Raw genomic sequence first — 218,787 nt, forward strand, 5'->3', positions numbered from 1 at the left:
GTTTTTTGTGTTGCACTGATTGTGCCCAAAGTGCTTGAAGAGCGCTTGATGGGTGTTGTCGAAGTACACGAACCCCAAGCCCAAGCCACAACGCAAAACCCTAAGCGCCCGACAAGACTTCGGAAATCGCCCAACGGGCATTTCGTGGCCACTATTAAAATCAATGGCCACAAAACGCAGGCTTTGGTTGATACAGGGGCAAGCCTGCTCGCGATCCCATACAGCATTGCACGTAAAGCCGGCATCAGGGTGCAAAACGAAGACTTCACTGTTGAGGTTCGCACAGCAAACGGCATCGCCTCAGGTGCGACCGCATCAATCTCCAATCTCCGTCTTGGGTCTATCCATATACGTAATGTTAAAGGATTGATTTTGAAAGATGAATCTCTTTCGCAAGTGCTGTTGGGCATGTCTGCGCTAAATCGCCTTGGCAAGATCACTCTTGGGCAAAGAGAGCTGGTAATTCAACCAAGATAATCATGAAAATAAACCCCTTCTTTTGGGAGGCTTTTACCAGCGGTATTCTTTTGTCTTGCTTGTGCTAAAGCTGGTTTCATAGCAGGCTGATATCTGTGGAACTCGCTGATTAAGCGCTTCATCCAAATGCGCATGAACTGCAAGTAATCAAAAGCAGTTTCATCTGATGTGCTGAGGAGAGAGGGTGTGTCAGCTGTTGTAAAGGATGATGGCAGTGAAAACTATTTTTTCTCCTGATCAGCTCTTGCATGCCCCAACCAAAGAAATCTCGGATGGAAAACTAGTAGCTGCCCATGAGGTGCCAGCACGTGCTGAAATCATTCTAGAACACATTAGGAAAGCTCAGTTTGGTGAAATACAACCGCCAAAAGAGTTTACATTGAATGCAATCTTGAAGGTGCATGATACCGACTACGTCCACTTCTTGCAGGACTTTTGGAAGCTTTGGCAGGAGGCGGGGCGCACTGAGGAGGAAGTCTTCCCGTTTGTCTGGCCAGTGCACGGCCTCAGGCATGATATCGTGCCTGATCACATCGATGGAAAGCTTGGGTTTTATTCGTTCGATGCAGGTTCCCCGATGGGAGCTCATACTTGGACTGCCGCGCGCAGCAGTGCCGAAACGGCGCTGACTGGGGCAGATCTGATCCTATCTGGCGAGGGGGCCGCGTTTGCTTTGTGCCGCCCACCTGGGCACCATGCTCACCGCCGTCTGTATGGCGGCTATTGCTTCCTCAATAACGCAGCAATAGCCGCACAACATTTGCGTGACCAAGGTGTTGGCAAAGTCACGATCCTTGATGTGGACTACCATCATGGCAACGGGACCCAGGCGATTTTTTATGACCGTGCAGACGTGCAATTCCTCTCCATACATGCAGATCCCAAAGTCGAGTTTCCTTACTACCTTGGCCATGCCAATGAGCGAGGTCTGAAGGAAGGGGCGGGCTACAACCATAATTACCCCCTGCCGCACGGGACATCATGGGACAAATGGGGGGAAGCACTGGAAGATGCTTGCCGTACCATTATGAAGTTTGCACCAGACGTCGTCATTGTTTCTCTTGGCATGGACCCATATGAAAATGATCCGATATCGCAATTCAGATTAAAGACGGATGACTTCACAAGAATTGGTGCACGAATTGCTCAATTAGGGTGCCCGACACTGTTTGTTATGGAAGGCGGGTACTTGATCGGGGAATTAGGCGTCAATTGCACCAAGGCGCTGAGTGGTTATCTCGACGCAGAGAAAATTAGCTTGTGATTAATTAAGTTGCTAAAAAATATAGTTGTTTTCAGGCTGTAATAGCATCTTTGGGCGGCTACTTGTGTCTTGCCGCACCGGCCCTCTTGAAAGCAACCCAGATTATGCGTACATCCTTGCGAACTGAAATCTCTTAAAGCGTATTCCCAGAGGATGGGGAGCGTTTTGGGGATGGTAACACGTAAGAACATGAGGGATTAAAGCAGTAGGGCCAACTCAACAAGATGGCAGGCTGCTTTAAGTGATCAAATAATGCCAGAGCAGAAAAGCCCGCGGACAAGCCTTCTATGGTTGTTTTTCAACCCATTTGGTCGGATTTCCCGAGAACCGTACTGGCTGGCATTCGGGCTGATATGGTGTGTTCTATTTATTGCGCTGAACACCACCATCGGTTCGCTCTCCCCTAGTTACACATCCTCCGGCTCAACAGAAGTTGCATTGGCACAGATCTATCAAGATATGCTGATGACCAACCCGTTGCTCTATCCCTTGATGCTCTTTACGAATTTTATGGTATTGATGTTGGTTGCGAAACGCTTGCAGGACCGTGGTATCACGGGCTTTGTTGCATTGACCCTTTTCTTGCCCTTTCTGAACCTGCTGGTTCCCTTTATCGTTGGCTTCTTAAAGAGCGAATCTGGACCAAATAAATACGGGCCATATTCCAACAGCCGTCCAATGCGCCGCAAGAAATAAGTGCTTTTCTTGAGATTTTTCTTGGCGATGTGAGCGTGAAAATCACGAAGTTCTGGCAACTCGTGATTGACCGCAGGTCTCAGCACAGCTAAATCTCGAGATATGACTGATACGCTCTCTCCTGCGGTACAAATCTGCCGCGATCTCATCCGTTGTCCAAGTGTAACCCCAGCAGAAGGCGGTGCTCTTTCCGCTCTTGAAAAGCTGCTTGCTACTGCTGGTTTTGGCGTCTCGCGTGTGACCTTCTCAGACGAGAATACACCGGACGTTGAGAACCTGTTTGCAACGATTGGTTCCGGCAAACCACATTTCGTGTTTGCAGGGCATACAGACGTGGTTCCGGTTGGCGATGAAGCGGCATGGACACACGGGCCGTTTGATGGCGCTATTGCTGATGGCATGCTCCATGGACGCGGTACTGCAGACATGAAAGGCGGCGTTGCTGCGTTTGCTGCTGCTGCGATCGATTATGTCAAAGCCCACCCAGATGGTATTCCCGGTCAGATTTCATTCCTGATTACCGGTGATGAAGAAGGCCCGGCAGTCAACGGAACGGTTAAGCTGCTGGACTGGGCCAAAACGCAAGGCCATACGTTTGACGCATGCATTGTAGGTGAGCCAACCAACCCAAACGCTCTGGGCGATGCGATTAAAGTGGGTCGTCGTGGTTCCCTTACTGGCACGGTAAAGATCAACGGTACACAAGGCCACGTTGCCTATCAGCACCTTGCGGATAATCCAGTGCCCGGCATGCTCAAGCTGCTCAGCGCAATTGCCGAGGTTGAGCTGGACAAAGGCAATGAACGGTTCCAGCCATCGAACCTGGAAATTACGACTGTTGATGTCGGCAATACGGCAACCAATGTTATTCCTGCCCATGTGATGGCCAAGTTCAATATTCGTTTTAATGATCAGTGGACTGTGAGCTCGCTCAGCCAGCAAATTGAGAGCTTGCTAGAAGATGCAGCACCTGCCGGTCTGGATTACAGCATTGAGTTTGCGCGCGAAAGCACAGATAGCTTCCTAACCCATGATGAAGCGCTGATTAAGACCTTGTCCAACTCCATCAAGGCCGTGACCGGTCGTACACCAGAGCTTTCAACAAATGGCGGCACGTCTGATGCGCGATTCATTAAGAACTACTGCGCTGTGGTTGAGTTCGGGCTGGTCGGGCAGACAATGCACAAGGTTGATGAGCATGTTGCAGTCTCAGACATTGAGCAACTCTCTGATATTTACCTTCGCTTCCTGCAAGACTATTTTAAAGTATAAGGTTTTGAAGGGCAGGGTGTATTGATGTCTTTTGGCCTACAAGAAATTCGTCAGTCCTGCATTGCATCCTGGCGGATCATGAAGGGCGAGTCAGAAGCCTTGCAGCAGTTCGATCTGTCTGCAGATGGTTTCTGGCGGTCATTTCTGGTCGTCTTTGTGCTGTTACCCTTCTACTTTCTTGGGCTTTTGGCGGAACAGTCATTGCTCCTTGAAACGCATTTAGCAAAAGGGCAGGAGGCTGCTGAATTTATTTCTGACGGCTCCCCGCTGTACCTTGGCAAATCCCTAGCCCTCTTTGTAGATTGGATTACATTTCCGATTGTCGTTGGCTTCCTCTCCGCATCAATTGGGCTGAGAAAAAACTACGGCCCCTACATCATTGTAAGGAACTGGAGCACACTGATTATTCTGCTCCCACAGACCCTAGTGAATCTGTTGTATCTGAGCGGATTGATCCCCTCTGCATTGTTGGTCATGTTGACCTTACCAATCGTGGGATGGGTGCTTTGGTATCGCTTCCAGATTGCCCGTGTTGCTGGTGGATGCAAATTCTCCATCGCAGTCGGCTTGGTGGTTTTGGATCTGGTTCTTTCAATCCTGATCAGCACCTCATTTGACAGATTGTTTGCTGCGTGAGTCTTATCTATCTGTCATCACGACTAAAATATCAGTAGCGCTCCTCTCAGTTTCCGCGCACACTTGACGCTGAGGAAAATTGGGAGGGACGCAATGTCAGACAATAATCTGACTGTGCCTGCGCAGGCACCTAATGCGCAGAAAGACTTGGCGAAGCCTATCGCTCGTAAGGTTACTCTGGAGGATATAACAGGCTCATTAAAGTTTGGTATTCTGGACTTTGTTAAGGCACCGGTTATTGGCCTAACCTTTGGTGCATTCTTTATGATCGGTGGAATAGCGGTTACGCTGCTCTCATTCTGGGTCGATATGAGCTACATCAGCTATCCGCTGGCCTGTGGCTTTTTGTTGCTGGGACCGTTCGCAGCTTTAGGGCTCTACGAAGTCTCCAGGCGCTTGCACGCAGGGCAGACACCACGTATGCGCGGCTTGTTTACCTTGATGTGGGAGCAACGTCGCGGTGAGATCGCATGGATGGCTTTTGTTGTTATCTTCATCCAGTTCCTATGGATGTTTAAGGTGCATCTCTTACTGGCGTTATTTCTGGGAATGAAGGGATACGGCACATTCGTCCAATTTGCCCAAACGCTTTTTCAAACCCCTGATGGACTTTTGTTTCTTGTACTAGGTCATTCGGTTGGGGCATTTTTTGCTGTTCTGCTCTTTGCAGTTAGCGTGGTCTCTTTTCCGATGCTGCTGGACACAGAGCTGGATTTTGTCACAGCAATGATCACGAGCTTTAAAGTGGTTACTGGCAGCCCTGTGATCATGGTTGGCTGGGGACTGCTCATCACGGCCATTTTGATGGCCTCCATGGTTCCCGCATTTGTAGGCTTGCTCATTACACTGCCGGTACTGGGCCATACAACATGGCACCTTTACAAGCGTGTGGTCAGCTTTGAGGAGAACTAAGGTTCTGCGTGACCGGAGGTAGGTTGCCCCCGGTTACGTGTTTTCGGGTTGCCTCAGAGAGGCTCAGTCTTCCTCGTCCGCCGGCGCTTCATCTGCAACGAAGCTCTTCAGGCTGTCCTGATAGGCAAGGAAAGACGCCTCATCCTCTGCTGGAGAGCGATAGTCGACCTGTGTGAGGTAAAGCCCCTCAGGAACCGACACAGGACCACATGCCTGTCTATCCTTCGCCTCAAGAGCAGCTTTCAGATCCTCTTTTGTCCAGCGGCCTTCACCGACCAGACGTAGACTTCCAACCATAGAGCGCACCTGATTGTGCAGGAACGAGCGGGAACTGCACTCAAGAAATACGTGGTACCCTTCGCGGTAAACGCAAATGCGTTCCATCGTCTTCATAGGGCTCTTCGCCTGACATTTGGTGTGGCGGAAAGTCGTAAAATCATGGTGCCCCAAAAGCACCTGAGCAGCTTCATTCATGGCCCCGGCGTCCAGCTCTGGCTTCACATGCCACGCAAGGCCGCGGTCATGTGTCAAAGGCTCCAGACGGTTTGCAATTTTAAACCGGTAATGGCGGCGGATAGCAGAAAAGCGGGCATCGAACCCAAGCCCGGCCTTTTCACAGGCAAGAATGGCAACGGGATCTGGTTGAGCATGAAAGTTGAGTGCGTTCTTTACCGTTTGAGCAGGCCAGTCCTTTGAAAGGTCGAGATGAGCCACTTGCCCAGTTGCATGAACGCCGGAATCTGTACGGCCTGCACCGCCGATGGTCACGCTTTCCCCTGTGAAAGATTTGATTGCGCGCTCAATAACACCTTGAACGGTAGGTCCATTGTCCTGGCGCTGCCAGCCAACAAAAGGGCGTCCGTCATAATCAATGGTAATTTTGTAACGCGGCATTGTTGCTCTTTGCAAAGGTTATGTGAGCAGACATGAGACCGGTATGCTTATCTTGCACAGGCGATTGGCTGCTGGATGTATCGGGAATTCGGGCTGTACTACCAGATGTGAATAAGCAAGGCCAGACCTCTTGCCAAGGCCCAAAAGGAACTTATTCAAATTCCTCAAAAGGGGTGGCATATGTGACATCAGTAGGTAGTTCTATTCGTCCAGCCTGTGTAAACGGCAGCGCCATGAAGATAGGTCCGGCATACGGACCATGAACCTTCTTGGCCAGTTCGCTGTCGAAGCCAAAGCGGGAGAAATAGGCTGGCGCGCCAAGGACGAGAACCAAATCTTCGCCCAGTCCCTGCAAATCATCAAGTGCGCTTTGAATGAGCTTTGTGCCAATGCCCTTTCTTTGCGTGCTGGGGCAAACACAAACAGGGGCGAGGCAACTGATCTTTAAGCGATGGCCATACCCAGTGCCAGTCACACGAGAAAGTGCAAGGTAGCCAAGCAGATCGCCGTTGCGATCAGTGGCCATACGTTCCAGAACCACAGCACCACAGGCGCGTAGACGTTTGATCAACCGTCCTTCGTTGCTTTGGCCGTAAGCTCTGTTAAGCAAAGAGCGGATCGTATGCTCATCTTGTTTTGCAGGCACGCGAAGGCTGACTTGCTGCTCACCAATCTGGTGGAACTCAACCATGCTGCCTCCACGTATCTGGATACTCTTTTTTAAAACCCTATCCTATTGTGCAGGGTCAGGATACAGCGTCTCCCGCATTAAGCTTAGAACCGCGTAAAAACTCATCAGCAGACATCGGCTTCTTTCCAGCACGTTGAAGCTGAACAAGCGTGATAGCACCTGAGCCGCACGCAATGCTCAAGGTGCTTCCTTGTGCAGCGATGACTTCACCAGCGGTGCCGGAGCCTTCGGTCAGGTTACTGCGCAGAACTTTGACGCGCTCGGCTTTTTTGCCGCCCAGTTCCATCTCGCACCATGCGCCAGGAAAGGGCGAAAGGCCGCGAATATGGTTGTGGACCTGCTCTGCGGGGAGGGACCAGTCAATACGCGTTTCGCTCTTTTGGATCTTGCGGGCGTAAGTCACACCCTCCTCTGTCTGTGGCCGGGAGCCCAGTCCGCCGCGCGACAATGCAGAAAGTGCCCGTAGCATCAAGTCTCCGCCCAGTGCAGAAAGGCGGTCATGCAGCTCGCCAGCTGTCATGTCATCCGTAATCGCAACGGTTTCAGACATGCAGACAGGGCCGGTATCCAGCCCTTCTTCCATGCGCATCACCTGAATGCCGGAAGCTTTGTCCCCTGCCATGATAGCCCGGTTGATAGGCGCCGCGCCGCGCCAGCGCGGAAGCAGGGAGGCATGGCCATTCAGGCAGCCATGTTCGGTGCCATCTAGAATTGCCTTTGGAAGCAGCAGGCCATAGGCCACAACCACAGCAACGTCAGCCTCAAAGGAGCGGAACCGTTCTTGCTCTTCTTCGCTTTTTAAAGATGTGGGTGTGAAGACAGGGATGCCAAGGCTTTCGGCAGCTTCGTGGACAGGCGTCTTTTTCAGTTCCATGCCACGCCCGGCTTTGCGTGGTGGCTGCGAGTAGCAAGCGACCACATCCCATCCTTGCCCGACAATCTCAAAGAGGGTCGGGACGGAGAAATCAGGGGTACCCATAAAAATAACGCGCAATGACATAGCTGACCTGCTTGGCTGTAATTCCTGTGTTCCTGCTGTAATGCGTCAGCAGCTCGCGCGGGACAAGAAAAAAACGCCAAAATAAGCGGCTCTCCCAAGAAGGTCGCTCATTCTTTTTGCAAATCTGAAAATGATCAGCCTTGTTTGGCCTGCTTGATCATTTTTTTCACGATCCGCTCACGCTTTAAGCGAGACAGATAATCGATGAAAAGAACACCATTCAGGTGGTCTATTTCATGTTGGATGCAGGTACCCAGCAAGCCGTTTGCTTCGATCTCCTGTTGTTTCCCGTCGATATCGAGGAAGGAAACCCGAACTTCGCTTGGGCGTTCCACGTCCTCATATACGCCGGGAATAGACAGGCATCCTTCCTGATAGACGCTTTTTTCTTCCGAAGACCATGTGATGACAGGGTTGATGAAAACCATCGGCTCCTTTTTGACGGAGTCGTCTTCTTCGTTTTCACGCTCTGCAACATCAAGAACAACGATCCGTTTCAAAACGGCAATCTGGCTGGCCGCAAGTCCGATGCCTGGTGCGTCGTACATGGTTTCAAGCATGTCGTCGGCAAGTTTTTTGATCTCTTCGTTAAAGTCTTCGATCGGAGCACACACCTCGCGCAGGCAAGTTTCCGGGATAAGTTTGATCTGGCGAATCGTCATAATTTCTTTTGAAGTTGTTCTCGTTGCAAAGCTGCCCGCTCAACGTGACGTCGGCTGACAAGGATGTTCTTGCTACATATCCTCTTATAGGAAATTTGCCAAGTCGTTGACCATAGGCTTTTGACTGGTACCATTTGTGGGGTAGCCCTCAGCTATTCAAGGATGTGGGTTGCAGTGCATCCAAGAAAGCTGAGAGGTATCGCTGTTTTATAAAGTGTTCTATGTTTGTTTCATGGAACAGATAGTTTTTACATTCGGTGCATTCACCCTATCATTTATGCAGATGGCCATCGCTGGGGCGGGCCTTTTATTCTTACTGCTGCTCATTTGGGTTATGAGATTGCGGGCCAAACTGGGCAACGTGCGTTGCACATCCGTGCTTGAGCAAAAAAGAGCCGAAGACACCGAAGCTGCGCTTTCTGAGCTGGTGCGCGCCCACGGTGAGATGACAGGGCGAATGCAAACCATGGCGGAGGTGTTCGGTTCACGCCAGTCGGACCTGTTGCGGGTCGTGAATGACCGTCTGGATGGACTGGGTAAAACACTGGGTGCCTCTGTTTTGGAGACACACCGCCAAACCCATGCAAGCTTGACAGGGTTGCAAGAGCGTATGGCCCTTTTGGACATCGCCAACAAAACGATGGGTGAGCTTGCCGGACAGGTCACAGACCTTCAAATGGTTTTGAATGACAAGCAATCGCGTGGTGCCTTTGGGCAAGGGCGGATGGAAGCAATTATCGATGATGCCCTGCCGCCAACCAGCTTTACACTGCAAGGGACGCTTTCAAATCGGTCCCGGCCAGACTGTCTGATCCATATGCCAACAGGTGCCCCGCCACTCGTGGTGGATGCAAAGTTCCCTCTGGAGGCCTTTGCTGCGATTAAAGATGCTGAAACCAAACAGGACCTTAAAGAAGCTGCAAGCCGCTTCCGTAAAGATATTTCAAAACACCTGGAGGATATCTCAGGCAAATACCTTTTGCCGGGAGAAACTCAGGACACTGCGTTGATGTTCGTTCCCTCTGAGAGCCTTTTCGCTGAGATTCATGAAGGTTTTCCAGACCTCACCCAGAAAGCACATCGCCTTCGTGTGGTTATTGTGTCCCCGTCCCTGCTTGTTCTTGCGGTACAAGTCATTCAGTCTGTACTAAGAGATGCACGGATGCGAGAGCAAGCACATCTTATTCAAGCCGAAGTGGGAAAATTGCTTCAGGATGTAGGACGGTTGACCGAACGAGTCTCCAAATTGCAAAATCACTTTGCGCAAACCAATAAGGATATCGATCAGATCATGATATCGGGCGATAAGATCAGCAATCGTGCGCGTAAGATTGATGAAATGCAATTGGGCGGCAAAGCAAGTGGTCAGGTACAATCCTCCGGGGCTCAATCTGTGAACCCACAGCACCTTGCTGAGGATGAGTTGCCCTCACCATTTCAGTTTGAGCACCGATAAACCTGAAAGAGCATATATGCGGGATTAACTGCGGGTTTTCCGGTAAATGCCTTTATGTAGACTGGAGGAGGTAGTCCCTAAAGGCGGCAACGGCAGGGCGCCTCCATGCTGCGGCGCTTCCAACCATATAATAGCTATTCCCAGTGACGTGGCGTGCTTTAAGGGGCTCAACAAGAGTGCTATTTGCTAAATCCTGCTCAACAAGGAGTAAGGGAAGCAGCGCAAGGCCAAGCCCCTGACGGGCGGCTGCCAACACCATAAAGAAATGCTCAAACGAAAGAGACCGGTCGCTGCTAAAGTAGCCTGAAAGCCGATGAGCTTCTGCCCAGTACTCCCAGCTGCCGAGCCGCGTGGAGTGAATGAGGCGCGGTAGCCCAAGAAGGTCCTCTAAGGTGCCGATAGTTGCATCGCCCAAAAGGCTTTGATGACAAACCAGCACCATCTCCTCCTCACAAAAAGCGTAGCTCTCCAGCGCGGGCCAACTGCCCCGTCCCACTGTTAAAGCCACATCAACACTGGAGGGATCCCAATTGACGGGGTCTTTGTGACCAGCAGAAAAGTCAGCAGGAATTGTAATAAGATCAACGCTAATCGCCGGAAAATCTTGAGTGAACCCTTTAATCTGCTCCATAAGCCAGCGGTTGGCCAGAGAAGGCAATGTCCCTAGGCGCAGCTGCCCAGAAACAGAGCCTTTCAGCTCGTGTTCAAGGTCTTCCACCAGCTTGAGCGCTGTCTTTGCCTTTTGGCTGAGCAAGAGCCCATCTTGAGTGAGCGCAAGCGTTTTGCCTTGACGAGAAAACAGCACAAGGCCCAGCTGTTCCTCCAAACTTTGAATGCGGCGTGACACAGCTCCCTGCGTAATACCAAGCTCACGTGCGGCGCGCGTAAAGCTTCCATGGCGGGCTGCAGCGTCAAAAACAGGTAGTACGGAAAGAATTTGAGATGTGATGGAAAGCCTGTGCCTCGTCATATTATGAGTTTTACTCATGTTGATGTGATTTTTCCAGTTATATCTATGAGGACTGTGAAAGCTTATAAGAATTATAAGATGAGTTATATGAATAGTAGAAGGCAAAACTAAAATGGCGCATCCATTCCATTTGGCATTTCCGGTTGATGACCTGGCGCAAACCAAAACGTTCTACATGGACATTCTGGGGTGTAAACAAGGGCGCGAACGCGAAGGCAAATGGGTGGATTTTGATCTGTTTGGCCATCAAATGTCCGCTCATCTTCATCATAAAAAACAGACCACTCCCGATGCCACTGGTATTGTTGATGGAGATAGTGTGCCCGTTCCACATTTTGGCGTCGTTTTGCCAATGGAAGAATGGCGAGCACTGGCTGACCGATTGAAACCTGTGAAGGGTATTGAATGGGTATTGGAACCAAAAATTCGGTTTGAGGGCCAGCCGGGGGAACAGGGAACATTCTTTATTAAAGACCCTTCCGGCAACGCCCTTGAATTTAAGGGCTTCACCAACGAAACATCAATTTTTGCAACCTGAGTAAATCCGATGGAAATTTTAGAAGTTACACATTGTGGTCCTAAAACCGCAGCCTCTGACAAAATCAAGGTTGGCCTTGCTCAGATTGCTCCAGTCTGGCTAAAGCGCGAACAAACCTTACAAAAAGTTGCAGATGCAGTCGAACTGGCAGGGAAACAAGGCTGCCAGTTGGTCACATTTGGCGAAGCCCTAGTCCCAGGATATCCGTTTTGGATTGAACGAACTGACGGTGCGCGCTTCAACGACCCTAAGCAAAAGGCTATTTATGCAGAATACCTTGAACAAGGTGTGGTGATTGAAGAGGGCCATCTTGATGAAATTTGCGCCCTTGCGAAAAAATACAGCATCTCCGTTTACCTCGGTGTAATGGAACGAGCGTCCAACCGAAGTGGACATAGCCTGTACTGCACGTTGGTTTACATCGATCAAAAAGGTGAGATCGGGTCAGCGCATCGCAAATTGCAGCCAACCTATGAAGAGCGCCTTGCCTGGGCACCGGGAGATGGGCATGGATTACGCGTTCACCCGCTGGGCCGCTTCACTGTAGGTGGGCTCAATTGCTTTGAAAACTGGATGCCTCTTTCGCGCGCCGCATTGTACGCACAAGGTGAAGATCTGCATGTAGCAGTTTGGCCAGGTGGGCTGCACAACACCGAAGACACAACACGCTTTGTTGCAAAGGAAAGCAGAAGCTATGTGATTTCTGTCTCCGGCTTGATGCGCAAAACAGACTTCCCCGCAGACACCTTGGCTCTCTATGAGATTTTGGAAAACAGTGATGAAATCCTCTCCAACGGCGGATCTTGCATTTCCGCCCCGGATGGGACTTGGGTTGTTGAGCCACAGGTGGGCAAAGAAATCCTGATCACAGCCGAATTGGACCATGCCGTTGTGCGCGGGGAGCGCCAGAATTTCGACCCAACTGGGCATTACAGCAGACCAGATGTCACGCGCCTTATCGTGGATCGTAAGAGACAGCAGCTTGCTGATTTCATCGACTCTGAATAAAACAAAGTTTGCATCGTGATATATAAGAAAGGGTGTTTGCATGAACTTGGTCTTGTCAATCAAAAACGTCAATGAAACAGAGTGGATTGACCGGCTGCAGGCACTTCTTCCTGATAGAAAGGTTGAAGGGTGGAATGGAGGCGACTGCGAAGCGCAAAGCGCAGAGTATCTTCTGGCATGGAAGCCCGACCCAGCGATCTTCGCAGCGCTGCCCAACCTGAAGGTGATCTTCTCATTGGGGGCAGGGGTCGACCATCTGACGTCCCTGCCTGAGCTACCTCAACTGCCGCTGGTTCGGATTGTGGACCCTGACCTGACCAGCCGGATGACGGAATGGGTGGTCTTCCAAACTTTACTGCACCATCGGCAACACCTCACCTATGCTGCTCAGCAAGAGGCTGGTGTATGGAATAGCCACAAGCAATGCGCAGCGAAAGATGTCCGCGTTGGAATCTTGGGGCTTGGGGAGTTGGGTCTTGATTCAGCCAAGGCTTTAAAGCTTTTGGGTTTCCAGATCGCAGGTTGGTCCAGACGGCCAAAACTCGTGGAAGGACTGGAGAGTTTTGCGGGCAATGACCAGCTGGAGAGTTTCCTGAATCAAACGGATATTTTGATTAACCTGCTCCCAGCAACGCCTTCGACACACAAACTTATAGATGCAAAAAGACTAGCAATGCTGTCCCAGACTGGAGCTTTGGGCGGTCCTGTCTATATCAATGCGGGACGAGGCGCGACGCAGGATGAGGAAGCTATTGATGCGGCTTTGACCTCTGGCCTCCTCAAAGGTGCAAGTATTGATGTTTTTGCCGTAGAGCCGTTGTCACACAGCAGCCCGCTTTGGAAGCAGCGGAACTGTATCATCACGCCGCATGTTGCAGCAGATAGCAATGCGCAGGCTCTTTCAGAATATGTTGCTGGGCAGATCAAGCGGTTTGAGCAGGGCGAAGCGCTCCAAAACCTCGTTGATTTGGAGACAGGCTATTAGGCCAGCAAAGGTCCTTTCACAAAGCTTAGTTCAACCTGCAAAATAGCATTCAAATTGCACCGCTTTACTCAATTCAGGGTTTAGCGGCCAAGGCTATGATCAATCACAACTATAACAACCTGTTTGTGATCTGATGCTTTCTTTACTCAGTGGTCTTCTTCAGCGAGAGCTAGGCAGTGCAACGATTGAATTCGGCCTCCTGTCCGGCCTGATCGCTCTCGCAATTATGGCGATGGCGTCGACGCCCACGCTCACCGAAACAGCTTTTATTCCCGGCAGCGCAACTCAGCAACAACATGAAACCGAAGCAGACCTGGAGCTGTGGGAACTCGTCAAACCTAATATATAAAAGTTTAAATATCTTGGGTTAAAGGGGACAAAAATATCACGTGTTAAGGTCTTCTTTGTAATTCGCGATGCAAAAATATGACTAGGCACATACTGGGGGAGTTCGCGAAATGATTGCAAATGGACTACTGCTTGTCTTTCCATTGCTGCTTGCAATTGCTGCGTTTTTTGATCTCTTCACCATGACAATCCCAAACAAGCTCAACTTGGTTTTGATACTCTCGTTTTTCGCGATGGCGTTTTTACTCCATATGCCAATTGAGCAGGTCGCTATGAGCTTTGCTCTTGGCCTAGGTGTCATGATTGTTGGCTTTGGCCTCTTCGCCCTTGGCTTAATGGGAGGGGGAGATGTCAAATTCCTGGCTGCAATCTCTCTTTGGTTTGGCCACTCCGTGAATATGTTGGAGTTTATCTTGCTCATGAGCATTTATGGGGGCGTATTAACGCTTATCATTTTGGCTTTAAGAAAGGTTCCGTATTTCCCGCAATTCATGCAAGGGCAGGCTTGGCTCCTAAAACTGCATGACAAGCAATCGGGTGTTCCCTACGGAATTGCAATCGCAATTGCGGGTATCCAAGTCTATCCAAATACGAGTTGGTTCCTACAAATTCCGGCCTTGTAAGCGGGCTGCAACCAAACAATCTAAATAAAGTATTAATCGTCCAGTATGGCGCTGTTGTTCTGAGCTAACATGCTATTATTTAAGCTGGTTTGCTGTTTACACATTGCCGTCTAAGTAAAATATGCAGATATAATTATCATTACGCTAAATTAACTATGTATTGATATTTTTTGTTCAAATTAGATTTAACAAATGCTGCCAAAACAAATCTCTTAGAGGGTGGGTGCCACATGAAGGCCTCCAGAATTTTAGTTTTAATTATTGCTTTAAGCGCGGGTGGGTTAGCTGCTTGGCTTAACTTATCTTCTGGCTCGCGTGAGCAACCCCCAACAATTGTTGTTCAAGAGCAGTCCATCCCATCATTGGAAATTCTGGTTGCAGGTCAAGATCTTAAAGTAGGAACATCCCTTACTGATGGTGACTTGAACTGGGTAAATTGGCCAGAGGACTCCGTCTCCGATGGCGCAATTTTGCGTAATTCAAACCCCAAAGCTGATCAGGAATTCTTAGGCCAGATCGTAAAGTCTGCCATGTTCAGCGGGGAGCCAATTCGTGCAGAGCGTTTGATCAATACTGATAAGGGCTTCCTTGCAGCGATACTTCCAAGAGGTAAACGCGCAGTCGCTGTTTCAGTTGACGCAGTCACCACGGCAGGCGGTTTTATTCTTCCTGGCGATAAAGTGGATATTTTGCTCAGCATGCGGGCTCAAAAGCGCGACGAAGGTTACGTCAGCGACACAATCCTTGAAAATATCAAAGTGCTCGCAATTGATACAACGACAGCTTCTGAAAACACTGAAAAAGCGATGTCACCGGATCAAACTGCCACATTGGAGCTGCTCCCTCATGAGGCCGAGGTGGTCGCGCGTGCAACTCAGATGGGGACCTTGTCGCTTTCATTGCGTAGTGCCGCTGATTCAAAGGATGGCCTCAAGCAACCTCCTCGGGTCAAAGGCGGCGTTAAGTTTGTGAAATTCGGGATTGCCTCCCAGTCTGTGAACGGAAATTAGTAGGTAAGCCATGGTTTTTCTTCAACATATTGGCCTGGCAAAAGGCTTAGTGAAGAGCTTTAGTTATTTCAAAAAGCTCCTGCGCCTCACATTTGCCGTTGGTTTAGTGTTATCTGCACCACACAGCGCCAGCGCGCAAACGCACTTTGAGGCGACCGTAGAAGTCACCTCCCAATACAACGGAAAAGTGCGCCAGTTAAACGTTGGCAAAGGGCGTTCGATTGTTTTGAACACGAACGAAGAAGTACGCGACGTCCTCGTTTCAAATCCAGACATAGCTGATGCCGTGGTTCGAACCAGAAACCGTGTGTTTGTATTTGGCAACGAAATTGGCCAAGCCTCCCTGGTGCTGTTCGGCAATGGTGGCAGGCAACTAGCGTCCTTTAATCTAAACGTTCAGCCAGACCCTTCCGGCCTTGTTGAAATCCTTGGAAGGTTGCTTCCAAATTCGGCAATCAATGCCGACATCATCAATGAGAGTATCGTTCTATCTGGTACCGCAGTTTCCCCACTCGAAGCGCAACAAGCCTACGATATTGCACTGAAATTTGTCGGTAATGATGACAAGAAGATCGTGAACACAATTGGTGTTGCCGAAAAAGACCAAGTGCAGCTCAAAGTAACTGTTGCAGAAGTTGAGCGGACAACAATTAAACAGCTTGGGATGAGCCTCGAGGGTTCCATAAAAATCGGAGCGCTTGATCTCGGGTTCAATACCTCACCTGCATACAACGTCAACTCATCAGTTGTAAATGCTGCGAGCCTGGCCGGTGACCTTGCTTTTGGTGGGAATTCAATTTCACCGACAATCAAGGCCCTTGAGCGTGATGGTGTCATGAGGACACTTGCTGAACCGACGCTTGTTGCCGTATCAGGCGAAAATGCAAGCTTCCTTGCTGGTGGTGAGTTCCCAATTCCTGTTGCTTACGAGGACAATAAGGTCAGTTTGGAGTTCAAACCCTTCGGTGTCGGGCTGGACTTTACCCCTGTGGTTCTATCAGGTGGGCGCATCAAGCTGAGAGTTAAAACGGAAGTGAGTGAACTGAGTTCTGAAGGCGCAGTCAGCATTGCTGGGGCCGCCACTGTTTCTGCGCTTAAGGTTCGCCGGGCCGAATCTACTCTTGAACTCCCCTCTGGAGGGACCTTGGTGATGGCAGGGCTTCTTAAGGAAAATTATGGTCAGGAAGTTGATGGGGTCCCGGGATTAAAGGATCTTCCAATCTTGGGCAACATGTTTAAGAGCCGGGATTATATTAACCGCCAGACTGAGCTCGTGATCTTCGTAACGCCTTATGTTGTAAGGCCGATTGCTCGATCTCAAGTTGCTCGCCCAGATGACAATTTCGCCGCGCCAAGTGACCAGTCCGCCATTTTTCTCAACCAGTTGAGCAGCATATACAGAGCAACAGATGCGCCGGTCAAGGGAACATACCACGGCAGCGTCGGTTACATTTATGAGTGAGGACACGTGAAATGAACATCCGATTGTCACCCACTTTGAAATGTGGAATCTGGCTAAAAGCATCTGTTGCAGTGTTAGGCGCGTTGTTTTTGCTCGCCGCGTGTAAAGCTCAACCATCTTATGTTGAGCAACACTCGCTTGCTGATTTTGATTATCGAAAGCGACACCCGATTGTCATTTCTGAAGTGCCAGAGAATTTCGACATTCCAGTTGGCGGAGAAATGAGAAATTTGAATGGGTCGCTGAAAATTGCAGTTGCTGCGTTCGCACAGCAATCCGAGCAAGATGGGAATGGGTTTGTCGAAGTCCTTGTTCCCTCAGGTTCAGCAAACGAAACAGCAGTAAGGGCTGTTTCTCCTCAGATAAGAACTGCATTGAAAAATGGTGGTCTTGATCATGACCGCATCATCATGCGCACCTATCCGGTAGGTGACATGGCAGCCTCAGCACCCGTACGGCTATCCTTTATGCGCGTTAAAGGAGTTGTTCGTGACTGCGGAAACTGGCCTGATGCTATGCGCAGCAACACCCAAAATACGGACTATTATAATTTTGGATGTGCCAGCCAGGCGAATTTGGCGGCCATGGTAGATAATCCAGCTGATTTGTTGGGGCCGCGCCCAATGGGGCCAAACGATCCGGCTAGAACAAATGTGATCCTTACAAAGAATCGCGCCGGTGAAGTAACGGCAGGTGAGTATGCCACTGGCGTTGGAACGAGCGTTTCAGGTGTAGCGCAGAACTAGTGGGATAAACTATGAGTAATTTGGCATATTCCGGTTCAGATATCGCGCAGGAGCATGATACGTCCGGCCAGTTTTCGACATCAGATTTTCAGTTTGTAAATATTCCTCGTATCTCTGTGCAAGCGTTCTGTCTGGACGAAATAACTACCGAAACGATCCAAAATGCAAGCCTTGACCGTCGTATGGCGAAAACACACACGATGGTGCGTCAGGGCGGTATTCCGGCTGCAGTTGAAACCTTTCAAAACGCTTCCACACCTAATTTCCTGATTGTTGAAACACGCTCTGATGCAAAAGGCGTCGTCGATGAACTCGATCAGCTTGCAGAGTTTTGTGATGCCGGAACCAAGGTGTTGGTTATTGGTCATGTCAATGACGTCAATTTGTACCGTACGCTCATGCAGCGAGGAGTTGGCGAGTATGTTGTTGGCCCAATAAACATTGCGCAGCTGATCAATACAATAGGCCAATTCTATTCAGACACTGAGGCCGCCCCGTTTGGCCGTTCAGTTGCTGTAATAGGCGCAAAAGGCGGGTGCGGGGCTTCGTCGGTCGCTCATAACCTTTCATGGTCAATTGCAAAGACGATAGAAAGCGATGTGGCAATTGCAGACCTCGACCTTGCTTTCGGCACTGCTGGTTTGGACTTTAATCAAGACCCACTTCAAGGTGTGATGGAAGCTATTGCCTCTCCAGAACGTCTTGATGACACGCTTCTCGATCGGCTGCTTTCAAAATGTAATGACCGCTTAAGCTTATTAGCAGCGCCTGCAGCGCTGGAGCAAACCTATGACCTGGAGGAGGATAAGTTTGATCAGGTTATTGAGGTTTTGAAAAAAGGCACGCCAACAGTTGTTCTCGACCTTCCTCATAGCTGGAATGGTTGGGTAAGGCGTATACTGGCCAACGTTGATGAGGTGATTATTGTCGCCGAGCCTGATCTGGCCAACCTTCGAAACGCGAAAAACCTGATCGATAACGTCGCTCAGATGAGACCAAACGATTCAAAACCTTACCTCTTATTGAACAAGGTGGGGATACCAAAGCGCCCGGAAATTAAACCTGATGAATTTAGTGATGCGCTTGATGTGGTTTCGCTGGGAGCCCTCCCGTTTGAACCGGCATTGTTTGGGACAGCATCCAACAATGGGCAGATGATTGCAGAGTTTGATAGCCGGCATGCTGTCGCAGGTTTGTTTGAGGAATTTGCAGCAAAGGTTACCGGCAAGGCTGATATGCATGCAAAGAGCAAGTCGTTCTTCGCTTCTCTTATGAAACGGGTCCGCAAATAGCCCTCGGGCTAAATTTGTGCTGAAGTAAAGGCGGAACGATATGTTTGGTAGACGTGGTAACGTTGAGCTGGGAAACAATAAACCTAAGCCTGCTCCTGTGAGTTCTGCGATACAGGCACAAACGGCAACACCTGCCACACCCGACCCAAGACCCAAAACTGAGGTGCACCCCTCGAGCAGCAACACGCGCCCAGATACGCCCAAAGAGAGTGTTCTGGAAACAAAGAAAACGCAGGAGTACTATGCAACTAAGGCGTCGATTTTTAACGCTTTAGTCGAGGCTATCGATCTTTCTCAATTGTCTCGCCTTGAGGCTGATGACGCTCGAGATGAGATCCGCGATGTGGTCAACGACATCATTGCCCTTAAGAATCTCGTTATGTCGATCGCTGAGCAAGAAGACTTGCTCGAAGATATTTGTAACGATGTTCTGGGATACGGGCCTTTAGAGCCATTGCTCGCACGCGATGATATTTCCGATATTCTGGTCAATGGTGCCGAGACTGTCTACATTGAGACAGCTGGTATGGTGGAACAAACCAACATCCAGTTTCGCGATAACCGTCAACTGATGAACATCTGTCAACGCATAGTTTCTCAGGTTGGCCGACGCGTCGATGAGTCCAGTCCGATATGTGATGCCCGTCTCCCGGATGGCTCCCGCGTAAACGTGATCGCCCCACCGCTCGCGCTGGATGGTCCAGCCCTCACCATTCGTAAGTTTAAGAAAGACAAACTGACGCTGGACCAATTGGTGAATTTCAATTCGATCTCACCAGAAGGCGCGGCAATTCTGGAAATTATCGGTCGCGTTCGCTGCAATACAGTCATCTCCGGCGGTACCGGCTCAGGGAAGACAACGCTCCTGAACTGTTTAACGCGGTATATTGACAGTACTGAACGCATTATCACCTGTGAAGACAGCGCGGAATTGCAATTGCAACAGCCCCATGTCGTCCGATTGGAAACCAGGCCACCCAACCTTGAAGGGGAAGGGGAGGTCACAATGCGTGATCTGGTAAAGAACTGTCTGCGCATGCGGCCTGAGCGGATCATCGTAGGTGAGGTGCGTGGTCCAGAGGTATTCGATTTGCTTCAGGCAATGAATACAGGTCACGATGGCTCTATGGGCACAATCCACTCCAACTCTCCAAGAGAGTGCTTGAAGCGTATGGAATCAATGATTGCTCTTGGTGGTTTCTCGCTTCCCTCCAGAACTGTGCGGGAAATTATCGTTGGATCTGTAGATGTCATTGTTCAGGCCGCCCGCCTGAGAGACGGCTCCAGACGTATCACGCACATTACCGAAGTTGTTGGGATGGAAGGCGATGTGATCACAACGCAAGATCTATTCGTCTATGACATTACGGGTGAGGATGCCAATGGCAAGATCGTTGGTCAGCATCGCTCAACCGGCATCGGTCGCCCTCTATTTTGGGAGCGGGCAAGGTACTTCAATGAGGAGGAAAGGTTAGCCCAAGCTCTGGACGCATCAGACACATCCGGAGGCTTACATGGCTGACCCTAATGCTTTTCTGGCCTCCCCCCTCGCAGATTATCTGATTACTTTCCTGATCCTCATCAGCGTGGTCGGTGTAACCTTCATTGTTTTAACGCCGCTGTTTTCCAAAAATAAACTTGGAGAGCGAAAAGACGATCTGATCCAGAAGAAAATCGGATCAAGTGCTGGAAGTGTCAAAAAAGTTGATATCAATGCGCGCCGTAAATCTGTTCAAGATCAACTCAAGGCAATAGAGACAGCACAAGCTAGCAAAAAGAAGAATGCAGAAAAACCAGTCTTCGCCGACTGGATTGGACAAGCCGGTCTGACTTGGTCAAAGCCGAAATACTACTTAATTTCAGTTGTTTGTGGTCTTACGATGCTCGCGCTTAGCATGGCGTTTGGACAACCTCTTTGGATCTCTCTGGCTTTGCTTTTCGTCGGGACACTTGGAGCTCCGCGTTTTTACGTCTCAAGGCGGCGTAAGAAACGATTTGAAAAGTTCCTGAATGAGTTTCCAAATGCTGTTGATCTGATCGTACGCGGCGTAAAATCTGGGATGCCACTTGGAGACTGTTTGCAAATTGCTGCTACAGAAGCAAAGGATCCTGTTGGCATTGAATTCTCTTATGTCTTGGACAAAATGCAGATGGGCGTGCCATTGGCGGAAGCGATCCATAATATCCCCAAGCGTGTCCCTCTTCAGGAAACTAACTTTCTCGCTATTGTGATTACAATCCAGTCCCAGGCCGGTGGTAGCCTTTCTGAGGCGCTCGGGAACCTGTCTAAAACACTTCGTCAGCGCAAAGAGATGAAGGGCAAAATCAGGGCCGTTAGCCAAGAAGCAAAGTCCTCTGCGGCGATCATTGGTTCGCTTCCTTTCATTGTTACCCTGATGTTGTCAGCCGTGGCGCCTGATTATATTCGCCTGCTGATTGATACCGATATTGGCCTTGTTCTCATTGGGATTGGCCTGTTTTGGATGTCGCTCGGTGTCCTGGTCATGCGCAAAATGATCGATTTCAAAATATAAGGTGGCTGCAATGGGTTTGGAAGCTCTTGGCAATAGCAACATGTTTGTCGTTATCCTAACGTTGCTTGCCGTATCGGGAACGGTCTATGCATTGCTTATGCCTTTATTTGACCGTGACGAGCTTAAAAGCAGGATGAAGTCCGTTGCATTGGAACGTGAGGAGATCCGCTCAAGAGAACGAGCGCGCCTAGCAATGCAAAAAGAAAATGCACGTGTTGTTCTGCGCAGTAATCCAAAAGAAAGTATCCGTGACTTCGTCGACAAATATGACCTAAAAAGACGACTATCAAGTGACGGTGTCGCTAGTAAGCTTAAAATGGCAGGGTATCGAGGTGCCTCTCCTTTGTATACCTATCTTCTGTTTCAGGTAATTCTTCCAATTGGCTTCTTCGCCGTATCTTTTTTTTACATGGTGGTCATAATTAAAGTTGATATGCCGGTGTTGAGCGTATTCTTAATTTCGCTCCTGATTGCGGCCATTGGCTTTTATGCACCTAGTATCTTCATACAAAACCAGATCGCAAAGCGCCAAGAGTCCATCAGGTTAGCGTGGCCTGATGCGATGGACCTTATGCTCATTTGCGTTGAGTCTGGCATGTCAATTGAAGCTGCTTTCAAGAAGGTTTCTGAGGAGGTCGGCGCGCAATCAGCCCCACTTGCAGAAGAGTTGATCTTGGCGAATGCGGAATTGTCATTTTTGGACGAACGCCGAGTTGCCTACCAGAATTTGGCTGAAAGAACCGGCCTTGATGGCGTTAAAAATGTGATTGTTGCTCTCACGCAGGCGGAAAAGTATGGCACACCGATTGGTTCTGCTCTGCGGGTACTGTCTGATGAAAACCGTAAGGAGCGCATGCAGGAAGCTGAGAGAAAAGCTGCAGCACTACCGCCAAAGCTCACAGTGCCCATGATGCTGTTTTTCCTGCCGGTTTTGTTTATTGTTATTATTGGCCCGGCAGCCATACAGGTCATGCGCACATTTTAGGGTGAATTATGCCTTGCCCAGCATGGTCTTCAGGTAAGCAACATTTTCAGCAGCCTGGTTCGGGTCCATATCTGATTGAGCCACTTCGACAGCTTCATCAAACCGTCCCTGAAGCCCCAAAGTCAGCGCAAGGTTCTGCCGGACCTGGCTTCCTGCTCTGCCAGTGTTCAGGGCTGTTTTGAGAACTACCTCAGCCTTTTTGAGATCCCCAGCCAGAAGGTAGGACATTCCCAGGTTATTGAGAACTGAGGGTTCATCCGGGGAGATTTTCAGGGCTTGCTCATAGGTAGCGCGGGCCAATTGCGTCTTACCAAGCTGATCCAAAATCGCGGCTTTTGCAGAGAGCATCTTCCAGTTTGGTTGCGCAGGGTCGAGCGCATTGTCAATCACGTTGAGTGCTTCCTGCAACTTCCCATTTTCAGCAAGCACTTTACCGTAGCTAGCTGCAATTGTGATGTTCGAAGCGTTTGCAATTACGCCGCGTCGTAAGATGGCTTCAGCTTGCTGCCCTTGACCGTCAATCCTCAATGCTGCTGCATAGTTAAGGATCGTTCGCGGCTCTTTTTGATCCTTGGCATAAGCTCCACCCCAGTACGCCAGCGCTTTTTGCATTTGCGGCGACCCAGCGGTGAGTTGCTGTGTTTGGGAAACTGAGGCTCGAGCGCGTTGCTTTTGTGTCGCGCAACCGGAGATCGCGAGTCCGCATACCAAGAGCAAGGCTATGGCTGTCGCACGCCTAAGAATACCAGAGGCCAATAGTTTTTTTTCTGTGCGGTCAAAAGCAGTCATGGCACCCTCAGCAATCAAGAGATTCAAATATTGTTTGAAAATGAAATATTAACCCTAATTTCTGGTTAATTCTTGCGCGCGCTGCCTGTTGTAAGCTGGGGGACCTGCATGCTGAATGCCTTGCTAAGACACGGTAACGCCGTTAGTTTGCCAGAACACTGCTCGTACTGGGCAGATTATAGATTTTGCAAATTTCAAGAATGGAGCACCCGGTGCACGGTCCGTTAATTTCTGCCAGCGAAAAAGTCAATCCAACCCCAGTTGTGGCAATCCTAGCCAGCGAGTTGGAGGTTTACCTTAATACCGCTGGCGCTTTGGCCAAAGCGTGGGTAAGTGCGCAGGGGTTTGAGGCGTCTTTTGGCGAAACACTGTCTATCCCGAGTGCTTCAGGAGAGATTGAAACTGTCCTTTTCGGCTGTGGGCATAAACAGAGCGAAGCGCTGGAAACTGGTGCTGCTTTGAGCAAAAGTCTCCCTGCTGGGGCTTTTGAGCTTTCAACAGGCTTTGACGAAATTGCTGGCATTGCCTTGGGCTTTGCATTGGCCTCCTATCGCTTTGATGCTTACAAGGATGTTGCCGCCGCCAAGTCTCAACTTGTGATCGCTGATGAGAGTATTTTGGAGGAGCTTGCCCCGATAGTGGCAGGCACGCGTCTGGCAAAAGACTTGATTAATACGCCAGCCAATGACATGGGGCCTGAAGAACTGACTGCTGCTGCTACCCAGCTTTTTGATGAGCATGGTGGAACCTCAAAGGTAATCATTGGCAGTCGTCTGGAAACTGAGTTCCCGCTTGTTCATGCCGTGGGCAATGGCAGTGATAGAGCACCTCGCCTTGTCGATGCGATTTGGGGAAAGGACACCGACACAAAGATCACTCTCGTCGGAAAAGGCGTGATCTTCGATAGTGGCGGTTTGGATGTTAAGCCAGCAGCTGGCATGATCCTTATGAAGAAAGACATGGGCGGCGCCGCCAACGTGTTGGGTCTGGCCGCTATGATCATGAAGGCCAAACTGCCTGTTAGGTTGCGGGTCATCATCCCAGCGGTAGAAAATGCAATCTCTGGGCGTTCGTTCCGGCCCTCCGATATTTTCAAGAGCCGCAAAGGGCTTACGGTTGAGATCGGTAATACAGATGCAGAAGGGCGCCTTGTCTTAGCAGATGCACTGGCTCTTGCTGATGAGGAAAGCCCAGAGCTTATTATCGACATGGCAACGCTCACTGGCGCTGCACGTGTTGCACTGGGACCTGATCTGCCGCCGTACTATACAGATGATGAAGAACTGGCAGAAACAATCGCAGTTCATAGTGAAGCAGTAAATGACCCACTGTGGCGCTTGCCGCTTTGGAAGCCATACAAGAAATACATCACCTCAAAGACCGCAGATCTGGCAAATATCAATACAAGTGGTGCAGGCTTTGCTGGCTCCATCACAGCTGCTCTCTTCTTGCAAAGGTTTGTCGAAAACGCTGGCAGCTGGGCACACTTTGATATCTACGGTTGGACTCCAATCGAGAAAGATTTCCGCACACATGGTGGGGAAGCTCAGGCAATTAGGGCCCTATTTGATACGCTGAAAACGCGGTTTGGTTAAACCAGCGCCAAGTATACTGTCAAATGTGCTTAATACCTCGATCTGGTAAGGCTCTCGAAATGATTTGCAGGCTAGGTTTCAGCCTGCAATAAGGATTAGGACGAAGAAATATGCCCGTAGAGATCCGCCCGTCGCAGGCGCTTAAGCTATGGCATGATGTAGTGTTGGAATTGGTGCGCGCAGCAGATCAGGATTTGACCGCTCGGCAAATGTCTATTCTTTTAACTGTATATCTTGAGCCGCCCCCCCATACAGTTCGCGGTTTAGCGCTTAAACTAGGGGTAACTAAGCCTGCAATCACGCGAGCGCTCGATACTCTTGGTGCAAATAAATTGTTATCTAGAAAGCGTGATGAAGCCGACCGGCGCAATGTCGTCATCACGCGCACCGTTGCAGGCGCGCTCTACCTGGAACACCTTGGGGATCTGGTGTCAAATAAAGCGCAGGATCTCTCGCGCTAACCCTCATTAGCAATGGTGTCGCAATTTTCTTGGAAGGGCTCTGTCATGACCGCTCAACTCGACCGCCGACTACATCCAGTAAGGCCAGACCTCGCCTCTGTAGACTATCGCGATCAGGTTCAATCTGAAAGGTTTGTAGAGGGAACAGACCTTTGCGTTGTTGCTGATAAAGTTGCTTTGAGAGCGTGCCCCGACCTTGCAAAGGGCATTGATACCGAGCTGAATTTTGGTGAGATCTTCCGCGTTTTTGAAACGACGGCTGAAGGATGGTCGTGGGGACAGCTCCAGACAGACGGATATGTAGGCTGGTTACCTTCTCAAGCACTGGGTCCATTTGAACAACCCACACACAGGGTAGCTGCGCTGCGCACCTATAGATATCCAGCAGCAGAGATGAAGAGCCCTGTATGCAGTCAGGTTTCCATTGGAGCGCTGGTCCGTGTAATCGGATATGAAACCACGCGCGGTTTGGAATATGCAAAGCTCTGCGATGGATCGTTCATCGTCGCTAAACACTTGGTTGAGTGCAATCATAAGATAAGTGATTGGGTCACAATAGCACAATCCTTCGTAGGCACGCCCTATTTATGGGGCGGCCGGTCGTCATTAGGGCTGGATTGCTCTGCATTGATCCAGCTCTCGCTCCAAGCTGGTGGCCTGAACGCCCCTCGTGATACCGACATGCAAGAAACGATGCTTGCAGAGACGCTAGACCTTTCAACTGGACTTCCTGATCTAAGGCGAGGGGACTTGATGTTCTGGAAAGGACACGTCGGCGTGATGGTTGATCCAACCACCCTGTTGCATGCAAATGGCTATTCAATGACAGTAGCCTATGAGGACCTGCAAGAAGCACTCAAACGCATCGGAGACAATGAGTTTGGTCAGCTAACCAGTCTTAAGAGACTAAGCAGTACGTCGTTTACTGAAGTTTAACCATAACAAGATGTATCGGCACATCGTTCCCGGTATTGCTCGCAAATTAGGTATTCATTCACTAAAATTATCGCACAAATAGCTGGTAATATTTAACAGTTATTCGGTGGGGTAAGTCGTGGTTTGGACGCTGCAAAAACAGTTCTGGGGTCGTTTGCCGGCGTTTGCGTCTCAGGCGGCATTTATTGCTATGATGGCGGGCATTTGCGCAGTGGTAAGTGCTCCAGCGCGCGCAGATGTCGAGGTCATAACAGATCAGGCTAAGGTTTTCCGCTTGGATGAACCAGCAGAAACCATAATCCTTGGCAACCCAAGCATTGCTGATGTGACCGTACATGACCGCCTAACCATCGTAATCACGGGCAAGTCCTACGGAAGGACGAACCTGGTTATTTTTAACGATGCCTCAGAGCTTGTCGTTGAAGAGACGATTACCGTCACGGCCGATATGGCTGACTATGTTGCTGTACAGCGAAACAACAGCCGTTTTTCATACTCTTGTAACCCGGATTGTCACGAAGCGCTGCGTTTAGGTGATGATGTGGGTAAGCTGGATGAAATTGCGTCTTCCATAAGTCTACGAAATGAACTGGCCGAAAACGGTATCGTAGCAAGCAAAGATGATTGAAGTGGTGGAGATCGATGTATCGTTTGAAGGCTGCTGACAAACCGTCGAAACCAAAGCGTTCGTGGCGGTGCCTAACGAACGCCCGTCGCTTGTCCAAAGATGCCCGCGGCGTGACCGCTATTGAGTTCGCCTTTATTGCACCCGTCTTGTTTTTAGTGGTTTTTGCCATCTTGGAACTTGGTTTATCGTTCCTCGTTGAAGTCATATTAGACAATGCGGTCTCTGAGGCGGCAAGAAAGATCAGGACAGGGCAGGTTTTCAATGCTGAAGCAGCAGGGGAATACGATCAATCTGACTTTCGGGCAGATGTTCTTGATCTTGGCGGCGGCCTCCTGAAATCCGTCGAAGATGGCGTCTACATCAGTGTGACATCGGTCCCTGACTTTGGCAGAATTCCAGACCCCGAACCTCTTATTGAAGACGGTGAAGTCATTATGGATGAGCCATGGAGTCCTGGCGTTAGGAATGAAGTGGTCATGGTCCGTGTCATTGTTGAGTGGCCGTTGATTACATCCAAGATGGTTGAAGTGTTCGGGCAAACCTCAAATGGAAGCCGGATTCTTGTTGCGACTGAAATCTTTAGAAACGAGCCATTTTAAGAGACCAAGAGCGAACTGTTGATGAAACTGCATCCCAAACATACAAAAAGAGTTGGCTGCTTCCTTAGGAATGCCGCAGGTGCAGCTGCTATTGAGTTTGCTTTTGTTTTGCCAGTGCTGTTGTTTCTATTTATTGGAATGGTCGAGATGACTAGCGCACTTTCTCATGATCGTCGTGTAAGTAAAACGGCATTTTCCATCGCAGACCTTGTCGCCCGTTCGGATAATGTAACGGGTGAGATGGCTGATATTGAAGCAGCGATTGCACATTTGATGACGCCATATGAAGATGCTCAGGTTGAAGTCAGCGTTGGAATGGTAGTGATCAGGAGTAATGTGCCAGAAGTTGTATGGAGCTGGGGAAACGAAACTGATGAACCCTGGGCGCAGGGAACTGAACCAGAAGGCGTCGCCTTCGCAAATACCATGCGAATCAATGATCAATACTATGTCGTTTCCACTGTAAATTTTGATTACACCTTCATGCTCGGGCAGCTTATGTCAAATTTCAGTGAGTTGCTTACAGACAATGCAGGCGATTTCACTTCAATTTCGTTGAGTGACAGTTTTATTCTCCTGCCACGCAGAGTGTCCTGCGTCGAGTTTGGCAATACTTGCGCGACCTACTAATACTACGGACATCTACGTAATTTGTGACGCTGTAACCTAAAGTTTGATGTGTCATAACTTCGCAGATCGCTAAAATCTGCAGTTTTTTAGTCTTTACCGATAGATTTGTTAGCTCAAATGTTGAATAAGCGCCCCAAGATTTGCGAAGAATTTAACACATATACCGTTAAACAGTCACAGAGCTGCGATAGTATGGCTGAGACCTCCCCTCACTAGCCCTGTCGCGAATATCTTGAGCTTGGGTGACATACGGTATTTGGCAAAAGAAGAGGCTCTCAATGGCTACTAATCGGACTTATGACCAAATTCAGGTCGGAGATACCGTCACGCGCGCCCGCATTTGTACTGCAAACGACCTTTACGTATTTGCGCACGCATCTGGCAACATCAATCCACTGCACCTGCCAAATGCGCAGTGGGAAGGCGTTGAAAAAAAAGACGGTCCATCAGCTCCATTTATGTGGGGAGCGTCCCTTATTTCTGCTGTGGTTGGCAACTATCTTCCAGGTCCTGGCTGTGTTTACCGCGACCAGACACTTTCCTTCCATAACAAAGTGAAGGTAGATCAGGTTCTCGACGTAACAGTTACTGTTCTTGAGAAGCTACCAAACAACATCATCCGTCTTTCAACCACTGTTAAAGTGGATGACGGCACATTGGTTGCAGAAGGTGAAGCCCGCGTCGAAGCGCCGAGCCAATCCATCTCCTACGATGCTGAAGAACTTCCAAGCTTGCTGATGAAGCGTCACCAGCACTTTGATCGCCTGGTTGCAAGGGCCTCACAGTTACCTGCTATTCCAACCTCCGTTGTTTGCCCGGATGATTCAAACTCACTCGGTGGTGCCGTCATGGCAGCGCAGGCGGGTCTGATTATTCCGATCCTGTGTGGTCCAGTAAAACGCATCCAAGCGGCTGCAGAGAAAATCGGCGTAGACATCTCCTCCTACGAGCTGATTGATACACCTGATGAAGACACCGCAGCTGAAAAAGCTGTTGCACTGGTTCACGAAGGTCGTGTGCGTTCTGTGATGAAGGGCCACCTTCACACTGATGACTTGCTGCGTCACGTTGTTAAGCGTGAAGGCGGTTTGCGCACCAAGCGTCGCCTTTCCCACGCATTCGTTATGGACGTTCCAGGCCGCGAAACACCGCTGATTGTCTCTGATGCTGCGATCAACATCGCGCCAGACCTCACAGCGAAAGTCGACATCACTCAAAACGCAATTGATGTTGCACGTTCCATTGGTATTGAGCCGCCAAAGGTTGGTATTCTGTCTGCTCTGGAAACCGTGAACCCTGCTATTCCATCCACGATTGATGCAGCAGTGCTTTCTAAAATGGCAGAGCGCGGCCAAATTAAGGGCGGTATCGTTGACGGGCCACTGGCAATGGACAACGCAATCGATCTTGAAGCTGCACGGACCAAGGGCATCGATTCTGTTGTTGCAGGCCGTGCAGAAGTGCTGATCGTTCCTAACCTTGAAGCTGGTAACATGGTTGTGAAAGAACTCACGTTCCTTGCCCATGCAGAAACAGCTGGTTTGGTGACAGGCGCACGCGTTCCAATTATCCTCACCAGCCGTGCCGACAATGATCGCGCTCGTCTTGTTTCTTGTGCCCTTGCATCCATGTACGATTACTACCTGCGCAATGGCGCTGCGTATGCAGGGAACGAGGAACTGGCGGCAGCTGCAGAATAATTTCGAGATAACAGAGAAATAAAAATGAAAATCGAAACAATTCTTGTTCTCAACGCTGGGTCTTCCTCCATCAAGTTCCAGCTGTTCAAAGGCGAAGAAAGCGTCCTTTCCGGCCAAATTGACGGTCTGGGCGCGTCTGCCTGGATTAAAGGAAAGTCCGCCGAAGGCGATGTGGTCATGGACCGCGCCCTGACAGCTGATGAAGCGAAAAACCACGATTCTGCTTTGCAGGTTATTTTGGAGCTTCTCAAGAAGTTTGACCCTGAACTGGAAGTGGACGCAATTGGCCACCGTGTGGTTCATGGTTCCTCCAAATACTCAGCTCCAGTACTGGTGACTGAGGACGTTGCAACAGAGTTAGAGAGCTTTAACTCACTGGCACCGTTACATAACCCGCATAACCTTGCAGGTATTTTGGGCGCAAAGGCAGCGTTTCCTGGCAAGCCGAATGTTGCGTGTTTTGATACCGCGTTCCACCGCACCCAGGAGTTTAAAAACGAAGCCTACGCGTTGCCGACAAAGTACTACGATGAGGGTATTCGTCGCTACGGCATGCACGGCCAGTCTTTCCACTACATCTCCGAGGAAATGCACAACGTTGCGCCGGAAGTTGCCGATGGCAAGATCATTGTTGCCCATCTGGGCAATGGTGCTTCCATGTGTGCGATCGAACACGGCAAATGCGTCACAACCACCATGGGCTTTACGCCGCTTGATGGTTTGGCAATGGGCACACGCTCTGGTTTGATCGATCCAGGTGTCATCTTCTACTTGATGGAAGAAAAGGGAATGTCCAGCAAGGAAGTTGCTCATTTGCTGAACAAAGAATCTGGAATGAAAGGCCTCTCTGGCATCTCGCAGGATATGCGCGATCTTGAAGAGTCTGACAGCCCTGATGCTGCCCGTGCGCTGGACTACTACGACAACCGTGTAAAGCGTGAGCTTGGTGCCCTTGCAGCTGTTATGGGCGGCGTTGACGCGATCGTCTTCACAGGTGGTATCGGCGAAAACTCCTCCAAAACACGTGCTGGTATCTGTAAAGGCCTTGAATTCCTCGGCGTAGAAATTGATGCAGATGCAAACAAGGCCCGCGCCAAGGAAGCAATCACAATTTCAAAGCAATCCTCCAAGGTTAAGGTGATGGCAATCCCAACCAATGAAGAAGCGATGATTGCACGTCAGACCCGCGTGATCTGCGAAGCCTGATAACCGCTTGACAACTTAAAAAACCAAGCCGCGCCCTTAACCCAAAGGCGCGGCTTTCTTGTAAAAGCTTACATGCCTCGCAGTACTAGTTAGATGAACCATCGCCCATAGTGCTATCTTGCCTCTTCAGGTTGTGTTAATTGAATGTTGGGAGGGCAGGTCAATGTCCAACTAAGCAGCATTTTGTTGATTGAACACTTTTAAATATATGGATAAAAATTACTATCTCATTTTGAGAGGCGAGGAATATTTATGAAATTGAAGCTTATCTCGACTGTTTTAATATTGGTAGCTATCACAGGTTGCACGAGTCCTAAGGGAGAATTGATAACACCGTCTGCCAACGGCTATGATAAAATAGTTTTCCAAAAAACCGCCCGCTTTAAGATAGTACCTGCTGTAGAGTATACTATTGTTGCTGGAAGTGAATTCATTCAAGATCGAGTTATGAAAGGTGTACCAGTTTATTGCGGGCAGGTGACGCACAGCAGAACTATTGTAGCTTCCGATTGTTTTATTTATGAAGGTCGCGACATGATAACAGTTAATCCGATGCGACTTTATCACGGTACGCGAAAACTCCCGCAAGGTACGATTAAGCACGTGAAGGCCAAGCTGTCGTAAGCCAAGGGCTGTGGCCTTGCGAGAAGTGTGGGTGGGTTTGGATTGAAGCAAGTCTCGACGCTGCAAACGGGCATGCTTCTTATTGACCCTACGCTGCCATTTGGAAGCTCATTTAATCGTAGCGATTGTCAAATGGGTTTTGACTTGAAATGTCAGTTGCCCCTCCAGATTAGCATGAGGCTGCAAAAGGGACTTAAGCTCATTGTGAAATTCATGGCGGCGCGACCCCAGCTTTGCTATCGCGAAAGTATCACGCGAATGCTGGCATAAAATAAAGTCCTCAACGGTTTGCCGGAAAGGCTGCGAAATATACTCATTTGTTTCAAGGACATTGATATAGTCTAAATGTTTGGTTTGGCTCGCCCGCCATTTATTGGAATCTAGCTCTTCACCTGTGATTTGCGGCACCCATTTTGCCAAAAATTGTTGCCACTCATCTTGCCACGGCGGTTGAAACGCGCCATCGCCCAAAATGCTTGCAAGAATATGATTTTCGCTTAAGTGATTTGCAAGTTTAGGGAACAGCTTGCTTGGTTCCATCCAGTGGATGCTTGATGCAAAGGTGACTGTGTCAAACTTCCCAGTAAATGGTGCCTCTTCTGCAGTCACCTCCATCCACTCAAGGTTGTCTGCCCTACCGTTTTCCAAGGACCGACCTAATTTGATCATGTTAGCGGATGGGTCGACGGCGCAAACCTGATCGAAGACTTTCGTCATTGGTCTGGCAATTTTGCCCTCGCCGCAACCCAAATCCAATAAACGGTGTGTTGCGGGAGATCGATCAATGATGCACTGGTAAATTTGGTGAGCGTAAGGAGGGCGGTGCGGGTAAAAACCCGCAACTTCAGGTGCTTTGAATGTGGTACCGGCAATGTAAGGCAATGAATTTTCTCCGAAAAAGGAACATCATTCCTAGGCTCGTTATCAAGAGCGGCGTGATATGCTTAAGTAAATGACTATACTCAATATAAGTGCTGAAATAGTTCAATCCCATGATAGGCGTATATCAATTTTGATTCTGGTTTATGTTATTGGGTGTGTCATCTATTTGATCAGCTCACCGAATGCGCCCATTATGAATTTTAGCTCAACATGGCCGCAGAGATGTACATAGATATGCTGATTTGTGAACTAAGGTCCCCCAGGAAACGACAGCTAAGGGCTCGATGCAACTTCATTATTTTATGAGGCATATAAGCAGCTGATTTTTGTCGATTTGGCGGCCTTTCACTATGCGAGCTTATTATTTTCTGTGATCTCTGGTTTGCCTGCTGCAAGCAGCAACTGGGTGCGGTTTTGAAGCAGGGATACTCGGAAATTCAACATATTTCGAAGCTAGGGGTATTCGCGAGAATTGAGTGCTGTAAAAAAGATGCGCACTGACTGTGTTTTTTAAGGAGTGGACTATGTCAAAGCCAATCTCTGGCGTTGTTTTTGATATCGGTAATGTTCTGATCGCGTGGGACCCACAAAATCTGTACAAGGATCTCATTCCAGATGAAGACGAGCGCAACTACTTTTTAAGTGAAGTTTGCCCGCCTGAGTGGAACGTGGAACAAGATAGAGGCCGCCCTTGGCAGGACGCAATCAATGAACGCCTCGCCAAATTCCCGCAGTATGAAGAATGGATCACAGCCTATTACGAGCGCTGGGAAGAGATGCTGGGCGGCGCCATTGAAGATAATGTTGCATTGCTGAGCGAGCTTAAAGACAGCGGCGTCTCGCTGTATGCCATCACAAACTTTTCAAGCGAGAAGTTTGAAGAGGCAAAGCGCATCTTTACGTTTTTGGGAGACAGCTTTATTGATACAGTGGTTTCCGGCGATGAGAAGCTCTTAAAGCCGGATCTGGAAATCTACAAGGTCTTGTTAGAGCGCAACCAGCTGGAACCCTCTGCACTCTTGTTTATTGATGATACCCTTGAAAATGTAGAGGCTGCGCAGAGCATTGGTATGAACGCCTTGCACTTTTCAACCAAGTCCAGGCTGCGCACTGAGCTGCAACAATTGGGCTTGCCGGTTCAATAAACTTATCCCCCTAGCCAAACCGTGCCCTATGCTTAACCCTGTGCTCACGTAAACGGGCAGCTGGCGGACCGTCCGTCAGTGCGGCGTGAGCTGGGCGGAGCTACTGGAAGAAGTAACGTATCTTTCGGCGGGTTCGTTGAAACACCCCTTGAAAGCCAACAGTGCAGAGGCCAAGCGGAAGCTGGTCAACCTGATGGGTGTCGGCACTGGTAGGGCGCTATCTTAGATGGTTCCCCGCTCACAATGCCTGTTGGGGATGACCTTGTTTCATACAAAAACGCCCAGGCAAGGTGTTCAGCCAATGCCGAAGAATTATATTTAACAAGTAGCGCAGGTATTGCCTGCTCACCTTGCCACTCCCGCCCTCGCGGCAAACTCTAACTACCACACTGCATGGCCCACCATGCGGTGCATTTGGTCGTTGCCCCCAGTCCCAACAAAAAACAAAAAAAATGAGCTGGGTGCCGCAAGGCCGCTCACACAGGCATTTGGCGCTATCAGCAGCTAGACTTGGTGCCCGCAATGCCCTTCTTCAAAGGCCCAGATGCCAAGGCCTTCGCCTTCCTCTAAAATGGCATAGGCGCTGTGAATATCCGTTGTTGCAGGAATATCTACGCTAAAGAGTGGCGGGTCTGCGTCAATGTCTTCACAGGTACAGCCAAGCTTCTCCAGCTTCGCCCAATACTTGGCAAAGTCCTGAGGCTGTGTGCTCTCTTCCACCATGATCCGGTAGGTGGAGTGCCCCGACGCCTTGACGATCTTGTCAAAGACAAGACGGCCCTTTTCGCGTGTTGCAAGCAACTCATCACCATTGGCAACGCCCGTTGCAAAAAAGGGCGTATTTTCCAGCTGATAGCGATTGCCGCCAAGGGAACGCACCCACACGGTTTCACTGCCGATCCCGTGCCAGTCGTGCGGGTCAAGCGGAAAGATGAGTTTGTGCAAATCGCTGTTCTTATTCATGGAGCCTCGCAAATTCTAAGCGCAATATACTCATGCATTCCTGCGAAGCAATAAGCAGCACATGGGAAAATCACATTAAGCCCATTAAGGTTGTTTTAAGCTTGGCTTTCGTTGCAAATCACAGCCGCTTGGTTTCTCCGTCCCCATCAATGCATTCGAAAAAGGAGATAGAGATGCCGAACTTCATTTTGACAAGAGGGTCAGATGTAGACTTGCCTGATGTGCCTCAGATGACTATTCGAAACAACTACGATATGGATGCACAGGTGCGGATTACCCGGTCAGACGGTGCTCAGATCCCAACTTTGGTTCAGAGTAACTTTGATGTAGAGGCTCAAAGCGAGAGACAATACACACCGCCAGCGGGATACTCAGTGACAAATGTGGGGCTTCCAGATCAGTATGATGGCGGATTGAATAATCCGCAAGGTGTTGTTGTGGTCACACCGGGTGATCAGTGATCGTCGCCTAAGTCTCTAATTTATAACTGGTTCGGGAAGAGCCAGGTTGTCTTGGAGCATGCAAGCCGGTCTGGTTCCGGCTTGCAGGTTCTAAAAGGGCCGTTTGCGGCTTTAGTGGCGTAGCAGATCGTTTACGGAAGTTTTGGAGCGGGTTTGAGCATCTACACGCTTTACGATAACCGCACAGTTCAGGTTTGGACCAGGCGTGCCATCTGGGAGCGGTTTGCCTGGCATGGAGCCTGGAACAACAACAGAGTATGCAGGAACTTCTCCTAAGAAGATTTCACCTGTGTTACGATCAATGATCTTAGTGGTTGCAGAAATGAACACGCCCATTGCAAGCACAGCACCTTCACGGATGATAACGCCTTCAACAACCTCAGAACGAGCGCCAATGAAGCAATTGTCTTCAATGATAACCGGATTAGCCTGTAGAGGTTCAAGAACGCCGCCAATGCCAACGCCGCCAGAAAGGTGAACGTTTTTACCAATTTGCGCACAAGAACCAACGGTCACCCATGTATCAACCATTGTGCCTTCGTCAACGAACGCACCAAGGTTCACAAAGCTAGGCAACAAAACTGCGGACTTACCAATGAAGGCAGAACGACGCACGATAGAGCCTGGTACGGCACGGAAACCAGCTTCTTCAAAGTCGATTGCGCCCCAGCCGTCGAATTTGGATGGAACCTTATCCCACCATGGAGCATTATCCGGGCCACCCTGAATGATTTTCATTGAGTTCAGACGGAATGTGAGTAGCACTGCTTTCTTGACCCACTGGTTTACAGCCCAATCACCAGAAGCTTTGTCTGCAACACGAAGTTTGCCGTGGTCCATCAGTTTTAGAGTGGTATCAACTGCATCACGTACGTCACCTTGGGTGTCAGTACGAATGTTTTCACGGTCATCAAATGCAGCGTTAATAGTGGCCTCTAGGGCCGCAAGATCAATCTGATTCATTGGCGGCAGACTCTCACAAATTATGGGTTACGAATTAAAGCTACCGAGGCGTACGTAAGCACCAGCCATAAGTCAATAGCCTCTGAGCTTCGAAATTTGCGTGAAAAGATCAAGCGTCCTGTCGTGCTTTGAACGGCTGCTGGGATTGCTCCATAAGCCATTTTTGGAAGGAGGCAACTGGACGAGTTAGCGGACGATTTGAATTTCTGACAAACCAGTACCCACTTTCAAGAGACAGACGCGGCCAGTCCGGCACAACAAGATGGCCAGCAGCCACTTCCTGCTCCACAAAACGGGTGTCGATGGCAACGGCACCCATGCCTGCAACCGCAGCTTGAATTGCCATGTTACGGCTTTCAAACATTGCACCAGAGGTTTGGTCAGGATGAGGCAAGCCCGTGCCCTTCAGCCAATGTGGCCAGTCTTCTCGCCGGGAGGAAGTATGAAGCAGCTTAAGCTTATCAAGCAGTTTGATATCCGGGTTAGGATCGCCATTGCTTAGCTGAGGCGCAAATGCGACCACCAGATCCTCTTGCCAGAGCATATGCCGCTCTACATGAGGCCATGCGCCATCCCCAAGCCGGATCGCGCAGTCATAAGACTCCCGGTCCAGATCGACCATGCGCATACTCGTCGAAATAAGGAGCTCAATATCTGGATGTTTTTCCTGAAAATCAGGCAGCCGCGGAATAAGCCAACGTGTAGCAACAGTAGACAGTGTTGAAATGCGCAACTCGGTCCGGCTTCGCCGCCGGAAGGCCTCCACAGCGTGCTCGATTTGGTCAAAGGAGTTCCCAAGATTGGAGGAGAGACGCTGCCCTTCTTCCGTCAGCGCAAGACCGCGGCCATCACGAATAACCAGTGCAGCACCCAGCTCATTTTCCAAGGATCGCAGCAAATGAGTCAGGGCTGACGGTGTAACACCTAGATCTTCTGCGGCACGAGCTGCCCGGCCATGTTTAGCCAGCAATGAAAATGCATGTAGTGCGCGCAGTGAAACCATGACGTATGCCCTTACTTATGAGTTCTTGAACTAAACTCAATAAATGGAAACAAGCCGTTCGTCTAGGAGATAGTGATATTTTTTCCGTTTACGCTCAATTGCGCGCAAAGATCGCAATTTTTCACCGAAACTGCCCTTACAGGAGTTTGAGATGCAAAGCGGAGCAATCGTTTTAAATTAACAAAAAATCTCTAACTCTTGAGTTCCCCTAGGATATCGTGCAAAAAACCATCCAGATGGTCAGTCACGAAGTCGACATGGGGCTCAGTACCATTTGAAAGCTCCCAATCTTCACGAAATACCTCGCGTGTACCATCAGGCACAACCAGAACGGTGCGCATGCCAAGAGAGTTAGGTACAACCAGATTGCGGGAAAGATCTTCAAACATAGCGGCCTTCTGGGGATGAATTCCGTTCTTCTCCAGAAAAAGGCGATAGGTTTCTTCAGCAGGTTTTGGAATCAATCCAGCTTCCATAATGCCGAAGATGTCTTCAAAATGATGCGTGATACCTAAACGATTGGCGACCGATACGGCATGTTTTCGCGTACCGTTTGTCATGATGTAGCATTTGCCAGGGAGTTGATTGATCGCATCAGCTAGCTTTGGGTTTGGTGCAAGAACTGAGTGATCGATGTTATGTACATACTCGAGAAACTCGTCTGGCTCGATGTCGTGCTCCAGCATCAAACCACGCAGCGTTGTGCCATATTCTTTGTAATAAGTAACCTGAAGTTCTCTGGCTTGTTCAGCCGGCTTTCCAGTGAGTTTTTGGACGAACTCAGACATCTTCTGATCAATCTGATCGAACAGATTAGAATGATGAGGGTAAAGGGTGTTGTCTAGGTCAAAAACCCAGCTTTCAATGCTGGCGAATGGGGATTGGGTCATGCTTATCCGTTTTGTTATCGGCAATGCCGATAATGGGTGTGGGCACCAAGCAAATCAGGAAAGCAGAAGAATGGCAAGAGAGGCGAACGTCTTTCGCCTCTCTATGATGAACATTATGGTACGATCAATGTACCAGCACCGTGATCGGTGAAAAGCTCTAGTAAAACAGCATGTGTGACTTTGCCGTCAACAATGACGACGCCTTCAACGCCCTGATCAAGGGCCTCAAGGCAGGTTTCAACTTTAGGGATCATGCCGCCGGAAATGGTGCCATCTTCGATAAGAGCACGGGCACCAGCTCGGGTCAGCTGCTTGATCAGTTTCCCGTCGCGGTCTAGCACACCCGGCACGTCAGTAAGGAATAACAGCCGCTTGGCGTCAAGGGCACCTGCGATGGCGCCAGCAAACGTATCTGCGTTAATATTATAGGTGGCCCCATCTCTTCCAGGAGCGACAGGAGCAACAACAGGAATGAGGTCCTTTTCAAGGATCAGCTCAAGAACTCTGGCGTTGACCGTTTCTGGTTCGCCAACGAAACCTAGGTCCAAAATCTCTTCGATCTTGGAATCTGGGTCACGGTGTTTGCGATGAAGCTTTCGGGCGGTGACCATGTCGCCATCTTTACCGCAAAGGCCAATGGCACGACCACCCTCTCTGTTGATGTGGGCAACGATGCTCTTGTTGATAGAGCCAGCAAGCACCATCTCGACCACTTCCACCGTGGCTTTGTCGGTGACACGTAACCCACCTTTGAACTCACTCTTGATATTGAGACGTTCAAGCATCGACCCGATTTGAGGCCCGCCACCGTGCACAACCACAGGGTGAACTCCAGATTGGCGCAGCAAGGTAATATCTCGGGCAAACGCACGGGCGAGGGCATCATCCCCCATCGCATTTCCACCATATTTTACAACAACACGGCGGTTATCATAGCGCTGCATATAAGGAAGAGCTTGGGCAATAACGTGGGCGCGATTACTGGATTCCGAGAAACTCATAGCGTTTTTTACACCTGCAGACGTATAGGGTTAACATGCAGACCAAATGGACTGGGCGTAAAGTTTATAGCCGCATTATCGAGGTCTCACAAATGTTCAATCTTGTCTACTTGTATGGTTTTACTCAAGTTAAAGTGGAAATAGTCTAATGTCTGGCACGCAGGTACGTCAGCATCATGCAAATGAGCCAGCGCAATCAGCTTCGATGAAGAGAAAAAATATGGCGGGAAGAAAGCAGCAGGTCTTTCGCAATCATCCGAAGATCTCCCCCTCGATGACAGTACTGCTATATTCAAAGGCTGGGGGCCCCAAGGGGTAAGTAGGTTTGATGCGGATTGTGGAACGGCAGTTTTGCGCGAGAATAAGAGAGAATATTTAAAGAACGCGGATTGGGCACCAGCTAGAGGCCATGCCCAACAGGGTTGCTATCCATGGGAAGGGTAGGAGCGCAGGTTTTGTTGAGCCTGCGCTGGTATCGCATTAGCCGTAGCTGACAAGAAGTGCAATTTCTGCACGCAGCTCGTCCATACCGGTCCCTTTTTCAGAGGATGTAGCAAGAACTTCCGGGTGGGCGGCGGGGCGTTTTGCAAGAATCTTAAGTGCATCTTCCTTCACGCGCTCAAGCTGGCCAGGTTTCAGCTTATCAGCTTTGGTGAGGACGACCTGATAGGGGACTGCTGCCTTGTCCAAAATGCCCATGGCGTCAAGATCGTTCTTCTTGATTCCATGGCGAGCATCGATCAGGGAGAAGACGCGCCGCAAAGTACTTCTGCCGCGTAGGTACTTGAAAATCAGAGTGGTCCAGGCGTCGACCATTCCTTTTGGAGCCTCTGCGTAACCATATCCAGGCATGTCCACAATGCGCAATTGCGTGTGCTCAGCTCCAAAGAAGTTGAGCATCTGTGTGCGGCCTGGAGTGTTGGACGTCCGTGCCAGAGCCTTGCGTTCTGTGAGTTTGTTGATCAGACTGGATTTGCCGACATTGGAGCGACCAGCAAACGCAATCTCAACACCGCCCAAATCTGGTAGCTGATGCATCTCTTTTACACTGGTGATGAAGTCCCAATGGCGAGCAAATAAAAGGCGTCCCGCCTCCAGTTGTTCTGCTGAATATTCTTTTTCTGAGCTCATGGTGTGCCTTTTAACCTGCAATCCGGATTTGGTCGAGTGCTGTTTTTCCAAGCTTCATCATTATATTTGTGGCAGCAAAGCTGCACTGAAAAAAGGCACCTACCCATACAAAAAACGCGACCATCAGGTCGCGTTTCTTTGATTTTATTGAAGGAGAGAGCTTATTTGCCTTCTTCCTTCGGCTTGCGCTTGAACGTGTCTTTTACGTTCGAGAACAGCTCAAGCTTTACACCTTGACGATGCATGATGATGGCTTGCTGTGCAACTGACAGAGAGTTGTTCCATGCCCAGTAGATCACGAGGCCTGCTGGGAAGGTTGCCAGCATGAAGGTGAATAGCACAGGCATCCAGTTGAAGATCATCTGCTGTGCAGGCTCTGCAGGTGCCGGGTTCATCTTCATCTGCAAGAACATGGTGAAACCCATGATCAATGGCCAGATGCCGATCATCAAGAAGCTCGGTGGATCCCAAGGGATCAGGCCAAACAGGTTGAAGATGGTGGTTGGGTCTGGGGCAGAAAGATCCTGAATCCATCCAAAGAATGGCGCATGGCGCATTTCAATGGTTACGAACAATACCTTGTAGAGAGAGAAGAAGACCGGGATCTGAATAACCATTGGCAAACACCCTGCCAGTGGATTGATCTTTTCCTTCTTGTACAGCTCCATCATGGCTTGCTGTTGCTTTTGCTTGTCGTCCTTGAATTTTTCGCGGATTTCAGTCATCTGCGGCTGCACGAGTTTCATCTTACTCATGGAAACGTAGGACTTGTTTGCAAGCGGGAAGAACAGGGCCTTCACGATTACGGTCACAAGCAGGATAGCAATACCGAAGTTGCCAACCAGAGAGTACAGCCAATCAATCGCGTAGAACATTGGCTTGGTCAGGAAGTAGAACCAGCCCCAGTCAATCATCAGGTCGAAATTGTGGATGTTGTCGGATTCTTGATAGCCTTCAATCAGGCTTGTGACCTTCGCACCTGCATAAAGCAGGGAAGCACTGGTGATTTTTGCACCGTTAGCAACCTGAGTTGCGTCACCAAGATAGTCGGTCTGAAAGTTCTGAGAGCGGGCGTTGTAAGAGAAGTTTGGCTGGAATTCGGTGCCTGGATCAGGAATCAGTGTTGCCGCCCAGTACTTATCAGTGAAGCCAAGCCAGCCCTTGTTGGTACGCCCTGGACGAACACTGCCGTCTTCGATCAGATCGGAGTACTTAATCTCCTGAAGGCCTTCATCGCCAATAACACCGATAAGGCCTTCATGAAGCACGAAGAAGCCGGCTGTTTCAGGCTCGCCGTTTCGGGCAATCAAACCGTATGGGTACAGTTGAACATTTTGGCCAGAATTATTCTGAACTTCCTGGTCGACGGTGAACATATAGTTTTCGTCGACAGAGAAGGAACGCTTGAATACCAAGCCTTCGCCGTTGTCCCAACTAAGAATGATCGGGGAATACGGTGTCAGGTTGCCTGAGGTTTCTGCTGTCCAGACTGTGTCTGCAGATGGAAGCTTCAGATTAACACCTGGGTCTGCAACCCAGCCATGCTCCGCGTAGTAGGGGGCAGGGCTGCCTTTAGGCGAGAACAGAACAACTGTTGGGCTGTCCTCAGCAAGTGTCTGACGATAATCCTTCAAGCGAAGGTCATCGAGCTTCGCACCTTTGAGGTTGACTGAACCTGAAAGGCTAGGGGTATCAATGGTTAGGCGAGGAGATGCAGCCAGTGCCTGATCGCGACTGACGAAAGACTGTGCAGCGGTCCCGCTTTCTGTACCAGGGGCAGCCACTTGACCAGAGGCACCTTGAGGCTGTGCGACGGGTGAGCTGGAGCCAGCTTGTTGTGCGTCGTCTGCCAGCTGCGCCTGTTGCGCCTCACGCTGAGCTTCTAACTGTGGTCCGGCAATAAAAAACTGCCAGCCCAATAGCACAACCAGCGACATGACGATCGCTACGATCATATTGCGATTATCGTTCATCGACTGGATCACTCATTTTCATAAGGGTGGAATAAACATTCATCACTGGTCAGTTCTCCTTCACGTTATCATGTGGAGGTTTAGAATTTGCCAGTGAATTCGGTTTGGGTTGGATAGGGCGAGATTTGCGCGGTTTGAACGCATTTCTCAAGCTACCCTTGAGATCTTTAAGAAGGTCCTCGAAGGGCTGAGAAAGCGCAGCTCTGCGACCAACCAAAACATAGTCGGCGCCAATCTGTGCAATATCCATATCGAGGGAGGCAACAGCAGCTCGAAGTCGACGCTTTATTCGGCTTCGTTCAACAGAGTTACCGGTCTTTTTGGTAACCGTATAACCCATCCGAGGGTCGCCATCACTACGGGTTTTAGCCGATTGAAGCACAAAAGCACGCCGAGCTATCCTGCCGCCTTTTGCAACGGAAAGAAACTCGGAGCGCTTTTTAAGTGTTTTCATGTCTTTGCGGCGGAACTTTTGTTCAATGGAAATGAAATGAAGACCGCCGCGAAGCGTCGCGGATTAAGCGCTAAGGCTCTTACGACCTTTAGCCCGACGACGCGCCAGAATCTGACGACCATTTTTAGTTGCCATACGTGCCCGGAAGCCGTGGCGACGCTTGCGAACAAGGTTGCTCGGTTGGAAAGTACGCTTCATTTTATTACCCTAGCAGAGCCACAGGCTCCAACTTCAACATTAATTTGGATTGTGCGTCATATCCCCGAAATCTCCGCGACTTTCTTCAAGTTGCAGGACTTTGCGCATGGGATCCGCACTCCTATTCGTGGGCGCTTATATTAGTGTGCGTGCTTTAAGTCAATAATTGCTGTGCTGGAATCCTCGATATCCTGACACTTTATTACCTCTCATGTGCGTGTTCAGGTGTTACCACCCGTTCAAAACAGAGTGAAATGACGGGTAATGCACGAACCTGTGATCACACCGGAGGTGATTATGAATGTATGAAAACTGTAATACGCCAATTCGTTTAGCGATCTAAACCGCTAAAACAAAGTAACGAATTGGGTTTAGAGTGTGTAACAACAACGAAGTGTCAGTCTTTTACGTCTGAGCGTTGAAGCGAGCTAAGGGAGCGCGCATGGGAATCAAGGAACACAACGAAAATAAGACTTCGGCTGAGGGCGTGTTGCGCTTCGTAAAACGCTGGGGAGTGTTGGTTGTTATCCTTGCTGTCTCCGCCTACGGCATTGCGCATGGATGGCATCAAGAGTTCACGCTCAGCAATTTGATAAAGAATCAGCACTTGCTCGCCGATTATCTCGCTCGGCACCCTGTCTTAACCCCGCTCTTCTACTTCGTTGTGTATGTACTTGCTGTGGCCTTGTCTTTTCCCGGAGCCTCCCTGCTGACGATCGCTGGTGGTTTCCTTTTTGGCTGGTTTTTCGGGGGGGTGCTGACCGTAATTGCAGCAACTATCGGCGCTACGCTGTTGTTCATAGCTGCAAAAGTTTCCGTTGGTGCTACGCTTAAAGAAAGGGCAGGGCCGTTTCTTGATAAAATGGCCTCAGGCTTTCGAAAAAATGCCTTCAGCTACCTTCTCTTCTTGCGCTTGACCCCAGTGTTTCCTTTCTGGCTTGTTAATATCGCGCCGGCACTGTTCCATGTTCCTCTTCCAACGTATCTGATCGCAACGTCTATTGGCATTATTCCGGGCACGTTCGCCTATGCATTTGTTGGGGCAGGTCTCGACAGCGTGATCGAAGCGCAAGAACAGGCTAACTTGGGATGCGCAGCGGCTGGTACGTGTGAGGTTCAAATTTCCGCTTTAATCACACCCGAACTGATTTGGGCATTTGCAGCACTGGGTCTAGTTGCGCTGATTCCACCGGTGATACAGCGTTTTCGTGCGAACAGCCCAAAGTAAAGATCAGTTTTAAAAATACGGACTTCTCAATGACCAACAACAGAACTTCAAAAATATTAACTCCAGACATTTGCGTGATCGGCGCCGGCTCAGGCGGTCTTTCAGTTGCGGCTGCAGCGGCTGCCTTTGGGGTTGAGGTTGTGTTGATTGAGAAAGGGAAGATGGGAGGAGATTGCCTGAATTATGGGTGCGTCCCTTCAAAAGCGCTCATAGCAGCTGGAAAGGCGGCTCAAACCTTCCGGTCCTCAGATAAATTTGGTATCGCGGAACATGAACCTCAGGTCGACTTCTCCAAGGTGTCTGATCACGTCCATGATGTCATCGCAACCATCGCTCCTCATGATTCTGTAGAGCGCTTCGAAGGCTTGGGCGTGCATGTCATCCAGAGTGCTGGCGAGTTCGTTTCACCCGACACCGTAAAGGCTGATGAGCAACTCATTAAAGCACGTCGTTTTGTTGTAGCAACGGGCTCCCGTGCGGCCGTTCCGCCAATCCCAGGCCTTGCGCAGACACCGTATCTGACAAACGAAACCCTGTTTGAGCTGAAACAACGCCCAGATCACCTAGTTATTATTGGGGCAGGGCCAATCGGCTTGGAAATGGCGCAGGCCCACCGTCGTCTTGGAAGCTGCGTGACAGTGATTGAGGCGATGCGACCACTCTCGATGGCTGATCCAGAGCATGCTGATCTGGTTATTCAGAAACTAAAGACTGAGGGCGTTGTAATTCACGCAAATACGAATGTGAGTCACGTCGAGAAATCAGAAACAGGTATCAAGGTTTCTATTAGTGTTGATGGACAAGGCGAAAGTGCGATTGAAGGCACGCATCTTTTAATCGCTGCTGGGCGTACAGCAAATGTCGCTTCACTTGGCCTGGAGGCTGCGAAGATAGAATATTCAGGACGTGGCATCAAAACGGATCAGGGGCTGCGTACCACAAATAAAAGAGTGTATGCGATCGGCGACGTCACTGGTGGGCCTCAGTTCACGCATGCAGCCGGTGCTCAGGCTGCGCTTGTAATTCGCTCAATCCTATTTCGCATGCCAATTAATCAAAACAGCATTGTGATGCCGGCTGTTACTTATACCGAACCTGAAATAGGTCAGATCGGCCTTTCCGAGGAGCAGGCACGCGAGCAGCTAGGTGATAAATTAAAGGTCCTAACTGCTGATTATTCTGGGAACGATAGAGCGCTCACTGAAGGCAAAGGGCAAGGCCAAGTCAAGCTGCTGTCAAATCCCAAAGGTCAACTTATCGGTGCGTCGATCGTAGGCCCCGGTGCAGGCGAGCAGATTGGCTTGCTCACAGTTATGATCTCGAAGAAAATGAAGCTTGGGGCTCTATTAGGTGTTGTGTTTCCGTACCCCACATTAAATGAAGTAATTCGCAAAGCTGCGCTTGCGTATTATGCAGATGCCCCTAAAAATCCTTGGGTTCGCAGAATTCTTGCGTTTCTCAGAAAATTAGGCTGAAGCATTCATGATGCTTTGTGAGAGAAGCGTATTGCTTGAAATATTTCATCTGGTAGAAATGAACAAAGCATAGCGCATATCAACTATTTGCATTGCAAGATCATTATGTACCAATTCATCAGGTAGGTGGATGGCTCAAAAAAATGGGAGAGCGGCCTCTGAGGCAGAGGTCGTAACGGAAAAGCGGAAGCAGGACAGCTCGCCGCCAGACAGCCACCCTAAGCTATTTCGCAGCGGGATGGGGCTTTCTGGTAAGCTTCTTATGCTGACAGTCCTTTTTGTCATGCTCAGCGAAGTGCTTATCTTTGTTCCTTCAATTGCTAATTTTCGGAATAACTGGCTGCAGGATCGTTTGGCCGTTGGCGGCGTCGCTGCTACCTTGCTTTCAGAGAGTGAAACTCTCTCGCCCAAAGTGCAGCACCAACTATTAGATGCAACGGGAGCTCAGGCTATTTCCCTTGTTGTGGGTGAACGGCGCAAGTTGATCGCAATGGATAGTTCTGAAATGAACATAACAAAGATGATCGATATCACACGCGACTCTCCTTGGGGGGGCGTGAGCTGTAGTCTCCAGTTCCTCACAGGTTTGCGTAAAGGCCAGATTCGCGTCATTGGCGATGTCGACATGCGGGCAGGAGGTCGAGTAGATATGGTTTTCCCTGCATCTTTACTGCGAGATGACCTGCGAGCATATGCGCTTAACATTTTGCAGCTATCGCTCATCATTTCCTGCCTGACTGCTGCGCTAGTTTATTTGTCTATTCGCTCTTTGCTGCTTCGCCCGCTACAGCGGCTCACGGGGTCCATGATGCGATTTGCAGAATCTCCAGAAAATGCCCGGGAAATTATAAAACTGAGTGGGCGATCCGATGAGTTGGGCGAAGCCGAAATCCAGTTGCAATCAATGCAGCGATCACTGAACCAGACGTTAAGCCAGCAAAGACGTATGGCCGCGTTGGGGTTGGCTGTGTCCAAGATCAATCACGACATGCGCAACCTGCTGGCATCTGCTCAGCTGTTCCTTGAACGCTTGGAGTTGCTCCCAGACCCGACTGTCCAGCGGATAGCCCCTAAAATTCTTGCAACACTTGATAGAGCTGCCAGCTATACAAGCGCTGTGTTGTCCTACGGTAAAGCACAGGAGGCCGCTCCAGAGCTACGTGTGATCCGCCTTGCTGCAGTCCTGCGAGATGTAGAAGAGGTTCTTGGACTTTCCAGAAACCCGGATGGCATAAGGATGTATATCAATGTGCCTGAATCTCAGGAGCTGGAAGCAGATCCGGAGCAAATCTTCCGTGTATTACTCAACCTGTGCCGCAACTCGGTGCAGGCAATGGAAACATCCAAGCCAGCATCTGGCATTGTGTGTCGTATCGAGGTCCATTCACAGGTAGAGGGCGAAATGTTGTCCATCTACGTTTCGGATACCGGGCCTGGAATTCCTGAGAAGGCTCAGAACGGCCTGTTCAAGGCATTCCAAACCTCAGGCAAAGTGGGTGGGATTGGATTGGGTCTGGCAATCGCTACAGAAATCGTTGTTGCGCATGGTGGTAAGATCACGTTGGAGAAAGAAATCACGAGCGGGGCCTGCTTCAAGATCCAACTTCCCTATAAACAGGAGGGGGTAAGCCATGGAAAAGTTGCAAGGTTATTCACCGCAGACGGCAACAAAAGCTGAACTCTGAAAAACTGCGGCTATGGATTTGTCGCTTTTCTCGCGTTTTGGCTGCAATGTCCTACCTCTTTGATCTGGCAAATAGAAATTGTTATCCCCAAAACGCAAATTACATTCAAAAAACTTCTCTAAAGCGCTTGCCAAGGTCCGGGAAGGCAGCTAAATAGACCCCCGTTCCGCAGGGAACACGGCCTGCACCGGTAGCTCAGCTGGATAGAGCACCAGACTACGAATCTGGGGGTCGGGGGTTCGAATCCTCCCCGGTGCACCATTTCTCCTTTAACAGGAGTAGATGGAGTTAAAGCACTTGGCCGACACATAATCTTGTTCGCAAGACACAACGCACCGGTAGCTCAGCTGGATAGAGCACCAGACTACGAATCTGGGGGTCGGGGGTTCGAATCCTCCCCGGTGCACCAATTACCCCTCTTAAAATTTAAACGTCTAGGGTCGCAGATAACCGCGATCCCGAATACGTTGTACAGTTAATTGCTTGAGGCAACTGTTTCTTCCGCAGTTTTCCCTTGTGGAAGGTTTTCCAGCAAGAAGCGGATAATATTTTCACCCATCACTGCTGCAATCTGCTCCTGGGTGAAACCCTTTTTCATGAGTTCTTGCGCCAAAACTGCGTATTCAGAGGTGTCAAACGCGGTCGTAACAGCCCCATCAAAGTCTGAACCGAGCGCCACATGGTCAATGCCAGCAATTGAAACAGCGTAGTCAATTGAATTGGCCACACCTTTCGGACTGATATCGCACGCCGCGGCATCCCAGAAACCAATCCCGATCAACCCACCTTTCGCGGAAATTTCTCTGACCTGTGTATCTGTGAGATTACGCGGGGTATTACAGATGCCTCTTACACCTGTATGAGAGACCACAACTGGCCTAGATGACATAGCCAGCACATCTTTAATTACTGCTGGAGAAGAATGAGCAAGATCGACGATCATCTCTTTTTCCTCCATGAGCCGGACAACCTCTTTTCCAAAGTCAGTCAGGCCAGCTTTGGACTGCCCGTGGAGGGAGCCGCCTAGTTTGTTATCAAAAAAGTGTTGCAAGCCCATCATCCGCAGGCCGCCGTCATACAGACGATCCACATTCTTAATATCGCCGTCCAGTGCATGGCCACCTTCAGTGCCAAGAACACCGGCGATGATATCCGAGCCGCTTGCCCGAGCGGTGAGGGTTGCTTCCAATTCCCCTCTGTTGTGAACCACTTTGACGCTCTCGGGATGATCTCGCTCTAAATCGTAGAGGCGTTGGGCTTGTAGGAGCGCACGTTCTGAAAGGCTGTTAAGAGCGCTGGAAGGCCAGCTCTGTGCCCACCCTAGTAGTGTTATGTTATCGAAGGCTTCGGTCGAGTTCTGCTCGTAGTTTTGACCGCGTGGTGACTTGGTGACACTGCTAAATATCTGTACGCCGACATTTCCCTGCTTAAAGCGGGGAAGGTCAGAATGGCCGATCGAACTTTGGCTGGAAAGGTTCCGACCCCATAATAAAACGTCATTATGTAAATCGGCTATGCGAAGCTGATCATGCACTTTTTGGGCATCTGGTGTGATTGCATAAGGCTCATGTTCAACCACTACATTTTGTGCGTTATCGACATATTGAGCAAGATACCCGGCCCGTACCGAACCATAACCAACAGCGGCAATAACCACGATGGTACCTAATCCAAACTTTAAATAAGAAAAACTCATAGGGTGCTTCCAATGTGTTTGTAAATATCGAATGAAAAAGCCTCTTTTACCTTAGGGCAGATTGTCAGTTTGTCCAGTAATTTCAATCATTAGATGTGTTCGCAGCACAGCTTGAGCTTTACGTGTCTCTCTGCAATCAGCATAATCGGGTACGCAGGATGCTCGCAAAGTTATCGGTTCTATCGGTAGTTAATGAGAAAAGGTGTCGTCATGAATGCACAGCAGTTGGTCGAGATTATTCGCACACGCACATCGGCGCCTCTTAGGCACATGAGCCCGCCCGGACCAAATGCTGACGAGTTGAAGCTGATAGTTGAAGCGGCCGCCGCAGCGCCAGATCATGGCCGCCTTCATCCGTTTAGAATCATGGAAATTCCCGCTGATGCACGAAACGCTCTAGGGGCACTCTTTGAAGAGGGAGTGAAAGCGGCACACGAAGCGCCAACCGAAGAGGCATTGTCGCGCGCAAGAGAAAAGGCACAAAGAGGGCCTGTGCTCTTGGTGTTAGTTGGATGTTTTCATGGTGCAGATGAAACGAGCATTCCAAAATACGAGCAGATGATCTCTGCCGGAACCGCTTTGCAGAATATGGTGCTTGTCGCCCATACGCTCGGCTATGCCTCTCGCATAACAAGCGGAACAACAGCGCGCTCTGCGATCTTCCATAAAGGTTTAGGCCTAAGCGAAAATGAAGAATTCCTCTGCTTCATTTCCCTTGGCAAGGTTGACGAAGCAAGGCCAGCCAAGGGAAGGCAAGAAGTCCAGGAAATTTTTTCCGTCTGGTCGCCAGAGTAGGCGCCTATTTCGCCTTCGGGCGGAACGCGACGATTGCGTTTGGGTCAGTTTCGATGCGCCCGGCGCCGATGAGGTCCAGACAATATGGAACAGCTTGAAATACAGCGTCGAGGCAAGTTTTGATGCTGGCTGGCTTTCCCGGTAGGTTGATAATCAAGCTCTTGTCGCGAATGCCAGCAGTTTGGCGCGACAATATTGCTGTCGGAACCTCTTTTAGGGAAAGCTGACGCATCAACTCACCAAACCCGAGCAGTTCTTTTTCCATAACCAGCTCCATTGCCTCAGGAGTAAGGTCGCGAGGCGAAGGGCCGGTTCCGCCGGTTGTGAGGATAAGGTCAACGCCTTCCTCATCCGCGAGCTGCTTAAGAGTCGCACTGACACTCTCAATACCATCAGGAATAATCTTATGGATCGGTTCCCATGGGCTTGTCACAGCGTTTTCTAGGTACGCTAGAATAGCTGGGCCACTTTTGTCTTCGTAGGTTCCATCACTGGCGCGATCGGAGATGGTAACAGCTGCAATCTTCATGGATGTCTCACATAGATACATACGATTTCGCAAGAGTAAGGGGTGAAGTGTTTGGGTTCAAACATTTATTTACTGCTACATTCCTTGTCCTCTTTTTCTTTTGTGGTTTGTAGCTATGCGCTGTATCGCTGGTAGCTCGCGCGCCTGCCCCTTGTGTTTCTCTCTGTGTATTTTAATAGACTGACGCTTCGTTGTTTAAACGTTATTATCCGGTCATCGCTCAACGTTTTGCAGTTCTCTCTACGTCTTGGGAACGTTTGTCGCGTTATGCTCAGGTCAATAAAGACAAGAGCTTTTAAAACCCTAGGTGAGCTGAATTCTGGTTTCTCTTGAACCTCCCCATTTGCCGTCCATGGCACATGGAAATGTTTCGATGTCGTGTGTTGTTACTGAGAGAAGCGCAAAGGCTGGAGCAGTGCGTGGATTAATTTTAAAATCAATACTTAGAAATGCATTCCAACAGCTTATGGGCTGCAAAGCGTAAGGAAGCCGCTTAATGCGTAAGGTGCAAGTTGCTGCATTAGATGAATTAGAAGATCGGAAACCCGCTCATGCGTTAGTTGGTGAGGTTGATCTTGTCATTGTTAAGTACGACGAGGAAATCTCCGTTCTGTTTGGTCGCTGTCTTCACCGAGGCGCGTTGCTATCTGATGGATTTGTCAGGGGCAAAAATCTAATTTGTGGGCTGCATCAGTGGGATTACCGTCTGAGTTCTGGTGTGAGCGCCTACGACAATAAAGAGTGCCTTCAAAAATTCACTCATTTCATCGAGGAGGACAAAATCTATGTCGACGAAGATGAAGTCAGGTCTTGGGCTAAAGATAATCCGCAGCCGTATTTCCGAAAGGCATATCTTGGTGAATATGCAGACCTGCATGGCACTGATTTAGAACCGAATAACAAATTGATCCAAAGCTATGCCCGTTCTGGCCTTAAACAAACCGGACATCATGGAGCAATCGAGGCTATGGGAGTGCCAGGCCCGGAGCTGCCCCGGTGGGACGATATTCAGATTCTGACAGCGCAGTTACATAAACCGCCAAGGCTGGATGCCGAACCAGTTGGAACAGATATTGTGATCGGCCCGAAAGCACAAAAACCTTTACATCTAAAGATTCCGCTTTTTGTATCAGACATGAGCTTTGGTGCTTTATCACAACCGGCCAAGGTTGCCCTTGCCCGCGGAGCCGAACGTGCTGGAACAGGTATTTGCTCGGGTGAAGGCGGGATGCTGCCAGAAGAGCAAGCTGAAAACTCCAGATATTTTTATGAATTGGCCTCGGCTCGTTTCGGGTTCTCCTGGGCACAGCTGGAAAAGGTTCAAGCCTTCCATCTCAAGGGAGGACAGGCAGCCAAAACCGGAACAGGCGGGCACCTTCCTGCAGCGAAAGTGACAGAGAAGATCGCCTCTGTACGAGGGCTGGAGCCTGGAGAAAGTGCTATCTCTCCAGCCAGATTTCCCGAGTGGATGAAGCCCGCTGATTTTCGCAATTTTGCAAATGAGGTCAGAGATAGGACGGGCGGAATTCCTATCGGCTTCAAACTGTCGGCGCAACATATTGAAAAAGATATCGATGCAGCGCTAGAAGTTGGTGTTGACTACATAATTTTGGATGGGCGAGGCGGGGGGACAGGAGCATCTCCGTTAATCTTTAGGGATAATATCTCGGTGCCAACCATCCCTGCGTTGGCGCGTGCTCGCCGACATCTGGATCGCTCCGGTCAACGCGATGTGACGCTCGTCATCACGGGAGGCCTCCGCAAGCCTGAGGATTTTGTGAAGGCTATGGCTTTGGGCGCTGATGCGATCGCACTGGCGAATGCGCCAATGCAAGCAATTGGCTGCATTGCGATGAGGGCGTGCCACACCAATAACTGCCCTGTCGGTATTGCCACCCAGAAAGATCATCTCATTGCTCGGTTGGAAGTCGAAAAATCCGCAAAACGCCTTGAGAAATTCTTCTCTGCTTCGATTGAATTGATGAAAGTACTCGCAAGAGCATGCGGACATGCGCACCTTTCGGATTTCGCACTTCAAGACATCACAAGCTGGAAAAAGGAAATGGCAGAACTCGCTGGGATCCATTGGGCAGGATACAGCCCTCATAAATATACAGCTGAAAATGATTAGTGGGTTACAGATATGATTGTCGGTGAGAGTATAATCTTGATCGCCCAAATTTATGGTCTGGTTGGGCTGGGTGTTGCGCTCGTTTTTGTCACAATTGGACTGGGCAGAGTAGAGCTTGCTGCGCGCGGGGCATTCCTTTTTCGCCTGCAAATTATTCCAGGCATAGTCTTACTTTGGCCAATCGTGATCGTGCGCTGGGTTTCGCTTGAACGATCAGGCGAGAAAGTCATGCTCGATAAAGAGGAAAAGGAAGTGGCCCAAGAGCAGGAGAATAAGAGTTAATGCAGCGGAACTTTCGAAAAGCTCATCGTGCAATTTGGTTTACTCTTGCGTTTCTCACTCCGATCATTCTTGGGCTTGCGCTCATGATGCGCCCGACGGGTACCCATGAGCAGCAGCCCATTCCTCTTGATGACACCGCAAAATCGGTTTTGGAGGCAAACCAGTGAGTGTTAAGTATGTGCCGGTAATATGGAACCGAACAAAACTGTTTTATGATGTAATCGTACTGGCGGTGGTCGGTGCCTACCTAGGAGTTTACATCTATGTTGCACCTATGTTCCAGACGGTTACCAGACCGATAGACTGGGATATTTACAAGGCGCAGGCATTTGGAACCTGTGTATTTTATTTACTCACTTTTATTCTTTGTATCGGGCCAATTGCGCGATTGGATAAACGCTTCTTGCCGCTCTTATATAATCGTCGTCATCTGGGCGTGATTACCTGTGTTCTTGCCTATTTCCATGTCGACTTTATACTTGGCTGGTACAATGCTTTTTCACCAATAAATCGCTATGTATCGGTCTTTGTCGTCAATACGAGTTTTGACCGCTTTCTTGGATTCCCCTTTGAGATCCTTGGCGTTCTTGCACTCTTAATCCTGACAGTTCTTGCAGTTACCAGCCATGATTTCTGGCTACATTTCCTTAAACCCACCCTTTGGAAAATTCTCCATATGGGTATCTATCTGGCCTATGCTTTGATTGTTGCCCACGTGGCACTTGGTGCTTTGCAGAGCGCAGCAGGACCGTTCTTGACAGGTGTCGTTGGTGCTTCGCTCGCTCTTGTTACAACGCTGCATTTACTTGCCGCAAGACGAGAGCATGTCATCGACACACAGATCAACTTGATGGACGACACGAGAACCTGGCTAGATGCTGGAGACCCCATGGAGGTCCCTGATAAACGCGCAAAGATCATCTCCCTCACAGAGGATGAGCGAGTTGCTATTTTCAGAAATGGAACAAAACTCTCTGCAATATCAAACGTATGTGCCCACCAAAACGGACCTCTTGGAGAAGGTAAAATCGTTTATGGGTGTGTCACATGCCCGTGGCATGGCTATCAATATCGATTGGAAGATGGAACGTCGCCACCACCGTTTACCGAGAAGATCTCGACATACCGACTTAAGCTGGAGAATGGACGTCTCTGGCTCAATGTAAAGGCATTGCCACCGGGGACCTATGTTGAACCCGTAATATCTCCGATGTTGGCGGGGGGGAGCTAATGGCCAAGAAGAAACCAGATCCCTTTTTCATCGGTTGGGCAAAAAAGCCACCGAAGAGCTTACACGGCTTTCTTTTCTTCATTTCTGCTGCCTTGGTTGGTGCGGCAGCCGGTGTTGCATTCGGCATCGGATCATCACTGCCTGATCCCGGGGACGCGCGGTTTGCTTGGGGCGCAGGATATCAGACCTTCACAGGTTATGTGGATGCAAAGCCCTATCCACTTCTCAGGTTACCAGCTGGTGAAGGGGGGCGTAGCAAACCGCATGCGATGCTAATTTCCGGAATTGGTAAGCGCGGTATGCAGCAATTGGCAGGCCCATTGAGTGGAATGCCTGTCGACGCCGGCGGAATTTTGCTTAAACGCGGTAATCTCGATATGTTGCAAGTCGGTGGCCGCGTCTCGCTTCGAGCTGCAGAAACCCCGGTACCGAACTTTACACCAGCTCAGGCCGAACAGTTAGGTAAATGGCGTTTAACTGGCGAGATCTGTGATGGCAAATGTTATAATGGTGCAATGCGTCCAGGCACTGGCCTTGCCCACAAAGCCTGCGCAAACTTGTGCATCATTGGTGGGATCCCACCCGTATTTGTGACTGTAACGCCGCTGTTAGGCCAGACGTTTTTCTTGCTCGCAGATGAGAACGGAGAACCATTGTCTTCTGACGTCGAAGACTGGGTTGCCTTGTTGATTTCTTTGGAGGGAGAGGTTGAGCGCCGTGATGATTTGATGATCTTCAAGGTGAAGTTGGATAGCGCCAAACAGTTATAAATAGGGGAGTATCCCCGCTTCGTTGGAAGGAGGGCTCCCTGATATCCATAGCGTATCCGAAGGTTGAAGTGGCTAAAATATCCATAAATTGTTAAGAGTGTCAGGTTTGCAGTGCAACACAAATTGTATTGCCTCCACCTTCCAAGGTGCATTTGTTTCCTGCGTGGTCCCAAGCGTGTGAGCGAAGCAGCGCCGTCGCTAAGCACAATCTGGTGATCCTATGATACAGTTTTTTGCCTACCCAGAATCCGTATTCTGCGCGAAAGTTCGCATTGCTTTGGACATGAAAGGTCTGGAATACGTTGAAGTTCCTCCTCCAGACGGATATGGGTCCGCAACTTATAAAGAGGTTATACCCGCAGGTTCGATTCCAGGTCTGAAAGATGACAATGCAGCATTGTCTGACTCAAATGCTATTCTTGAGTACCTGGAGGAGATTGCGCCTTCCCCAGCATTGCTGCCAGAACATCCTGTAGCACGCGCTGAAGTCCGCGCGTTGATGGGGCTTCATGATACTCGTATTGAGCCGTCAGTTCGTGCTTTTTACGAGTCAATCAAGAGCGGCACGCCACCACGAGATGAAATCTATTCCCAGCTGATAGAAGAGATGAGTGCGGCCTTCGAGCGCTTGGAAGACGTGATTGAGGCGGCGCCATATGCTGTTGGACCCCATGTCACGTTGGTCGAATGCGCCTACGCAACAACCTTTTCGCAAGCACAGCAACTTGCTTCACTGTTTGGTGGAGAGCTAAGGCTAAAGCCAAAGTGCCTGCGTTGGTGGCAGGAAATGCAATCTCTGTCTCATGCTGCAGCATCAATTGATATGAACCGCAAAGCCATGCAAGACTGGGTTGCTAAGTTTATCCAGATGGATGCGTAACTAGAGAATATATGTATTTGAAAAGACGCTACAATGCGCAGCGCCTTTTATTAGCTTCCGACAAATGTTCTACTGGGTCAGGCCCCATTTTTTGGCTGTCGTGTCAAGAAAACCATTCATCTTCTTGATTTTGACCCAGTTGTTTACGTAGTTGATCCAGACCTGATCATTCTGCGGCATCAGCATCGCAATTGGTGTTGGGTTACGGCTTACACCCACAGGCACATTCACTAGTTGTTTGAATTTCGCTTTGAGTGTCGCACCTTCAATATTGGAGGTGATGAAAACATCCGCCCTGCCAGACAAAACTTCTTGGTACCCGCGGGCAGGTGCTTCAACAACCTTGATGGTGGCGTTTGGGAACCACTCTTTGCTCATCTTTTCAAAAGTTGTTCCAAGTGTCGTCGCGACGGTCACGTCTTCCTGATTGATACTGGCCCAGCTGGTGAACTTCTCAGCTTTTTGACTGGTGGTAAACGGCAGGATCTCAACTGAGATGTAGCTTTCAGAATAACCAGCAACTTTCATACGGCTTGGAGAAATTGATGCAGATCCAGTCAGATCATATTTGCCAGCAACTATTCCGTTGACCAGCGTTTTCCAGTCCGTTGGAACGAATTGGAGCTTGACGCCCAAATCTTTGGCAAGCTCGTTCATTATGTCGATGTCATACCCTTTGTACCCATTGCTAGCAGGGTCGCGCACAGACATTGGATTCCAGTCACCTGTGGTTCCAACCTTTAACTCACCAGTTTCCAAAATGTCGTTTAGCGCTGATTGGGCGAAAGCAGAGTCCGAAAACAATAAGCCCGCAGTTGAAATTATAGTAAGTAGTGATCGCAGCTTCATTATAGGTGTTTCCCGAAAAACGATTTGTATTTTAGCCCGATGCAAAACTAATGATTTTATCAGGAACTACAATGACTTTTCTGGATACGGCAACCTTCAAATTATTGTGTGAGGTAACCTCCTATAAGATTTGTATAAGTGCTTATGACACTCTAGTTTCCGTCTTCGGCACAACTAATGGTACGCGGGCGAACACCAAAGCTACATAAGTCGCGACGGGCTAGTTCAGCTAAGACTCTCTTGGAAGGCAAATACCTTGAAAATTCGAAATCTAGCGGTTCTTGTCGCTTTATCATTCCTATTAGCAGGGTGTGCTGGACATAACTGGGGTTGGTATGTTGTTTCGCCTGAGACTGAGGCGGGCCGGGTTAACCTCGCCTTTATGATCGCAGGCCTCAAGGAAACAGTTGGTGTCTCGTTGAGCGCGATAATGATCTCCATGTTTGTGGGTCTTCTGGTTGCCTTGCCGGGTCTTTCCGAAAACAGATATGGGCGCGCTCTCAATCGAACCTATGTTGAAATCGTACGCTCAGTGCCGAGCCTGGTTTTGATTTTCTGGGTTTACTATGGCCTGCCTGTTGTCGCAGATATTTCGATAAATGTGTTTTGGGCAGGGGTTTTAGCCTTGGCCCTTTCAGACAGCGCATTTCAGGCAGAAATTTTCAGAGCAGGGATCCAGTCTGTCGACAAAGGTCAGATTGAGGCAGGTCGCTCTCTTGGTCTGAGTTATGTCCAGCGCCTGAGGTTTATTATCCTTCCGCAAGCCATACGCCGCATGTTGCCGCCGCTAGGTAACCAGTTGGTCTATATGTTGAAAATGTCGAGCTTGGTTTCTGTGATAGGTTTGCAGGATCTAACGCGGCGTGCAAATGAACTCGTGGTTACAGAGTACCGCCCTCTGGAAATTTACAGTGTCCTCGTTTTGGAATACCTAGTACTTATCCTGATCGTTTCACAAGGCGTGCGTTGGTTGGAGCGGCGATTCAATGCCGAACGCGCCTAACCATATTTGTTGGTTAGGTCTCAGGCGGTTTCCAATTGGCAAGTAAGGCTTTTAGTTCCGGCTCATCAACAGCCAGAACTGCATTTCCGACCGAAAACCATTGCCGTGTACGCTCGTCATGCTCTGGCCACTCATCCAGCATCTCTTTGACTTCCAAAGGATACACTTTAACGCTGCATGGAATTGGTTGCTTGGTCACTCTAAGTTTGGGGTAATGGTAAACTCCCGCAACCTGAGCAATCAACTTGCCTCGTATGCCAGCTTCTTCAAAGGCTTCCTGTTCGGCTGTCTCTCCGCCACTAAGGTCCTTCATTGGCCACCCTTTTGGGAGCACCCAACGCTTCGTCTCGCGAGAGGTGATCAAGAGAATTTGTAGTTTGCCTTTTTTGTTTTTTTTGAAAGGCAGAGCAGCATACTGGCGTTTTGGTTCAACCCAGCGTTGCGCCTCCGTCTTGCTAAGGGCGCTCTTCATGGTTTCTTCCTTACTTGTGACCTGGTCTCATTCGATTTTTATTCAATGCAGAGATCCGGCCATGAGCATGACTTTCCCTAATCAGTGTTGGAAAGAAATTTGAACTGCCCCTCATCGTCGAAACTACGACTTATTCGTTCTTAACGCCATTGTTAAATATGGCGCCATGCCAACTATAGCTGAATAGCCTCGTTTCACATACCCCAAGCGTGGAGTAGTTGCTCTGAGTTTTCCATATAATACTTTTTACTTAGATTCCAAAGCGAGACTATAGCGAAAAATACTTTAAACTTGAAATATTATAAGTGAATCACTGCAAGAGCGGGGTTCAATGCCAAAAGACGCGGTAAAAAATTAAAACAAACAGAGGACCTGATCGTGGAATTGGATGCAGTAAGCATTGAGCAGAAAGATCAGCAGGATCAACTTGCACATCTTCGGCAGCATTTTTCTCTTCCAGAAGGTGTCATCTATCTGGATGGAAACTCTCTCGGTGCCTTACCGAGCAATGTCTCTGCAGTGCTGCAAAATGCAGTTGAAGAGCAATGGGGCCAAAGTCTCATTAAAGGATGGAATTGCCACAACTGGATTGACCTTCCAAGCAGAGTTGGGAACCGCATCGCGAAGCTCGTTGGGGCTGATGAAGGAACCCTAATTTGCGCAGACAGTACCTCCCTAAATGTTTTCAAGGTTCTAGCTACAGCGATTAAATTGCGTCCTGATCGAAAAGTGATCTTGTCCGATACCGGAAACTTTCCAACAGACCTTTACATGGCACAGGGGCTTAAAGAGCTTGTATCGGACGAAATTGAACTACGTCTGGTCGCGCCGGAAGATGTCGAAGATGCGTTGGATGAAACTGTCGCAGTGATGATGATCACTGAGGTGGATTATCGAACAGGCCGCAAGCATGATATGAAGGCGCTTACACAAAAAGCACATTCTGTTGGCGCTCTTGCGTTGTGGGACCTGTGCCATTCCGCCGGTGCCTTCCCTGTACATCTGAAAGAGGCAAAAGCTGACTTCGCGGTTGGGTGTTCCTACAAGTACTTAAATGGTGGCCCGGGCGCTCCTGCATTTGTGTATGTCGCTCCAAAGCATCAAGGCTCCTCTGGCAATCCGCTGACAGGTTGGATGGGGCACAACGCACCGTTTGCGTTTGATCTGGGATACGCACCTTCGGTCAAAACGGATCAGATGCGAGTGGGTACCCCACAAGTGCTGGCAATGACTGCGTTGAACGCGGCGTTAGATGTGTTTGATCACACGACGCTGGAGGCATTGCAGGCAAAGTCTATCGAATTGAGTGAGCTCTTTATCTCAGAAATACAGCGTCGCTGCCCAGGTCTGGAGCTTGCCTCACCGACTGATCCATTGAAGCGCGGCTCCCAAGTCTCTTTCAGTCATGAGCATGGGTACCCCATTATGCAAGCTCTAATCGATCGCGGTGTCATTGGTGACTTCCGTGCACCAAATATCATCCGTTTTGGGTTTGCACCGCTTTACCTTTCATTTGCAGATGTTCTCAAAGCAGCTGAAATTATTGAAGAAGTTATTGCCGGAAACCTCTGGGACAAGCCGCAATACCACCAAAAAAGCAAGGTTACTTGAATATGGACAAGAGCATAGATCGCGAAATGGAGCATCATGGGGCAGAGCTCTCTTTCAAAGATAATATGTCCTATGGTGATTACCTTAAACTCTCAGATGTGTTGGGGGCCCAAGCTCCTTTAACGGACGCGCATGATGAGTTGCTGTTTATCATCCAGCACCAAACTGCTGAGCTTTGGATGAAACTTGCAATTCGTGAGATGTCGGAGGCGTGTGATGCTTTGGCACAAGATGAATTCGCACAAGCTTCCAAGCTCATGGCTCGCGTTAATAAAATTTTCTATCAGCTGAACAGCGCGTGGGACATTTTACGCACCATGACGCCAAGTGATTACACCACTTTTCGTGATAGTCTTGGCAAATCATCAGGCTTCCAAAGCTACCAGTATCGGGCTATCGAATTTGTGGTTGGCAACAAAAATCCAGCCTTGATGAAGCCACATGACCATTTACCAGAAGTATCCAAATGGCTCCGCGAGATTTATGAGGCGCCGGGTATCTATGACCAGATGGTGCGGGCTGTCGCACGCGCAGGGTTCGATATTTCCAAGGATGTTTTGAACAGAGATGTGACACGGCCTTATACAACTGATGCGTCAGTTCAAAAGGCCTGGGCAATTATCTACCGTAACCCTCGCGATAATTGGCACTTTTATGACCTTGCAGAAAAGCTCATCGATTTTGAAGATTTTTTCCGCAGGTGGCGCTTCAATCACCTTACGACCGTAGAGCGGATTATCGGCAGTAAAATGGGAACTGGCGGTACTTCTGGCGCACCGTACCTGAAAAAAATGTTGGATACTGTGTTGTTTCCAGAGCTTTGGCAGGTGCGTAGTGATTTGTAAAATTGCTGTGCCAAATACCTAAATTCTGAGATTATTTTGTTCTAAAAACCGCCCAATTCGCGCATGTAAGTGAAATTGTGTATATATTTCAGGCAATATGTGCTTAGTTGAGGACGGTTTCTTGCAATTTATGGGAAGGTTGCAGGGGTTCGACGTTTAGATAATTTCACTCAATTTGTTCGTATAAATCTACAATAATTGGGTATTTGGGTCGTGAGAGATGCCGACTTCTGCCTTGAAATAAAATGCTGCTAAGGGCATTAGGTGGGAGCTTGGCAACAATAAAACACCAGTCATTCGCAGTCTGGGGGGATAATAATGCTGGAAATTGAACAGCTGTCGAAGCAGTTCGGTGGCTTTAGGGCCGTCAATAATTGCTCGTTTTCGGTTCGCAAAGGCACAATTACTGGTTTAGTGGGCCCGAACGGCGCCGGCAAAACAACGACGTTCAACCTTATCGCTGGGGCCTTACAACCAACTTCGGGAAAAATCCGATTTTTGGGAGAAGATGTTACAGGTCTCAGTTCTGACCAGCTGTTCCATAGAGGTTTGGTGCGCACGTTTCAGATTCCTCACGAATTTGACCGCCTGTCCGCTTTAGAGAACCTAATGTTGGTTCCGCCCTCTCAAAAAGGGGAGAGCCTGTTTAAGAACTGGCTCAGCTATGGCAGCGTTAAGAAACAAGAGGAAGAAGTCCGCCAGAAAGCTTTAGAGACTCTGGAATTCCTGGAACTTTCTCACGTGGCAAATGAGCGAGCGGGCAATCTGTCAGGTGGCCAGAAAAAGCTTCTTGAGCTCGGGCGCACCATGATGACAGACGCCAAGCTGGTGCTGCTGGATGAGCCTGCCGCTGGGGTTAACCGGACCCTATTGCGTCGTCTGGAAGACAAAATACAGGTCCTGAATCAGGAGCGTGGGTACACATTTATCTTGATCGAACACGACATGGAAATGATCGAGAAGCTATGCGCCCCGGTGATTTGTATGGCCGAAGGCTCTGTCCTGATCGAAGGCGACTTCCAAACAGTTCGTTCAGATGCCCGCGTGCTCGAAGCCTACCTTGGTGAAACGGTTGGGGAGGCTGCACTTTGATGACTTCTCAAGCAATTGCAGAGCGATCAATGCCAAAGAACACCGCACCACAGAAATACTCCGGAAAGCCGATCCTTACCATGACGGATGTCCGTGGCGGATATGGTGATGCAGACATCTTGCACGGCGTGAATATGCAGGTAACGGAGCAGCAAATTGTTGTGATTGTCGGGCCCAATGGGGCTGGTAAATCGACAGCAATGAAGGCGATTTTCGGCCTGCTGAAGGTGCGAGGCGGCTCTATTTTAGTGAATGGAACCGATATTGCAGGGTGGAAACCAAACCGTATTGTTCAACACGGTGTGTGCTATGTCCCGCAGGTCAATAACATCTTTCGTGAGATGACCATTCACGAGAATTTGGAAATGGGTGCCTTTTTGCGGAAAGGCGATATTTCCGCAAGTCTGGAGAGGGTTTACACTCTATTCCCCGATCTCAAAGAGCGTAGGAACGCGCTAGCTGGCAACTTGTCTGGCGGTCAACGCCAGATGGTTGCGATGGGCCGTGCGCTGATGCTGGACCCATCCCTGCTGCTACTGGATGAGCCAACTGCTGGTCTTTCTCCAAAGTATATGGAACAGATTTTTGAGATCACCCGCAACCTGCGTGATGCAGGCCTTTCGATCTTGCTAGTAGAGCAGCATGCCAAGCAAGCGCTTGCGTTTGCTGACAAGGGCTACGTTCTGGCAGCTGGTAGCAACCGGCACGAAGGAACGGGGCAAGAGTTGCTCGCGGATCGCGAAGTCGCAGAAATGTTCCTCGGCGGGTAATAAGGGAAAATCCAATGCCATTCATGGAATTCGTCAATTTTTACCTCATGCCGGGGATCGTGCTGGGCTCTATCTATGCTCTGGGTGCAGTCGGCATCACACTGGTTTTTGGTATTTTGAGATTTGCGCATTTGGCGCACGGTGACCTTGCAACCCTCGGCGCATTTGCAGCCTTGGGTGTAGTGACCATTTTTGGAGTGAGCCCTTGGGTCGCGCTCCCAGTTGCAATGGTTGCCTGCGCTTTTATGGCAATCGGCATCGACAAACTGTTTTACGATTACCTCTCAGAGCGCCCAAAGATCATCGTCGTGATGTCTTCGCTGGGTATTGCTTTGATGTTGCGAGCGGTCGTGCAAGTGGTGTGGGGCGTTGATACAGAAACCTACACCCGTGGCATCGTCAGACCAGACGACTACTGGGGCATCCGTATCCGGGACCGTGAGATCTATACCATCATTGCTATGTTCTTAATTGTTGGTGTCCTCTGGGCCTTCCTGCAAAAAACCAAGTGGGGCAAAGCCATGCGCGCTATGTCCGACAACCCGGACCTTGCACTGCTGTCAGGTGTCGACAACCGCAAAATCACCATGCTGACATGGGGAATTGTGGGTGTGCTTTGCGCAGCCTCCGGCTTCTTCCTCGGCATCAACACAGAGCTGAAACCGCTCATGGGCTGGACAATGCTTCTACCAATGTTTGCCGCTGCAATCCTTGGCGGTGTGGGGCGAGTTGAAGGCGCTGTCATTGGCGGTCTCATCGTTGGGATTGCTGAAGAAACATCCGTTCTGTTTATTCCAGGAGAGTACAAGGCCGCGATGGCATTCGCGATCCTCTTGCTCATTCTGCTTGTACGACCAACAGGTTTGCTCAAGGGCAAAGTTCTGTAGGAGGGAGAGAAACTATGGAACTCATCGGTCTGCTAAACTATGCGGTGTTTATGGCGATCTTTATCGGCATTTACTCCCTTCTTGCTCTTGGTCTTAATATTCAATGGGGCTTTTCAGGGCTCTTTAACGCCGGTATTGCGGGTTTCTTTGCTGTTGGTGCTTACACTTCTGCGCTGTTGACGACACCAGAATCCTCTGTTCACCTAGGTGGCTATCAGCTTCCGGTGGTGGTGGGTTGGATTGGGGCCATGATTGCCGCTGGCTTGATCGCATGGCCAATCGGCAAAGTATGCTTACGCTTTCGTTCTGATTATCTGGCGATCGCAACCATTGGTGTTGCAGAGATCATCCGTTTGGTCGTTAAGTCAGAAGGCTGGATGACTGGTGGTGCGCGCGGCGTGAATAAGGTTCCGCGCCCGTTTGGAGATCTGTCCTACCTGTATTCGCAGTTGGCATACCTTGCGTTGGTCATCGGGATTGTTCTTATCGTTTATTGGGCAATTGAACGACAGATCTCTGCGCCATGGGGGCGTATGATGCGTGGTATCCGCGACAATGAAGATGCCGCAACCGCCATGGGTAAGGATATCAAGGCTCGTCGTCTGGAGGCGTTTATTTTTGGTGCTGCAGTCATGGGGTTGGGCGGCGCTTTATTTGCCCACTTTAACCGCTCCATCACGCCAGAAGCGATTGACCCAATGATCGCAACATTTCTGATTTGGATCATGCTGATTTTGGGGGGCTCGGGCAATAACCGCGGTGCACTCCTTGGAGTTGCTGTTGTCTGGATTATTTGGTCTGCATCTGAATTTGTCACTGACCAGCTGCCAACAGAATACGCGATTAAAGCAAAGTACATGCGTGTCTTCATCATTGGTTTGCTTTTGCAGATTGTCCTTCGCTTCAGACCAGAAGGCATACTGCCCGAGCCTCAGGGAACGGCTGACAATCCAGAATTGAAAACCTTTCAAAAGCAAGAAGGTGCAGCAAAATAACGCCAGCACTCACGGAATAGTCAATTTTAACGCCCTGACCAATTCGGATATCGTTTATAACAGGGCTTCTTTGGAGGTGAACTGATGCTTAAGAAAATCGCATTGGCAGCAAGCTTGTTCAGCGCTACTGCACTTGCATCCAACGCTGTTCAGGCAGATGTGAAAATCGGTCTTCTTGGAGGTATTTCTGGCCCGATCGCGGCTATGGCTCCACCGATGCTGGATGCTGCACAACTGGCATTCCAACAGGTGAATGAGCAAGGCGGCATTTTGGGCGGACAAAAGATCGAGGCTGTTGTCGGTGATAGTGCTTGTAACCCACAGAACGGCGTAGATTCTGCCACGAAACTTGTGAACATTGAACAGGTCGTTGGTCTTGTAGGCCCACATTGCTCTGGCTCTGTTTTGGCGGTTGCTAACTCTGTGACCGTGCCAGCTGGCATTACGTTGATTACACCATCAGGTACGTCCCCTGAGATCACAAGCCTTGAAGACAAAGGCCAAGTGTTCCGCACAGTGCCTTCTGATGATTTCCAGGGACGCTCTCTGGCTCGGACATTGCTTGACCTTGGCACCAAGAAAGTCGCTGTTGCTTATTTGAATAACGATTACGGCAGTGGCCTTGCAAACGCGTTCAAAGTTGAGTTTGAGGCAAACGGCGGCGAGCTTGCCGGATATGCAGCGCACGAAGAAGGTAAAGCGTCCTACCGCTCTAACCTTGCAGAACTCTCTCGTGGTGGTGCAGAAACATTAGTGATCTTTGATTATGGCGATGGAACTGGCCTAACCATACTTCGTCAGGCGCTTGAAAATGGCTTCTTCACCAACTTCTTAGGTGGTGACGGCATGAAGTCGGATGCGATCATCCGTGAACTTGGTGCAGAAAACCTGACAACCTTCACCGCATCTTCTCCAGTAGGCGAAAAGTCCGACAGCCTAGAGAGCTTCAACGAAGCTTACAAAGCAGCTGGTGGAAACCCGGATGCGATCTTTGTTTCCAATTCCTACGATGCAGCATTCTTGATGGCGCTTGCTTTAGAAAAAGCTGGTGGCGATGCAGCTAAAGTATCGGCAGCTATGACTGCAGTTTCGAATGGCGAGGGCGAATCTGTTGGCCCGGGTGAGTGGACTAAAGCCGCTGAATTGATCGCAGCGGGTAAGGACATTGACTACAAAGGTGCTTCTGGAGACCTGAACTTCAACAAGGCAGGTGATGTTCCTGGTTCTTACGGTCTATTCAAGGTTGAAGGCGATGCCTTTGCACTGCAGCAAGCGCTGAACTAGGCAATAGAAAAACGTAAATAAGAAAAGAGCCGATCTAAAATCAGATCGGCTCTTTTTTGTCAAAGCGGCTACTTGGTGAGAATAAGTTTGCCAAGCTTTGTGATTGTCAAACGGTATAAACTTTCACGATGAGAGATTGTGATCTCCCGCTCGCTTCCAAATAGCACCTTGCTATCAATAGTGCGTTCAAGTGGCTGACTTTGTGTGCTTCCCTGGGCTTTTTCCATATCAGTCATTCGCCTCAGTCTTTCCCTAATTTTGGCTTGAGTGGACGCTCGCGATACCCTCAAGAGCTAGGGGGGCTCTATCGCGTTTATTTCTTGACTTTATTACTCATGTTTTATTACAAGTGCAATGCCTGCTTGTGAAATGCTGGAGATCGCGTCTTACAGTGTTGTGTTCCACGACAGGTTTTAATCGATGTGCAAGCCAGCTGTTGCCACTTCCTCATCAGTCAGCCAGCCTACGATAAGCGTTGTTTTTGCTTTTGATTTGCATTTGCAACTAGGTCTGGGTCTATTAGGTTTGAATATGATGAATAAGTTCGTTGCGCTGCTTTTTCTTGTTTTCGTTTCTTTGTGGATAACGCCAAGCAGCGCAGATACCGCAGTCAACAACCTAAAAGTTCCTGAGATCGCTCTCCAGTTGAGTAAGGCAGCAATTACGCAGCCAGCCCGCAGTGTCCGTTTTGGGGTGGGAAGTCACCTGGAAAGTGGGATGAAACAAAACTCCCGAAACTCTGTAATGGTTGATAGCAGCTATGAATTCTCTGATTTTTCGAGCGAACACGAAGGAGAGTCACAGCAAAATACAGTTTGTGTTCTGCAATCCGACCTTCCACCTATGAGTTGTGCTGCTACCTTTTCAGGACAGGCCAGAACTGACAGTCAGTGTGCAGGCGTAGCCACTCAAACACGAGAGCGGTGCAACCGCCCATTGAAACTATCACTGAGCACTGCAATAGATCCAATTGTGTAGACAGCATCAGACCAACCAAGAGAACTGCGAGACTCCCCAGATGGATGCAATGTTTGAAACCTTGAACTTAACAGCTGCGATTAACCCGCTTTTCGAGCTGATTTCAAAAGGCGGTGTCGTCGTCGGTTTGTTGTTGGTTGTGAGTATTATTGCGCTGACGATCATTTTTGCAAAGTTCTGGCAATTCTGGATTGCCGGTGTAGGGCGACACCGTAAAGCTTCGCAGGCAGTTGCTTACTGGCGTGTCGGCAAGCGGGATCAGGCTTACCAAATTGTCGTTGCAGATCGATCCCCTGTTTCAGATGTTCTGGCACACGCTATGCGGGGCCTTATGAAGCCTCAGGTCCCACAGGCGTTGGTGAGGGAGGACGTCGAGCGTGTTTGCTTCACACACCTTGGAGATTTGCGTAGTTACCTGCGGGCTTTGGATATGATTGCTCAGACTGCACCACTTATGGGCTTGTTCGGGACAGTTTTAGGGATGATCAATGCATTTCAGTCAATGGCTGATGCAGGGGCTCAGGTCGACCCATCCGCATTAGCAGGCGGAATTTGGATCGCCCTGCTTACAACAGCAGTTGGGCTAGCTGTTGCTATTCCTGCATCGGTAACGCTGTCTTTTTTCGAAGGACGCATTGAAAGAGAACAAGGTGCGATGGAGAAGGTCGTCACAGAACTATTCACTGGCGCAGTGACTTCGAGTTCTGAAAATACAAAGGAAGCTGAGGCTCTCAATTCGTCTCCGCGACTAGAGGTGATTCAGGATGCGCCTTAGCGAGGTCCCAAAGCGCAATCGGGCACCGGGCCTTACCTCCCTGATTGACGTGATTTTTTTGCTCCTCATGTTCTTTATGCTCGCTTCCACATTCTCAGTGTACCAGAGGTTGGACGTTACATCGGGCAGTGAAGGCGCATCTGAATTAGATCATGCTCCAGTTCTCCTGCAAGTTTTTGCGCAAGGGCAACTGTTCATGAACGGAAAGTCCATGCGGGTTGAAGCGCTTGATGCTCGGTTAGGTGAGGCTGGAATTGCAAAGCAACAGCCTATTGCCGTTATTCCGGCCAAAGACTCAACAGTGCAAGACCTTGTACACGCACTTGAAACCCTCAAGTTCGCTGGTTGGTCAGCGACCGTCGTTGGCAATTGAAAACAAGATATTATTATTTAAGAAGTTCAAAGAATGCGCCTGAAGACAAATCCAAAAAGAAGAAATCTGGAGAACACGATCCCATTGATCAATATCGTGTTCTTGATGCTCATCTTCTTCCTCTTTGCAGGCACGATCGATCGCGATGATGCTAAGAATATAAACCCAGCGCATACGCAGGAAACCTCCCAACCTGCCCGAATTGCTGGTGCGCTGATCATCGCAGCTGACGGTACGATGAAGCAAAATGAGAAGCCAATTGTTGCTCAGGCCATACTGCCCGGGGAAGAAAATGCAGAGGCATTGACGGTTGTTGCTGACAAAACCCTCTCCGCCACAAAGCTGGCTGGTATTCTGGCGGTGCTTAAGAAAAATGGTTTCTCTGAAATCACTCTCATGACTATCAGGAACTCTAAATGAAGGGGCGCGGGAGTGGGCATATCAGTGGCTTTGCGCTCGCTGCGGCCTTATTGGCTGCTGTTAGTGTGCATGCTGTTGGCTTTGCTTGGTTTCATGAACGTACCCCTGAGGTGCAGATTGTGTCTACGCGTTCGATTTCCTTATCTGTTGTCGGCTCTATCGACGACTTGATATCCGGGTCTTTGCCAGCGGATACGCCTGATGAAATCGCTGAAATCGAGGAGCAAGAACCTGAGCAACTGGCTGCACCGATAAAAGATAACAAGCCCGTTGAACCGGTTCGTCATGAGGCATCAAAGCCAAGCCTCACACCACTTATGAATGGCGTGACCGCAAAGGCGGAGAAAAGTCTGGAACGCCTCATAGAAGGTGTTGAGCCTGAGGTCGTCACGCCTAAAGAGGTGAAGCTAACAGAGCCAAAAGAGATCCAACCACCAAAACAGGACGACTTTAAAGAATTAAAGCCTGCTGAAAAGGCGGCAGTTGAACCTGCTGAAAAAAGACAGGAACAGCCCGAAAACCCACCGGAACCGGTTGTAGCAACGCCAACCATGCCGGTCCCGCGCGCCAGACCACCGCGCCCAACGCAACCGGCAAAATCTCAACCCGTCAGAAAGGCCAAAGCGGCCCCTGTGAAAACAAAACGGGAAACAGCCCAAAAAGTCGGTAATGCAAAAACTGATACCGTTAAAGGCTCACGAGCTATCCGGAAGGGAACTGAGACAGCAAAGCAGGGAAACGCTATCGCTGGGTCTGGAGACAGTGCTGGAAATGCAGCCAAGAGCAGTTACTGGGGCAAGGTACAAAGAAAGATTCAAAGAGCGGCTGAGAGACGGTACCCAAAGCGCGAGAAAAATCGCAAGAAAACGGGCGTTGTTCGTGTGAGCTTTGTCATAAATAGAAATGGCTCTGTGACAGCAATTAAACTGTCTCGCTCAAGTGGAAATAAACGACTTGATCAGGCTGCATTAAAGGCCATTAGCGCAGCTGCGCCTTTCCCCCCGTTCCCATCATCAATGAGGGCTAAATCGATACAAAAGGTTGCGCCAATCATCTTTCGTTTAAGCAAATAAAAAAGGCAGCATGTTACTGCTGCCTAATCATCGAGCGGGTACAGCGTGCTTATTCGGCTGCGGCCATGTTCTTTGGCGAAAGAGGGTCTGCAATCTGTAGCAAATGACGAATGCTTGAACGGTTATTTGCAAGATCCGCAATGGTGCATTTATCGAGCACTCCAAGGAATGCTTCTAATGCTTCATGCAAAACAGAATTGAAACCACAATGGTTGACGAGTGGACAGTCCTGACGGTTACTATCGAAACACTCAGCCAGAAGGAATGACTCTTCGGTAGCGCGCACCACTTGACCCACGCTGATTTGTTCAGCAGGACGTGGCAAAACAATACCCCCGTTGCGACCTCGAATAGTCTTCATCAAGTCAGCATCAACGAGCACCTTCATGATTTTGAAAAGGTGAGTTTCCGACATGGAAAACGAAGCGGCGATTTCCGCAACTTTGCTTGGCTTGTCAGGATTTGCCGCACAATACATTAGGGCACGTACAGCGTAGTTGGTTTGTTGAGTGAGTCTCATAGTAGTAGCTATGCGTCTTCCGGGTCTGTCGTCAACCAAAATATGTATCTTCAACTCAAGAATAAACCATAGCTAGTTTAGAGTCATTAAAAACTTTAGCGGAAATGCAAGAAAATGAGCACGCTCGCCATGTGCTTCCCGGGAGTCTGACAATCCCGAACTGGAGAGACAAAAGCAGGGCCGGAACGCAAAATGCATAAGAAAAACCCCCGACAAGTTACCTTGCCGAGGGTGGGGCTTCATCAAATGATCTGCTCCGCGAGATGCCGGGACGGTTTAACATTCCACGAGCTCAATGACGAAGCTACTGTTACTTATTGACTACCACGTATACTGTTTTTCCATCTTCAACCACGGCTCTGTAATAGACGCCAGCGCAGTCGTAGTAACCGTTGTATGGTGAACAGTCTGCAATGTTTTGTCGACGGTTCACACGCCGTGATGTTCTGCGGGTCACGCGGCGTGTTTGGTTCAACTCAGCAGTTTGAGCGTTGGCATCACCTACCTTGAAAGAAACCGGTGAGACATTTTTCGAACCAGACTGGAAGGCTTCTGGATTAATTTGAGCTGTGTAGCCAACTGAGAGTGCGACGGCTGCGACTGTGAGGGCTCTGAGTTTCATTTTCTTCTTCTTTTCTTTGTTAATTGGTTCAGTTTTTCGTCACCGGGAGAAACTTGATGTGTTCGTGTTTTTAGTGAGAGGATCCGGCAATCCCAATTCCTGATGCCAGGCCAAGCCACGCTTTGATCCGAAGTCCAACTGCTTTGATCACGCCAAGTGCTGCGATGACATGAGCGGTGAAACTTCCTTCCATCGAACCTTTGAGGTCAGTCGTATAGGCTTGCACAATGCATCCGCTTCCTGGGACCAGTAATTCTTGGTGTTCAGGGTGAATAAGATCCAGGTGGGCAACAACCTGACCTCTTTTTACGCGTTCACCCGGTTCCATCAGCCGGCCAGATGGTGCCATTTGGCCGGAGGAGATCATGTCTTGGATCCGTGTGATCCGTGCTGGGAGAACCGTGTTCGCCATCGAGATATTGAAGTTACTTTCACAAGCGATTTCTGCTGCCATACCTTCATAGAGCTCTGTGTGGGAGACCTGTGAGAAGCCGGCGACAATTCTTGAGCTTTCTGCGAGGCTTCTGTCGGGAATGATAACCATTGCGGGGCTCATAGCAGCCTGTGCTGCACGGGAACCTTTGTGCAGTGTAACTTGCTCAACCGTTCCATTTACGAAGCTTCGGACCTCGGTTTTGTCTAAGTCGATCTCAGCCTGGTTTAGGGCGGACTGTGCACTCGCCAACTGGGCAGGTAATATCGAGTGTGCCTGGACCTTTGCAGCAGCCAATTGAGCCTTAGCGGACTTGACTTCAGCGATGCTGGTGTCCCTTTGGGTGGTTGCACGTTCCAGTTTGCTTGGCTGATAGGCCGCAGAAGCTCTGGATTTTAATTCCTCATGATCGTCAAGTGTCATTCGTGCCTGTTTCAGGCCGGAGTTGGCTGCATCCAGTTTTGCTTCAGCGGTTTCTACGTCGAGCAGAGCCGCTTCCATAGCGCTGTGAACTTCGTCAATTTTGCGCTTAGCCTGATCTACTTTTGCCAGCTCAGTCGAGTTCTCAATGTTAAACAGTGGGTCTCCAACCTTGACGTGGTCTCCACCTTCAACAAAGACTTCGGTAACCGTACCGCCGTTTTCGGCAACGACCGGTACGGAACGGAAGGGCACAATTCCAGTGAATGACTTCGGGTAGTAGTAGAACACCGCGAAGAAGACGATTAACGCCAGGATGACCCACAGGACCAAGGCATAGTGTACATTGTATAGCGTGATCGGCATTCCCTTCCAACGAAGGTAAAACACACGCAGAACAAACGGAAACGACGTTACAACAAGCTCAATCATTTTGCAGCCTCCTGCATTCTTGGTGTCCACCACAGCATGAAGTCACGAGCGATTGCAGTGAGGATTAATGCAGTTGGGAGCAAGATACTGAAGTGGTCCAATGCAGGCATTATTTCGTAAGCCAGTGCAACTGTGAGCATCACCGGTATCGTGGTGCGAAGAGGTGTACTCTTTGCCTTGTGCTCGGCATACCGGTCAAAGCGAGAGTACAAATGAACAATCAAAAGAAAGGCCAGAAAGAAGACTGCGAGGCCGACGAGGGAGTAACTGTCGGATTCTCCCGGAGGCACCCACCAGCTTGGATCCCCATTTGACGCAGAAGCCTCTGTGCTCAATGCGCCAACGAGAATGCACGTTGACAAAAAGATCGATTTCACGGTGAATTTCCTTTGCTTTATTAGAAAGCTACCGTCCCTGGCAGCACCGTTTTGATGGCTTTAAGTTAAGGGAAGAGCAAAGGATGTTCTTTAGAGTTCTGGCCATCAATTTTTGATTTCTGGACATTCTAGAGGCGGTAAAGGAACGAAGAACGCCCAAATGCCTCTCCAGGTGAAGTGGAGGTCAATATGACAAGAATAAGCGCTAACAGATTACGCCATGTCGCTCGGGTATATGAACAAGAGCGACAAGATGCTCTGCACTTCAAACTGATCTTGCAAGCGGTTGGTGTCTCTGCAGATACTCTTCTTGATCAAAATGCGAAGATAGACCTTCAGCGAGAAGCCGCCGCTTTAGAGACCGCATGTGATGCTTTGGCAGACCCAACGTTTGCCGCCCGTGCAGGGCTGGCAGCACCGGGCGCAAAAACACTGCTCGCTTATTTGGCACAAGCAAGCGATACGGTTGGGCAGGTGTTTCGGTTTGCGCAAAGGTACTATGCTCTAGAGGACCCAGACCTACGTTTTGAGTTGGATGGGGATGAGCAAAAACCTAAGATATGCCTTGTCAGCGATATTATTAGCGCCCACCAGTTCCCAAGGCACCGAGAGTTTCTGGTGTTCGGGCTCTATCGGCGCACGCAACAAATTGCAGGTGCAGACTTTGGTGAAATGTCAGTGATGTTAGAGTGTGATGCTTTAACTCACTGTCGCAAACTTGGTGAGTTGGCAGGTTGTGAAGTAGTTGGTGCTTATACAAGTAGCGGTATTCAACTGCCTGACGGTGGTTTCAATTTTGAAATTCCGACTTCGGACCCTGCTTTGCGTGAGCATCTTGTGAAGCATGGTGACGAGCGCTTGGGCCAATTGCCTAAGAACCGGCAAGGAATTTCGGCGAAAGTGATCCGGCTGGTTCGCGCCCGGCTACCGGGAAACCTTCCAAGTGGAGATGAAGTCGCCAAAGAACTTTGTTTGACGCGCCGCACCCTCACTCGGAAACTCTCAGAGGAGGGAACCAACTTTAAGTCGCTTGTGGAGGCTGCAAGATGCGACTTAGCAAAGCGCTTACTGGTGGGCACAGACAGTATCGCGCAGGTAGCCTTCCTGCTCGACTTCGCAGATCAGGCTGCCTTCTCAGTTGCCTTTAAACGCTGGACCGGTGCAACACCTGCTGTCTTTCGTAAGGCGAAATCTTAAGCAAGATACGCCGTATCTTGCAAACGTTCTGCTGACCGGCCCTGATCCAACGCTATGTGTTGCTTACTCAAGACATGCACGATTGTGGGGAAGCCAAAAATCGATCTGCGGGCCAACCGGCGTAATCCGTGTTGGGTTGATAGAGTTATGGCTGGTATAATAGTGGTCTTTAATATGCTTCATATTGACCGTTTCAGCGACGCCCGGCTCTTGGTAAAGGTCTCGCAGGTACCCCCACAGGTTCGGATAATCCGCAATGCGGCGCAGGTTGCATTTGAAGTGACCAACATAAACAGGATCAAAACGCACCAGCGTGGTAAAGAGACGCCAGTCAGCCTCTGTGATGGTATTGCCTGTCAGGTATCGCTGTTTTTCCAGCCGCTGTTCAAGCCAGTCTAATGTGTCGAACAATGGCGCCACGGCTTCTTCATAGGCTGTTTGTTTGGTCGCAAATCCGGCTTTATAGACACCGTTATTAACGCTCGTGTAGATGCGCTCATTCAGTCTATCAATTTCACCCCGCAGGGCTTCAGGGTAGTAATCACCCGGCTTAGCGCCAACCTCATCAAACGCAGAGTTAAACATCCGAATAATCTCGGAGGACTCATTTGAAACGATCGTGTTGTTCTTCTTGTCCCACAGAACAGGCACTGTGACACGGCCCGAATAGTCCGGCATTGCCGTAAGATACACTTGATAGAGGTACTGCGCGTGGTTAATGACGTCCGGTTCAACACCTTCGCCATCTTCAAAGGTCCATCCGTTTTCTGCCATGTACCAATGAACGACAGAAAGAGGGATCATCTCTTCCAAGCCTTTTAACCTGCGAAAAATAAGCGTCCTATGAGCCCATGGGCAGGCGAGCGAAACATAAAGGTGATATCTGCCAGCTTCGGCCTTGAAGCCGTCTGTTCCACTTGGCCCTGGAGTTCCGTCTTTTGTGATCCAGTTTCTAAACTGAGACGCCTTGCGCAAGAAGCGCCCACCAGTGGCAGAGGTTTCATACCACTGATCTACCCAGCGACCATTCTGAAGTAATCCCATGACCTCAACCTCAACCTAATCAATCAAACGGCTCAAACATTTCTGCTACAGCTAAGAGTTTCCGCGCATATTGAACTGCACCTCTTATTCTTAACGGGTATTGGCCGAAAATACAGGAATGAAAACAGAAATATGCGGACCTTGCCCAACATTGCGGTGGGCTTAATGTGTTTGATTGGTACCCAAATATGCACTCAAAGCAGGTGGTGGGTTATTCAAAAGCTGAGTGGTATCAGCAAGTGGATGAGCGGTCCCATCAGCAACCAGAAGGGCTTTTCTGGTGATGCGGCGGGCATCCTGAGGATCATGACTGACCATTAGGAGTGTTGTGCCTGTCTCAGCAACAAGCTCTGCCACCAGATCTAACATCTCAGCTTTCAGTGCCGGCCCTAATGCGGCAAAGGGTTCATCCAGTAAAAGTAAATCGCGATGCTGCAGCAACACTCGCGCAAGCGCGACGCGATTTTGCTGCCCGCCTGAAAGATGGGCGGGTTTCCGTGCTTCCATGCCAGCCAGGCCAACACGTTCGAGCGCTGCTTTCACTTGCAAATGTTCCGCTCTTGAGAGCTTGCCGCTGGGCCGAAGGCCAAGAGCAGCGTTCTGTTCAGCAGTGAGGTGAGGGAAGAGATTGCCATCTTGAAAGAGCATCGCTATTGGCCGCTTACCAGGAGCCAAGTTTGTGAGGTCGTGACCATTCCATGAAACACGCCCATCAGTGATGTCACGGAAACCAGCGATTGCTTCCAGCAACGTGGACTTGCCTGCGCCGGAGGGGCCAATGACTGCAACACTACTTGCTGCTTCAATGTCTAAATCAGCATGTAGTTTAAAGGCTCCGTTCGTGATCATGCAGGATCTAATCTTCAACATGCCAGCGTCCTCCGCGATCTAAAATCCAAAATACTGTCATTGAAAGCACGAGCAGAAGCAGCGCACCACCAGCTGCTGCTTGCATTTTGTAAGCTCCCATCAGGCGGTAAATCTGTAAGGGCAGTGTTGCGAACTCAGGGTCCGCAAAAAGAGCAATAACCCCCAGGTCCCCCATTGAAAGGGCCGCTGAAAGGCCAGCAGCAAACCCAATTTGCGCTCGCATACGGGGAATGAGAATACGCGTGAAAAACACTCGTCCTTTCATGTTTAAAGAAAGAGCAAGTCGTCCATGTCGTAAAACGGTGTCCTGAGCAGCGGGCACCAGAATGCGAAGCGCAAAAGGCAACGCCATCGTTGCGTTGACCAGTGCTGTCACGGGAAGCGCTAATGAGGTTGGATCAGCAACAGGACGTATAATGATAAACAGGCCAGTCCCAATGACCAAAGGTGAGGCAGCAAGGCCTAGTATGCCGCTCAGTTCAACCAGGCCATGCCGCCGCACTGCAATGGTTGCCGCCATTGGCAACGCAAGCATGAGTAAGATGGCAGTGCTGGCTGCTGCAACGGCAACTGAAATGAGTGCAGCCTTAAAAACAACAGGGGGCATTGTGAAGAGCCCTTCAAGGCCTGACATGACAACGGCGCTCAAAGGTAACAGCAGGAAAACTGCGGCAAGAATGATCCAGATGGCATCGACAATTGGTGCTCCTCCATCCCAGCGATGGATGGTCCGGTCAAGCCCCGCTCCAAATCCACCCTCACGCGACAGCTTCAGCGCTGTAAAGGCAGCAGCGGCTGTAAGCACCAGTTGCAAACCAGAAAGCAATGCTGCTCGCCCGAGGTCAAAATCATAAGTGAAGGCCTGATAGATCGCCAGTTCAACCGTTGTCGCCCTAGGGCCTCCGCCCAATGTGAGCGCTACGGCAAAACTGGTTAGGCAAATGGCGAAGATGACAGCCGCAACCCCAGGGACAATACGAGCCAGCATCGGCAGCTCAATTAAGCGAAAGAGAGAGCGCCCCTCACATCCCAACTGAGCAGCAAGTCGAAAGCGTTCTGAGGGGACTTCCTGCCAACCTTGTAAGATTAAGCGAGTAGCGAGCGGCAGGTTGAAGAAAACATGAGCTAATACAACGCCATGCATACCATAGATGCGAATAGGAGGTGCACCAAACTGGGCGAGTAACTCAGAAATCCAGCCTGAGCGACCAAACACCTGCAATAGCCCAAGGATAGCAACAATCACCGGAAGGATAAAAGGAGCGCCTAAGAGAGCGATTAACACACGCCGCCCTGCAAACCGTCTGCGTGATAACGCTCGGGCAACGGGAACAGCAAGAACAACACTGATAATTGAAGAGAGAATGGCCTGCGTGAGCGTGAACCGAAGGGCGGCCCAATCCGCAAACAAAAAGCCATGCCCAGCCTCAGCTCGAAATGCAACAGCAGCCAAAGTGCCTAAGATAAGTGCCGCGACAACGCATGCCGCGGCAAGGCCAGGAACAGTGCTTACTGGCTGAGTGCTTCTAGCCATTCTGGCAGAGCCTCACTTCTCGCAGATACGGCTTCTTCAGGCGAAAAGAACAATGCCTTGGCTGGAACCTTCAGTGAGTTAAAGCCTTCAGGCAGTCCACCTACTGGTGTTACGGAAGGGTACATCCAGTTGGTTGTTGGAATGATCGTTTGGAATGCATCGGACACCATGAAGTTCAGGAACTGGTCTGCAAGTTCAGATTGGTTGGTTCCAGCGAGTTTGGCGGCCACCTCAATTTGCATATAGTGACCTTCGTCAAACGTTGCCGTCGTTTTGCTATCATCTTCCTCTGCAATCAGGTGGTAGGCAGGGGAGGTGGTATAGCTAAGCACCATGTCTGCCTCGCCATCAAGGAACAGACCATAGGCCTCCGACCAGCCCTTCGTAACAGTTACAATATTGTCTGAAAGGTCAGCCCAGATATCATTGGCCTCGTCGCCATAAGCAGACTTGATCCAGAGCAGAAGGCCAAGGCCTGGCGTTGAGGAGCGCGGATCTTGAATGAGAATTTTACGGTCACTGTCTGCAAGCTCACGGAAGCTGGATGGAGCATCAACACCAGCTTTGTGTACAAAAGCAAAGTAACCCCAGTCGTAAGGCACGAATGTATCGTCAGCCCATTCAATTGGCAGCGTGTAGTCGGCCTCTACTGCGTGCGGGGTGAACAAGCCCGTCTTCTTCGCCGTTTCAATAAGGTTGGTATCCAGACCCAGAACGATATCTGCCTCTGAGTTTTCGCCTTCTAACCTAATTCTGGAAAGCAGCGCAGCGCCGTCTTCAACACCCACAAGCTTCAGATCACAATTACATACAGCCTCAAACGCTTCTTCCGCCTTCGGGCCTGGGCCCCAGTCGGAAACGAAGCTGTCATAGGTGTAGACTGTCAGTTGAGGCTTTTCGGCAGCCATCGCCGATGTTGCAGTGAGTAGTCCCGCAGCAATTAACAGATGTTTCATGTCATCCTCCATTGCGGCGAGAGGGCAGGATGGACGAAACCGGTACCCTTCCCTCCGCCGGTTTTAGCCGGTTCAGGTTCAACGAGTTCGCCATTTGGCATCTCAGCACGAAAAAATTGTGCACCCCGAGGTCATGCGGTTCTTAACTGGAAAAGAAGGTCAGTGCAACTGTATACACCGAGGGTATATGCAGTACCCCTATGAAGTTGCGGGAAAAGCCCGGGCAGGAATACGCCCGGGCAAAATGCTGTTTTTATGCTGAAAGGTCAAACCGATCAGCATTCATCACTTTAGTCCATGTGGCGATGAAATCCCTCAGGAACTTTTCGTGATTGTCATCCTGCGCGTAGACTTCAGCATAGGCGCGCAAAATTGAGTTGGAACCAAATACAAGGTCTGCACTGGTGGCCGTCCACTTGGTTTTACCAGACTTCCGGTCGCGGATCTCATAGGTGCCGTCACCGCGTGGATGCCAACTGTTACCCATGTCAGTCAGGTTAACAAAAAAGTCCGTTGTTAGCTGCCCCATACGATCCGTGAGGACACCATGCATTGATCCTCCGAAGTTTGCACCAAGAACACGCAAACCTCCAACCAGAACAGTCATTTCCCATCCTGTCAGGCCCAGCAGTTGCGCCCGGTCAAGCATCATTTCTTCTGGGCTAACTGCGTATTCTTGCTTTTGCCAATTGCGGAAACCGTCCGCTAAAGGCTCGAGCACGCTGAAGGATTCTGCATCTGTCATGGTTTCTGATGCATCGCCGCGGCCAGCTCTAAAGGGAACATCCATATTGAACCCAGCAGCCTTGATCGCTTGTTCAATACCTACGTTTCCAGCCAGCACAATCACATCTGCGATCGAAGCCCCTGTTTCCGCAGCTATCGGTTCAAGCACAGCCAAAACCTTAGCAAGGCGTGCGGGTTCATTACCAACCCAGTCCTTTTGGGGGGCAAGGCGGATACGGGCTCCGTTTGCACCACCACGCATATCAGAACCGCGATAGGTTCGCGCACTATCCCAAGCTGTTGTGATCATGTCAGCGGCACTGAGAGTGGAGGCTACGATTTTCGCTTTCACCGCCTCGACATCATAACCACTTTGACCTGCTGGAATTGGGTCCTGCCAAACCAATTCTTCGTTGGGCGTGTCTGGACCAATATAATTGGCTCTTGGTCCCATGTCGCGGTGGGTCAGTTTAAACCAGGCACGCGCGAATATGTCCTCAAAATAGGCAGGGTCTGCAATAAATTTCTGGCAGTACGCATTGTAGATTGGGTCAACTTTCATTGCCATATCTGCATCGGTCATCATTGGGTTGTGACGAATAGTCGGGTCAGTCGGATCAACTGGCTTGTCCTCCTCCTTGATGTTGACGGGTTCCCACTGGCATGCACCAGCCGGGGACTTGACCTGTTCCCATTCGTGACCAAACAGCATGTCAAAATAGCCCATATCAAAGACGATGGGGTCTTTGGTCCACGCACCTTCAATACCAGAGGTATAAGCATTGGTTGCTTCACCGTGTTGTCCCGGATTTGACCAGCCCAATCCTTGCTGATCAACTTTAGTCGCTTCAGGCGCAACACCAATATTATCAACTGCGCCACGGCCATGGGCTTTGCCCACCGTATGCCCGCCACATGTGAGTGCAGCAGTCTCTTCGTCGTTCATTGCCATGCGCGCAAACGTCTCGCGAATTTGAGCCGCTGTTTTCATTGGGTCGGGAACGCCGTTTACCCCCTCAGGATTAACGTAAATCAACCCCATATGGGTTGCTGCAAGAGGGTTCTCTAGCGTTGATGGGTCATCCAGATCGTCATATCGCTCCTCGCTTCGCGCGAGCCATTCCTGTTCAGAGCCCCAGTATGTATCAATCTCTGGGCCCCAAATATCTTCGCGCCCAAACCCAAACCCAAAGGTCTTTAACCCCATAGATTCATAGGCAATAGTACCGGACAGAAGTATAAGGTCAGCCCATGAAAGCGCGTTGCCATATTTCTTTTTAATGGGCCAGAGCAAACGCCGGGCCTTATCCAGACTGGCGTTATCTGGCCAGGAGTTGAGAGGAGCAAAGCGGATATTACCAGACCCGCCGCCGCCACGACCATCAGCAAGACGATAGGAACCAGCGGAGTGCCATGAAAGGCGGATCATCAAACCGCCGTAATGGCCCCAGTCAGCCGGCCACCAGTCCTGACTATCAGTCATGAGTGCTTTGACATCTGCTTTGACAGCATCAAAATCGAGTGCCTTAACAGCATCGTGATAGTTGAAGTCTGGATCCATTGGATTGGTGCGCGCACCGTTTTGGTGAAGGATGTCCAGATTCAAAGCATCAGGCCACCACCGGGTTGCAGGTTTTTCCATTGACGTATTTGCACCATGTACCACCGGACAAACACCGTGTGTCTTCTCTCCACTGCCGCTCATTGCTGCCTCCGTTACCTGTTTTGGGTTTAGCTGGACTTGACCTAGCGTTTACCTTAAGCGGTGCCGCAATGAGATGCATCCAGCAAATCCTAGACTGACTGTAGAGAAAAGTTTGCATCAGGAAAAATTGTATATTTTTATCATTCGATAAGAATCTATTATTTTATGGAAGGAGGGTTTTCAACCAAACGATGTGAACGAACTCTTGTGAATGTTTCAAACGAAGGAGGGAGTTATCCGTAACTTGATTAGGCACCAAGCTAACCAATAGCTCCCTGGCCGTGTTGCGCAATTCGAACTTTGCTCATAATTTACCCAACTCCATAAATTTGGGGGTCATGAAACCGTCTCGAACGCGGGGCGCTCGAAGGGTGTCATTTTGTTGAGAACTGTAACGCCAATTTCCGCTTCTGTCCTTTGATTTTTCAACGTTCGGGATCTGAGTTTGTTCCCGATCACCTGCTTGAACCGGCCCATCAGGGTTTCCCCTCGCGCCTTTGTAAATTTGTCCCGCCGGGCAGCGTTGTATTTGAATGGCATCCAAAAATGTCTTTGTTGAAAATGTTCCGCTTACATAAACGTCAAAGTGCGAATTGTGCAACAAGGCCAGTAAGGGCGAGCTGTAAGCTGAATTTGCTTTATGCAACACGGCCCCATTAATACGCAAAATGAGATACGTCTTGCTAAGGAATGCGGCAGGGGATGCGTTGTCTGTCAACGGCGGTAAGACCAACACTGAGTGAATGAGCGCCCGGTATCATTGTTATCAAACTACATTGTTTTGCCGGTTCAACTCTTACCTAAAGGAATTCATTTCGCGCAGACCTCACCGCCAGAACGAACCAAAATACGTGGACAGGATTGTCAAAATACCTCAGGAAACTGTAGTTCTTGCACTGAGGACGTGTCAATAAGACTATCAATATGGTTCAATTTTAGAGACGAACTTTGTAAGTCCTATGACTGCGACTAACGTGTATTCTCGTAAGGCCACTCGCTCCGAGCCCAGAGAGTATGACCTGAATGAAAGAGAACATCTGAATGAAAAATCGTTTCCTCACGACCTCCGTATTGGCCTGTCTGGCATTGGGCACACTGGCTCAGGCGAGCTTTGCACAAGAGACCACCTCAAAAGACTGTTCCGTTGCCGAATTCAAGATGGGCCTGCGTTTTCAGCAACAATCAGCTGAAATCCGTGCGCTGCAGAGACAAGCCTATAATATTGCGCGGCAAAAGCTTGCGGCAGCAGTTGAAAAAGCAGAGGATCCTTCCAAGCTGGCCATCGTTTCCGATCTTGATGAGACCGTGATCGATAACACTGCTCTGCTGGCCCGTGATTTGGAGAACTGTCACACTTATGATGCCTGGGACACATGGCTTCCGTGGGAGCGTGACGGCAAACCGACCCTGATCCCGGGTGCAAAGGAATTCCTCAACTACGCAGATGAACTGGGTGTTGCTATTCGCTATATTTCTGACCGAGCGGACAAGCAGAAGGAGCATACTCTTGCAACGCTGGGTGAGCTTGGCCTGCCGCAGATCAGCCCCGAGACCGTTCTTTTGCTGGGCCCTCCAAAGGCAGAGCGACGCGAGATTGTGCGCGCTGACCATCAGATCGTTCTGATGTTGGGTGATACGCTGCATGATTTCGATGGCGGCTTCCGCAAAACCCCGCTCGACGATCAGATATCGCTGGTCGACAAAAGCGCTGCAAAATGGGGCACCGAATGGATCGTCTTCCCGAACACCGCCTATGGCACATGGTCTGAAGCACCACTGAGCACATGGGGCGATGAAACCATTATTGAAAAGTGGTAATCGGAGGGGCTTGACCGTGTATAAGGCCGCCGGACTTTCCGGCGGCTGAATGTTCGAAAAGCCCGACAAAACGTGTCAGAATTTGAGTTTGCATTGGTTAGTGAGTGCCAATGCAAACTACGCGAGAGAAGTGTGACATCACTTCTTCAGTCCAGCCCAACAATCTATCCTCAAGGACGCGAAAGCACTGCCAAAAGCGATGGCAGAGCCAACCAACGTTGTCCATGACCTACAAAATCACAGTAACTTTGCCGTTTGCGCTGACTAAGACGTCACCCTGGGATTCAATTTGAGTTGGCGGATTAAGGTCGGCCTTCGCAACGTCTTTTGCCATAGGCCACCACAGCTGTTCATACCAAGATTCAACTTTCACTCGATCAGGAACCCCAAATCGTTCCTGTTCGTGGTGGGGGATTTTGGCGGTGCCGTGTATGATATCAAAGATGAACAGGAATGATCCAAAATTGCACATTCCATGACCGTATTTTCCGAGGCCGTGGTGGGCATGGTGTGTGTCCGGCAGCGTGATGAACTTCTCCAGAACGCGCATGATTGGTCTGGTTAGCGGGAGAGCATGAAGCTTTAGATCCCATCTGGTGTTTGTGTGAACCATGAACTCTGATGAGCCTTTCCAGGCCGCCGCGACGATTGCAGCTTCCGCCTGACCCGCCCAAACCATAAATGCCCCCATCAACGAATATGGCAGAACAACGAACCAGAGCCAGTTTTCCCGGAATGCGATCGTCACATTCACATGTTCGGGCAGGTGGTGCGGTTTGTGAAGCCGCCATAACCATGGAACTGAATGCGACAATCGGTGCATCCAGTAGTGAATGTACTCTTCAACCAAAACGTAAGTGATAAACGCCAGCCAAAAATTGACGCCCGACAAGAAGCCGCTGTGATGGGGAAACAACACCACCAACAACCAGCCATAGAACGCAACCAGTACTGCTCTGACGAAAATAAAATTGATAAAGCTAAGAATATTGACGCCTATCTCATGAAGACTAAAAGCAGCTCGCTTTCTAAGTGCGCCAAATAACACGTCCAACAGGATGAAAAATACCCCAAATCCAAGAATGATTTGGGCAGCAGTCGTCTGTACCATTTCACATGCCCCTTGTTAGTTTTGTATGTCTGCGTACTGATCCTGCGCCTGCTTTAAGGCTGAAACAGAACGTTGATCTAGAAACTTGTCACAATGAATACGCTCTGGCGGAATGTCGGCGCGAAGTGCGGTCTCAATCGCATCCACCATTTCAGGCGGCCCACACAGATAGGCATCACAATTACCAATGTGTTGTACCTCCTTGTGCAGATGTTCAGTTATATAGCCCCTGCGGCCTTGCCACCTTGAGTGTGTTGGCTCCTCGGAGAGAACCGGCAGGTAGCGGAAAGGTTCTGGCCAATCAGCCTGTATTTGCTGCAAACCTTCTTGCCAGAGCAGGTCCTCTTCCCGGCGCGCGCCAAAGAAGAAAGTTACAGGGCGAAACTGTTTTTGAATCTGCATGTGTTGCAGCAGAGCCTTAATTGGCGCAATGCCGCTTCCTCCCGCAAAACAAAGTACTGGCCGATCTGTAGTGTGGTAGTGAAAATCGCCATATACCTTTTCCAGAACTATTGGTGCACCAGTGCGGTCCTGCGAAAATAACCAGTCAGTAAAGTCGCCGCCAGGAACGTGCCTGATGTAAAAAACTGGTTTATCAGTGCCGCCTTCGGGTGCAGGAGCTGCAAAAGAGTAATTACGTGGTGTACGCGATAGCTTCTCAATACCAGGCACAGATAACCGTGCGTATTGACCGGCAATATAACGGACAGGCTGGGCAAGCTTCAGTTTAACCTCAACAATGTCGTGGGTTAACGTTTTGATCTGAGCAATGGAACCGTTGATTGATGCCTCGCTCATCTGGTTGCCAAACCCAGGAACGGTCACTTTTAGTTCACTAAGAGCAATGCTTTGGCAGGCAAGGACATGGCCTTCGCGAATTTCATCAATTGGAATATGATGTGTAATGTCGCGCTTTAGCTTGACCTGACCTTCTGTGACCTGACAACGGCAGGTGCCGCACTCGCCGACGGTACACATATTCGGTATTTGAATATCGCCAGCCCGTGCCGCTTCCAGAATAGTCTGGCCCCTGATGATGGGCGCGTCATGCTCCGTGTTATTGATGCTCAATCTATAACTGGGCGAAGATCCTTTAAATAAACGCAAATATTCCTCCCATAGCATTCAGGAGTGACATGATTGCCACTGATATGAATGTTTAGAGTCAATCCAGATTGCGTGCTAATGGATAATACGTATCCTAGATATTGAAAAAATATATATCTGAGTGAGCATGAATCTACGCAGGACAGACCTTAATTTGCTGACTGTTTTTGACGCTGTGATGCGTGAAGCCAGCGTTACGAGAGCAGCTGAAAAACTGGGCATGAGCCAGCCTGCGGTCTCCAATGCCATTTCTCGCCTTCGCGTGCTGCTTAAGGATGAGTTGTTTATTCGCACTGCTCATGGCGTGCGACCAACGGTAAAAGCTCTGCACTATGCAGGGCAGATACAGCGAATTCTAGATCAGGTAACACTGATGCTTTCTGAGACCGAAGCTTTCGACGCCGCTCGCAGTGAACGTACCTTTAATTTGGTGCTTGGCGATTATGGAGAGATGGTCGTATTGCCTGCACTGATGCAATATTTGGACGAAATACAAGCGAAGATAACGATCAACGTTCTTTCTCCGCGACAGTTTATGAGAGCTGATGCTCTTCGCAAGGGTACTGTTGATTTCATCCTCGGATACGAACCTATGGCGGCCTCAGATATAAAAAACGAACTGGTCATTGAGGAGAGCCTGGTGTCCCTAGCCAGAATAGGGCATCCCATAGTCAAAGAGAGTTTAACTCTGGATCAATATGTTTCGGTGCCTCATGTCGTCATTGACTGGCCCAACTCGCGCGGATCCATGGTAGACCAACAATTAAGATCCCTGAGCCTTCAGCGCCAACATCGAATGCGCGTGCATAGTTTTTTTGACATGCCGCGTGTGGTTGCCACGACAAACATGGTTTGCACTGTACCGTCGCAGATGGCGCATCAATTCGCTGTGTCCCACAACCTTGTTTCATTTCCCGTTCCAATTCCTGACACCAAGCAATCTTTCTACCTGATCTGGCACAGCAGCTTTGAAGGCGATCCGGGACTTATCTGGTTAAAAAACGTCATTTCGGGCATGTTGGAAAACGCCTTTCCGCCAGAGAGTAGTCTCCCCTAAGCAGTCCAGACTGAAAGTTGCTGGACTTCATTACTTCGCCTTAGCTGCTGGCGGGTAATTCCCCCGGTATTTGATCGAGTTTAAAAGTAGAGATAGTGCTTCCTCCTATTGAGGACTAGTTTTATGAAGAAATCTCGTTTCAGCGATGCGCCGATGATCTCAACAATGAAGTCGACAGAAGATGAGCTGCGCCGTTTCAAGAAAATGCATGCCGAGCTGTCGCTACAAAATGAGCTTTTGAAGGAAGCCTTGGCAAAAAAGTAAGCAAGCCACCTCAGCGCAAGGAGATGGCTGTGTCTGCTGCGGAAGGTAAAGGGGTGTCCATCGCTCTGGCGTGCCGCACGTTTGGTGTCAGCGAGCGGTGTTATCGTTATGAACGACGTTTGAGTGATGAAAACGCTGTGATCGCTGATTGGTTGCTGCGCTTGACAACCACCCATAGGACTTGGGGGTTTGGGCTGTGTTTTTTGTACCTTAGCAATATCAAAGGCTTTGGCTGGAACCATAAGCGAGTTTACCGGATTTATCGCGAGCTGGAGCTGAATCTGCGGATCAGACCGCGTAAGCGCCTGAAGCGAGCAATGCCAGATAAACTAACAGTGCCAGAAGCGCCAAATCAGGTTTGGTCGATGGACTTTATGGCCGATCGGCTGGAAAATGGCAGGCGGTTCAGAACGCTCAACATCCTTGATGACTTCAATCGGGAAGGGTTATGTATCGAGGTTGATTTATCCCTTCCGGCGCTGCGCGTGGTACGTACCCTTGAGCAAGTCATTGAATGGCGAGGCAAACCAGGCGTGATACGGATTGATAATGGCCCTGAAAATATCAGTGAAACCCTGTTAAACTGGGCTCGAATGCAAGGCATTAAGGTGCAGCATATTCAGCCTGGTAAGCCCGCTCAGAATGCCTATGTGGAGCGCTATAACAGAACAGTCAGGCAGGAATGCTGGATCAGAACTGCTTTCAATCCATCGAACAGGTACAAGAAGAAGCCACAAACTGGCTCTGGACATACAACAACGAACGGCCCAACATGGTCATCGGCGACATCACACCCGCTACAAAACTTAAACTGGCAGCATAACTCTACTGCTAAACTCCTCCATAAATGGGGGGATTACCCAGACCGGATACGGGCAGCGCTCAAGAGGCGAGACCTTGATGGGGCGTTATAAACAGATCTTCGGCAACGCGTTGAAGTCCCGTGATTTTGAAAACCAGAAGACGAAAGCCAGCATCCATGTCTCCGTCCTCAATACAATGACCGCCCTCGAGCGTCCGGAGTTCGAGCGCGTCAACGCGGCCTGAGTTAAACGGGTAAGGGCGAGCTGTAAGCTGAATTTTCTTTACGCAACACGGCCTCACGTGGTGACAGCGGTATTTTATACAAAACCTAGGATCTCATTCTCGACCCGTTATTGCTCGCTATTCATATGCCTAAAACCTAGGGTTGCTGCGGTCCAAGTGCGTCCGTTAGGATGCCACAATGACACCTCTGAAGATACTCAAGAGCCCTCTATGGATTGCTGATATCGCTCTGGGTGGGAAGTCATTTCGGGATAACCCGATTATCGGCAACCGCTCCCTCAATGAGCGAGGCTTTCATGTTCAGCGGATGGCGTTTGCGGAACATATGGCAGACATGCGCCGCCGGCAGATAGAACATTTTTTGCCAGCGGATGACCGAAAGTTCTTTCACGAAAATGGGTATGTCGTGCGCCACAACGCATTGCCTGACGATGTCTTTAGGGCTGTGCAAGAGGAGCTGGAAGATAACGAATTTGCGGCGCGTGAGTTGAAGCAGGGGCGAACAGTCACCCGTTTCATTGGTCTGACACCATCGATACTGGCGAAGCTACCTGGCTTGCGCGCTGCTGTCGGCACAACTTCTTTCCAGCAAGGCTTACGTTACGTTGCATCCAACAATGCTGATCCACTCGTGTATCTGCATACTGTCCTTTGGGATATGGATGACAAACGTAAAGACCCGCAAACCAACTTTCATTCAGACACCTTTCACTCCATCGCAAAAGCTTGGCTATTTCTGAAGGATGTTGAGCTTGCGGATGGGCCTTTTCAATATGTGCCTGGTTCTCACCGGCTAAATGCTGTCCGCAGACGATGGGAGTATGAGCAAAGCCTCATAGCTGCATCCCACCGCGATGGTAATCACGCTGTTGGCTCATTCCGTATCACTGAAAATCAGTTGCAGCAGATGGGATACAGCAAACCTGTGTCCTTCGCAGTTCCCGCAAACACTCTCGTCATCGCAGATACGCATGGCTTCCACGCTCGGGGTATAGCAACTCGTCCGGGCCTGCGTATTGGGATGTATGGTTCCGTGCGCCGTTCCCCGTTCTTGCCTTGGGCAGGCGGCGACATGCGATCGCTTCCAGGTATCAAAGGGCACCAAACCGAAATCTTTGGTGCTTATCTCGACTGGCGTAGGAGAAAAGGCAACCGCGTTTCCCATGTGGGTGTGGGAAAAGTCAAAGCGACACAACCCGCAGTGCGTTAGCTGGTTGTGTCGGGCTAGCGGTGCCACTGTTGTGAATTGTGGCGAGTTGGCCTCTTCACACGCCGAAAATGAGAGACACTTCCCGAATTGTCATCTCCCTCACTACACAGGTGGCTCGGAAAATCTGGGCAGGTAGTGTAAGTGGAACTTTCTCCTGAAACGGGCAATTTGCTTGCAACACGAGAACTACGTGGCAAGAGGGCCTCACGACACGAAAGTGTTGAATTTGTCCGGGATTTGAGAACATAAAGTGATCATGCTATCAGGAGTGAACTTTCTTTGCGCAGTGGACGCAGCGCGTGGTTTTTGATTAGCGTCCAGATGTAGTCGCCAGTGAGGCTAATGTGTTGCCGCCATAGAGGCGCAATATGTTTGATGACTTCTTCCGGAGTGGCGATACCGTTTTGATTGAGCTCTGCCTAAGCCTGCTGAAGATAAAGTGTGTTCCAGTAAGCAACTACATTGATGAGGATGTTCAGCCCAGATGCGCGGAAAAACTGGCTTTCCAATGTTCTGTCGCGAAGCTCTCCCAGACGATTAAAGAACAGTGCACGTGCCAGCGTGTTTTGTGCCTCACTTCTGTTGAGGCTGGCTGTTGCATTGCGGCGCATCTGCGGGCTTTGCCACCATTGTGTTAAGAAGATTGAGCGGTTGATGCGTCCAATATCACGAAGGGCCAATGCTAGTCCATTTTGCCTCGGAAAAGCGGACAGTTTTGCCAGCAAGGTCGATGTCCGCGTTTGACCGGACCGTATTGTTGTCACCAGACGCAGGATATCGTTCCAGTTTGCTTTTATTCTACCTATGTTGATGTGGGAGAGAATTAAAGTCTCATACTCAGTAATAAAGATTCAAACTGAGGAATATAGTATCATACTGACGAGGGCTTAGCGGACAAAGCTGCCGTTCGCTGCACCGCAAGAACTCAGGCAAATGAGAGGCCGTTGCCTGCACGCAGGGCGAGAAGCGGGCCTCGGGGTATTTCTATCGAGGGTTTAGGTAGTACGTGAGCTCAGCGGTCATTCAATGGTGACAATGGGCGAGCCGGAACTAATGCTCCCACCACAGCCAATTGCGTCACCAACACGGGCAGCAGGTTTACCGTCAATCGTCACAATAGAAGAACCTGCTGAGACTGAACGTGGATGCGGAGGAGCCGGGCACACAGCGCACCCACGGTGCAATCAAGGCATTTGCGCTTAGTCCTGCGATAAAGGTTTGCGTTCCCGAACTTCCAAAAGGGGCGTCCATCTCCAGCCGTTTGCCTCTCGTTGTCCAGCCACGCTGACGCGTAGGGTTTGTTTTGACAGCAGTTTCATCAATAAAGACCATGCGTTCAGGAGCACTCTTGATGGCTGGGGTACGGTGCTCGAACCATTCTGCCCGTCGCAGCTTTACCTTGAGCTTCTGACGTTCGCTGACAACCAACGACTTTTTTTATGCGTAAAGCCAAGGCGCTTCAACAGCTGAGCAATGGCAGAATGATGAACTTTGACACCTTGGCATCAAGGAACGCATCGCGCAGTTCGAACAACGTGATATCCGGGTCTTGCTTAACCAATTCTTTGAAAAAATCAACATAGGCCGCTAGCTTGCCAGTGCCAGTGCCAGTGCCAGTTGAGCGCCCCATTGGCGCGATCACAGCTCAGCCACAGTTGCGGATATTGCGAGCGCAACGCGATCCGGTTGCGGGTGATACCTGAAGGCATCGTGCAGCCTCTCTACCTGACACGCCCTCCATAATAAGACAAGCAAAGCGATCTCAAAGTTCAATTGGAAACGGTGCTGGCATGATGTAATCCTCCTAAACGCTGTGAATCACAAATCAAACACATCGGAATCCCATCGATTCAAAGTTTCTTCGAAACGCTTTAGAAACTTATTGTCGTAGTGAACGTGCCGCAGCGGCCACGTTGCTCATTTGATGTTAGCGGCTTGTATTTTTAATCGCTTGGTTAGCACATAGATGCGAAACCGAACGCCGAGTCACTCCCAGAAGTCTCTCTCGATATCGATTTTTTCTGCTGTTCGTTGATTAGTAAGTTCTTCAGCCGGTTTGACGCAAATGGCTTTATAGCTAAGTTGCCCATCCCTCTGGCACGTCAGCAAAAAGTCAGTGGTTATAACATTTGGGTTCTTAGTCGAGATGACCAGTGGTACTTGATATTAAGAGAGCTTGCAATTCGGAGTGTCTGGTCTAGGGGAAGAAGCGGAAATTGCTCACGGATATCAATAACGCGTTCATTGTGCTCGCAGAGGTAGAAAAACGCACTTTCATTGTTTGAAAGTAAATGATGTTCGCGTTGTGTTTTCATTCCCCAAATCTTGGAACATGTTCCATGAGAGGGAATGTCCTGCACTCGTATCCAGGGCTTGTAAGAAGCTCCTTCTCCGAGACCATATTTGTTGCGAAGTGAACGCTGAAAATCTTTGATTTCATTCAGCTTTCGTCCTCTTGCCATGTTGTTTCTCTTTGTTCGGCTAAAGGGTGGAAAGATTTTAGTGTGCAGGAATTATTATTCCGTTAGGCGCTTGTGTGCAAAAATTATTAGCTATGTGCAGAAATTATTATACACACTCACACAAACTGCCCGGCTGCGTGGCCGGAGGACCAGGCCCATTGGAAGTTGTAACCGCCCAGGTGGCCGGTGACATCAACGACTTCTCCAATAAAGTAGAGGCCAGCCACACTGGTTGCCTCCATTGTTTTGGAGGAAAGAGCCTTTGTGTTTACACCGCCAAGGGTGACTTCAGCAGTGCGGTAGCCTTCTGTCCCAACTGGTTTGATGGTCCACTCGTTAACTGCTAGTGCAGCTTTGCGCAGCACTTTGTCTGAGGTGTCAGCCAGTCTTCCGCTGAGCTTTTGCTCTGCGGTGATATGGGCTGCAAGTTTCTTTGGAAGTAAGCCGGCGAGGGCCGTTTTCAGCTCTTGTTTTGGCTGGGCTTGTTTTGCAGACTTCAAAGCTTCAAACACATCGGTGCCCGGCAGCAAGTTAACGCGGATGTCTTTGCCTTCTTCCCAATAAGAGGAAATCTGTAAGATAGATGGGCCGGAAAGGCCGCGGTGTGTAAAGAGTAGGCCTTCGCGGAAGCTGGTCTTTTTATAGGAGACAACCGCATCAACACTGACACCTGCCATATGCTTTGAGCGCTCACGCATGACATCGTCAAAAACGAAGGGAACAAGGGCTGCATGTGGTTCGATGACTTGCAGGCCAAACCGTTTGGCGACCTCGTAACCAAAGCCGGTGGCGCCCATTTTCGGTATGGATGGGCCGCCGCAGGCAACAACAACAGAGTGTGCGCGCACAGTGCCTTGCGAGGTGCCGATGGTAAAACGGTCATCGGGTTTGCTTACAGACGTGATGCTTGTCTCAAGGCGCAACTGCACCCCATTGCGATTACATTGGTCTAGCAACATGTCGATGATCTGTTGTGCGCTGTCATCGCAAAACAGCTGGCCCAGTGTCTTCTCATGCCAGCCGATGCCATAGTGATCGACCAGCTTGATAAAGTCGTGCTGCGTATAGCGCTTTAAGGCCGAAACTGCAAACCGTGGGTTTTGAGAAAGGTAGTTGGCAGGAGACGCGTGCAGGTTCGTGAAATTACAACGCCCACCACCGGAAATGCGGATCTTCTCGGCCGCCTTTTTGGCATGGTCAATCACCAGCACAGTTCGTCCGCGTTTGCCAGCTTCGATGGCACACATCAGGCCAGCAGCGCCTGCACCAATAATTAAAACATCAACATTTTGCATTGCGCCCTTATATGGGCTTTGGAGCCAAGGTCAACTCGTGAACCAATAAAAGAGGAGGATCAAAGCCCTCCTCAATACAACCCAATCTAAGTCAGTGTTTAAGCGTCAACCACATCAGACAGGAACGTGGAGATTGTCTTACGCAGTTCACTTGCCTGTTTGGAAACAGAGGACGATGCCTCTAACACTTCATTTGCTGAACTGTTGGTCTCCTGAACAGAGCTTGTCACAGCTCCCATGCTGTCCGCGACATCCTGTGTTCCTTGTGCAGCCTGTTGGATGTTTTGGCTGATGGAAGAGGTTGCAGCATTTTGTTGCGCGATCGCAGTTGCGATGGAGCTGGTATACTCATTCACCTGATGCATGGTGCCAGCAATCTGCTCAATTGCAGTTACAGCCTCCTTCGTGGAGCCCTGAATTCCTGAAATTTGGGAGGAAATCTCCTCAGTTGCCTTTGAGGTCTGGGTCGCCAGCTCCTTAACTTCGGAGGCAACCACCGCAAAGCCCTTACCCATTTCACCAGCACGTGCTGCCTCGATGGTCGCGTTCAGTGCCAAAAGGTTGGTCTGCTCAGCAATGTCACGAATAAGGTTGACCACCTCCCCAATCTTCTGGGCAGCGGCATCAAGGTCTGCAACATGATCGTTGGTGGCTGTTGCGACGGCAGTTGCATCATCAACAGTTTGCTTGGTCTGGGAGACCTGACGGCCGATCTCTTCAATGGAGGCAGAAAGTTCTTCAGCAGCAGAAGCCACAGTCTGTACGTTTTGAGAGGCCCTTTCAGATGATCCGGCAGCACCGCTCGCACGCTCAGAGGTAGTTGTTGCAACGTGGGTCAGTGTATCAGCGGTCTGCTGCATCCTGTCGGTGTTATTATCGACCTTGTCGAGAACTTCCGACACCTGGTCATTAAACACGCTGATTAGTTGATCCACGTGCATTTGGCGATCACGCTCGTGTTCCGTTTCCTTCTCAGAAACGTTCTGCAGGCGCTTTTGCTCAGCAACGGTGTCGCGGAAGGACATAACCGCGGTTGCGACAAGTCCAATCTCGTCGTTACCAATCGCTTTGGAGAAGCTCACCGTGATGTCGCCGTCTGCCAGTCGACGAGAGTCTTTCAAGAGTGCAGCAACCGGAACAGACACACTGCGGATGATCGCGAAGGCCATTGCAATACCCAGCAGCGCCACAATGCCGGCTATGACCAATGCATGGGTAAACTCCCACTGGGCCTTGGCAACCAGCTTTTGCGAATGGGCCACCAAGTCATTGGACAGGTGGTCTTCGAACTCCTTCAAGGCATCAATGCGCTGGGTGGCCAGATCAAACCATTCTGGGCCCGTCATGGAGGAAATGTCTCCACCAAATGCAGCGGAATAGCCCAAATTTCTTGCCGCATCGACCTGACGCATAATCGGGCGCTTGGAAATTTCCTCAAGAACGCTGATCTGATACCTGCTCATGAGCGAACGGGCGGCCTTGAAGTATGTGTCCTGATTTGCGCGAAGACGGATAAAGAGGCGATAAAGATCAGGGGCAAACTCTTGAGCACTAAAGCCATTAGCGCCAATGGCACGTTCGATCCCTGCGTTCTCTTTACCAAGCAAAATTTCTTCATAAACACTTAGCTTAAGAGCCAGACTGGCGTCGCGGCTAACTGCAATGGTGCTTGGCAGAAACTTGAAGGCATCGTTGATGGTGCCGCTGTAGTAGCTCACGGTCTTGCCAACAGTGGTATCCAGCATAATGACCTTGCTACGGACCTGGTCGATATCAGCAAGTTGCGCATTCACAAGCTCAACTTGCGCGGCAAGGTTTTGATCAATGGAACTCAGGTTGATATTGGACAGTGCAGCTTCGTAAATACGGATTTTACTGTCAGTCAGTTTGTGCTGTTCTTTAAGGCTCTGCCCAAAGCTCTTACCTTTAGCACCAAGATACCCGGCAGAACGCCCACGTTCTTTTTGCAGTTCGTGAACAACGGCACTTAATACAGGCACAAATTCTGCAATCTGTCCCGTGGAGGAGGCTTCTACCTTGTCATTGTAGGCAGTATTAATGTGTGACCCAGCAAAATAAAGCATGGGCACAAACGCAAGCAAGAAGATCGCGATAATGCGATACTTTAAGAGAATACGACGCATGAGAGCTCCTGTCAGCGAAACCAGCATTTCAGTTTTGGGAGGGTAAACTGCAAACCGATTTCACAAACCTGTGATTACAATTTCTAATTGAACCGCGAAGTCTTTATAGAGTCTTTATCAGAGCGCGTAGATTTCCGTTTTAGCCTAATTATTTTTATCTAAGTAGATTTGTGTCAATCATTGGTATGATGTTTATTTAGTATAGTTGAAGTTTAAAGTAAATTTTGGATGGCTAAGAACAAAGCAGAGGTTGATTGAGTCGGTACCGGTGATCGACAAAAAAAGGGAGCCGAAGCTCCCTTTTAATAGGCGTTTACTGTCTATGTTATGTTGACCAGACTTGTGCGCGGTCCTGATAAAGCTGCCCTTCCATACGTGCACCGTATAAAGAGCATGCTTTTACATAGGCCATATAGGAACCATGGATCTTTTCGCTCATTGCATCACCCGATGGGTACGCAGCGACCACTTCTCGCGCCGCTGCACCAATGGCCTCAATCACATCAGGTGGGAAAGAGGATAGGATTGCTCCACGCTCCACCAATGTAGACAGGGCGACTGTGTTGTTATAGCGAAACTCTGCTGTGGTCTCTTCTGACTGAGCCGTTGCAGCCTGGGCCAGGACCTCTTTCAACCAGGGGCTGAGATTCTCATAGATGTTCTGGTTTACAATCATTTCCAGCCCTGGGCCTGGCTCATGGAAGGCAGGCAAATGATAGTATGGCGCAATCTTATAAAGGCCGAGCGCAAGGTCATTCCAGGGACCAACAAATTCGGCGGCATCAACCACACCGGATTGCAGGGCAGGGTAGATCTCTGGCGGAGGTGTGACGACAGTTGTTGCGCCCACCTTGCGCAAGATATCACCACCAAGGCCAGCTATGCGCATCTTAAGGCCAACAAGGTCATCGAGGGATTGGATTGGCTTTTTGAACCAGCCACCCGCCTGTGCACCGGAGCTACCCGCATAAAACGGTTTTACATTGTGTGGCGCATAAGCTTCGTCCCACAGCTGTTGCCCACCACCATGACGCAGCCAGCCAGATAGCTCGGTCGCATCCAGACCAAATGGCAGTGAGGTGAAATACATCGTCGAGCGAACCTTGCCCACTTGATAGTACGGCGCGTTATGGCCGATATCAGCAGTACCGGAAGAGACGGCAGAAAAGGTCTCGAAAGGAGGAACCAGCTCGCCGCCGCCATAGTACTTGATGGAGATTTTCCCATCAGATAGCGCTTCAATGCGTCGGCCAAGCTGCTCAGCTGATGTGCCTACGCCCGGAAAGCCCTTTGGAAACGAGCCCACCAGCTTCAGGTTCAGTGTTGCGTTTGCAAGTGCTGGTGCAGCCAGAACAGATGCACCTCCCGTTGCACCGGTGGCAACGGCTGTTTTGAGAAAGTCACGCCGTTTCATCTGTACTCTCCATCAACGTTAAAAATACCTACGCATAAATGCTGGTGCAATGCTAGCAGAGGGCAAGCGTGCTGGCGATGGTTTTAGGGTGCCCAAAGACTGAACTTACCCAATCAAAATGTGCTTATTTGAGGATTTCGATCATACGCTCAAGCTGCTCTTCAATATCCAGTTGCTTCTCATCCAGAATTTGGAAGATGCCGTTGTGGTTTATGCCTTCAACAGCCAAATAGACCAGTTTTGCCAGTCCAGGGTCTTCGGATTCTGCCTGAATGCGCTCAAACATTTCCTTATGGAATGTGCGCACAGGGTCGAGCATACTTGGATCATCAGCGATAGCAGCAAGCATGCCAGAAGCAGCGTTATTGTCGTTCTTAAACTTGCTGCACAGTCCCTTCAGGAAGGATCGCATGAGCTTATGCCGATAAGGGTCGCCGGCAATGGCCTGCTCAGCCTCGGCAATGTTGGCACGCGCATCATCAACATGATGCTGCACCATGGCACGAATGAGCGCGTGTTTACTTGGAAAGTTGTAGAGCAGTCCGCCTTTGGAAACGCCTGCATGCTTGGCAACTGTGTCCAGTGAAAACTGGCCGCCACCTTGCGCCTGAACGATATCAATGGCCGCGTCAAGAATGCGTTGCTGTGTTCTGCTGGCTTTCGTAGTGCCCTTCACATTTCGTCCTTTGCCCAATTCTGCGAGCTCACGCAGAGAATGTACTAGTCTAAACCAAAGCTGATCTGAGACTTTAGTCACTATAAGCCATCAAAAGCAATATTGCGAGGCCATGTGCTCATTAGAACTAGGAAATTTACGATGTAAAAACAACGAAGTCAGGGAGCTTGGACAAAACAACCTGAAAGAAGGGCGCTAATCTTGCTTGAATTTGGTGAGCAGAGCTTTAGGCAAGTTCGATGACAAGAGTGTATGCAGCTTAGTTTTAATAGTTCTCAAGCGAGTTGAACCCTTTGCTAAAGTATATGCTGCTGTGAGGGGGAGTCTGCGAAATATCTGGAGAACACTTTGAGTGTCATTATGGCATATGGAAAGCAAAAGGCCTGACGGCATCTGGCGAAAAGCCGACGCGCATCAGGCCAAATTGTCCGGCATTACAAAGTCTAATTAGCAGATGCCAAATTAAACTCTATAATCCCTCAGGCTTCTCAGATTAAACGAGTTCAATCTGAGAAGCCTGGAGGCCGCGGCCACGACGATCATCTTCAGCAATGAAAGTAAGCGCAGCACCTTCAGCTGGAACAGCTACACCGGAGCGCTCAAAAGCAGTGATGTGTACGAAGAGGTCTTTAGATCCGTCACCTGGAGTGATGAAGCCGTAACCTTTGTCGTGGTTGAAGAATTTGAGTGTGCCGTCTTGTCGCATCGAAACGTCCTTTGTGCCATAAAATCCAACTCGCCGTAGTACGGCGGGCTATGTGTGACGAGCAATGTAATTAAAGGCAGTAAAAGGACATTGTCGCGATCGATCAATCGTAACGCTGCCAACTGTGTCTCCAAAAACAGCCCGTAATCATCAAGTCTGAGCTCTGATCTCATTCAAAAGCAACAGTCTCAATTTTAATATAGGGGGACGGGTTATATGTCGCCCCTACAATTCTACGGGATAAGCAAATCTCTAAGCTCGCTCGTCCGTGCTAACCTAGGTTCTCTGGATGAAATCCACAAGACATAAACCCTAAAAAATAGAAATGTTGGAGAATTATCCGCCCCTTATTCTGCCCACTACACCCTTGGGGAACCAATAAATGCTGCAGATAAATAAAATCCCAAGCCAGAGCAACCAGCGTTCGGGAGAGACCACTTCAGACACTATGGGTAAACTACCCAATGATTCCTGAAGGATACCCAAAAGGTTCTGCAAATAGGATTGCGTGATAAGGAACAATACAACCCCGATAACAGCGCCATACATGCTGCCCATTCCGCCGATCACAATCATCAACAAAATGTCCACCATTATATCCATAGACAGCGTAGTTGCAGGGCCTGTGTAGCGCAGCCAGATGGCGATTAAGGACCCGGAAAGTGCGGCGATAACCGCTGAAAGAACGGTGGCGACGCTGCTGTAGTGCACGACTTTATAGCCGATTGCCTCTGCCCGAAAAGCATTCTCACGGATGGCCTGTAGCACGCGGCCAAAAGGAGAGTTTACGATGCGCAACAAGATAAGAAACAAGCTCAGACTGCTGAAAAAAATCACATAATAAGTGATCAGTTTGCCATTGATCCGAACATTGAGAAATTTATCTTGAACCAGTTTATAGGCGGTGGTCATCTCCCTTGGAATTCGGTAGCTCAAGCCGTCTTCGCCACCTGTAATCCAGGATAGTTGCGAGACCAATACGAGAAATGCGCTGGCGACCGCCAGTGTCATCATAGCAAAAAAGATAGCCTTCACACGCAGAGAAAACAGGGCAATCATAAACGCAAATAGCCCTGCTGCAAGCGCGCCACATACGGTGCCCAAAGCAATCGCAGCATAGCTCGCGCCCATGTTTGTAAGGGCCAACGCTGTTCCGTAGGCGCCAATTCCAAAGAACATGGTATGCGCGAAAGAAACCACGCCGGTATAGCCCAGCAAAAGATCATAACTGGCAACAAGCACGATAAAGATGCAGATGCGCGCAGCGGTATCCAAAGAGCGGGTGCCAGGAAACAGGAAGGGCGCGAATAATAAGCCAAAAACGATGAGCAGAAGCACAATACTGAGCGTCTTGCTGCGCGGGTGGTCGCCGGAAAGGAGCTTCATAATCATTTCAAATCTCCTCAGTGCGTTTTAACGACCGGGTAAAGCCCCTGTGGCCGCCACATCAGCACGATACCCATTAACAAGATTGTCGAAATCAACGACAGTTTGGGAACCAGAAAACCAGTGTAGTTGGTCAGGAGCCCCACCAGCATAGCGCCGATAAAGCACCCTTCTATCGAACCAAGACCGCCAATAATCACAACGATAAACACTGAGATCATCACCTCCGCTCCCATATGGGCCGTAATTGTTTCTTGATAGATGCCCCACATCACACCGCCAAGGCCCGCAAGGGCGCACCCTGCCATGAAGACAACCAGAAACAGCTTTTGAATGGGGTAACCCAGCGCCTCCACCATCTCGCCGTTTTGAACGCCAGCGCGCACCAAAAGCCCGATACGCGTTTTACTAAGCACCAGCCGCATCGCGGCAAACAAAGCCAGCCCAATCGCAATGGCAAGCACACGATACTTCTCAATGGCAGCTTCAAAAATAACGAAGGAACCCTGGAGTGCTGTTGGGCGGGCCAGTACAATCTCATCAGGCCCCCAGATCACATAGATCAACTGTTGAGTGACAACCAACCCACCCATCGTAACGAGGATTTGCTTAAGGTGCTCGCCATAAACCGGCTTGACGATCAATCGTTCAAAACCATACCCCGCAAGGCCTGTAACCAGCATTGCAAAGGCTACAGCCAACAATATGGCCCCCAAATTCAGCGCGATACTTGGGCTTTCGATCCATCCGCCCAGCAAACCCAAAATGGTGAAGCCAGCAAAGGCACCCAATGAGATAAAGGCGCCATGCCCGAAGTTGATCACATCCATCAGGCCAAAGATCACAGTGAGCCCCGAAGCCATGATGAAAATCATCATCCCCATCGCAAGCCCAGCCGCTGTCAGTGTCAGCCATGTTGATCCAGACCCAATTGCTAATAGGCCGATCAGCATCAAGAGAGGAACAAGAAACAGCGGTGTTTTTCCGATAAGAATTTGAGAGAGGGGCGGGCGTTCTATGCGTGGTTTAATTAAACTATTGCTCATTGATGTGCCTCCAGTGAAAGTCCCATCAAGCGTTCTTGCAAAGCAGCATCAGCAGCGAGCTCACACATGTCACCTTTGTAAACGATGCGGCCATCGTCCATCACAGCAACCGTGTCGCCAACAGCGCTCGCCATGGAGAAGTTCTGCTCAACCAACAAAATAGTGGTTTGCATCTCCTTCAACTCTTTAAGAGCAACAACCATTGCATTGATGATGGCAGGGGCCAGACCCTTGGTCGGCTCGTCAATCAAGATCAGCTTGCGTGGTTCCACAATGGCACGCGCCACAGCAAGCATTTGTTTCTGCCCACCAGAAAGCACGCCTGCAGCGCTGTGCCAGAATGTTTTAAGGGGAGGGAAGAGCCCGAAAATCCAAGATAGGCGTTCCTCCTCCAGTACGCCACTTCGTGCAGCCAGCAACATGTTTTCGTGTACGGTCAAATCCGTGAAGATGCCCATATCTTCAGGCACAAAGGCGATCTCGCGCTGGGCTATCACAGGCGTTGTTTCCTGGTGGATCTGTGCTCCATCAAACTGGATAAGGCCCTCACGTACCTGCCACAGGCCCATGATGGTTCGCAGTGTGGTCGTCTTGCCTGCACCATTGCGCCCGAGCAAAACGGTGACGCCGCCCCGTGGCACCTCCAGATCGACCCCCTGCAAGATGTGATAGGGGCCAATATGAGTATGAACGCCCCTCAGCGTGAGAAGAGGATCAGACATGGGCGCTCTCCTGAGTGTCTTCCGGCGCGATACCAAGATAAGCTTGCTGCACCATGGGTGAGGCGATGACCTCAGCTGGCGCGCCATCTGCAACAAGTTCACCATTGTGTAAAACGATGATCCGGTCAGCCAGTGAGCGGATCACATCCATCTTGTGTTCCACCAGAAGGATCGTGCGGTCTTGATCCTGTTTCAGGCCAGAAATAAGGTCCAAAATGATAGGCACTTCGTCAACGCTCATACCCGCTGTCGGCTCGTCAAACATCAGCACCTGCGGGCCAATGGCAATCATTAACGCCACCTCAAGCTTACGTTGGTCTCCATGAGAAAGCTCTGAAACGATCTGTCCGGCTTTTTCAAGAAGGTGCACTTCTGACAAAATATGCTCAGCCCGCTCGATCAATTCGACATGATTGTCTGCCATCGAAAACAGATCCATGCCCATGCGCTGATGTGCCTGCACAGCCAACCGTGCATTTTCCCTGACACTCAGTCCGGGAAACAGGTTCGTCAGCTGGAAGGCGCGCCCAATCCCCCGCATGGTTCGTTGTGCAACGGACAGGCGGGTGATATCTTCTCCGTTAAACCAGACAGTGCCAGCACTGGCTGATAACTGCCCGGAAATCAGGTTGAAAAAGGTGGTTTTACCCGCCCCGTTCGGCCCTACAATCGCAGTCAGTGTCCCACGATGAAAATCGCAGGACACTGCATCAACAGCGATATGGCCACCGAAACGTACTGTCAGATCGTGGGTACTCAGAACCGGTTTTTCGTCTCTGCGCATCGCCAGCCGCCTGTTATCTATGAGAGTTCATTTTGCACTTGCAAAGCAGGGTCCTTGCGCGCCTTGCGACGGGCCCAAAGGATGAACAGGAAGGCACAGCCATACATTGTGATCCCGTAGATCCCCGAGGCAAGACTATACGGCGGCAGCGCTTCGCCGTTCATGGCAATGAGCGCTCCCACGGTGATCCCCAGTGTTGCGTTTTGAATGCCGACCTCCATCGCAATTGCGACACTGTCGGCATGTGAAAGCTTCATTGACTTTGCCCCGGCATAGCCAATGAGCAGCATGATCATATTCAGCAGAATGAGGACGGGCCCCAGCTCCAATATATTGTCGGTCAGCAAGGACCAGTTGGTCGCAACTGCGCCAACGACGATCACCACAAACAATACTGTCGCCAGTGTTGAAACTGCCTTGGAAGTCTTTTGGATGAAGGTAGGCGCCAAATGATTGAGGAATACCCCGATAGCGACGGGCACAGCAGTGATAAGTGCCATGGCGATACCAATGGAGGTGACGTCAATCTCTGGCATTGCTGCCCCAAGGAAATAGGCAGCCGCAGCTGTTGCAAACAATGGAACGGTCAACACGCACAGTAAGCTTGTGACAGCGGTCAGTGAAACCGCCAGCGCAACTGAGCCTCCGCTGAAGCGTGTCAGCATATTGGAGCTTACGCCACCTGGCGCAAAAGCAAGCAGCATGACACCAAATGCCATGGCTGGCTCCAGGTCAAACATCTGCAAAATAGTGAAAGCAATCACAGGCAACAAAAGTAATTGTCCAAGCATGCCAATGCTAAAGGCGCGTGGCATTTGTACAACGCGCTTAAAATCCTGCAAGGTCAACGTAATCCCGAGGGAGAACATGATAAACGCAAGTGAAAGCGGCAAAAAAAGCTTAATGAGAATGTCCATGGGCGTATGCTTAGCTCTTCGTTGCTCCAATGCTCTGCGAAATAACCTGCAATTAAAGGTCGAACATGTTTTATGCAGGAAAGCTTCGCAGCTTTAGAGCATTCTTTCTTGAGATTATGGGGAGGAAGCGGAACTGGCCCGCTTACCGTGTTGACGTCAGGAGGGAAGGGGCCCGATCAGTTCTGAATCGGGATATCCATGTCCTCTATTGTGAGCTCGCGCACCAACTCTGGAATGCCCCATTCAACCTCAGGGTCCACGCGGATCTTAAAGTGATACATGGATTGCAGCGCTTGATGATCTTCAGCCCGAAACTTCATGAGTCCCTTGGGGCCTTCAAACTGCATCCCTTCCATGGCGGTGATCAACGCTTCAGTATCAGTTGAACCGGCTTTTCGGATTGCTTCGACAGCTGCAATGCCAGCGGCCATACCACCTGCGGTAAAGAAATCTGGCGGAGAGTTGTAACGGGCCTGATGTTCCTTCACCAACCAGTCATTTACGGGATTCTGAGGGATCTCGTAGTAGTAATAGGTTGCACCTTCCATGCCAGGCATCGCCTTGTAGGCAGTAAGGGCTGCCAGAATATTACCACCAGTAGCGATCTCGATCCCGTAACGTTCAGGGTTCATGGCGTTGATCTTAGCAAGTGGATTTCCGCCGCCTGCCCACACGACAAACAGGAACTTTCGTCCTGGCTCATCCTTAAGGGCGTTAAAGATGCGTTGCGCGCTGGCGGTGAAGTCTTTGGTATCAGTAGGAGCGTACTCCTCAAACACCAGCTTGGCATTGGTTTTGGCCACTGCTGCTTTAAAGGCGGCCACCCCATCCCGCCCAAACGCATAGTCTTGTGCCAATGTTGCGATAGAGGCACCATCCTGCGCCAGTGCAACAGCATTGGCGATAGCGTCCTGCGATGAGTTGCGCGATGTGCGGAATATGTAGCGGTTGAAGTTGGCTCCGGTGATACTGTCTGCAACAGCCGGTTCCACAATGAGCAACTTCTCGTATTCCTCGGCAACTTGCAGCATGGCAAGTGCAACGCCGGAGGACACCGGCCCAACAGCCAGCTCGACCTCATCGTCCCCATAGGCTTCCGCCAGCATAGCGCGCCCGATATCCGGTTTGAGCTGCGTGTCTTTCTCAATAACCTCGATCGTACGGCCATCAATTTCCATCGTACCGTCGGTGGCGTACTCCAGCCCCATCATCAGGCCCACATGAGATTGCTTGGCATACGCCTCAAACGGACCCGTCTTGCCGTAAACATGGGCAATTTTTATGGGTTCGGCTGCAAAGGAATTATTTGACGAAACAGAAAACGCGACTGAACAGACCGCAAGGCAAACCGCCGCGGTCCTAAGAATTTTATTCATAATGAAACCCCTCCCTTGCTATTTGGGGGCTTCCTTCGCTTAAAAGAACTCAGAAGCCCAACCTTTAGCAACGTGAAGATAGTTGACGCATGTATTCTGGAAGGAGTCAATGATTTTGTCGTGCTGCAAATAATCCCATAGCGTCTTCCGGACTTGTATTTGCCATCACTCCAAGAATTGGTTTTCTTCTCCAATTTTTTTAGGAAGAAAGCTACCTCTGTAGCCGGTATTTAAATCGATTATTTGCTGTTGCTTAAGGCGTGATAATACTCTTGATGCATGTTTTAAAATATATTGTAAGTACCTGCAAATATGAGCGGTTCCGCTGCGACAAGCTGGCAGATATTTGTCGCAAAATTGCCGCATTTCGCCCTGTTTACACCTTAATTAGCCGTTAGGTCGCAGCTCTCCGCAGGCCAGTCAGCTAAGTGTTTATTCACCATCTCTGACAACCTGATGATAACAAGATCCTGATACCTTCAATCCTAAGAATATGTAGGTTTAACAGGGCGTAATATGTACTGGCCACTTTGTGGTCAGTATTAAAACAATAATAATAAGTCCTTTAATAGGATGTCTGCATGTATTCATGCGGACAACTCGAAGATGATCTGTTTATATTATTTAGCAGCCCGTCTTTTGTTTCAGAGCAGGTAGTCTTGCCCGACGAATTTAAAGGCCGTACCTCCCCCTCCCTTTCGGCCTTTTATGTCTGCTTTGATGGGCACCGAGGTAACCTCCCACCTCGGTGCCTTTTTTATGCGCAGCTTATGCAGCTGGTTCCACATCGGCAGATGAGACAAGCTCAAAGCCTTCTTCCAACCAGCCGGTAACGCCACCCAGCATTTGTTTCACATTCCGGCCAAGCATAGAGAGCTTGTAAGCGGCCTTATCTGCGCCGTTACAGTGCGGGCCTGCGCAATAAACAACAAACAAGGTATCCTTGGCCCACTTGGCAAGGGTCTCTTCGCAAAGGTCTCTGTGAGCAAGGCAAATAGCGCCCCGCACATGCCCCTTGGCAAACCTGATTGGTCCGCGCACATCCAGCAGTACAAAGTCAGGTGAACCAGCTTTCAAATCGGCTTCCACATCTGTGCAATCTGTTTCAAATCGCAATTTTCTGCCAAAATATTCTTTGGTCAGCTGGTGATCAGCACATGGGTATTCTGCAACGCGAGAAGACATGAAACTCTCCAAATTCTATGAAGGCGCTTTCAGATAAGGGGGAAAGGCCAAAACTGTTTAGTGACAGCCAGTTACGGGTCTTGATCCGTACCAATAAGTGGTCCCTGGCGATGGCCGGAATGTTTCCTGTGTCTGTAATTTGATGAACTTTACCGTTGCCAACAACTGGCTCAAATGACTAAATTCGTAAAAAACCTGCCAATATCTCAGTCAGCGGATTCTGTAATGATACAAGCCCAGCATCTGGCCCCAGAAGGTCCACTTGTCGTCACGCTCATCTATGATGGTTTGTGCACCTTTGAGTTTGGTCAGGCCTACGAGCTGTTTGGCCTGCCAAGGCCAGAGTTAGGGGCAAACTGGTACAGGTACCAAAGTGTCGCCATTGAGGATGGCCCAATCCGCGCAGCAGGCGGGTTGGAGATCAAGGCTGAAAAACAGTTAGACGTGCTGGAGGAAGCAGACATCATCCTCATTCCAGGGTGGAGGGGGATCGACACCCCTGTGCCCGAAGATCTCATACAAGCGTTGTGTAACGCCCACCAGCGTGGTGCACGCGTTGCTTCTATCTGCTCAGGTGCTTTTGTGTTGGCCCAAGCTGGCCTTTTAAATGGGCGTACAGCAACGACCCACTGGCGCTATGCAAAAGCATTGAAAACCGGTTTTCCATCCATCAACGTGGAAGACGACAGGCTCTATTCTGAAACGGAAAGGGTGTTGACCTCTGCAGGCAGTGCAGCTGGTATCGATCTGGCGCTTCACATCATACGGCAGGACTACGGAGTGCAGGTTGCAAATAGCGTGGCCAAAAGGCTGGTTGCGCCGCCTTTCAGGGAAGGCACGCAAAGGCAGTTCGTAGAAGAGCCAGTACCAGAGCAAAGAGAAAGCAGGCGCTTTGCAGCTCTTTTTGAAGAGTTGGAAAAGAAAAGAGCCTACACAATGTCTGTTTGCGAGATGGCAGAGCTGATGGGGATGAGCCAGCGCACCTTTATTCGCAAGTTCACAAAGGTGACAGGGCAGGCGCCCGCACAGTGGAGGCGGGCCAAGCAACTGGCAACCGCCAAACACCTGCTGGAAGCAGAAGACACGGTGGATATGGAGCGGCTCTCTCACACCTGTGGGTTCGGAACAGCTGCATCCTTACGCCATCACTTCAGAACCAAATATGGGACAACACCGACAGCCTACAGGCGCCAGTTTAAGGCCCGTCAATCCTGAAGGTATGCTGCAATTCCCAAAGCGGCGGAGCGTCCGGTGGCAAAGACCCCCTGCAACAGGTAGCCCCCAGTAGGGGCTTCCCAATCCAGCATTTCACCGGCTACGAACACACCCGGCACGCTGGTCAGCATGTAGTGTTGGTCGATCGCGTCAAATGAAACCCCACCTGCGCTCGAGATCGCCCTGTCGATCGATCGTGGAGCTGTCAGCTTTAAAGGTAACGCCTTAATGTAAGCAGCAAGTTCACCAGCCTCTTTCGGCAGTGGGCCAGCCTCGCGCAAAAGAGCGATTGCAGCAGCTGGAAGACCGGTCGCCTTGCGCAGGAAATTGCTCATGGATTGCTTGCCACGTGGCCGTTCCAGCTTGGACGTCAACTTCTCAACACTGACGTCTGGCTTCAGGTCCAGTTCGATTTGTGTCCCACCCTTTTCCGTGATTGCGTCCCGCACATCAGCACAGATTGCATATATAACCCCGCCTTCAATACCGGATGCATCCAGCATCGCATCCCCGATGACACGCTGCCCTTCATGAGATACGCCAATCTTTTTGAGTGGAGTTCCTTTGTAACGCTCTTTGAAATGTTCAGAGAACGACACCTCGAACCCGCAATTGGCAGGGCGCAACTCTTTCACATCAACCCGTAGATCCTGGAGGACAGGCACCCAGGTCCCATCAGACCCGAGTTTTGCCCAGGACCCTCCACCAAGAGCAAGCAATACTGCATCAAATTGGTGGGCTTTGACTGCATCGGTGCCGTGCTGAAGCAGTAAAGAACCGGTTTTGTTGAAGCCCTGCCATCGAGTGCCGAAATGTAACGTGACGCGCAAACTGCCCAAAAGTTTCAACCAGGTGCGTAGCAAAGGTGAAGTCTTGAAACTCTTTGGAAACACCTTGCCACTAGAGCCGGCAAAGGTCGGTTCTCCTAAACTCGCACTCCATTCTTGAAGAGCTGCAGGTGGAAAATCTTGAACAGATTGCAGCAGCTGCGCATGGGCTGGACGGTAGCGACCAAGAAATGTCTCCAAATCTTCGCTGTGGGTCAGGTTAAGGCCACCTAACCCAGCCATCAGAAGCTTGCGAGCCGGGGAGGGACGTTGGTCAAAAACGCTGACACACAATCCAGCTTCAGCAAGGGTTTGAGCCGCAAACAGCCCAGCGGGCCCTGCTCCGATGATCGCAACACGCTTTTTCAAAGATCCATCCAATCTGCTGTGTGTCAGAATTGCCCAGTTTGTGGGCGTAGCCAATGACAATCGAAGCTCTAATGCCCTCGTTTTCTGCCAATTACAAGCGCAGTGCTTAACTCCTCCCACAGATGTGGGGGCGGAGCCTACCGGTAATTAGGCCCCTTTAAGAAGCACCCCTGAATTTAGAAGGAAGACTTCTAAGGAATGTACAGTCTCTGCACTTCCCGCTTTGCTGCATACAAACAGTAAGTGGGGGCTGCGTTGAGAACTGCAATCGTGATGCCGCGTAACATGCATTTTTGTAAGTCTCGTGCCACATCAATCGACCTGTGTGCTCATGATCTGGCGCTCCATAGCCAGAACAAAAGCAATTTGCGCGTATTTGCCGGAGGTGAGGCGGGCCTGTTTGATGATGTGGATGTTTGCGCAGTGACACCACCTGGCAAAAAACCGACTCCCGCCAAGTTTTATGACCCGCTTTCAGAGTTTGGCCCTCAACTCATCGTGGTGCATCAACATCTGGAGACAGCATTCCAGATTATCAATGACTTTCCAGGGACCCCAGTGATCCTCCATAGACATGGACGGTTTGAACGCAACAGCGGCTTTAAGCGTTGGAAATATACCCGTAAAATGAACCGGCTAGGCGGTATCATCTGGGTTGGTGAGGATGCACGCAATAACTTCTGCGAAAACTTCACCGGGGTTAAAACCCGCAGCGTTGTCGTGCCAAACGGAATAGACTGTGAGCTCTGGTCCCCAGCTCCCAAGGCGAACACCGTGATTTATGTTGGCAGAGCGCGCAAGGACAAAGGTATCTTTGATCTGGCTGCGGCATGGCTTGCTTGTGCCGACCGGATGAAAGCCTTGGGGTGGACCCTGGAATTTGTACTTGCTGTCACCGATGATGGTGAAGATGCAACAGCAAACGCACTCCGGCAAATGCTCTCAAACCATCAGACAAGCGTCTCAATTGAGACCAACCTCATCGCGGCAGATGTGCAGCGCAGACTAGCCAAAGCCTCCATTGCGGTGGTTCCATCAATCGTGGCTGAGGGGTTTGGGCGCACAGCGATTGAAGCAATGAGCTGCGGCGCAGCCGTTATCACCACCCATTCAGGCGGTTTGTGGGAGGCCGTCGGGGAGACGGGCAAGGTAATCAATCCAAGCGCCCCTAAAGAAATAGCAACAGCATTGTTCGATCTTGCAGATAACAAACCTCTGCGAAATGCCATGGCAAAATCCGGACGTGAAAGAGTGCTCAGGCTCTTTGATATCCATCAGATTGCAGAGCTCTATGATGATATGCTGATGAGCCTGTGGGATGAGTTCGTCAGTGGCCCGCACACAACGCAGCGGCTCATTGATCATATGCTGGTTTCAGAATAGCACGTGCTCCCCAATGTTTCGCAACGCCCTAATCAAACCGTAGTTGCATGCAGTAAATAGCCAGTCTTCCCCAACAAAAGGGCTTAGTCAGATGCATCCAGACCACGTTACGATCGTCGTTCGAGAGCTGGAAGAGGCAAGCGCATTCTTCAAGCTACTGGATTTTGAAGTCGTAAAGTCAGTAGAAATTCGCGGGCCTGTCTTTTCGCAGTATATGGATGTTCCAGACTTAGAAGCCGATCACATTACGTTGGTATTGAAAGGGCACAGCCCAAGGTTCGAAATTCAGCTTTTACACTACAAAAACCCAGCACCTCACGTTGACCCGCACGCTTATGACCTGTGCAAGACCGGTTATAACCATCTGTGCTTTGCTGTAACCAATCTGGACGAGAGAATAACGCACCTGAAAGCTGCTGGTGTTGAGCTGCGTTCGCAGGTTCTGGAGTTTCACGATCGCAAGCTTGTCTTTGTAAGAGGGCCCGAAGATATCACCGTGGAGCTGGCCCAGTGGACAGACTCCTCGTAATTTCAGAAGAACAAGCTTGTTAAGAAGTGGCGCAAAAAGCCGCTTAACCTCCATTCTCACCGCATATGGCCTCATACAAGCAATACTTTTGCAGCTTCCTTGATGTTCCCGGCAGTTGCGTTTGTGTGAAACAGCAGGCCTTTGATTTTCTCAAGGCTGGCATTTGCCTTTTTAATCCGCTTTGCCATGTGCCGGGCGACTTTGGGGGAGAGCTGCGAAAACCCGTGCTCTTGCACCTCAGCACGCAGTGCCAGCGCTATATCATCGGAGAGGGAAATGCTATCAAAGCATGGCTCTGCTATTCCATGCATCCGCGCCAAAGCACAAAGCAATGCCATATCAGCAACCATTCGGTAAGGGCGGTCCTTGTTTGCCGTCACCTGCCCTGGGTGTAAGCGGTAACGAACCAGCCGCTCATTCAAGGCGCCAATCTTTCCGTGTTCCAGCAAACGCAGGTAAAGGTCATAATCTTCAGCGCCATCGAAATGAGAACGATATCCACCAACCCTTTCCACCTGATCTCGCCGGAACATAATAGTCGGGTGGTATAGGCAGCATTTCTCATAGAGCCGTTTACGTGTCTCGACGGAAGTCCTGGGGCATTCCATATGGTCAATGACCTGCCCGTCCACATCAATGACGGAGACTTCAGTACCGCACAGTAGCCAGTCAGGGTTCCGGTCCATCATCCGAATCTGGCGCTCCAGCCGCAGCGGCTCAGCAAGATCATCAGCATCAAGCCGCGCCACCAGTGGGCTCTTGATGCTTGCAAGCCCAGTGTTGAGCGCAGCAGATATTCCGTTTCCCAGCCCGGATAAGACCTGCAAGCGGCCTTTGGGAAATCGGCGGATATAAGAAGCACAAACTTGCTGGGTGTCATCAGTGGAGGCATCATTCACAAGAACAATACCAAAATCGCGATAGCTTTGCGCCAATAGGCTGTCGAGCGTTTCGCCAAGCGTGGCGGCGGCATTGCGCGCCGGGATTAAAACACTCACAAGTGGAGTGTTTTCTTGTGGTTGCGCATCTGGCATTCAACACTCCACTTGTTAAACTCATCTGAAATCCAAAACAGCGATACAAAGCAATGTCTTACATGTTATCGCGGTGACGTTAGTCAGCAGGCCACGTCAGGCATTCTCGCGCTGGGCGACAGTTGAATCGTGCCTTGATTTCTCAGTGTTCTCCAGCAAATCCGCCTCAATGGATTTTGCCAGCCGCATATAACGGCCCGTTGCGTAATTGGTGGAGGCGATCAATCCCCACCAGCCATACTGGTAATATCTGCGGATCAAATACCCCTTGAGAAATGCCATAGGAAACTCATAGAGCAACCGTGATTTTGGCAAGTGTCGTCCACGCCCGTGCATCTCTTTGACCTGCATTGAGGAGTAACGATTCATTTTGTCATATTGGAATGCGAGGCTGCGTATGCTGCGGTGTTCCACACGCCCTTTGAGCACACCCAACCTAGCATTTTGGGGGGGGCGCACTGTGTCGTGCACGGCGCTGGCAGAAAAGCGGCCAATGCTTTTGCGATAAAGGCGGATTTGTTTATACGCATACGCATGCTTTACAGCGGTCTCCTCATGAGCCCACACATCATAAATATTGACAGTCCAGAAATCATGAGAAGCGATAACCGAAGTCTGGAACAGGTCGAGTATCTCGTCTTTTAATTCGTCCGTCGCAACCTCGTCTGCATCAAGGTTCAAGATCCAGTCATGACGGCACTGGTCTTCGCCAAAGCGTTTTTGCAAGCCATACCCTGGCCAGTCATTGTGCAACACACGGGCACCAAGGCGCTGGGCAACGTTGACGGTCTGGTCCGTTGAGCCACTGTCGATCACGATGACTTCATCAGCCCAGTCAATACAGTTTGAGATCGTGCGCCCTATTCGGTCTTCCTCGTTCTTCGCAATTATGAAGACTGAAAGTGGAATGCGCTTGTGGTCAGAGCATTCATCTGTGGTGCGCGCGCCATGGCGGGCACGCTTTTCTGCAATATCGATGATTTTGCTTTGGGTTGAGATATCGGGCCTCAAGCGTAAGAACTGTGCTTAGGTCTTGAGTGTACGCCCCCACTCACATTTCGAAATTCGCCCAATATAAAGGACGGTTTTTACCCAGTAGGAATCCGTCAATAACAACTAAGAGAAGGCAAAAGGCGCTCCGGCAAAGCCGTCAGCCAAACAGCTGGAAAAACTGAGAGCTTTCGCCTTGCGCGCCCGCAATGAGACGCCACGCCACAAAACCTACCATAAAGTACCTTTGATAGTTTTGCTCTTTACAACTTCCGTATGATTGCATCTGGCGTGAAGGGGTGAAACGATCTGCTCGCAATTTACAGCCGGGTTTGAGGCGAGGCTTTCGGCACCGACACGACACTCTTTGGGAGAAGAAAATGGCCGCAATTATTGGTTGGGCACACACTCCATTTGGCAAGTTGGCTGATGAAACCGTAGAGACTCTTGTCACGAAAGTCGCCAGACAGGCGATTGAAGACGCTGGCCTGAGTGCGCAAGATATTGACGAAATCGTACTTGGCCACTTCAATGCGGGTTTCTCCAAGCAAGATTTCACAGCAAGTCTTGTGCTTCAGGCAGATGACAAGCTCCGTTTCAAGCCAACCACACGCGTAGAAAACGCCTGTGCAACAGGGTCTGCTGCGGTGCATCAGGGCGTGAAGTCCATCAAAGCAGGCGATGCCAAGTTTGTTCTGGTTGTTGGTGTTGAGCAGATGACCACAACACCTGGCCCCGAAATTGGCGCAAACCTGCTCAAAGCCTCTTACCTTCCAGAGGATGGTGACACACCAGCAGGTTTTGCAGGCGTCTTCGGCAAAATCGCAGGCATGTACTTCCAAAAGTACGGCGATCAAAGTGAGGCGCTGGCGCACATCGCCGCAAAGAACCACAAAAACGGTGTCGAAAACCCATACGCGCAGATGCGCAAAGACCTTGGCGTCGAGTTCTGCCTCAATGAGAGCGAGAAGAACCCGTTTGTCGCTGGCCCGCTAAAACGCACGGACTGTTCGCTTGTGTCTGACGGTGCCGCCGCAATCGTTCTGACAGATACAACAACTGCGCTGTCAGCCGACAAGGCTGTTGCCTTCCGCGGCATGGGCCATGCGCAAGATTTCCTGCCAATGTCCAAGCGCGACATCCTCAAGTTTGAAGGCTGTACGCAAGCATGGAAACGCGCACTGTCTCAGGCCAACATCACCATCAACGATCTGTCCTTTGTAGAGACTCACGACTGCTTCACCATTGCAGAGCTGATTGAATATGAAGCGATGGGTCTGGTGCCAGAAGGGCAGGGCGCAAAAGCAATTTTGGAAGGCTGGACACAAAAAGACGGCAAACTGCCAGTCAACCCGTCCGGCGGCCTGAAAGCAAAAGGTCACCCAATCGGCGCAACCGGTGTTTCCATGCATGCCCTCACAGCCATGCAGCTCACAGGCACCGCTGGCGGCATTCAGGTTGAAGGCGCAGAACTCGGCGGCATCTTCAACATGGGCGGCGCAGCCGTCGCCAACTACGTCTCCGTGCTTCAGCGCTTGAAGTAAGCGGCACTAGAGATATCGATAAACGCATGAAAGCCCCGCTTGTTCGGGGCTTTTTGTGTTTATGGAGAACAATTTTCCAAGCGTAGGAGAATAATAATCTCTTAGGCCGAACGAGTGCTATAGCTGCGATCCGTCACACAAAGTGCCTTCTCCATTGCAGCATGTTGCTCGGTGACCATAGCTGACATGCGGCCTGCCACTGGGCAACCCAGCCGTTAAAAGGCTTCAACTCCAACGCGATCTCATTAAACTTGCTTTTAAAAACAGAAAATACAAGTTCGTTGAGCTCAGGACAAACGCTCGACAATTCAAAAGACAACTCTGGCCAGTTTTATGTGAAGATGGGCAAGGTAATGAAGAAAGCACCATAAAAACTGCGCATATCCGGTAGGTATACCTGTAATAATTGTATCATGTAATATTACAATCAATTTTTGGAGCATGGTTACTACAGGTATTTGCAATGATTTCGCGAAGCATCCGATTTTTAGTTTTGGCACTCTCCTTATCACTCATCCCTACAATCGCATTTTCACAATCGTCACAAGCTAAGGCATCCGATGTCTCCTACGAAGAGGCTGTGAGTTTGTTCGATGCTGAGCGCTATGAAGAAGCTCTTCCAGCTTTTGAGGCACTAGCCGAGGCGGGAAGTCCGCAAGCAGCACGGCAACTTTCCAAAATGTTTAAGCTGGGATTGGGAACTTCTGAAGATGTTAATTCTGCAATTGATTGGGGTATAAAAGCGCAGAAATTGGAGGGAAAAGGGATTATCGACGCCTACGCATCTCTTTTCGTTGAAAACGTTGGATTGGAAACCAAGTTTAACGAACATGTTCTTGCTATTCATTTGCAAGGTGTGTTCGCGCTACACCCATTGGCTGATAATTTTGATGAAAAAATACGGATCGAGATTAGATCCTACAAATATAATTTTGAGCATTTTCAAGGCCCTGCTCGTGACTTCTACACAGCGCTTGCCCTAAGTTTTGAATTCTTTTCAAGTGAGCAGAAGCTAGACATTGCTGAGTTGGCATATAACTTACGTATTCCTGATCATCAAAAAATATATGACCAATTTGCTTTCACTTTTAAGTTTTATGAAGAAATAATAAGAAAAATGGAAGGCAAGCCAGAGAAATATTCTAGCAAATACGATAATGACTATCTGGATAAGTTAAAAAATCAATTTCAGGCTTATATTACACGTCTAAATCAAGGTTTGCTAAAAGCGCTCCCCCGTGAAAGATTCTTGGAAACGTATGCGAGGAAAGGCACCCCAGCAGCGCAATGGGAGCTTGGGAGAGGCATATTTTTGGGCAACCCCTTCCCCAAAGATGAACTCTGCGGTTTATCATGGATGACAGCAGCATTATTGAACGGAGGTGGGAATTGGGCAGAATTTGAGGGATACGCGAAAACTACATCCCACCTCACGCAGCAAGTGATATTTGATAAAGTGCAAGCAAGTATTGCCTCAGACTATAGTGAATCGCCATGTTCATAGCATGGATACTCTAATCTTCCAGCTATGCAGTAAACACAAGATATAGCCGGGTCATGCGGTGGCCGCACAACCAAGAGTCACTCTATAACCGACATAGCCTGCCGTCCCGTTGACTCTCTGCTTATAGGCGGACAGATGGCGGGCTACTCCGCGGCAAAGTTTACCTTGCAAAATCTTGGAGGAACACCACCGATGCCAGATACCATTCCACTCCCAGAGGGCCTTGAGCGCGAGCTGCTGATTGTTCTTATGGAGGAATGCGCCGAGGTGCAGCAGCAGGTCAGTAAGATATTGCGTTTTGGGGCGCATGTAACCGGTACAGATCAAGTACGACCCAACTCTGAACTTCTAGCAGCTGAGGTTGGGGACCTGACACATATGATTCAAAGATGCATTGAGATTGGTCTGTTCTCTGCCAAAGACGTGGAAACGGCGGCAGAAGAAAAACGTACCAAACTAAACCGCTATCTGAGGTTCGGGTAACGATGTTTTGCATGAAGTGACACGTGTATTGGAATATTTTTCTTGTATCGCCGTGATCTTCTCGTCTGTCGCGCATCACAGACTTGCTGCTTTTCGCATCCAGAAAAAAATCTTTTCTACTTCCAGTCAAAGCTTTGGAACGCCATACCGGGCTAATAACGGCGCCAGCCACTAAACTCTCATCAAATGATCCCAGAACGCCCGGAGAGCGCAATGGCCTTGGTAGAGAGCTTTGAAACACACCACGACGAAAGCAACAAGCTTGCTGTCTTCCCAACCTTTCATAAGGTGGAAGGCAAAATGGTTGTTGTCGTTGGCTGTGGTGATGAAGCTGCTGCAAAAGTAAGGCTGCTTGCGCAAACCAAAGCCCACATCCGGGTGGTCAGCCAAAACCGCCCTAGCGAGGAGCTGGCTGATGCCGTCGCCAAAGCTGATGGTGTCTTCATCTTAAGCAAGTTTAACCCAGCCTATCTGGGAGGTGCCGCTCTCGTTTTTGCTGCCACAGATGAAGAACAGCTGGACCGTGAGATTGTAGAGGCCGCTCGCGAGATGGGCATTCCGGTTAATGCAGTGGATCGCCCTGAGCTTTGTGATTTTTACACCGGCGCAATGGTCAACCGCGCTCCTGTGGCGGTGGCCATCACCTCAACAGGTGTCGGCCCGGTTTATGCCCGCCACATCCGCGCACAGGTAGAAGCAATGCTACCACGCGAGGCCGGTCAGCTTGCGCGGCTGGCAGAAAGCTTCCGCAGCACCGTTGGCAAGCTGATGCCCGCTGCAATTGCGCGCCGTCGTTTTTGGGCTGAATTTTTTTCAGGCTCAGTTGCTGCAAACACATTTGCAGGTGAAACGCAAAAGGCACTCACCGAAGCGCATCGCTTGCTCAACAGCAAACAGGACAAGCGGGGATATGTCTGGCTCGTTGGTGCTGGCCCGGGAGCTGAAGATTTGCTGACCCTACGCGCACAACGCGTTTTGCAGGAAGCCGATGTGATTTTTTATGATGCACTGGTCCCTGATGAGGTTGTCTCCATGGGCCGCCGCGATGCAACACGCATCAACGTAGGAAAACGCAAAGGCGCGCACACTTCAACGCAAACGCAAATCAACCAGTTATTAGTCGCCGCCGCAAAGTCCGGTAAGCGCGTTGTGCGCCTGAAAGCAGGCGACCCAATGGTGTTTGGCAGGGCTGGTGAAGAGATATTGGCCTTGCGTGAACATGGCGTTGATTTTGAGGTTGTCCCCGGTGTGACAGCAGCGTTCGCAGCTGCCGCAAGTGCTCAAATTCCGCTGACATTACGTGGTGTTGCCTCATCCTTGGTCTTCGCAACGGGACACGATCAGCACGGAGATACTCTCCCGGACTGGGCAGAAATGGCGCTCAATGGAGCGACAACTGCTGTTTACATGGGGCGGAGCGTTGCTGGCAAAGTAGCCGCCTTGCTGGTCAGTGCTGGAATGGATTTATCCACGCCGGTAATGGCGATTGAAAACGCTGCCCAAACAAAAGAACGCAACTTTGCAGGAACCCTGCAAGACCTCTGTGACTTTGAGCACCATGACAGTGTCAACGGACCCACACTTATCGTCATTGGTAAGGCTGTGGCCCACGCAGACCAGTCGCGCTCACTACCTCTAAGCCCTTATAAAAATACAAGTTTACCGGCTGTTGTTGCAGCCTAGGGAGACCCCTGATGAAAACTATTACCGCCAATAGACTGGTCGATGGTGATGTCGTTTGGCTCGGACGCAACGGAGATTGGGTCGAGTTTGTTGAGGCTGCATGGATTCTTAATTCTGAGGAAGAAATGCGCGCTGCAGAAGAATTCGCCAAAGCAGGTGAAGCAAGCCAATACGTTCTGGGGACCTATGCAATAGACCTGGAGCTGAAAGACGGCCACCTGCAGCCAACGGCCTTAAAAGAACGCATTCGGGCAAAGGGCCCAACCACCCGTCTTGATCTTGGTAAACAGGCCCAACGACTTCTACGCTCTGCGTAAGTCCCTTTAAATTCAGGAGTTTTCATGTATCGCTACGATGAATTTGATCAGGACTTTGTCGATCAACGCGTCACCCAGTTTGAGGATCAGGTCCGCCGCCGCATGACAGGTGAGCTGACCGAAGAAGAGTTTAAGCCTCTGCGCTTGATGAATGGTCTCTACCTCCAACTTCACGCCTACATGCTGCGCGTTGCAATTCCTTACGGCACCATCAACGCCCGTCAAATGCGTAAACTTGCTGATATCGCAAGGACTTATGATAGAGGCTACGGCCATTTCACCACGCGTCAGAACATTCAGTTCAACTGGCCAAAGCTCTCCGATACGCCAAAAATCCTGCGCGAATTGGCCGATGTTGAAATGCACGCCATCCAAACATCCGGCAACTGTATTCGCAACGTAACGTCCGACCAGTTTGCAGGCGCAGCAGCTGACGAATTCGCAGACCCGCGCGTTTATGCAGAGATTTTACGGCAATGGTCATCTCTGCACCCTGAGTTTCTCTTTCTGCCACGCAAATTCAAAATTGCGATCACGGGAGCGGAACAGGACCGTGCTGCTGTACAGGTGCACGATATTGGCCTGCAGTTGACCCAGAATGAAGACGGGGACATCGGGTTTGTTGTCTTCGTTGGGGGGGGATTGGGACGTACGCCAATGGTTGGTCGTAAGGTACGGGATTTCCTACCGGAAAACGATTTGCTTGCTTACAGCGAGGCGATCCTACGCGTTTATAACCGCTATGGTCGTCGCGATAATAAGTACAAGGCGCGCATCAAAATCCTGGTTCATGAAACCGGTCTTGAAGAGCTGAAGCAGGACATTGAAACTGAGTTCGAAGCCACTAAAAATGGCATTTTGGACCTACCTCATAATGAGATTGAGCGTATCAATGAGTACTTTGCTCCGCCCTCATTTGAGGTCCTTCCAAGCATAAGCACAGAGCTGGAATCAGCAAAACGTGATAACCGCGATCTGGCGTTGTTCGCCAGCCGCAATCTTCATGCTCATAAAGCAGCAGGTTATACATCTGTTACCATTTCGCTGAAACCCATCGGCGGCGCGCCGGGGGATGCGACTGCAGAGCAGATGGACGTAATTGCTGATTTGGCAGAAAGATTTGGTCATGATGAGCTGCGCGTAACACACGAACAGAATCTGGTTCTGCCGCATGTAAAACTAAAAGATGTTCCCCTCATCTTTAAGGTGTTGAAAGCCAATGACCTGGCAGACGCAAATGCAGGCCTGATAACGGACATGATCGCATGTCCCGGTCTGGATTACTGTGCTCTTGCCAACGCTCGTTCTATTCCTATTGCACAGGAAATATCGAAACGTTTTGAAGAAGTTAAGCGCAAAAATGAGATCGGCGATCTTAAGCTGAAAATCTCAGGCTGCATCAATGCATGTGGTCACCATCATGTAGGACACATTGGTATTTTGGGGGTCGACCGAAAAGGTGAAGAGCTCTATCAAATTACCCTAGGAGGGTCGGCAGACCAAAATACGTCGATCGGTAAGATTATTGGCCGCGGTTTTCCGGAGGCCGAAATCACTGATGCTGTTGAGATTGTTGTAGACACTTATCTGGTCAATCGTCTGGATTCAGAAGAAAGCTTCATTGAGGCTTACCGGCGATTGGGGGATCAACCGTTTAAGGATGCTCTATATGGAGCATAGTCAGATACATACAGAGACAAATGAACTTGAGCGACGGTGGGCATCACAAGCCAAACTTCTCAATCACATGTACGCTGGGCGCGACGCTCGCTCTGTTTTGGAACATGTTTTGAGCCAGCAGTTCGATGGTGAGGTGGCATTGGTGTCGTCCTTCGGCGCTGACAGTTCTGTGTTACTTCATATGGTCTCGCAAATAGACCCAAAGACACCTGTATTGTTCGTCGATACCGGAAAGCTCTTTGGCGAGACAAACCTGTACCGCACGCAACTTGTTGAACAACTTGGCCTTTTGGATGTCAGGGCGATCACGCCGAAAGTAGACGACCTGACTGAAAAAGACCCTAAAGGTGCCCTTTGGGCAGAAAATACCGATGCGTGTTGTCATATCCGTAAAGTGGTTCCATTGGCCAATGCTTTGAGTGGGTTTTCTGCGTGGATTTCAGGGCGAAAACGCTTTCAGGCTGTGACACGTTCAGACCTTGACTTTTTTGAGGTTGAGGAAGGCCGCATCAAGGTCAATCCGCTGGCAAACTGGACAGCGAGCCAAGTGCTTGCCTATGCGAAGGATAACGGCTTGCCTCCACATCCACTTGTCGCAGAAGGGTATCCCTCGGTTGGCTGCATGCCGTGCACGGATAAGGTAGCTTCTGGTGAAGATCCCCGCGCAGGTCGCTGGCGTGGTCAAGATAAAACAGAATGCGGCATACATTTCTCAAGTGCGTCCACGGGCGGCGCAGCCCACAGCATCTGAGGCTCAAATGACAACAGAACTTAATAAGACCGCAGAGGTTTTTAAAGACGGCAAGATCGAAACTGACGTCTGGCGCTACATCACCGATGATGAAGAACTTCCTGCAAACGGAAAGCTCATTTTCTCTCTGGAGCGTTTTCTGCAAAAAGAGCAGGAGCTGAAGAAAACCAATACTGTTTTGGGTGTTGTTTTGAGAGCAGGGGAGAAAGCCGAGGCCCTGAAGGATCACCTCGATACTCTTGAGTTAGTCGCAGTCGATTTTCCTAGTTTTGCAGATGGTCGCAGTTTTTCTGCTGCGCGGATACTACGCGATACCTTGGGGTATGCCGGAGAAATTCGGGCAGTTGGTCCATTCATTTTGGATCAGATTGGCTTTATGGCTCGCTGCGGGATCAACAGCTATGCACTTGATAACCCTAGATTAAAGGCAGATTTAGTAGCAGGAAACCTCAATGAGGTAACAGCCTATACTCAACCCGTTTTTGCACGAAAAGAAGCACCTGCTGGGACAAGACCATGGGCACGTCGCCCAGTTTAAGAGTTGAAAAGGCGGACTAATGATCCGCCTTTTTCTTGCTACTGAGCAGGTTGCATACGTTCGTTGCCAGGAACAGAAAGAAGTTTGCGGTTCAACTTAAAGAACAGCCAAACTGTTGCAATTTGAACCGCAATGAATGGCAGATACAACACGAAGTAACTGATCTACATTGAGCCAACTACACCGAGCTGTACGAGTCCTGCATTGATCACGAAATTTGCGAATACGACGAGAGCAACGCCAGGGCAAACAAGAGCGTAAGAGCCGGGAGATTTGTCTGGACCAGCAATCCAGCGGTCATAATACCCAACACGCTTCATAACGGACCAGCCAATCAGGGCAAACAGGATTTGGATTGCAAAAAGGCTGATCAAGAAAACGCAGATTCCACCCGCAGTTACAGGTGTATCTAAGTTATGGGCAAGGCTCATTTTGATGCGGAAGATTGCTATACCAACAACGGTTAGAAATGGAATGATGATCCAAAGTGTTGGCGTTGTTTCACCAGCTGCTTTGTGTTCCATCATGGAGCGAAAGCCCAGGATTAGTTTAACGGTTTCCAAAACGATTGCAGAACCAATAAACAAAGCGCTGGCAGCGGTTCCAATTGCCGCAATCACCTTGGTGTGGCTCATTGCAGCTGGGGCAGAAAACCCAACGCCGATCATCGCAAAAGCAAATACCGAGACCATCTGACCAAGGCTGTTGTTCTTCGCGCAGTCATAACCTCCCTGTGTCACCACACGTGAGAAGAAATCCAAGTATATCCGAAACCCCAATACTCCAGCTGAAGCAAATGCGAGTAAGGTTAGAGGTAAGAGTAGTTCACAGACCTTGCAAAGGCCCGGCACAAGAACAGCGCCAGCGATAATTGCGACGTTAATACTCATCGCAAGCGCGAGAGGGATTGTCATTAACTGGCTTTCTGCATTGGAGTTCTTCAAATCTATGAAAGATTGAGTGTTTTTCCATCTGGCGAATTCAATGAAGTTCCAGAACAATAGGCGGAAACGCAGAACGGAGAATATAATGATGCCGACCACAGCGCCGACGATCAGGGCCTTCATAGCTAACGCACCAGTGTTGAAAGTTTCTGTGACTAGGGCGAAGTTGGCTACCGGAGACCCTTTATGAGGGGGCATCCACATAAGGTACATGAAAAAGCTGATTGTCAGCCCACCTGAACCGACTGCAGATAAAAAGTACAGAGGAGAATACCGCTCACCTAAATTGGAAAGATAACGCATGGGTTATTCCCTAAATGATGGTGTATATTCGTATATTATGAAAATCTAATATTAAAAGAGCAAACTTGTCCGGTCAGTTTAATTTGGATAGGTCATTGGAAACTATGAGTAATGTATTTCTGTAGAAAAGCGCTATGCCCCCTGCGACGATCTGTGCATAGGCCTGTGATGTATTTTTCGTTTGTCATGAGAGAACAGTAGATGAACATAATTCCGTTTAAACAGAACTAGGTATCGCCTAGCATGGAAAGCTCTCCCGCGATTCTCTGGAGCTGCCCCGAATGTCATCTATCTACCGCTGGATTATGAACCTAGTCGACCCTTTTGGCCCCAGAAGGATTGATTGGGAAGGTAAAACTCACTTTCAGCATCTTTTAGGCCTGCTGTTTCTCTACCCAAAGCAAACGGCTTACCTTTCCGTAGCTGTGTTTATAGAAAGTACTCTTACCGTCCTTCTCCTGTCCTTTGTGGGGTATCTGGTAGATGTATTGGAGGCGAGTGGAACTGAGAGCTTTTGGCAACAAAATCAGTGGTTTATTATTGGCGCTGGCCTTTGCTTTGTCGTGCTGCGACCCTTGTTTGGTTACCTGTATGCTGTTTTGTTGTCGGTTAACCTTCACACCAATATTCAAGCAGCAACGAGAATGGCTTTCTTTCGCAGGCTTATTGGGCAGGACATGACGTTTTTCCAAAAAGAGTTTGCTGGAAACCTCGCGAGCAAGACATGGATGGGCGGGCGTGAAGTTGCTGATGTTTATTCCATAATTGCAGTTGTCGTCTTTCCCAATATCATTTTTTCCGGAACGATCGTCTTTGCGCTGGGTTGGTTACACCCGCTTCTCGGCGGTCTGATGTTGCTGTGGCTGCTGCTGTTTGGACTTGTGGCGAGGCATCATATTCCGCAGATCAAATCTACTGCAAAATCAGGCGCAGATAGTGCCCATATGGTGAGCGGGACCGTCGTCGATATCTACTCCAATATTCAAACAGTGAAGTTATTTCAGGGAGATAAGAGCGCGCTGAATTACTTCCAAAAGCAATTGGAGGAGTTTCGCGAAGCTATCTTCCACTTCAAGTGTGCGATAACTAACTCCAGATTATCGGTAGCTATACTTGGCGCAATCGCAATGGGAGTAATGGGGACTTCCAGTTTGTTTCTATGGCAATGGGGAACAATATCAACCGGTGACATTGCAATCATTCTTGGGTTTGTTATCCGCTTGGAAGGCAAGCTTTTTGAGGTACTTTCACAAGTGACTGGTTTGTTCCGTGGCTACGGTACATTCAAGTCCGCTATGGGTATCATGACACGACCTCAAGGGCTGACAGATACTCCTAATGCTAAGGTGTTTGCCTGTAATGGTGGGTTTATCCAGTTTAACAAAGTTACCTTTGCCTATGGTCAGCAACAAAATATTGTGAAGGATTTGGATTTCACAATTCAATCCGGCGAAAAGGTTGGAATTGTTGGTTATTCAGGGGCCGGTAAATCGACAGTCGTGAACCTTCTTTTGCGCATGTATGATGTTGAAGATGGAAATATTACCATTGATAGTCAAGATGTTAGGTCGGTCACACAAGAGTCCCTGAGAGCACAGATCGGACTTGTCACGCAGGATACATCCCTGTTTCACCGCTCAATCTTTGACAATATTTCTCTTGGTCGGGAGAACGCGACACTGGAAGAGGTACGCGAAGCTGCCAAGCGCGCTCATGCACTGGAGTTTATTGAGGGACTTGAAGACAACAAAGGTCGCAAGGGCTTTGAGGCGTTTGTCGGAGAACGTGGCGTAAAGTTGTCTGGTGGTCAACGGCAACGTATTGCATTGGCTCGTGTCTTCTTAAAGAATCCTCCTATTCTTGTTTTGGATGAAGCAACCTCTGCCCTTGATACCAAGTTAGATGCAGACATTCAGGATATCCTGAATGATGTGATGAAGGACAAAACGACACTTGCCATCGCACACCGATTGACAACGGTTGCCAGAATGGACCGGTTGATTGTGATGGACAAAGGCCAGATCGTAGAATCTGGCACGCACGCCGAGCTGTTAGCACAAGGGGGCCTTTACGCTGAGCTCTGGGAAAATCAGTTTTATGGTGTCAAAGAGGCTGTGAATGTGTCGCCACCATCTGAGACTGACGAGATGCCAGAACAAAAGAGAATTGCGCAGTCTTCTCACATGAACTAGCGTTTGAGTGGAGAGCAATATGCTTATCATTCATGGGAGGACAGAATGACAGGGTATGGCGCAGCACTCAGATCTCAGGACTTGAAGAAATACAAGGCCTTGATAGCTGGTGAGCAATGTGACGCCTCGTCTGGCGAAACGATCGAGATGATCTGTCCCAGTACCGGTATGCCATTTGCAACGATTCCCCGATGTAGCGCTGCGGACGTTGGTAGAGCTGTCAGCAGTGCAGAGGCTGCATTGCATTCGCAAAGCTGGGTAGGCCTCTCTGCAGGTGAGCGTGGAAAATGCCTCTACCGTCTCTCAGAATTGCTGTTCGAGCATCGAGATGATCTGGCGCATCTGGAAGCGCGTGATACAGGCAAGCCCTTAAGCCAAGGCTATGGCGATATTGATGCCGCCATTGCGTACTTTCGGTTTTACGCAGGTGCTGCTGATAAAATCACCGGTGAGACACTGCCCATCGACGTTGATTATCTTGCAATGACGGTTCGCGAACCGCATGGTGTAGTCGCTTCTATTGTGCCGTGGAACTATCCAATGCAGATCTTTGCCCGTGTTGCAGGAGCAGCGCTCGCAATGGGTAACTCGTTGGTGGTAAAGCCTTCTGAAGATGCGTGCCTGTCCATTATTGAGACAGCCAATCTGGCATTAAAGGCTGGTTTTCCGGCAGGCATAATCAATGTTTTGACTGGTCTTGGTGAGGAGGCTGGGGCTGCCCTCTCGTATAACCCACAAATAGGTTTCATAACATTCACGGGCTCTCCGGATGTCGGCACTATGATCCAGTCGGCTGCCGCTCGCAATCATATCGGATGTACCTTGGAACTGGGAGGGAAGTCGCCCCAAATTGTTTTTGAGGACGCTGATTTAAACAAGGCACTGCCAGTTATTCAAGATTGCCTTCTAAAAAATGGTGGCCAGACATGCTCTGCCGGATCCCGCGTGCTTGTGCATGAAAGCCGGTGGGAAGAGGCAGTCGATATCCTAAGGTCGAGTTTCAGAAGTGTCGTTTCTGGACAATACCAAGACGATAGAGACCTTGGTCCTTTGATCAACGCCAGCCAGCTGCGCCGCGTCAACGCTTTTTGTGAACAGGCTGAAGCGGATGAGATTCCATTGATCGGCGAAGGTACAATCGCGCCCGATGCTGCGCGTGAGGGATACTACACCACGGCAAAAGTCTATGGTCCGGTGCCGATCAATCACCCTCTTGCCCAGGACGAAGTCTTTGGCCCTGTATTGGCGGTTATCCCATTTCGAACCGAAGAAGAAGCGGTCAGCATTGCAAATGCTACGCCATATGGGCTCGTGGCTGGGGTCTGGACCAAAGATATTGCAAGAGCAACACGAGTGGCTAAGGCAATCCGCTCCGGACAAGTCTTCATCAACACCTATGGCGCAGGTGGAGGGGTAGAATTGCCGTTTGGAGGCGTCAAAAAATCCGGTCATGGCAAGGAAAAGGGCTTTGAAGCGCTTAAGGAGTTTTCTGTTTTGAAAACGATTGTGATCAGTCATGCTTAAGTCTGGTCATTACACGCGGGGAGGAAAAGCGTGTCAGGAAGATTGGAAGGAAAAACCGCAATAATCACAGGCGGGGCTGCTGGCTTCGGTGAAGGGATTGCACGCACGTATGCGCAGGAAGGCGCATCGGTCATTATTGCAGACATGAACGGTATTGCAGGCAAAGAACTCGCAGCTAAGCTCGGAGATAGGGTTTTCTCTGTTGAAACGGACGTAACTGTGCGCTCAGATGTTAAGGCAATGGTCGCTTTCGCAATTGAGGAGACTGGGCAGTTAGATATCATCGTCAATAACGCTGGGTACACACATCGCAACTGTCCGTTGACACAGGTTGATGAAAATAACTTCGATCGTATCTTAGAAGTGAACGCCAAAGCGATATATTTGACGACACTTGAAGTGCTACCTGAGATGGAAAAGCAAGGCGGCGGCGTCATAATCAATACAGCATCAACGGCTGGAATTCGTCCCCGTCCAGGCTTGACATGGTACAACGCCTCAAAAGGCTGGGTGATCACGGCTACCAAGTCAATGGCAGTTGAGCTAGCACCTAAGAATATTCGCGTTAACGCATTGTGCCCTGTTGCTGGCGAAACCGATATGTTGGAGCTGTTTATGGGTGCTGATACAACAGAAAACCGGCAGCAATTTCTCAATAGTATCCCGCTGGGGCGGTTCTCAAAGCCAGAAGATATAGCCAATGCAGCGCTTTGGCTTGCCTCAGATGAATCCCAATTTATCACTGGGGTCGCTTTGGAGGTAGATGGCGGAAGGACAATCTAAGATCACTGTGGGTCCAGTTTATTGGACCAGATCATGAACAAGGTCGGAGGAAACGACAATGCGATTCCGACCTGATTTCTTTGCACGGTAGAGGCAACGGTCCGCTACACGAAGAGCATCTGCAAGAGTGTTCTCAGTTCCCTCAGAAAGTCCTACACTAATCGTTGGAGCGAAAGTGTGCTGGTTGTTACCAGGGTCTGCAATAGGCATTGAACTTCGTAACTCAGACAAAAATTGCTTGGCAGTCGGCTCATCAATGTCTGGTAGGGCAACACAGAACTCGTCTCCACCTATGCGCACAGCAATGCTATTTGGCGGGAGGAGATCCAAAATTCGATGGGCGACGGAAATAATTAGATTATCTCCGGCTTCATGACCGAACCTGTCGTTGATCTGCTTAAAGCGATCAATGTCGATCATGGCATAGCGCATCTCCTTGCCTGCTTTTATCTGGTACTGGTGAAGCTGATCAACGTGATTGTAAAGGTGCCGTCTGTTGAACAACCCGGTCATCGGGTCACGGTGAGCCATTTCGGTCAGTTCAGTGATGCGGTCTAGTTGATTAAGGTTCTGAGATACTCGCAGCATCAACTCTTCTGGAGTGCAAGCCTTATTGAGAAAGTCATTTGCACCGGACTTTAAAAATTTTGCAGTTAACGCAGGGTCTTCAGTTGCGGAAATTCCGATAATCGCAAGCGTATTAAAGCTCCGCGTTCGCCGGATGCTCATCATAATATCAAAGCCGGTGGCACCAGGTAATAAATGGTCAATGATGAGGAGCTTAATATCCGGGTTTTGATGGAGTATTTCCAGCGCTTGCTCACCGGTAGTCGCTGTGACCACCTGCAAACAATATAGCCGCAAACGTTTCTTAAGCAGCGCCAGAGTATGGCATGAATCGTCAACAATCAGGACCTTAGTGTTCAGGTTCCTGTCTACGCGTCGGACCAGCTCACTTAAATACGCAAGGCTTGCCGGAGAGTCTTTGAGAACGTAATCGACAATACCCTTTTTCAAAATTGAGCGACGTGTTGCTTGGTCAAAACGGCCAGAGAAAACAATTGTAGGAAGCTCTGCGTCAACGGTCAGGTCGACAACCTCACCATCAGGTGCATCAGGGAGTGTCAGATCAACGAGAGCAAGAAACGGTTTGAATGTACCGTCATTCAATGTTTCCTTGGCCTGAGCATAAGTCTTCACTGTGGTCACATGATAGTTCCCGGCACGCTCAAGCTCGCTCTCAGTGATACGAGCAAAGAAATTGGCGTCCTCAACGAGAAGTATACTCTTTTTTTGATCTGGCATGTGATGTCCTAAAAACCAGCAAATACGATTCAAAATGCTTTTCTAATCTATGAGCCGCTACCAATAGCCTCATCTATGGCTTCTGATAAACAATATTTGAAATTTATTTAAAAGTTTACACAAAGTTGTGCTAAAATTAAATTAAATTATAAATTGTATATACAGTCAGTATATGGAATTAGATGCGCAACAAACACAAAAATATGTAGGTAAAATTCCTTAATATGTAACATTTATGTGAAGTTTTAACTGAAATAACTTAAATATATGTATTAATAATTATTTAGATTTAGTCGTGGTGACAGGTCATGTGGAGACCTATCCAAAGTAATGATAGGTAATATGATATTAAAAATATTATTTAGTTTTAGGTGTTCAGTGAAGTTTATTTGCGTGTGTGGTAAGGCTCTCTTAGCTTACGCCTAAAAGCCTCACCATGCCTTGCCAAGGTCAAACATTCATAAGCAGATATTCGCGCTCCCAGGCACTTATGACCGACATAAACGTTTCGTATTCCTGAAGCTTAATTGCGCGGTAGGTTGCGACGAATTGTTCTCCGAAAATATCAAGTAGATCCTCGCTACCCTCAAACTCATCCACGGCATGCAGAAGCGTCCGCGGTAATTTGCTCATAACTTCGCTGTTGTCAGTTGCTCTGGGTTTGTCAGGCTCAATGCCGTTCTTGATCCCGAGATAACCGGCAGCAAGGCTCGCGGCGATGACGAGGTAGGGGTTTGCATCAGATCCGGGAACGCGGTTCTCCAGCCGTCGTGCTTCGGGGGAGGAACTAGGGACGCGTAGACCAACTGTGCGATTATCATACCCCCAGAAGAGGTTGGTTGGAGAGCCGCTATCACGAGCAAACCGGCGGTAAGAATTCACGTAGGGAGCCATGACCGGCATAAGCGCTGGCAGATAATGCTGGTGCCCGCCTATGAAATGATAAAAGGCTGGAGTGGCCTCATTTTCTGTATCGTTAAAGAGGCTTCGACCTGTTGCACTGTCGATGATTGACTGGTGGATGTGCATGGATGAACCAGGTTGCGACGACATCGCTTTCGCCATAAAGGTCGCATATATGTTATGCCTAAGAGCAGCTTCACGGATCGTGCGTTTGAACATAAAGGCCTGATCTGCAAGCTCGAGTGGGTGACCGTGTCGCAGGTTGATTTCCATCTGCGCGGCACCTTCCTCATGAATGAGCGTGTCAATCTCTAACCCTTGTGCCTCCGACAAATCATAGATGTCATCGATCAAGTCATCAAACTCATTGAGAGCTGAGATTGAGTAGGATTGCCTCCCAACTTCCGGACGACCTGAGCGGCCAACAGGAGGCTCCAAAGGATAATCAGGATTTGTGTTTGGTTTTACAAGGTAGAACTCGACCTCTGGGGCAATAACAGGGTCCCAACCTTCCGCTTCGTAGAGCTTAAGGACCCGTTTGAGAACATTGCGAGGTGCAATGGGAACGGGATTTCCATCCTTGGTGAACGCATCGTGAATGAGCTGGGCCGTCGGGTCTGTTTCCCAGGGCACAATTGTAAGGGTGGAGTAATCAGGTTTGAAGTAGAGATCGCCGTCTGTTGGGGTGTATGTATAGCGATCATCGTCTTTAGGATAATCGCCGGAAATGGTTTGCGCAAAGATTGAGGACGGCATCCTCAAGGTATCGCTGCTGAAGAACTTATTTGTCGGCATCATTTTGCCACGCGGTACACCGGCAACATCAGGCACAACACATTCAATATCTTCAATGTTTCGAACTTTTAGCCAGGCGCGCGCTTCTTCAAGACCGCTCACGCCGCGCGTATAGAGCGCTGCCTCATCATCCAGATTGTTTTTAGAACTCATAGGACTTCCAATAGGTCTGTATTGCAAACAGCATTTGAGAGCAGCTCGCAAGAAAAAGAGTATTTTGCATCATCTGCGCGTCAAATATATCCAGTTACTTCACTGGATGAGTAATTAGCCTATCAGAGATGAACTGATCTCCAAAACACCCTTGTTTGAAGAATATAGTATTTAGCGGTAGTTCGCCGCCCGGAATGAAGTCATATCCTAGGATTTACCTAGGTTTCTTAATGGGTTCGTGCCAGTGCTTCACCTGTCATGAGTATATAACAAACTCCTTGTTGCAAGCATCATCCATAAGCCCTATAAATTTCTACTGACTTAAGATACCTGCACAAACAGCCTACTATAAAACCCGAGGTCTCAGTAATGAGGAGGGGGCAAACTACCGAAGTTCTTAAATATGCCTGAGGCATTACTTTAAAACATTGAGTTGGAATGTAGGCCGAAATTAATCCGTCACCAGAAGGATGTATTCTGTCGGGTATGTACACAGGCCAGACGCCAAAAACATGCGCTGATCCACTGCCTATGAGATCGGAGTAGATAAGAATGAAAAAGATAATTCTGTTGTCAGGGGCAGCGGCTTTTGCTCTTTCACTGTCTACCGCTCTCGCCGAGCAACGCTCGGTGAACGTTTACAATTGGTCTGACTATGTTGATGCGCAGGTGCTTGAAGACTTCGAGAATGAAACAGGCATTGAAGTCAACTATGACACGTTTGATTCCAATGAGCTCTTGGAGACGAAGCTGCTCACAGGAAACACCGGGTATGACGTGGTCGTCCCCAGTGCAACTTTCCTTCAGCGACAGATCCAGGCGGGTGTCTATCAAAGGCTCGACAAAAGCAAACTCCCAAACCTTAAACACATGGACCCGCTTTTGCAGGAGCGCACTGAACTGTTTGATCCGGGCAATGAGTTCTCCGTAAATTACATGTGGGGCACCTCAGGCTACGGCGTGAATGAAGACAAAGTGCTGGCACTCAACCCAAATGCTCCAATTGGCAGCTGGGACCTTTTGTTTAACGTTGATGAGCTCTCGAAAATTGCTAAGTGTGGCGTATACGTTATGGATGAGCCGGATGAGATGTTCCCGGCCGCAATGCACTATCTGGGCCTCGACCCTGACTCCAACAGACCGCAGGATATTCAAAAAGCCAGTGAGCTGCTTGAATCCATTCGACCATACATCCGAAAATTCCATAATTCAGAATTTGTCACTGGTTTGGCGAACGGAGATATCTGTTTGGCCTTCGGCTGGTCTGGGGATGTATTGCAGGCAGCAGAGCGTGCAGATGAAGCCGATAAAGGAGTTCAGGTGACTTACACTCTGCCAAAGGAAGGGGCTCAGATGTGGTTTGATCAGCTCGCGATCCCGGCAGATGCAGAAAATGTTGAAGAGGCACATGAGTTCATCAACTATCTGATGAGGCCCGAAGTGATCGCGAAAATGTCGGATTATGTTTATTACGCGAACGGGAATAAAGACGCGACGGGGCTCATTGATGAAACAGTCGCCACAAATCCCAATATCTATCCGACAGAGGAAGTGAAGCAGCGCCTTTACACCATTGGAGCGAAGCCCTTAAAGGCGCAGCGTCTTATGAACCGCGCTTTCACGCAGGTTAAGACAGGTCACTAAAAGGCGATAGGCATGAAGAGATGCGGCCACCAAAATCCGGTGCCGCCGCATTTTAATTAGTGGGTCTAATCGGCCCCAGGAAGGATTGGAGTTTTGGTGAAGAGACCGCTTTGTCCTGTACGTCGTGCATTTTCACCTTGGGATGACCCGGGCGAGCAGCCTCTTATTGAATTTCGGAATATCTCTAAACGTTTCGGCAGTTTTATTGCTGTCGACAACCTTTCCCTCAAAATTTTCAAAAGAGAGTTTCACGCCCTGCTGGGCGCTTCAGGGTGTGGCAAAACCACTTTGATGCGGATGCTTGCCGGATTTGAGGAACCATCAGAAGGTCGTATTTTCTTGGAAGGTCAAGATCTTACTGGAACTCCCGCCCACAAGCGTCCCTTTAATATGATGTTTCAATCTTATGCATTATTCCCTCACATGAGCGCTGCAAGAAACATCGCGTTCGGCTTGGAAATGGAGCGCTTACCTGCCCTTGAAATCAAAAAACGCGTTTGGGAGATGCTCAGTCTAGTCCGGTTGGAAGGCTTTGCTAAGCGCAAGCCGCACCAGTTGTCTGGTGGACAACGTCAGCGTGTTGCTTTGGCCCGTTCCCTTGTGAAGCGGCCGAAAGTCCTCCTTCTCGACGAGCCGCTTGCTGCATTGGACAAGAAACTGCGAGAAAACACTCAGCTTGAGTTGATGAACTTGCAAGAGCAAATGCGCATGACCTTTCTGATCGTGACGCATGACCAAGAAGAGGCAATGACGGTAGCAGACCGTATTTCCGTTATGGATAAAGGTAAGATCTTACAAAATGCGACGCCGGGTGAAATTTACGAGCAGCCTGCGTCCCGCTTTGTGGCGGAATTCATCGGTGACATAAATGTTCTGGATGGACAGATCACCACAAAACAGCAACGCAACGTTCGCATTTTCTCTTCAGTTTTGGGCGCGCATTTGGATGTGCGCTATTCAACTCCAGCCAAAGTGGGGGATTCCGCAGCTCTTGCCGTTCGGCCCGAAAAAATGCGCCTTTCCTTGGAGAAGCCAGAAGAACCTGAGACCAATGCTATTCCAGGTGAAGTTTGGGATATCGCCTACATGGGGGATGTTTCTATCTATCACATCAAAGTTGCGGAGACCCAAACACTTCGAGCAATTGTTGCCAACACATCAAGATTGGTTGAAAGACCAATCACATGGGATGATCAGGTCTGGCTGTCGTGGGACAGTGATGCAGGCGTGATCTTAACGCGATGAGAGGCTCAAGATGAATGATCCAAACCTCTCTCCCACAAGCCTCACAAGGTCAGAAACGGTACCGGCGCTGCGTCATGAACCGGAAGCGCCAGAAAATGCTCCTACTAACCCAAGGGGAACATGGGGACGCTTTGCTCTCATTTGCCTGCCGTATTTCTGGTTGTCGGTGTTTTTTTTAATTCCGTTTGTCATTGTCGCAAGGATCTCTTTATCAGAAGCTGCTGTTGCAATTCCTCCCTACTTGCCAGTGATAGAGTGGGAGCAGGGTCTGATAGGACTTTGGGAGGCTGCTCAGCGTTGGTCGTTCGAGAATTATATTTGGCTTATTGAGGATGATCTTTACTGGAAAGCTTACATCTCAAGCCTGCAAATAGCGTTTATTTCTACATTTTTGACACTGCTGATTGGCTTCCCAATTGCTTACGGGATGGCCCGCGCCCCAAGAGTCTGGCAACCAACATTGATTATGATGGTTATCTTGCCGTTCTGGACCAGTTTTTTAATCCGAGTATATGCTTGGATTGGTATTTTAAAGATAGACGGACTTCTCAATCAGGCGCTGGCGTTCATCGGGATGATTGATGAGCCATTGGTCATACTCAACACCAGTATCGCCGTTTATATTGGCATCATCTATTCCTATCTGCCCTTCATGATATTGCCGCTCTATTCCTCATTGGAAAAGCTCGACACAACACTCATAGAAGCCGCGCAGGACCTAGGCTGTCCACCATTAAGAACTTTCTGGCGTGTTACTATACCGCTTGCACTGCCGGGGATGGTTGCAGGGTGTTTTCTTGTTTTTATTCCAGCTGTCGGTGAATTCATCATTCCTGATCTTTTAGGTGGTTCTTCAACTCTCATGATTGGGAAAACCCTCTGGGTCGAATTCTTCTCGAACCGAGACTGGCCGGTCTCCTCCGCCGTCGCGACTGTGCTTCTGGTTTTACTGATAGTCCCGATTTTGATGTTCCAGAGGCATGAAACCCGTCGCAACGAAGGGGACACATGATGCCGTCGAAGCCGAGTTGGTTCAACCTGACATCTCTGGTTTTAGGGTTTGGTTTTCTCTACTTGCCCATCGTCATCATGATTGTATTTTCCTTCAATGAATCGAAGCTTGTTACGGTTTGGACGGGCTTTTCACTCAAATGGTATGCGGCTTTGCTGAGCAATGAGCAGCTTTTAGAAGCGGCTTGGGTTACGCTGCGCGTCGGGTTGATTTCAGCAACGCTCGCAACTGTTTTGGGAACTTTGGCTGCTCTGGTGTTGGTGCGGCAAGGGCGTTTTGTTGGGCGAACGCTCTTTTCAGGCATGATTTACGCTCCCCTTGTTCTACCAGAGGTCATACTCGGCTTGTCATTGCTGCTGTTTTTTGTAGCCGTTGAACAAAGTCGTGGTTTCTGGACAATCACCATTGCTCATACAACAGTTTCAATGTGTTACGTTGCCATTGTCGTACAGTCGCGTTTGTCTGGATATGATCGCTCCTTAGAAGAAGCCGCAATGGATTTGGGGTGCCCCCCTGTCAGAATATTCTTTCGCATCACGCTGCCACAGATCTTTCCCGGTATCCTTGCCGGGTGGATGTTGGCATTTACATTGTCGCTTGATGACTTGGTGATCGCGAGCTTCAATTCAGGCCCGGGCTCAACGACACTTCCTATGAAGATTTATTCTCAGGTTCGTTTAGGCGTTACCCCGGAAATCAACGCGATCTGTACGATGCTGGTTGTTTTCGTAACAATCGGTGTCATCCTCGCTTCTCTCCTAATAAAAAGGCAGAGGTTGAAACGGATGCAAGAAGAGCGACTCGCAGCAGCTCATCTGTAAACGCTCTATCGACTGCCCCGTGTTTTTAGGGGGTGCATTTGAGATGTTGTAGGCTGGAAATGCTCTTTCCTCGCCTCTCCCCCGCATGGCCTAACTAAATAGTCGCCTCCGCATAATGAATACTTGGCGAGGACAAAAAACACGTCTATCAACAGTGCGAACGCTTTGCCTATCTTCTCCAAAAGGGAAAGGCTGGATGCTGGTCCGGGTGTAGGGTTAGGTCCTATTGCCAGCATGAAAAGGCGGTATTGCTTGCGTTTTGGGGAACGAGGAGCGTGAGTTTTACCAACTCATGTATTGGGAGTTTAAGATGAATAAAGTTTATCCAAGTGCGGCCGCAGCTCTGGAAGGACTTACCTTTGACGGTATGACGGTCATGGCAGGTGGGTTTGGTCTGTGTGGCATTCCTGAAAATCTGATCATTGCGTTGCGAGATTCCGGCGCAAAAGACCTCACTGCCATCTCAAACAACGCTGGTGTTGATGATTTTGGCTTGGGCCTGTTGCTTCAGACGCGCCAGATCAAAAAGATGGTTTCCTCTTATGTGGGCGAGAACGCTACGTTTGAGCGCCAGTATCTGGACGGTGATCTGGAGTTGGAGTTTAACCCTCAAGGCACACTTGCTGAGCGTATCCGTGCAGGTGGGGCAGGCATCCCTGGGTTTTACACCAAGACTGGTGTTGGCACTTTGATTGCCGAAGGCAAAGAGCACAAAGTCTTTGCTGGCGAAACCTACATCATGGAAACAGGTCTCAAATCAGACCTATCGATCGTCAAAGCGTGGAAAGCCGACAAGGAAGGCAACTTGATCTTCCGCAAGACTGCTCGCAATTTCAACCCGATGATGGCAACTGCTGGTAAGATGACTGTGGTCGAAGTTGAAGAGCTGGTGGAGATTGGTCAATTGGATGCCGACCATATTCATACGCCAGGAATTTTTGTCGATCGCATCGTGCAGGGTACTTTTGAAAAGCGCATTGAACAGCGCACCGTCCGTGAAGCTTAAGGGAGGGCATTTATCATGGCTTGGAATCGTGACGAAATGGCCGCCCACGCGGCAAAAGAACTAAAAGATGGTTTCTATGTGAACCTTGGTATCGGTATCCCGACACTGGTTGCAAACTATATCCCTGAAGGTATGGATGTCGCATTGCAGTCAGAGAACGGAATGCTGGGAATGGGCCCATTCCCCACCGAAGCCGAAGTGGATGCCGACCTGATCAATGCAGGCAAGCAGACAATCACCGAACTGGATCGCACCAGCTACTTTTCCTCAGCTGACAGCTTTGCAATGATCCGGGGTGGTCATATTGATCTGTCAATTCTGGGTGCTATGGAAGTGTCTGAAGATGGCGATCTTGCGAACTGGATGATCCCGGGCAAAATGGTCAAGGGTATGGGTGGTGCCATGGATCTGGTGGCAGGCGTTAAACGCGTTGTCGTCATCATGGATCACACCAATAAACGCGGCGATAAAAAGCTGCTGCACAAATGTGCTCTGCCTCTGACAGGCGTAAAGTGCGTGGACCGCATCATAACCAATCTTGGCGTGTTTGATGTCGTTGAGGGTGGACTGAAAGTGGTCGAACTGGCTGACGGCGTCTCCATGGACGAAATCCGAGAGAAAACAGAAGCAAACTTGGTTGAATAAACCCAATTCGTTTGTTGACCTACAAGAGAGGGCAATTTGCCCTCTCTTTTTTTATAGGTCTTTTAGACCTAAACTTGATTCAAGAAGCTTTGAGTCCCTGTATAGGTACGTGGCAATATTTGTGTTGTAAAGAAGTTGAGGTATTGGTCGCCTCAAATTGTCAATGAATGGAATTCTACGTGATCCCGTTAGACGTGCTTGCTGGTTTTTTCGCAATAACTGTTTTGCTTGCTTTAGCTCCTGGTCCTGACAATATCTTTGTCCTTACACAGTCTGCTATGTGTGGTCGTATGGCTGGGTTTGTTGTTACGCTTGGCCTGTGCTCAGGGCTGGTCTTCCATACAGCTGCTGTCGCACTTGGCGTGGCGGCAATCTTTCAAGCATCAGAAACGGCGTTTACATTGGTGAAAGTGTTGGGAGTGGGCTACTTGCTTTATCTCGCGTGTGGAGCTTTCACGGCAAAACCAAAGCGTCTGCAGCAGAATAAAGTTGATCACTCGACATTGATGCCGCTGTATCGCCGTGGTGTGATTATGAACATCACAAATCCAAAGGTCGCTATTTTCTTTTTATCGTTTTTTCCGCACTTTGTGGACCCGGCTTATGGCCCGGTGTTACCGCAGTTCTTGCAGTTGGGTGTGGTGTTCATTTTTTCTACAATCATGGTCTTCAGTGCCGTTGCAATTGCAGCAGGCGCGATTGGCGAACGGCTTAGCAAATCTGAGGGTGCCCAAAAAGCGATGAACCGCATTGCCTCTGTTATCTTTATTGGCATGGCGCTGAAACTTGCAGCTGCGACAAGATAACGATGACTACCTCAAGATCAGGTTGATCCGATAACAAAGCTGCGGTGGGGTAAACGGATTTCCGCTGCTTTTCCAATTACGCATTATGGGATGTTTATTCCGCTGGCACCATTCGAGTGGTTTTAGGAATGCGTTTGTTTCCGCGCTTTTCGCGGAAAGTATCAGCGCTTGTTTTAGCCAGCATGATCACCGGAATAATACCCACCAGCACAATGCAGAGAGCAGGCAGTGCCGCATCTTCAAATGCTTCTCGGGAGGCAGCGTTGTAAACTGTGGTTGCAAGCGTCTCAAAGTTGAACGGGCGCAGCAACAGCGTCGCTGGCAGTTCCTTCATGCACTCGACGAACGATAACAGGGTGGCAGATAAGATCACCGGTTTCATCAACGGCATATGCACGCGCCCGAGTGTCCCCCATGCGGAGTGCCCCAAACTGCGGGAGGCCATATCGTAATGAGGGGTTATCTTGCCGAACCCTCCATCAATTTGACCGTATGACATGGCGAGGAAACGGACGACGTAGGCGTAGATAAGAGCTGTGCCAGAGCCGATCAGCAATAAACCGGTCCCAAAGCCAAACAGCGCCTTAGCGCTTTCAGAGATGAGGTTATCCAGCGCAGCAACCGGAAACAGAATGCCAACAGCCAGGATGGTTCCTGGCACTGCATAACCTATTGAAGCAACGCGGCCCAAAAATGTGGTGACGTTGCTTGGGAACAACCGGCGGCGATAAGCAAGTGTAAGGCTGATGGCAATGGACACCGCCGCAGCAACACCAGCAAGCCAGAGTGTGTTACCGGCAGCAGCCCACAAAGCTGGCTCAAACAGGTCTTCAACCCGGCGACTTGCGCGACTGAGCAGCAGCAGTGCCGGAAGTACAAAGCCCAGGACGATCGGGAGCGCGCAAACCACAACAGCTGCCCACCCACGCATGCCTTTCAGCTCATAGCTTGGCAAGGCGCGATAGGTTCCGGTGGACTGGTGGAAGCGTTGTTTCCGGCGGCCATAATATTCGATGAACATCAAAACCAGCACGAACACGAGCATGATCGTCGCGATTTGAGCAGCGCCGGTGAGGTTGGAGCGGTTCAGCCAAGTGTCATAAACGGAGAACGTGAGCGTCTGAACCCCGAAGAAGGAGACAGCGCCGATATCGTTCAGGCACTCCATTAACGCAAGTGTGACACCAACAACGATTGCTGGGCGGGCTAAGGGCAGCGCGACTTTCCAAAATAAACGGAAAGGGCCAGCGCCTAACGTGCGAGAAACATCCAGCGCGCAAGCAGACTGAATAAGGAAGGATGCACGCGCACTCAGGTAAACGTAAGGGTACAGCACAAACCCCATAACAAACATTGCCCCGCCAAGAGAACGGATCTCAGGGAACCAGTAATCTCGGGAGGTTTTAAAGCCAAAAACATCGCGGATTAGGCTCTGAAACGGTCCGGTGTAGTCCAGCAGCTCAACATAGGAAAAGGCAATGATATAAGTTGGTACAGCAAACGGCAGCAGCAATGCCAAATCAAACCAGCGCCGTCCAGGAAACCGGCACATGGTAACCAGCCATGCTGTACTCACTCCAACAACAAAAACGATTAACCCGACGCCGACCATCAGTTGAAAAGTGGTCGCAATAGCACGTGGAAGAATTGTTGAGATCAGGTGTGGCCAAAGGTTTCCAGAGGACCCGATCGCCATAATCACAATTGCAAACACTGGCATGATCACAAGGCCAGTCAGGAAATAGGTTCCAAACGCAAGAAGCCGCTCCCCTCGCGAAGAGGGGCTAGCGGTTCCGTATCGTGGCGACCCACTATGTCCGTGTCTGGATGTCATGGAATGGCTTTAACTCAATTTATCTTTCAAATTCAGCTGGATGGACCATTATCGAAGCCGATTAGATCAACCATCTCACTTGCCTTAGTGCGGTTAGCGGCGATGTCGCTTAAAGAGATGCTGTCGGCTTTGAATGAACCCCAAGATGCAACCAGATCAGAAGTTTGGACGCCAGGTTTTACTGGGTATTCAAAGTTCTTCGCTGCGTAGATGGCTTGTGCCTCGTCAGATGCAAGGAACTCCATCAAAGTGAGCGCATTGTCTTTGTTGGGCGCATTCTTTGCCAGAACCATACCTGTGATGTTCACATGAGTGCCGCGATCTTCGGTGTTTGGGAAGAGAATCCGTACTGATGCAGCCCAATCCTTTTGTTCTGGATCTTTGGTGTTCGTCTGCATTTTACCCATGTAGTAGGTGTTGCCCAAGGAGATATCGCACTCGCCTGCGAAAATGGACTTCACCTGCGCACGGTCATTTCCGGTTGGTTTACGTGCAAGGTTATCACGGACAGCTTCCAGCCATTTTTGTGCTTCTGCTTCGCCTTTGTTGGCGATCATGGAAGCAAACAAACCGATGGAATAATCGTGTTGACCAGAGCGGGTGCAAATTCGGCCGCGCCATTTTGGGTCTGCCAGCTCTTCATAGGTAATGCTGTCTTGTGTAACGCGGTCTTTGGACGCGTAGATCACACGGGCACGAGTGGTCAGGCCAAACCAGTGATTGTCTGCATCACGCAGGTTCACAGGGATGTTGTTGTTGATCACATCGCTAATGACTGGTTGAGTAATGCCAAGGTCTTTTGCGCCCTGCAAACGACCAATGTCTACTGACAAGAGTACGTCTGCTGGAGAGTTTTTGCCTTCAGCCTGAATACGCTCAGCAAGGCCTTTCTTTGCAAACACTACATTTGCTTTGACACCGGTTTTTTCGGTGAAAGCTTCCATAAGCGGCTGGATAAGTTCTGGCTGGCGGTAAGAATAGACATTCACTTCGCCTTCTGCCTGTGCCGAGGCAACCATTGCGCTGGTTCCAAGTGCACAACCAGCAGCAGCCAACCCGATTCCCTTGAGCAACGACTTCATCGGAAAACCTCCTGAGTGATCTTGTACGCGTCTGCAAACAAATAACATTTCCCGTTATATCGGAAAGTTGACTTTTTTTGTCAACTAATAAACTTCGTAAAAACAATGAGATAGAACCATTCTAAACTGGCAGATTCAGCTTTTATGGGGCTATCCGTTTGCAATTGCGAATGATTTTCAATTGCGCTTAAGATAAGCAGGAAATTTAACTTAACTAAAAAACTCAGCCTTGTTGAAAACATTGCGGGCTTTGTCGGGCTATACGGGTTGGAAACGAGGAAGTGGTGTCGCGCGTTTTGATTACATGGTCGGCGTTTCTCCCTGCAGCACACGTGTCATCCAGGCCTGGTTTATGTTTTGGCCGCACAAAATAAAGGATGCTTTCTTTCCCTTTAAACGGGAGCGTTCGCTGCGAAGCCCGGCTAGGCCAGCCGCTGCAGCGCCCTCGCAGGTGTTGTGTGTGGTCCGGTAAAGCAGGCGAATAGCCTCGGCGATCTCATCATCGCTCACCCGAATGACGCGTTCAGCACCAGAACGGATCAAAGCGAAAGCGTCTCTGTCAGGTCCGCGCACACAAATTCCCTCTGCAAAAGTATTCGCAGAAGGGGTGAGCACATATTCTCCAGCTTCAATTGAACGCGCACATCCATCAGCGCCTTGTGCCACGACGCCAATAATCTTTGTCTTTAACCCAAACAGGTCACGAACTGAGATTAACCCGCAAATACCGGTGCCCAGACCAACAGGCACGTAGACCGCATCGAGGTCTTTTATTGCCCGAAAAATCTCAAGTGCATAGGTGGCTGCACCGACGACGAGGTCATAGTCGAAGCCGGGGGATAATACCTGATTAGAATCCTCTGCCAATTGGCAAGCAAAGGCGTGGGCTTCTTCAAAGTCCGCACCATGCTCTATCATGAACGCACCATAGCTTTGGATTGCTGCAGCGGTTTCTTTGAAGGTCCCTTGAGGGACAATGATTGCGGAGCGAAGTTGCAATATACTTGCAGCCCACGCAATCCCAATCCCGAAATTTCCGCGGCTTGCAGTCACAAAGCTTGTTGAACTTATATGGCGTGCTGACTGCCGCAGAAGGTACAGGAGGGCGCAGCGTGCTTTAAACGAGCCTGTCGGTGCATGGTTCTCGTGCTTAACGAAGACCTCGCACCCCAATGCATCATTGAGCAGGGGCCAGCTGTAGAGAGCTGTTGGCGCAATAAAGGGCCGCAACTCTTGCGAGGCTTCTTCCAAAGCAGCTAGTGTGAGCATTCCGATCTCCCGCGATGGTCAGGCCACCACAGGAGCGCATTATTCGGCGAGAACCCGCTGAGGTGGGAAGGTGACTTCAGCCAGCGTACCTTCATCCTCTTCAGAATTTATTGAAAACGAAGCGCGGTTCGCCTCCACAAGAGCTTTGGTTAATGGAAGACCAAGGCCAGACCCCTCAGTGGAAGCCGATGCGTTAAGGCGACGGAACGGTTGAAGTGCCGCCTCAAGGTCACTCTTGGACATTCCATGACCAGTATCTCTAATTCTCAAATGAACTTCACCATTCGGATCAAGAACAACAGAGACAATCACCTGACCACCGGAGCGATTGAATTTAATCGCATTGGAAAGCAGGTTCAGTGTGATTTGGCGAAGAGTTTTCGGGTCAGCAACAATCTTTGGAACAGACAGAGGGGTACTTGCGCGTATAATGATCCGCTGCTCGTTCGCCTGCGGCTGCAAAAGAGCTACACATTCATTAATTATGTCAGCAGCGGAGACAGCCTCAAATGTCAGCTCTACCTTACCAGCTTCAATCTTGGCTAGATCAAGCAGGTCATTGACCAGCATCAGCATATGAGAGCAGGAGCGATGAATATCGCGCACATACTCTTTGTAGCGCATATTCCCCAATTCGCCGAAACGCTCTTCCTGCATCACCTCAGAAAAACCGATGACTGCGTTAAGTGGTGTGCGAATTTCATGGCTGATCTTTGCCAAATACTCTGACTTGTGTGCATTGGCGTCTTCAGCCTTAGAACGCGCACTGACAAGCTCTTCTTCTGCTCGTTTAAACTGAGTAATATCGCGCAGAACGGCGCAGAACAGTTTTTCGTCAGAACGGTTCACGCGTCCCATGCTCAAGAAGGTCGGGAGGATATCGCCGTCCAGTGTTTTGCAAATGACTTCTCGGCCATCGTTAAGAACACTCGACACGCCGTTGGCAGTCAGCCCATCCAGATAATCCAACGCAGAAGCATGGCTCTCTTCTGCCAGGAAATCGGTAAACGGAGCACCGAGCAGATCGTCTTCGCCAGCGTTAAAGAGGGCCACGGCTGACCGGTTAGCGCTTCGGATGATGCCTCTCCGGTCCACCACCAGCACGCCGTCTGTTGCTGTTGCCAGCATGGACTCCAGCTCATCAACACGGGTGCGCAACTGCTTCATCTGGGCATCAGATACCACAGGTACGTCGCTTTGTAGTGTTTTCACAGGTGCTTTGGAAGCATCTGTATCCGGCTGACGATCGCCATTGTCGACCACGGAAATCATCAAGGCTTGCGTTCCGCTCCAAGGGACAGCATGCATACGGGCATCGACAGAAAGTACGCCGCCTTCAGCAAGTCGCACATGCACCACCCGGTCCACAGTCTGTGGGCTTGGTGTAGGGCATTCTTCTGGCTCTGCAAAAATCGCCTCAAGGCCGCCTGCTTCATTTAATGCTTCAAAGCGATCATACCCAAGCAGCTCAAGCAGAGTGTCGTTTGCATAAACAACATCGCGGTCCCGAACAACGGCTACACCAATCGGAAGGCGATCCAGTAAGCGAGGGTCTATTGGCTCGACAATTGGCTTATCTGGAATACGCCCTGTTTTCTCGCGTGCGCGTTCAGCAGCCTCTTCAATATCTGGTGGAACCCGCGGCAGGACCACGTGAGTAACGTTGCCTTCTTTTGGTTCAAGGACATCGTTCTCATCGCGAGTGACAGGGTCTGCAGGCAGAGAAATAATATTACCCGCAGCTGGCGCAGTATCTGGAATATCAACTTGGTCTGTCTCCGCAATATCCACTTGGGCTACTGCAAGGGCGGCAGTGTCCTCAGGTGTAGAAGAGACAGGTTCTTGTGCCTGAGTTTCTGTGCGGACAGAAACCGGTTCCTTCGTTTTTTCCGCGCCCAATGCACGCGCGATCTTGTCAAACGCGTCGCGCTCGGGCTTGGATAGTCCGGTGCTTTCTCGAGATACAGGGTGCTTATCAACCAACCGGACGATGCTGCTCGTCAGTTCTGCAAGACTGCGTGGACCGGACTTATTTTTCTTTTTGGGCGCGTTCGGTAAGTTTGCAATCGCGCGCTCAAAATCGTCTTTACTGGTTGGCTCTGGATTCGTCGGTACCGGGCTAACCGGTTTGGGTGCCGTACGCGCAAAGGGTTCCGGCTCTGCCAAATCGGTTTCAAAGGCATACAGGTCTTCCTCGGCAAAGGCTTCAGAAGGAGCGTTTACACCAACCGCTTCACCTTGGTCCGAGCGAGTATCTAAGGCTACGGTATCCTGTTCAACTGTTTCAACCCCCCTGAAAACTTCAAGAGGATCTGTCACATCATGAAGGACATCCGCATCAGTCAGTTGGAGAAAACCTTCACTCTCTTCGAGTTGTTCCTCTTGCAGAAGCTCGGGCTCAGATTCTTCAATCACGGAGTCAGATGTTACCGGTAAAGACAGAGTCTCAACAGCCAGTTCGGCTTCAGCCTCAATGTCTTCCGCTGGTTCTTCTCCAACACCGGCAAGTGTTTCTTCAGCAAGGTCAGCATCGTCCTTGCGCTCCTGATCCGTCGTTTCGGAAACACCATTTTCTTCATCAACCTCACCGTCTTCCTCATTGAAGTCGATGATCAGCTCGGGGAGCTCAGGCTCGCTCTGTAAAAAGCCAGGAGCGGTGATGCCGTCTTCTAAAGGAGAGTCGAGAACTTCTCCAACGTGTGCCTCTTCAGTCTCATTAAGGGCTTCAATGGGCTCTAGCCCATCTTGCACAATACGGTCGCTGTGATTGTGCTCTCGCGTCAGTTCGGAGGGAGGTTGATCCTCAGCAACAACTTCAACAGGTGCGCTCTCCAGTTCAGCGCCCTCAGCCTGTAACGCTGCCCTTAATTTGGCCAGGGCTGCAAGCGGGTCGACTGGTTCATCGGATTGTTTTGCATCAACACTGCGAATAACCCCAAAACCGTGCAAGCCGTCATAGTCGCCTGTCTCGGTTTCTGCTGGTTGAACAGAAAGGTCCAGCGGCACCACTTTGTCTGTGTTGCAGGCCGGCCAAAGCACTGTAGCGCCAGTCACAGCACGTTGCTTTTTGATCGCTTTAGAAAGAGCAGGGATCTTTCCCATTTTCAGCTTTTTACGAACAGCATCAAACGGAAGGCCGATCAAGGCAACATCTTGCGGGCCCAGGAGCTCTGCAAACTCCTTGGAGAAACTGCGAAAGCAGCCGTCACGATCCAGCTCCCATGTGAAGCGGATTGGCCGTTGTCGGCGTTTAAAGACAAAGTCAGCCACGATCTCGGTCCTTACTCTGAAAGTTTCCCAAGAAGGGGATGGTTGAGAAACACAATCTACTCTCTTTCACAGACACTAGGGCACAATACCGCCGGTGCTATCAAATGATATATAGTTTGAAACGGGCATGTAAGCGACTTCAGCTGTCTTGCTGTAAGCTTACTAAAGAAACCTGCCTCAATTTATAAGGGGTACATTTTGTCAATTATAGCCCCGTGCTGCCTTATCCGTAAGCTTTGAAAAACCAGAGCTTGCCTTTCATGGCAACCCACACACTTGGCTTTTCAAAGGCTAAATCCTGATAAAGGCTTAGACTTTACCAAATGAGGGTTCAAGTTTGCATCTGTCAATTACAATAGGTGCAAGCCACTCAATTATTCACCCCCCGATCCTTATATACTTAAGCTACCGTAAATCGAGGTGCTCGTCTAAGCTCCTATTCCCTTTCCCTATGGTTAAGTATAGCATTGTCACGTCAGAGTAAAAGAGTTGCAAATAGGGGAGGGAACAGTCCCTTTCCGCTATGAAAATGGAAGATTAATCACGAAAGGTGGAGGCTTGAGCATGGTAGATACAAAAGTTCCTTTTGAAGTATCAGAGCAGATGCGAGAATTTGCTGATCGCAGTATCGATCAGGCACGCAAGGCCTTTGATAACTTTATGGATGCGACCGAAAGTACGGTTGCAAGTATGGAGGAGGCATCTAGCACAATGCAGGAGGATTCCTCCGATTTGCACCGCCATGCACTTGCCTTCGCAGAGCAAAATGTAAGCTCCGCATTTGAGCTCGCACAGAGCATGTTTAAAGCTCGCGACATGGAAGATATCGTAAAACTTCAGCAGGAATATTTGCAAAAGCAGATGGAGATGACTGGAGCCCAAATGCGCGAAATGAGCGAAAAGGCTGCTCGCACCGTCAAAGACGCAGCCAAAAAAGCAAGTGATTCCTGAAATCTTAGGGTTCTACACCCATGTATTGACCTATGATAATTGAATGATGGAATGAGGCGAAACCTCGCCTTTTTCCTAGGCAAGCATGAGGCTCACGCTTGCCAATCTCATATTCCAAGCGCCGATTTAAAAAAGTTTTCTTCTTCGTTTCAGCAGCTTATCAAAGTTCTATATGTTGCACTGCAAAAACATGTTGCAACGCACAAAAACCCCTCCTATATTAGATGTAAGTTGACCTTAGGTGAGAACATGCTCTCGCTCAGGATCCTTTATGTTCCTCCCATGACGACAAGGAGCAATACCGATGACTACTGCGAAAAACGATACTGCGAAGACTCAGAATAAGGCTGGAGAAAAAACTTCGAAGGCCTCCAAAACTTTAGAAAACGAGGTGTTTGCTATGAATAAGATGGAAGTACCTGCATTTATTCAGGAAATGACCGAAAAGGGTGTAGACCAAGCTCGTGAGGGTTACGCCAAAGTGAAATCCGCTTCTGAAGAGACAACAGCAATGCTCGGCTCAACCATTGAAGTCACTCGTGACGGTTTGATGGAAATGAACCTCAAAGCTGTAGATGCTGCAAAAGATAATTCTGAAGCAGCGTTCTCGCACATCCGCGATATGTTTGGTGTGACAAGCTTTTCCGAAGCCATCGAACTTCAGTCGGCTTATAATCGTAAACAATACGATGCAGTGAGCGCGCAAGTGAAAGACATGCAGGAATCTGCAACAAAATTTGCAACCAGCATCTCTCAGCCTGCAAAAGAAACATTCGACAAGTCTATGAAAGACATGAAGCTGGCATAATTACAGCTAAATTTTTTCAAGACCGCACATATCCTCCCGATTGTGTTGCATTGTAATTTGCAGCTCATGCGGGAGGTTTTTGTGTTTAAGCCACTGAAAAACTGAGTGAAAACACCTATACACGCGCTTTAGGTGCCGATTTTTCATCAGTGCTGTGGACTTTTTCCATTTTGATGTTTCAAGGGACTTGCCAACCTGAAAAATTGAACCTATGTTCCGCGCCACTGGCAAGCAGACGTAGCTCAGTTGGTTAGAGCGTCGGATTGTGGCTCCGAAGGTCGGTGGTTCGAACCCACTCGTCTGTACCATCTGCCTGCCAGTTCTTTTCCCTAGGAATCAAGATGATATGCTGGTTCATTCCAATTGCAGCTGCTTTGGAATGAGGATGGCATTCGCATTTTTTTCTATGATTTCACCCAACCAGAATGTGCAGTCCGATCGCTCGAAGAGGCCGTCATAAGTCTCCTTGTTGGCCGCACCTTTCAGTAGGTTGAAGTTGGCTGGGTTGCCGGTTTCTGGCCAGTTCCAAAGTTTCCAATCTTTTGATGGCCCTTCTCCAGGTGTTTTGGCAAACTGGGCCCAAAGTGCATTCATCTTGACCGCTAGATCTTTGTCATCTTGTGTCGCTTCTGGTGGCAGGGCGTTGAACACAAACGGCAACTCAGAGCCATGACATGAGTTATCCCATTCATTATGTGGCCCGCAGGTGTTGTTGATTCCCGGTTCAGTCGGTGGTTTTTGCATATTTGCGACAGACGTCTGCACAAAATAATAGAACCATGTAGATGTGTTCGGTTTTTGCGCTTCAATATTTGCCGACGTGTTTGGGCAAACAAAAGCGAAATTTCCAATCAGGTTAGAAAGGGCGGTCGCTGGTGTCTTAGGACGAAGGCCATGTGCGGCAGGAGTTTGCACGTTATAGCTAGGCCGGTCGATGATCAGCTTCGCGTTTTCAAAGTCACGACCTAAAATAGCGTTGAATGTCACCGCGTTGAGCTTGCCAGCCGCATCAATACGGTTTGCAAGGCCCACACCCTCATTTTTATTGACCCCGAGCATTAAAGGCATGTCCGAGCCTTTTTGCAGCTGCACGTGTGGCTGTGCCTTTAAAAAGTTCCCATCAATGATCGGTGAAAATAAAATGCTACCGGGAAGAGCGCTTCGGAAAAGGGCTTTCTTTGCCACTGTTTTGCGAAGCAGTCCCTGTGCGACGAGAATTTGCCGCGTCGTTGCTTGTTCAAGGTCGTCAAGCTGCGCGGTCACCTCGCATTCAGCAGCCTCAAGATTGCTGATAGCAGCCCTTAAACACTTAAGATAATAATGGAAGAGATCGCGGCCTTCCTCTTTATTGCGGTATTGGTAAGCTGCGGCGGCACTTTGCATAATTCCGGCGCGGAATAGTCCCTTAGAACTGTCAGCGCTAAACATATGCAGCCCAACCATCATAGCGCCAGAGCTTTGACCAAATACCGTGACTTGGGTCGGGTCGCCTCCAAATGAGCTGATATGCTTTTGTACCCATTGCAGAGCAACCTGTTGATCTTGAAGACCGTAATTGCCACCGTTGGCAGGTTCCTGCCCTGTAGGGCCGCTCGTAGCCAAGCTACCTAAAACTCCAAGCCGGTAATTCACGGTGACCAAAACAATATTCTGGTCAGATGCAAACGCTTTCCCGGCGTAAAGGTCGATGAGTTTGCCATCCTTGGTATGATAGGTTTTGTTGGCGCCGCCAGATGTGAAGCCGCCACCATGGAAAAACACCATGACGGGCAGTTTACTGAGGTTCTTGATGGCTTCGGCTGGCGCCCAAATGTTCAGGTATAAGCAGTTCTCTTCGCCGCGAATTGGGTCTTTGGGCTTCGCGATTGGCTGAGGACAGCGCGCCCCGTATTGCAACGCTTCATATCCGTTGGGCATATATTCATCGAATAAGTTAGCAGACTGCCAGCGGTCCGCTTGCCCGTATTGGACGCCTTTAAAAACGCTTAGGAGCTGGCTTCCGTCTTTGTCGGCTTGGCCGCACAGAATCTTTTTATTGCTTAGAGTGATGCACGGTTGCTCTGGAGGGGCCGGTTTGTCCGGTGCAAACAGCAATTGCCCATCTGTGTTTAAGCCTTGTGCATATACATAGGTCGTGCAGAAAATACCGAAAGCAAGTGCCAATACCGTTTTCATGGAGCCCCGCCTTATTGTTTGTTTCGCGCTTCCTTTAGTGTTCGCCTTTTTGGAAAAAAACGGGTTAAGCAGCATGCTTTAAAAAGAATTGTCGAAAATGTGGCAAATTTGGGGGTGTCAAAATGCTTTGTTTAATTCTGAGAGGAATTGTGTGACAGCAGTCACAAACCTAAAGAAGTGGCTGGTTTTAGCGATAAATACAGTGGAATGCAGGGACACACTGGCCCTATGCACTTGTATTCAACGCTCAGTGGTTTTTGATGGGGCCAATGTTTTAGGCAAGGCCAGATTCGCTGCTTTTCATCTGGCCTTCAAAATACCATGTGAGAATTATCAATGAAAAAACTAATGTACGCTGCCACTGCAATCGTTCTTGGCGTTTCTGTTGCAGCCTGTACCACGACCAATCCATATACAGGTGAGTCTCGCATATCGAACACGGCAGGCGGAGCAGGTCTGGGTGCGGCAACGGGCGCGATCATTGGTGCTGTCGCTGGTGGCAAAAGTGCACGCGTAGAAGGCGCTCTGGTTGGAGCTGCAGCTGGCGGTCTGATTGGCGGCGGAATCGGCAACTACATGGATCGGCAGGAAACAAAGCTTCGCTCGCAACTCCAGTCCAGTGGTGTTTCAGTCACACGTAACGGTAATCAGATCGTACTGAATATGCCAAATGACGTGACATTCGGCGTTGGCGAAGCGGTTCTTTCCTCGCGCGCGATGCAGGTCCTCAACAGCGTTGCATTGGTGGCCAAAGAGTTCCCGCAGACCCGCTTAAACATTTATGGTCACACCGACAACACTGGCTCCGCACAGTTTAATATGCAGCTGTCTCAGCGCCGTGCAGACTCCGTCAGCAGCTACTTGTTTAATCAGGGTGTGAATGGGTACCGCATCTCCGCAGCTGGCTATGGTTTGACCAACCCGGTTGCATCCAATGCTTCAGAGGCGGGCCGCGCGCAGAACCGCCGCGTGGAGATCGTTCTTTCTCCTTTGAACTAAGCACATAGCACGTGAGAGTTATTGAACGCGGCCCCTTGTTAGGGCCGCGTTTTTTGTTAGTCTCATGTACATCCTCAAAAGGAGTTGGCGCATGAAACCTAAGGACGTAGCTGCATCGCATTTCCAAACGGCTGGTGGGGCTTATGCAAAATATCGTCCAACCTATCCTGCAGAGCTCGCAACGTTCCTTGCCTTACAGTGTCGCCAACACAACACGGCTTTGGATCTAGGCTGCGGGACTGGTCAGTTCTCTAAACTGATCGCCAACCACTTCAAACAGGTTCTGGCAACAGATGTAAGTGCCTCACAAATTGATAATGCCGTGCCTGCATCCAATATTCGGTTTGCTGTTGAGCCAGCTGAACAGTGTTCGGCAGATGACGGGAGCGTTGATCTAATTGTTGCAGCTCAGGCTGCACACTGGTTTGACCTGGCGCGCTTCTATGAGGAAGTCGAAAGGATTGCTGCTCCAGGTGCTGTGCTGGCTCTTGTCAGTTATGGTGTGCTTGCGATCGATGAGGCCAAGTGCAACGAGCGCTTTGGCAAGTTCTATTATGACGAGATCGGTCCTTACTGGCCACCTGAACGTAAGCACGTTGATAATGGTTATGCCAGTTTTGAGTTCCCGTTTCAGGCTATAAAATATCCTTCATTGTCTATCGAACGGAATTGGACGCTGGAACAGTTTCTTGGTTATGTGGGCACTTGGTCATCGATAAGGGCAGCCACAAAAGCAGGCGAGGGCGCTATATTAGGCGAATTCTCTAAGGAGCTTGCCAGCTTGTGGGGCGACCCGAACCAGCAAACTAAGATTACCTGGCCCATAGCCAAGCGTTTGGGACGGGTTTAAGTGGCTCTCCCGTTCTAAAGACTGCTTGGCCACCTTGTATGCAGATCGTCAATTTTGAAATCGTGCACGTGGCTCTTGCCGACCTTATCGACGCCTTTCGCCCAATGGGGGTCTGCGTCGGGAAGGTTTTGATGAGAGTGACGCAGTTTGACTGCATCTTTTCTTGGCCACAACATCAATGCAGCAAAGACGCTTATCCATGCGAGCAAGGCTAGAATCATGAAACTGGCCGGAATGCCAAAACTGGAGCCAACCCAACCAGCCAGTGGGTAGCCAATTAACCAGCAGACATGGCTGAGCGCAAACTGACTGGCAAAGACGGAAGGCAGATCACTTCCGCTTGCTGAGCGCCGCAGGACGCGCCCGGAAGGGGTCTGCGCTGCAGAGTAACCAAGACCCATGATAAACCAAAGTGGCAACAGCTGTGTGTAGCTGTTCAGCATAAAGCCTAGGCTCAGGCAGATTGCCATCAGGCTTGCGCCCCAAATCATGACGCTTCGGTCTTTGAAACTTTCAAGCACCTTGGGCATGCTAAGCGCAGTAATCATGGAGCCCGCGCCAAAGCAGGCCAAAGCGACAGCCACGTCATCTGCTTGCAGGCCAAATGTTCCTTGGACAATTACCACCGTGTTGACGATCACCATCGCTCCACCAGCAGCAACTGCAAGGTAGACGCAGAGCATACCGCGCAGACGAGGTGTACTCAGATAGATGCGCGTGCCCTGTGTCGTGCGTTTGAACGTGCGTTGGTTCTTGACTGTTTTAAGCTTTGGTAGAGTGACAGATACAACCAGCGCCGCTGAGGCGATAAAGCCAAGAACTGTGCCACCAAACAGAGCTTGGAAGTCGATCACAAGCAACAAAGCCGCAGCAATGGTTGGGCTGAGGAGGTTTTCAAGATCATACGCAAGCCTGCTCAGCGAGAGAGCGTTGGTATAGTCTTTCTCATCTGGTAGCACGTCTGGAATAACGGCCTGAAAACTTGGAGTAAACGCTGCCGAGGCGGATTGCAGTAAGAAGATAAGCAGATAGATCTGCCAGATCTCTGTGACAAACGGCAGGGCAAGCGCGACAGCCGCGCGGATAAGATCAAGCCCGACCAACACTGCACGTCGTGGCAACTTCTCAATCAAAGCAGCAGCAATTGGAGCAAGTCCCACATAAGCAACCATTTTGATTGCAAACGCCGTACCCAGCACCGAACCAGCTTCGTCACCGGCGATGTTGAAGGCCAGCAAGCTCAGAGCAACTGTAGCAAGGCCAGTCCCAAACAGGGAAATGACTTGCGCGAAAAAGAGGTGACGGTAGGTCCGGTTCGCAAGGACGGATAGCAACGTTTGAACTCCTTAACCCTCATGGTGACTGTAAGGCCTGATCCCCTACAGGTAACGGGAGATTGCCTTGAACTCTTCAATCGTTTGGCCGGAAGCTGCCTCCTGATTGTCAACCATGTCTTCAAGGCAATGATCGAGATGGTCGTAAATCAGAGTTTTCTTCGCCTGGATCACTGCACGCTCAACCGCATGAATTTGTTGGGCTATTTCAGTGCATGGGCGCCCGTCCTCAATCATGTCGATGATTGACTTCAAATGCCCGTTAGCGCGCTTCAGGCGATTAACAACACCTTGATGAGACGTGTGCTTGTGTGTTTGTGTCATTCATCAATCCTATCCCCCTGGGGGGGATATTGCAAGTCATACGACGCGATGAAAATTCCGGTCAACCATTTGGGCATTCCTTCGTGGTATCGTGAGTTGGGTAGGGTGTTGCAAGTTGCCGCTTTACCCTGAGGAAACGAGGGGCTTGCTCATCACCTTAGAATGCTGAAACTAAACCTGACCGTTCAAAAGACGTTGCCATTGAAGTGTACCGGGAGAGTAGCGTGCCGGATAATTATGTTTTTGCAATCGATAGTGATGGCGGGATCGATGATGCGATCGCGATCATGATGTTGATTGGCTCTGGAAAGCAAATTGACTTCATCACCTCCACGTTTGGTGCCGTCAATGTGGAGCAGGCAACGCAGAATATTCTGGATGTCGTGGCTCTGTGTAAGGTTGCTATCCCCGTTCACCAAGGGGCTGCTGACCCAATTTCGGGAGAGAGGATTGATGCAGCCTATGTGCACGGACAAGATGGTTTAGGCGGGGTAGAGCGTCCCGAACATGATCTTTACGTGTCCGAGGAGGACGCACATCGTGTCCTTCGTGACGTTCTGCGCAAGGCTGTCATGGGTGGCCCAAAACTCCAAATCCTAACAATTGGGCCTTTGACAAACCTGGCAGAAGTGCTGCGTGAAGAGCCTGATCTTGCACAAGGTATTGACCGTATCTGGAGCATGGGCGGCACATGCCACGGCAGAGGTAATGTTACTCCCGCCGCGGAGTTTAATTTTCTTTGCGATCCGGAAGCAGCAAAAGTCGTCCTCTCACAAACCATCAACACAACGCTTGTTCCGTGGGAACCATGTCTCCATGCGGCAATCCCTGGAACTGTGGCCGACAGTATGTTTGAACGATTGGGGGACACGGACCCTGCAATGTTTGCTCAGCAAATATGCGCCTTAATGCGAGAGCGGGGCAGGACATGGTACCATGAGGATCTTCTGGTCTTGTCCGCTGCTTTGACCGCAGCAGCTCTTTTGGACCCAGAAGTGATCGCCAGAACCATTGTTTGTGGCGTTCTTGTTGAGACGGGAGGGGAGTTCGCCCGTGGTGCGGCGATTTTAGACCATGAAGGCAAAACACACGCGCCTATCATTGGCATAATGGAACAGGCGGACCGGCCTAGAATGGAGCGCCTGTTGGAACAAGCACTGGCAGCGCTTGGATCACGCCACCAGTGACATCTCTAAAGAAGCAGTGACCAGGCCGTAGCAGCCAACATGGCAAGAGCCATTGCAATCGTAATGCCGCGCATCAAAGCCCCTTCACCAATGACTTTTAGAATTGAAACACCCACCATCGCCCACATGCTATGCGAGATCAAACCGCCGAGTAGGAAGCCAGCGGTCAGCACCGCGGTATTCTCAAGTAGCCCCAAACCATTGGCAGCAAAGAAGCTGGTAAAGGCGACAAGGCTCATAGCCCATGTTTTCGGGCTTAGTGGATGAATAAGCAAACCTTCCCAAAATGTTGGCAGAGTCACTTCACCTTTGGGCTTGATGCTCAGCTGCACAATGCGCCACGCCAGATACGTCATGTAGGCCATGGATGCGAACTTGAAAACGGTGACAAGCGGGCCGCCACGGGCCATGAGTTGCCCCAATCCGAAAGCAACGAAGATGTTCAGCACAACGCTGCCAATCTGCGACGCGATAATGACCGGAAAGGCGGTGCGATACCCCGCGCTGGCACCAATCGCCATGAAGGTGAGATTTCCCGGTCCAGGGGTTCCGGTCATGATGGCTACAAAGATAGCGAATGCGCTGAGGGTTGCCCAATCCATTGTGATATTCCAGTAAGTTGATACAATTAGTAAGGTGTGTTAGATTATTGTATCAATCGTATCTATCAATCGTTTTATTGTTATGAGTACAATGTGGAAGCCTGACCCCAATAAGCTTACTAGCCCGAAATACCTAAGTATTGCTTGGGTTTTGGAACAGGATATTCAAGCAGGCCGCCTTGTGGAAGGTGACCGGTTGCCCCCTCAGCGCGAGCTGGCTTATCAACTTGGGGTGACGCTTGGAACCATCACGCGTGCCTATGCTGAGGCAGAGCGTAAGAAGCTTGTGAGGGGGGAAACCGGCAGGGGAACCTTCATTGCCAAAACAGCCAAGGTCCATGCACCATTGATGTTGATGCCAAACACACAAGGCATTCAAAGCTATGACCTGGCACGCAATTTGGGCCTGGCACACCTGAACCCGGACCTTGGCCAAATGCTGCGGGAATTGAGCGAGGGGCCGCACGTCAATTCCTTCAATGAATACGGTCCCTCTGAAGGCACGCCGCGTCATCGGGAGATAGGGGCACAGTTCCTCAATGAGTTTTATGGTGCACCGGCCAATGCCAGCCAGACACTGGTTACATGTGGAGCGCAACACGGCATTCAGCTTGCTATGTTGGCCATGTTTAACCGTGGTGATGCCATCGCGGTAGACGAGATGATTTACCCTCCCATCCTGTCTCTTTTGCCGGCGTTGGGCCTGCAAATTGTACCCATTGCAGCTGAACGCGATGAGCACGGTCAGTTGGGGGCAATGTCTGCCGAGGCCTTAGCACAAGCCTGCACGAAACAGGACATCCGCGGCATCTTTCTCATACCTAACGCGCAAAACCCAACCACGCACACTTTGAGCAATACAGAACGGCAAAAGCTGGCTGGTGTCATTGAAAAATACAACCTCACGGTCGTAGAAGATGACCCCTATACACCCTTTATCTCTCACAAGCAGAAGAGCTTTTTGGAGCTCCTGCCAGAGAATACAGTCCTGATCGGTTCCCCGTCCAAAGCCATGTCAGCAGGGTTGCGCACCGGTTATATTCATGTTCCCAACCCGGTCAAAACGGCCTTTGCCAATGCGATTGGTGAAAGCACTTGGATGGCAGCTCCGCTCAATGTGGAGATTGTGTCCAGATGGATTACAGGCGGGGAACTGCATGAAACACTGCAAAGAAAACGCGATGTTCTGAGGCAGCGTTATAGGTTTATGCAAAAGATGTTTCCGCAAAACGTATTGCAGGGCGGCGAGGAAAAACTCTTTACCTGGCTTCATTTACCAAGACAGCAAAGTGCGGAGCTGGTGGCGCAGGCAGCTCTTTTGAGAGGGGTGGAGGTGTTGCCACATCGCAACTTCCAAGCAATGCAGCGCACGGATGTCAACGCATTGCGTGTTAGCCTGTCCACGATCAGGCACCAAGGGCAATTTGAAGAGGCAATATTTCTTCTGAAAGCGTCCATTGAACATCTTGAAGGTATACAAACCCCAAGGCCGATGCTGGGCTGAAACACAAAAAAGCCCTCGCCTGAATTCAGGCGGGGGCTCATGTACGGCCTAAGCCAACACACTAGGATCTCTTAGTATGGGCAGGACATATCGCTCATGTAATCATGAACCTGGATTTTACCGGAAATGATGTCCTGACGAGCAGCTTCTACAGCAGCAGCCATTTCAGCATTTACAAGCGACGCGTTGTTTTCGTCCATTGCGTATCCAACACCGTCTTCGGCAAGGCCAAGAGCCTGAATGCCAGTGGTGAAGGTGCCGTCTTTAGCATCCATGAATGCTTTTGAAACTGCAACGTCAACACGCTTAACCATGGAGGTCAGCACTTTGCCAGCGGCCAGGTGGTTCTGGTTGGAGTCAACGCCGATAAACAGTTTGTTTTCATCAACGGCTGCCTGAAGAACACCAAGGCCAGTGCCGCCAGCTGCCGCGAAGATCACATCTGCACCACGTGCAAAGTGGGACTTAGCAAGCTCGCCACCCTTTACCGGATCGTTCCAGGCAGATGGTGTGGTGCCAGTCATGTTTGCGAAGACTTCACCGTTCTTATTAGTGGCCAGTGCGCCCTGCTTGTAACCACAGGAGAACTTGGAGATCAGCGGAATATCCATGCCGCCAACAAAGCCAACTTTACCGCTCTGTGAAGCAAGCATTGCCATCATACCAACAAGGTAAGACCCTTCCTGCTCTTTAAAGACGACAGACCGTACGTTTGGCAGGTCTACAACAGCGTCAACGATCGTAAAGTGTACATCAGGGAATTCCTTTGCAACTTTTTCAACCGGAGCAGCCTGCGCAAAGCCCATCGCTACGATAGGGTTCATGCCGCGACGGGCAAAGTTGCGAAGAGCTTGCTCGCGCTGTGAAGCGTTGGAGATCTCAAATTCGCGGTATTCGATACCAGTCTCAGCTTTAAAAGCTTCAGCGCCATTGTAGGCAGCTTCGTTGAATGACTTGTCGAACTTGCCGCCCATGTCAAAGATAACTGCAGGTTTAAAGTCCGCTGCCATAGCAGTTGTGCTCATTGCAGCAGCCAATACTGCAGATGCAGCGATGGTTTTAATGGATTTCATACCCATTCCTCCGTTTACTCCCAATGGGAAACCTTTGTGTTGCCCGGTCACCAAGTCTGTTTTCAGCAAAAAATCCTAACCTGAAGACACACCCCGTCGAGGTCAGAGACAAAGAGCACACCTTCCCCTACATAAGTCCAGCCTGGTGTTAGCTTGTCCTTAATTATGCGCCTATAGGTTGTCTGAAACGATCAGGCATGTTGAAAACAGTTCTATCTACCATCTTTAGTTGGACACATGCCGGAGATAGGATCAAGGTTAAAATGCGAATGAATATATTAGGACTGCAAAAATTTTCAGTTATCCGCTAATTTGCCTAATATTATTCATCAAAACTAACAAAATTGCTTAGTGACGACGCAGGAGTTTGTGGTGTTCGAATCATTTATTTGTAGGGTGAAGTCAAAAACCAGAAAAGCCGGCCTATTACTTGGCGCAGGGCTCATGTTGCTAGGAGTATCTTCCGCTCAAGCTGCCACATGTGGTGATACCGGCGCAGGCTTTGATAGCTGGCTAGCCTCTTACAAAAAGACGTTGCAGTCCAAAGGGATTTCTCGGTCAACCTTGAACAAGGGACTCAGCGGCGTAACCTATAACCGTAAGGTGATTGGGTATGACCGTAACCAGAAATCCTTCAAGCTCAGTTTCGATGAGTTTTACCGGCTTCGTGTCAACAATGCGCTCATCAACAAGGGCCGCCGGTTGATGAAGAAGCACAATGGGCTGTTCACGCGTATCGAAAACGAGTTCGGCGTACCGCGTGAAATTATCACCGCTATCTGGGGCCTTGAAACCGGGTATGGCCGTGGCATCGGCAATATGAGTACGCTTCGTTCTCTGGCAACACTTGCCTATGATTGTCGTCGAGCCAATTTTTTCCGCAACGAGTTATATAATGCTCTGCTAATTGTGCAGAAGGGTGACCTGAATCCAAGCCAGATGAAAGGGGCCTGGGCCGGAGAACTTGGTCAAACACAGTTCCTTGCCTCCTCCTATATTAAATTCGCCATTGATTATAGCGGTGATGGCAAGCGTGACTTGCTTTACAATACCGCAGATACATTGGCTTCCACCGCACACTTCCTTAATTCCTACGGATGGCGTAAAGGCCAGCCATGGGGCCCTGGCACATCAAATTATGGTGTGATCCGCTCTTGGAACCGTGCTGGTGTCTATGTTAAAACCATTCAAATTATGGCTGAAAAACTGAGTAATTAGCGCTTAAGGAATGGAATGAACGTCTCAGCAGAAATTTTGGGCCTATACATCGGTGCTGCGAAGCACCGATGGGAGGGGAAGAGCCCGTCCGCTATTGGCAAAAGCTTGGCAGAGCGGCCCCTACAACTTACTCAAACTGGTTTTGAGGGAGATGAACAGGCCGATTTGACGGTCCATGGCGGCCCGGAAAAAGCGTTGCATCATTATTCTGCTGATCACATGTCAGCTTGGCGAGAGGAGTTTCCAGAAAAAGCGGAATTCTTCCAGCCAGGTTGTTTTGGAGAAAATATCTCGTCCCGCGGTCTCGATGAAAACAATTTGTGCTTGGGGGATGTACTCACCATGGGTACTGCTAAGGTGCAAATCTGTCAGGGAAGGCAACCTTGTTGGAAGCTATCCCTGCATACTGATCTTCCGCAAATGGCAGCACGTTTCCAAAAAACCGGGCGCACGGGTTGGTACTACCGTGTCATAGAGGCTGGAATGGTGCAGGCCGGCGATACAATGTCGGTTATTGAGCGCCCCCATGACCAATGGGTACTGGCAAAGCTCATTAAAGCAAGGTTTAACCCAAAGCTTGATGCCGCCGTCGCTGAGGAACTCTCCAAAATTCCGTCTTTATCGCAAAATTGGCAGGCATCCTTTGTAAAGAAGATGAATGCGGGCTTTAAAGAAGATGCCTCGCGGCGTTTGCTGGGAGACACTGCGCCGTAAGCGCTGTTAACGCCTGCCGGTATAGATATGCATCGGCCTATGAAAACAAAAAAGCCCCAAAGCTCGTCACTTTGGGGCTTGATTTTTATGGAGTCTAAATTCCAGTTTATTTGTTCAGCGCGTCAAACAACGGTGGCTCTTCGGTAAGGCCCAGCAGCCGACGCGCAGCGGTGACTGTATTGCTCATCAACATCGCGATTGTCATTGGGCCAACGCCACCGGGGACTGGTGTAATTGCTCCAGCATGCCCAAGCGCTTCGTCATAGGCCACATCGCCCACCAGACGTGTTTTACCTTCGCCTTTTTCCGGTGCAGGAATACGGTTCATACCCACGTCGATCACAGTGGCACCAGCTTTGATCCAATCACCGCGGATCATCTGAGGGCGTCCCACAGCTGCAACCACGATATCAGCTCCGCGAACCAGATCAGGAAGATCCTTGGTACGTGAATGAGCAATCGTGACCGTACAGTTTTCCTGCAACAACAACTGGGCAACAGGTTTGCCAACGATGTTGGAGCGGCCAACAATCACAGCTGTTTTACCAGAAAGATCAGCGCCGAGAGCACGTTTGGTAAGCAGCACGCACCCTGCTGGCGTACATGGCACCAAAGCGCGGTCAGTGTTGCCACTGCCTAAAAGGCCGACGTTGATAGGGTGGAACCCGTCAACATCTTTCTCAGGCTTGATGAGGTTGAGGACCTTATTCTCGCTAATATGCTTAGGCAGCGGGAGTTGAACAAGAATACCATGAATAGCTTGGTCTTCGTTCATCTCCGCGACAAGTGCCAGCAGCTTTTCTTCGCTCACATCAACCGACAGGGTGTGTGTGATTGAGTTAAAGCCACATGCGCTTGCGGTGCGTCCTTTGTTGCGCACATACACCTGACTGGCAGGATCTTCACCCACAATCACAACGGCCAAACCTGGCTTAACGCCGATCTCTGCTGCCAGACGTGCAGTGCGTGCTGTGATTTCGTCAGTCACAGATGCCGCGATAGCTTTGCCGTTTAAAATAAGAGCCTCAGTCATGACAAATCCTACTTAAAGATCACGGTACGATCACCGTTCAGGAGAATTCGGTGCTCCAGATGATAGCGGACAGCACGAGCCAGAACCTGACTTTCCGTATCACGCCCTTGGGCAATGAGTTCGTTCACCGAATAGGAATGTTCAACACGGCTTACGTCTTGCTCAATGATCGGGCCCTCGTCAAGGTCAGCTGTAACGTAGTGAGCTGTCGCACCAACCATCTTGACGCCGCGTGCATGGGCACGGTGGTACGGTTTTGCACCAATAAAGCTTGGCAGGAAAGAATGGTGGATATTGATCACCTTACCAGCGAGCTTCTCACAAAGGTCATTTGAAAGAATCTGCATGTAGCGCGCAAGGATCACAAGGTCGATGTTTTCCCGCTCCACCAGATCAACAATCTGCGCTTCCTGTTCTGCTTTGGTTTCTTTCGTCACAGGAAGATAGTGGTACGCAATCTTTTCGTGCTCAACACGTGCCTGATACTTCGTATGGTTAGACGCTACAGCCACCAGATCCATCGGCAACTGACCGGTGGAGTTGCGGTAAAGCAGATCGTTCAGGCAGTGCCCCATTTGCGAAACAAGGACCAGAACACGCGGCTTCTTGGAAAGATCATGCACTTTCCAGTCAAAACCATAGCCTGTCGCGACAGGGCCGAAGCCTTCTTCAAACCGCTCTTTGGTCATTCGATCAGGGGCATGGAAGGATATGCGCATAAAGAAACGGTCAGTCTCTGGATCGCCGTATTGAGCGCTTTCGCAGATGTTGCAGTTTTGAGAGGCGATTGAATTCGCAACCGCTGCAACAATGCCCTTTCTGTCGCCGCAGGAAAGGGTAAGGACATAGTTTGCCGGAGTGTTCATGGGAGGCTTAATCTACACGTTTGATCTGAGTTTTCTGCCGCGCACCATAGGGTGCAACTCGCCATTTTCAAAGCGAAAAAGACTGACGAACTGCAGAAAGTAGAGCCAGCCGAAAATAATCGGATCAATTTGGGTTCTGCAAGAGGATCAACCCTGCTTTGGGCACTGGCAATTACAATACTGGCCCGGCATTTCCGTAGGCCTCAGGAAAGCGATACCTTTATATTTGCCTTGTTATATTATCGGGTATCAAATCAACCAGATTGAGAACAACACCGTAGATTTCTAGAGTGAATGACGGTGCGTTCGCTTGTGGTCAGGGCTTTTTTAGTCCAGCAGCGCATCTGTTCGACCGGTGGGCCGGGGGTGCAAAATGAAGCTCTTTATAGTTCAGGAAAGCTTCTTGGATGAAGACATTGCACAGGTCACTGAGGTGATCGCGAATGGCCTTGCTGCGCGTCAACACAACATCACGCTGGTCACGCTAACCGGAAAACCAATTGAAACTACGCATTATTCTCCGCGAGTAACCTCTGTCTTTCTGGGAAAAGCACGCGCCGCAGCTGCGGCGGCCGGTGTTGCCAGACTGGTAGAAAAGGAAAAGCCGGACGTTATTCTCTCTCACGGAACTGCCAGCAATATTGCCTGCCTGACAGCAGTGAAAACCCGCTCTTCGTTGAAAGTCCCGGTTGCGATCACACTCCATTCGTCAGTTACGATTTCTGAGAAACTGGCGCTGGAAACGCAAAAAAGCGCCGCAACCATCGCTGTGCCACTAATTTACCGAGAGGCGGACCGGATCATCTGTACGCTGAAGTCGATTGAGCACGTCATAGATCTGTGTACTCAGGTGCCAAGCGAAAAGTCGGTTGTCCTATACAACCCTCTGGTCGAAATGAACGTGTTTGAAACAGCAGCTGCGCCAATTGAGGAGGAGTGGTTTGAAGCACCTGGTGCCAGCAAGGTCGTAAGTGTGGGGTCAAGTTCAAACCACCTCGCGCACCATCAGCTCTTACAGGCAATGGCGATCAGCCGTTACAAGGTAAACTTGCGGGCCTATTTGTTGGGGCAGGGTAAAGATCAGGAGGAAATGCGCGTCCTTGCCTCCAGTCTGGCTCTTGATGACATCGTGACTATGCCGGGGGTCGTTGCCAAGCCCGAGAGGTTTTTGCGTGCTGCCAATGTGTATGTTTCAACCTCCCAGCACGACAGTGTTTCTGGAGAACTTGTGCGCGCAATGGCACTGGGCACACCTGTGGTCGCAATCGACAGCGGCGCTGGCGCTCGTGAGGTGTTGCGTGATGTGCGAAATGGGTGGCTTGTGCCCTTCGGGGAAGCAGACAAACTGTCGGAAGCCATCATTGCAGCCGTCAAATGCGATCGCTCAGATGATACTCTGGCAACCCGGGCGCGGGACTTCTCGCAGGAGCGTACGATAGATACCTATGAGAAGCTATTAGTTTCCATGATTGCGGAGCGGGTCTCCGATCTGGACTAACCCCATAATCGCTAGGGGCGAAGATAATTTTCTATGTTGTTAGAACCAGTTCCCATCATGGTGCAGACTGTTTCATAACGGGCGGTAAATTCATATAACCCCATATAATTACTAGGTAAATCATGTTTTTTCCTGCTTTACCTTGGGATAACACAACCTAATCGACACGGGAGTTTGACCTGTGATTCCGGCTTGCCGTACCCTGACGGAAGCCGTGTTCTGTTGGCTGGCGTTTGTAGTGTGCGTTCGTGTTCGTTCTCCACCCATAAAACAAGCAAGTTGCTGGAGCATCGCTATTGAATTTTAGGTCTGGGTTTTGCAACAAGACGAGGAGTAGTCCTACGCCTGTCATTCGGCGCAGCCCTGCACTTGTGCTGATTGCAACCCTGTCTGCATGTATGGTGGGTCCAAACTTCGAACGACCAGAGCTTTCCCCCGAAGCCAAGTTTACCCGTGATGATCCCGGCGCAACCGTCTCTGCCAACACAGTGGCTGGCGCCTCACAATCCTTCTCCACACACAGAGATGTTCCCGGAGAATGGTGGGAACTGTTCCAGTCTCAACCACTCAACACTTTCGTCAGTCTTGCCGTTGCCAATAGCCCGTCTCTGGCGCAGTCAGAAGCAGCGCTCCGTCAGGCGCAGGAAACAGCGTATGCAGCAGGCGGGGCACTCTACCCAACGGTCACCGGCCTTGCTGACTTCAACCGTCAAAAGTTCGCGATAGGTGGTGGTGGTGCAGGCCAAATCATTGCAAACATCAGCCCTATTTTCTCCATGTACAGCGCTTCCCTGGCCATATCGTATACCTTGGATATCTGGGGTGGGGTTCGGCGCAATATTGAATCGCAGGTCGCCGATGTCCAGTACGCCCAATTTCAAGTGGAAGCAGCACACCTCACACTGACCTCCAACCTGTTAAATGCTGTCATCCAGGAAGCGTCGGTCAAAGGTCAGATCCGCGCGACAAAAGAAATTATCCAGGTACAGGAGCGACAGCTCTCTATCCTTCGCACTCAGTTCAGGCTTGGGGGCGTTGATGAAAGCCAGGTGTTGCAGCAAGTTGCGACGCTTGAGCAAACCAAAGCAACATTGCCAGCACTGGAACAGGCGCTTGTTGTCCAAAAAAACCTGATCAACACTCTGGGTGGTTTCTATCCAACCCAAAATGTAGTGCAGGAGTTCGAGCTTTCAGACCTTACATTGCCAAGAAAGCTTCCCCTCAGCCTGCCTTCACAGCTTGTGGAGCAACGGCCTGATGTTCGATCAGCTGAGGCCCAGCTTTGGGCCGCCAGTGCTGATATCGGTGTTGCCCTGGCAAACCAGCTGCCGAACTTTACCATTACAGGCAACGCAGGAAACCAATCTGCTGAGTTCCACCGCCTGTTTTCGTCAGGAACCGGGATTTGGTCCCTCACCACATCTTTGAGCCAGACCATATTTGATGCAGGTACGCTCAACAGCGAGCGTAAAGCCGCGGTTGCTGCCTTTGATGCAGCTGCCGCGAACTACCGTGAAGTGGTTGTTTCAGCCTTTGGGGATGTCGCAAATACCATCAGCGCTGTCCAAAAGGATGCCAAAGCGCTCAAGGCAAGCTTGGCGGCGGAGCGCTCAGCCATGAAAAGCCTGAAGTTGACACAGCAGCAATACACGTTGGGTGCCATTGATCTGACAACTTTGCTTCTTGCCGTCCAGACCTATCAGCAGGCAAAGATCAATCTTGTTCAAGCGCAGGCGGCACGCTTTTCAGATACGGTTGCTCTCTTTTTCGCGCTGGGCGGGGGCTGGTGGAACAGGTCACTGTCAGCTCCAAATCGGGTCAGGGAGCCTTTGACAATTCTCTCCGCAGTTCCTCCGTTTAACCGCAGACAGACCGTGCCGATGAGCCAGCCATGAATGAGCGCAAGAAACCAAACACCAAGAAAAATATGATCATTATGCTGATTTGTGTCGCCGTGGCGTTTGGTGGTCTTTACGCGTTTCAGTTTTACAAATCCATACTTGCAAACAAATTCATTTCCGCGATTCAAAACAAGGTTGAGACAATCTCTTCCTACAAGGCCACCAACCAGCTTTGGACAGACAAGATCACGGCAATTGGTAGCCTTGTTGCTATCAAAGGTGCAGAGCTTTCACCACAGGTGGCTGGCACTGTTACCCGGATCAACTTCTCTTCAGGGGAAGATGCCGAGCAAGGCATGCTGCTTATTGAACTTGATACCACTCAAGAAGTCGCCCAGCTTCAGTCACTGCAGGCACAAGAGACTCTGGCACGTCAGACGCTCGATAGGGACTTAAAGCAGTACAAGGTCAAAGCGGTCAGCAAGCAACAGATCGATACAGACTGGTCCAACCTTAGAAACCTGCAGGGGCAGGTGCAAAACCAGCTTGCGCTCATTGCCAAGAAGAACATTCGCGCGCCGTTTTCAGGCAGGGTTGGTGTTCGCCAGGTAAGTGTTGGCCAGTATCTGAATGTTGGGACGCCTTACGTATCTCTTCAACAGCTGGATGAGCTCTTCGTTGATTTCTATGTGCCTCAGCGCTTCCTAAGCGTGATCCGTTCAGGGCAAAAAATCAGGCTCACTGTCGACGCTTTCCCCAACAAGGTCGTGGACGGAAAAGTCGTGGCAATAGATTCACTTGTAGATAATAGCAATGGCAACGCCAAGGTGCGTGGCAGGTTCAAAAATCCCAACAAGATTCTGCTTCCCGGCATGTTTGTCGATGTTGATATTGTTACTTCAGCGCCAGATGAGCGGGTCACCGTTCCGCAAACTGCAATCACCTACAATTCCTACGGTGTAAGCGTATACGTCCTTGAAAAGACTAAGAAAAAGAGTGGCGGAAAAGACATTTATAAAGCGAACGTACGGTTTGTGGAGACCGGACAGAAGCGCGGCGATCAGATTGTAATTACTAAAGGAGTTAAAAACGATGAGCTGGTTGTAAGCGCTGGTCAGAATAAGTTGAGCAACGGTTCGCAAGTTATGATCGATAACTCTGTCCTGCCAACAAATGACCCAAACCCCAAACCCGTTGAGCATTAGGGAGGCTGGATGTCTAGCTTCACAGAAGTCTTTGTGCGTCGACCCGTTATGGCATCGACCATCAGCCTTATGATCCTCGCATTAGGGTTGCGTGCAGCTTTTCTTTTGCCGGTATTGGAGTACCCGAAGACAGAAAATACAGTCATCACAATCTCGACGACCTATTACGGGGCAAGTGCGGAGACTATAGCCGGTTTCATAACCACGCCGCTGGAAGAAGCAATCGCGCAGGCGGAAGGCATTGATTATATGACCTCCACCAGCGCAAGCACCGTTAGCACGATCACTGTTAACCTGGTTCTGAACTACGACGCGGACAAAGCGCTGACCGAGATATCGGCACAAATTTCCTCGGTTATTGACCAATTGCCGCAACAAACTCAAAATCCGGTTCTGACCATTCAAGTGGGCGAAACCATCGATGCGATGTATATCGGGTTCACCGCTGACGTGATCGACCGTAACCAGCTGACAGACTACATCTTGCGCGTCGTCCAGCCACAAATCCAGGCAATCGAAGGGGTGCAAACAGCGGAACTCATTGGCGAAAAGCGCTATGCCATTCGGGTCTGGCTGGACCCGGGCAAATTGGCAGCCTATAGCCTGACAGGAACAGACGTCGCAAACGCGTTGGCTCAAAACGATTTTATCTCTGGTGTCGGTAAATCCAAAGGACAGATGGTTCAGGTGGAACTGACAGCAAACACTAACCTGACAGACGTTGAACAATTCAGGCAGCTGGTGGTTCGGCAAAGCGGTTCAGCGATTATTCGCCTTCAGGATATAGGGCAAGTCGTGCTTGGCTCGGAGGACTACGATAGCGCAGTCCTCTACAGCGGCAAACAAGCGGTCTATATCGGTGTGCAGGCCGCACCAGCGGCAAATGTCCTGGCGATGCTAGATGAAGTCCGCGCTTTGATACCTCAAATTCAAGATGCAATGCCTCCTGGTCTGGAAGTGCGTGTCGTGTATGATTCCGGCCTTTTTATTGATGCAGCGATCGATGAAGTGATCAGCGCATTGGTCGAAGCATTGCTCATCGTGACTGTTGTGATCTTCTTGTTTATCGGGTCATTGCGCACCGTTGTCATTCCGGTGATTGCTATCCCCCTCTCACTGGTGGGAACGTTCTTTATCATGTTAGTGCTGGGGTACTCCATCAACTTGCTGACATTGTTGGCACTCGTGCTTGCAATCGGCTTGGTGGTGGATGATGCGATCATTGTCGTGGAAGACGTTGAGCGGCATATTGCAGAAGGCAGCACCCCGACCATGGCTGCAATTCAGGCAGGGCAGGACCTTGGACGGCCTATCCTGGCAATGACAGCAGTGCTGGTTGCAGTGTACGCCCCCATCGGCTTTCAGGGAGGGCTGACGGGCGCTCTGTTTACTGAATTTGCTTTTACTGTTGTTGGGGCGGTGACCATTTCGGCGCTCGTAGCACTTACCCTAACGCCTATGATGAGTTCCAAAATCCTCAAAGCCAGGTCTGAGAAGTCCAGCGGTTGGGACGAAACATTCACCCGCACAGTCGATGATATTTATGACAGGTTCAGGAGCAAGTACCTTCGCTTGCTCGAAGCTTCGCTGGATAACAAGGTCGTTGTTCTCACGTTCGCCGCGTTGATCCTCACTTCTATTCCCTTCCTGTATGGAACAAGCAAGCAGGAGCTGGCGCCTCAGGAAGATCAGGGCTTGGTGCTGGCACAGTCCACGCCAGCACCGTCTGCCACGTTGCAGCAAAAGCTCTTGTACGCTGAAGAAATTTACCGCAATGCCGCTAAGTATTCAGAGACCGAGGGTGTATTCCAGCTGATCTTAAGCAGCAGCGTCCTCTCCGGTATTTTGCTGACCCCATGGGACGAACGCGATAAAACCGCAACGCAGCTGCAATATTCCATGCAAACCCCGATGCAAGCTATCGCAGGCCTGAAAACTGTGATGTTCCAGAACCCGCCCTTGCCGGGCAGTAGTGGCTTGCCGGTTCAATTCGTTCTCAAGACCACTCAAAGCGTCGAGAAACTCAATCTGGTTGGCAGCCAGTTGCTCACCAAAGCCCAGGAAACCGGGAAGTTCGTGTTTATTGATAAGGACCTGAAGATAGACAGACCGCAGGGCCAGATTCTCATAGATAGGGACCTGACAGCAGAGTTGGGGCTCACTATGTCAGACGTGGGTTCAGCTCTGACAAACTTGATGAGTGGTGGTTACATCAACTATTTCGATTTTGATGGGCGCTCATATAAGGTTATTCCGCAGCTCATTCAGTATGATCGCCTCAATCCCGAACAGCTGTTGGACACTTACATCCGCACCAGCAATGGCTCGGTCGTTCCACTGTCGACCATTGCAACCATAGAGACCACAGCAACACCGGAGTTTATTCCGCACTTCCAGCAGCAAAATTCAATGACGTTGTCAGGCGTTCCCAATTTCGGAATTCCGCTCGCAGAAGCCCTCACCACCTTGCAAGGGTTAGCTGCGGACGAATTGCCTGTAGGTTATGCGGTTGATTATGCGCAGCAATCGCGCCAGTTTGAGCAGGAATCTGATAGCTTTATCGTGACGTTTGCGTTTGCCTTGCTCATCATTTTTCTCACCCTTGCAGCACAGTTTGAGAGCTTCCGTGATCCCATAATCATTCTCGTCTCGGTCCCCATGTCGATTGCAGGCGCGCTGTTCTTCATCAATATTGGAATAGGAGGCGCAAGCATTAATATCTACACCCAGGTGGGCATCATCACGCTGATGGGGTTGATTTCCAAGCACGGTATTTTGATCGTGGAAGTTGCGCGTGAACTGCAAGAAAATCAGGGTGCAAGCAAAAGAGAAGCTGTTATCGGCGCGTTGCATGTGCGCCTTCGCGCAATTTTGATGACAACAGCCGCTATGGTCCTCGGTGTTATCCCTCTTGTGCTGGCAAGCGGAGCAGGTGCCGCCTCTCGTTTCAATATGGGCCTGGTGATCGCCACAGGTCTTTCCATCGGAACACTCTTCACGCTTTTCGTCGTGCCCAACGTGTACATGCTGATTGCACAAGATCGCTCAAAAAATAGGCAACCCGATGATATTGCGAAGGAAACGCCAAAAGGAGATGGTGAGCCAGACCCCGCTCAATAAAATCACTATGCAATTTTGCGGAAAGAAAACTGGCGGAACCTTGCCAGTTTGAGAAAAATTGACTTTCACCTGTGGAACACTTGGAAGTTTCTCACAGCAAAACGAATTTGAGTGGTTGCCTATTTTAAATCCTGAAGCTATAAACCGCCCCACACAACGCATTGGGGTGTAGCCAAGTGGTAAGGCAACGGTTTTTGGTATCGTGTACCGTAGGTTCGAATCCTACCACCCCAGCCAGCTTTCTCATTAAACGATTGAAGTGATTACTAAATTTCAAAACCAAACGGTTTGAAATTGAGCCTTTTTGCGTTGCGGTAATACACGGTGTGTTCCTCGGACCTTTTCGAGGATAAGATGGCAACGTACTTACTCTCCAAATATTACCGGACCAATGCGCAAATTCCAGTTGGCTTCTTTAGGCAGGGTTGCTTGCGGTGTTTCAAGATGAAGCTGGGTTATATCTTTGGAAACTCACCCAGAGAGTAGAGTGGTTCCCCTTGTTTCACTAGGATACTATCCATCATATATAAAAGCACGCCATTGCTCATACTCAGGACTGGCTGTGCCTCCTTGTCAAAGAACTCCTTTGTGTATCCCACCGTCTCGTTTTTCTGCAAGGTTTGGCCTGTTCGAGCTTTTGGATACCAGAGCACATCTGTTTTCGCGATCTCCGAACGAAGCTCGACTTCGTGAGGACATTCATAGTGCTGCTGTTCAACCACGCTGGATGTCATGCCTAAGAATGACAGCACCCGTCGTACCCCCAGCGACAGCGCTTCCACATGATCGCGGTCTACATGACCGCACTCTCCTCCTTCTGCGATTAACCCTGCGCAGTCATAGGAGGTTGCAGCGGTCGTGGTTACCCCATTGAGGTTGGTGCCTAATTTATAAGGTAAGCCGAAAACATCAGCCAACTCGCTGCTTTTGGGGTTGTCTTTATGGAAGATGCAAAACGGCAGTAAACGTTCAACCATATTGCCTGAGTGCAGATCAAGATGCACATTAGCATGCCTAGTAAATTTCTCGCTGATATATTGAGCAATTACCTGACTCTCGCTCCCCTTAAGGTCTCCTGGAAATACCCTGTTGAAGTTTTTATTGTCCGCCGGATTATAGGTGATTGAGCGTTGCCAGAAGCCCTTCCAGTTTATGAGCGGCAGGATGGCCAGGGTCCCTCTTATCACGGCGGGTTGATTCAAAATCAGATCATAGGCGGCTTCTATTGATGTGTACTCTGTGGGGTGAAGGCCGGCTGTTACGAGTGCCGTGGGGCCATCCTTTTCGCCACGCAGGAGGAAAAAAGGAAGAAAGTACTCGTCAATGGTGTCTATATAAAAGTATCCGCTGGACTGCCCTGTAGGTAGACTGTTCAAGTCCAGGCTATCCAAGTTAACCTTCAACATTTCATCGACCCTTTCTATCAAACCAGTTCGCTGTGAGCTTTTCGCCGTAAAAACCGCAGACCGAGCCTGCGATCATCATACCCACTCCGATGAGGGCAGTCGGTGTCCAGGTGTAGCTTTCAAAAATAGTGGAGAGCAAAAGGGCAACAATTGGAAACAGTATGGCTGCAAAAGCAGCTTTTTCAGGACCTGTATTTTTTACGAGGCTTAAATACAGAAGATAGGCGATGGCAGTGCAAAAGATGGAAAGGTAGAGCAGGGAAGATAAGTAGGAAAAGGACAATGGAATTGCGAAACTACTCCCCTGCGCCAAGATTATAGCAAGGCAAAAAGCGGAGCCATACCACAGTCCATATGTGGTTGATGTAAGAACTGGAACGTCTTTCTTGCTAAACCGGACAGAAATCATATTGCCAAGTGAAACTAAAAAGGTAGCCAGAAAAGCAAGTATGACCCCATGAAGTCTTGCCAAAGTTTCATGTTGCAGAAATATTTCCTTATAGAATAAAAGTATAACTCCTATAAAACTCATAAGACCCCCGGCAATAATAGGTAGTTTTATTTTTGTTCCAAAGAATAGTCTGTCATTGAAGCTATTCATAAAAATAATAGTAGAAAATATTACTGAAACAAGACCGCTTTCGATGTTTATAATGGAATTATAAAATAGGTAGTAGTTAAAGGAGAACAGAAAAATCCCAAGCAATAGGAGGTAAATATGATCCTTAATTGAGAATTCAGGAGCGCTCCGCCACCTCTGATAAACGAGTGCTAAGAAGATTGCAGAGATGAGGGCCCGATAAAATATGGAGACCAAAATAGGGGTTGAGCTGAACTGGAATCGGATCGAAATCCACACGGTTCCCCAGATTATGACGGTAGAACACAGCAGGAAGAAGTTGAATTTCTTAGAGGGTTGTGAAACGGAAAGTGACATAAGGTGACATCATTAATCTGTTCAGGGAATAGTAGTTGAGCTGGAATACAACTGTACCTCTGACCTTCGGCTCCCAACTACTATCTCTCGATAGTACCAAATGATCGCTAAAGGCATGCTCAACTTTCACTCCATTGGGACAGATAAGGTCATTGGGGTTAACATCGCATAGCCCAATAGGGATAATAAGCTGCCGTCCTTTCTCTTGCATTATGTCCACCTCAAGGTGGAAGGTATTTTGCGATAACCCTTCTATCTTTTGGTTTCCAACAGAGGAGGAGATACCAAGTAATATGGCTGTTCCTAAGCGGTACTCATCAAGGGAAGCCAACAAATGGGGCTCTTTGTAAAGGGTGCCAAAGCACAATGAAGAGCCAACCGACAACCTGAGATAGTTCAGTTGCAGGTCTGCCATAAGTGCCTTTCGAAGGTCGCAGATCTGCTCGAAGGTAGCTTGATAGTGCTCAGACGTTTCCTCATTGCTCAAATAGCACGCTATGCTGTCAAGCTGCGTATAGGGAGAGCCTCTGATGAGCTCTGCAGCAGCTCTAAGTGCGCTCAACTCAAACCCTTCGCGGCCGTGACCGACATCAGCGATCAAACCTAGCTTATGGCTTTTTTTAAGTGTGTGGCAGCTGTTTATTGTCTCCGCGATCGTTGCCTGCGTACAATGAAAGGAGCTGTCTGCATACTGAACCGTTTCTGGAATTTCCGCGAGGGAAGGCGGGCGCATCAGGCAGAGTTCAGCTTTGTTTTGGTAAGTGCCCCGCAGCTGAATAATGTTCTTAAGTCGGGAGTCTCCAAGAGAGTACAGTCCCTCTTGTAAGAAGATGTCACATATTTTCTGGTTTGCACGAAGTGACTTTGTAACAACCATAGTCGTTACGTCATGCTTCTTTAAAAACTGCGAGAGAACACGGGTGTTATGACGAATACTTTCCTTGTCACAAACCAGATTTATTGTCATTATGTATCCAGTAAACTATCTAGATCACAGTATTTGAAGCCCTTTTTCTCGGCTGTGTAGGGGTGAGTTATATGTCCTTGGAAACAGACCACACCGTTTTTTAAGTATGCATCCTCCTGAAGTGCCTCAACTATTCCTTTGTTTGCAATGGAGCGCACATATTTGAATGTAGTATCGGTCAAAAGTTTGGTGGCTGTGGCGGGAACACGTGCAGGGATGTGGTCACAATTATAATGGACGACACCCATTTGTGTAGAGGTCTCCTCCAAAAGGGGGGAGGAGATACAGGTCTCAAGGAGATCCTGGTCACACGCGGTCGCATCACAAACAATGCTGCCTGGCGCCATTTTTGCAATCATCTCCTTGCAAACCAGAAATTCTAGTTTTTCTTTGGGCATATCGGGCCTGCGCACGGCGCAGTTCAATAATATATCCAGCTCTGGCATAAGCGCTGCAAGTTCCTGAACGGTTTGCTCCGGCTGATTGACGCTCATGACGAGGCTGCGAAATCGGTCTGGGTCAGGGGCGCCATCACCAAAGCGGTCACGAAGCTTTTTGCTTAGTTGTTCTGCACCGCCCTTCGTAAGGACAGTCAAATTTACATTTAAGTCTGCGAAATATTTTATGGCGGACAGGCCGATATTCCCTGCGCCAATAACCAGCACATTGCCGCCAGGTAAGAAGCGTTCGTTCGCAGGAAGAAAGACACCTTTGTTTAGTGCGGACAACTCAATAGATTTTTGGGCGAAGAGGTATCCTGTAAGGCGGCTCATTGGCTCTAGTAATGGGTAGTGCTGGTCGCCCCCGACCCACTCATAGGCGATGCCCATTACACCAGATGTGAGGAAGCGCTGAATGGTGGGAGCAGGAATATTCTCATCCAGATGAAGGTAGGTGAACAGGATCTTGTCCTGATCGTAATCCTCATACTCTTCTTCTAAGGGCGCCTTCACTTTTAAGAGAAGCTTTCCTGCCCGTATAACCTGGGCTTTCGGCCTTACAAGCGCGCCGCAGTCCAGATAGTTCTGGTCTGAAAAGCCTGATGCGAGCCCGGCCCCCTCCTCGACATAGACTTCATGTCCATCCCGAGAAAGGGTACTGGCTTGATCAGGGCGCAAAGCAACACGTAATTCGTCTGGTTTAATTTCCTTTAGGACAGAGATTCTCATCCGGCGTTTTCCCGTGACTTTTGATCATCGTAGTTCTTAAGTAACTAATTGCACTCAAAGACTTTTTCGAGTTGAAGAACAAACCGCGTGATGTGTTTTTTCCATACTCAGGCATATTATCGATAAGCAGCTGATCGGCCGCGCCCAGATAACTCCACCGCAAGTAAGGAAACAGCGAGTGGGCTAAATGATGATTATCACCGATAGGGAAAATGCTGTTCCTGATGATGGCACCGCTAATTCCCTCGTAAAGAGTTGGCCGGCAACTTGTCAGTTCCCTCTCTAAAGGGTCCATGCCGTCCACATTTTCAAACCAGCGATGCTCAACAACCTGAGAGAACCAGTAGAATTGTGGAAACACAATGAGAAGTGGGATTAAGTAAAACATCAAGAAGCCATAACCCCACCCAAGCAACAGGAATGGTGCGATTGTGGCCACAATACCAACGATCCGAAGGGTGAGGCGATAGGGCGACGTCAGATCCCTCTTGAAATGAGAGAGAATGCCACGGCACCGCTCATAGATACCCTTGGGTGTGCAGGGGTGAAAAACCCCAAGCCAGAACTTAAATTTCGAAATTCCAGGTACAAACCCAATTTCAATAAAGTCACGTAGGCCGGGATCGACGTCAAGCAAGTTGGCATTGGGGTGATGCAACACGCAATGTCGATGCCGCCGTTCCTCAGCAGAGGACATTAAAGCGGGGAACTGGAATAACGAATCGGCAAGTAGAATCTGACTTTTTTTGCTTCCACCAAGTATGCCATGGATCGCCATGTGTCCCAGCTCTTCCAGGGCGCGCAGTTGGCTGCAAATCACCCAGATAGTAAGCAAATCGAAGACAAAAAGCTGGATGTGAAAGGCGAGACCGATCATGCCGATGATCACCAGCCAGTGGCCTACAAACTGAATAGGGCCAAGGATGCTATCAAGCTTCTTGGGCCTGTAATGGCTAAAGGCACGTCTTGCGGCATGTATGTCTGTGACGCCTTTTAAGCCAGCGATTTTTCGACATTCATTCAGATGATATAGGGGGTCAAGAACGAATGCGACTAATCCTAATGCTATAAGGAGCACGAAAAAGTAATCGGTCATCACTTCTGTCCAAGTATTTTTGTTTTCTTGGTCCTTCTTAGGGACCACTGAAAATACCCCTACGTTAGTATCAGAGCAACAATCTAGAGGTTGTTGGTGAAGTGCTTTACCTCTCGATAGGTGTTTACACGCATATATCCGAGATATATCATGGGTTTATGGGTGAGGTTATAGAGCTGAATTAGAGAGTTTATGGCCAGATTGCTGACGGTCGGAATGAAAAACATTTTCAGCCTGTCACGACCACAGTTTAGCAGCGGCGACGCGTGGCGCGGTCCTAGCCTGTGAGTGCATTCTTCGCAGTTGTTCGCACGGCTTTTGTGAGAGGCTTTATGGTGTGGGCAGTTGAACGGCTGATATGCCAGTAGAGCTGCGTTTCGTAAGCTGTGTTGGGGATGAGCTCCACCAGTTTGCCCTGGTCAATCAACGGCTGGGCCAAAACCTGCGGGTTCATGCCCCAGCCGATGTGATTGACTGTGGCGTCGATGAAACCGTGACTGCTGGCAAGCCAATGGCAATTGGGAATGAACACTTCCCCAAAAACCAACTTAAGCCACTCGGTCTGCAATGTGTCCTTGTTGTTATAGGTAAGTGAGGGAGCACGCTTAAGTGCCTCTAGCGTCACGCCCTTTGCAAACCACTTCTCCATAAACTCTGGACTGGCGGTGGCTTGGTAGCGCAGCGCTCCCAGTGGGAAGCAGTCACAACCTTGGATGGGAGCAGACTCTGAGCTGACAGCGGCTTGAACCTCTCCGCGGCGCAGCCAGTTTGCACTGTGCTCTTGATCATCGATCTTCAAATCGAAGAGAAACCCGTCCACCTGCGCCAGCGCGCCAATAAACCATGTGGCGAGGCTGTCAGCGTTAACGGCGATTTGAAGACTGGCAAAGTCGCTTGTTTCGCTCGTAAAGCCGATTTCTTCTTTGGTCTGCTTTTCCAGCAACGCGACTTCATTGGCATGGCGTAGCAACCGCTCGCCTTGTGCGGTCGCGGTGCAGGGGTGCCCGCGTATCACCAGGAGGCAGCCCAGTTTCTCTTCCAGCGCCTTAAGCCTTTGGGAGATGGCAGACTGCGTAACACCAAGGTGTTGTGCGGCCTTCTCAAACGTTCCGGTAGTCAAGATAGATGCAAGAGCCATCAACTGGGAGCGGTCAAAGTACATTAGTCTCTCTAATGACAGATTATAACTATTAATTTTTATAATGAAGCGGTCCGATGTAGTCAAGCTGACAGGTACCCACGCACGACACCAAGGAAATAGAATGTCGCTCACATCAGTCGCCGCTTCTGGCTTTACGCTTGGATTAAGTTTGATTTTCGCAATTGGCTCGCAAAATGCCTTTGTCCTGCGACAAGGCCTGCGCGGAGAACATGTGTTGTTAACCTGTCTCACATGTGCTCTCAGCGATGCGTTGCTGATTACTGTTGGTGTCAGCAGTCTTTCGGTTTTGTCGGCCCAGCTTCCCATGCTGGAACCGGTAATGCGGTTTGGCGGTGCTGTGTTCCTTACAGTTTATGGTTTGCGCAGCGCTATCTCTGCCTACAAGGGCGGTGCGTCCCTCACGCCGAACGAGAGTAAAACCGGTGGTGCCTTGGGCACACTTGTGATCGTCTTATCTCTCACCTTCCTGAACCCGCACGTTTATCTCGATACAGTTCTACTCGTTGGCTCCATTGCAAGTCGTTATGTGGGCGCAGAGTACATATTCGGGCTTGGCGCTGTCGCAGCCTCTTTTGTGTTCTTTTTTGCGCTTGGGTACGGGGCCAAATTGTTGCGTCCTGTCTTTGCAAACCCAACCTCATGGAGAATTCTGGACGGGCTTATTGCGCTCATAATGTGGGCTATAGCCATCAGTTTGCTGGCCTGATCTGAAACAGCAGCACATTAATTTGCCGCCCCCTAAAAGGCCTGCAACCTGTCATTGCTGCGTTAAACAAGAGGCGTATACCAAGAATTGCAAAACACTATAGTATCCGCCCCTTGAATGATTGAGTTGAGACAACCTGATGGGCGAGTTCTTAAAACGACGAAACAGCAGGAGTGTTGCAACCAGATCGGCTCAATGAAAAACCGGCCTTTTATAGGGGGAGACCGATGAATCCAGCACAGTGGCTCGCACGCACCGCCAGTATCACACCGCAAGCACCAGCGCTCTTGCACGGGACTGAAATGGTGGCAACCTACGCGCAGTTTGGCGCACGCTCAGCCGCAATTGCTGGATCTATGCAACGCGATTTTGGCCTTGCCAAGGGAGAGCGCGTTGCCATCTTCATGAAGAACCGTACAGAGTATCTGGAGGTCAGCTACGGCATCTGGTGGGCGGGTGCGGCGGCAGTCCCGGTCAACGCAAAACTCCACCCCAAAGAAGCGGCCTGGATTATTGAGAATGCGCAGGCCTCGGCAGTCTTTATCTCCGATGATGTTGGAGAGGATCTGCTCAAAGAGATCGATCAGTCAAAGGTTAAGGTCATCTCAGTTGACCAGAGCGCTTACACTGAAATGCTCCGCGCAGAACCCCTCGCAGACCCAGTGCCGATTGATGCGCAGGATATGGTCTGGTTGTTTTACACCTCGGGCACGACCGGGCGTCCCAAAGGGGTGATGATGTCCTCGCAAAACATCCAGAGCATGATGCTTGGCTATTATGCAGGGGTCGGTACCCCGACTCACGCAGATGCAACGCTGTATGCAGCTCCCATGTCTCATGGTGCTGGAGTTTATAGCTTCATGCATGTTGTCGCTGGAGGCAGACATGTTTGTCCTGTATCTGGCGGGTTTGATGCAGCCGAAATCTTAGAAGTAGCGCCTAAAATTGGAAACATCGCCATGTTTGCAGCACCTACAATGGTGCACAGGTTGGTAGATGAGGCAAAGAAGACAGGGGGCATCGGCAAGGGGCTGGACACAATCATCTATGCTGGCGGGCCAATGTATTTCGCCGATATTGTTGATGCTGTTGATGTAATGGGGCCGCGCTTTGTTCAAATATACGGGCAGGGCGAGTGTCCCATGGCAATCACGGTGCTTAACCGTCAGCTGGTATGCGACAGAAAACACCCGCGATGGCAAGAAAGACTGCGCTCAGTTGGGGTAGCTCAAGTCGCCTCGCACGTGCGTGTGGTAGGAGAGGACATGAACGACCTGCCCAATGGTGAAGTTGGTGAGATTGTTGTGTCGGGTTCTGCGGTGATGACCGGTTATTGGGACAACGAAGAGGCAACTGCGGCCGCGATTGTTGATGGCTGGTTGAAGACTGGCGACATGGGAACACTGGATGAGGATGGGTTCCTCACGATGCGCGACCGTTCAAAAGATATGATCATCTCGGGCGGCTCCAATATCTACCCCCGCGAGGTAGAGGAAGTGCTTTTGATGCATCCAAATTTGGCTGAAGTTGCAGTTGTCGGTCGGTTTCATGAAGAGTGGGGTGAAGAGGTGGTTGCAATCATCGCTCCAGAAAAAGGGAAGACCGCAGATCTCGCAGAGCTGGATGAGCTTTGCATAGAAAACATCGCGCGTTTCAAGCGCCCAAAGCATTACATCGTTATGGATCAGCTGCCGAAAAACAACTACGGCAAGATCTTGAAAAGAGATTTGCGAGAAATGCTGAAGAACACAGAGAAAGGTGGACCAGTTCAATGAAGACCTTTGAAATACACAGTGCTCGTTCAAAGGATATTCCGCAAATCGGAACAGTCGGGTTAGCCTCTTGGGAAAGAGGAATTGCGCCACATGTGCCGCAAGCTGCTCACGATACGATGAATGAAACGTCCTTTAAAGACTTTGCAAGTGCCTGTCTGGATCAGATCGTGGTTGCGGTAAACAAGGAGCGAGTGCTCGGTTTTATTGCGACGGAAAACAGTGACAACTTCATTACAGATCTTTGGATTGATCCTGAATGTGAAAGTAAGGGCCTGGGCTCTGCTTTGGTGAGCGAAACCGAACGCCGCATCGCCGCACGTGGTTATAACACTGCTGAGATATCGGTTCTTGCTCAAAATGAGCGCGCGCTCAGTCTCTATCACCACATGGGTTACGAGGAAGTGGAACGTGCAAAAAAGTTCCATGAAAAGCTCAATTGCGAGATCAGCTACATCAAACTGCGTAAGCACCTACCATTTTACGCAGAAGAGATAGCCTGAACCCCGCTATTGCAGGCAAGGTGAACAGTTGTTGGCGGTAATGTACCGTTCCATCGTGATGCAAACCTGTCAGGCTGCCTTAGTGGCAAAATCAGCAGGCACCCTCATGGTTTTGGGGCCTGCCGCAGCACGTACATTCTGGTTGCAGACCTGGTTAAATGGCCAAACGCAAAGGTGCAAACCAACGCAGAACAAACGCAAATTGCCAAATATTGATAACTAACTGAACTCATTTATATTTTTTCGTCAATGTTCGCGGCATCTCCCATAACAACGCAAAATCGCGCAAAAAATTACTCCCCCCTCCGCAAAAAGTTATCCTCCTTATGACAGAGCCTTCAGTGTGCTTTTGTGTGCTGGCACAAGCGCCTGAGGAGCTTCCTGTGAACCGTCAAGATGGCTGCGTGGTGAAGAAGCAAAGCGGCCTCTGCATGCCTATTGCAAATGGCGGTTTGGCAAGCAGTCCCATTCACATCACTCTTTAAGATCTTTGGGTGCCACTAAATGTCCAAAGTGGCCTGCCAGAACACCCTAAAGAGCGACTTGCCGATATCTCTGGGTCAGGATTTGGCCCCGAAGGTTCCGCAGTTGATGCGCAGGGATATCTCTGGAAGGCTCAAAAACATGGATAAAGAGTCGAGCGCACTATTCGTGACGAGTTTTCTGGCTGTTTTTTGAGGTGAGCGCACACGAAAACCCTTGCCTCAAGTTGGACAGGCCAAGCGAAAAGATATTGCCGGCGAGCATAGCTTGCAAAAATAAAACTGAGACAGAGAAGGCGAGAGTATTGTCTTTTTATGCGGTTTTTGCAGCTTCAAATAAAACTCCAGGCCGTCAGTGCCAGAACTAAAAATGTGATCTCATGAGCGAAAATAAACACTTAGGTATCAGCTACTATCCAGAACATTGGCCACAAGAGTGCTGGAAGCAAGACGCAAAAGATTTGGCTGACTTGGGTATTACCTACGTGCGAATAGCAGAATATGCATGGTCCCGCATTGAGCCTGAACCTGGTGAGTTTGCATGGGAATGGCTGGATAAGGTGATTGAGACACTTGCAAGTAAAGCTTTAAAAATCATCATGTGCACCCCAACTGCTGCCCCGCCGCGCTGGATGCTGAATAAGCACCCGGATATGTTGGCAGTTGATGAGGCGAACCAACCACGCAAATTCGGATCGCGTCGCCACTATTGCTTTTCTCACGAAGGGTATCGATGGGAGTCACGTCGCATAACGGAAATTCTGGCGGACCGCTATGGCAATCACCCAGCTATTGCTGCCTGGCAAACCGATAGTGCATATGGTGGGCACGAAACAGTGCGCTCGTGGTCTCCCTCCGCACATAAGGCGTTTCAACTGTGGCTAGCGCAAAAGTACGGTAATATCAAAGCCTTAAATCAGGCATGGGGAAGTGTGTTGTGGTCTATGGAATACAACAGCTTTGAACAGATCGAGCTGCCGAACCTCACAGTGACTCAGGCGAACCCCGCACACTGTCTGGATTTCGACCGGTTCTCTTCTGATCAAGTCGCTGAATTCAATTCCGAACAAGTTGGCATTTTAAGGCAACTCGCTGCTGGCCGACCAGTCATCCATAACTTCACCGCAGATACATTTGCTTTTGATCATTACAAACTTGCTGATCAGCTCGATATCGCGGGTTGGGATTGCTATCCAATTAGCTTCCATACCCACTATCAGATGGAGAGCTCGTTTGGCACTCCAGAAGGCTATTGGGAGGACTATTTTCAGCAAGGCGACCCTGATTATCAGGCATTTCATCATGACTTGTACCGGCAGGCGGGCCACGGTCGTTTATGGGTAATGCAGATGCAATCAGGGCCTATGAATTTGGCACCCTATAATCCAGTCCCTTTGCCCGGTATGGTTCGGCTATGGAGTTGGGAAGCTTTTGCCCATGGTGCTGAAACCACAAGCTATTTCCGGTGGCGGCAAGTACCCTTTGCGCAAGAGCAAATGCATGCTGGGTTAAAGCAAACGGATAACAAACCAGCACAAGGCTATGTTGAAGTTGCACAGCTTGCGTTGGAGCTTGAGCAGCTAGGCCCATTCACACCGGCTGAAGCGCCGGTCGCGCTTGTTGTTGACTACGAAAGTCAATGGGCACACGAAGCTCAGCGATATGGGAAGGACTTCAGCTATATCCGGCTCGTCCTCGCCTATTATCGGGCGCTAAGGCAGAAGGGGGTCGATGTCGAGATCATCAGGCCACTTTCTCAAGACCTGTCGCCCTACAAGCTGGTTATCGTGCCTGCCCTGTACGCATTAAGTGAGGAGCTATCAGAGAACCTGGCAGCCTATGTCGAGTTTAACGGAGTTGTGCTTGGTGGCCCACGACTGGCACAAAAAGACGCGAACTATCAGCTCTCTCAATCCTCATTGAAACTGCCCAAACCATTTGAAGGTGTTGAGGTTTTACGAAGCAGTACAAGCCCGAAAGAGTTCTCTTGCGCTGTGCGTGATCTGGCTGATCACAACAGAGGGAAAGCCTATATCTGGCAGGAAGAAATCAGCACAAGCCTGCCAGTGCTTTTTGAAGATGAAAATAATCAGCCGGTATTTATGGGAGAAAACAACACATTTTACGTTGCAGCGTGGGCGGACCCGACCTTGATGAGCGCCATTTTAGATGAGGTGTTCAAAATCGCGAAAATCGACAAGGTGGAAATGCCAAGCGGTCTTAGAAGAAGCAAAACATCTATTGGCACGTTCTACTATAACTACTCCAAGAACACGGTAAATTTGAAAGCACTACGCTTGGCTGATGCGGCGGACTTGGACGGATTGGAACTGCCACCAGCTGGGGTCGCTCTGGTGCGATAAGTAATGATTGCTCCTTAGCAACGTCCTAACGCCGCGCATGGATGTTCTCGCTCGCATTGGGAATGGGTTCGTGCCAGCTATCAGGTGCATCTGTGTGATGTAAAAAGCCGCCCCCAAATTGAGGCGGCTTTTTCAACGACTTAACCTTCTGAAGCGGCAAGCAAGCTTGTGTTGCCACCCGAGGCAGTTGTGTCGATACACAAGTGGCGCTCCAGCTGGTAACGCTCGATCTGGTTGCGTTCCATGATGAGCTGCATCAATGCGCCATCGCGGTCCGCAAGCTCACCCTTCATCACTTTCAGGTCTTCTTCTGAGTGGTTTGCAGCAATTGCATCAATACCCTGAAGCTTTGTGAGCGTTCCCTCAGCCAACTGCCCTTCCAAAGCGACAATCGGAGCAGAGAATGAACGCAAACTCGCAGCCAGCTTTTCCGCACCTTGCCCAACAGCAATCACACTGTTACCAGCAGCCAGTGCAAGAACAACTTGGTGCTTCAAGCTTTCTGTGTCTGGCCCAAGGCACAGCACAGTGCCGCGCGGCGCACTATAAAGTCGGTTGGATTCGCCAGTCGGCCCAGGCATGTCGTAAGCCTGCTCTTGTGCGGCCCGGTGCAGCAAGTGAGCTTCTTGCTTAAACAACGTCGCCAACTCAGTGAAGCGAGCAGAGTTGCTCTCCCAATTATTGGTGCGCACTGCGCCGTGGGCTTTAAAGATATCCTCTGCTGTAAAAGACTTATGCAGCGTGACACTTTCAGCAGATTTCGTATCTGCCCGAGCGAATCTGCTTAAATAATGAGGACCACCCGCTTTCGGACCCGTGCCAGAAAGGCCCTCTCCACCAAAGGGTTGAGACCCAACGATTGCACCAATCTGGTTGCGGTTCACATAAAGGTTGCCCACCTTCACACGCTCCACAACATGCTGAACTCGGCTATCAACTCTGGTATGCAGACCGAATGTTAGACCATATCCTTGCCCGTTAATTGCATCGATTGTCTGGTCGATTTCTTCTGCTTTGAACGTTGCGATATGCAGGACCGGCCCGAAGATTTCCTCGCCAAGTTCTTCAATGCCATCTAGATGAATAAGCGTTGGAGCAACAAAATGACCTTTGTTCGGTGCCTTTAACTGCTTAAGAACACGTCCTTTTTCCGCCCACTTCTTGCAGTGCGCATCAATCTTGCTCTGTGCAGCGGCATCAATCACAGGGCCCACATCTGTCGACAATGCACTCGGGTCGCCTAGCTCAAGCTCAGCCATCGCGCCCAAAAGCATCTCTTTAAAGTCCTCAAAGATATCCTCTTGAACATAAAGCATGCGAAGTGCAGAACAGCGCTGCCCAGCACTCTGGAAACTTGAAGCGATAACATCACGAACTGCCTGCTCTGGAAGCGCAGTGGAGTCAACAATCATCGCATTCAAACCACCAGTCTCAGCAATCAACGGCGCAGTCGGACAAAGCGCATTCGCCATAGCGCGATTGATGTGTTGTGCCGTCGCTGTTGAACCCGTAAAACAAACCCCAGCAACACGTTTATCGGAAGTCAACGCTGCCCCAACTTCACCAGCGCCTGGAAGTAGTTGCAAGGCTTGGACCGGAATGCCTGCCTGGTGCATCAAGCCCACTGCATACGTCGCGATAAGCGGTGTTTGCGGCGCTGGTTTTGCAAGCACCGGGTTACCAGCTGCAAGAGCCGCAAAAATCTGGCCAGAGAAAATCGCAAGTGGGAAGTTCCACGGGGAAATGCAGGTGACCGGGCCACGTGCATCACTCTTGCCATCACGCTCTTCAAGCCGGATAGCCTCGTTGGCATAATAACGACCAAAATCAACGGCTTCACGCAGTTCGTTGATCGCGTCCATATAGGTCTTGCCAGCCTCACGCGTGAGCAGCGCAAAGATCTCTGAGGCATTTTCTTCTAGTAAATCAGCAGCTTTTCGCAGGACAACCGCACGATCTTGAGCGTTTTTCTCTGTCCATTCCTTACAACCCGCGTGGGCAGCTGTTAGCGCTGCTTCGATTTGCTCAGGGGTCGCTGTTGCAACATGACCAACAGTATCTCGCAGATCAGCCGGGTTCTTAACAGCAATAGCAGTTGCATTCTTAACCGATGCAGCAATGACCGGATGCCCTTCCCACTTGGTGGTTAAGAAGGATTTCATGCTTTCAACGTACTGCGTTTCTTGTTTCGGATCAGTCAGGTCCCAGCCCTTAGCATTTTTGCGTCCAGAGCCGTAAAGTGCTGGTGGAAGAGCAATTTTTGCATTGGAGATTTGCTCGCCATACGCTTCGATATGCATCAAAGGGTCTTGTGCGATCGCCTTCGGGCTCACGCTTTCATCGCGGATCTGATGTACAAAAGAACTGTTTGCGCCGTTCTCTAACAGACGGCGAACCAAATAAGCCAGAAGGTCTTTGTGAGCGCCAACGGGAGCATATATGCGGCAATTGGAGCCATGCTTCTTCATCGTGCGCTCGTGAAGAGCCTCACCCATGCCATGCAAACGCTGGAATTCGTAGGAGTTTAGCGGCAGGTTTTTGGCCAGCTCTAGTATGGTTGCAACACTGTGAGCGTTGTGAGTAGCAAACTGCGGGTAAATCCGATCAGTCATAGCAAGAAGCTTCTCTGCACAGACAGTGAAGGAAAGATCGGTAGAAACCTTACGCGTGAAGACTGGGTAGCCTTCAATACCCAGTGTCTGGGCGCGTTTGATTTCGGTGTCCCAGTAAGCGCCTTTCACGAGGCGAACCATGATTTTGCGGTCATATTTTTGAGCAACTGCGTATAGCCAATCGATAACGTGGGTTGCACGCGGTCCAAAGGCTTGTACAACAACACCAAAGCCATCCCAGCCTTCGGTTGCAGGGTCAGCTAAAAGAGCCTCGATCACATCAAGAGAGATATCGAGACGGTCCGCTTCTTCTGCATCGATGTTGAAGCCCATATTGGATGACTTAGCCAGCATGATCAGTGAGAGCGTCCGTGGGACCAGCTCTTTCATCACTCTCTCACGTTTTGCAAACTCATAACGTGGGTGGAGGGCTGAAAGCTTGACGGAGATACCTGGATTTTCGCGAATGCTGTGATGCTTGCAGTTGCTGGACAGCGCTGTGATAGCTTTGGAGTAGGAGAGGTGGTAGCGCTTTGCATCTGCGTCTGTACATGCTGCCTCACCAAGCATGTCGTAGGAATAAGTGAAGCCGTTGCCTTCTTCAACGCGGGCGTTGCGCATCGCTTCACGAATTGTTCTGCCAAGAACGAACTGGCGGCCAAGCTCTTTCATGGCTTGGGCAACCGCGGTCCGCACGACGGGTTCCCCCATGCGCTTAACAACACCACGGATTGTGCCGACAAGCCCCTGATCATCTGGTGCAAGTACTTTACCTGTCAAAAGCAAAGCCCACGTAGAGGCGTTGATCAGTGTTGACGATGAGCGGCCCAGATGCTCCCCCCAGGCGCTCGGGGTGATCTTGTCTGCAATCAACGCGTCGATCGTTTGAGCGTCAGGAACACGCAACAAGGCCTCCGCAAGGCACATTAACGCAATGCCTTCTTGAGTTGAGAGGCCATATTCACCGAGGAAACTCTCCATGATTGTAGGAGATGTATTCGCGCGCAAATCCTGAATTAAATCTGCCGCTCCGCGTGAGGCGCGTTCCCGCGCTGCTTCATCCATCTGTAGTGATGAAATGAGTTCCTGAACGACCTGTTTTTCATCAGGGAGATAGTTATCTCTAATCTTGTCGCGGATAATTTCCGGCGTTGCCTCTGAACCCATGCCGTGCTCCCTACTATCAAATACCTATTGTTGAGCTGACATTAGCAAAATACCCATAGGGATGTTTCCTGTATTTTTTGATGGTAAAGACTATTCGACTTTGATATTTATTAGACATGGTGATTTTGAATACAAAAACGGTATATCATGGAGAAACTGGACGATTTCGATCGCAAAATTCTGGAAGAATTACAAAAATGTGGGCGTACAACGGTCACTGACCTGGCGAAAAAGGTAGGACTGTCGAAAACGCCTTGCCAGATCCGTATGAAAAAACTGGAGGATGCTGGCTATATCCTTGGTTATCGGGCGGAGGTTGACCACACCAAACTAGGAGCAGGTCATATCGCGTTTGTGCAGGTCAAGCTCAATGACACCCGTTCCAGGTCTCTGGAGGCCTTCAATGCGGCAGTGCGCAATATTCCGGAGATCGAGGAATGTCATATGATTGCCAGCGGCTTTGATTACCTCCTGAAAGTACGGACAAAAGACATTGTGAGCTATCGAAGGGTCCTTGGTGAAAAACTCTCAGAAATGCCCCATGTTGCACAAACATCCACGTTCGTGTGCATGGAGCAGGTGAAGGATAGGCCTATCTAATAAGCCGCTCGTCGCATCGTCTAGCTGTAAAAGCGTCAGGTGTGCCACAGTGCTTTGAGTATCAATCCTTGACGTATTCAAATGCTACATACCGTCGGTCTCTTGGGCGGATGCTGCTAAGCGAAGTCGAACGGTTACAATGGACTGTTATTCGACCTTTTGCTCATCATCTGGCAGTACAATTCGCTCTGGTTTGTGATCGGTCATCGTTAGCATACGCCACCCCATGACCGCAAAGAGAACGGTCAGAATTGGGCTGGCAATATTGAAGACTGCAAATCCGGCAAAAGCAAGTGTTGGCACCCCAAGCGTCGCAGCCATGTAAGCGCCACAACTGTTCCAGGGAATGAGAGCCGATGTCACGGTCGCACTGTCGCCAACCGCCCGGGAAAGAACTTCAGGTCGAAGTCGGCGAAGGCGGAAAGACTTGCGGTACATGCGGCCAGGGATCACGATTGCAATATATTGATCTGCAGCAAGGATATTTGTCGCGATTGCAGTTGAAACCAAGGATAAAACAAGAGCACCAGTTGTTTTTGCAGCTCGTAAGATAGGCCCGATGATCCGGTCCAGTATGCCCGCTTTTTCAACAACGCCGCCAAAGGCTAACGCTGTCATGATCAACCAGATGGTTGTCAGCATGTTACCCATGCCACCACGGCTTAGAAGCGCATCAATGGAAGGATCGCCCGTCACACTCACATAGCCATTGGACATGGCAATCCAGACGCCCTTTGTCATTTCAAGGGCATAGGGAAGGTGAGGCGTAGAGCCCAAAGCGATGACCTTGTCTGGCTCCATCACAACAGCATAAAGGCCGCCAAATAACGCGCCTATAAAGATAGTCGTAAACGGTGGGTAGCGAACAAGGGCTAAGCCTAACACCAGCACCAGCGGTAGGAAGTTAAGCAGGGTAATGTCATAGTAGCGTTCGATGCTGGTCAAAGTCTCTTGTGCAACAAAATCTCCTGGTTTCCCAAGCCACCAAAAAACAACGAGCGCAATTGCAAGTGCCGGTATTGATGTCCAAAGGTTCTCTTTGATATGGGCGTAAAGATTTGAGCCAGCAGCGGCGGTTGCCAGGTTAGTAGCGTCAGATAGAGGAGAGGATTTATCTCCGAAATAGGCGCCAGAAAGGACCGCACCGGCAGTGATTGCGGGGTCCAGCCCCATTTTGGTCGCTATGCCCATCAATCCGATGCCAATTGTTCCAGCAACGGTCCATGAACTGCCGATGCTGACAGAAACTAATGCGCAGATAATGACTGTGGTGAAGTAAAAGTAATTTGGGCTAAGTATCTGTAATCCATAATAAACCATTGCCATGATAGTGCCTGACATAGCCCAGGTTCCAATAAGGGACCCCACCGCAAGCAGAATAAAAATTGCGTGCATTCCTGTGCTGACGCTATCAACAACAGCATCTTTTAGTTCATCAAATTGGAAGCCGTGTGTGAGTGCAACAAAGGTCGCGATTAATGCACAAAATAGAAGGGCAATCTGGTTTGGTCCGGAGGATGCTTCATCTCCGAATAAATAGTAGGAGAGCGCAAGTAAACTGATTAGTGCGACAACAGGGATCACGGCTCCGATGAGCGTCATCTTTTGAAAACTTGGAACTGGCACGTTGGCCATATGCAGTTCGTCCTTTCCGTTCCTGTTCTTGTCGTGTGCGGAGCAGCACCCAAGGCCATAAAGCTACTTAGCGCCAGTCTTTCGATCGAGGTAGCTATTAGGTTTGTTCAGCCTTGGGGCTGGCAATCTAGTAAAATGTGGTCTCCCCTGCATCCACAGCGATTGATGTGCCTTTCTGCCCCAAGATGGCTTGCGGAACTTCCGAAAGGGTGCAGATAATGGCTTTCTTTCCTGTTTTACGGGCGAAGGTTTGTGCGGCTTCCACTTTGGGACCCATCGATCCGGCTGCAAAGCCATAAGCATCGAGTGCATCTGGGGAGGCTGATCGGATTGCTCGTTGGCTTGGGGTGCCCCAATCCAAATAAACGGCATCAGCATCTGTTGCCATAACGTAAATGTCAGCTTCGATCTCTTTAGCAAGCAGTCCAGAGCACCTGTCTTTGTCGATAACGCACTCGACACCGACGAGTTTTTTCTCTTCGTTATACATGGTTGGAATACCGCCACCACCAGCTGCAATTACAAGTACATCATGGTCAAGCAGCCACTTGATCGGCCTTATCTCGAAGATCTGTTTTGGCATTGGGCTTGGGACAACGCGCCTCCACTTATCTCCATCCTCTCGGATGGACCAGCCTTTTTCCTTGGCAAGTTTGTGGGCTTCTTCCTTGGTGTACAGTGGGCCAATTGGTTTGGTAGGATCTTTAAAAGCCGGATCCGTGGGGTCCACTTCGACCTGTGTGAGTATTGTGGCGAATGGCTTTTCAAATGGCAGAAGGTTTCCTAGCTCCTGCTCAATCATGTAACCAATCATGCCGACGGTTTCAGCTCCCAACACATCAAGGGGGTAGGTTTCTACCTGCTCGTAGGCTGCACCTTGTAAGGCCAATAGTCCAACCTGTGGGCCATTTCCATGCGTGATGACAACATGATGTCCATTACCGCAAAGCGGAGCGAGCGCTTCAGCAGCAATACGAGCGTTGTTCCTTTGGTTTTCGGCGGTCATTGCCTCTCCGCGTCGCAGAAGAGCATTGCCGCCAAGAGCGACGACAACACGCATTACCGGCCTCCAATCGTGGCAACCATGATGGCTTTGATGGTGTGAAGTCGGTTCTCCGCTTGTTCAAATGCCAGATTACGGTCTGACTCAAAGACGTCGTCTGTGACTTCCATCTCTGAAATGCCAAACTTCTGGAAAATATCCTCGCCGACCTTCGTCTCGCGGTTATGGAATGCTGGCAAGCAATGCATGAAGAACGTATTCGAATTTCCAGTGCCTTCCATCAGCTCTGTGTTGACCTGATAATCGCGAAGCAGCTTAATCCGAGTTTCCCAAACATCTGCAGGTTCACCCATGGAAACCCATACATCGGTGTGAATGAAATCGACACCTTCGGTTCCCTTTTTAGGGTCGTCGGTGATTGTTATACGCGCTCCGTAGCGCTTCGCATTTGCTTCAGCGATTTTGAGTACATCTGGCTCAGGTTGAAGTTCTTTGGGAGCAACTATGCGTACGTCACATCCGCACAGTGCACCAAGCATCAAGAGTGAGTTGCCCATGTTGTTGCGCGCGTCGCCCATATAAGCGAATGAAATCTCATGCAGAGGTTTTGAACTATGCTCGGTCATTGTAAGCATGTCGGCCAGCATCTGCGTTGGATGCCAGTCGTCTGTGAGACCGTTGTAGACCGGAACACCTGCAAATTCAGAAAGCGTTTCAACGGCCTTTTGCCCTGAGCCACGAAACTCGATTGCATCAAACATACGGCCAAGGACACGTGCAGTGTCTTTCATGGATTCCTTATGGCCGATTTGTGAGCCGGATGGATCCAAATATGTGACATGGGCACCTTGATCGTGAGCTGCAACCTCAAATGCACAGCGTGTGCGGGTTGAGGTCTTTTCAAAGATCAGACAAATGTTTTTTCCAACAAGTGTCTGCCGTTCTGATCCAGAGTATTTAGCTCGTTTGAGGTCACGGGCGAGGTCTAGCATGAAAAGGACTTCACGTTGGCTGAAGTCTTTTAGCTTGAGGTAACTGCGACCTTTAAGGTTGAAAGCCATTGTTCTTACTCTCCATCTCTTGGATGTTCTTGTTGTTCAACGGAGGTTGAGAAGACTAGAATTGAACCGATTCTCGAATTGTGGGGCATGTCATGCAATGGCCGCCGCCGCGCCCACGACCGAGCTCTGAGCCGTCAATGGCAATGACTTCAACGCCCGCACGTTGTAGCTTCGAGTTTGTGTAGGTGTTTCGACGATATGCGACGACGACTCCAGGTTCGATGCAGACAACGTTGTTGCCATCGTCCCATTGTTCGCGCTCTTGATCGTATGCGTTGCCGCCTGTGGTCACGACGTTCAACTTTTTAATGCCAAGTGAGTCAGCAACCACATCGAACAAATGACCATCTTCCTGCCGGTAGTCTACTGACTCGGGCGTGTCACCTGGACGAATGGAGAAACAAATGATTTCGTCACAGACACCAGTGAAAGCGGTTGCTTTATCACGGTCAAGAAGCGTGAAGACGGTATCCAGATGCATTGCAGCGCGGCTCTTTGGCATCTGACAGGCAATCACACGGGTGGCTGCATCGTTGCGGAATAAAGCACGTGCCACCTGACCCACAGCTTGCGGCGTTGTCCGCTCTCCCATGCCGATCAAAACCACGCCATTGCCAATTGGCATTACATCCCCGCCCTCTACGGTGGATTCGTGGAAGTTCTTAGCGGGGTCGCCCCACCAGAAATTCACTTTACCTTTGAAGTGGGGGTGATGCCTATAGATCGCTGTGGCCAGCAACGTTTCGTTTTGCCGAGCCTGCCAAAACATGGGATTAAGTGTCACCCCGTTGTAAATCCAGCACGTCGTATCTCGCGTAAAGAGCGTGTTTGGTAACGGTGGGATGACGAAATCATTCGGCTCAAGATAGCTGCCAAATACGCCTGTCGGCTGGAAGCCAAGCTCACACCTTGCGATGCCACCGATGAGATGGTCTGCAAGAAATTTCTCTGGCTGTTCAAAGAGCCATGCGCGCAGATCCTCTGCCATACCATAGCCGACACGATGGTGCGTGACACGGTGTTCTAACACCCACTTCCGAGCTTCGGGGTCCTCAAGCGTTTCGGTTAGGAGATTGTGCATCTCCAGCACGTTCACACCACGCTCCTCCATTCTAAGGCAGAAGTCGTAATGGTGCTTTTGCGCCTCCCGCACCCAGATGACATCGTCAAACAAGAATTCCTGACAGTTGCCGGGAGTAAGGCGCATATGCGCCAATCCGGGACGGCAAACCAATACTTCTTTTAGTTTGCCAACTTCTGAATGGACACCAAATTCAGTCATGTTGCAGGCTCCGTTCCAAAATTCTTATGTTTGCGAGGTTGATCCCTCTTTGTGTCAGTTCAAAGGTTTGTTCTGTGCCTCTCTGGCGTGCCCGTTTGCGGTGGCGACCCCGCAATCTTGGGAGGTCGTCCTTAAACGCTAAGGGAAAGGGCGAGAGAGATTAGGACGAACAGGATAACGACGAGCGGGATCGCGAAGCGAAGCCATTTATCGTAAGGTACGCGGCCAATCGCCAACCCTCCCATCACAACAGCGAACGTGGGGTTGAACAGGTTCAACAGTCCACTAGCAGACTGGAAGGCTGTGACAACAAGCTCGGCGCCAACATTTGAGAACCCTGCCAATGGTGCCATGATCGGCATGGATAAAACAGCAAGGCCAGACGAAGATGGAACGAAGAATGAAAGCACAAGTTCAAGCCAGAACATGACATTAATAAAGGCGACTTTGCTCAGACCGCTCACGGCCTGTTCGGACCAGTAAAGAACAGTGTCTGTTATGGACCCGGCGTCCATCACAACCACGATACCGCGTGCAACGCCAATGATCAGTGCAACGCCAAGCAAGTCTCTAGCGCCATCAAGGAAGTTATCGACGAATTCGTGTTCACCTTGCCGAGCAACAATACCCACCAAAATTGAGGCAGCCAGGAAGAGCGCAGACATTTCACCCATCCACCAGCCAAGGGCTGCCACGCCATAGATCAGCAGCGCAAAGGTGAACACGAAGATTGCCATAATCCAACCGTGCTTATGGGTGAAGTCTGGAATGTCCTCTTTGGAAACGCCTTGGAGAAAGTGCTTTTCGTTTTCTTCCTTCATCTCCGCAACGAGGGAGGTTGTGTGGTCTGCTTTGACTTTAGCAGCGTAACGCATCACCCAAGCTACACAGATCAGCCATCCAACGATCAAAATCAGGAAACGAAGTATGATGCCATCGGTGAAAGGAACGCCAGCAGCGTTGGAAGCGATCACTGTTGCAAATGGATTAATTGTAGAGCCAAGCGTACCCATACCTGCACCGAGCATGATAACGGCTACACCTGTCATTGAATCATACCCGGCGCGGATCATGACGGGAATAATGAGAGCGTAGAACGCAAGGCTCTCCTCCGCCATCCCATATATCGTGCCTCCTGCTGCAAAGAAGGCCATCAATATAGGGATCATGAGGTTCTCTCGCCCCTTTAACGCCGTCATGACTTTTGCAATTCCGGCATCAATCGCACCAGTGCGTGTAACGACCATAAGAAAGCCACCAATTACAAGCACGAAGGCGGCAACATCAATCGCGTTGGCTGTATATGAGATTGGGTCATACAACCCTGCAATTGGGGCCATGAATACTTCAACAGGCCCTTGCGGGTTGGCCTCCACCAAATGGTAAGTTCCCGGTACTGGGACTTCTTTTTCCAACACTGGATTGACAACCCGGTCATATTTACCTGCGGGCACAAACCAGGTCGCAAGTGCAACCAAAATGATAAGACCAAATAGAATTGTAAATGCGGTTGGAAATTTGAACTTCGACATTTGATTTTCCGCTTAGTTATTTGTCGAATATAGTCATGGGTTCACTACCTAATATCTAACGCTATACAACCGTCAATAGGTATTCATTTTCTTGATTAAGCGGCGTTACAAACAAAAAGTGGATTTGATCTATATAAATTTTAAGTAATTATATGCGTTTGTTTTGGGGTGTATATATTGTTGGGAGTAGATGTCGGGAGATGTCTAATAACAAGTCGCTGCAAACTAAAACGCTTGCAGCATTATTTACTTGTTTGGAGAAAAGGTAGGGAATTTAAAATCAGCTAACTGAAGTGAAATTATGTCACAAGAAACTCAATAGCATGCACACTAGTTTTTCGGGATCGTAATAAGGATTGGATTGTGCGCTTGTCAGATCAGCACCAATAAGGGAAATGCCTTGTGCTTCCAAGGCGGCCCAGTCAAATTCCGCAGCGTATTTTTCGTCGGTAATTACAAAATTCAGCAGTTTATCAGTTGGCGTGTCTTGACCTGCATCCGCCCGCAGGTGCTTCAAGAGAGCATCAATCGTTTCGTTGGGACTCATCCCAAATTGCTCAGGGTCTCGCCCAAGATTGGGAATATAGACTTTAGGGTTCGCGCTGCGAGCGATTGCCTTGCCTACCCCTTTAGGGAGCAGGTTGGCGACCAAACTACTGTGAAAGCTACCAGGTGGATAACAAATCATATCAGAAGTTTCGATAAGGTGCTGTTTCTTTGGGGAAACTTCTATCTCAACAGGGTCACCACCTGCTAGGGAACGGGTCAGGTAAGTTCGATTAATTCGGCTTGCGATCGGCGCGCTCTCTTTACCGGACATGCCGTGCTGACCTACGATGACTTCGCCGGAGTCAAGTTCTACAGCAAGGTGAAGACGTGCATCCACCGTTGCCAGAACGGTCCCCAGTGTGTTCACCAACTTAGAAAATAGGAAGATGATCGGATCAAGTTTTTGGTTGTTATTTAGATACCCGCCCGCAAGGATCAGGTTGCCAATACTTGCACCACGCAGGTCAAAATTAGACGGCATCGCATCGTGGAAGAAGCCGAGCTGGTTGCAAATTAATCGGCGCATTGGGTTCGGAACCCGCGAGATAAGATGATCGTGTCCCTCAAGAAGGTCAACCAATTCGCCAAGAAGGACGTCTTGGGAGGCTTCCTTTGGAAATCGATGGGTGAAAAGGCGGTAAATCTCAGACTGACCTAAAACACTTTCATCTGCGAGCGCAATCAGCCTGGAGCGTAAATCTCCAATTGCCGGCATTCCGAATGCATGACGCAAAACTGCAGAGCTGCCTCCGCTATCAAATGGCGTCATGAAATGAATGGAGTTGTGTGTATATTGCTTTAGCGCGCGCGCAGTTGGATTGAGAGCGCTGCCACCACTGAAAAATAAAAGGGTAGGCCCTAGTTCTGGAAGGCGTTTATAGCGACTGATGCGAACCGGATCTGGGAGGTTAAGACCGCGAGTAACACTGAACTTCTGCATTAAAAACTTGCCTGCCTTTGAGTTTTCCAGAACTTCTTATCATCAGAGAGCTATTAAATCTGTTTATCGTCAAATTGTCCAACTTAATGATCTAAATGCGAAGCATCCCCAGAGAACTTTATGGAAAAAGAGGGAGGTTGGAATGCCTCTAAGAAGCATTTAAGTATATCTTGAATTAGATATATCAGTAGTTATGTAAAATCTCTGTCAAATCAAAAATGAATATTCGTGGCTCATGAACCAGAGAGCTATAAATTAGAGGAAATACTTGTAGATATTGTGGGTTTGAAGGCTGTTTCTGGTATTGGTATTTGACACAAGCAAATTCAGAGGATGTAAAGCTCTGGAAATAATTAAAAATAGAGAGAATAGCATGAGTTCGCAGGCGCAGCCCGTTACTCACACCAAAGCTGAAAAAGCTTTCAAGTCGATCCCAAAAGCATTCACAGAAACTGCAGAGCGGCTGGCAGAAAAGCCCGCGTATTTTGTACGTGGCGAGGCGACCTGGGAAGTTACGAGTTGGAGCGAATATGGTCAACAGGTGCGCAATGCGGCGAAGGCATTGCTAGCACTTGATGTGAAGCCAGGCGATGTTGTTTGTATCCTGAGTTACAACCGGCCGGAGTGGACCATTCTGGATGTTGCAGCCATGATGATCGGTGCTATTCCAACGGGCATATATTGGACATCTGCGGCCCCAGAAATAAATTATATTCTGCGCCATTCACAAGGTCGCATTTTGCTGGCTGAGAACAAGTGTCAGCTTAAAGGTATCACTGAACCAGCGGAAAATATGCGCCATCTGCGCAAGATAATTCGTTTGGATGGGCGCGTTGAGAATCCGGACCAGTATACATGGGCAAGCTTCATGTCATTGGGTGAAAACAGCCCAGGACTGGAAGCGGAGCTCGACCAGCGCCTCAACGAAATCAAAGCGTCAGATATCGCACTCCAGATCTACACATCTGGTACAACAGGTTTGCCAAAAGCGGTCCAAATCAGTCACGGAGCAATTCGTGCAGAGTCGGATGCGCTGAACCATGCCGTAGGGCCAACGCCTGCAGACCGTTATATTTCATATTTGCCTATGGCGCATATTGCAGAACAGTGCGCAACCATCATCCAAGCCTGTGATACAGGCTACCCGGTCTACTATGCGAAGTCTGTGACCAGTCTGGGCGAGCATCTGCCAGAAGTCAGACCAACCGTAACTTTTGGCGTCCCAAGGATTTTTGAAAAAATCCACGAAAAGATTGAAAAGCAGCTCAATCAGGAAAAAGGCTTTAAAGGCAAACTCATCCAATGGGCGCTCAAAACGAGTAGCCAATGGCACAGCGCGACCCTTTCTGGCAAATCAGCTGGTTTGGTGTTGACTACAAAGAAGAAAATCGCAAATCGGCTCGTGCTTGATAAAATTAAATCCAAGATTGGTCTTGATCAAATGCGCATGCTCGTGAGTGGCGGTGCTCCGGTATCTAGGCGAATTTTAGATGCGTTCACAGGTCTCGATCTTGTTATTCGCGAAGTCTATGGACAATCCGAGAACTGTGGAGGTGCCACAATTAACACGGTTGAGGCGACGCGTTTGGGGTCTGTGGGGAAGCCGATGGAGGGGGTGACGATCAAGGTTGCTGCTGACGGTGAGATCCTCTGCAAGGCGGACACCAATTTCTCTGGTTATGCGCACGACCCAGCTGCAACTGATGAGACCTTGCGCAACGGTTGGCTCTACAGTGGTGATATTGGGTATTTGGATAAAGACGGGTATGTTTTTATCACAGGCCGAAAGAAAGAGATTATCATCACGTCTGGCGGTAAAAATATCTCTCCAACCTTGCTTGAACACGACCTTATGGAAATTCCGTTGGTTGAGTACGCAGTTGTTGCAGGAAACAATCAGACATTTTTGAGCGCACTGCTCACCATCGAAAGCCAGATGGCGCAACGCTTTGCAACAGAAAATAATATCAACCCTGAAGATGTATTGAAATCTGACCAGCTGAGAAGTGTAGTGCAAGCTGGGATCAACAAAGTGAACGCCCGGCACTCTCGAGTTGAACGCATTCGTAAGTTCGAAATTCTTCCTACAGGGTTCTCGATTGATACTGGAGAGTTAACTTCAACCTTAAAGATTAAACGCGCAAAAGTACTTTCCAATCATACGGATGCGCTGGACAATATCTATAAACACGACGCCTGATTAAGCTTTGCAAACTTCCCCTTGGTTCAATTGTGGTTTCCAAGGGGGAACGAGGAAAGCCTCAGAATATCAATTTTCGCCAAGAAAGCGGCCACCGGCGATTTATAGAGAGAGGTGCTAGCATACCTAAAGTCCGGTGCGATACGGTGGTCACGGATTGACGTGAGAGCAATGTCATGTTGCGCAGCTTTCAGCAAAATTAACGACCCAATTTGGTCAATGCCTAAGGCTCGGCCCTCCTTATGAATAGATACTGTTGGAAGCAACGAATAATTTAATTGTGTAACAATATTACATAACATATAACGGCCATCCACCTTCGTGGTGCTGACCACGGCGAGCTGAGGTGCCTATCGTGCAACTGATTGAAATGGACGGAGTTGGGATCAAACGGCATGGTCGCTGGCTGATTCAAAACATCACATTAAGTGTAAAGTCAGGTGAAATAGTAACGCTCATCGGACCCAACGGTGCTGGAAAAAGCACAACTGCGAAAACTGCATTGGGTGTCCTCAAGGCAGACGCAGGAAAGATCAAACGCAAGGCCAATCTAAAGGTTGGCTATGTTCCTCAAAAACTTGCAATTGACTGGACTATGCCGCTGACGGTGCGCCGTTTGATGAGCCTTACAGCAAAGCCAAGCTCTGAAAAAATCGATGCAGTCCTTGAGAAAACAGGGATCTCTCATCTCATTGATTCCAATGTTCAGCAGCTATCTGGAGGAGAGTACCAGAGGGCCTTGCTGGCACGAGCAATCCTGCGTGACCCGGATCTTCTCGTGCTCGATGAGCCAGTGCAAGGAGTAGACTATGCAGGTGAGATCGCACTTTATAATCTAATCCTGAAAGTCCGGGACGAACTGAATTGCGGAATTTTGCTGATCTCGCATGATTTGCATGTGGTTATGGCACAAACAGATACCGTTGTTTGCCTCAACGGCCATGTATGTTGTAGTGGGGCGCCAGAACATGTAGCAGCTTCAGACGCTTACAAACAACTGTTTGGGGATTCTGCCTCTAAGTCTCTGGCGATCTACCATCATCATGACCACAATCACTTAGGTGATGACACGGTCGTTCCGTCCAAATGGGATAAGGGGGATTGCTGTGATCATGGATGATTTTGTTGTCAGAGCAATGCTGGCTGGCATCGGCCTTGCCTTGGTAAGCGGTCCGCTTGGTTGCTTTGTCGTATGGCGACGTATGGCGTATTTCGGCGATACAATGTCCCACTCTGCACTTTTGGGCGTTGCACTTGCTTTTCTATTAAACATCAATCTCATGCTGGGCGTACTGGCGGTTACGATATCTGTCTCGTTGTTTTTGCTGATTCTTCAAAAGCGGGGCTCTCTTTCGACAGACGCTTTGTTAGGCCTTCTCTCGCACTCTGCATTAGCACTGGGAATGGTTCTCATTGCCTTCATGAGCACAGTTCGATTTGATCTGCTCTCGTTATTGTTTGGCGATATTCTTGCCGTCGGCAAGGTGGACATAATCACCATTTACGCCACAGCTGCGGTGATCTTGGGGCTAATGTACTTCCTATGGAGGCCGTTGCTGGCGTCCACTGTAAACCGGGAGCTGGCAGAGGCTGAAGGCTACAATCCAGACCTGACACAACTTGTCTTTATGGTGATGATGGCGGCAGTCATTGCGATTGCTATGAAGATTGTGGGCGTTTTGCTAATCACAGCGCTTTTGATCATTCCAGCTGCAACTGCGCGCTGGTTCGCAAAAACACCAGAGCAAATGGCGATTGCCTCTTCAATTATCGGTGTTGTGAGTGTTGTTCTTGGGCTTGAGGGATCTTTGCAATTTGACAGTGCTTCTGGACCTTCCATCGTCGTTGCCAGCTTGTGCCTGTTTGTTCTTTCATTGTTTGCGTCCTCTCTGGTAAACCGGGTACTGCACGTGGACCGAAAGCGCTAAGCCTAGGTCGTCTAATGATTGGAAGTTTTGGGATTAAGTGCTCACAAAAATAACTGATTAGAGCGTAGGGCAGGTGAGCGAGACCTACAGATGAGCGAGCGAGCAATGGCAACAGCAGAGTTGAAGCTTACAAAAAATCAGAGTCTGGTACTGGATTTGCTGTGTGCATCAGATGCGCCAATGAGTGCATACTCCATTTTGGATCAGCTTCGTTCAGAAGGTCTTCGTGCCCCATTGCAGGTATATCGCGCACTCGACAAGCTTATCGGGCTAGGGGTGGTCCACCGCTTGGAGAGCATGAATGCCTTTGTAGCGTGCGCTCACCCGGCTTGCCATTCTGTCGAAATGGTTGGTTTTGCTATATGTGAGTCCTGCGGTAAGGCGCTGGAATTCGCGGATAATGACGTTGTCGAAATTTTAAGCGGTTGGGCCAGGGCAAACGGTTTTGACGCGAAAACTACGTCCGTTGAGATTAAAGGGACTTGTGAAGCCTGCCAAAAAAAAGAGATCATACCGTCAGGAACTAAGTGAGAACCGGCGCCTAAGATCAAACAAACTCGGTACATCACTCTCTGTGTGATGCAGCTCAGACGGCTCGATCAAGTCCCGAGAAATCCAGTTAGTTGTATATAGTGGAGTTTTTTGAGGTCTTTTGGATGGGTGGCTACCAAATCCGCTACCATCAACAAGGATGAGATCTCTGGGCAGTTTTCGTCGAAGTTCCGAGAGGCTGGAAAATAGTAAGGACCTGTCTTTGCTGCATACCTGGAGCCCTGTTGCTCGCTCTGCCAACCGCGCAAACATATCCGGAAAAGCGCTGGTTCTTTCGCTTACAACATACCTCAGAAAAATGCCGGGCGAATAATCACCGAATAAGCTTATGATATCCTCTTCCGGGTGCACCTCGCCTACATTTCGAAAGGGGACATATAGAGCATTTTCGTTGTTATAAAACGCCTCATGACTCACTGTATTGAAGTGACCTTGCTGTTTGGAAGAAAAGGCAACACTGGATGCGCTCGATTTAGCCTCAGCAGCGTCGTTTATAACTTGTAGGCCTCCGTCATACAGTGGGTCACCATACGCCAGCACAAGAGCGCCTGAGATGCGCTGGAAGCTCTGATCAAACTCCCTATCTGGTAATGGGCCAACGCTTAAGAGAAGATCAGAAGCGACAAGGGTACGTGTGGGAATTGGGCAAATGCCGCCATGATCACTCCAGATGACCTCAAGGTCACTCAAACTGGCAAAGTCGCTTAGCTGCACAGTTTTCTAGTCCTCTTTAATAGGAAGCCCGGCCTTGGGTGCGGACAGGTCCATATTGCGGAAAAACTAACGTCACGGCAAGTGAGCTGTCGGCGGAAAAAGGTGATTTGGGAAAACAAGCTACTTGCTGTGGCAAGAGCGCTACAGCAACGCCAACTGTTGGACTTGTCGTTGCTGTAGCCTCCGCAAAAGGAAGGAAAAAGCTCTGTGGCGAGGGAGCGGGATTCTCGTCACACAGGTGTGCGGTTCAAGTTACGGGGCAGCAACATACGTTGTATGCAAAGAGCCAGCTGGCGTCACACCTGCACCCGCAATCTTATAATCGTTTCCAGCGCGGCGTGAATTAGATTTGGCATTGTTCGCTTTCCGACTCCCACCGCGATAGTCTACATTGATGCCAAGTTCATTGATCATCGCCACAAGTTGAGAGCGGGAATAGAAGCCCAAAGTGCTCAGCAATGCCGATACGTGATGTTTGACAGTTGCTTCAGAGATGCCGAGCTCATGAGCGATCTGTTTGTTCAACTTACCTTCTTTCAGGTATGTCAAAATTGTAGCCTGACGGCGTGTTAAGTTAGCAAGACCCTCGTAAAAGTCGATACTAAAGGTCGTCTGTGCTTCTTCTTCATCAGTGTCTATTTCGACGGTGCCACCAGTCAGAATGGCCTTGAAGACAGAGAAATCTGCGGTCTTGGGCACAGCGGCATTCGCGCCACTTGCAATAAAGTAATCAGACAGGCCCGGGTTATCTTGCTCAAGCAGCATAACAAGGCTGGAAATCTCGTAGGTTTCCAGCAATGCGGATGCGGTGCCTAGACCCGGTGCGCCTTTCATGCGTGGATTCACGAGCACAACCGCAGAAGGGTGAAGTTCTACCCAGGTCTGTAGCTCGGAGAAACTCTTGGTCACAAGAACATTCACTCCGTGGCACTCATTCGAGTAGATGCTCGCAAGTGCTCTGGAAAATGCCGGATGTGGATCACCGATAATGACAGTGTGCATGGAAACCTTCTCCCTTAGGGTTCCAACAGTGGTCTGACGCTCCCGATACATAATTTCTCCTCCCTAAACTATGCACTACGTGTTTCGTCGTATCTCTTGAAAAAAATACATGCATATGGTTTTTTTACAAGCGTTGTTGTGAGGGGCCATGCAAAATAATTTTCAAGACATCAGTCAAACGCGAAAAACTACTCAGGCAGAAAAAAGTGATCGCATGCGGAAGGAGATCCTCCTTGCTGCTATTTGTTGTTTGCACGAATTCGGCTATCACCGTGCATCTATTAAGAAAATTACTGAAAAGACCAGATTTTCTCAGGGTGCGCTGCAACATCATTTTCCGACAAAAGAAGACTTGATGGTCTTTGTTTTGCAAAGATTGCTCTCAAAATCCGTACGGTTAACTTTAGAGTGGTTGAATGAAATCAATGAGGATAAAAGCAGAATTTCTGAGCTAACTATCAAATGGTGGACGAATCAGGCGAACTCTCCAGAGTACCTCACCATGATGGAGATTCTTGTTGCAGCGCGAACAGAGGACACGTTGCGTCGCCGCATCAAACCCACTTTTGACAACTTTGCAAGAGTCACGGATGACCGTATTCTGGCGATATTTGATAGCAAGAAAATCAGTCAATCAACTGCACGAACGCTTATCTCAGCCTCCCGTCACATAATGACTGGGCTGATTACTGCAGATGGATTGTTTATGAAGGAAGAGGAAAAGCAGGCCTATATCGAGCATTGGGCCGTGTTTTTACAACAGCTTTTTGAGCGCAAAATGCAAGAGCATGTGTAGACTTTAGTCTATATAGCATTCGGGCATTTAAGCCCGAACGCAGAATTTATCACAACTGTTTTTAGATCAGTTGGCTCAGCTTCATAGCAATGCTCATGTCACCATCAATAGTGAACTTGCCTTGCATGAATGCAGCTGTTGGGTCCAGGTCGCCAGCAACCAGAGACTGGAGGTCCTCGAAGGAAACACCGATGGTGCAATCAGCTTCCTGATTGTCAGTGGAGATTGAATTACCATCAATCACCAGTACGCCTTCGTCGCCACAATCAAACTTGATTGAGTTACCAAAGTCGCTGGCTTCAACCTTGCCCTTCAAGTTGTTTACAATTGCTTCCATGCTCATTTTTGCTCCCTCCATCTGCTAAATTGCAGTGTTTGATAAATTTTGACAGGTGCCTATGATGTATTTCATAACTCACTATGTATTACGCAACAGGCATCTTGTTAACGTAAGCGTAATCCACTGCGCGGCGATTGTAAAGTCATCAGATTGCGCTTCTTTCGGTTAACGTGTGCTGCCTTAGTAGGGTTATGAAACTAACTGATCAGCGATGCTCTTTGTTTTCTCTGTGACAATGTCGCCAGTGTGCTTTGTTGAGACGGGCTCGGTTAAGACAATCCAGCACTCTTCATCTGCAACAAGGTTATGCATGACGCCTTTTGGCACGACGTGAAAGTCGCCTTGATTCAGTTTTAAGCTGTTGTTCTCGTACTCAATAGTGAGGTTTCCCTTCACTATGTAGAAAAGCTCATCTTCGCCATCGTGTTTGTGCCAAGCGAGGTCGCCTTTTACTTTCGCCACTTTTACGTACTGATCATTTACCTGAGCGACCACTTTGGGGGACCAATATTCAGTAACGGTTTCAAACTCGGAAATAAAATTTCCAACCATTAAATGCCTCGTGTGCTTAAACTACTTATTGCATATGGGGAGGTCAGCTAAACGACACAATGCCTTGTGGTGCATATCCGTTGACCTTTGCTAATGAGGCGCTATAAGCGCCGCATGAATAGTCCCAGTGCACCTTTTATATACGCCCCTCCAACGTCTCCCTTCCTCACGGTTGTCCATCATGATGAGCAATTATTGGTACTCAATAAGCCAAGTGGATTACTGAGTGTTCCGGGGCGAGCCGAAGCGCATAAAGATTGCCTGGAAGCGAGGGCACAATCCATTTATCCAACGGCCACAACAGTGCATCGACTGGATATGGATACCTCCGGCTTGCTTGTCATGGCTATGAACAAAGAGGCACACAGGCATGTTGGTCTCCAGTTTGAAAAGCGCATGACGCGCAAAACATATATTGCACGTATCTGGGGGCACCCCGGTGATGATGCGGGAGAAGTTAATCTCCCGTTACGCTGTGATTGGCCAAACCGTCCCAAACAAATGGTTGATCATGAGTTAGGCCGTTCTGCGTTGACGCGATGGGAAGTAATGAGCCGCGAGGAAAAGACGACCCTAATGAAGCTGATGCCAGTTACGGGGCGCTCACATCAACTCCGTGTTCATATGCTAGCACTGGGGCATCCGATTGTTGGAGATCGCTTATATGCAGAAGGTGAGGCACTCTCATTCTCCGGCCGTCTGAATCTGCACGCTCAAACACTTGAACTACGGCACCCAATTGGTGGGGAGTACAATACCTTTACTGCGGCTTGCCCATTCTTCGATTTAGGACCTTCAGCTGAAGGGTGTATTTGCTAAATTTGTAATAATTAGTCCTATTACATAGGTGTGTTTCCGTGCATTGTGCATGTGGTCCACGCATTAAGCAATCTATAAGTGTAATTGCCGACAGGAAATTCGCTTTGAAGGCACTTTCACACACATTAGGTCAGTAGACTTGTCCTGATGACTGCTCTCTTATTATATATATGGCTGTATTTAGGTAACTAATTGAAAAATAACATTAATATAGCCCACGTTAAATAGGGTAACTGTATGCAGAATTATACAATATGCGCCAAATAGCCTTATTTTAAAGGTGAAGCCGCCCTATTTGTTCAAAACCAAAGATCTAAAAGCTGGGTTTTATGACACCCTATTCATATATCTCAGATTTTTGACTTAGGTCATGAGCTACGTGGCAATTTTGACCCAATAATACCTGCGTTGAACAGAAGAACGGCTTCCTCCTTTAAGCTGTTTTGTGACAAATATGAACAGTGTGTCACGTTTCTGCTTCGGATTTTGCCTACGGAGAAGCACATGCCTGTAACTAATCGCGAAGAATTAGACGCCCTGGTCGCTCGGGTTAAAAAAGCACAACGAATCTACGCAACATACACTCAGGAGCAGGTAGATAAAATCTTCCGCGCAGCCGCGTTGGCTGCAGCAGATGCTCGTATCCCACTCTCCCGCATGGCGGTTGAAGAGACAGGTATGGGTGTTATGGAAGATAAGGTTATCAAAAACCAGTTTGCATCTGAGTATATTTATAACAAATACAAGGACGAGCGGACCTGCGGCATCCTTGCTGAAGATGAAACCTTCGGAACAATCACCATCGCTGAACCGACTGGTTTGATTTGCGGTATCGTTCCAACGACAAACCCAACCTCTACCGCTATCTTTAAAGCACTCATTTCTTTGAAGACCCGAAACGGTATCATCTTCAGCCCGCACCCACGTGCAAAGCTGGCAACCAACGAAGCAGCTCGTATCGTACTGGAAGCAGCTATTAAAGCAGGTGCGCCAAAAGACATCATCGGCTGGATCGATGTTCCAACCGTGGAACTCTCCAACGCTCTGATGACACACGAGGAGATCAACCTGATCCTTGCAACCGGCGGTCCAGGCATGGTGAAGGCTGCTTATTCCTCCGGTAAACCAGCGATTGGCGTGGGTGCCGGTAATACACCAGTTGTCGTTGACGAGTTCGCTGATGTGAAGCGCCTTGTTGCCTCTGTTCTTATGTCCAAAACATTCGATAACGGTGTGATCTGTGCATCCGAGCAGTCTGTGATCGTCGTTGAAGAAATCTATGAGCAAGTTAAAGAACGCTTTTCTAGCCATAAGGGCTACATCCTGAAAGGCAAGGAACTGCAAGCTGTTAAAGACGTGTTGCTGAAGAACGGCGCACTCAACGCAGCTATTGTTGGTCAACCAGCAGCCAAAATCGCTGAAATGGCAGGCGTAAAAGTTCCAGAAGACACAAAAATCTTGATCGGCGAAGTCTCCGAAGCAAGTGAAGCGGAAGCCTTCGCACACGAAAAGCTGTCTCCGACTCTGGCTATGTACAAAGCCAAGAACTTCGATGCTGCATGTGACATTGCTGAGAAACTGGTGGTTATGGGTGGTATCGGGCATACCTCCGTATTTTACACCGACCAGGACCGCTGCGAAGATCGTGTCAAAGAGTTCGGTCGTCGCATGAAGACCGCTCGTATTCTTATCAACTCTCCGGCCTCTCATGGCGGTATTGGTGACCTTTACAACTTTTCCCTTGCTCCTTCCCTCACACTGGGTTGTGGCTCTTGGGGTGGTAACTCCATCAGTGAGAACGTTGGTCCCAAGCACTTGATCAACAAGAAGACTGTTGCGAAGCGAGCTGAAAACATGCTGTGGCACAAACTGCCAGAATCCATCTACTTCCGTCGTGGCTGTCTGCCAATCGCTTTGGGTGATCTGGAAGGCAAAAAACGTGCATTGATCGTAACAGACGGCTTCCTCTTCAAGAACGGTTACACAGACGAAACTGTACGTGTTCTAAAAAGCCTTGGTATGGAAACGGACGTCTTTTACGAAGTAGAAGCAGACCCAACACTTTCCACCGTTCGCAAAGGCGCAGATCTGTGTAAAGCGTTTAAGCCAGACGTCATCATCGCAATTGGCGGCGGCTCTCCAATGGATGCTGCAAAGATCATGTGGGTCATGTATGAGCATCCAGAAGTCGACTTTGCAGATCTGGCTTTGCGCTTCATGGATATTCGTAAACGTATCTACAAGTTCCCTAAAATGGGTGAAAAAGCCAAGATGGTTGCTATTCCAACCACCTCTGGTACCGGTTCTGAAGTTACTCCCTTCGCGGTTGTAACGGATGATGAAACCGGCATGAAATACCCAATCGCTGATTATGAACTTACACCAAACATGGCGATTGTTGATGCTAACCTTGTCATGAACATGCCAAAGTCTCTTACAGCTTTTGGCGGCATCGATGCCATCACCCATGCGACAGAAGCTTACGCCTCTGTTCTGGCTAACGAATACTCCGACGGGCAGGCTTTGCAGGCACTTAAACTGCTGAAAGAGAACCTGGTTGAATCCTACGAGAAAGGGGCTGAAGCGCCCGTCGCTCGTGAGAAGGTTCACAACGGAGCAACGATAGCCGGTATCGCGTTTGCAAACGCATTCTTGGGTGTTTGTCACTCTATCGCTCATAAAGTAGGCGCTGCCTTCCATGTGCCACATGGTCTGGCAAACGCGATGCTGATTTCTAACGTGATCCGCTACAACGCGAACGATAACCCAACAAAGCAGACAGCCTTTTCTCAGTATGATCGCCCGCAAGCAAAGTGTCGTTACGGTGAGATTGCTGACCATCTTGGTCTGACCGTTCCCGGCGATGACCGTGAGGTTAAGGTTGAAAAGCTCGTTGCGTGGATTGAAAGCGTTAAGAAGTCTCTTGAGATCCCTGCAAGCTTCAAAGAGCTGGGTATTCCTGAGGACTTGTTCATGGCGAAACTCGATGAAGTCGCAGTAGAAGCGTTTGATGATCAGTGCACTGGTGCAAACCCGCGCTACCCATTGATCGACGAAATCAAACAGCTCCTTCTCGACGGTTACTACGGTCGCGTCTATGTAGAGGGCCGCGCGGAGGATGTTGTAGACCTTGCTCAGGAAAAGGCTAAAAAGGCGACTAAAGCGAAAGCTTAAGTCCATAGCCAAAACTGCAAGCTAAACATTGCGGCTCGAAAAAAGACCCCGGGGCATCAGCTCTGGGGTTTTTGTTTGCCCACTAAGTAAGAGTTGCGGCAATGCCACAGCAAGCTTCAGGAAGATGTCGTAGCGTTCAAAGTCTATTCCGTTAATTAACGTGTTTTGCTAGGGATTACTGCCTAGTTTAACAGTGTGAGAAATCAATTTTGCCTTTGTAATTACCGGTCTCTTTTCGTCTATCATTGTTCCGCAAAAGGCATTTTTGCGGCGCGTTTTCTGTTGCGCGGATGGTGGCATGAGACCGGTTTGGCCTCGTGATTTCTGGCACGATCCCCGAGCACTACTGCGTGCTGCTTCCTATAAAATCCTGAGCCTTACCGTGTGCTGTAACGGCGTCATGCTGAGCATCCGCTTTTTGACAAGTGGAAATCTAAAAGCATGTCGAAATCGCTTAAATGCGTCTGGACACTTCAACCAGAAAACCCACCACACCCGATTATTCCCTGCAAGAGCTGCGGTGTTTTAAAACCCTTCACGCCATCGGGGAAGTTCCGCCTGAACGCAAATGGCACCAAACTGGATGCCTGGCTTATCTACAAGTGCATGACCTGCGATGCCACATGGAATCGCCCGATTTTTGAACGCCGCAACCGCAAGCAAATCGCTCCGGACCTATTGGAAGCACTGCAAATCAATTGCCCAGAGCAAGTGAAAAGGTATGTATTTGATAGAACGGGTTTGCCTGCCATCGCTATGCAAGGTGAAACCACCACCACCGTTCATAAGCAAATTGTTGAGGGCACGCTGCAGGACTGGACAGACCTTGAGATCACGGTGAACGCAATAGTGCCCGTCAACCTGAGACTGGACAGATTACTTGCGCAGGAGTTGGGGGTGTCACGAAATGCCCTCAAACAACTTGCCAAGCATGGTGGGCTTTATGCCGGAAACGGTCAGACTCTTCAATTGAAGAAACCTCCTAAAGACGGCACACTTATCCGTGTTCAACTTTCAGCCGAAACCGCGATCAAAGCTCAATTAAACTCAGCCTTGATCGCAATTGAGCACGTAAGGTCGTGACACTAGCCACAAGCTCCTGGAGCAAAACTTTGGGAGCTTGTCGCGCACCACAGTTAAGCAGCCAGAACCCCATTAAAGATCGCACATCAGTCCTCTTAGGATCTCATAGGTTTCTGGTGCTCCCATCTGGCTTACGTTAAATCGCATGAAGCGGCCCATGGATTGATTTGGGCTGAAGACATCTCCCGGTGCAAGAACCATGTTTTGTTGCAAAGCAGCCCTTGCAAGCTCTGCGGAGTCTATGCCCTCTGGAAGCAAGCACCACAAATAGAAGCCGCCTTCGGGCATTAGCCATGTCTGGAAGCCTAGTTCAGCCAGATTGGCGGAAACTGCACGCCGTGCTTTGGCAAGGCGCGCTCGCAAGGCCTCCATGTGCTTTCGGTAGGAACCATCACTCAAACAGGTATAAATCAACTCAGTAGCAATTGGGCTGGGCCCGCCGAAATTCGTTGCAACTTGCAGGTCGACGAGTGCCTCAATCCACTCTGGTTTAGCGGCAATGTAACCGCATCGTACAGAGGCAGAAAGCGTTTTGGAGAAGCTACCGAGGCGGATGACACGATCAAATCCGCCTAGTGCAGCCAAATGTGGCGTTGGCTGAGGCAAAAACTCTGCAAACACTTCATCCTCGACCAATATAAGGTCGTGGCGCGCTGCAATTGTCAGGATTTTGTGCGCACTTTGCGCAGAGAGGTTTACGCCTGTTGGGTTATGCAGGGTGGAGTTGGAGATATAAAAACGAGGCTTTTGCTCTATGATTGCTTTCTCAAACAACTCCAGATCAACGCCCGTTGTGGTGTACGGCACGCTCACAATCTCGACCTGATGCGTTTTTAAGATTGCTTGGAAGTTAAAATAACACGGATCGCTGACAAGAACGCGGTCTCCCGGTCGCAATAAAAACCGGCAAATCAGGTCAAGCGATTGCGTGCCGGATCCGGTCAGAAGAATTTGGTTTGGATTAACCTCAATTCCCTCTGTTGCAAACTGTCGAGCCTGTAGGCGTCTAAGGTTGCTCGCCCCTCTTGAACTGGCATAATCACTGAGCAGCTGATCCTCCGCCTTGCTCAAGTGGCGAATAGCTTTGCGCAGTGAGGCATTTGGCATCCAGTCCGCAGGCATCCAGCCACAGCCGGGCTTAAGCATATCAGGCCCGGAATCCAACGACTGACGCGAGACCCAGAAAGGATCGATTTCCCGGTCCAGGTGCGGACCTATCTCTGAAACAGAAAAGGGTTGCGTCTTCGGGGAGACATAAAACCCTGACCCTTTGCGGGCAAAGATTATTCCCTCTGCGGCAAGGCGATCATATGCCTCGACAACCGTGGAGGGGGAGACATTCATGAGCGAAGCGAAGCCGCGTATACTGGGAAGTTTCTCGCCTGGTTCCAAGGCACGACTGCTGACTTTACTGCGGACTGCCTGCATTACCCGCTGCGTTTGCTGACCGTAACCCATGTGCTCATCCAATGACTGTATTGTTAATTGTAATAGTACAGTTTGTTTAAACTGTATTGTTTTGTGGCTGTTCTAGCAACCCTTGCTTTTGTTAAAAAACATAAAAGGAGAACAAACATGCAAGTGTCGGTAGCGCAACGAAGTTCAGCAGGCTGGGGAAGTGGCCTGCTTGGTGTCTTGATTTTCAGCGGTTCACTGCCAGCAACACGAGTGGGGGTGGCGGGGTTTGATCCATTCTTTCTCACATCTGTTCGTGCTGTGATTGCCGCTCTGCTAGCTATGGCCTTTCTGAGTTTCTTAAAACAACCGCTTCCAAAGCGGCATGATATATTGTCCCTGGCAGTCGTAGCCCTTGGTGTGGTGGTCGGGTTTCCGCTGCTTTCTGCACTTGCCTTGCAACAAATGAGCGCTGCACATTCACTCGTTCTTTCGGGACTGTTGCCGTTGTCGACGGCAATTTTCGCTGTGTTTAGAGCCGGAGAAAAGCCAAAGCTGCTGTTTTGGGTCTGTTCCGGTTTAGGAAGTCTTGCAGTTGTGATCTATGCGCTTTTGCATAGCTCGGGAGGTCCAACCCAAGGGGATCTGTATATGCTGGTTGCTGTCGTTGTTTGCGGGCTTGCATATGCTGAAGGTGCGACCCTTTCCAAGAAACTGGGAGGATGGCAGGTGATTTCTTGGGCTCTTGTTCTAGCGTTTCCGGTAATGTTGCTCGTGGCACTTGTGAGTTGGCCAGTTGAGTTGCCAGACATTCATTCTACCGCATGGATTGGACTTGCTTATATCTCTGTCTTTTCCATGCTTATCGGGTTTGTCTTCTGGTACCGAGGACTAGCACTTGGTGGTGTTGCTGCTGTCAGCCAGTTGCAGCTTTTACAACCGTTTTTTGGGTTGATGCTTGCAGCCGTTTTGCTGCAAGAGCAGATCTCACCCGCAATGATTGGAGCGACACTCTTCGTAGTTGCTTGTGTCGTCGGCGCAAAACGAAATGCTTGAGTCAGAATAAAAGAGCAGGCCAGAGCTTTTTGGCCTGCTCCGAATTGAGTTCTACACGCGGCGCAGCAACTGGACGAGAGTTGAGCCAGGCTCGCGCAACGGAGAGGTGCACACAGAAAGCACACGTCCATCACACGGTGCTGTATGCTTGGCGGTGATATCTCCAAACGCATTTGTCATGGTCGCCAGTAACTGGCCCTCAGTGACATCTTGATTGATCTGCACCAAAATACGTGCAAAGCCACCGTGATCAGCTTTGATTGTCACATCATCATTACCCACAAAGCTCTCAATGCCGAGCAGGTTGATCCGTCCCTCAATCATGCCGTAGTCGATCATAGTGTTCAAAATACCCTGAACCCCGCGCTGGGTCATATCGGGATCAAACACATTGGCACACCCTAGCTCAACTGTGAGGGATGGGATGCCTGCCAATACTAGTTCTGTTTCAACTGAACCATCGATACCATCATCCTCCAGGATCTGATCTGCCGGTTGCAGGGCCGCCAAGCGTTGTACCTGCTCATTGCGGTAATCAGCAAAGAGAAACAACGGAAACGCCGTGCCAGTTGATTGCGTATGCAAGTCCAGAAAAATGTCGGTATTGCCGAGGTAAAGATTATGCCAGAGCGCATAAGAAAAACGGCTGCCCGCATTGGAACTTGTCGCATCGCCCGGCATCATCCGGTTCAGGTTGGTCAATGTTTGCGTGTCGTTCTGAGATGGGAAATGGCGGGACGCAAGCTGCATGCCAGGAGGGTTTGCTCCAGGAACCATAACCACAGTTCCCTTTAACTTATCAGGGTCCAGATGCGGCAGAAGCTGGTGGATTACATCCACGCCCTGAACCTCATCCCCATGCAAAGTGGACTGCACGAAAAGTTTCGTACCCGCTTCAGATCCCTTGACGACAATAACTGGGACACGGTGGTAATTGCCCAAAGAGTCTGTTGTCGCCTTAAAGAAGAAATGGTGTTTGCCAGCAGGAAGCTCATCAACGCTGAGCTTTTCAATTACGCGGACACCATCAATCACATCATTTGTAGTTTTCATGGCGCAAACTTACCCTGCCAACATTACGAGGGACAAGTGAGTTTACATCAAACATCACACCCGTGTTCATAGAGGGCACCCCAAATGTTGCCTCCTGATAGGCAGACCAGCGAATACTAACAATAACTTGCGAGTCTACGTTGTATTGTATACGTATGTATTCAATAAAGGAGGCGACCATTACCCTTTCAAGCAGACAAGCATTTTTAGGCCTGCAAAAGATATATGATCATGCCCGGCCGCGGTACCCGCAAGAGGCGCTGCACTGTATCGTTCAAATGCTGCACACCATTACAGGGGATGAACGTGGGAGCCTGCTCGATGTTGGGTGCGGCACCGGCATATTAACACGTCAATTGATCAAGCTGTCACCGCGATCTGATTTTACAGGATGCGACATCAACGTGGATATGTTGTCTCAGGCAAAGGTGATGGATCAGAGCACTGCAATTTCATGGCACCAATCTTGCGCCGAAGAGTTGCCATTCGGCGATGATGCCTTTCACATGATCACAGTCGCGCAGGCAGCTCAATGGTTTGAACGCCCCAAATTCTACGGTGAAGCTCGCCGCCTCCTGAAACCTGATGGATACCTTGTCATCATCGAAAACAACCGGCAGTTGGAAGACTGCGCTTTCATGGGAGCCTATGAAACACTGATCGAGATGTACAACACCACTTACTCCAGAGACTATCGGCGTTTCGACTATGCCCACGAGATGCATCAAGCAGGTTACCGGGATGCAAAAACGCAGTGCTTTGTTTGGGAGCGCGTTATGCCCCGCGATGTCTTTGTCGATATGGCAAAGTCCTCTTCAAAAGTTCAGGCAGCAATCAATGCAAGTGAGGGGAAATTTCTTCCTGAGCTCTCTGAACTCATCTGCGAGCACTGGCAGGCTGGGGAACCGGTGACGATCAAGTATACAACCCAGGTCTTTTGCGGGCATTGCTAAGACTATTGAGATGCTCGCACAAATCTCTCCTTAGTGCTTAAATCAATGAAAAGACAATCTTCATAAACTGCGTGGACATGACACTCTGGTTGAGACCTGCTGGCAATGGCTCGTGGGCGCTGCCTTAGGTGAAACGGCCAAATGATCTATCAGAATCTGACTGTAATTTTCGCAGTGGTTTTTTTGTACAGCGTGACGAGCCGGTGGCTGGAACAAAAGCCGGTGAACGGGGCCTTGCTGTTTTGCATCATCGGCTTTCTCTTGGGCAATGATGGGTTGCAGTGGTTTCAGGTTAAGTTGAACAACGAAACAATTAAGACTCTGGCAGAACTGGCTCTGGCCATTGTGCTTTTCACTGATGCAGCCAACACTAACCTTAAAGTTCTAAAAGAAAATATCGACCTGCCCAGACGTCTGCTCCTGTTTGGCCTGCCGCTTACGATCCTGCTTGGTATTGGTGCAGGCCTTGCATTGTTGCCGGGGCTACCTGTCATCGAGGTGGCTATTCTGGCTGCGTTGCTTGCCCCAACAGACGCAGCGCTGGGCAAAGCAGTTGTGACCGACCCCGCAGTTCCACCGAAGATCAGGGGAACACTGAACGCGGAAAGCGGGTTGAATGATGGTATCTGCGTGCCAATTGTTTTCACTTTGTTGCCCATTGCAGAAAACCCCGAGCTCATATCTGCTTTGAACAAGATGGCAGCCAAGTTGCTGGCGCAGCAGATTGGCCTTGGTGTCATCATTGGCATTGGTATTGCACTCGTCGCTGGGCAGGTCATAGCCTATTCCTTCAAAAGCAAAGAACAATCCAAAACCTGGGAGCAGGTTACAATTGTTGCGCTGGCAATTTGTTGCTTCTCCATAGCTCAGCTTGCTGGCGGCAGTGGGTTCATCGCCGCATTCGTCGGCGGCCTCACTTTTGGCTGGTTGGACAAGCCCTACAAGAAAAAGCTTTTAGATTCAGCTGAGGGAGTAGGAGACACTCTTTCTCTAATGACGTGGCTCATTTTTGGAGCTGCTATCATTGGCTCTGTGCTGCACACGTTCACTTGGGAGATACTGCTTTACTCCATTCTCAGTCTGACACTCGTAAGGATCTTGCCTGTTTACCTCGTCTTGCACGGCGAACCTTTAAAGCTCCGCGAAAAGCTCTTTATTGGCTGGTTTGGCCCGCGAGGATTGGCCAGTATCGTCTTTGCCATTGTTGTCCTGGATGCAAACCTTCCAGGAAGCTCGGTTATTGCCTCCACTGCCGTGACGACCATAGGGTTAAGCGTTATCTTGCACGGCTTAACCGCGCATACCTTCATCAAAGCCCTCAAGAGTTGAGGTTTTGCAGCCTCTCTTTTTGCGAAATCTCGTCTATTGTCGCGGCCGCTCCATAGGCTTCCTGTAGAAAATGACAGGAACTTGATTGACAGAGGTCCACCAAATAATACATGCAAGTATCATGTTAGTTTCGCTAAATATCACCACGCGTGACAAATTGCTGGAAGCAGCCGTTCGCGTGCTCAACGTTCAGCCAAGGGCCTCTCTGGCAGATGTCGCGCAGGCAGCAGGCGTAAAACGTGTCACGCTCCACCGGGTCATTGGCCTGCGAGAAGACCTTCTGCGCGACGTCGCCTTGCGTGCTCTGGAGCAGCGCGAACAGGCCAGCGCAGCAGCGATCAAAGGCAAGCGCAAAGCGTTTGAGCAGCTTAAAGCAATAGTGGGGGCGTTGGTGCCCTGTGCAAATTCATGCCACTTTCTTTGGACGAACCCCGAAGTGTTGAGTGACCCGGAAATCGCACCGGAAATAAAGCGCCATGATGCTCAGCTCGCGAATTTGATTGATCGCGCAAAGGGCGAGGGCGAGATCCTCTCATCAATTCCAAACAGCTGGATTATCACTTCTCTGGATGCAGTGCTGTATGCGGCGGCAAACACCGTTGAAGCTGATGGTATTTCCATCAATGAGGCGAGCTCACTTGCAATCCAGTCTCTGTTTGGTGGCATATCCAAACGTGTAAAAGGCTTACAGTTGGCCCACGACTAACTGTCAGACGAAAGCCCGCCAGCAAACGCAAATACGACCAGTCTTTGCTTGCAAAACTAACACTTATGAGAGACGCCTGTTTATATGCCTCAATCACCGCATGGTATGCCATGCAGTGTAGAACTGAGCCCGTGAGGGAACGGGGTGGGTAAGGCGGGCAGGCAATACCTGCGCTACTTATTAAATATAATTCTTCGGCATTGGCTGATCGCCTTACCCGGGCGTTTTTGTATGAAACAAGGTCTCCACCGAAAGACATTGGGAGCAGGCACTGTCAGCAACAAACCCAGTTGCCAAAGGCAAATGCGAATATTGATGAAAGCTAAACGCCTGCCAGTGTAGACGCCCATCGGGTGACCAGCTTCCGCTTGGTCCCTGCACTAAAGACTTTCAAGGGGTGTTTCAACGAACCCGCCAAAAGATGCGTTATGTCTTCTGGTAGCTCCGCCCAGCCCGCGCCGCGCTGACGGTCGCTCCGCCAGCTGCCCGTTTACGCGAGCACAGACTAAGAATAGGGTAGGGGCGTGCTAGGGGAATAAGTTTTTAAGCGCTCCATTGCTTCAACTTCTGCTCTCCTATGGTGTTTCTCTGGCTTTTTTGCAATGTTCGTATTGCTTCCTTTCAAGACATTTATTCATGGCAGAGACTTTCATGACCTTGATCGTAAATTCAAATGAACGACCGCATATGCTTAGTCAATTGTGCGATTGGTTTGTGCAGGAGTGGGGCGAGCTGGATCCGTTTGATGTACGGCACGGGCATGTAAAGACACCCAGTCCTTTGATTGCACTTGATGAAAAGAAGGAATTGATCGGCGGGCTGGCATTTACGATTGCTGCAAAACCTCGAATTGATGAAAAAGCCATATGGATTAATGCGTTGTTGGTTGCGCCCAAACACTGAGGGAAAGGCGTCGCCACGAAGCTTATAAAGGCAGCAGAAAACGCGGCCACCCTAAACAATATAGCTGAGCTTTTTGTGCATACACAGTTTGCAGGCCTGTACTCAGCCAAGGGGTGGAAACTGCTGGAAACGAAAGAAGACAGCTCAGTTTTGACCAAACCAATGAAACTGAAAGTCTAGGTTTGTCCGTTTCACAGTGCTTGCTATTTTGTGGGTTTCTCTGTATTGCATCCTTAACGCATCTTCGCCAATGGCTCTGCCACGGCTGAATTTGCCTCCCTGCTGTTTCTGAAAATACAGAAATCAGCCATGCTCGAGCGGGATATTGCACGGGCACGCACCGTGGTCCGAAGCGCTTGAGAGGCATGCGTCTCACAATTTTCAACGGACTTCATTCAAACGAAGCTTTGTAGCTGTTGGCCCCAAACCGCCACAGAACATACTCATGGCTTCTATAATATAAGCCGCTGTACAAGAGTTTTCTTGCGCGGGCGGCAAGAGTGGGCTGCATCTGACTAACCTCAGATACGTGCAGCACGCTCTCACATGTCTTGAGAAAGAAAAGAATCTTGAAAACTTTTGCAGACGCAGGTCTTGCTGAACCAATTCTTCGTGCTGTGACAGCACAGGGTTATGAGAACCCAACCCCAATTCAAAGTGAAGTTATTCCGGTTATGTCCGCAGGCGAGGATGTCCTTGGCATTGCGCAAACCGGTACCGGTAAAACTGCAGCCTTCGTGCTGCCGCTGCTGACGCAGCTGGCGAAAGAGCGCAAAAAGCCAGAGCCGCACACCTGCCGTGCGCTCATTCTTGCGCCAACCCGCGAGCTTGCATCTCAGATCGCTGAAAGTGTACGCACCTACGGCCAGTTTATTGGCCCATCTTTTGCTGTCATTTTTGGTGGTGTAAAGCACGGCCCTCAGCTGCGCGCGCTTTCCAGAGGTCTGGATATCGTTATTGCAACACCAGGTCGCCTGGAAGATCATATGAGCACTGGCGGCATCAAGCTGAGTGCAACAACAACAATCGTTCTGGACGAAGCAGACCAGATGTTGGACCTTGGGTTTGCCCCGGCGATCCGCCGTATCCTGAGCAAACTGCCTAAGCCACGTCAAACAGTTCTGCTGTCGGCAACCATGCCAACGCAAATCCGTAAGCTGGCGAAAGAGTTCCTGAACAACCCGAAGGAAATCTCCGTTGCGCCGGTCTCTCGTCCAATCGAAAAGATCGAACAGTCCGTACGTCTGCTTAATGCCAGCGCAAAGCGTGCAGCGTTGCAAGAAATCCTTTCTGAAGCTGATGTAGAACGCGCCATCGTCTTCACCCGCACAAAACGCGGTGCAGACCGGGTCAGCGGAAATCTGGAAAAAGCAGGCCTTTCTTCAGCAGCGATCCATGGCAACAAAAGCCAGCGCCAGCGCGAAAGATCTTTGAACGGATTTAAGGACGGCTCTGTTAAAATCCTTGTGGCAACCGATATCGCTGCCCGCGGTATTGATATTGACGGTGTCAGCCACGTGGTCAACTTTGAGCTGCCAAACGTGCCGGAAGCGTATGTTCACCGTATTGGTCGTACAGCGCGAGCAGGCAAAAGCGGCATAGCGATCTCACTGTGTGATCAGACAGAACAGCCATATCTGCGCGACATTGAACGCCTGATTGGCCGTAAACTCGCCACCGGTGACAGTGACTGGGCTCCAGGCACACCAGAAGCAGAATACGACCCGGCAACAGAACCGCATCGTTTGAAGCGTCATAAACGCCCACAAAACAACCGTCGTCGTACCGGTGGTGGTAATCCTCGTTCAGGAGCAGCCAATGGGCGATCCGCTGGGGGGAATGGTGGTCGTCCAGCTGCTGAAAATGCTGGTGAAGGCGCCCCGCGCTCTGCACAGCCAAAACGTGGCCCATCCAAATTTGCAGCGGGCGGAAAGCCGGCTGCAGGTGGTGGTCGTGGCCGTCCAGGTAAACCAGGCGGCAAGCCAAACGGCAACGCAGGCGGTAGAAATGCATCCGGCGCAGGTGGTCGTGGTGGAGCAGCACCAGCTGCAAACCGCCAACGTCGCTCCAACCGCTCAGCACCAGCGGCGCAGCGTTAAGGCTCTGTAAGTAACAACCTAGCAAAACACCGGGGCCCTCAAAGGCTCCGGTGTTTTGCTAGGTGCTCATCAAACCGCACGTGGATCAGGCTGTGTCTTCATCAGCCCGCGTCACAAAATTTGCGGGTGAGACGATCTCGATCAACTCAAGGTCTTCAGAATGTTCGATTTCGCGATGACGGATACCTGCAGGCTGCACAACGCAGTCTCCCGGCCTTGCTGTGTGGACCCCGTGACCTTCATATTCGAACCGGACCCAACCTTTCAGCACATAGTAAAACTGAAAGGAGCAATCATGCACATGCCACTGCCCGGTCGCATTGTGCCCTTCGCGTGCGCGGATCACATGGGCAACCACATTTCCGTTGGTTGCCTCTGCCACTCCTAAATCGCGGTACTCAAAATAACTGCGCAGGCCTCCTGCCTCAAACTGCGCGCTCTCCCCTTCGCTGTGGCTAAATGATTGTTGCTCGGTTGCCATGCTGATCCTCCCCCAAAAAATTAAAAGGTAGTAGGCAGCGTTTTGAGAGCCGCGTCAATCACTGTTAATCAGTTCCGCCTAAAGGTAGAGAAAGCTGGCGATGGTGAAGTAGACAAAAACCCCAAGGACATCATTGCTGGTGGTGATGAAAACACCCGTCGCCGCAGCAGGGTCAATGCCGAGCCGGTCCAGCACCACAGGCACAGTTGCCCCCACCATGGCTGCAATCGTGGTGACGATAGTAAGCGAAAGGGCCGCCGTCAGCGCAAGCCATGCCGGCGCATGAATTTCAAAAACAAGGGCGCCAATGCTGATGAGGATTGTGAGTACGCTGCCAGCGATGATGCCGTTGGAAAGTGCTCCGCAAAACTCCTTCCAGAGTCGGAAAAGCGTACTAACCGTCCAGATTGACCCTGTCGCAATGCCCTGCACAGCGACAGCAGAAGCCTGTAGGCCGGAATTGCCTGCAATGGACATGATGACGGGTATAAAGGCAGCCAAAATCGCAGCCTTTTGTAGCTCCTCCTCAAAGGAGCCTACAACAAGCGCAGCAACGGCAGAGCCAATCAGCCCGGTTATGAGCCAGGGCAAACGCCCTTTTATGATGCGGCGCACCGAGTCAGATGGGCGCGCTTCAGGCGAAACCCCACCCATGAGCATCAGGTCTTCAGACAGCTCCTCACGTGCAATCTGGTCCATTTGCTCAGTCGTAATCCGGCCAATCAGCTTTCCGCGAGCATCAATAACAGGCATTGAGGAAATCTGTCGCTTCGCCGCCTTTCGCAAAACCTCTTCCTGATCCATTTCCGCTGAGACCGCCAGCACATTGGCATCCATAACATCGCCAATGCGGGCACTTGGTTCAAGCGTAAGCAACCGTGTTACATCCAGTCGCCCGACCAAACGGTGTTTGGCATCCACGACAAACACCGTGCGAAATCGCCCCACCAGATTGTATTGGCTCTTGATCGCTGAAATTGCTTTCTTCGCCGTATAATCTTCACGAAATGCCACAAACTTGCGGCTCATAACGCGCCCGGCGGTATCCTCACCATGGCGAATGCGTTGCTCAAATTCGGTACGCGCATCCAGTTGTGGCACGATGATATCAAGAAGGCTCTTTGGAAACTCATCCAGCGTGTCGGCAAGGTCACTTTCTTTTAAAGAGTTGAGGATCTCGACCAGGCGTGAAGTGGTTTCGTCCTTCAAAAGCTCTGCGCGAAAATCCGGATAGAGTTCCGCAAGGATCTTTGTGGAAGGGCGGATAGGCAGCAAGGAGAAGAGCTGACGCGCTTCAGGTAAGGGCAGGCCGGTCAGCAGCTGGAGAAGGTCAGTGGGAGACCATTTTTTGAGTTGCGCGACAAGTTGCGTTGTCTCATCAGCACGAAGCAGGTGGCGCACATACTTAAGCACTTGTTTGTTGTGTTCCTGTGCACTTGCATCAGTCTTACTGCTCCACTGGAGTGGCACTTTTCTTTTCGCCATCCGCTGTACTTTCCGCTTGTGCCGTTACTCTACCTGAGCAGAACATGCCCCATGCAGGTAAATCTCTCGCTAAAATCGTGTGAGACCGTCTGCACGGTTATATAGCTAAAGTTTTCAAAGAATACATGACGCCACGGAGAGATAGCCTTCATAAAGTCTAAGCTAAGAGGGACCACAGGCAGGCATTGTGCAAAATAACAAGCCTGTTAGGCGAGGCCGCAATGCAGCGTCAACTGCAAGAATAGCTCTCAGGAAAGATGTTTCATGTTTACCCGGATCACCCAAAAACCAAACACTCAGCTTATTGCTGCGTTGTTTCTTTCGTTTCTGGCAGCCGGTTTTCTGATTAGCCCCTTGAAGGCTCAGGATGGAGCCGCCCAGACCGCACCTAACATGGTGCTTACTGGCGCAGGCTCCATGTACCCAGACGTCTTATTCAATGAGACCCTGCTTTTATTCAAAAAGTCCAATCCTGATGTCCAGGTAAAATATGAGCCGATAGGCAGTGGCGCGGGCGTGCTAGCGCTTGAAGAGGGCAAAATCGAGTTTGCGGTCTCCAGCGCACCTCTTGAGGCAATCTTGACGCAGGATGTTGATATGGATGCAGAAGAGGAGCCGGTACCACTAAACGGAAAGCTTCTGGAGATTCCGATTACAGTAGGCATGCTTGGCATTCTCTATAACATCAAAGGCGTTGGCCACCTTAAACTTACACAAAACGGGCTTGCCGGAATCTTCGATGGCGCAATCAAGTACTGGAACAACAGTGAGATTCAAGATGCGAACCCGGACCTGCGACTTCCAAATTTGAAAATCACGATCATCGGACGCAGTGACGCCAGTGGGGCAAACTATGCCCTTTCAAGGCACTTGCTTTCAGCAAAAGGTGAATGGTCAGGAAAGGCTGAGTCCATTTGGCCACCAGCTACGCTTCCCAAGGACGCTATTCTCGTTCCCAGTTCTTCTGAAGTTGTCACTAAGCTGAGAGAAGTGAACGGTGCAATTGGCTACGCCCCGTCCGCATTTGGGAGCACACTTGGCATCCCCATGGCCCTAATCGAAAACAAAAAAGGAAACTTCATTGGCCCCTCACTATACGCTGGTGAAGCCGCGATCGATGAAATTGCAAAGAGCAAGGACCCGCTCGCGATCGACGAAATCCCTAATCCTGAATCGCCCGGTGCCTATCCGATTGTTTCACTGTTTTGGCTGGTCACGAATAATGTCTACTCCGATACACAGACAGGAAAAGTCGTGCGGGATTATGCAAAGTTTATCTTAAGCGGGCAGGCGAGAGGCGCAGCTATCTCATCGGGTTATATACCGCTGCCAGACAATTTGCGCGCACAGGCGAAGAATCTGGCAGGAACCATAAAGTAGCTGCTGTAAGTGAAGCATAGATTCTTGTATATTTTTGCAGTCTTGAAAACAAAAGAGCTGCGAGTGCACCTAAGCAATCGCAGCTCTTTTGACTTAATCGCTGAAATTCAGTCGATTTGAGAAAACGTCGAAAGCATTTCCGACGCCTTAGAATTATCGAGGCTCGCTTTGAAGGCCTTTGATAATTGCATAACAAGCACCCAGCAACACAATTGCAAACGGGAAGCCGGTTGAAACCGTCATCGCCTGCAAGCTGGAAAGCCCGCCGCCAAGCAGCAGTGCAATCGCAACAAGACCAACCAGAGCTGCCCAGAAAATACGCTGCTGTACTGGAGAGTTCACCTTGCCACCTGCGGTGATCGTATCAATCACCAGCGAACCTGAGTCCGAAGATGTCACGAAGAAGGTGATAATCAAGATGACACCAAGTACAGAGGTGATCTCTGCCAGTGGCAGGTTGCTCAGCAATTCAAATAGCTGGATCTCAGTCGCAGCACTGGCAATTTTGCCGAGTGTGCTTGTGGTTTCAAGGTCGATTGCTGTGCCGCCAAAGGCAGTCATCCATAGAGTTGTCACAACGCTAGGAATGATGAGAACGCACATCATGAATTCACGAACAGTACGGCCACGGCTAATACGGGCAATGAACATGCCAACAAAAGGTGCCCATGAGAACCACCAGGCCCAGTAGAATGTCGTCCAGCCTTGGCGGAAGTTGTCATCAACGCGGCCAATCGGATTAGACAACGCCGGTAGGTACTCAAGATACGCTTCAAGGTTCCAAAACAGGTTCTTCAAGATTGTCAAAGTAGGCCCTGCAAGCACTACAAAGCCCAACAGAAGAGCTGCCGTAATCACGTTGAAAGTAGAAAGGTGCTTGATGCCTTTTTCCAAACCAAGAACAACCGAACAAAGCGCAATTGCAGAGATCGCAATGATCAAAATGACTTTGGTTGTTGTGGTTGATTCAATGCCAAACAGGTGTTGCAAACCAGCGTTCGCCTGCTCTGCACCAATACCCAAAGACGTAGCAAGACCAAACAAGGTCGCAAATACGGCCAGAATATCGATGACGTGACCAGGCCAACCCCAAACTCGTTCACCCAGAATAGGGTAGAAAATGGAGCGGATCGTAAGCGGCAAGCCTTTGTTATAAGAAAACAACGCTAAACCGAGAGCGATCACAGCATAAGTCGCCCATGGGTGCAAAGCCCAGTGGAAGATCGTCGAGGCCATTGCCAGTCGTTCAGCTTCTGCTCCGCTCAGCGCTTCGCCGCCCAAAGGTGCCCAACTGCTGCCAGAGGTAATGGAAGAGAAGTGCCCGATTGGCTCAGCAACGCCGTAAAAGACAAGGCCGATACCCATGCCAGCTGCAAACAGCATGGAGAACCATTCACTATATTTGAAATCTGGTTTTGCATCTCTGCCGCCGATGCGAACCTTTCCTAAAGGCGAAACGATCAGGAAAAGGCACAGCAACACAAAGATATTGCCGGCAATTAGGAAAAACCAGTCGAAGCTAGAGGTCAGCCATACACGTAAATCGCCAAAAACAGGGCCGATAGCGTCTTTGTAGAGCAGTGTGATGGCGACGAAAATCGCAATAGCAATGCTTGAAACTGTAAAAACGATATTGTGAACATCGAACGCAACACCCGCAATGCGAGGGGTGATGTTGTCCTGTCCAATCTCATAGTCTGTATCAATAAGGGTACTCGGCCCTTCGGGGGCCGGAATGAGGTCTGCGCAGGTTTGATCAGTCATACTGTTCCTGTTTGTTTGCAGAACATCCACGCATGCAGCGTTACCGCGCACGGTACGTAGATAAGGCAGCTCAACAAAGAGCCAAGATCCGCTTGTTAACCACCTGCCGCGAAAGCTCATGGGCGAGCATCAATGATCACTGCCAGAAAGTCGGCTTCACGCAAACAATGGAAGAAGCTGGCAACGCGGTTACCTCCATGGCGGAGGCACAGATGGATAGCGATACCAAACAGCGAAAGTGATCTGGCCTCTTAAAAAGCCGACGCTGATATTGATATAATAGGCACCGCTTGGTGTGCGCGAAACTTACAAATTTATGCACATGGCACACAAGCGTATTACTGCGTATGCGTGCTTGCTGCATTTTTGAAGTGTTTGAAGACTGTAATATATGGCGTTTTCGAATCCATCATCGCGCAGATAGAGGTCGAAACCGTATTGACGAAAGAGCGTTCGATAGCGGGCAAACTGGCAGGGCAAAGCAGAGCAGCCCCTTGTTATAAAGAGATTGAGTGCCATATCTCTAATATGCAGCGTGGCCTGACGGCACTTGCTAGGTGCGCTGGAAGGCCAATTAAGCGAAAATCAATGAAGCCACATCAGCAATGCACCTTCCGTTAAGGTGAGTTTGTGACGCTGTATTTGTCTGTTAAAGTTGGTTTCAGAATTGGAATGGCGGGTTTCTGCCGATTAGGAATGTTTTACACACGGGGAGGTGATGTTTCTGTATTTTCTGACATTTTTGGGTTGACGGTGAGCACGCTCAGGCCTATAACCCAGCTCATCGAGAGCGACGGTGCTGCCGGCGACGGAACGCTTCGCTCTTGAGTTACTCGAAAGGATTGATTGCTTAGGTAGATTAGAGATGATCTCAACTAAGTGATTTACTCTTTTGAGTATAGGGTGAGAGCCCGGTTCATTGACAATTGAATATGATAGGAAGAGAAACGTGGACGGCGGTTATTCGCGAGTAGCTTGGCAACAAGTTACTGTTACGGAATAACTGACA

Annotated in this window: 201 protein-coding genes, 4 tRNA genes, 1 pseudogene and 1 riboswitch (1 of these 207 running past the window's edge); of the genes and pseudogenes, 117 read left to right on the plus strand and 89 right to left on the minus strand. The window is 49.8% G+C overall.

The window, feature by feature from the left end; all coding sequences use genetic code 11:
• The 6 genes from BMZ51_RS09280 to BMZ51_RS09305 form a co-directional block, all read left to right on the plus strand.
• Positions 1 to 477, plus strand: the 3' portion of a protein-coding gene (locus tag BMZ51_RS09280) for a retropepsin-like aspartic protease family protein (RefSeq protein WP_208979398.1). 30 nt of this gene lie to the left of the window's left edge; only the last 477 of its 507 coding nucleotides appear in the window; its start codon lies beyond the left edge, outside the window; the stop codon is at positions 475 to 477.
• A gap of 214 nt (positions 478 to 691) precedes the next feature.
• Complete coding sequence (locus BMZ51_RS09285; RefSeq protein WP_068000797.1) at positions 692 to 1,741, plus strand: histone deacetylase family protein; 1,050 nt, start codon at positions 692 to 694, stop codon at positions 1,739 to 1,741.
• Positions 1,742 to 1,993: 252 nt separating this feature from the next.
• The gene (locus BMZ51_RS09290) at positions 1,994 to 2,437 is read left to right on the plus strand and encodes a DUF805 domain-containing protein (RefSeq protein ID WP_068000362.1); all 444 of its coding nucleotides are present in this window, start codon (positions 1,994 to 1,996) and stop codon (positions 2,435 to 2,437) included.
• 102 nt (positions 2,438 to 2,539) lie between these two features.
• Entirely contained in the window at positions 2,540 to 3,709 is a 1,170-nt protein-coding gene (gene dapE / locus BMZ51_RS09295) for a succinyl-diaminopimelate desuccinylase (protein ID WP_068000357.1), read from the plus strand.
• A 24-nt stretch (positions 3,710 to 3,733) separates the two neighbouring features.
• Positions 3,734 to 4,345, plus strand: coding sequence for a hypothetical protein (locus tag BMZ51_RS09300; RefSeq protein WP_068000353.1), 612 nt, complete (start codon positions 3,734 to 3,736; stop codon positions 4,343 to 4,345).
• A 93-nt stretch (positions 4,346 to 4,438) separates the two neighbouring features.
• Positions 4,439 to 5,257, plus strand: a complete 819-nt coding sequence (locus BMZ51_RS09305; RefSeq protein WP_068000350.1) for a DUF2189 domain-containing protein — start codon at positions 4,439 to 4,441, stop codon at positions 5,255 to 5,257.
• Positions 5,258 to 5,320: 63 nt separating this feature from the next.
• On the opposite strand, the gene truA is transcribed toward BMZ51_RS09305, so the two are convergent.
• From truA to def, 4 genes are all read right to left on the minus strand, one after another.
• Positions 5,321 to 6,151, minus strand: coding sequence for a tRNA pseudouridine(38-40) synthase TruA (gene truA / locus BMZ51_RS09310; protein ID WP_068000346.1), 831 nt, complete (start codon positions 6,149 to 6,151; stop codon positions 5,321 to 5,323).
• A 151-nt stretch (positions 6,152 to 6,302) separates the two neighbouring features.
• The gene (locus BMZ51_RS09315) at positions 6,303 to 6,842 is read right to left on the minus strand and encodes a GNAT family N-acetyltransferase (RefSeq protein WP_068000342.1); all 540 of its coding nucleotides are present in this window, start codon (positions 6,840 to 6,842) and stop codon (positions 6,303 to 6,305) included.
• Between the two features lie 55 nt (positions 6,843 to 6,897).
• Positions 6,898 to 7,836, minus strand: a complete 939-nt coding sequence (gene fmt / locus BMZ51_RS09320; protein ID WP_068000794.1) for a methionyl-tRNA formyltransferase — start codon at positions 7,834 to 7,836, stop codon at positions 6,898 to 6,900.
• Between the two features lie 140 nt (positions 7,837 to 7,976).
• Complete coding sequence (gene def, locus BMZ51_RS09325; protein ID WP_068000339.1) at positions 7,977 to 8,504, minus strand: peptide deformylase; 528 nt, start codon at positions 8,502 to 8,504, stop codon at positions 7,977 to 7,979.
• Positions 8,505 to 8,736: 232 nt separating this feature from the next.
• Here def and BMZ51_RS09330 point away from each other — a divergent pair, with 232 nt between their 5' ends.
• A complete protein-coding gene (locus BMZ51_RS09330) occupies positions 8,737 to 9,960 on the plus strand; it encodes a DNA recombination protein RmuC (protein WP_208979399.1) in 1,224 nt (407 codons plus the stop codon).
• 52 nt (positions 9,961 to 10,012) lie between these two features.
• Here the strand turns inward: BMZ51_RS09330 and BMZ51_RS09335 are convergent, their stop codons facing one another.
• Positions 10,013 to 10,948 carry a LysR substrate-binding domain-containing protein gene (locus tag BMZ51_RS09335; RefSeq protein ID WP_208979400.1) on the minus strand — a complete coding sequence of 312 codons (936 nt, stop codon included), beginning with the start codon at positions 10,946 to 10,948 and terminating at the stop codon, positions 10,013 to 10,015.
• Between the two features lie 94 nt (positions 10,949 to 11,042).
• Between BMZ51_RS09335 and BMZ51_RS09340 the strand changes: the two genes are divergently transcribed.
• From BMZ51_RS09340 to BMZ51_RS09395, 12 genes are all read left to right on the plus strand, one after another.
• Entirely contained in the window at positions 11,043 to 11,468 is a 426-nt protein-coding gene (locus BMZ51_RS09340) for a VOC family protein (protein WP_068000327.1), read from the plus strand.
• Positions 11,469 to 11,477: 9 nt separating this feature from the next.
• On the plus strand, positions 11,478 to 12,476 hold the full coding sequence (locus BMZ51_RS09345) for a carbon-nitrogen hydrolase family protein (protein ID WP_068000324.1): 999 nt from the start codon (positions 11,478 to 11,480) through the stop codon (positions 12,474 to 12,476).
• Between the two features lie 40 nt (positions 12,477 to 12,516).
• Positions 12,517 to 13,461 carry a 2-hydroxyacid dehydrogenase gene (locus BMZ51_RS09350; RefSeq protein ID WP_068000321.1) on the plus strand — a complete coding sequence of 315 codons (945 nt, stop codon included), beginning with the start codon at positions 12,517 to 12,519 and terminating at the stop codon, positions 13,459 to 13,461.
• A gap of 133 nt (positions 13,462 to 13,594) precedes the next feature.
• On the plus strand, positions 13,595 to 13,810 hold the full coding sequence (locus BMZ51_RS09355; RefSeq protein WP_068000318.1) for a Flp family type IVb pilin: 216 nt from the start codon (positions 13,595 to 13,597) through the stop codon (positions 13,808 to 13,810).
• Positions 13,811 to 13,919: 109 nt separating this feature from the next.
• Positions 13,920 to 14,432 (plus strand): A24 family peptidase, encoded by a 513-nt coding sequence (locus BMZ51_RS09360; RefSeq protein ID WP_068000315.1) that lies wholly within the window; start codon positions 13,920 to 13,922, stop codon positions 14,430 to 14,432.
• Between the two features lie 230 nt (positions 14,433 to 14,662).
• The gene (gene cpaB / locus BMZ51_RS09365) at positions 14,663 to 15,442 is read left to right on the plus strand and encodes a Flp pilus assembly protein CpaB (RefSeq protein ID WP_068000312.1); all 780 of its coding nucleotides are present in this window, start codon (positions 14,663 to 14,665) and stop codon (positions 15,440 to 15,442) included.
• A 10-nt stretch (positions 15,443 to 15,452) separates the two neighbouring features.
• Positions 15,453 to 16,904 carry a type II and III secretion system protein family protein gene (locus BMZ51_RS09370; RefSeq protein WP_082825528.1) on the plus strand — a complete coding sequence of 484 codons (1,452 nt, stop codon included), beginning with the start codon at positions 15,453 to 15,455 and terminating at the stop codon, positions 16,902 to 16,904.
• 11 nt (positions 16,905 to 16,915) lie between these two features.
• Positions 16,916 to 17,650, plus strand: a complete 735-nt coding sequence (locus tag BMZ51_RS09375) for a CpaD family pilus assembly protein (protein ID WP_074881979.1) — start codon at positions 16,916 to 16,918, stop codon at positions 17,648 to 17,650.
• An 11-nt stretch (positions 17,651 to 17,661) separates the two neighbouring features.
• On the plus strand, positions 17,662 to 18,942 hold the full coding sequence (locus tag BMZ51_RS09380) for a CpaE/TadZ family protein (protein WP_068000310.1): 1,281 nt from the start codon (positions 17,662 to 17,664) through the stop codon (positions 18,940 to 18,942).
• Between the two features lie 40 nt (positions 18,943 to 18,982).
• On the plus strand, positions 18,983 to 20,464 hold the full coding sequence (locus BMZ51_RS09385) for a TadA family conjugal transfer-associated ATPase (RefSeq protein ID WP_068000307.1): 1,482 nt from the start codon (positions 18,983 to 18,985) through the stop codon (positions 20,462 to 20,464).
• Positions 20,457 to 21,476, plus strand: a complete 1,020-nt coding sequence (locus BMZ51_RS09390) for a type II secretion system F family protein (RefSeq protein ID WP_068000305.1) — start codon at positions 20,457 to 20,459, stop codon at positions 21,474 to 21,476. Before BMZ51_RS09385 ends, BMZ51_RS09390 begins: the two co-directional genes overlap by 8 nt.
• Before the next feature lie 10 nt (positions 21,477 to 21,486).
• On the plus strand, positions 21,487 to 22,461 hold the full coding sequence (locus tag BMZ51_RS09395) for a type II secretion system F family protein (RefSeq protein WP_068000784.1): 975 nt from the start codon (positions 21,487 to 21,489) through the stop codon (positions 22,459 to 22,461).
• A 6-nt stretch (positions 22,462 to 22,467) separates the two neighbouring features.
• Here BMZ51_RS09395 and BMZ51_RS09400 read toward each other — a convergent pair whose 3' ends face one another.
• On the minus strand, positions 22,468 to 23,250 hold the full coding sequence (locus BMZ51_RS09400) for a tetratricopeptide repeat protein (RefSeq protein ID WP_068000299.1): 783 nt from the start codon (positions 23,248 to 23,250) through the stop codon (positions 22,468 to 22,470).
• A 212-nt stretch (positions 23,251 to 23,462) separates the two neighbouring features.
• Between BMZ51_RS09400 and BMZ51_RS09405 the strand changes: the two genes are divergently transcribed.
• From BMZ51_RS09405 to BMZ51_RS09445, 9 genes are all read left to right on the plus strand, one after another.
• Positions 23,463 to 24,845: a leucyl aminopeptidase family protein gene (locus BMZ51_RS09405; protein WP_068000780.1), complete on the plus strand. Its 1,383-nt coding sequence runs from the start codon at positions 23,463 to 23,465 to the stop codon at positions 24,843 to 24,845.
• A 110-nt stretch (positions 24,846 to 24,955) separates the two neighbouring features.
• On the plus strand, positions 24,956 to 25,306 hold the full coding sequence (locus BMZ51_RS09410; RefSeq protein ID WP_068000297.1) for a MarR family transcriptional regulator: 351 nt from the start codon (positions 24,956 to 24,958) through the stop codon (positions 25,304 to 25,306).
• Positions 25,307 to 25,351: 45 nt separating this feature from the next.
• Positions 25,352 to 26,242 carry a C40 family peptidase gene (locus tag BMZ51_RS09415; RefSeq protein ID WP_068000295.1) on the plus strand — a complete coding sequence of 297 codons (891 nt, stop codon included), beginning with the start codon at positions 25,352 to 25,354 and terminating at the stop codon, positions 26,240 to 26,242.
• 118 nt (positions 26,243 to 26,360) lie between these two features.
• On the plus strand, positions 26,361 to 26,870 hold the full coding sequence (locus tag BMZ51_RS09420; protein ID WP_208979401.1) for a pilus assembly protein N-terminal domain-containing protein: 510 nt from the start codon (positions 26,361 to 26,363) through the stop codon (positions 26,868 to 26,870).
• 14 nt (positions 26,871 to 26,884) lie between these two features.
• Positions 26,885 to 27,469, plus strand: a complete 585-nt coding sequence (locus tag BMZ51_RS09425; protein WP_068000294.1) for a TadE/TadG family type IV pilus assembly protein — start codon at positions 26,885 to 26,887, stop codon at positions 27,467 to 27,469.
• A gap of 21 nt (positions 27,470 to 27,490) precedes the next feature.
• Positions 27,491 to 28,099, plus strand: coding sequence for a TadE/TadG family type IV pilus assembly protein (locus tag BMZ51_RS09430; RefSeq protein ID WP_068000292.1), 609 nt, complete (start codon positions 27,491 to 27,493; stop codon positions 28,097 to 28,099).
• Positions 28,100 to 28,377: 278 nt separating this feature from the next.
• Positions 28,378 to 29,799 (plus strand): bifunctional enoyl-CoA hydratase/phosphate acetyltransferase, encoded by a 1,422-nt coding sequence (locus BMZ51_RS09435; protein ID WP_068000289.1) that lies wholly within the window; start codon positions 28,378 to 28,380, stop codon positions 29,797 to 29,799.
• A gap of 24 nt (positions 29,800 to 29,823) precedes the next feature.
• The gene (locus BMZ51_RS09440) at positions 29,824 to 31,005 is read left to right on the plus strand and encodes an acetate/propionate family kinase (RefSeq protein ID WP_068000287.1); all 1,182 of its coding nucleotides are present in this window, start codon (positions 29,824 to 29,826) and stop codon (positions 31,003 to 31,005) included.
• Between the two features lie 252 nt (positions 31,006 to 31,257).
• Positions 31,258 to 31,629 carry a hypothetical protein gene (locus BMZ51_RS09445; RefSeq protein WP_068000283.1) on the plus strand — a complete coding sequence of 124 codons (372 nt, stop codon included), beginning with the start codon at positions 31,258 to 31,260 and terminating at the stop codon, positions 31,627 to 31,629.
• A gap of 108 nt (positions 31,630 to 31,737) precedes the next feature.
• Here the strand turns inward: BMZ51_RS09445 and BMZ51_RS09450 are convergent, their stop codons facing one another.
• Complete coding sequence (locus BMZ51_RS09450) at positions 31,738 to 32,511, minus strand: class I SAM-dependent methyltransferase (protein WP_068000280.1); 774 nt, start codon at positions 32,509 to 32,511, stop codon at positions 31,738 to 31,740.
• A gap of 524 nt (positions 32,512 to 33,035) precedes the next feature.
• On the opposite strand from BMZ51_RS09450, the gene BMZ51_RS09455 reads away from it, so the two are divergent.
• The gene (locus BMZ51_RS09455; protein WP_068000277.1) at positions 33,036 to 33,656 is read left to right on the plus strand and encodes an HAD family hydrolase; all 621 of its coding nucleotides are present in this window, start codon (positions 33,036 to 33,038) and stop codon (positions 33,654 to 33,656) included.
• A 504-nt stretch (positions 33,657 to 34,160) separates the two neighbouring features.
• Here BMZ51_RS09455 and BMZ51_RS09460 read toward each other — a convergent pair.
• Complete coding sequence (locus BMZ51_RS09460) at positions 34,161 to 34,619, minus strand: DUF4265 domain-containing protein (RefSeq protein ID WP_068004498.1); 459 nt, start codon at positions 34,617 to 34,619, stop codon at positions 34,161 to 34,163.
• A gap of 173 nt (positions 34,620 to 34,792) precedes the next feature.
• Between BMZ51_RS09460 and BMZ51_RS09465 the strand changes: the two genes are divergently transcribed.
• The gene (locus tag BMZ51_RS09465; RefSeq protein ID WP_139201368.1) at positions 34,793 to 35,080 is read left to right on the plus strand and encodes a hypothetical protein; all 288 of its coding nucleotides are present in this window, start codon (positions 34,793 to 34,795) and stop codon (positions 35,078 to 35,080) included.
• Positions 35,081 to 35,191: 111 nt separating this feature from the next.
• On the opposite strand, the gene dapD is transcribed toward BMZ51_RS09465, so the two are convergent.
• The 8 genes from dapD to rpmH all read right to left on the minus strand — a co-directional run bounded on the left by dapD (position 35,192) and on the right by rpmH (position 42,693).
• Positions 35,192 to 36,034: a 2,3,4,5-tetrahydropyridine-2,6-dicarboxylate N-succinyltransferase gene (gene dapD, locus BMZ51_RS09470; protein WP_208979416.1), complete on the minus strand. Its 843-nt coding sequence runs from the start codon at positions 36,032 to 36,034 to the stop codon at positions 35,192 to 35,194.
• Positions 36,035 to 36,152: 118 nt separating this feature from the next.
• On the minus strand, positions 36,153 to 37,046 hold the full coding sequence (locus BMZ51_RS09475) for a LysR substrate-binding domain-containing protein (RefSeq protein WP_068004503.1): 894 nt from the start codon (positions 37,044 to 37,046) through the stop codon (positions 36,153 to 36,155).
• 191 nt (positions 37,047 to 37,237) lie between these two features.
• A complete protein-coding gene (locus BMZ51_RS09480) occupies positions 37,238 to 37,936 on the minus strand; it encodes a pyrimidine 5'-nucleotidase (protein WP_068004505.1) in 699 nt (232 codons plus the stop codon).
• 113 nt (positions 37,937 to 38,049) lie between these two features.
• Entirely contained in the window at positions 38,050 to 38,880 is an 831-nt protein-coding gene (argB, locus tag BMZ51_RS09485; protein WP_068004592.1) for an acetylglutamate kinase, read from the minus strand.
• Positions 38,881 to 39,417: 537 nt separating this feature from the next.
• A complete protein-coding gene (yihA, locus tag BMZ51_RS09490; protein ID WP_068004506.1) occupies positions 39,418 to 40,068 on the minus strand; it encodes a ribosome biogenesis GTP-binding protein YihA/YsxC in 651 nt (216 codons plus the stop codon).
• 161 nt (positions 40,069 to 40,229) lie between these two features.
• Positions 40,230 to 42,041 carry a membrane protein insertase YidC gene (yidC, locus tag BMZ51_RS09495; RefSeq protein ID WP_068004507.1) on the minus strand — a complete coding sequence of 604 codons (1,812 nt, stop codon included), beginning with the start codon at positions 42,039 to 42,041 and terminating at the stop codon, positions 40,230 to 40,232.
• Between the two features lie 49 nt (positions 42,042 to 42,090).
• Positions 42,091 to 42,495 (minus strand): ribonuclease P protein component, encoded by a 405-nt coding sequence (gene rnpA / locus BMZ51_RS09500; RefSeq protein WP_068004508.1) that lies wholly within the window; start codon positions 42,493 to 42,495, stop codon positions 42,091 to 42,093.
• Positions 42,496 to 42,558: 63 nt separating this feature from the next.
• On the minus strand, positions 42,559 to 42,693 hold the full coding sequence (gene rpmH / locus BMZ51_RS09505; protein ID WP_074881982.1) for a 50S ribosomal protein L34: 135 nt from the start codon (positions 42,691 to 42,693) through the stop codon (positions 42,559 to 42,561).
• Positions 42,694 to 43,135: 442 nt separating this feature from the next.
• Between rpmH and BMZ51_RS09510 the strand changes: the two genes are divergently transcribed.
• The 5 genes from BMZ51_RS09510 to BMZ51_RS09530 all read left to right on the plus strand — a co-directional run bounded on the left by BMZ51_RS09510 (position 43,136) and on the right by BMZ51_RS09530 (position 47,490).
• A complete protein-coding gene (locus tag BMZ51_RS09510; protein ID WP_068004510.1) occupies positions 43,136 to 43,921 on the plus strand; it encodes a TVP38/TMEM64 family protein in 786 nt (261 codons plus the stop codon).
• Positions 43,922 to 43,950: 29 nt separating this feature from the next.
• Positions 43,951 to 45,396 carry a dihydrolipoyl dehydrogenase family protein gene (locus tag BMZ51_RS09515; RefSeq protein ID WP_068004511.1) on the plus strand — a complete coding sequence of 482 codons (1,446 nt, stop codon included), beginning with the start codon at positions 43,951 to 43,953 and terminating at the stop codon, positions 45,394 to 45,396.
• 130 nt (positions 45,397 to 45,526) lie between these two features.
• Positions 45,527 to 47,074, plus strand: coding sequence for a sensor histidine kinase (locus tag BMZ51_RS09520; protein WP_068004517.1), 1,548 nt, complete (start codon positions 45,527 to 45,529; stop codon positions 47,072 to 47,074).
• A gap of 191 nt (positions 47,075 to 47,265) precedes the next feature.
• A tRNA-Arg gene (locus BMZ51_RS09525) sits at positions 47,266 to 47,342 on the plus strand.
• A 71-nt stretch (positions 47,343 to 47,413) separates the two neighbouring features.
• Positions 47,414 to 47,490: transfer RNA gene (locus tag BMZ51_RS09530), tRNA-Arg, on the plus strand.
• Between the two features lie 66 nt (positions 47,491 to 47,556).
• On the opposite strand, the gene BMZ51_RS09535 is transcribed toward BMZ51_RS09530, so the two are convergent.
• Positions 47,557 to 48,777, minus strand: a complete 1,221-nt coding sequence (locus BMZ51_RS09535; RefSeq protein ID WP_068004518.1) for a dipeptidase — start codon at positions 48,775 to 48,777, stop codon at positions 47,557 to 47,559.
• A 210-nt stretch (positions 48,778 to 48,987) separates the two neighbouring features.
• Between BMZ51_RS09535 and BMZ51_RS09540 the strand changes: the two genes are divergently transcribed.
• A complete protein-coding gene (locus BMZ51_RS09540) occupies positions 48,988 to 49,572 on the plus strand; it encodes a nitroreductase family protein (protein ID WP_068004520.1) in 585 nt (194 codons plus the stop codon).
• Between the two features lie 4 nt (positions 49,573 to 49,576).
• Here the strand turns inward: BMZ51_RS09540 and mog are convergent, their stop codons facing one another.
• Positions 49,577 to 50,101, minus strand: coding sequence for a molybdopterin adenylyltransferase (gene mog, locus BMZ51_RS09545; protein WP_068004522.1), 525 nt, complete (start codon positions 50,099 to 50,101; stop codon positions 49,577 to 49,579).
• Positions 50,102 to 50,597: 496 nt separating this feature from the next.
• Here mog and BMZ51_RS09550 point away from each other — a divergent pair, with 496 nt between their 5' ends.
• From BMZ51_RS09550 to BMZ51_RS09570, 6 genes are all read left to right on the plus strand, one after another.
• Positions 50,598 to 52,232, plus strand: a complete 1,635-nt coding sequence (locus BMZ51_RS09550; RefSeq protein WP_068004523.1) for a glutamate synthase-related protein — start codon at positions 50,598 to 50,600, stop codon at positions 52,230 to 52,232.
• Positions 52,233 to 52,244: 12 nt separating this feature from the next.
• Positions 52,245 to 52,514: a hypothetical protein gene (locus BMZ51_RS09555; RefSeq protein ID WP_068004525.1), complete on the plus strand. Its 270-nt coding sequence runs from the start codon at positions 52,245 to 52,247 to the stop codon at positions 52,512 to 52,514.
• Positions 52,514 to 52,681, plus strand: a complete 168-nt coding sequence (locus tag BMZ51_RS24060) for a hypothetical protein (RefSeq protein ID WP_161941205.1) — start codon at positions 52,514 to 52,516, stop codon at positions 52,679 to 52,681. The genes BMZ51_RS09555 and BMZ51_RS24060 overlap by 1 nt, the downstream gene beginning before the upstream one ends.
• Entirely contained in the window at positions 52,678 to 53,745 is a 1,068-nt protein-coding gene (locus BMZ51_RS09560; RefSeq protein WP_068004526.1) for a Rieske 2Fe-2S domain-containing protein, read from the plus strand. Before BMZ51_RS24060 ends, BMZ51_RS09560 begins: the two co-directional genes overlap by 4 nt.
• The gene (locus BMZ51_RS09565) at positions 53,745 to 54,515 is read left to right on the plus strand and encodes a hypothetical protein (RefSeq protein WP_074881987.1); all 771 of its coding nucleotides are present in this window, start codon (positions 53,745 to 53,747) and stop codon (positions 54,513 to 54,515) included. The genes BMZ51_RS09560 and BMZ51_RS09565 overlap by 1 nt, the downstream gene beginning before the upstream one ends.
• Positions 54,516 to 54,735: 220 nt before the next feature.
• Complete coding sequence (locus tag BMZ51_RS09570; protein WP_068004528.1) at positions 54,736 to 55,395, plus strand: glutathione S-transferase family protein; 660 nt, start codon at positions 54,736 to 54,738, stop codon at positions 55,393 to 55,395.
• Positions 55,396 to 55,464: 69 nt separating this feature from the next.
• On the opposite strand, the gene BMZ51_RS09575 is transcribed toward BMZ51_RS09570, so the two are convergent.
• Positions 55,465 to 56,244 carry a transporter substrate-binding domain-containing protein gene (locus BMZ51_RS09575; protein ID WP_068004530.1) on the minus strand — a complete coding sequence of 260 codons (780 nt, stop codon included), beginning with the start codon at positions 56,242 to 56,244 and terminating at the stop codon, positions 55,465 to 55,467.
• 256 nt (positions 56,245 to 56,500) lie between these two features.
• On the opposite strand from BMZ51_RS09575, the gene BMZ51_RS09580 reads away from it, so the two are divergent.
• Positions 56,501 to 57,247, plus strand: coding sequence for an amino acid ABC transporter permease (locus BMZ51_RS09580; protein WP_175485012.1), 747 nt, complete (start codon positions 56,501 to 56,503; stop codon positions 57,245 to 57,247).
• A gap of 13 nt (positions 57,248 to 57,260) precedes the next feature.
• Here the strand turns inward: BMZ51_RS09580 and BMZ51_RS09585 are convergent, their stop codons facing one another.
• Positions 57,261 to 57,719, minus strand: a complete 459-nt coding sequence (locus BMZ51_RS09585) for an NUDIX hydrolase (protein ID WP_068004532.1) — start codon at positions 57,717 to 57,719, stop codon at positions 57,261 to 57,263.
• Between the two features lie 378 nt (positions 57,720 to 58,097).
• On the opposite strand from BMZ51_RS09585, the gene kynU reads away from it, so the two are divergent.
• The 7 genes from kynU (at position 58,098) to BMZ51_RS09620 (ending at position 65,203) form a co-directional block, all read left to right on the plus strand.
• Positions 58,098 to 59,330, plus strand: a complete 1,233-nt coding sequence (gene kynU / locus BMZ51_RS09590) for a kynureninase (RefSeq protein ID WP_068004533.1) — start codon at positions 58,098 to 58,100, stop codon at positions 59,328 to 59,330.
• 2 nt (positions 59,331 to 59,332) lie between these two features.
• Positions 59,333 to 60,175: a tryptophan 2,3-dioxygenase gene (gene kynA / locus BMZ51_RS09595; protein ID WP_068004535.1), complete on the plus strand. Its 843-nt coding sequence runs from the start codon at positions 59,333 to 59,335 to the stop codon at positions 60,173 to 60,175.
• Between the two features lie 318 nt (positions 60,176 to 60,493).
• Positions 60,494 to 61,267 carry an ABC transporter ATP-binding protein gene (locus tag BMZ51_RS09600; RefSeq protein WP_068004537.1) on the plus strand — a complete coding sequence of 258 codons (774 nt, stop codon included), beginning with the start codon at positions 60,494 to 60,496 and terminating at the stop codon, positions 61,265 to 61,267.
• 29 nt (positions 61,268 to 61,296) lie between these two features.
• On the plus strand, positions 61,297 to 62,037 hold the full coding sequence (locus BMZ51_RS09605; protein ID WP_068004598.1) for an ABC transporter ATP-binding protein: 741 nt from the start codon (positions 61,297 to 61,299) through the stop codon (positions 62,035 to 62,037).
• Between the two features lie 14 nt (positions 62,038 to 62,051).
• Positions 62,052 to 62,924 (plus strand): branched-chain amino acid ABC transporter permease, encoded by an 873-nt coding sequence (locus BMZ51_RS09610; protein ID WP_068004539.1) that lies wholly within the window; start codon positions 62,052 to 62,054, stop codon positions 62,922 to 62,924.
• A gap of 14 nt (positions 62,925 to 62,938) precedes the next feature.
• Positions 62,939 to 63,919 (plus strand): branched-chain amino acid ABC transporter permease, encoded by a 981-nt coding sequence (locus BMZ51_RS09615; protein ID WP_068004541.1) that lies wholly within the window; start codon positions 62,939 to 62,941, stop codon positions 63,917 to 63,919.
• Between the two features lie 84 nt (positions 63,920 to 64,003).
• Positions 64,004 to 65,203, plus strand: a complete 1,200-nt coding sequence (locus BMZ51_RS09620; RefSeq protein ID WP_068004543.1) for an ABC transporter substrate-binding protein — start codon at positions 64,004 to 64,006, stop codon at positions 65,201 to 65,203.
• A gap of 68 nt (positions 65,204 to 65,271) precedes the next feature.
• Here the strand turns inward: BMZ51_RS09620 and hemP are convergent, their stop codons facing one another.
• The gene (hemP, locus tag BMZ51_RS09625; protein WP_074881991.1) at positions 65,272 to 65,439 is read right to left on the minus strand and encodes a hemin uptake protein HemP; all 168 of its coding nucleotides are present in this window, start codon (positions 65,437 to 65,439) and stop codon (positions 65,272 to 65,274) included.
• Positions 65,440 to 65,734: 295 nt separating this feature from the next.
• On the opposite strand from hemP, the gene BMZ51_RS09630 reads away from it, so the two are divergent.
• The 5 genes from BMZ51_RS09630 to BMZ51_RS09650 are packed head-to-tail and all read left to right on the plus strand — an operon-like array spanning position 65,735 to position 68,822.
• Positions 65,735 to 66,181: a hypothetical protein gene (locus BMZ51_RS09630; protein WP_139201369.1), complete on the plus strand. Its 447-nt coding sequence runs from the start codon at positions 65,735 to 65,737 to the stop codon at positions 66,179 to 66,181.
• A gap of 49 nt (positions 66,182 to 66,230) precedes the next feature.
• Entirely contained in the window at positions 66,231 to 66,956 is a 726-nt protein-coding gene (locus BMZ51_RS09635; protein ID WP_208979402.1) for a MotA/TolQ/ExbB proton channel family protein, read from the plus strand.
• Positions 66,946 to 67,329 carry an ExbD/TolR family protein gene (locus tag BMZ51_RS09640; protein WP_068004548.1) on the plus strand — a complete coding sequence of 128 codons (384 nt, stop codon included), beginning with the start codon at positions 66,946 to 66,948 and terminating at the stop codon, positions 67,327 to 67,329. Before BMZ51_RS09635 ends, BMZ51_RS09640 begins: the two co-directional genes overlap by 11 nt.
• A gap of 33 nt (positions 67,330 to 67,362) precedes the next feature.
• Positions 67,363 to 67,749 (plus strand): ExbD/TolR family protein, encoded by a 387-nt coding sequence (locus tag BMZ51_RS09645; RefSeq protein WP_068004549.1) that lies wholly within the window; start codon positions 67,363 to 67,365, stop codon positions 67,747 to 67,749.
• A complete protein-coding gene (locus BMZ51_RS09650; RefSeq protein WP_068004551.1) occupies positions 67,746 to 68,822 on the plus strand; it encodes a TonB family protein in 1,077 nt (358 codons plus the stop codon). Before BMZ51_RS09645 ends, BMZ51_RS09650 begins: the two co-directional genes overlap by 4 nt.
• Positions 68,823 to 68,871: 49 nt before the next feature.
• Here the strand turns inward: BMZ51_RS09650 and rirA are convergent, their stop codons facing one another.
• The 4 genes from rirA to BMZ51_RS09670 all read right to left on the minus strand — a co-directional run bounded on the left by rirA (position 68,872) and on the right by BMZ51_RS09670 (position 71,626).
• Positions 68,872 to 69,342, minus strand: coding sequence for an iron-responsive transcriptional regulator RirA (gene rirA / locus BMZ51_RS09655; protein WP_068004553.1), 471 nt, complete (start codon positions 69,340 to 69,342; stop codon positions 68,872 to 68,874).
• Positions 69,343 to 69,652: 310 nt separating this feature from the next.
• A complete protein-coding gene (locus BMZ51_RS09660) occupies positions 69,653 to 69,964 on the minus strand; it encodes a hypothetical protein (RefSeq protein ID WP_068004555.1) in 312 nt (103 codons plus the stop codon).
• A 70-nt stretch (positions 69,965 to 70,034) separates the two neighbouring features.
• Positions 70,035 to 71,249 (minus strand): HlyD family secretion protein, encoded by a 1,215-nt coding sequence (locus BMZ51_RS09665; RefSeq protein ID WP_068004557.1) that lies wholly within the window; start codon positions 71,247 to 71,249, stop codon positions 70,035 to 70,037.
• Positions 71,246 to 71,626, minus strand: coding sequence for a hypothetical protein (locus BMZ51_RS09670; RefSeq protein WP_068004558.1), 381 nt, complete (start codon positions 71,624 to 71,626; stop codon positions 71,246 to 71,248). The genes BMZ51_RS09665 and BMZ51_RS09670 overlap by 4 nt, the downstream gene beginning before the upstream one ends.
• A 189-nt stretch (positions 71,627 to 71,815) precedes the next feature.
• Here BMZ51_RS09670 and BMZ51_RS09675 point away from each other — a divergent pair, with 189 nt between their 5' ends.
• Complete coding sequence (locus tag BMZ51_RS09675) at positions 71,816 to 72,823, plus strand: AraC family transcriptional regulator (RefSeq protein WP_208979403.1); 1,008 nt, start codon at positions 71,816 to 71,818, stop codon at positions 72,821 to 72,823.
• Positions 72,824 to 72,886: 63 nt separating this feature from the next.
• Here the strand turns inward: BMZ51_RS09675 and BMZ51_RS09680 are convergent, their stop codons facing one another.
• From BMZ51_RS09680 to BMZ51_RS23895, 6 genes are all read right to left on the minus strand, one after another.
• A complete protein-coding gene (locus BMZ51_RS09680) occupies positions 72,887 to 73,867 on the minus strand; it encodes a glutathione S-transferase family protein (RefSeq protein ID WP_068004560.1) in 981 nt (326 codons plus the stop codon).
• A gap of 162 nt (positions 73,868 to 74,029) precedes the next feature.
• A complete protein-coding gene (locus BMZ51_RS09685) occupies positions 74,030 to 74,737 on the minus strand; it encodes a thiamine ABC transporter ATP-binding protein (protein ID WP_068004561.1) in 708 nt (235 codons plus the stop codon).
• Positions 74,724 to 76,271 carry a thiamine/thiamine pyrophosphate ABC transporter permease ThiP gene (locus tag BMZ51_RS09690; protein WP_068004563.1) on the minus strand — a complete coding sequence of 516 codons (1,548 nt, stop codon included), beginning with the start codon at positions 76,269 to 76,271 and terminating at the stop codon, positions 74,724 to 74,726. Before BMZ51_RS09690 ends, BMZ51_RS09685 begins: the two co-directional genes overlap by 14 nt.
• Positions 76,247 to 77,227 carry a thiamine ABC transporter substrate binding subunit gene (gene thiB / locus BMZ51_RS09695; protein ID WP_068004565.1) on the minus strand — a complete coding sequence of 327 codons (981 nt, stop codon included), beginning with the start codon at positions 77,225 to 77,227 and terminating at the stop codon, positions 76,247 to 76,249. Before thiB ends, BMZ51_RS09690 begins: the two co-directional genes overlap by 25 nt.
• 32 nt (positions 77,228 to 77,259) lie before the next feature.
• Positions 77,260 to 77,365, minus strand: a riboswitch (TPP riboswitch).
• 115 nt (positions 77,366 to 77,480) lie between these two features.
• Positions 77,481 to 79,658, minus strand: coding sequence for a catalase/peroxidase HPI (katG, locus tag BMZ51_RS09700; RefSeq protein WP_068004568.1), 2,178 nt, complete (start codon positions 79,656 to 79,658; stop codon positions 77,481 to 77,483).
• Positions 79,659 to 79,962: 304 nt separating this feature from the next.
• Positions 79,963 to 80,376, minus strand: coding sequence for a hypothetical protein (locus BMZ51_RS23895; RefSeq protein ID WP_139201370.1), 414 nt, complete (start codon positions 80,374 to 80,376; stop codon positions 79,963 to 79,965).
• 323 nt (positions 80,377 to 80,699) lie between these two features.
• On the opposite strand from BMZ51_RS23895, the gene BMZ51_RS09710 reads away from it, so the two are divergent.
• Positions 80,700 to 81,476, plus strand: coding sequence for a 5'-nucleotidase, lipoprotein e(P4) family (locus BMZ51_RS09710; RefSeq protein WP_068004570.1), 777 nt, complete (start codon positions 80,700 to 80,702; stop codon positions 81,474 to 81,476).
• A 229-nt stretch (positions 81,477 to 81,705) separates the two neighbouring features.
• Here BMZ51_RS09710 and BMZ51_RS09715 read toward each other — a convergent pair whose 3' ends face one another.
• Both BMZ51_RS09715 and BMZ51_RS09720 read right to left on the minus strand, forming a co-directional pair.
• The gene (locus tag BMZ51_RS09715) at positions 81,706 to 82,587 is read right to left on the minus strand and encodes a sterol desaturase family protein (RefSeq protein ID WP_068004572.1); all 882 of its coding nucleotides are present in this window, start codon (positions 82,585 to 82,587) and stop codon (positions 81,706 to 81,708) included.
• Positions 82,588 to 82,602: 15 nt separating this feature from the next.
• Positions 82,603 to 83,694, minus strand: a complete 1,092-nt coding sequence (locus BMZ51_RS09720; protein WP_161941206.1) for a 2Fe-2S iron-sulfur cluster-binding protein — start codon at positions 83,692 to 83,694, stop codon at positions 82,603 to 82,605.
• A 127-nt stretch (positions 83,695 to 83,821) separates the two neighbouring features.
• On the opposite strand from BMZ51_RS09720, the gene BMZ51_RS09725 reads away from it, so the two are divergent.
• From BMZ51_RS09725 to BMZ51_RS09740, 4 genes and pseudogenes are all read left to right on the plus strand, one after another.
• Entirely contained in the window at positions 83,822 to 84,751 is a 930-nt protein-coding gene (locus BMZ51_RS09725; protein ID WP_068004575.1) for a LysR family transcriptional regulator, read from the plus strand.
• Positions 84,752 to 84,895: 144 nt separating this feature from the next.
• Positions 84,896 to 85,838 (plus strand): annotated as a pseudogene (locus BMZ51_RS09730) (IS3 family transposase); the annotation flags it as partial.
• 77 nt (positions 85,839 to 85,915) lie between these two features.
• A complete protein-coding gene (locus tag BMZ51_RS24065) occupies positions 85,916 to 86,062 on the plus strand; it encodes a transposase (RefSeq protein ID WP_068004577.1) in 147 nt (48 codons plus the stop codon).
• 178 nt (positions 86,063 to 86,240) lie between these two features.
• Positions 86,241 to 87,272 (plus strand): phytanoyl-CoA dioxygenase family protein, encoded by a 1,032-nt coding sequence (locus BMZ51_RS09740; RefSeq protein ID WP_068004584.1) that lies wholly within the window; start codon positions 86,241 to 86,243, stop codon positions 87,270 to 87,272.
• A 419-nt stretch (positions 87,273 to 87,691) separates the two neighbouring features.
• Here the strand turns inward: BMZ51_RS09740 and BMZ51_RS09745 are convergent, their stop codons facing one another.
• The 17 genes from BMZ51_RS09745 to BMZ51_RS09825 form a co-directional block, all read right to left on the minus strand.
• A complete protein-coding gene (locus BMZ51_RS09745; RefSeq protein ID WP_082825586.1) occupies positions 87,692 to 88,123 on the minus strand; it encodes a Tn3 family transposase in 432 nt (143 codons plus the stop codon).
• Positions 88,124 to 88,291: 168 nt separating this feature from the next.
• Positions 88,292 to 88,438 (minus strand): PAAR domain-containing protein, encoded by a 147-nt coding sequence (locus BMZ51_RS09750; protein WP_244277617.1) that lies wholly within the window; start codon positions 88,436 to 88,438, stop codon positions 88,292 to 88,294.
• Positions 88,377 to 88,700 (minus strand): transposase, encoded by a 324-nt coding sequence (locus tag BMZ51_RS09755; protein ID WP_068008902.1) that lies wholly within the window; start codon positions 88,698 to 88,700, stop codon positions 88,377 to 88,379. The genes BMZ51_RS09750 and BMZ51_RS09755 overlap by 62 nt, the downstream gene beginning before the upstream one ends.
• Positions 88,701 to 88,731: 31 nt before the next feature.
• A complete protein-coding gene (locus BMZ51_RS24070; protein WP_161941237.1) occupies positions 88,732 to 88,902 on the minus strand; it encodes a hypothetical protein in 171 nt (56 codons plus the stop codon).
• 356 nt (positions 88,903 to 89,258) lie between these two features.
• A complete protein-coding gene (locus tag BMZ51_RS24725) occupies positions 89,259 to 89,426 on the minus strand; it encodes a TnsA endonuclease N-terminal domain-containing protein (RefSeq protein ID WP_082825681.1) in 168 nt (55 codons plus the stop codon).
• Positions 89,427 to 89,850: 424 nt separating this feature from the next.
• The gene (locus BMZ51_RS09770; RefSeq protein ID WP_068008896.1) at positions 89,851 to 91,029 is read right to left on the minus strand and encodes a BaiN/RdsA family NAD(P)/FAD-dependent oxidoreductase; all 1,179 of its coding nucleotides are present in this window, start codon (positions 91,027 to 91,029) and stop codon (positions 89,851 to 89,853) included.
• 98 nt (positions 91,030 to 91,127) lie between these two features.
• Positions 91,128 to 93,173, minus strand: a complete 2,046-nt coding sequence (locus tag BMZ51_RS09775) for a methyl-accepting chemotaxis protein (RefSeq protein ID WP_068008911.1) — start codon at positions 93,171 to 93,173, stop codon at positions 91,128 to 91,130.
• 325 nt (positions 93,174 to 93,498) lie between these two features.
• Positions 93,499 to 94,587 carry a TRAP transporter substrate-binding protein gene (locus BMZ51_RS09780; RefSeq protein WP_068008893.1) on the minus strand — a complete coding sequence of 363 codons (1,089 nt, stop codon included), beginning with the start codon at positions 94,585 to 94,587 and terminating at the stop codon, positions 93,499 to 93,501.
• A gap of 124 nt (positions 94,588 to 94,711) precedes the next feature.
• Entirely contained in the window at positions 94,712 to 95,344 is a 633-nt protein-coding gene (locus tag BMZ51_RS09785) for a TetR/AcrR family transcriptional regulator (protein ID WP_208979404.1), read from the minus strand.
• Between the two features lie 412 nt (positions 95,345 to 95,756).
• Positions 95,757 to 95,969 (minus strand): cold-shock protein, encoded by a 213-nt coding sequence (locus BMZ51_RS09790; protein ID WP_068008886.1) that lies wholly within the window; start codon positions 95,967 to 95,969, stop codon positions 95,757 to 95,759.
• Between the two features lie 336 nt (positions 95,970 to 96,305).
• Complete coding sequence (locus BMZ51_RS09795; RefSeq protein ID WP_068008882.1) at positions 96,306 to 97,361, minus strand: branched-chain amino acid ABC transporter permease; 1,056 nt, start codon at positions 97,359 to 97,361, stop codon at positions 96,306 to 96,308.
• An 11-nt stretch (positions 97,362 to 97,372) separates the two neighbouring features.
• Complete coding sequence (locus tag BMZ51_RS09800) at positions 97,373 to 98,401, minus strand: branched-chain amino acid ABC transporter permease (protein WP_068008879.1); 1,029 nt, start codon at positions 98,399 to 98,401, stop codon at positions 97,373 to 97,375.
• Positions 98,398 to 99,123, minus strand: a complete 726-nt coding sequence (locus BMZ51_RS09805) for an ABC transporter ATP-binding protein (RefSeq protein WP_068008877.1) — start codon at positions 99,121 to 99,123, stop codon at positions 98,398 to 98,400. The genes BMZ51_RS09800 and BMZ51_RS09805 overlap by 4 nt, the downstream gene beginning before the upstream one ends.
• The gene (locus BMZ51_RS09810; protein WP_068008873.1) at positions 99,116 to 99,907 is read right to left on the minus strand and encodes an ABC transporter ATP-binding protein; all 792 of its coding nucleotides are present in this window, start codon (positions 99,905 to 99,907) and stop codon (positions 99,116 to 99,118) included. Before BMZ51_RS09810 ends, BMZ51_RS09805 begins: the two co-directional genes overlap by 8 nt.
• A gap of 17 nt (positions 99,908 to 99,924) precedes the next feature.
• On the minus strand, positions 99,925 to 100,824 hold the full coding sequence (locus tag BMZ51_RS09815; protein ID WP_068008870.1) for a bile acid:sodium symporter family protein: 900 nt from the start codon (positions 100,822 to 100,824) through the stop codon (positions 99,925 to 99,927).
• Positions 100,825 to 101,000: 176 nt separating this feature from the next.
• Positions 101,001 to 102,200 (minus strand): substrate-binding domain-containing protein, encoded by a 1,200-nt coding sequence (locus BMZ51_RS09820; RefSeq protein ID WP_068008865.1) that lies wholly within the window; start codon positions 102,198 to 102,200, stop codon positions 101,001 to 101,003.
• 768 nt (positions 102,201 to 102,968) lie between these two features.
• On the minus strand, positions 102,969 to 103,385 hold the full coding sequence (locus tag BMZ51_RS09825) for a rhodanese-like domain-containing protein (protein WP_068008863.1): 417 nt from the start codon (positions 103,383 to 103,385) through the stop codon (positions 102,969 to 102,971).
• Positions 103,386 to 103,610: 225 nt separating this feature from the next.
• Between BMZ51_RS09825 and ftrA the strand changes: the two genes are divergently transcribed.
• Positions 103,611 to 104,600: a transcriptional regulator FtrA gene (gene ftrA / locus BMZ51_RS09830; RefSeq protein WP_068008859.1), complete on the plus strand. Its 990-nt coding sequence runs from the start codon at positions 103,611 to 103,613 to the stop codon at positions 104,598 to 104,600.
• Here ftrA and BMZ51_RS09835 read toward each other — a convergent pair.
• Entirely contained in the window at positions 104,591 to 105,796 is a 1,206-nt protein-coding gene (locus tag BMZ51_RS09835) for a TIGR03862 family flavoprotein (RefSeq protein WP_244271409.1), read from the minus strand. The genes ftrA and BMZ51_RS09835 overlap by 10 nt on opposite strands.
• 255 nt (positions 105,797 to 106,051) lie before the next feature.
• Here BMZ51_RS09835 and BMZ51_RS09840 point away from each other — a divergent pair, with 255 nt between their 5' ends.
• Both BMZ51_RS09840 and BMZ51_RS09845 read left to right on the plus strand, forming a co-directional pair.
• Positions 106,052 to 107,179 carry a glycosyltransferase family 4 protein gene (locus BMZ51_RS09840; RefSeq protein WP_208979405.1) on the plus strand — a complete coding sequence of 376 codons (1,128 nt, stop codon included), beginning with the start codon at positions 106,052 to 106,054 and terminating at the stop codon, positions 107,177 to 107,179.
• Positions 107,180 to 107,270: 91 nt separating this feature from the next.
• A complete protein-coding gene (locus tag BMZ51_RS09845; RefSeq protein ID WP_068008856.1) occupies positions 107,271 to 107,708 on the plus strand; it encodes a VOC family protein in 438 nt (145 codons plus the stop codon).
• Positions 107,709 to 107,779: 71 nt separating this feature from the next.
• On the opposite strand, the gene BMZ51_RS09850 is transcribed toward BMZ51_RS09845, so the two are convergent.
• Both BMZ51_RS09850 and BMZ51_RS09855 read right to left on the minus strand, forming a co-directional pair.
• Complete coding sequence (locus tag BMZ51_RS09850) at positions 107,780 to 108,742, minus strand: glycosyltransferase family 2 protein (RefSeq protein ID WP_068008853.1); 963 nt, start codon at positions 108,740 to 108,742, stop codon at positions 107,780 to 107,782.
• Positions 108,743 to 108,838: 96 nt separating this feature from the next.
• A complete protein-coding gene (locus BMZ51_RS09855; RefSeq protein ID WP_068008849.1) occupies positions 108,839 to 109,753 on the minus strand; it encodes a glycosyltransferase family 2 protein in 915 nt (304 codons plus the stop codon).
• Positions 109,754 to 110,112: 359 nt separating this feature from the next.
• Between BMZ51_RS09855 and BMZ51_RS09860 the strand changes: the two genes are divergently transcribed.
• The 8 genes from BMZ51_RS09860 (at position 110,113) to BMZ51_RS09895 (ending at position 118,232) form a co-directional block, all read left to right on the plus strand.
• Positions 110,113 to 111,276, plus strand: a complete 1,164-nt coding sequence (locus BMZ51_RS09860) for an acetyl-CoA acetyltransferase (RefSeq protein ID WP_068008846.1) — start codon at positions 110,113 to 110,115, stop codon at positions 111,274 to 111,276.
• A 463-nt stretch (positions 111,277 to 111,739) separates the two neighbouring features.
• Entirely contained in the window at positions 111,740 to 112,780 is a 1,041-nt protein-coding gene (locus BMZ51_RS09865; RefSeq protein ID WP_068008839.1) for a hypothetical protein, read from the plus strand.
• Between the two features lie 192 nt (positions 112,781 to 112,972).
• A complete protein-coding gene (locus tag BMZ51_RS09870) occupies positions 112,973 to 113,263 on the plus strand; it encodes a nucleoside triphosphate pyrophosphohydrolase family protein (RefSeq protein WP_068008836.1) in 291 nt (96 codons plus the stop codon).
• 213 nt (positions 113,264 to 113,476) lie between these two features.
• Positions 113,477 to 114,946, plus strand: a complete 1,470-nt coding sequence (gene cysG / locus BMZ51_RS09875; protein WP_244277618.1) for a siroheme synthase CysG — start codon at positions 113,477 to 113,479, stop codon at positions 114,944 to 114,946.
• Between the two features lie 11 nt (positions 114,947 to 114,957).
• Positions 114,958 to 115,263, plus strand: a complete 306-nt coding sequence (locus BMZ51_RS09880) for a DUF2849 domain-containing protein (protein ID WP_068010092.1) — start codon at positions 114,958 to 114,960, stop codon at positions 115,261 to 115,263.
• Between the two features lie 24 nt (positions 115,264 to 115,287).
• On the plus strand, positions 115,288 to 116,943 hold the full coding sequence (locus BMZ51_RS09885) for a nitrite/sulfite reductase (protein ID WP_068010091.1): 1,656 nt from the start codon (positions 115,288 to 115,290) through the stop codon (positions 116,941 to 116,943).
• Entirely contained in the window at positions 116,933 to 117,694 is a 762-nt protein-coding gene (locus BMZ51_RS09890) for a phosphoadenylyl-sulfate reductase (RefSeq protein WP_068010089.1), read from the plus strand. The genes BMZ51_RS09885 and BMZ51_RS09890 overlap by 11 nt, the downstream gene beginning before the upstream one ends.
• Positions 117,695 to 117,701: 7 nt before the next feature.
• Positions 117,702 to 118,232, plus strand: coding sequence for a DUF934 domain-containing protein (locus BMZ51_RS09895; RefSeq protein WP_068010087.1), 531 nt, complete (start codon positions 117,702 to 117,704; stop codon positions 118,230 to 118,232).
• Between the two features lie 164 nt (positions 118,233 to 118,396).
• Here the strand turns inward: BMZ51_RS09895 and BMZ51_RS09900 are convergent, their stop codons facing one another.
• Entirely contained in the window at positions 118,397 to 119,479 is a 1,083-nt protein-coding gene (locus BMZ51_RS09900) for a TsoY family (seleno)protein (RefSeq protein WP_203416250.1), read from the minus strand.
• Between the two features lie 281 nt (positions 119,480 to 119,760).
• On the opposite strand from BMZ51_RS09900, the gene BMZ51_RS09905 reads away from it, so the two are divergent.
• The 3 genes from BMZ51_RS09905 to BMZ51_RS09915 are packed head-to-tail and all read left to right on the plus strand — an operon-like array spanning position 119,761 to position 123,978.
• A complete protein-coding gene (locus BMZ51_RS09905) occupies positions 119,761 to 121,671 on the plus strand; it encodes an ABC transporter ATP-binding protein (RefSeq protein WP_074882008.1) in 1,911 nt (636 codons plus the stop codon).
• Between the two features lie 45 nt (positions 121,672 to 121,716).
• Entirely contained in the window at positions 121,717 to 123,195 is a 1,479-nt protein-coding gene (locus BMZ51_RS09910; protein WP_068010086.1) for an aldehyde dehydrogenase family protein, read from the plus strand.
• Between the two features lie 30 nt (positions 123,196 to 123,225).
• Positions 123,226 to 123,978, plus strand: coding sequence for an SDR family oxidoreductase (locus BMZ51_RS09915; RefSeq protein ID WP_068010084.1), 753 nt, complete (start codon positions 123,226 to 123,228; stop codon positions 123,976 to 123,978).
• An 18-nt stretch (positions 123,979 to 123,996) separates the two neighbouring features.
• Here the strand turns inward: BMZ51_RS09915 and BMZ51_RS09920 are convergent, their stop codons facing one another.
• Both BMZ51_RS09920 and BMZ51_RS09925 read right to left on the minus strand, forming a co-directional pair.
• Positions 123,997 to 125,283 (minus strand): diguanylate cyclase, encoded by a 1,287-nt coding sequence (locus BMZ51_RS09920; protein ID WP_068010082.1) that lies wholly within the window; start codon positions 125,281 to 125,283, stop codon positions 123,997 to 123,999.
• Between the two features lie 450 nt (positions 125,284 to 125,733).
• Positions 125,734 to 127,134, minus strand: a complete 1,401-nt coding sequence (locus tag BMZ51_RS09925; RefSeq protein ID WP_068010080.1) for a glutamine synthetase family protein — start codon at positions 127,132 to 127,134, stop codon at positions 125,734 to 125,736.
• A 552-nt stretch (positions 127,135 to 127,686) separates the two neighbouring features.
• On the opposite strand from BMZ51_RS09925, the gene BMZ51_RS09930 reads away from it, so the two are divergent.
• From BMZ51_RS09930 to BMZ51_RS09960, 7 genes are all read left to right on the plus strand, one after another.
• On the plus strand, positions 127,687 to 128,778 hold the full coding sequence (locus BMZ51_RS09930) for a polyamine ABC transporter substrate-binding protein (protein ID WP_068010079.1): 1,092 nt from the start codon (positions 127,687 to 127,689) through the stop codon (positions 128,776 to 128,778).
• Between the two features lie 96 nt (positions 128,779 to 128,874).
• Positions 128,875 to 130,023 carry an ABC transporter ATP-binding protein gene (locus BMZ51_RS09935; RefSeq protein WP_068010102.1) on the plus strand — a complete coding sequence of 383 codons (1,149 nt, stop codon included), beginning with the start codon at positions 128,875 to 128,877 and terminating at the stop codon, positions 130,021 to 130,023.
• A gap of 10 nt (positions 130,024 to 130,033) precedes the next feature.
• A complete protein-coding gene (locus BMZ51_RS09940; RefSeq protein WP_068010078.1) occupies positions 130,034 to 131,035 on the plus strand; it encodes an ABC transporter permease in 1,002 nt (333 codons plus the stop codon).
• Positions 131,035 to 131,856 (plus strand): ABC transporter permease, encoded by an 822-nt coding sequence (locus tag BMZ51_RS09945; RefSeq protein ID WP_068010101.1) that lies wholly within the window; start codon positions 131,035 to 131,037, stop codon positions 131,854 to 131,856. The genes BMZ51_RS09940 and BMZ51_RS09945 overlap by 1 nt, the downstream gene beginning before the upstream one ends.
• Positions 131,857 to 132,166: 310 nt before the next feature.
• Entirely contained in the window at positions 132,167 to 132,862 is a 696-nt protein-coding gene (locus tag BMZ51_RS09950) for a CoA transferase subunit A (RefSeq protein WP_068010076.1), read from the plus strand.
• Between the two features lie 15 nt (positions 132,863 to 132,877).
• Positions 132,878 to 133,507: a CoA transferase subunit B gene (locus tag BMZ51_RS09955; protein ID WP_068010075.1), complete on the plus strand. Its 630-nt coding sequence runs from the start codon at positions 132,878 to 132,880 to the stop codon at positions 133,505 to 133,507.
• Positions 133,508 to 133,686: 179 nt separating this feature from the next.
• Positions 133,687 to 134,313 carry a LysE family translocator gene (locus BMZ51_RS09960; protein ID WP_068010100.1) on the plus strand — a complete coding sequence of 209 codons (627 nt, stop codon included), beginning with the start codon at positions 133,687 to 133,689 and terminating at the stop codon, positions 134,311 to 134,313.
• Between the two features lie 94 nt (positions 134,314 to 134,407).
• Here the strand turns inward: BMZ51_RS09960 and BMZ51_RS09965 are convergent, their stop codons facing one another.
• The 4 genes from BMZ51_RS09965 to BMZ51_RS09980 form a co-directional block, all read right to left on the minus strand.
• Entirely contained in the window at positions 134,408 to 136,147 is a 1,740-nt protein-coding gene (locus BMZ51_RS09965) for an ABC transporter permease (RefSeq protein ID WP_208979407.1), read from the minus strand.
• A gap of 32 nt (positions 136,148 to 136,179) precedes the next feature.
• Entirely contained in the window at positions 136,180 to 137,229 is a 1,050-nt protein-coding gene (locus tag BMZ51_RS09970; protein ID WP_068010072.1) for a Fe(3+) ABC transporter substrate-binding protein, read from the minus strand.
• 300 nt (positions 137,230 to 137,529) lie between these two features.
• Positions 137,530 to 138,498, minus strand: coding sequence for a threonine dehydratase (locus BMZ51_RS09975; protein WP_068010070.1), 969 nt, complete (start codon positions 138,496 to 138,498; stop codon positions 137,530 to 137,532).
• Between the two features lie 39 nt (positions 138,499 to 138,537).
• Positions 138,538 to 141,768: a PAS domain-containing sensor histidine kinase gene (locus BMZ51_RS09980; RefSeq protein ID WP_068010068.1), complete on the minus strand. Its 3,231-nt coding sequence runs from the start codon at positions 141,766 to 141,768 to the stop codon at positions 138,538 to 138,540.
• Positions 141,769 to 142,332: 564 nt separating this feature from the next.
• Between BMZ51_RS09980 and BMZ51_RS09985 the strand changes: the two genes are divergently transcribed.
• The 3 genes from BMZ51_RS09985 (at position 142,333) to BMZ51_RS09995 (ending at position 143,835) form a co-directional block, all read left to right on the plus strand.
• The gene (locus BMZ51_RS09985) at positions 142,333 to 142,719 is read left to right on the plus strand and encodes a phasin family protein (protein WP_068010066.1); all 387 of its coding nucleotides are present in this window, start codon (positions 142,333 to 142,335) and stop codon (positions 142,717 to 142,719) included.
• A gap of 304 nt (positions 142,720 to 143,023) precedes the next feature.
• On the plus strand, positions 143,024 to 143,527 hold the full coding sequence (locus BMZ51_RS09990; protein ID WP_068010065.1) for a phasin: 504 nt from the start codon (positions 143,024 to 143,026) through the stop codon (positions 143,525 to 143,527).
• Positions 143,528 to 143,758: 231 nt separating this feature from the next.
• Positions 143,759 to 143,835, plus strand: a tRNA-His gene (locus BMZ51_RS09995).
• A gap of 46 nt (positions 143,836 to 143,881) precedes the next feature.
• On the opposite strand, the gene BMZ51_RS10000 is transcribed toward BMZ51_RS09995, so the two are convergent.
• Positions 143,882 to 145,702, minus strand: a complete 1,821-nt coding sequence (locus BMZ51_RS10000; RefSeq protein WP_068010064.1) for a carboxylesterase family protein — start codon at positions 145,700 to 145,702, stop codon at positions 143,882 to 143,884.
• A 336-nt stretch (positions 145,703 to 146,038) separates the two neighbouring features.
• Here BMZ51_RS10000 and BMZ51_RS10005 point away from each other — a divergent pair, with 336 nt between their 5' ends.
• Positions 146,039 to 146,701: a YiaD family glycine zipper/OmpA-like lipoprotein gene (locus BMZ51_RS10005; protein WP_068010063.1), complete on the plus strand. Its 663-nt coding sequence runs from the start codon at positions 146,039 to 146,041 to the stop codon at positions 146,699 to 146,701.
• Between the two features lie 91 nt (positions 146,702 to 146,792).
• Positions 146,793 to 147,551: a class I SAM-dependent methyltransferase gene (locus BMZ51_RS10010; protein ID WP_068010061.1), complete on the plus strand. Its 759-nt coding sequence runs from the start codon at positions 146,793 to 146,795 to the stop codon at positions 147,549 to 147,551.
• Between the two features lie 14 nt (positions 147,552 to 147,565).
• On the opposite strand, the gene BMZ51_RS10015 is transcribed toward BMZ51_RS10010, so the two are convergent.
• A complete protein-coding gene (locus tag BMZ51_RS10015; RefSeq protein WP_068010060.1) occupies positions 147,566 to 148,885 on the minus strand; it encodes an MFS transporter in 1,320 nt (439 codons plus the stop codon).
• A 45-nt stretch (positions 148,886 to 148,930) separates the two neighbouring features.
• A complete protein-coding gene (locus BMZ51_RS10020; RefSeq protein ID WP_068010059.1) occupies positions 148,931 to 149,209 on the minus strand; it encodes a metal-sensing transcriptional repressor in 279 nt (92 codons plus the stop codon).
• Between the two features lie 224 nt (positions 149,210 to 149,433).
• Here BMZ51_RS10020 and BMZ51_RS10025 point away from each other — a divergent pair, with 224 nt between their 5' ends.
• Positions 149,434 to 150,396, plus strand: a complete 963-nt coding sequence (locus BMZ51_RS10025; RefSeq protein WP_082825722.1) for a nucleoside hydrolase — start codon at positions 149,434 to 149,436, stop codon at positions 150,394 to 150,396.
• A 5-nt stretch (positions 150,397 to 150,401) separates the two neighbouring features.
• Here BMZ51_RS10025 and BMZ51_RS10030 read toward each other — a convergent pair whose 3' ends face one another.
• Positions 150,402 to 150,998: a LysE family translocator gene (locus BMZ51_RS10030; RefSeq protein ID WP_068010056.1), complete on the minus strand. Its 597-nt coding sequence runs from the start codon at positions 150,996 to 150,998 to the stop codon at positions 150,402 to 150,404.
• A 91-nt stretch (positions 150,999 to 151,089) separates the two neighbouring features.
• On the opposite strand from BMZ51_RS10030, the gene BMZ51_RS10035 reads away from it, so the two are divergent.
• Entirely contained in the window at positions 151,090 to 152,502 is a 1,413-nt protein-coding gene (locus tag BMZ51_RS10035) for an aminotransferase-like domain-containing protein (RefSeq protein WP_068010055.1), read from the plus strand.
• A 71-nt stretch (positions 152,503 to 152,573) separates the two neighbouring features.
• Here the strand turns inward: BMZ51_RS10035 and BMZ51_RS10040 are convergent, their stop codons facing one another.
• Positions 152,574 to 153,575 (minus strand): BMP family lipoprotein, encoded by a 1,002-nt coding sequence (locus BMZ51_RS10040; RefSeq protein ID WP_068010054.1) that lies wholly within the window; start codon positions 153,573 to 153,575, stop codon positions 152,574 to 152,576.
• Between the two features lie 444 nt (positions 153,576 to 154,019).
• On the opposite strand from BMZ51_RS10040, the gene BMZ51_RS10045 reads away from it, so the two are divergent.
• Positions 154,020 to 154,793: a lytic murein transglycosylase gene (locus BMZ51_RS10045; protein WP_208979408.1), complete on the plus strand. Its 774-nt coding sequence runs from the start codon at positions 154,020 to 154,022 to the stop codon at positions 154,791 to 154,793.
• Between the two features lie 15 nt (positions 154,794 to 154,808).
• Entirely contained in the window at positions 154,809 to 155,507 is a 699-nt protein-coding gene (locus tag BMZ51_RS10050) for an MOSC domain-containing protein (protein ID WP_068010052.1), read from the plus strand.
• Positions 155,508 to 155,613: 106 nt separating this feature from the next.
• On the opposite strand, the gene folD is transcribed toward BMZ51_RS10050, so the two are convergent.
• The gene (gene folD / locus BMZ51_RS10055; protein ID WP_068010050.1) at positions 155,614 to 156,540 is read right to left on the minus strand and encodes a bifunctional methylenetetrahydrofolate dehydrogenase/methenyltetrahydrofolate cyclohydrolase FolD; all 927 of its coding nucleotides are present in this window, start codon (positions 156,538 to 156,540) and stop codon (positions 155,614 to 155,616) included.
• A gap of 8 nt (positions 156,541 to 156,548) precedes the next feature.
• Positions 156,549 to 157,406, minus strand: a complete 858-nt coding sequence (gene purU, locus BMZ51_RS10060) for a formyltetrahydrofolate deformylase (protein ID WP_068010048.1) — start codon at positions 157,404 to 157,406, stop codon at positions 156,549 to 156,551.
• A gap of 373 nt (positions 157,407 to 157,779) precedes the next feature.
• On the opposite strand from purU, the gene BMZ51_RS10065 reads away from it, so the two are divergent.
• From BMZ51_RS10065 to BMZ51_RS10085, 5 genes are all read left to right on the plus strand, one after another.
• Positions 157,780 to 158,904 (plus strand): glycosyltransferase, encoded by a 1,125-nt coding sequence (locus BMZ51_RS10065; RefSeq protein ID WP_068010045.1) that lies wholly within the window; start codon positions 157,780 to 157,782, stop codon positions 158,902 to 158,904.
• Positions 158,905 to 159,275: 371 nt separating this feature from the next.
• A complete protein-coding gene (locus BMZ51_RS10070; protein ID WP_208979409.1) occupies positions 159,276 to 160,799 on the plus strand; it encodes an efflux transporter outer membrane subunit in 1,524 nt (507 codons plus the stop codon).
• A complete protein-coding gene (locus BMZ51_RS10075; RefSeq protein WP_068010043.1) occupies positions 160,796 to 161,950 on the plus strand; it encodes an efflux RND transporter periplasmic adaptor subunit in 1,155 nt (384 codons plus the stop codon). Before BMZ51_RS10070 ends, BMZ51_RS10075 begins: the two co-directional genes overlap by 4 nt.
• 9 nt (positions 161,951 to 161,959) lie before the next feature.
• Entirely contained in the window at positions 161,960 to 165,070 is a 3,111-nt protein-coding gene (locus BMZ51_RS10080; RefSeq protein WP_068010042.1) for an efflux RND transporter permease subunit, read from the plus strand.
• 162 nt (positions 165,071 to 165,232) lie between these two features.
• Positions 165,233 to 165,307: transfer RNA gene (locus BMZ51_RS10085), tRNA-Gln, on the plus strand.
• A gap of 218 nt (positions 165,308 to 165,525) precedes the next feature.
• Here the strand turns inward: BMZ51_RS10085 and BMZ51_RS10090 are convergent.
• From BMZ51_RS10090 to BMZ51_RS10115, 6 genes are all read right to left on the minus strand, one after another.
• Entirely contained in the window at positions 165,526 to 166,476 is a 951-nt protein-coding gene (locus tag BMZ51_RS10090) for a succinylglutamate desuccinylase/aspartoacylase family protein (protein WP_068010040.1), read from the minus strand.
• 1 nt (position 166,477) lies between these two features.
• Entirely contained in the window at positions 166,478 to 167,413 is a 936-nt protein-coding gene (locus BMZ51_RS10095; RefSeq protein ID WP_074882011.1) for a DMT family transporter, read from the minus strand.
• Entirely contained in the window at positions 167,385 to 168,380 is a 996-nt protein-coding gene (locus tag BMZ51_RS10100) for an alanine racemase (RefSeq protein ID WP_068010036.1), read from the minus strand. The genes BMZ51_RS10095 and BMZ51_RS10100 overlap by 29 nt, the downstream gene beginning before the upstream one ends.
• Positions 168,380 to 169,549: a Rossmann-fold NAD(P)-binding domain-containing protein gene (locus tag BMZ51_RS10105; protein WP_068010035.1), complete on the minus strand. Its 1,170-nt coding sequence runs from the start codon at positions 169,547 to 169,549 to the stop codon at positions 168,380 to 168,382. Before BMZ51_RS10105 ends, BMZ51_RS10100 begins: the two co-directional genes overlap by 1 nt.
• Positions 169,521 to 170,645, minus strand: coding sequence for a fatty acid desaturase (locus BMZ51_RS10110; RefSeq protein WP_175485015.1), 1,125 nt, complete (start codon positions 170,643 to 170,645; stop codon positions 169,521 to 169,523). The genes BMZ51_RS10105 and BMZ51_RS10110 overlap by 29 nt, the downstream gene beginning before the upstream one ends.
• 277 nt (positions 170,646 to 170,922) lie before the next feature.
• Positions 170,923 to 171,807, minus strand: a complete 885-nt coding sequence (locus tag BMZ51_RS10115) for a LysR family transcriptional regulator ArgP (protein ID WP_068010032.1) — start codon at positions 171,805 to 171,807, stop codon at positions 170,923 to 170,925.
• A gap of 100 nt (positions 171,808 to 171,907) precedes the next feature.
• Here BMZ51_RS10115 and BMZ51_RS10120 point away from each other — a divergent pair, with 100 nt between their 5' ends.
• The 4 genes from BMZ51_RS10120 to BMZ51_RS10140 all read left to right on the plus strand — a co-directional run bounded on the left by BMZ51_RS10120 (position 171,908) and on the right by BMZ51_RS10140 (position 177,633).
• A complete protein-coding gene (locus tag BMZ51_RS10120; RefSeq protein WP_068010029.1) occupies positions 171,908 to 172,513 on the plus strand; it encodes a LysE/ArgO family amino acid transporter in 606 nt (201 codons plus the stop codon).
• Between the two features lie 227 nt (positions 172,514 to 172,740).
• Positions 172,741 to 174,288 carry a class I adenylate-forming enzyme family protein gene (locus tag BMZ51_RS10125; protein WP_068010027.1) on the plus strand — a complete coding sequence of 516 codons (1,548 nt, stop codon included), beginning with the start codon at positions 172,741 to 172,743 and terminating at the stop codon, positions 174,286 to 174,288.
• A complete protein-coding gene (locus tag BMZ51_RS10130) occupies positions 174,285 to 174,788 on the plus strand; it encodes a GNAT family N-acetyltransferase (RefSeq protein ID WP_068010025.1) in 504 nt (167 codons plus the stop codon). Before BMZ51_RS10125 ends, BMZ51_RS10130 begins: the two co-directional genes overlap by 4 nt.
• An 862-nt stretch (positions 174,789 to 175,650) precedes the next feature.
• The gene (locus BMZ51_RS10140) at positions 175,651 to 177,633 is read left to right on the plus strand and encodes a beta-galactosidase (RefSeq protein WP_074882014.1); all 1,983 of its coding nucleotides are present in this window, start codon (positions 175,651 to 175,653) and stop codon (positions 177,631 to 177,633) included.
• A 140-nt stretch (positions 177,634 to 177,773) separates the two neighbouring features.
• Here the strand turns inward: BMZ51_RS10140 and putA are convergent, their stop codons facing one another.
• Positions 177,774 to 181,412: a bifunctional proline dehydrogenase/L-glutamate gamma-semialdehyde dehydrogenase PutA gene (gene putA / locus BMZ51_RS10145; protein ID WP_068010021.1), complete on the minus strand. Its 3,639-nt coding sequence runs from the start codon at positions 181,410 to 181,412 to the stop codon at positions 177,774 to 177,776.
• Between the two features lie 147 nt (positions 181,413 to 181,559).
• Between putA and BMZ51_RS10150 the strand changes: the two genes are divergently transcribed.
• On the plus strand, positions 181,560 to 182,012 hold the full coding sequence (locus BMZ51_RS10150) for an Lrp/AsnC family transcriptional regulator (protein ID WP_068010019.1): 453 nt from the start codon (positions 181,560 to 181,562) through the stop codon (positions 182,010 to 182,012).
• A 147-nt stretch (positions 182,013 to 182,159) separates the two neighbouring features.
• Here the strand turns inward: BMZ51_RS10150 and nhaC are convergent, their stop codons facing one another.
• The 6 genes from nhaC to BMZ51_RS10180 all read right to left on the minus strand — a co-directional run bounded on the left by nhaC (position 182,160) and on the right by BMZ51_RS10180 (position 190,014).
• Positions 182,160 to 183,647, minus strand: coding sequence for a Na+/H+ antiporter NhaC (gene nhaC / locus BMZ51_RS10155; protein ID WP_068010018.1), 1,488 nt, complete (start codon positions 183,645 to 183,647; stop codon positions 182,160 to 182,162).
• A gap of 127 nt (positions 183,648 to 183,774) precedes the next feature.
• Positions 183,775 to 184,707, minus strand: a complete 933-nt coding sequence (arcC, locus tag BMZ51_RS10160) for a carbamate kinase (RefSeq protein ID WP_068010017.1) — start codon at positions 184,705 to 184,707, stop codon at positions 183,775 to 183,777.
• Positions 184,707 to 185,711, minus strand: coding sequence for an ornithine carbamoyltransferase (gene argF / locus BMZ51_RS10165; protein WP_068010015.1), 1,005 nt, complete (start codon positions 185,709 to 185,711; stop codon positions 184,707 to 184,709). Before argF ends, arcC begins: the two co-directional genes overlap by 1 nt.
• A 55-nt stretch (positions 185,712 to 185,766) precedes the next feature.
• The gene (arcA, locus tag BMZ51_RS10170) at positions 185,767 to 186,993 is read right to left on the minus strand and encodes an arginine deiminase (RefSeq protein ID WP_068010013.1); all 1,227 of its coding nucleotides are present in this window, start codon (positions 186,991 to 186,993) and stop codon (positions 185,767 to 185,769) included.
• Between the two features lie 131 nt (positions 186,994 to 187,124).
• A complete protein-coding gene (locus BMZ51_RS10175) occupies positions 187,125 to 188,525 on the minus strand; it encodes a YfcC family protein (RefSeq protein WP_068010012.1) in 1,401 nt (466 codons plus the stop codon).
• A 304-nt stretch (positions 188,526 to 188,829) separates the two neighbouring features.
• Positions 188,830 to 190,014 (minus strand): GAK system CofD-like protein, encoded by a 1,185-nt coding sequence (locus BMZ51_RS10180; RefSeq protein ID WP_068010011.1) that lies wholly within the window; start codon positions 190,012 to 190,014, stop codon positions 188,830 to 188,832.
• 373 nt (positions 190,015 to 190,387) lie between these two features.
• Between BMZ51_RS10180 and BMZ51_RS10185 the strand changes: the two genes are divergently transcribed.
• The 4 genes from BMZ51_RS10185 (at position 190,388) to BMZ51_RS10200 (ending at position 194,673) form a co-directional block, all read left to right on the plus strand.
• Entirely contained in the window at positions 190,388 to 192,214 is a 1,827-nt protein-coding gene (locus BMZ51_RS10185) for an AMP-dependent synthetase/ligase (protein ID WP_068010010.1), read from the plus strand.
• A gap of 370 nt (positions 192,215 to 192,584) precedes the next feature.
• The gene (locus tag BMZ51_RS10190) at positions 192,585 to 193,334 is read left to right on the plus strand and encodes an ATP-binding cassette domain-containing protein (protein ID WP_175485017.1); all 750 of its coding nucleotides are present in this window, start codon (positions 192,585 to 192,587) and stop codon (positions 193,332 to 193,334) included.
• Complete coding sequence (locus BMZ51_RS10195) at positions 193,327 to 194,142, plus strand: metal ABC transporter permease (RefSeq protein WP_068010007.1); 816 nt, start codon at positions 193,327 to 193,329, stop codon at positions 194,140 to 194,142. Before BMZ51_RS10190 ends, BMZ51_RS10195 begins: the two co-directional genes overlap by 8 nt.
• A gap of 90 nt (positions 194,143 to 194,232) precedes the next feature.
• A complete protein-coding gene (locus BMZ51_RS10200; RefSeq protein ID WP_068010006.1) occupies positions 194,233 to 194,673 on the plus strand; it encodes a Fur family transcriptional regulator in 441 nt (146 codons plus the stop codon).
• Here BMZ51_RS10200 and BMZ51_RS10205 read toward each other — a convergent pair.
• Positions 194,659 to 195,408 (minus strand): hypothetical protein, encoded by a 750-nt coding sequence (locus BMZ51_RS10205; RefSeq protein ID WP_068010005.1) that lies wholly within the window; start codon positions 195,406 to 195,408, stop codon positions 194,659 to 194,661. The genes BMZ51_RS10200 and BMZ51_RS10205 overlap by 15 nt on opposite strands.
• 252 nt (positions 195,409 to 195,660) lie before the next feature.
• Positions 195,661 to 196,461 (minus strand): response regulator transcription factor, encoded by an 801-nt coding sequence (locus BMZ51_RS10210; protein ID WP_068010004.1) that lies wholly within the window; start codon positions 196,459 to 196,461, stop codon positions 195,661 to 195,663.
• 97 nt (positions 196,462 to 196,558) lie between these two features.
• Here BMZ51_RS10210 and BMZ51_RS10215 point away from each other — a divergent pair, with 97 nt between their 5' ends.
• Complete coding sequence (locus BMZ51_RS10215; RefSeq protein ID WP_068010003.1) at positions 196,559 to 197,206, plus strand: TetR/AcrR family transcriptional regulator; 648 nt, start codon at positions 196,559 to 196,561, stop codon at positions 197,204 to 197,206.
• 61 nt (positions 197,207 to 197,267) lie between these two features.
• On the opposite strand, the gene BMZ51_RS10220 is transcribed toward BMZ51_RS10215, so the two are convergent.
• Entirely contained in the window at positions 197,268 to 197,549 is a 282-nt protein-coding gene (locus tag BMZ51_RS10220; protein WP_068010001.1) for an SCP2 sterol-binding domain-containing protein, read from the minus strand.
• 186 nt (positions 197,550 to 197,735) lie between these two features.
• A complete protein-coding gene (locus BMZ51_RS10225) occupies positions 197,736 to 198,098 on the minus strand; it encodes a cupin domain-containing protein (RefSeq protein ID WP_068010000.1) in 363 nt (120 codons plus the stop codon).
• A 114-nt stretch (positions 198,099 to 198,212) separates the two neighbouring features.
• On the opposite strand from BMZ51_RS10225, the gene BMZ51_RS10230 reads away from it, so the two are divergent.
• The 3 genes from BMZ51_RS10230 to BMZ51_RS10240 all read left to right on the plus strand — a co-directional run bounded on the left by BMZ51_RS10230 (position 198,213) and on the right by BMZ51_RS10240 (position 203,174).
• Positions 198,213 to 198,917: a pseudouridine synthase gene (locus BMZ51_RS10230; RefSeq protein ID WP_068009999.1), complete on the plus strand. Its 705-nt coding sequence runs from the start codon at positions 198,213 to 198,215 to the stop codon at positions 198,915 to 198,917.
• A gap of 504 nt (positions 198,918 to 199,421) precedes the next feature.
• Positions 199,422 to 202,091 carry a bifunctional acetaldehyde-CoA/alcohol dehydrogenase gene (gene adhE, locus BMZ51_RS10235; RefSeq protein ID WP_068009997.1) on the plus strand — a complete coding sequence of 890 codons (2,670 nt, stop codon included), beginning with the start codon at positions 199,422 to 199,424 and terminating at the stop codon, positions 202,089 to 202,091.
• Positions 202,092 to 202,532: 441 nt separating this feature from the next.
• Positions 202,533 to 203,174, plus strand: coding sequence for a DUF1062 domain-containing protein (locus tag BMZ51_RS10240; RefSeq protein ID WP_068009995.1), 642 nt, complete (start codon positions 202,533 to 202,535; stop codon positions 203,172 to 203,174).
• A gap of 72 nt (positions 203,175 to 203,246) precedes the next feature.
• Here the strand turns inward: BMZ51_RS10240 and BMZ51_RS10245 are convergent, their stop codons facing one another.
• Positions 203,247 to 204,632 carry an aminotransferase-like domain-containing protein gene (locus BMZ51_RS10245; protein WP_068009993.1) on the minus strand — a complete coding sequence of 462 codons (1,386 nt, stop codon included), beginning with the start codon at positions 204,630 to 204,632 and terminating at the stop codon, positions 203,247 to 203,249.
• A gap of 117 nt (positions 204,633 to 204,749) precedes the next feature.
• Here BMZ51_RS10245 and BMZ51_RS10250 point away from each other — a divergent pair, with 117 nt between their 5' ends.
• The gene (locus BMZ51_RS10250) at positions 204,750 to 205,625 is read left to right on the plus strand and encodes a DMT family transporter (RefSeq protein ID WP_068009991.1); all 876 of its coding nucleotides are present in this window, start codon (positions 204,750 to 204,752) and stop codon (positions 205,623 to 205,625) included.
• A 51-nt stretch (positions 205,626 to 205,676) separates the two neighbouring features.
• On the opposite strand, the gene BMZ51_RS10255 is transcribed toward BMZ51_RS10250, so the two are convergent.
• Positions 205,677 to 206,678: a succinylglutamate desuccinylase/aspartoacylase family protein gene (locus BMZ51_RS10255; RefSeq protein ID WP_068009989.1), complete on the minus strand. Its 1,002-nt coding sequence runs from the start codon at positions 206,676 to 206,678 to the stop codon at positions 205,677 to 205,679.
• 155 nt (positions 206,679 to 206,833) lie between these two features.
• On the opposite strand from BMZ51_RS10255, the gene BMZ51_RS10260 reads away from it, so the two are divergent.
• From BMZ51_RS10260 to BMZ51_RS10280, 5 genes are all read left to right on the plus strand, one after another.
• On the plus strand, positions 206,834 to 207,631 hold the full coding sequence (locus BMZ51_RS10260) for a class I SAM-dependent methyltransferase (protein ID WP_208979411.1): 798 nt from the start codon (positions 206,834 to 206,836) through the stop codon (positions 207,629 to 207,631).
• Positions 207,632 to 207,772: 141 nt separating this feature from the next.
• Positions 207,773 to 208,960, plus strand: coding sequence for a cation:proton antiporter (locus BMZ51_RS10265; RefSeq protein WP_068009988.1), 1,188 nt, complete (start codon positions 207,773 to 207,775; stop codon positions 208,958 to 208,960).
• A 121-nt stretch (positions 208,961 to 209,081) separates the two neighbouring features.
• On the plus strand, positions 209,082 to 209,666 hold the full coding sequence (locus BMZ51_RS10270; protein ID WP_068009985.1) for a TetR/AcrR family transcriptional regulator: 585 nt from the start codon (positions 209,082 to 209,084) through the stop codon (positions 209,664 to 209,666).
• Positions 209,667 to 210,317: 651 nt separating this feature from the next.
• Positions 210,318 to 210,569 carry a hypothetical protein gene (locus tag BMZ51_RS10275; RefSeq protein WP_139201371.1) on the plus strand — a complete coding sequence of 84 codons (252 nt, stop codon included), beginning with the start codon at positions 210,318 to 210,320 and terminating at the stop codon, positions 210,567 to 210,569.
• A 569-nt stretch (positions 210,570 to 211,138) separates the two neighbouring features.
• Positions 211,139 to 212,668, plus strand: a complete 1,530-nt coding sequence (locus BMZ51_RS10280; protein WP_068002915.1) for a DEAD/DEAH box helicase — start codon at positions 211,139 to 211,141, stop codon at positions 212,666 to 212,668.
• Between the two features lie 85 nt (positions 212,669 to 212,753).
• Here BMZ51_RS10280 and BMZ51_RS10285 read toward each other — a convergent pair whose 3' ends face one another.
• Entirely contained in the window at positions 212,754 to 213,149 is a 396-nt protein-coding gene (locus BMZ51_RS10285) for a cupin domain-containing protein (protein ID WP_068002913.1), read from the minus strand.
• A 78-nt stretch (positions 213,150 to 213,227) separates the two neighbouring features.
• Complete coding sequence (gene mgtE / locus BMZ51_RS10290) at positions 213,228 to 214,634, minus strand: magnesium transporter (protein ID WP_068002910.1); 1,407 nt, start codon at positions 214,632 to 214,634, stop codon at positions 213,228 to 213,230.
• 264 nt (positions 214,635 to 214,898) lie between these two features.
• Here mgtE and BMZ51_RS10295 point away from each other — a divergent pair, with 264 nt between their 5' ends.
• Positions 214,899 to 216,014 (plus strand): extracellular solute-binding protein, encoded by a 1,116-nt coding sequence (locus tag BMZ51_RS10295; protein WP_068002907.1) that lies wholly within the window; start codon positions 214,899 to 214,901, stop codon positions 216,012 to 216,014.
• A 153-nt stretch (positions 216,015 to 216,167) separates the two neighbouring features.
• Here BMZ51_RS10295 and BMZ51_RS10300 read toward each other — a convergent pair whose 3' ends face one another.
• Positions 216,168 to 217,778: a BCCT family transporter gene (locus tag BMZ51_RS10300; RefSeq protein ID WP_068002904.1), complete on the minus strand. Its 1,611-nt coding sequence runs from the start codon at positions 217,776 to 217,778 to the stop codon at positions 216,168 to 216,170.
• A gap of 32 nt (positions 217,779 to 217,810) precedes the next feature.
• Here BMZ51_RS10300 and BMZ51_RS24075 point away from each other — a divergent pair, with 32 nt between their 5' ends.
• Complete coding sequence (locus tag BMZ51_RS24075; RefSeq protein WP_068002900.1) at positions 217,811 to 218,020, plus strand: hypothetical protein; 210 nt, start codon at positions 217,811 to 217,813, stop codon at positions 218,018 to 218,020.
• The last annotated feature ends 767 nt before the right edge of the window (positions 218,021 to 218,787 follow it).

The organism is Pseudovibrio axinellae, from assembly GCF_900110875.1.
Classification (GTDB): domain Bacteria; phylum Pseudomonadota; class Alphaproteobacteria; order Rhizobiales; family Stappiaceae; genus Pseudovibrio; species Pseudovibrio axinellae.

Bases quoted from the DNA above. Each gene is read 5' to 3' on its own strand.
- BMZ51_RS09390 (WP_068000305.1), top strand. From the start codon at position 20,457: ATGGCTGACCCTAATGCTTTTCTGGCCTCCCCCCTCGCAGATTATCTG.
- BMZ51_RS09605 (WP_068004598.1), top strand. From the start codon at position 61,297: ATGCCAAAGAACACCGCACCACAGAAATACTCCGGAAAGCCGATCCTT.
- folD (WP_068010050.1), bottom strand. From the start codon at position 156,540: ATGACTGAGGCTCTTATTTTAAACGGCAAAGCTATCGCGGCATCTGTG.
- rpmH (WP_074881982.1), bottom strand. From the start codon at position 42,693: ATGAAGCGTACTTTCCAACCGAGCAACCTTGTTCGCAAGCGTCGCCAC.
- BMZ51_RS10245 (WP_068009993.1), bottom strand. From the start codon at position 204,632: ATGGGTTACGGTCAGCAAACGCAGCGGGTAATGCAGGCAGTCCGCAGT.
- BMZ51_RS09660 (WP_068004555.1), bottom strand. From the start codon at position 69,964: ATGAAACTCAGAGCCCTCACAGTCGCAGCCGTCGCACTCTCAGTTGGC.
- BMZ51_RS09690 (WP_068004563.1), bottom strand. From the start codon at position 76,271: ATGGCTAGAAGCACTCAGCCAGTAAGCACTGTTCCTGGCCTTGCCGCG.
- BMZ51_RS09535 (WP_068004518.1), bottom strand. From the start codon at position 48,777: ATGAGTTTTTCTTATTTAAAGTTTGGATTAGGTACCATCGTGGTTATT.
- BMZ51_RS10020 (WP_068010059.1), bottom strand. From the start codon at position 149,209: ATGACACAAACACACAAGCACACGTCTCATCAAGGTGTTGTTAATCGC.
- BMZ51_RS09615 (WP_068004541.1), top strand. From the start codon at position 62,939: ATGGAACTCATCGGTCTGCTAAACTATGCGGTGTTTATGGCGATCTTT.
- BMZ51_RS09640 (WP_068004548.1), top strand. From the start codon at position 66,946: ATGCGCCTTAGCGAGGTCCCAAAGCGCAATCGGGCACCGGGCCTTACC.
- BMZ51_RS10150 (WP_068010019.1), top strand. From the start codon at position 181,560: ATGGAGAAACTGGACGATTTCGATCGCAAAATTCTGGAAGAATTACAA.
- cpaB (WP_068000312.1), top strand. From the start codon at position 14,663: ATGAAGGCCTCCAGAATTTTAGTTTTAATTATTGCTTTAAGCGCGGGT.
- BMZ51_RS09395 (WP_068000784.1), top strand. From the start codon at position 21,487: ATGGGTTTGGAAGCTCTTGGCAATAGCAACATGTTTGTCGTTATCCTA.
- BMZ51_RS09895 (WP_068010087.1), top strand. From the start codon at position 117,702: ATGACAACAGAACTTAATAAGACCGCAGAGGTTTTTAAAGACGGCAAG.
- BMZ51_RS09440 (WP_068000287.1), top strand. From the start codon at position 29,824: ATGAAAATCGAAACAATTCTTGTTCTCAACGCTGGGTCTTCCTCCATC.
- hemP (WP_074881991.1), bottom strand. From the start codon at position 65,439: ATGACTGATATGGAAAAAGCCCAGGGAAGCACACAAAGTCAGCCACTT.
- BMZ51_RS09415 (WP_068000295.1), top strand. From the start codon at position 25,352: ATGACCGCTCAACTCGACCGCCGACTACATCCAGTAAGGCCAGACCTC.
- BMZ51_RS09920 (WP_068010082.1), bottom strand. From the start codon at position 125,283: ATGCCAGATCAAAAAAAGAGTATACTTCTCGTTGAGGACGCCAATTTC.
- thiB (WP_068004565.1), bottom strand. From the start codon at position 77,227: ATGAAACATCTGTTAATTGCTGCGGGACTACTCACTGCAACATCGGCG.
- BMZ51_RS10110 (WP_175485015.1), bottom strand. From the start codon at position 170,645: ATGACCGATTACTTTTTCGTGCTCCTTATAGCATTAGGATTAGTCGCA.
- BMZ51_RS09985 (WP_068010066.1), top strand. From the start codon at position 142,333: ATGGTAGATACAAAAGTTCCTTTTGAAGTATCAGAGCAGATGCGAGAA.
- BMZ51_RS10230 (WP_068009999.1), top strand. From the start codon at position 198,213: ATGAATAGTCCCAGTGCACCTTTTATATACGCCCCTCCAACGTCTCCC.
- BMZ51_RS09315 (WP_068000342.1), bottom strand. From the start codon at position 6,842: ATGGTTGAGTTCCACCAGATTGGTGAGCAGCAAGTCAGCCTTCGCGTG.
- truA (WP_068000346.1), bottom strand. From the start codon at position 6,151: ATGCCGCGTTACAAAATTACCATTGATTATGACGGACGCCCTTTTGTT.
- BMZ51_RS09290 (WP_068000362.1), top strand. From the start codon at position 1,994: ATGCCAGAGCAGAAAAGCCCGCGGACAAGCCTTCTATGGTTGTTTTTC.
- BMZ51_RS10220 (WP_068010001.1), bottom strand. From the start codon at position 197,549: ATGAGCATGGAAGCAATTGTAAACAACTTGAAGGGCAAGGTTGAAGCC.
- BMZ51_RS09880 (WP_068010092.1), top strand. From the start codon at position 114,958: ATGAAAACTATTACCGCCAATAGACTGGTCGATGGTGATGTCGTTTGG.
- BMZ51_RS09430 (WP_068000292.1), top strand. From the start codon at position 27,491: ATGAAACTGCATCCCAAACATACAAAAAGAGTTGGCTGCTTCCTTAGG.
- BMZ51_RS09475 (WP_068004503.1), bottom strand. From the start codon at position 37,046: ATGGTTTCACTGCGCGCACTACATGCATTTTCATTGCTGGCTAAACAT.
- BMZ51_RS24075 (WP_068002900.1), top strand. From the start codon at position 217,811: ATGCAGCGTTACCGCGCACGGTACGTAGATAAGGCAGCTCAACAAAGA.
- BMZ51_RS10105 (WP_068010035.1), bottom strand. From the start codon at position 169,549: ATGAGAATCTCTGTCCTAAAGGAAATTAAACCAGACGAATTACGTGTT.
- BMZ51_RS09790 (WP_068008886.1), bottom strand. From the start codon at position 95,969: ATGCGACAAGACGGCACACTCAAATTCTTCAACCACGACAAAGGTTAC.
- BMZ51_RS10035 (WP_068010055.1), top strand. From the start codon at position 151,090: ATGTGGAAGCCTGACCCCAATAAGCTTACTAGCCCGAAATACCTAAGT.
- BMZ51_RS10130 (WP_068010025.1), top strand. From the start codon at position 174,285: ATGAAGACCTTTGAAATACACAGTGCTCGTTCAAAGGATATTCCGCAA.
- BMZ51_RS09465 (WP_139201368.1), top strand. From the start codon at position 34,793: ATGCCGAACTTCATTTTGACAAGAGGGTCAGATGTAGACTTGCCTGAT.
- BMZ51_RS09885 (WP_068010091.1), top strand. From the start codon at position 115,288: ATGTATCGCTACGATGAATTTGATCAGGACTTTGTCGATCAACGCGTC.
- BMZ51_RS09680 (WP_068004560.1), bottom strand. From the start codon at position 73,867: ATGGGATTACTTCAGAATGGTCGCTGGGTAGATCAGTGGTATGAAACC.
- BMZ51_RS10115 (WP_068010032.1), bottom strand. From the start codon at position 171,807: ATGTACTTTGACCGCTCCCAGTTGATGGCTCTTGCATCTATCTTGACT.
- BMZ51_RS09800 (WP_068008879.1), bottom strand. From the start codon at position 98,401: ATGAGCAATAGTTTAATTAAACCACGCATAGAACGCCCGCCCCTCTCT.
- BMZ51_RS09555 (WP_068004525.1), top strand. From the start codon at position 52,245: ATGATTGTCGGTGAGAGTATAATCTTGATCGCCCAAATTTATGGTCTG.
- BMZ51_RS09900 (WP_203416250.1), bottom strand. From the start codon at position 119,479: ATGCGTTATCTTTCCAATTTAGGTGAGCGGTATTCTCCTCTGTACTTT.
- BMZ51_RS09990 (WP_068010065.1), top strand. From the start codon at position 143,024: ATGACTACTGCGAAAAACGATACTGCGAAGACTCAGAATAAGGCTGGA.
- BMZ51_RS09905 (WP_074882008.1), top strand. From the start codon at position 119,761: ATGTCATCTATCTACCGCTGGATTATGAACCTAGTCGACCCTTTTGGC.
- adhE (WP_068009997.1), top strand. From the start codon at position 199,422: ATGCCTGTAACTAATCGCGAAGAATTAGACGCCCTGGTCGCTCGGGTT.
- BMZ51_RS10125 (WP_068010027.1), top strand. From the start codon at position 172,741: ATGAATCCAGCACAGTGGCTCGCACGCACCGCCAGTATCACACCGCAA.
- BMZ51_RS10215 (WP_068010003.1), top strand. From the start codon at position 196,559: ATGCAAAATAATTTTCAAGACATCAGTCAAACGCGAAAAACTACTCAG.
- BMZ51_RS10285 (WP_068002913.1), bottom strand. From the start codon at position 213,149: ATGGCAACCGAGCAACAATCATTTAGCCACAGCGAAGGGGAGAGCGCG.
- BMZ51_RS09925 (WP_068010080.1), bottom strand. From the start codon at position 127,134: ATGAGTTCTAAAAACAATCTGGATGATGAGGCAGCGCTCTATACGCGC.
- BMZ51_RS09850 (WP_068008853.1), bottom strand. From the start codon at position 108,742: ATGCCAGATGCGCAACCACAAGAAAACACTCCACTTGTGAGTGTTTTA.
- argF (WP_068010015.1), bottom strand. From the start codon at position 185,711: ATGGCTTTCAACCTTAAAGGTCGCAGTTACCTCAAGCTAAAAGACTTC.
- purU (WP_068010048.1), bottom strand. From the start codon at position 157,406: ATGAACACTCCGGCAAACTATGTCCTTACCCTTTCCTGCGGCGACAGA.
- BMZ51_RS10200 (WP_068010006.1), top strand. From the start codon at position 194,233: ATGAGCGAGCGAGCAATGGCAACAGCAGAGTTGAAGCTTACAAAAAAT.
- BMZ51_RS10295 (WP_068002907.1), top strand. From the start codon at position 214,899: ATGTTTACCCGGATCACCCAAAAACCAAACACTCAGCTTATTGCTGCG.
- BMZ51_RS09540 (WP_068004520.1), top strand. From the start codon at position 48,988: ATGAATGCACAGCAGTTGGTCGAGATTATTCGCACACGCACATCGGCG.
- mog (WP_068004522.1), bottom strand. From the start codon at position 50,101: ATGAAGATTGCAGCTGTTACCATCTCCGATCGCGCCAGTGATGGAACC.
- BMZ51_RS10140 (WP_074882014.1), top strand. From the start codon at position 175,651: ATGAGCGAAAATAAACACTTAGGTATCAGCTACTATCCAGAACATTGG.
- BMZ51_RS09515 (WP_068004511.1), top strand. From the start codon at position 43,951: ATGACCAACAACAGAACTTCAAAAATATTAACTCCAGACATTTGCGTG.
- BMZ51_RS10080 (WP_068010042.1), top strand. From the start codon at position 161,960: ATGTCTAGCTTCACAGAAGTCTTTGTGCGTCGACCCGTTATGGCATCG.
- BMZ51_RS10195 (WP_068010007.1), top strand. From the start codon at position 193,327: ATGGATGATTTTGTTGTCAGAGCAATGCTGGCTGGCATCGGCCTTGCC.
- BMZ51_RS09345 (WP_068000324.1), top strand. From the start codon at position 11,478: ATGGAAATTTTAGAAGTTACACATTGTGGTCCTAAAACCGCAGCCTCT.
- BMZ51_RS09335 (WP_208979400.1), bottom strand. From the start codon at position 10,948: ATGAGTAAAACTCATAATATGACGAGGCACAGGCTTTCCATCACATCT.
- BMZ51_RS24065 (WP_068004577.1), top strand. From the start codon at position 85,916: ATGGGGCGTTATAAACAGATCTTCGGCAACGCGTTGAAGTCCCGTGAT.
- BMZ51_RS10175 (WP_068010012.1), bottom strand. From the start codon at position 188,525: ATGTCGAAGTTCAAATTTCCAACCGCATTTACAATTCTATTTGGTCTT.
- BMZ51_RS09685 (WP_068004561.1), bottom strand. From the start codon at position 74,737: ATGTTGAAGATTAGATCCTGCATGATCACGAACGGAGCCTTTAAACTA.
- BMZ51_RS09575 (WP_068004530.1), bottom strand. From the start codon at position 56,244: ATGAAGCTGCGATCACTACTTACTATAATTTCAACTGCGGGCTTATTG.
- BMZ51_RS09725 (WP_068004575.1), top strand. From the start codon at position 83,822: ATGAATCTACGCAGGACAGACCTTAATTTGCTGACTGTTTTTGACGCT.
- BMZ51_RS09550 (WP_068004523.1), top strand. From the start codon at position 50,598: ATGCGTAAGGTGCAAGTTGCTGCATTAGATGAATTAGAAGATCGGAAA.
- BMZ51_RS09375 (WP_074881979.1), top strand. From the start codon at position 16,916: ATGAACATCCGATTGTCACCCACTTTGAAATGTGGAATCTGGCTAAAA.
- yidC (WP_068004507.1), bottom strand. From the start codon at position 42,041: ATGAACGATAATCGCAATATGATCGTAGCGATCGTCATGTCGCTGGTT.
- BMZ51_RS10255 (WP_068009989.1), bottom strand. From the start codon at position 206,678: ATGAAAACTACAAATGATGTGATTGATGGTGTCCGCGTAATTGAAAAG.
- BMZ51_RS09425 (WP_068000294.1), top strand. From the start codon at position 26,885: ATGTATCGTTTGAAGGCTGCTGACAAACCGTCGAAACCAAAGCGTTCG.
- BMZ51_RS10050 (WP_068010052.1), top strand. From the start codon at position 154,809: ATGAACGTCTCAGCAGAAATTTTGGGCCTATACATCGGTGCTGCGAAG.
- BMZ51_RS09870 (WP_068008836.1), top strand. From the start codon at position 112,973: ATGCCAGATACCATTCCACTCCCAGAGGGCCTTGAGCGCGAGCTGCTG.
- BMZ51_RS09380 (WP_068000310.1), top strand. From the start codon at position 17,662: ATGAGTAATTTGGCATATTCCGGTTCAGATATCGCGCAGGAGCATGAT.
- BMZ51_RS09860 (WP_068008846.1), top strand. From the start codon at position 110,113: ATGGCCGCAATTATTGGTTGGGCACACACTCCATTTGGCAAGTTGGCT.
- kynA (WP_068004535.1), top strand. From the start codon at position 59,333: ATGGACAAGAGCATAGATCGCGAAATGGAGCATCATGGGGCAGAGCTC.
- BMZ51_RS09400 (WP_068000299.1), bottom strand. From the start codon at position 23,250: ATGACTGCTTTTGACCGCACAGAAAAAAAACTATTGGCCTCTGGTATT.
- BMZ51_RS10120 (WP_068010029.1), top strand. From the start codon at position 171,908: ATGTCGCTCACATCAGTCGCCGCTTCTGGCTTTACGCTTGGATTAAGT.
- BMZ51_RS10250 (WP_068009991.1), top strand. From the start codon at position 204,750: ATGCAAGTGTCGGTAGCGCAACGAAGTTCAGCAGGCTGGGGAAGTGGC.
- BMZ51_RS09370 (WP_082825528.1), top strand. From the start codon at position 15,453: ATGGTTTTTCTTCAACATATTGGCCTGGCAAAAGGCTTAGTGAAGAGC.
- BMZ51_RS10210 (WP_068010004.1), bottom strand. From the start codon at position 196,461: ATGTATCGGGAGCGTCAGACCACTGTTGGAACCCTAAGGGAGAAGGTT.
- BMZ51_RS10265 (WP_068009988.1), top strand. From the start codon at position 207,773: ATGATCTATCAGAATCTGACTGTAATTTTCGCAGTGGTTTTTTTGTAC.
- BMZ51_RS09940 (WP_068010078.1), top strand. From the start codon at position 130,034: ATGAATGATCCAAACCTCTCTCCCACAAGCCTCACAAGGTCAGAAACG.
- ftrA (WP_068008859.1), top strand. From the start codon at position 103,611: ATGATACAAGCCCAGCATCTGGCCCCAGAAGGTCCACTTGTCGTCACG.
- BMZ51_RS09930 (WP_068010079.1), top strand. From the start codon at position 127,687: ATGAAAAAGATAATTCTGTTGTCAGGGGCAGCGGCTTTTGCTCTTTCA.
- BMZ51_RS09955 (WP_068010075.1), top strand. From the start codon at position 132,878: ATGGCTTGGAATCGTGACGAAATGGCCGCCCACGCGGCAAAAGAACTA.
- BMZ51_RS09620 (WP_068004543.1), top strand. From the start codon at position 64,004: ATGCTTAAGAAAATCGCATTGGCAGCAAGCTTGTTCAGCGCTACTGCA.
- BMZ51_RS09480 (WP_068004505.1), bottom strand. From the start codon at position 37,936: ATGACCCAATCCCCATTCGCCAGCATTGAAAGCTGGGTTTTTGACCTA.
- cysG (WP_244277618.1), top strand. From the start codon at position 113,477: ATGGCCTTGGTAGAGAGCTTTGAAACACACCACGACGAAAGCAACAAG.
- BMZ51_RS09565 (WP_074881987.1), top strand. From the start codon at position 53,745: ATGGCCAAGAAGAAACCAGATCCCTTTTTCATCGGTTGGGCAAAAAAG.
- BMZ51_RS09665 (WP_068004557.1), bottom strand. From the start codon at position 71,249: ATGATTGAGCTTGTTGTAACGTCGTTTCCGTTTGTTCTGCGTGTGTTT.
- BMZ51_RS09825 (WP_068008863.1), bottom strand. From the start codon at position 103,385: ATGTCTTCTCGCGTTGCAGAATACCCATGTGCTGATCACCAGCTGACC.
- BMZ51_RS09890 (WP_068010089.1), top strand. From the start codon at position 116,933: ATGGAGCATAGTCAGATACATACAGAGACAAATGAACTTGAGCGACGG.
- BMZ51_RS10240 (WP_068009995.1), top strand. From the start codon at position 202,533: ATGTCGAAATCGCTTAAATGCGTCTGGACACTTCAACCAGAAAACCCA.
- BMZ51_RS09950 (WP_068010076.1), top strand. From the start codon at position 132,167: ATGAATAAAGTTTATCCAAGTGCGGCCGCAGCTCTGGAAGGACTTACC.
- BMZ51_RS09805 (WP_068008877.1), bottom strand. From the start codon at position 99,123: ATGTCTGATCCTCTTCTCACGCTGAGGGGCGTTCATACTCATATTGGC.
- argB (WP_068004592.1), bottom strand. From the start codon at position 38,880: ATGCAGCGCTATGATAACCGCCGTGTTGTTGTAAAATATGGTGGAAAT.
- BMZ51_RS09740 (WP_068004584.1), top strand. From the start codon at position 86,241: ATGACACCTCTGAAGATACTCAAGAGCCCTCTATGGATTGCTGATATC.
- rnpA (WP_068004508.1), bottom strand. From the start codon at position 42,495: ATGAAAACACTTAAAAAGCGCTCCGAGTTTCTTTCCGTTGCAAAAGGC.
- BMZ51_RS10095 (WP_074882011.1), bottom strand. From the start codon at position 167,413: ATGTCACTTTCCGTTTCACAACCCTCTAAGAAATTCAACTTCTTCCTG.
- BMZ51_RS09435 (WP_068000289.1), top strand. From the start codon at position 28,378: ATGGCTACTAATCGGACTTATGACCAAATTCAGGTCGGAGATACCGTC.
- BMZ51_RS09910 (WP_068010086.1), top strand. From the start codon at position 121,717: ATGACAGGGTATGGCGCAGCACTCAGATCTCAGGACTTGAAGAAATAC.
- yihA (WP_068004506.1), bottom strand. From the start codon at position 40,068: ATGAGCTCAGAAAAAGAATATTCAGCAGAACAACTGGAGGCGGGACGC.
- BMZ51_RS09510 (WP_068004510.1), top strand. From the start codon at position 43,136: ATGGGAATCAAGGAACACAACGAAAATAAGACTTCGGCTGAGGGCGTG.
- BMZ51_RS09945 (WP_068010101.1), top strand. From the start codon at position 131,035: ATGCCGTCGAAGCCGAGTTGGTTCAACCTGACATCTCTGGTTTTAGGG.
- BMZ51_RS09645 (WP_068004549.1), top strand. From the start codon at position 67,363: ATGCGCCTGAAGACAAATCCAAAAAGAAGAAATCTGGAGAACACGATC.
- BMZ51_RS09780 (WP_068008893.1), bottom strand. From the start codon at position 94,587: ATGAAACGGCGTGACTTTCTCAAAACAGCCGTTGCCACCGGTGCAACG.
- BMZ51_RS24060 (WP_161941205.1), top strand. From the start codon at position 52,514: ATGCAGCGGAACTTTCGAAAAGCTCATCGTGCAATTTGGTTTACTCTT.
- BMZ51_RS09975 (WP_068010070.1), bottom strand. From the start codon at position 138,498: ATGCTCACACTAGCTGCTTTGGAAGAAGCCTCGCAAGAGTTGCGGCCC.
- BMZ51_RS10000 (WP_068010064.1), bottom strand. From the start codon at position 145,702: ATGAAAACGGTATTGGCACTTGCTTTCGGTATTTTCTGCACGACCTAT.
- BMZ51_RS10030 (WP_068010056.1), bottom strand. From the start codon at position 150,998: ATGGATTGGGCAACCCTCAGCGCATTCGCTATCTTTGTAGCCATCATG.
- nhaC (WP_068010018.1), bottom strand. From the start codon at position 183,647: ATGGCCAACGTGCCAGTTCCAAGTTTTCAAAAGATGACGCTCATCGGA.
- putA (WP_068010021.1), bottom strand. From the start codon at position 181,412: ATGGGTTCAGAGGCAACGCCGGAAATTATCCGCGACAAGATTAGAGAT.
- BMZ51_RS10275 (WP_139201371.1), top strand. From the start codon at position 210,318: ATGACCTTGATCGTAAATTCAAATGAACGACCGCATATGCTTAGTCAA.
- BMZ51_RS10040 (WP_068010054.1), bottom strand. From the start codon at position 153,575: ATGAAATCCATTAAAACCATCGCTGCATCTGCAGTATTGGCTGCTGCA.
- BMZ51_RS09795 (WP_068008882.1), bottom strand. From the start codon at position 97,361: ATGATTATGAAGCTCCTTTCCGGCGACCACCCGCGCAGCAAGACGCTC.
- BMZ51_RS09635 (WP_208979402.1), top strand. From the start codon at position 66,231: ATGTTTGAAACCTTGAACTTAACAGCTGCGATTAACCCGCTTTTCGAG.
- BMZ51_RS09970 (WP_068010072.1), bottom strand. From the start codon at position 137,229: ATGAAGTCGTTGCTCAAGGGAATCGGGTTGGCTGCTGCTGGTTGTGCA.
- dapE (WP_068000357.1), top strand. From the start codon at position 2,540: ATGACTGATACGCTCTCTCCTGCGGTACAAATCTGCCGCGATCTCATC.
- BMZ51_RS10100 (WP_068010036.1), bottom strand. From the start codon at position 168,380: ATGACAATAAATCTGGTTTGTGACAAGGAAAGTATTCGTCATAACACC.
- BMZ51_RS24070 (WP_161941237.1), bottom strand. From the start codon at position 88,902: ATGGGGCGCTCAACTGGCACTGGCACTGGCACTGGCAAGCTAGCGGCC.
- BMZ51_RS10270 (WP_068009985.1), top strand. From the start codon at position 209,082: ATGTTAGTTTCGCTAAATATCACCACGCGTGACAAATTGCTGGAAGCA.
- BMZ51_RS09845 (WP_068008856.1), top strand. From the start codon at position 107,271: ATGCATCCAGACCACGTTACGATCGTCGTTCGAGAGCTGGAAGAGGCA.
- BMZ51_RS09460 (WP_068004498.1), bottom strand. From the start codon at position 34,619: ATGAATAAGAACAGCGATTTGCACAAACTCATCTTTCCGCTTGACCCG.
- BMZ51_RS10180 (WP_068010011.1), bottom strand. From the start codon at position 190,014: ATGCAGAAGTTCAGTGTTACTCGCGGTCTTAACCTCCCAGATCCGGTT.
- BMZ51_RS10010 (WP_068010061.1), top strand. From the start codon at position 146,793: ATGAAACCTAAGGACGTAGCTGCATCGCATTTCCAAACGGCTGGTGGG.
- BMZ51_RS10190 (WP_175485017.1), top strand. From the start codon at position 192,585: ATGGACGGAGTTGGGATCAAACGGCATGGTCGCTGGCTGATTCAAAAC.
- BMZ51_RS09710 (WP_068004570.1), top strand. From the start codon at position 80,700: ATGAAAAATCGTTTCCTCACGACCTCCGTATTGGCCTGTCTGGCATTG.
- BMZ51_RS10065 (WP_068010045.1), top strand. From the start codon at position 157,780: ATGAAGCTCTTTATAGTTCAGGAAAGCTTCTTGGATGAAGACATTGCA.
- BMZ51_RS09715 (WP_068004572.1), bottom strand. From the start codon at position 82,587: ATGGTACAGACGACTGCTGCCCAAATCATTCTTGGATTTGGGGTATTT.
- BMZ51_RS10225 (WP_068010000.1), bottom strand. From the start codon at position 198,098: ATGGTTGGAAATTTTATTTCCGAGTTTGAAACCGTTACTGAATATTGG.
- BMZ51_RS10045 (WP_208979408.1), top strand. From the start codon at position 154,020: ATGTTGCTAGGAGTATCTTCCGCTCAAGCTGCCACATGTGGTGATACC.
- BMZ51_RS09770 (WP_068008896.1), bottom strand. From the start codon at position 91,029: ATGCAAAATGTTGATGTTTTAATTATTGGTGCAGGCGCTGCTGGCCTG.
- BMZ51_RS10075 (WP_068010043.1), top strand. From the start codon at position 160,796: ATGAATGAGCGCAAGAAACCAAACACCAAGAAAAATATGATCATTATG.
- BMZ51_RS09570 (WP_068004528.1), top strand. From the start codon at position 54,736: ATGATACAGTTTTTTGCCTACCCAGAATCCGTATTCTGCGCGAAAGTT.
- BMZ51_RS09520 (WP_068004517.1), top strand. From the start codon at position 45,527: ATGGCTCAAAAAAATGGGAGAGCGGCCTCTGAGGCAGAGGTCGTAACG.
- BMZ51_RS09330 (WP_208979399.1), top strand. From the start codon at position 8,737: ATGGAACAGATAGTTTTTACATTCGGTGCATTCACCCTATCATTTATG.
- arcC (WP_068010017.1), bottom strand. From the start codon at position 184,707: ATGCGTGTTGTCGTCGCTCTTGGCGGCAATGCTCTTCTGCGACGCGGA.
- rirA (WP_068004553.1), bottom strand. From the start codon at position 69,342: ATGAGACTCACTCAACAAACCAACTACGCTGTACGTGCCCTAATGTAT.
- BMZ51_RS09775 (WP_068008911.1), bottom strand. From the start codon at position 93,173: ATGCGTCGTATTCTCTTAAAGTATCGCATTATCGCGATCTTCTTGCTT.
- BMZ51_RS09810 (WP_068008873.1), bottom strand. From the start codon at position 99,907: ATGCGCAGAGACGAAAAACCGGTTCTGAGTACCCACGATCTGACAGTA.
- def (WP_068000339.1), bottom strand. From the start codon at position 8,504: ATGACGATTCGCCAGATCAAACTTATCCCGGAAACTTGCCTGCGCGAG.
- BMZ51_RS09865 (WP_068008839.1), top strand. From the start codon at position 111,740: ATGATTTCGCGAAGCATCCGATTTTTAGTTTTGGCACTCTCCTTATCA.
- BMZ51_RS09350 (WP_068000321.1), top strand. From the start codon at position 12,517: ATGAACTTGGTCTTGTCAATCAAAAACGTCAATGAAACAGAGTGGATT.
- BMZ51_RS09815 (WP_068008870.1), bottom strand. From the start codon at position 100,824: ATGGACATTCTCATTAAGCTTTTTTTGCCGCTTTCACTTGCGTTTATC.
- mgtE (WP_068002910.1), bottom strand. From the start codon at position 214,634: ATGGCGAAAAGAAAAGTGCCACTCCAGTGGAGCAGTAAGACTGATGCA.
- BMZ51_RS09445 (WP_068000283.1), top strand. From the start codon at position 31,258: ATGAAATTGAAGCTTATCTCGACTGTTTTAATATTGGTAGCTATCACA.
- BMZ51_RS09650 (WP_068004551.1), top strand. From the start codon at position 67,746: ATGAAGGGGCGCGGGAGTGGGCATATCAGTGGCTTTGCGCTCGCTGCG.
- BMZ51_RS09305 (WP_068000350.1), top strand. From the start codon at position 4,439: ATGTCAGACAATAATCTGACTGTGCCTGCGCAGGCACCTAATGCGCAG.
- BMZ51_RS10300 (WP_068002904.1), bottom strand. From the start codon at position 217,778: ATGACTGATCAAACCTGCGCAGACCTCATTCCGGCCCCCGAAGGGCCG.
- BMZ51_RS09355 (WP_068000318.1), top strand. From the start codon at position 13,595: ATGCTTTCTTTACTCAGTGGTCTTCTTCAGCGAGAGCTAGGCAGTGCA.
- BMZ51_RS09385 (WP_068000307.1), top strand. From the start codon at position 18,983: ATGTTTGGTAGACGTGGTAACGTTGAGCTGGGAAACAATAAACCTAAG.
- BMZ51_RS09455 (WP_068000277.1), top strand. From the start codon at position 33,036: ATGTCAAAGCCAATCTCTGGCGTTGTTTTTGATATCGGTAATGTTCTG.
- katG (WP_068004568.1), bottom strand. From the start codon at position 79,658: ATGAGCGGCAGTGGAGAGAAGACACACGGTGTTTGTCCGGTGGTACAT.
- BMZ51_RS09360 (WP_068000315.1), top strand. From the start codon at position 13,920: ATGATTGCAAATGGACTACTGCTTGTCTTTCCATTGCTGCTTGCAATT.
- BMZ51_RS09630 (WP_139201369.1), top strand. From the start codon at position 65,735: ATGATGAATAAGTTCGTTGCGCTGCTTTTTCTTGTTTTCGTTTCTTTG.
- BMZ51_RS09585 (WP_068004532.1), bottom strand. From the start codon at position 57,719: ATGAAGAGCGCCCTTAGCAAGACGGAGGCGCAACGCTGGGTTGAACCA.
- BMZ51_RS09610 (WP_068004539.1), top strand. From the start codon at position 62,052: ATGCCATTCATGGAATTCGTCAATTTTTACCTCATGCCGGGGATCGTG.
- BMZ51_RS09300 (WP_068000353.1), top strand. From the start codon at position 3,734: ATGTCTTTTGGCCTACAAGAAATTCGTCAGTCCTGCATTGCATCCTGG.
- BMZ51_RS09965 (WP_208979407.1), bottom strand. From the start codon at position 136,147: ATGACATCCAGACACGGACATAGTGGGTCGCCACGATACGGAACCGCT.
- arcA (WP_068010013.1), bottom strand. From the start codon at position 186,993: ATGACTGAATTTGGTGTCCATTCAGAAGTTGGCAAACTAAAAGAAGTA.
- BMZ51_RS09410 (WP_068000297.1), top strand. From the start codon at position 24,956: ATGCCCGTAGAGATCCGCCCGTCGCAGGCGCTTAAGCTATGGCATGAT.
- BMZ51_RS09600 (WP_068004537.1), top strand. From the start codon at position 60,494: ATGCTGGAAATTGAACAGCTGTCGAAGCAGTTCGGTGGCTTTAGGGCC.
- BMZ51_RS10005 (WP_068010063.1), top strand. From the start codon at position 146,039: ATGAAAAAACTAATGTACGCTGCCACTGCAATCGTTCTTGGCGTTTCT.
- BMZ51_RS10090 (WP_068010040.1), bottom strand. From the start codon at position 166,476: ATGTTGAAGGTTAACTTGGATAGCCTGGACTTGAACAGTCTACCTACA.
- BMZ51_RS09820 (WP_068008865.1), bottom strand. From the start codon at position 102,200: ATGAATAAAATTCTTAGGACCGCGGCGGTTTGCCTTGCGGTCTGTTCA.
- BMZ51_RS10185 (WP_068010010.1), top strand. From the start codon at position 190,388: ATGAGTTCGCAGGCGCAGCCCGTTACTCACACCAAAGCTGAAAAAGCT.
- BMZ51_RS09340 (WP_068000327.1), top strand. From the start codon at position 11,043: ATGGCGCATCCATTCCATTTGGCATTTCCGGTTGATGACCTGGCGCAA.
- BMZ51_RS09675 (WP_208979403.1), top strand. From the start codon at position 71,816: ATGACAAGAATAAGCGCTAACAGATTACGCCATGTCGCTCGGGTATAT.
- BMZ51_RS10260 (WP_208979411.1), top strand. From the start codon at position 206,834: ATGTATTCAATAAAGGAGGCGACCATTACCCTTTCAAGCAGACAAGCA.